197 protein-coding genes, 1 tRNA gene and 1 riboswitch (1 of these 199 running past the window's edge) are annotated in these 230686 nt (G+C 42.1%); of the genes, 103 read left to right on the top strand and 95 right to left on the bottom strand.

All coding sequences use genetic code 11. From position 1 onward, the window contains the following. From AC1XUE_RS21720 to AC1XUE_RS21740, 5 genes are all read left to right on the top strand, one after another. On the top strand, window positions 1-1242 hold the 3' portion of the coding sequence (locus tag AC1XUE_RS21720; RefSeq protein ID WP_483358115.1) for an acetoacetate--CoA ligase. Its footprint begins 708 nt before the window's first position; the window shows 1242 of its 1950 coding nt (coding positions 709-1950); its start codon lies off the left edge, out of view; the stop codon is at window positions 1240-1242. Between the two features lie 156 nt (window positions 1243-1398). Next, window positions 1399-3105, top strand: coding sequence for a S41 family peptidase (locus AC1XUE_RS21725; RefSeq protein ID WP_483358116.1), 1707 nt, complete (start codon window positions 1399-1401; stop codon window positions 3103-3105). A gap of 67 nt (window positions 3106-3172) precedes the next feature. After that, window positions 3173-3925 carry an SDR family NAD(P)-dependent oxidoreductase gene (locus tag AC1XUE_RS21730; protein WP_483358117.1) on the top strand — a complete coding sequence of 251 codons (753 nt, stop codon included), beginning with the start codon at window positions 3173-3175 and terminating at the stop codon, window positions 3923-3925. A gap of 69 nt (window positions 3926-3994) precedes the next feature. Continuing rightward, complete coding sequence (locus AC1XUE_RS21735; protein ID WP_483358118.1) at window positions 3995-4654, top strand: FadR/GntR family transcriptional regulator; 660 nt, start codon at window positions 3995-3997, stop codon at window positions 4652-4654. 22 nt (window positions 4655-4676) lie between these two features. Beyond that, complete coding sequence (locus tag AC1XUE_RS21740) at window positions 4677-5909, top strand: MFS transporter (protein WP_483358119.1); 1233 nt, start codon at window positions 4677-4679, stop codon at window positions 5907-5909. On the opposite strand, the gene AC1XUE_RS21745 is transcribed toward AC1XUE_RS21740, so the two are convergent. From AC1XUE_RS21745 to AC1XUE_RS21755, 3 genes are all read right to left on the bottom strand, one after another. Further along, window positions 5910-6590, bottom strand: coding sequence for a peptidoglycan DD-metalloendopeptidase family protein (locus AC1XUE_RS21745; RefSeq protein ID WP_483358120.1), 681 nt, complete (start codon window positions 6588-6590; stop codon window positions 5910-5912). Between the two features lie 89 nt (window positions 6591-6679). Continuing rightward, the gene (locus AC1XUE_RS21750; protein WP_483358121.1) at window positions 6680-9256 is read right to left on the bottom strand and encodes a zinc-dependent metalloprotease; all 2577 of its coding nucleotides are present in this window, start codon (window positions 9254-9256) and stop codon (window positions 6680-6682) included. An 89-nt stretch (window positions 9257-9345) separates the two neighbouring features. Further along, window positions 9346-10281 carry a Ppx/GppA phosphatase family protein gene (locus AC1XUE_RS21755; protein ID WP_483358122.1) on the bottom strand — a complete coding sequence of 312 codons (936 nt, stop codon included), beginning with the start codon at window positions 10279-10281 and terminating at the stop codon, window positions 9346-9348. Between the two features lie 155 nt (window positions 10282-10436). Here AC1XUE_RS21755 and rpsU point away from each other — a divergent pair, with 155 nt between their 5' ends. From rpsU to AC1XUE_RS21785, 6 genes are all read left to right on the top strand, one after another. Then, complete coding sequence (gene rpsU / locus AC1XUE_RS21760) at window positions 10437-10631, top strand: 30S ribosomal protein S21 (protein WP_115832447.1); 195 nt, start codon at window positions 10437-10439, stop codon at window positions 10629-10631. A gap of 116 nt (window positions 10632-10747) precedes the next feature. Then, window positions 10748-11620 (top strand): tyrosine-type recombinase/integrase, encoded by an 873-nt coding sequence (locus AC1XUE_RS21765; RefSeq protein WP_483358123.1) that lies wholly within the window; start codon window positions 10748-10750, stop codon window positions 11618-11620. Window positions 11621-11686: 66 nt separating this feature from the next. After that, the gene (locus AC1XUE_RS21770) at window positions 11687-14272 is read left to right on the top strand and encodes a phosphoenolpyruvate carboxylase (RefSeq protein ID WP_483358124.1); all 2586 of its coding nucleotides are present in this window, start codon (window positions 11687-11689) and stop codon (window positions 14270-14272) included. A gap of 165 nt (window positions 14273-14437) precedes the next feature. Then, the gene (locus AC1XUE_RS21775; RefSeq protein WP_483358125.1) at window positions 14438-14872 is read left to right on the top strand and encodes a MarR family winged helix-turn-helix transcriptional regulator; all 435 of its coding nucleotides are present in this window, start codon (window positions 14438-14440) and stop codon (window positions 14870-14872) included. A 287-nt stretch (window positions 14873-15159) separates the two neighbouring features. Then, the gene (locus AC1XUE_RS21780; RefSeq protein WP_483358126.1) at window positions 15160-15891 is read left to right on the top strand and encodes an SIMPL domain-containing protein; all 732 of its coding nucleotides are present in this window, start codon (window positions 15160-15162) and stop codon (window positions 15889-15891) included. A 163-nt stretch (window positions 15892-16054) separates the two neighbouring features. Then, window positions 16055-16378, top strand: coding sequence for a YtxH domain-containing protein (locus AC1XUE_RS21785; RefSeq protein ID WP_483358127.1), 324 nt, complete (start codon window positions 16055-16057; stop codon window positions 16376-16378). 49 nt (window positions 16379-16427) lie between these two features. On the opposite strand, the gene nudK is transcribed toward AC1XUE_RS21785, so the two are convergent. Continuing rightward, a complete protein-coding gene (nudK, locus tag AC1XUE_RS21790) occupies window positions 16428-17012 on the bottom strand; it encodes a GDP-mannose pyrophosphatase NudK (protein WP_483358128.1) in 585 nt (194 codons plus the stop codon). A 44-nt stretch (window positions 17013-17056) separates the two neighbouring features. Between nudK and AC1XUE_RS21795 the strand changes: the two genes are divergently transcribed. Together AC1XUE_RS21795 and AC1XUE_RS21800 are read left to right on the top strand one after the other, a co-directional pair. Then, the gene (locus AC1XUE_RS21795; protein ID WP_483358129.1) at window positions 17057-17815 is read left to right on the top strand and encodes a DeoR/GlpR family DNA-binding transcription regulator; all 759 of its coding nucleotides are present in this window, start codon (window positions 17057-17059) and stop codon (window positions 17813-17815) included. Then, window positions 17812-18321 (top strand): cupin domain-containing protein, encoded by a 510-nt coding sequence (locus AC1XUE_RS21800; protein ID WP_483358130.1) that lies wholly within the window; start codon window positions 17812-17814, stop codon window positions 18319-18321. Before AC1XUE_RS21795 ends, AC1XUE_RS21800 begins: the two co-directional genes overlap by 4 nt. Window positions 18322-18328: 7 nt before the next feature. Here the strand turns inward: AC1XUE_RS21800 and ggt are convergent, their stop codons facing one another. Then, the gene (gene ggt, locus AC1XUE_RS21805) at window positions 18329-20095 is read right to left on the bottom strand and encodes a gamma-glutamyltransferase (RefSeq protein WP_483358131.1); all 1767 of its coding nucleotides are present in this window, start codon (window positions 20093-20095) and stop codon (window positions 18329-18331) included. A 213-nt stretch (window positions 20096-20308) separates the two neighbouring features. Here ggt and AC1XUE_RS21810 point away from each other — a divergent pair, with 213 nt between their 5' ends. Continuing rightward, a complete protein-coding gene (locus tag AC1XUE_RS21810) occupies window positions 20309-21550 on the top strand; it encodes an ABC transporter permease (RefSeq protein WP_483358132.1) in 1242 nt (413 codons plus the stop codon). Between the two features lie 67 nt (window positions 21551-21617). Next, window positions 21618-22070, top strand: a complete 453-nt coding sequence (locus AC1XUE_RS21815) for a hypothetical protein (protein WP_483358133.1) — start codon at window positions 21618-21620, stop codon at window positions 22068-22070. Between the two features lie 50 nt (window positions 22071-22120). Here AC1XUE_RS21815 and AC1XUE_RS21820 read toward each other — a convergent pair whose 3' ends face one another. The 4 genes from AC1XUE_RS21820 to meaB form a co-directional block, all read right to left on the bottom strand. Further along, window positions 22121-22456: a translation initiation factor gene (locus tag AC1XUE_RS21820; protein ID WP_483358134.1), complete on the bottom strand. Its 336-nt coding sequence runs from the start codon at window positions 22454-22456 to the stop codon at window positions 22121-22123. A 28-nt stretch (window positions 22457-22484) separates the two neighbouring features. Next, window positions 22485-23357 (bottom strand): diacylglycerol/lipid kinase family protein, encoded by an 873-nt coding sequence (locus AC1XUE_RS21825; RefSeq protein ID WP_483358135.1) that lies wholly within the window; start codon window positions 23355-23357, stop codon window positions 22485-22487. Between the two features lie 284 nt (window positions 23358-23641). Next, entirely contained in the window at window positions 23642-24118 is a 477-nt protein-coding gene (locus tag AC1XUE_RS21830) for a lipocalin family protein (RefSeq protein ID WP_483358136.1), read from the bottom strand. Window positions 24119-24204: 86 nt separating this feature from the next. Further along, entirely contained in the window at window positions 24205-25221 is a 1017-nt protein-coding gene (meaB, locus tag AC1XUE_RS21835; protein ID WP_483358137.1) for a methylmalonyl Co-A mutase-associated GTPase MeaB, read from the bottom strand. A 130-nt stretch (window positions 25222-25351) separates the two neighbouring features. Between meaB and AC1XUE_RS21840 the strand changes: the two genes are divergently transcribed. Continuing rightward, window positions 25352-27352 carry a M1 family metallopeptidase gene (locus tag AC1XUE_RS21840; protein WP_483358138.1) on the top strand — a complete coding sequence of 667 codons (2001 nt, stop codon included), beginning with the start codon at window positions 25352-25354 and terminating at the stop codon, window positions 27350-27352. A gap of 77 nt (window positions 27353-27429) precedes the next feature. Here the strand turns inward: AC1XUE_RS21840 and AC1XUE_RS21845 are convergent, their stop codons facing one another. The 5 genes from AC1XUE_RS21845 to yihA form a co-directional block, all read right to left on the bottom strand. Beyond that, window positions 27430-28374, bottom strand: coding sequence for a 3-oxoacyl-ACP synthase III family protein (locus tag AC1XUE_RS21845; protein ID WP_483358139.1), 945 nt, complete (start codon window positions 28372-28374; stop codon window positions 27430-27432). A 112-nt stretch (window positions 28375-28486) separates the two neighbouring features. Beyond that, on the bottom strand, window positions 28487-29641 hold the full coding sequence (locus AC1XUE_RS21850; RefSeq protein WP_483358140.1) for a glycosyltransferase: 1155 nt from the start codon (window positions 29639-29641) through the stop codon (window positions 28487-28489). Beyond that, window positions 29638-30300: a deoxyribose-phosphate aldolase gene (gene deoC, locus AC1XUE_RS21855; protein ID WP_483358141.1), complete on the bottom strand. Its 663-nt coding sequence runs from the start codon at window positions 30298-30300 to the stop codon at window positions 29638-29640. The genes AC1XUE_RS21850 and deoC overlap by 4 nt, the downstream gene beginning before the upstream one ends. A 78-nt stretch (window positions 30301-30378) precedes the next feature. Continuing rightward, window positions 30379-30861 carry a DUF5606 family protein gene (locus AC1XUE_RS21860; protein WP_483358142.1) on the bottom strand — a complete coding sequence of 161 codons (483 nt, stop codon included), beginning with the start codon at window positions 30859-30861 and terminating at the stop codon, window positions 30379-30381. 149 nt (window positions 30862-31010) lie between these two features. Next, on the bottom strand, window positions 31011-31619 hold the full coding sequence (gene yihA / locus AC1XUE_RS21865) for a ribosome biogenesis GTP-binding protein YihA/YsxC (RefSeq protein WP_483358143.1): 609 nt from the start codon (window positions 31617-31619) through the stop codon (window positions 31011-31013). 173 nt (window positions 31620-31792) lie between these two features. Between yihA and AC1XUE_RS21870 the strand changes: the two genes are divergently transcribed. Then, the gene (locus AC1XUE_RS21870; protein WP_483358144.1) at window positions 31793-32251 is read left to right on the top strand and encodes a thioredoxin family protein; all 459 of its coding nucleotides are present in this window, start codon (window positions 31793-31795) and stop codon (window positions 32249-32251) included. A gap of 72 nt (window positions 32252-32323) precedes the next feature. Here the strand turns inward: AC1XUE_RS21870 and gmd are convergent, their stop codons facing one another. Further along, the gene (gene gmd / locus AC1XUE_RS21875; protein ID WP_483358145.1) at window positions 32324-33436 is read right to left on the bottom strand and encodes a GDP-mannose 4,6-dehydratase; all 1113 of its coding nucleotides are present in this window, start codon (window positions 33434-33436) and stop codon (window positions 32324-32326) included. A 44-nt stretch (window positions 33437-33480) separates the two neighbouring features. Then, a complete protein-coding gene (locus AC1XUE_RS21880) occupies window positions 33481-34044 on the bottom strand; it encodes an SPOR domain-containing protein (RefSeq protein WP_483358146.1) in 564 nt (187 codons plus the stop codon). Between the two features lie 111 nt (window positions 34045-34155). Between AC1XUE_RS21880 and murB the strand changes: the two genes are divergently transcribed. From murB to AC1XUE_RS21895, 3 genes are read left to right on the top strand one after another with little or no spacing between them, the layout of a single operon-like run. After that, on the top strand, window positions 34156-35172 hold the full coding sequence (murB, locus tag AC1XUE_RS21885; RefSeq protein ID WP_483358147.1) for a UDP-N-acetylmuramate dehydrogenase: 1017 nt from the start codon (window positions 34156-34158) through the stop codon (window positions 35170-35172). A gap of 13 nt (window positions 35173-35185) precedes the next feature. Next, window positions 35186-36409, top strand: a complete 1224-nt coding sequence (locus AC1XUE_RS21890; RefSeq protein ID WP_483358148.1) for a hypothetical protein — start codon at window positions 35186-35188, stop codon at window positions 36407-36409. Window positions 36410-36418: 9 nt separating this feature from the next. Beyond that, entirely contained in the window at window positions 36419-37888 is a 1470-nt protein-coding gene (locus tag AC1XUE_RS21895) for a hypothetical protein (protein ID WP_483358149.1), read from the top strand. A gap of 32 nt (window positions 37889-37920) precedes the next feature. Here the strand turns inward: AC1XUE_RS21895 and AC1XUE_RS21900 are convergent, their stop codons facing one another. From AC1XUE_RS21900 to AC1XUE_RS21915, 4 genes are all read right to left on the bottom strand, one after another. Continuing rightward, complete coding sequence (locus AC1XUE_RS21900; protein WP_483358150.1) at window positions 37921-39924, bottom strand: T9SS type A sorting domain-containing protein; 2004 nt, start codon at window positions 39922-39924, stop codon at window positions 37921-37923. A 207-nt stretch (window positions 39925-40131) separates the two neighbouring features. Continuing rightward, a complete protein-coding gene (locus AC1XUE_RS21905) occupies window positions 40132-40842 on the bottom strand; it encodes a glycosyltransferase family 2 protein (protein WP_483358151.1) in 711 nt (236 codons plus the stop codon). Between the two features lie 94 nt (window positions 40843-40936). After that, window positions 40937-41845 (bottom strand): ROK family protein, encoded by a 909-nt coding sequence (locus AC1XUE_RS21910; protein WP_483358152.1) that lies wholly within the window; start codon window positions 41843-41845, stop codon window positions 40937-40939. A 72-nt stretch (window positions 41846-41917) separates the two neighbouring features. Next, window positions 41918-42628, bottom strand: a complete 711-nt coding sequence (locus AC1XUE_RS21915) for an SDR family oxidoreductase (RefSeq protein WP_483358153.1) — start codon at window positions 42626-42628, stop codon at window positions 41918-41920. A gap of 62 nt (window positions 42629-42690) precedes the next feature. Here AC1XUE_RS21915 and AC1XUE_RS21920 point away from each other — a divergent pair, with 62 nt between their 5' ends. Beyond that, entirely contained in the window at window positions 42691-43419 is a 729-nt protein-coding gene (locus AC1XUE_RS21920) for an MlaE family ABC transporter permease (RefSeq protein WP_483358154.1), read from the top strand. Window positions 43420-43467: 48 nt separating this feature from the next. Continuing rightward, window positions 43468-44214 carry an ABC transporter ATP-binding protein gene (locus tag AC1XUE_RS21925; RefSeq protein ID WP_483358155.1) on the top strand — a complete coding sequence of 249 codons (747 nt, stop codon included), beginning with the start codon at window positions 43468-43470 and terminating at the stop codon, window positions 44212-44214. A gap of 2 nt (window positions 44215-44216) precedes the next feature. Here the strand turns inward: AC1XUE_RS21925 and AC1XUE_RS21930 are convergent, their stop codons facing one another. The 5 genes from AC1XUE_RS21930 to ubiE all read right to left on the bottom strand — a co-directional run bounded on the left by AC1XUE_RS21930 (window position 44217) and on the right by ubiE (window position 48393). Then, complete coding sequence (locus tag AC1XUE_RS21930) at window positions 44217-45719, bottom strand: lipopolysaccharide biosynthesis protein (protein ID WP_483358156.1); 1503 nt, start codon at window positions 45717-45719, stop codon at window positions 44217-44219. Window positions 45720-45862: 143 nt separating this feature from the next. Continuing rightward, on the bottom strand, window positions 45863-46468 hold the full coding sequence (locus AC1XUE_RS21935; protein WP_483358157.1) for a TetR/AcrR family transcriptional regulator: 606 nt from the start codon (window positions 46466-46468) through the stop codon (window positions 45863-45865). A 332-nt stretch (window positions 46469-46800) separates the two neighbouring features. Continuing rightward, window positions 46801-46875 (bottom strand) — tRNA-Val (locus tag AC1XUE_RS21940). Window positions 46876-46987: 112 nt separating this feature from the next. After that, the gene (gene porT, locus AC1XUE_RS21945) at window positions 46988-47722 is read right to left on the bottom strand and encodes a type IX secretion/gliding motility protein PorT/SprT (protein ID WP_483358158.1); all 735 of its coding nucleotides are present in this window, start codon (window positions 47720-47722) and stop codon (window positions 46988-46990) included. Beyond that, window positions 47671-48393, bottom strand: coding sequence for a bifunctional demethylmenaquinone methyltransferase/2-methoxy-6-polyprenyl-1,4-benzoquinol methylase UbiE (gene ubiE, locus AC1XUE_RS21950; protein ID WP_483358159.1), 723 nt, complete (start codon window positions 48391-48393; stop codon window positions 47671-47673). The genes porT and ubiE overlap by 52 nt, the downstream gene beginning before the upstream one ends. A 160-nt stretch (window positions 48394-48553) precedes the next feature. On the opposite strand from ubiE, the gene AC1XUE_RS21955 reads away from it, so the two are divergent. Together AC1XUE_RS21955 and AC1XUE_RS21960 are read left to right on the top strand one after the other, a co-directional pair. Then, on the top strand, window positions 48554-49336 hold the full coding sequence (locus AC1XUE_RS21955) for a hypothetical protein (protein WP_483358160.1): 783 nt from the start codon (window positions 48554-48556) through the stop codon (window positions 49334-49336). Window positions 49337-49367: 31 nt separating this feature from the next. Beyond that, window positions 49368-49943 (top strand): hypothetical protein, encoded by a 576-nt coding sequence (locus tag AC1XUE_RS21960; RefSeq protein WP_483358161.1) that lies wholly within the window; start codon window positions 49368-49370, stop codon window positions 49941-49943. Between the two features lie 6 nt (window positions 49944-49949). On the opposite strand, the gene AC1XUE_RS21965 is transcribed toward AC1XUE_RS21960, so the two are convergent. Together AC1XUE_RS21965 and AC1XUE_RS21970 are read right to left on the bottom strand one after the other, a co-directional pair. Next, a complete protein-coding gene (locus tag AC1XUE_RS21965) occupies window positions 49950-50462 on the bottom strand; it encodes a DUF6265 family protein (RefSeq protein WP_483358162.1) in 513 nt (170 codons plus the stop codon). A 120-nt stretch (window positions 50463-50582) separates the two neighbouring features. Beyond that, window positions 50583-52475 (bottom strand): amidophosphoribosyltransferase, encoded by a 1893-nt coding sequence (locus tag AC1XUE_RS21970; protein WP_483358163.1) that lies wholly within the window; start codon window positions 52473-52475, stop codon window positions 50583-50585. Between the two features lie 273 nt (window positions 52476-52748). Between AC1XUE_RS21970 and recO the strand changes: the two genes are divergently transcribed. Both recO and AC1XUE_RS21980 read left to right on the top strand, forming a co-directional pair. Next, window positions 52749-53444, top strand: coding sequence for a DNA repair protein RecO (gene recO, locus AC1XUE_RS21975; RefSeq protein WP_483358164.1), 696 nt, complete (start codon window positions 52749-52751; stop codon window positions 53442-53444). 69 nt (window positions 53445-53513) lie between these two features. After that, window positions 53514-54218 carry a hypothetical protein gene (locus tag AC1XUE_RS21980; protein ID WP_483358165.1) on the top strand — a complete coding sequence of 235 codons (705 nt, stop codon included), beginning with the start codon at window positions 53514-53516 and terminating at the stop codon, window positions 54216-54218. A gap of 357 nt (window positions 54219-54575) precedes the next feature. Here the strand turns inward: AC1XUE_RS21980 and lptB are convergent, their stop codons facing one another. Both lptB and recJ read right to left on the bottom strand, forming a co-directional pair. Further along, on the bottom strand, window positions 54576-55310 hold the full coding sequence (gene lptB, locus AC1XUE_RS21985) for an LPS export ABC transporter ATP-binding protein (protein ID WP_483358166.1): 735 nt from the start codon (window positions 55308-55310) through the stop codon (window positions 54576-54578). A gap of 34 nt (window positions 55311-55344) precedes the next feature. Further along, window positions 55345-57057: a single-stranded-DNA-specific exonuclease RecJ gene (gene recJ, locus AC1XUE_RS21990; protein WP_483358167.1), complete on the bottom strand. Its 1713-nt coding sequence runs from the start codon at window positions 57055-57057 to the stop codon at window positions 55345-55347. Between the two features lie 122 nt (window positions 57058-57179). On the opposite strand from recJ, the gene ruvX reads away from it, so the two are divergent. The 3 genes from ruvX to AC1XUE_RS22005 are packed head-to-tail and all read left to right on the top strand — an operon-like array spanning window position 57180 to window position 59031. After that, window positions 57180-57596, top strand: a complete 417-nt coding sequence (gene ruvX / locus AC1XUE_RS21995) for a Holliday junction resolvase RuvX (protein ID WP_483358168.1) — start codon at window positions 57180-57182, stop codon at window positions 57594-57596. 49 nt (window positions 57597-57645) lie between these two features. After that, window positions 57646-58233, top strand: a complete 588-nt coding sequence (gene def, locus AC1XUE_RS22000) for a peptide deformylase (protein ID WP_483358169.1) — start codon at window positions 57646-57648, stop codon at window positions 58231-58233. A 12-nt stretch (window positions 58234-58245) separates the two neighbouring features. Next, window positions 58246-59031: an amidohydrolase gene (locus AC1XUE_RS22005; RefSeq protein WP_483358170.1), complete on the top strand. Its 786-nt coding sequence runs from the start codon at window positions 58246-58248 to the stop codon at window positions 59029-59031. Here the strand turns inward: AC1XUE_RS22005 and gatC are convergent. Beyond that, a complete protein-coding gene (gene gatC, locus AC1XUE_RS22010; protein WP_483358171.1) occupies window positions 59021-59308 on the bottom strand; it encodes an Asp-tRNA(Asn)/Glu-tRNA(Gln) amidotransferase subunit GatC in 288 nt (95 codons plus the stop codon). The genes AC1XUE_RS22005 and gatC overlap by 11 nt on opposite strands. A gap of 628 nt (window positions 59309-59936) precedes the next feature. Between gatC and AC1XUE_RS22015 the strand changes: the two genes are divergently transcribed. The 7 genes from AC1XUE_RS22015 to AC1XUE_RS22045 all read left to right on the top strand — a co-directional run bounded on the left by AC1XUE_RS22015 (window position 59937) and on the right by AC1XUE_RS22045 (window position 65911). Beyond that, window positions 59937-60776, top strand: coding sequence for a MotA/TolQ/ExbB proton channel family protein (locus AC1XUE_RS22015; protein ID WP_115832354.1), 840 nt, complete (start codon window positions 59937-59939; stop codon window positions 60774-60776). A 64-nt stretch (window positions 60777-60840) separates the two neighbouring features. After that, window positions 60841-61452: an ExbD/TolR family protein gene (locus AC1XUE_RS22020; RefSeq protein WP_483358172.1), complete on the top strand. Its 612-nt coding sequence runs from the start codon at window positions 60841-60843 to the stop codon at window positions 61450-61452. A gap of 37 nt (window positions 61453-61489) precedes the next feature. Further along, window positions 61490-62071 (top strand): ExbD/TolR family protein, encoded by a 582-nt coding sequence (locus tag AC1XUE_RS22025; RefSeq protein ID WP_483358173.1) that lies wholly within the window; start codon window positions 61490-61492, stop codon window positions 62069-62071. A 25-nt stretch (window positions 62072-62096) separates the two neighbouring features. After that, window positions 62097-62921 (top strand): energy transducer TonB, encoded by an 825-nt coding sequence (locus tag AC1XUE_RS22030; protein ID WP_483358174.1) that lies wholly within the window; start codon window positions 62097-62099, stop codon window positions 62919-62921. Between the two features lie 3 nt (window positions 62922-62924). After that, on the top strand, window positions 62925-63143 hold the full coding sequence (locus tag AC1XUE_RS22035) for a hypothetical protein (protein ID WP_483358175.1): 219 nt from the start codon (window positions 62925-62927) through the stop codon (window positions 63141-63143). 3 nt (window positions 63144-63146) lie between these two features. Next, complete coding sequence (locus AC1XUE_RS22040) at window positions 63147-64103, top strand: PstS family phosphate ABC transporter substrate-binding protein (RefSeq protein WP_483358176.1); 957 nt, start codon at window positions 63147-63149, stop codon at window positions 64101-64103. Between the two features lie 80 nt (window positions 64104-64183). Then, complete coding sequence (locus AC1XUE_RS22045; protein WP_483358177.1) at window positions 64184-65911, top strand: tetratricopeptide repeat protein; 1728 nt, start codon at window positions 64184-64186, stop codon at window positions 65909-65911. Between the two features lie 71 nt (window positions 65912-65982). On the opposite strand, the gene AC1XUE_RS22050 is transcribed toward AC1XUE_RS22045, so the two are convergent. Beyond that, entirely contained in the window at window positions 65983-66189 is a 207-nt protein-coding gene (locus AC1XUE_RS22050; RefSeq protein WP_483358178.1) for a hypothetical protein, read from the bottom strand. A 130-nt stretch (window positions 66190-66319) separates the two neighbouring features. Between AC1XUE_RS22050 and AC1XUE_RS22055 the strand changes: the two genes are divergently transcribed. From AC1XUE_RS22055 to AC1XUE_RS22065, 3 genes are read left to right on the top strand one after another with little or no spacing between them, the layout of a single operon-like run. After that, complete coding sequence (locus AC1XUE_RS22055; RefSeq protein ID WP_483358179.1) at window positions 66320-67687, top strand: BatD family protein; 1368 nt, start codon at window positions 66320-66322, stop codon at window positions 67685-67687. Between the two features lie 7 nt (window positions 67688-67694). Beyond that, complete coding sequence (aroC, locus tag AC1XUE_RS22060; RefSeq protein ID WP_483358180.1) at window positions 67695-68771, top strand: chorismate synthase; 1077 nt, start codon at window positions 67695-67697, stop codon at window positions 68769-68771. After that, window positions 68768-69754 carry an FAD:protein FMN transferase gene (locus AC1XUE_RS22065; protein WP_483358181.1) on the top strand — a complete coding sequence of 329 codons (987 nt, stop codon included), beginning with the start codon at window positions 68768-68770 and terminating at the stop codon, window positions 69752-69754. Before aroC ends, AC1XUE_RS22065 begins: the two co-directional genes overlap by 4 nt. A gap of 59 nt (window positions 69755-69813) precedes the next feature. Here the strand turns inward: AC1XUE_RS22065 and AC1XUE_RS22070 are convergent, their stop codons facing one another. Continuing rightward, window positions 69814-71157 carry a Gfo/Idh/MocA family protein gene (locus AC1XUE_RS22070; protein WP_483358182.1) on the bottom strand — a complete coding sequence of 448 codons (1344 nt, stop codon included), beginning with the start codon at window positions 71155-71157 and terminating at the stop codon, window positions 69814-69816. Between the two features lie 32 nt (window positions 71158-71189). Beyond that, window positions 71190-72173, bottom strand: coding sequence for a formylglycine-generating enzyme family protein (locus tag AC1XUE_RS22075; protein ID WP_483358183.1), 984 nt, complete (start codon window positions 72171-72173; stop codon window positions 71190-71192). A gap of 137 nt (window positions 72174-72310) precedes the next feature. On the opposite strand from AC1XUE_RS22075, the gene AC1XUE_RS22080 reads away from it, so the two are divergent. After that, window positions 72311-74194, top strand: a complete 1884-nt coding sequence (locus tag AC1XUE_RS22080) for an ABC-F family ATP-binding cassette domain-containing protein (protein ID WP_483358184.1) — start codon at window positions 72311-72313, stop codon at window positions 74192-74194. Window positions 74195-74240: 46 nt separating this feature from the next. Next, complete coding sequence (locus AC1XUE_RS22085; protein WP_483358185.1) at window positions 74241-74870, top strand: DedA family protein; 630 nt, start codon at window positions 74241-74243, stop codon at window positions 74868-74870. Here the strand turns inward: AC1XUE_RS22085 and AC1XUE_RS22090 are convergent. Next, the gene (locus AC1XUE_RS22090) at window positions 74867-75391 is read right to left on the bottom strand and encodes a gamma carbonic anhydrase family protein (protein WP_483358186.1); all 525 of its coding nucleotides are present in this window, start codon (window positions 75389-75391) and stop codon (window positions 74867-74869) included. The genes AC1XUE_RS22085 and AC1XUE_RS22090 overlap by 4 nt on opposite strands. Window positions 75392-75522: 131 nt before the next feature. On the opposite strand from AC1XUE_RS22090, the gene AC1XUE_RS22095 reads away from it, so the two are divergent. Continuing rightward, window positions 75523-76083 carry a YqgE/AlgH family protein gene (locus AC1XUE_RS22095; protein ID WP_483358187.1) on the top strand — a complete coding sequence of 187 codons (561 nt, stop codon included), beginning with the start codon at window positions 75523-75525 and terminating at the stop codon, window positions 76081-76083. Here AC1XUE_RS22095 and AC1XUE_RS22100 read toward each other — a convergent pair. After that, window positions 76076-76297 (bottom strand): hypothetical protein, encoded by a 222-nt coding sequence (locus AC1XUE_RS22100; RefSeq protein ID WP_483358422.1) that lies wholly within the window; start codon window positions 76295-76297, stop codon window positions 76076-76078. The two genes, AC1XUE_RS22095 and AC1XUE_RS22100, sit on opposite strands and share 8 nt — an antisense overlap. Before the next feature lie 200 nt (window positions 76298-76497). Here AC1XUE_RS22100 and AC1XUE_RS22105 point away from each other — a divergent pair, with 200 nt between their 5' ends. The 3 genes from AC1XUE_RS22105 (at window position 76498) to AC1XUE_RS22115 (ending at window position 81995) form a co-directional block, all read left to right on the top strand. Continuing rightward, complete coding sequence (locus AC1XUE_RS22105; protein WP_483358188.1) at window positions 76498-77754, top strand: metallophosphoesterase; 1257 nt, start codon at window positions 76498-76500, stop codon at window positions 77752-77754. A 431-nt stretch (window positions 77755-78185) separates the two neighbouring features. Then, window positions 78186-81074, top strand: coding sequence for an aminomethyl-transferring glycine dehydrogenase (gcvP, locus tag AC1XUE_RS22110; RefSeq protein ID WP_483358189.1), 2889 nt, complete (start codon window positions 78186-78188; stop codon window positions 81072-81074). Between the two features lie 219 nt (window positions 81075-81293). Further along, a complete protein-coding gene (locus AC1XUE_RS22115) occupies window positions 81294-81995 on the top strand; it encodes a hypothetical protein (protein WP_483358190.1) in 702 nt (233 codons plus the stop codon). A gap of 93 nt (window positions 81996-82088) precedes the next feature. On the opposite strand, the gene AC1XUE_RS22120 is transcribed toward AC1XUE_RS22115, so the two are convergent. Together AC1XUE_RS22120 and AC1XUE_RS22125 are read right to left on the bottom strand one after the other, a co-directional pair. After that, entirely contained in the window at window positions 82089-84722 is a 2634-nt protein-coding gene (locus AC1XUE_RS22120) for a valine--tRNA ligase (protein WP_483358191.1), read from the bottom strand. Between the two features lie 87 nt (window positions 84723-84809). After that, a complete protein-coding gene (locus AC1XUE_RS22125; protein ID WP_483358192.1) occupies window positions 84810-86630 on the bottom strand; it encodes a sensor histidine kinase in 1821 nt (606 codons plus the stop codon). A 182-nt stretch (window positions 86631-86812) separates the two neighbouring features. On the opposite strand from AC1XUE_RS22125, the gene AC1XUE_RS22130 reads away from it, so the two are divergent. Continuing rightward, complete coding sequence (locus AC1XUE_RS22130) at window positions 86813-87607, top strand: T9SS type A sorting domain-containing protein (protein WP_483358193.1); 795 nt, start codon at window positions 86813-86815, stop codon at window positions 87605-87607. A gap of 58 nt (window positions 87608-87665) precedes the next feature. On the opposite strand, the gene AC1XUE_RS22135 is transcribed toward AC1XUE_RS22130, so the two are convergent. Continuing rightward, complete coding sequence (locus AC1XUE_RS22135) at window positions 87666-88961, bottom strand: glycosyltransferase family 39 protein (protein ID WP_483358194.1); 1296 nt, start codon at window positions 88959-88961, stop codon at window positions 87666-87668. Between the two features lie 581 nt (window positions 88962-89542). Between AC1XUE_RS22135 and AC1XUE_RS22140 the strand changes: the two genes are divergently transcribed. The 14 genes from AC1XUE_RS22140 (at window position 89543) to AC1XUE_RS22205 (ending at window position 105157) form a co-directional block, all read left to right on the top strand. Further along, window positions 89543-90121, top strand: a complete 579-nt coding sequence (locus AC1XUE_RS22140; RefSeq protein ID WP_483358195.1) for an adenylate kinase — start codon at window positions 89543-89545, stop codon at window positions 90119-90121. 41 nt (window positions 90122-90162) lie between these two features. Continuing rightward, window positions 90163-91167 (top strand): GTPase ObgE, encoded by a 1005-nt coding sequence (obgE, locus tag AC1XUE_RS22145; RefSeq protein WP_483358196.1) that lies wholly within the window; start codon window positions 90163-90165, stop codon window positions 91165-91167. Window positions 91168-91231: 64 nt separating this feature from the next. Continuing rightward, window positions 91232-94441: a T9SS type A sorting domain-containing protein gene (locus AC1XUE_RS22150; protein ID WP_483358197.1), complete on the top strand. Its 3210-nt coding sequence runs from the start codon at window positions 91232-91234 to the stop codon at window positions 94439-94441. 168 nt (window positions 94442-94609) lie between these two features. After that, entirely contained in the window at window positions 94610-96766 is a 2157-nt protein-coding gene (locus AC1XUE_RS22155) for a T9SS type A sorting domain-containing protein (protein WP_483358198.1), read from the top strand. 165 nt (window positions 96767-96931) lie between these two features. After that, window positions 96932-97306, top strand: coding sequence for an NADH-quinone oxidoreductase subunit A (locus tag AC1XUE_RS22160; RefSeq protein ID WP_483358199.1), 375 nt, complete (start codon window positions 96932-96934; stop codon window positions 97304-97306). A gap of 111 nt (window positions 97307-97417) precedes the next feature. Further along, window positions 97418-97960, top strand: coding sequence for an NADH-quinone oxidoreductase subunit B (locus AC1XUE_RS22165; protein WP_131959598.1), 543 nt, complete (start codon window positions 97418-97420; stop codon window positions 97958-97960). 8 nt (window positions 97961-97968) lie between these two features. Continuing rightward, complete coding sequence (locus AC1XUE_RS22170) at window positions 97969-98469, top strand: NADH-quinone oxidoreductase subunit C (protein WP_483358200.1); 501 nt, start codon at window positions 97969-97971, stop codon at window positions 98467-98469. 25 nt (window positions 98470-98494) lie between these two features. Then, window positions 98495-99721 carry an NADH dehydrogenase (quinone) subunit D gene (gene nuoD, locus AC1XUE_RS22175; protein WP_483358201.1) on the top strand — a complete coding sequence of 409 codons (1227 nt, stop codon included), beginning with the start codon at window positions 98495-98497 and terminating at the stop codon, window positions 99719-99721. A gap of 96 nt (window positions 99722-99817) precedes the next feature. Next, a complete protein-coding gene (locus tag AC1XUE_RS22180; RefSeq protein ID WP_483358202.1) occupies window positions 99818-100315 on the top strand; it encodes an NADH-quinone oxidoreductase subunit NuoE family protein in 498 nt (165 codons plus the stop codon). A gap of 27 nt (window positions 100316-100342) precedes the next feature. Next, window positions 100343-101680, top strand: a complete 1338-nt coding sequence (gene nuoF / locus AC1XUE_RS22185; protein WP_483358203.1) for an NADH-quinone oxidoreductase subunit NuoF — start codon at window positions 100343-100345, stop codon at window positions 101678-101680. 64 nt (window positions 101681-101744) lie between these two features. Further along, window positions 101745-102860: an NADH-quinone oxidoreductase subunit G gene (locus AC1XUE_RS22190; RefSeq protein ID WP_483358204.1), complete on the top strand. Its 1116-nt coding sequence runs from the start codon at window positions 101745-101747 to the stop codon at window positions 102858-102860. A gap of 46 nt (window positions 102861-102906) precedes the next feature. Next, complete coding sequence (gene nuoH / locus AC1XUE_RS22195; protein ID WP_483358205.1) at window positions 102907-103986, top strand: NADH-quinone oxidoreductase subunit NuoH; 1080 nt, start codon at window positions 102907-102909, stop codon at window positions 103984-103986. 22 nt (window positions 103987-104008) lie between these two features. Further along, window positions 104009-104602, top strand: coding sequence for a NuoI/complex I 23 kDa subunit family protein (locus AC1XUE_RS22200; RefSeq protein ID WP_483358206.1), 594 nt, complete (start codon window positions 104009-104011; stop codon window positions 104600-104602). Window positions 104603-104638: 36 nt separating this feature from the next. Beyond that, the gene (locus AC1XUE_RS22205; RefSeq protein ID WP_483358207.1) at window positions 104639-105157 is read left to right on the top strand and encodes an NADH-quinone oxidoreductase subunit J family protein; all 519 of its coding nucleotides are present in this window, start codon (window positions 104639-104641) and stop codon (window positions 105155-105157) included. Between the two features lie 135 nt (window positions 105158-105292). Here the strand turns inward: AC1XUE_RS22205 and AC1XUE_RS22210 are convergent, their stop codons facing one another. From AC1XUE_RS22210 to ettA, 6 genes are all read right to left on the bottom strand, one after another. Further along, on the bottom strand, window positions 105293-106372 hold the full coding sequence (locus AC1XUE_RS22210) for a baeRF3 domain-containing protein (RefSeq protein ID WP_483358208.1): 1080 nt from the start codon (window positions 106370-106372) through the stop codon (window positions 105293-105295). Between the two features lie 521 nt (window positions 106373-106893). Beyond that, entirely contained in the window at window positions 106894-107103 is a 210-nt protein-coding gene (locus tag AC1XUE_RS22215; protein ID WP_483358209.1) for a hypothetical protein, read from the bottom strand. A gap of 74 nt (window positions 107104-107177) precedes the next feature. After that, complete coding sequence (locus AC1XUE_RS22220; protein WP_483358210.1) at window positions 107178-107735, bottom strand: DUF4256 domain-containing protein; 558 nt, start codon at window positions 107733-107735, stop codon at window positions 107178-107180. 146 nt (window positions 107736-107881) lie between these two features. Next, window positions 107882-108478, bottom strand: coding sequence for an HD domain-containing protein (locus AC1XUE_RS22225; protein WP_483358211.1), 597 nt, complete (start codon window positions 108476-108478; stop codon window positions 107882-107884). Between the two features lie 10 nt (window positions 108479-108488). Next, window positions 108489-108944, bottom strand: coding sequence for a DinB family protein (locus tag AC1XUE_RS22230; RefSeq protein ID WP_483358212.1), 456 nt, complete (start codon window positions 108942-108944; stop codon window positions 108489-108491). 101 nt (window positions 108945-109045) lie between these two features. Further along, window positions 109046-110713, bottom strand: coding sequence for an energy-dependent translational throttle protein EttA (gene ettA, locus AC1XUE_RS22235; protein WP_483358213.1), 1668 nt, complete (start codon window positions 110711-110713; stop codon window positions 109046-109048). 69 nt (window positions 110714-110782) lie between these two features. Between ettA and AC1XUE_RS22240 the strand changes: the two genes are divergently transcribed. Beyond that, a complete protein-coding gene (locus AC1XUE_RS22240) occupies window positions 110783-112063 on the top strand; it encodes a DUF349 domain-containing protein (protein WP_483358214.1) in 1281 nt (426 codons plus the stop codon). 227 nt (window positions 112064-112290) lie between these two features. Here the strand turns inward: AC1XUE_RS22240 and AC1XUE_RS22245 are convergent, their stop codons facing one another. Beyond that, a complete protein-coding gene (locus AC1XUE_RS22245) occupies window positions 112291-113325 on the bottom strand; it encodes a LacI family DNA-binding transcriptional regulator (RefSeq protein ID WP_483358215.1) in 1035 nt (344 codons plus the stop codon). Window positions 113326-113609: 284 nt separating this feature from the next. Here AC1XUE_RS22245 and AC1XUE_RS22250 point away from each other — a divergent pair, with 284 nt between their 5' ends. The 9 genes from AC1XUE_RS22250 to AC1XUE_RS22290 all read left to right on the top strand — a co-directional run bounded on the left by AC1XUE_RS22250 (window position 113610) and on the right by AC1XUE_RS22290 (window position 124105). Then, window positions 113610-114221 carry an RNA polymerase sigma-70 factor gene (locus AC1XUE_RS22250; protein ID WP_483358216.1) on the top strand — a complete coding sequence of 204 codons (612 nt, stop codon included), beginning with the start codon at window positions 113610-113612 and terminating at the stop codon, window positions 114219-114221. A gap of 169 nt (window positions 114222-114390) precedes the next feature. Beyond that, window positions 114391-115581 carry a mannonate dehydratase gene (gene uxuA, locus AC1XUE_RS22255; protein ID WP_483358217.1) on the top strand — a complete coding sequence of 397 codons (1191 nt, stop codon included), beginning with the start codon at window positions 114391-114393 and terminating at the stop codon, window positions 115579-115581. Window positions 115582-115660: 79 nt separating this feature from the next. Beyond that, complete coding sequence (gene uxaC / locus AC1XUE_RS22260) at window positions 115661-117082, top strand: glucuronate isomerase (RefSeq protein ID WP_483358218.1); 1422 nt, start codon at window positions 115661-115663, stop codon at window positions 117080-117082. Between the two features lie 166 nt (window positions 117083-117248). Further along, entirely contained in the window at window positions 117249-118244 is a 996-nt protein-coding gene (locus tag AC1XUE_RS22265; RefSeq protein WP_483358219.1) for a PfkB family carbohydrate kinase, read from the top strand. A 63-nt stretch (window positions 118245-118307) separates the two neighbouring features. Then, window positions 118308-118973 (top strand): bifunctional 4-hydroxy-2-oxoglutarate aldolase/2-dehydro-3-deoxy-phosphogluconate aldolase, encoded by a 666-nt coding sequence (locus tag AC1XUE_RS22270; protein ID WP_483358220.1) that lies wholly within the window; start codon window positions 118308-118310, stop codon window positions 118971-118973. Window positions 118974-119150: 177 nt separating this feature from the next. Next, the gene (locus AC1XUE_RS22275) at window positions 119151-120533 is read left to right on the top strand and encodes a UDP-N-acetylmuramate--L-alanine ligase (protein ID WP_483358221.1); all 1383 of its coding nucleotides are present in this window, start codon (window positions 119151-119153) and stop codon (window positions 120531-120533) included. A 43-nt stretch (window positions 120534-120576) separates the two neighbouring features. Further along, window positions 120577-121158 (top strand): LOG family protein, encoded by a 582-nt coding sequence (locus AC1XUE_RS22280; RefSeq protein ID WP_483358222.1) that lies wholly within the window; start codon window positions 120577-120579, stop codon window positions 121156-121158. Between the two features lie 74 nt (window positions 121159-121232). Next, window positions 121233-122813 carry an OmpA family protein gene (locus AC1XUE_RS22285; protein WP_483358223.1) on the top strand — a complete coding sequence of 527 codons (1581 nt, stop codon included), beginning with the start codon at window positions 121233-121235 and terminating at the stop codon, window positions 122811-122813. A gap of 53 nt (window positions 122814-122866) precedes the next feature. Beyond that, on the top strand, window positions 122867-124105 hold the full coding sequence (locus AC1XUE_RS22290) for a TCR/Tet family MFS transporter (protein WP_483358224.1): 1239 nt from the start codon (window positions 122867-122869) through the stop codon (window positions 124103-124105). Here AC1XUE_RS22290 and AC1XUE_RS22295 read toward each other — a convergent pair. Then, a complete protein-coding gene (locus AC1XUE_RS22295) occupies window positions 124080-124691 on the bottom strand; it encodes a cytochrome c oxidase subunit 3 (RefSeq protein ID WP_483358225.1) in 612 nt (203 codons plus the stop codon). The genes AC1XUE_RS22290 and AC1XUE_RS22295 overlap by 26 nt on opposite strands. Before the next feature lie 91 nt (window positions 124692-124782). Next, on the bottom strand, window positions 124783-125616 hold the full coding sequence (gene ispE, locus AC1XUE_RS22300) for a 4-(cytidine 5'-diphospho)-2-C-methyl-D-erythritol kinase (RefSeq protein ID WP_483358226.1): 834 nt from the start codon (window positions 125614-125616) through the stop codon (window positions 124783-124785). Window positions 125617-125716: 100 nt separating this feature from the next. Between ispE and AC1XUE_RS22305 the strand changes: the two genes are divergently transcribed. Both AC1XUE_RS22305 and AC1XUE_RS22310 read left to right on the top strand, forming a co-directional pair. Then, window positions 125717-126280 (top strand): Crp/Fnr family transcriptional regulator, encoded by a 564-nt coding sequence (locus AC1XUE_RS22305; RefSeq protein ID WP_483358227.1) that lies wholly within the window; start codon window positions 125717-125719, stop codon window positions 126278-126280. A 91-nt stretch (window positions 126281-126371) separates the two neighbouring features. After that, complete coding sequence (locus tag AC1XUE_RS22310; protein WP_483358228.1) at window positions 126372-126689, top strand: DMT family transporter; 318 nt, start codon at window positions 126372-126374, stop codon at window positions 126687-126689. A gap of 66 nt (window positions 126690-126755) precedes the next feature. Here the strand turns inward: AC1XUE_RS22310 and AC1XUE_RS22315 are convergent, their stop codons facing one another. Further along, window positions 126756-128219 (bottom strand): M20/M25/M40 family metallo-hydrolase, encoded by a 1464-nt coding sequence (locus tag AC1XUE_RS22315; RefSeq protein WP_483358229.1) that lies wholly within the window; start codon window positions 128217-128219, stop codon window positions 126756-126758. Window positions 128220-128511: 292 nt separating this feature from the next. On the opposite strand from AC1XUE_RS22315, the gene AC1XUE_RS22320 reads away from it, so the two are divergent. Then, window positions 128512-129993: a xylulokinase gene (locus AC1XUE_RS22320; RefSeq protein WP_483358230.1), complete on the top strand. Its 1482-nt coding sequence runs from the start codon at window positions 128512-128514 to the stop codon at window positions 129991-129993. An 87-nt stretch (window positions 129994-130080) separates the two neighbouring features. On the opposite strand, the gene AC1XUE_RS22325 is transcribed toward AC1XUE_RS22320, so the two are convergent. After that, complete coding sequence (locus tag AC1XUE_RS22325) at window positions 130081-130416, bottom strand: single-stranded DNA-binding protein (protein WP_483358231.1); 336 nt, start codon at window positions 130414-130416, stop codon at window positions 130081-130083. A 218-nt stretch (window positions 130417-130634) separates the two neighbouring features. Between AC1XUE_RS22325 and AC1XUE_RS22330 the strand changes: the two genes are divergently transcribed. After that, entirely contained in the window at window positions 130635-130991 is a 357-nt protein-coding gene (locus tag AC1XUE_RS22330; RefSeq protein WP_483358232.1) for a DNA gyrase inhibitor YacG, read from the top strand. 131 nt (window positions 130992-131122) lie between these two features. Further along, window positions 131123-131995, top strand: coding sequence for an aldo/keto reductase (locus AC1XUE_RS22335; protein ID WP_483358233.1), 873 nt, complete (start codon window positions 131123-131125; stop codon window positions 131993-131995). Between the two features lie 14 nt (window positions 131996-132009). Here AC1XUE_RS22335 and AC1XUE_RS22340 read toward each other — a convergent pair whose 3' ends face one another. The 5 genes from AC1XUE_RS22340 to AC1XUE_RS22360 all read right to left on the bottom strand — a co-directional run bounded on the left by AC1XUE_RS22340 (window position 132010) and on the right by AC1XUE_RS22360 (window position 135657). Then, window positions 132010-132462, bottom strand: a complete 453-nt coding sequence (locus tag AC1XUE_RS22340) for a hypothetical protein (RefSeq protein WP_483358234.1) — start codon at window positions 132460-132462, stop codon at window positions 132010-132012. Further along, window positions 132434-133321, bottom strand: a complete 888-nt coding sequence (locus tag AC1XUE_RS22345) for an SAM hydrolase/SAM-dependent halogenase family protein (protein ID WP_483358235.1) — start codon at window positions 133319-133321, stop codon at window positions 132434-132436. The genes AC1XUE_RS22340 and AC1XUE_RS22345 overlap by 29 nt, the downstream gene beginning before the upstream one ends. Before the next feature lie 181 nt (window positions 133322-133502). Further along, window positions 133503-134243, bottom strand: coding sequence for an SDR family oxidoreductase (locus AC1XUE_RS22350; protein ID WP_483358236.1), 741 nt, complete (start codon window positions 134241-134243; stop codon window positions 133503-133505). A gap of 76 nt (window positions 134244-134319) precedes the next feature. Beyond that, the gene (locus AC1XUE_RS22355; protein ID WP_483358237.1) at window positions 134320-134886 is read right to left on the bottom strand and encodes a Crp/Fnr family transcriptional regulator; all 567 of its coding nucleotides are present in this window, start codon (window positions 134884-134886) and stop codon (window positions 134320-134322) included. Window positions 134887-135054: 168 nt separating this feature from the next. Beyond that, a complete protein-coding gene (locus tag AC1XUE_RS22360; RefSeq protein WP_483358238.1) occupies window positions 135055-135657 on the bottom strand; it encodes a hypothetical protein in 603 nt (200 codons plus the stop codon). A gap of 167 nt (window positions 135658-135824) precedes the next feature. On the opposite strand from AC1XUE_RS22360, the gene prfA reads away from it, so the two are divergent. Beyond that, entirely contained in the window at window positions 135825-136898 is a 1074-nt protein-coding gene (gene prfA, locus AC1XUE_RS22365) for a peptide chain release factor 1 (protein WP_483358239.1), read from the top strand. Between the two features lie 126 nt (window positions 136899-137024). Here prfA and AC1XUE_RS22370 read toward each other — a convergent pair whose 3' ends face one another. Both AC1XUE_RS22370 and AC1XUE_RS22375 read right to left on the bottom strand, forming a co-directional pair. After that, window positions 137025-137573: a thioredoxin family protein gene (locus AC1XUE_RS22370; protein WP_483358240.1), complete on the bottom strand. Its 549-nt coding sequence runs from the start codon at window positions 137571-137573 to the stop codon at window positions 137025-137027. Between the two features lie 102 nt (window positions 137574-137675). Continuing rightward, on the bottom strand, window positions 137676-138602 hold the full coding sequence (locus AC1XUE_RS22375; protein WP_483358241.1) for a DMT family transporter: 927 nt from the start codon (window positions 138600-138602) through the stop codon (window positions 137676-137678). Window positions 138603-139112: 510 nt separating this feature from the next. Beyond that, window positions 139113-139377: riboswitch (cobalamin riboswitch) on the top strand. A gap of 62 nt (window positions 139378-139439) precedes the next feature. On the opposite strand from AC1XUE_RS22375, the gene AC1XUE_RS22380 reads away from it, so the two are divergent. The 3 genes from AC1XUE_RS22380 (at window position 139440) to AC1XUE_RS22390 (ending at window position 144153) form a co-directional block, all read left to right on the top strand. Next, complete coding sequence (locus AC1XUE_RS22380; RefSeq protein WP_483358242.1) at window positions 139440-141365, top strand: TonB-dependent receptor plug domain-containing protein; 1926 nt, start codon at window positions 139440-139442, stop codon at window positions 141363-141365. Between the two features lie 77 nt (window positions 141366-141442). Beyond that, window positions 141443-142513, top strand: coding sequence for a YncE family protein (locus AC1XUE_RS22385; RefSeq protein WP_483358243.1), 1071 nt, complete (start codon window positions 141443-141445; stop codon window positions 142511-142513). 308 nt (window positions 142514-142821) lie between these two features. Beyond that, entirely contained in the window at window positions 142822-144153 is a 1332-nt protein-coding gene (locus AC1XUE_RS22390; protein ID WP_483358244.1) for a WG repeat-containing protein, read from the top strand. Between the two features lie 36 nt (window positions 144154-144189). On the opposite strand, the gene AC1XUE_RS22395 is transcribed toward AC1XUE_RS22390, so the two are convergent. The 4 genes from AC1XUE_RS22395 to AC1XUE_RS22410 all read right to left on the bottom strand — a co-directional run bounded on the left by AC1XUE_RS22395 (window position 144190) and on the right by AC1XUE_RS22410 (window position 150037). Next, window positions 144190-144930 (bottom strand): tetratricopeptide repeat protein, encoded by a 741-nt coding sequence (locus tag AC1XUE_RS22395; protein WP_483358245.1) that lies wholly within the window; start codon window positions 144928-144930, stop codon window positions 144190-144192. 67 nt (window positions 144931-144997) lie between these two features. Next, entirely contained in the window at window positions 144998-146356 is a 1359-nt protein-coding gene (locus tag AC1XUE_RS22400) for a DEAD/DEAH box helicase (RefSeq protein ID WP_483358246.1), read from the bottom strand. Between the two features lie 37 nt (window positions 146357-146393). Continuing rightward, on the bottom strand, window positions 146394-147389 hold the full coding sequence (gene fbp, locus AC1XUE_RS22405) for a class 1 fructose-bisphosphatase (protein ID WP_483358247.1): 996 nt from the start codon (window positions 147387-147389) through the stop codon (window positions 146394-146396). A 194-nt stretch (window positions 147390-147583) separates the two neighbouring features. Further along, a complete protein-coding gene (locus tag AC1XUE_RS22410; protein WP_483358248.1) occupies window positions 147584-150037 on the bottom strand; it encodes a helix-turn-helix domain-containing protein in 2454 nt (817 codons plus the stop codon). 141 nt (window positions 150038-150178) lie between these two features. Here AC1XUE_RS22410 and AC1XUE_RS22415 point away from each other — a divergent pair, with 141 nt between their 5' ends. Genes AC1XUE_RS22415 through AC1XUE_RS22425 form a run of 3 tightly spaced genes read left to right on the top strand, consistent with a single transcriptional unit; the run spans window position 150179 to window position 153129 of the window. Next, window positions 150179-151576: an alpha/beta hydrolase family protein gene (locus AC1XUE_RS22415; RefSeq protein WP_483358249.1), complete on the top strand. Its 1398-nt coding sequence runs from the start codon at window positions 150179-150181 to the stop codon at window positions 151574-151576. Between the two features lie 21 nt (window positions 151577-151597). Continuing rightward, window positions 151598-152326 carry a DUF3784 domain-containing protein gene (locus AC1XUE_RS22420; RefSeq protein ID WP_483358250.1) on the top strand — a complete coding sequence of 243 codons (729 nt, stop codon included), beginning with the start codon at window positions 151598-151600 and terminating at the stop codon, window positions 152324-152326. 17 nt (window positions 152327-152343) lie between these two features. Next, entirely contained in the window at window positions 152344-153129 is a 786-nt protein-coding gene (locus AC1XUE_RS22425) for a hypothetical protein (protein ID WP_483358251.1), read from the top strand. A 32-nt stretch (window positions 153130-153161) separates the two neighbouring features. Here the strand turns inward: AC1XUE_RS22425 and AC1XUE_RS22430 are convergent, their stop codons facing one another. From AC1XUE_RS22430 to AC1XUE_RS22460, 7 genes are all read right to left on the bottom strand, one after another. Beyond that, window positions 153162-154640 (bottom strand): tagaturonate reductase, encoded by a 1479-nt coding sequence (locus tag AC1XUE_RS22430; protein ID WP_483358252.1) that lies wholly within the window; start codon window positions 154638-154640, stop codon window positions 153162-153164. Window positions 154641-154778: 138 nt separating this feature from the next. Beyond that, complete coding sequence (locus tag AC1XUE_RS22435; RefSeq protein WP_483358253.1) at window positions 154779-156254, bottom strand: glycosyltransferase family protein; 1476 nt, start codon at window positions 156252-156254, stop codon at window positions 154779-154781. A gap of 325 nt (window positions 156255-156579) precedes the next feature. Next, window positions 156580-159057, bottom strand: a complete 2478-nt coding sequence (gene lon / locus AC1XUE_RS22440) for an endopeptidase La (RefSeq protein WP_483358423.1) — start codon at window positions 159055-159057, stop codon at window positions 156580-156582. A 167-nt stretch (window positions 159058-159224) separates the two neighbouring features. Next, window positions 159225-159791 carry a DUF6702 family protein gene (locus AC1XUE_RS22445; RefSeq protein ID WP_483358254.1) on the bottom strand — a complete coding sequence of 189 codons (567 nt, stop codon included), beginning with the start codon at window positions 159789-159791 and terminating at the stop codon, window positions 159225-159227. A gap of 6 nt (window positions 159792-159797) precedes the next feature. After that, window positions 159798-161099: an RIP metalloprotease RseP gene (gene rseP, locus AC1XUE_RS22450; RefSeq protein ID WP_483358424.1), complete on the bottom strand. Its 1302-nt coding sequence runs from the start codon at window positions 161097-161099 to the stop codon at window positions 159798-159800. A 279-nt stretch (window positions 161100-161378) separates the two neighbouring features. Then, the gene (locus AC1XUE_RS22455) at window positions 161379-163193 is read right to left on the bottom strand and encodes a MutS family DNA mismatch repair protein (protein ID WP_483358255.1); all 1815 of its coding nucleotides are present in this window, start codon (window positions 163191-163193) and stop codon (window positions 161379-161381) included. Then, window positions 163193-165004 (bottom strand): ABC transporter ATP-binding protein, encoded by a 1812-nt coding sequence (locus AC1XUE_RS22460; RefSeq protein ID WP_483358425.1) that lies wholly within the window; start codon window positions 165002-165004, stop codon window positions 163193-163195. The genes AC1XUE_RS22455 and AC1XUE_RS22460 overlap by 1 nt, the downstream gene beginning before the upstream one ends. 218 nt (window positions 165005-165222) lie before the next feature. On the opposite strand from AC1XUE_RS22460, the gene AC1XUE_RS22465 reads away from it, so the two are divergent. The 4 genes from AC1XUE_RS22465 to AC1XUE_RS22480 all read left to right on the top strand — a co-directional run bounded on the left by AC1XUE_RS22465 (window position 165223) and on the right by AC1XUE_RS22480 (window position 173432). Beyond that, on the top strand, window positions 165223-167157 hold the full coding sequence (locus tag AC1XUE_RS22465) for a 7TM diverse intracellular signaling domain-containing protein (protein WP_483358256.1): 1935 nt from the start codon (window positions 165223-165225) through the stop codon (window positions 167155-167157). Window positions 167158-167458: 301 nt separating this feature from the next. Then, the gene (locus AC1XUE_RS22470) at window positions 167459-170425 is read left to right on the top strand and encodes a SusC/RagA family TonB-linked outer membrane protein (RefSeq protein WP_483358257.1); all 2967 of its coding nucleotides are present in this window, start codon (window positions 167459-167461) and stop codon (window positions 170423-170425) included. A 12-nt stretch (window positions 170426-170437) separates the two neighbouring features. After that, on the top strand, window positions 170438-171904 hold the full coding sequence (locus AC1XUE_RS22475; RefSeq protein ID WP_483358258.1) for a RagB/SusD family nutrient uptake outer membrane protein: 1467 nt from the start codon (window positions 170438-170440) through the stop codon (window positions 171902-171904). 70 nt (window positions 171905-171974) lie between these two features. Beyond that, window positions 171975-173432 carry a glycoside hydrolase family 30 protein gene (locus AC1XUE_RS22480; RefSeq protein ID WP_483358259.1) on the top strand — a complete coding sequence of 486 codons (1458 nt, stop codon included), beginning with the start codon at window positions 171975-171977 and terminating at the stop codon, window positions 173430-173432. 10 nt (window positions 173433-173442) lie between these two features. Here AC1XUE_RS22480 and AC1XUE_RS22485 read toward each other — a convergent pair whose 3' ends face one another. After that, on the bottom strand, window positions 173443-174519 hold the full coding sequence (locus AC1XUE_RS22485; protein ID WP_483358260.1) for an acyltransferase family protein: 1077 nt from the start codon (window positions 174517-174519) through the stop codon (window positions 173443-173445). A gap of 153 nt (window positions 174520-174672) precedes the next feature. Beyond that, window positions 174673-178035 (bottom strand): beta-galactosidase, LacZ type, encoded by a 3363-nt coding sequence (gene lacZ / locus AC1XUE_RS22490; protein WP_483358261.1) that lies wholly within the window; start codon window positions 178033-178035, stop codon window positions 174673-174675. Between the two features lie 171 nt (window positions 178036-178206). Between lacZ and AC1XUE_RS22495 the strand changes: the two genes are divergently transcribed. Further along, window positions 178207-178983: a type III pantothenate kinase gene (locus AC1XUE_RS22495; RefSeq protein WP_483358262.1), complete on the top strand. Its 777-nt coding sequence runs from the start codon at window positions 178207-178209 to the stop codon at window positions 178981-178983. A gap of 16 nt (window positions 178984-178999) precedes the next feature. Next, window positions 179000-179332 carry a hypothetical protein gene (locus tag AC1XUE_RS22500; protein WP_483358263.1) on the top strand — a complete coding sequence of 111 codons (333 nt, stop codon included), beginning with the start codon at window positions 179000-179002 and terminating at the stop codon, window positions 179330-179332. A 2-nt stretch (window positions 179333-179334) separates the two neighbouring features. Here AC1XUE_RS22500 and AC1XUE_RS22505 read toward each other — a convergent pair whose 3' ends face one another. Then, entirely contained in the window at window positions 179335-179739 is a 405-nt protein-coding gene (locus AC1XUE_RS22505; protein ID WP_483358264.1) for a gamma-glutamylcyclotransferase family protein, read from the bottom strand. Between the two features lie 143 nt (window positions 179740-179882). Between AC1XUE_RS22505 and AC1XUE_RS22510 the strand changes: the two genes are divergently transcribed. Together AC1XUE_RS22510 and AC1XUE_RS22515 are read left to right on the top strand one after the other, a co-directional pair. Further along, window positions 179883-181343, top strand: a complete 1461-nt coding sequence (locus AC1XUE_RS22510) for a TonB-dependent receptor (RefSeq protein ID WP_483358265.1) — start codon at window positions 179883-179885, stop codon at window positions 181341-181343. 225 nt (window positions 181344-181568) lie between these two features. Further along, window positions 181569-182876 (top strand): Gfo/Idh/MocA family protein, encoded by a 1308-nt coding sequence (locus tag AC1XUE_RS22515; RefSeq protein WP_483358266.1) that lies wholly within the window; start codon window positions 181569-181571, stop codon window positions 182874-182876. A gap of 132 nt (window positions 182877-183008) precedes the next feature. Here the strand turns inward: AC1XUE_RS22515 and AC1XUE_RS22520 are convergent, their stop codons facing one another. From AC1XUE_RS22520 to AC1XUE_RS22565, 10 genes are all read right to left on the bottom strand, one after another. Further along, on the bottom strand, window positions 183009-183710 hold the full coding sequence (locus tag AC1XUE_RS22520; RefSeq protein WP_483358267.1) for a hypothetical protein: 702 nt from the start codon (window positions 183708-183710) through the stop codon (window positions 183009-183011). Window positions 183711-183811: 101 nt separating this feature from the next. Further along, on the bottom strand, window positions 183812-185155 hold the full coding sequence (gene accC, locus AC1XUE_RS22525; protein WP_483358268.1) for an acetyl-CoA carboxylase biotin carboxylase subunit: 1344 nt from the start codon (window positions 185153-185155) through the stop codon (window positions 183812-183814). Window positions 185156-185190: 35 nt separating this feature from the next. After that, window positions 185191-185679 carry an acetyl-CoA carboxylase biotin carboxyl carrier protein gene (gene accB / locus AC1XUE_RS22530; protein WP_483358269.1) on the bottom strand — a complete coding sequence of 163 codons (489 nt, stop codon included), beginning with the start codon at window positions 185677-185679 and terminating at the stop codon, window positions 185191-185193. 80 nt (window positions 185680-185759) lie between these two features. Continuing rightward, on the bottom strand, window positions 185760-186326 hold the full coding sequence (gene efp, locus AC1XUE_RS22535; RefSeq protein WP_115830661.1) for an elongation factor P: 567 nt from the start codon (window positions 186324-186326) through the stop codon (window positions 185760-185762). A 60-nt stretch (window positions 186327-186386) separates the two neighbouring features. Next, window positions 186387-187382: a beta-ketoacyl-ACP synthase III gene (locus AC1XUE_RS22540; RefSeq protein WP_483358270.1), complete on the bottom strand. Its 996-nt coding sequence runs from the start codon at window positions 187380-187382 to the stop codon at window positions 186387-186389. An 86-nt stretch (window positions 187383-187468) separates the two neighbouring features. Then, a complete protein-coding gene (gene plsX / locus AC1XUE_RS22545; RefSeq protein ID WP_483358271.1) occupies window positions 187469-188407 on the bottom strand; it encodes a phosphate acyltransferase PlsX in 939 nt (312 codons plus the stop codon). A 133-nt stretch (window positions 188408-188540) separates the two neighbouring features. Then, window positions 188541-188735, bottom strand: coding sequence for a 50S ribosomal protein L32 (rpmF, locus tag AC1XUE_RS22550; protein ID WP_115830664.1), 195 nt, complete (start codon window positions 188733-188735; stop codon window positions 188541-188543). Between the two features lie 71 nt (window positions 188736-188806). After that, a complete protein-coding gene (locus AC1XUE_RS22555; protein WP_483358272.1) occupies window positions 188807-189373 on the bottom strand; it encodes a YceD family protein in 567 nt (188 codons plus the stop codon). Window positions 189374-189556: 183 nt separating this feature from the next. After that, entirely contained in the window at window positions 189557-190189 is a 633-nt protein-coding gene (locus AC1XUE_RS22560) for an acetyltransferase (protein WP_483358273.1), read from the bottom strand. Window positions 190190-190249: 60 nt separating this feature from the next. Further along, window positions 190250-190918, bottom strand: coding sequence for a hypothetical protein (locus tag AC1XUE_RS22565; protein WP_483358274.1), 669 nt, complete (start codon window positions 190916-190918; stop codon window positions 190250-190252). Between the two features lie 101 nt (window positions 190919-191019). Between AC1XUE_RS22565 and AC1XUE_RS22570 the strand changes: the two genes are divergently transcribed. Then, entirely contained in the window at window positions 191020-192495 is a 1476-nt protein-coding gene (locus tag AC1XUE_RS22570) for a M61 family metallopeptidase (protein WP_483358275.1), read from the top strand. A 9-nt stretch (window positions 192496-192504) separates the two neighbouring features. Here the strand turns inward: AC1XUE_RS22570 and AC1XUE_RS22575 are convergent, their stop codons facing one another. After that, a complete protein-coding gene (locus tag AC1XUE_RS22575) occupies window positions 192505-193422 on the bottom strand; it encodes a TIGR01777 family oxidoreductase (protein ID WP_483358276.1) in 918 nt (305 codons plus the stop codon). A 57-nt stretch (window positions 193423-193479) separates the two neighbouring features. Then, window positions 193480-194301 carry a lysophospholipid acyltransferase family protein gene (locus AC1XUE_RS22580; protein WP_483358426.1) on the bottom strand — a complete coding sequence of 274 codons (822 nt, stop codon included), beginning with the start codon at window positions 194299-194301 and terminating at the stop codon, window positions 193480-193482. Between the two features lie 215 nt (window positions 194302-194516). Here AC1XUE_RS22580 and AC1XUE_RS22585 point away from each other — a divergent pair, with 215 nt between their 5' ends. The 5 genes from AC1XUE_RS22585 (at window position 194517) to AC1XUE_RS22605 (ending at window position 202299) form a co-directional block, all read left to right on the top strand. Beyond that, the gene (locus tag AC1XUE_RS22585) at window positions 194517-195977 is read left to right on the top strand and encodes a M48 family metalloprotease (protein ID WP_483358277.1); all 1461 of its coding nucleotides are present in this window, start codon (window positions 194517-194519) and stop codon (window positions 195975-195977) included. A 166-nt stretch (window positions 195978-196143) separates the two neighbouring features. Beyond that, the gene (locus AC1XUE_RS22590) at window positions 196144-196608 is read left to right on the top strand and encodes a MarR family winged helix-turn-helix transcriptional regulator (protein WP_483358278.1); all 465 of its coding nucleotides are present in this window, start codon (window positions 196144-196146) and stop codon (window positions 196606-196608) included. Window positions 196609-196679: 71 nt separating this feature from the next. Beyond that, window positions 196680-198014, top strand: coding sequence for a TolC family protein (locus tag AC1XUE_RS22595; RefSeq protein WP_483358279.1), 1335 nt, complete (start codon window positions 196680-196682; stop codon window positions 198012-198014). 75 nt (window positions 198015-198089) lie between these two features. Beyond that, a complete protein-coding gene (locus AC1XUE_RS22600; RefSeq protein ID WP_483358280.1) occupies window positions 198090-199142 on the top strand; it encodes an efflux RND transporter periplasmic adaptor subunit in 1053 nt (350 codons plus the stop codon). Window positions 199143-199170: 28 nt separating this feature from the next. Beyond that, window positions 199171-202299, top strand: a complete 3129-nt coding sequence (locus AC1XUE_RS22605) for an efflux RND transporter permease subunit (RefSeq protein WP_483358281.1) — start codon at window positions 199171-199173, stop codon at window positions 202297-202299. Window positions 202300-202473: 174 nt separating this feature from the next. Here AC1XUE_RS22605 and AC1XUE_RS22610 read toward each other — a convergent pair whose 3' ends face one another. The 3 genes from AC1XUE_RS22610 to AC1XUE_RS22620 all read right to left on the bottom strand — a co-directional run bounded on the left by AC1XUE_RS22610 (window position 202474) and on the right by AC1XUE_RS22620 (window position 205178). Further along, window positions 202474-202701, bottom strand: a complete 228-nt coding sequence (locus AC1XUE_RS22610; protein ID WP_483358427.1) for a HepT-like ribonuclease domain-containing protein — start codon at window positions 202699-202701, stop codon at window positions 202474-202476. A gap of 37 nt (window positions 202702-202738) precedes the next feature. Continuing rightward, window positions 202739-203029, bottom strand: coding sequence for a nucleotidyltransferase family protein (locus AC1XUE_RS22615; RefSeq protein ID WP_483358282.1), 291 nt, complete (start codon window positions 203027-203029; stop codon window positions 202739-202741). A gap of 61 nt (window positions 203030-203090) precedes the next feature. Further along, window positions 203091-205178 (bottom strand): protein-disulfide reductase DsbD family protein, encoded by a 2088-nt coding sequence (locus AC1XUE_RS22620; RefSeq protein WP_483358283.1) that lies wholly within the window; start codon window positions 205176-205178, stop codon window positions 203091-203093. A gap of 249 nt (window positions 205179-205427) precedes the next feature. On the opposite strand from AC1XUE_RS22620, the gene argB reads away from it, so the two are divergent. From argB to AC1XUE_RS22650, 6 genes are all read left to right on the top strand, one after another. Next, window positions 205428-206216: an acetylglutamate kinase gene (gene argB / locus AC1XUE_RS22625; RefSeq protein ID WP_483358284.1), complete on the top strand. Its 789-nt coding sequence runs from the start codon at window positions 205428-205430 to the stop codon at window positions 206214-206216. Between the two features lie 112 nt (window positions 206217-206328). Next, window positions 206329-207657, top strand: a complete 1329-nt coding sequence (locus AC1XUE_RS22630) for a c-type cytochrome (protein ID WP_483358285.1) — start codon at window positions 206329-206331, stop codon at window positions 207655-207657. A gap of 31 nt (window positions 207658-207688) precedes the next feature. After that, window positions 207689-211039 carry a VCBS repeat-containing protein gene (locus tag AC1XUE_RS22635; protein ID WP_483358286.1) on the top strand — a complete coding sequence of 1117 codons (3351 nt, stop codon included), beginning with the start codon at window positions 207689-207691 and terminating at the stop codon, window positions 211037-211039. A 26-nt stretch (window positions 211040-211065) separates the two neighbouring features. Further along, window positions 211066-212358: a vanadium-dependent haloperoxidase gene (locus tag AC1XUE_RS22640; protein WP_483358287.1), complete on the top strand. Its 1293-nt coding sequence runs from the start codon at window positions 211066-211068 to the stop codon at window positions 212356-212358. Window positions 212359-212573: 215 nt separating this feature from the next. Next, on the top strand, window positions 212574-215912 hold the full coding sequence (locus AC1XUE_RS22645) for a SusC/RagA family TonB-linked outer membrane protein (protein WP_483358288.1): 3339 nt from the start codon (window positions 212574-212576) through the stop codon (window positions 215910-215912). Between the two features lie 45 nt (window positions 215913-215957). Beyond that, window positions 215958-217661, top strand: coding sequence for a SusD/RagB family nutrient-binding outer membrane lipoprotein (locus tag AC1XUE_RS22650; protein WP_483358289.1), 1704 nt, complete (start codon window positions 215958-215960; stop codon window positions 217659-217661). Window positions 217662-217726: 65 nt separating this feature from the next. On the opposite strand, the gene AC1XUE_RS22655 is transcribed toward AC1XUE_RS22650, so the two are convergent. The 4 genes from AC1XUE_RS22655 to AC1XUE_RS22670 form a co-directional block, all read right to left on the bottom strand. Then, a complete protein-coding gene (locus AC1XUE_RS22655; protein ID WP_483358290.1) occupies window positions 217727-218134 on the bottom strand; it encodes a hypothetical protein in 408 nt (135 codons plus the stop codon). A gap of 68 nt (window positions 218135-218202) precedes the next feature. After that, window positions 218203-218646: a redoxin family protein gene (locus tag AC1XUE_RS22660; protein ID WP_483358291.1), complete on the bottom strand. Its 444-nt coding sequence runs from the start codon at window positions 218644-218646 to the stop codon at window positions 218203-218205. Window positions 218647-218735: 89 nt separating this feature from the next. Next, on the bottom strand, window positions 218736-220070 hold the full coding sequence (gene argH / locus AC1XUE_RS22665; protein WP_483358292.1) for an argininosuccinate lyase: 1335 nt from the start codon (window positions 220068-220070) through the stop codon (window positions 218736-218738). A 107-nt stretch (window positions 220071-220177) separates the two neighbouring features. Further along, the gene (locus AC1XUE_RS22670; RefSeq protein ID WP_483358293.1) at window positions 220178-220681 is read right to left on the bottom strand and encodes a C40 family peptidase; all 504 of its coding nucleotides are present in this window, start codon (window positions 220679-220681) and stop codon (window positions 220178-220180) included. Window positions 220682-220973: 292 nt separating this feature from the next. Here AC1XUE_RS22670 and AC1XUE_RS22675 point away from each other — a divergent pair, with 292 nt between their 5' ends. Beyond that, the gene (locus AC1XUE_RS22675; RefSeq protein ID WP_483358294.1) at window positions 220974-222143 is read left to right on the top strand and encodes an AIR synthase-related protein; all 1170 of its coding nucleotides are present in this window, start codon (window positions 220974-220976) and stop codon (window positions 222141-222143) included. 100 nt (window positions 222144-222243) lie between these two features. Here AC1XUE_RS22675 and AC1XUE_RS22680 read toward each other — a convergent pair whose 3' ends face one another. From AC1XUE_RS22680 to AC1XUE_RS22705, 6 genes are all read right to left on the bottom strand, one after another. Further along, window positions 222244-223005 carry a class I SAM-dependent methyltransferase gene (locus AC1XUE_RS22680; RefSeq protein ID WP_483358295.1) on the bottom strand — a complete coding sequence of 254 codons (762 nt, stop codon included), beginning with the start codon at window positions 223003-223005 and terminating at the stop codon, window positions 222244-222246. Beyond that, complete coding sequence (locus AC1XUE_RS22685; RefSeq protein WP_483358296.1) at window positions 223002-223922, bottom strand: glycosyltransferase family 2 protein; 921 nt, start codon at window positions 223920-223922, stop codon at window positions 223002-223004. Before AC1XUE_RS22685 ends, AC1XUE_RS22680 begins: the two co-directional genes overlap by 4 nt. Then, window positions 223919-225025, bottom strand: a complete 1107-nt coding sequence (locus AC1XUE_RS22690; RefSeq protein WP_483358297.1) for a DegT/DnrJ/EryC1/StrS family aminotransferase — start codon at window positions 225023-225025, stop codon at window positions 223919-223921. The genes AC1XUE_RS22685 and AC1XUE_RS22690 overlap by 4 nt, the downstream gene beginning before the upstream one ends. A 478-nt stretch (window positions 225026-225503) precedes the next feature. After that, a complete protein-coding gene (locus AC1XUE_RS22695) occupies window positions 225504-228602 on the bottom strand; it encodes an AAA family ATPase (RefSeq protein ID WP_483358298.1) in 3099 nt (1032 codons plus the stop codon). Between the two features lie 82 nt (window positions 228603-228684). Then, window positions 228685-230241, bottom strand: coding sequence for a GH3 auxin-responsive promoter family protein (locus AC1XUE_RS22700; RefSeq protein ID WP_483358299.1), 1557 nt, complete (start codon window positions 230239-230241; stop codon window positions 228685-228687). A gap of 110 nt (window positions 230242-230351) precedes the next feature. Continuing rightward, the gene (locus AC1XUE_RS22705) at window positions 230352-230606 is read right to left on the bottom strand and encodes a GlsB/YeaQ/YmgE family stress response membrane protein (protein ID WP_483358300.1); all 255 of its coding nucleotides are present in this window, start codon (window positions 230604-230606) and stop codon (window positions 230352-230354) included. Window positions 230607-230686 lie beyond the last annotated feature (80 nt).

The raw sequence follows: 230686 nt of genomic DNA on the forward strand, positions 1-230686 counted from the left end.
TCGGGACTTACTACCGATCGTTTCACTTTGTGGGAAGATATCCTGCATCTGCCTAATTATGGTTTGGATTTTGATCCTGTTTCATTCGATCACCCAATCTGGATTTTATATTCGTCGGGCACCACAGCAAAGCCCAAAGCAATTACACATAGTACCGGAGGGTGTTTGATCGAACACATGAAAGCTTTGATCCTCCACCAGAATGTAAAACCAGGAGATCGTTATTTCTGGTATTCTACTACCGGCTGGATGATGTGGAATTATGCCTTAGGTTCTTTGCTTTGCGGGGCAACGCTGGTGTTGTATGATGGAGCACCTGCTTTTCCTTCCTCACAAACGCTCTGGTCATTGGCAGAAAAGGCGCGTATCACCCATTTTGGGAGTGGTGCAGCTTATTTTATTTCCTCTATGAAGTCAGGTGTAAGCATCCAGCCCAATAGTCTCAGATATTTAGAAACGATCGGATCAACAGGTTCCCCGCTTCCTGCTGAAGTATTTAGCTGGATCTATTCGCATGTGAAGAAGGACGTCTGGTTAATATCTCTCAGCGGAGGAACCGACATCTGTAGTGCTTTTGTAGGAGGTTGTCCTATGGAACCCGTGTATGCCGGAGAGATTCAGTGCCGAATGCTTGGCGCAAAAGTGGAAGCATTTGATGCTGTTGGTAACCCTGTAATTGATGAACTCGGGGAAATGGTAATTACGCAGCCTATGCCTTCTATGCCTGTATATTTTTGGGGAGACCAGAATAATGACCGATATATGGACAGTTATTACGAAATGTTTCCGCATGTGTGGCGTCATGGAGACTGGATCAAGATCACCTCGAGACAATCGGTTGTAATTTACGGAAGATCGGATGCAACACTTAACAGAGATGGAATAAGAATTGGGACAGCTGAAATTTATAGTGCCGTAGAAAGCATACCTGGTATAAAAGACAGCCTGGCGGTATATCTCGAAAAAGAAAATGGCAGTGGTATTATTTCCCTGTTTGTTGTACTTAGTTCGGATAAGGAATTAACGGAAGAGCTGAAGTCAGATATCAGACAGGTATTGCGAACACAGTACAGCCCGAGACATGTGCCGGATACCATAGAGCGGGTAAGGGATATTCCTTATACGATCAGTGGAAAAAAAATGGAAGCGCCTGTGAAAAAAATCCTGATGGGGATGGATCCCGGTAAGGTTGCCAATCCGGATACCATGCGAAATCCTGATTCACTGAAAGAATTTGCTTGAAAGCAGGAAGAACAGAAATCAAATTGCTTTTGATTGTGTTGCTATCACATATACGTGATTTCAATTGCATTACGCAATCAAAATTCTTTACTTCACGTTAGAATCACATTGAAACTGTTACAGTTATAATCCGCATATATCAATCTCAATAATTTCATGAATCAGGATACACCCCAGGCACCCATTCGTAATTCCCGCTCCGTGGTGAGGCTCCCAATTATTATTGGATTAACGCTGGCGGCAGGTATGCTAATCGGCAGTACGTTTTTTAGCGGGGGGAAAAGCCTTACTGATGTAGCCAAAAATTCTGCGAAGTTCAGGGAGGTGCTGATGTATATCGAAAATAATTATGTTGACTCAGTTAACACACAGGAGCTTGTGGATTACTCCATTTCAAAAATGCTTGAAAAGCTGGATCCGCACACGTCTTATTTTAATTCGGAAGAAGCCACAGCGGCGAGGTCACAGCTGGAGTCAGGATTCGATGGAATCGGGGTTGAATTCAATATTTACAACGATACCGTATATGTAGTTACTCCATTGAGCGGAGGACCTTCGGAAACGGCCGGAATTCAAAGTGGAGACCGTATCCTTACCGTAAATAAAGAGAAACTATCAGGTCCCGGAGTTACGAATGCACAGGTCTATAAGCTACTAAGAGGAAAAAGAGGTACCAAGGTTGATCTGGCTATCGAAAGAGTTGGCTTAAAAGATAAAATGAATTTTGCCGTGCTGCGTGACCGTATCCCGACGTATTCCGTTGATGCTGCCTATATGGTGGATCAGGAAATAGGATATATTAAGGTGAGCCGTTTCTCTGAAACAACTTTTGATGAATTTAAATCGGCACTGGCTACGTTGAAATCCAACGGCTTAAAAAAATTGGTTCTTGATCTCAGGGGAAATCCGGGTGGCTATATGGAACGCGCGACAAGCATGGCAGATGAGTTTATTGCCGGAGACAAGCTTTTGGTATATACGGAAGGAAAAGACAGCCGATTCGATAGGAAAACGAGGTCACATGTGCAGGGTGCTTTTGAAAAAGGACCAGTGATTGTGTTGGTGGATGAAGGAAGTGCTTCAGCTTCTGAAATATTGGCAGGAGCTTTGCAGGATCATGACAGGGCACTCATCGTAGGCCGCAGATCCTATGGAAAAGGACTTGTCCAAATGCCTATTAAATTATCAGACAATTCGGAGCTTAGACTGACTATATCCCGTTATTTCACGCCAAGCGGACGTAGTATACAGAAACCCTATGAATTGGGCAAAGGAGAAGATTACAGTCAGGATTTGTCGCATCGGTATGAAAGCGGAGAGCTATTCTCTGCTGATAGTATCAAGTTTGATAAAAGTAAAGTCTATAAAACGGATGGTGGTCGTACCGTGTATGGTGGGGGAGGTATTACGCCGGACTTTTTCGTACCCCGTGATACATTGAGTAACACCAAATACTTATTCGAGCTTTATGCTAAAAATATCATCCGGGAATATGCCTTGCGGTATGCCAACGAAAATTCAAAGAAGTTGGAAAAACAGACTTTTAATAACTTCCTGAGTTCTTTTGACGTTACTGATGCAATGCTGGCTGAGCTCGTAAAGGATGCTTCCAAATCGGGTATCAAACCTAATGAAAAAGAACTCGCAATTTCAAAACCAATCATAGTTTCCCAGACCAAAGCTATTATCGGGCGATACGTATATGGTCGAAAACAGAAGAGCGGATTAAATAATGAGGTGTTTCAGGTGCTTAATCCAACTGATAAAGTATATCAAAAAGCACTGGAATTGTTTGGACAGGCTACACAATTGGAAGCCGGGGATTTCAGTAGCCTGAACGTTGTCAAAGGAAAGGAAAATTAAGGGATCATGTCGCACGGTATGATTCCAAAGGATATTAATCAGTCATCATTCAGCATCAACTATTAAAATGTCGCGTATAGCATTGGTTACCGGAGCAACTTCCGGGATTGGAAAGGCAACTGCCGAAGCATTCGCAGAGGCTGGTATTAACCTCATTTTATGTGGACGTCGCCAGGAGCGCCTTGATGAAGTTGCAGGTAGCCTGTCAACGAAAGTGGATGTAACTACACTGCTGTTCGATGTTCGCGATAAGGGGTCGGTGCATGCTATGATAGGATCGCTGCCTGATCAATGGAAGAACATTGATATTCTTGTCAATAATGCAGGTAATGCGCATGGGCTTGGAACGTTGGAAGAGGGAGACGAAGATGACTGGGATTCAATGATCGACGGCAATGTGAAAGGGCTGCTATATGTCTCGAAAGCGATTATTCCGCTGATGCTCGAAAGAGGCAAAGGGCATATCATCAATATCAGTTCTATTGCAGGAAAGCAGACCTATTTGAACGGAGCGGTATATTGCGCTTCAAAAGCTGCAGTTGAAGTATTAAGTGAAGGCATGAGGCTTGAACTTACCCAACATGGGATTAAGGTAACAAATGTGGCTCCAGGAGCTGTGGAAACGGAATTTTCACTTGTTAGGTTTAAGGGTGATGAGGAACGGGCAGGAAAGGTTTATGAAGGATTTGAACCACTCCAGGCCGCAGATATTGCCGACGCCATTCTATATGCAGTGAATGCTCCATCACGGGTAACCATTGCTGATCTTACCATTCTGGCAGGTGCTCAATCTGCGGCAACGGTGATCCATAAAAAGTAATTTCCTAAAAATGATTCTGATTTCAACAGAATCATATAATTTTGAAACATCAGATGATATGATGAATATATGTTAATCAAAAAGCGCAATCTGGCAGATGAACTGGCATCGCGATTGGTACAAAAAATTTCGGAAGGAGAATTTCCGGTCGGTGATAGGTTGCCCACTGAGCCTGAACTGATGACCATGTTCGGAGTCGGAAGGTCTACGGTGAGAGAGGCTATAAGAAATCTTTCTCAGACGGGACTCGTACGGGTACAGCAAGGCTTAGGTACATTCGTGGAGAAAGTGAGGCAAACCCCGGATGAGTCGCTATCGGAAAGATTGCTACGAGCAAAAGGTCTGGAATTGAATGAAATAAGGCAACTGATCGAACTTAAAATAGCAGAGAAGGCAGCTATGAATCGTTCGGACGGAGATATCGAAATCATCAGAACACATCTTGAGACCAGGAAAGCAATGGCTTTGGCTAATATTCCTGACAAGTGTATTCAGGCTGATGTTAACTTCCATCTCAGTATTGCATTTGCAGCGAAAAGTGAATTCTTGCTTGAACTCTATAAGACGCTGGCTGAGCATTTACAGAACTACTTCATGGAGCTTTATATCAGTACAGAAAGTTTTGTAGCGACTCAGCAAATGCACGAGTCATTGCTGCAGAGTATCGTGGATCAGGAACCCAAATTAGCCTGGGAATGGGCGGCTAAGATCACCGGTCAACCTCAGTAATACAGAATTGCAATTAGATAATATGAAAACTATAGAACAACCATCTACGGGTTCAGTGGCTATGCCTGCCACAGATGCCCAGCAAACCGTCTTTCCAATTTTATTGGCGCTGAGTTTTTCTCATTTGCTGAATGACACGATGCAATCACTGATTCCTTCTATTTATCCCATGGTGAAGGACTCTTTCAGACTAAGTTTTTCACAGATTGGACTCATTACTTTTACTTTTCAGATCAGCGCATCTGTTCTGCAGCCAATTGTTGGTTTGTATACAGATAAAAAACCTCAGCCCTATGCACTGGCCATCGGAATGTGTTTTACACTGTTAGGCCTGGTATCCCTTTCTCTGGCTACGAGTTTCCATTTGGTATTGCTTTCTGTTGCGTTGATAGGCGTTGGTTCCGCTATTTTTCATCCTGAAGCTTCGCGCATTGCACACATGGCTTCCGGAGGACGACATGGCATGGCACAATCTCTTTTTCAGGTTGGAGGTAATGCCGGGAGTTCCTTAGGTCCTCTGCTGGCTGCATTGATTTTACTGCCTTATGGTCGTTTCCAGATCATCTGGTTCTCATTAGTGGCACTGCTCGCCATCATTATTTTGTCCAGAGTAGGTGGGTGGTACAAGAATAACATGCACCGTATCAAGAAAAAGAAGGTTTCGGACGACAACAGTTCAGGAACGTTGCAATTGTCTAAGGGTAAAGTTGTTTGGTCAATCAGTATACTGCTGTTGCTTATTTTTTCAAAGTACATCTATATGGCGAGCCTTTCGAGCTACTTTACATTTTACCTGATCCATAAATTTAATGTGTCGATCCAAAGCTCACAAATGTATCTGTTTGCTTTCCTCTTTGCGGTAGCAGCAGGAACATTCATCGGCGGTCCGGTTGGTGACCGTATTGGGCGTAAGTATGTAATCTGGATTTCTATCCTCGGCGTAGCTCCTTTTGCGCTGGCTTTACCTTATGTCAACCTTTTCTGGACGTGTACGCTGAGCATTATTATTGGTCTTGTTTTGTCCTCCGCATTTTCTGCTATTTTAGTATATGCACAAGAACTTATTCCCGGTAAGGTCGGTATGATCGCAGGTTTGTTTTTTGGCTTTGCCTTCGGGATCGCCGGAATCGGATCCGCTATCCTGGGTAATCTTGCCGATAAGACCAGCATTGAATATGTATTCTGGGTTTGTTCGTTTTTACCTCTGATCGGGCTTTTGACCGGCTTTTTGCCTAACCTTGAAAGAAAAAGCTGATCAGGTCAATTCGTTGATACGTAAAATTAAATTGGGATCGGGGCAGATAGCCAGAAAATGCTGTCTGTCTCCGATGCTGCATACTCCAGGGAAATCACCTTTCCAGTTTCCCATATCAGCTATTACCTGAAAGTGCAGATGAGGAGGCCAGTCTCCGTTTTTCGGGTAGTTACCTATTTCACCTATCTGATCTCCCGCTAAAAAAGTTTTGCCTTCATATAAATCAGCCAGGCTGTTCACAGACATGTGGCCGTAAAGCGTAAAGAATACCGCCTCATTTACCTTATGTGCCAGGATGATGGTCGGGCCGTAGTCGCCGAAATGGTCATTAAAGGCGAAACTGTGTACCCATGCATCGGAAGGAGTATATACAGGTTCCCCTGCATTTTCCCAGATATCTACACCTAAATGGATACAACGCGGATTTTCTTCTTCCTGCATAAAATGTGCGCGCTGTCTGTAAATGATCCGGTTCTCATTATATCCTCCAATGCCCGTGTATTGTGAGCCGGAAAGCATTTGATCAGAAACATAATGTGAGAATATAGTTGTGTCAGATAACTCCTGCTGCAAAAGTGGTGTATTGGCAGCACTAAAGTCCAACTTCTTAAATGACTTGCCGGTATCTACAACCTTTGCGAAGTCTGTATGGTTATTAAGCAGTTGTGTCAGTGTATTCATTTGTGAGGTTTAGCGTTAGCTTAAAGCATAAAAGGCTGATAAGTAAGCGAGATTTGCCTTCTTATCAACCTTTTTAATGGTAAAAATGATTACTTGGGATCCAATGCAGATTTAATTCTTTGCGACAGATCCTGTAAATGGTATTTACTCATTTTGTCACTGGTCTTAGGTATCGCAGCCTGAATAGAATTTCTCAGACTGGTAAGGTGCGCCCGCGTGATGGATGGTAAATCAGTCTTCTCCAATTCTACCACACGTACTGAGTAGCCATAAGTCACGCCAACCGGCACCGACTGAACATTTGCTTTTGCAGGTTTAAGCAGAGATATCAATTTTTCGGTATATAGCTTCTGCAGGTTACGGCGATATACATCGATAGGTGCACCAGCCTTCACTTCAGACCATACCCCACTTTCCAACTCAGTAAACATGTCGTCGAGGGTGTAATATTTGGAAGATATCCCGGTTTCGATCAAACGAACCGCACGGTCTCCGGCAAACAGCGCATTAAGCGCATATTCCTGCAGACTTTTGATTGCTTCCACACCTGATTCAGGTTTAATCTTATTCATGACGCTCTGGTCGAGTAACCAGGCCGGTGTTTTAAACAATTGCGTATTCAGGAAGTTTACCGCTTCTTTTTGTGTTGCTTTGGGTACAGTCACGAAAGTTGCTCCCTCTGTATCATAGGTGATTGGTGTATCATATATACCACCCACATTTTTGATAACATGCCCCAGGTAGCGGCGGTACTGACTTACAACATTTCCATATAACTCTTCCAATTCCTTATAACTTTCCCCATCCTCTTTGCTCCATTCGCTTAGTTTAGGTAAAATTCTTTTCAGGTTTTTAATTCCATACTCAGATGCCTTCATGGCATTATCGCTCAAATCCTCTGTCTGGTAACGAGGGTCATAGGGACTCATTTCCGTTCCGAAACGTAATCTCGGATTTTTATAAGCCTCTTTGGTTTTAACGTTCAGTAACTTTTTATCTGCTTCGGCATCCTGAGTATCCTGGATATTGCTGTAACCCCATTCAATAGCCCATTTGTCATAATCACCGATTCTTGGAAACAGATTCGTGATGCCATCTTCTGGCTGAGCTACATAGTTGAAACGCGCATAGTCCATGATCGATGAAGTATGTCCGTTTTTGTCTGTCCATTCCTTGTCACGGAGCTTTTCAACTGGTGTGGCCGAGCTGGCACCCATGTTGTGTCTCAAACCCAGTGTGTGACCGATTTCATGAGATGACACAAACCGAACAAGTTCTCCCATCAGTTCATCACTGAAATTCTTTGTACGTGCTTTCGGATCCACAGCAGCTCCCTGGATAATGTACCAGTTACGTAGCAAACGCATTACATTGTGGTACCAGCCCACGTGACTTTCCAGAATTTCACCGCTTCTTGGATCATGTACATTCGGTCCGTAAGCATTTTGAATATCAGCAGCGAAATAGCGGATTACTGAGTAACGCGCATCTTCCAGACTCATTGTGGAGTCTCCTTCGGGCCAATATTCGCCGCGAATCGCATTTTTCCATCCTGCCTGTTCGAAAGCAACCTGCCAGTCGTCAACGCCTGATTTCAGGTATTTTCTCCACTTAACAGGCGTTGCCGGGTCGATATAATAAATGATAGGTTTTTTAGGTTCGATCAATTCTCCGTTTTTCTGGCGTTGTGCATCCTCTGCATTTTTGGGTTCTAAGCGCCAGCGAACAGCAAAAACTTCTTCATCCGATTTCTGTGACTCTTCTCCGAACACTGCATACTTATTAGCAAAATAGCCTACACGACTGTCAAAGAAACGTTTTCTCATAGGAACCTTTGGCAAAAGGATCAGAGATGTGTTCATTTCCATGGTTACCACCCCTGCATCGCGGCCCGCCGGGAGGTAACGACCAATCGGTGGAGTGGGAGAAGAGGAAATAGTAGGAGGTACTATAGAAAAGGTTTTAATCGTTCTGATTTCTGTATTGATAGGGTAGCTATTGATCTTCTCTATAAAAGAGGCTTCTTTTTTAAATGCAGCAAGTCTGAGCGTTTGTTTAGATATATTGTTCAGTGAAAATACCTGATTGTCAGCATTAAAAAAGTCAGTAATATCAATCACAGATGAATTGCCTTTCTCGTCTTTTTTGATTGCTTTAATTTCAAAAACACCAATGATAGGATCTGAATTGGAGTTTTTTACAGCCTGAAAGATGGGTTTTGTGCTATCCGGACTTGCCACAACTACTGTCACGGAACGCAGCAGGAGGTTGTTATCTATCCCTTTTTCCCAGCGGATCATTTGCCGGTTCACTTCTTCTCCTCCGAAAATTCCGCCGCCAGCTGCCGTTTTAGAATAACGGGTTACCGCCATGATGTCACTGTTGAGAAGGGAGTCAGGAATTTCGAAGTACCATTTCTCTGCAACTTTATGCACAGAAATCATCCCTTTCTGACTTACTGCTGAGGTGTCAATAACCTCTTTAAACGCTTTCGGACCTTTCTTTTTGTCGTCCTTTAGTTTGTCTTTTACGGCTGTCGCCACGGCGTCAACTGCTTTTTCAATTTTTGCATTTTCTTTCTTCTTCTCTTTTTTCTTTTGAGCAAATGCGCCGGACACGCATAAAGCCAGCAGAACCGTTAGAAGAAGGTAGCGGGTTAATTTCATACTTGGTTTGCAGATAATTGGTTAAATAATCCGCAAAAATACGTAATTGATTTGTCTGACAACTATAATAAACAGGAACTAACAATATTCTAACTCTGAAGTAGAGAGGCCAGTACACCTTCTTTCAATGCATAGGATGATACTTGAATTTCCTTGATCTGATGACGCTTCAAGACAAAGTCTATCAGGCACATTGCTACTACGATCATATCTACTCGCAAAGGGATCATTCCGGGCATGGTCATTCTCTGATGATGATCTCTGGCAAGGATCAATTCAAACGCCCGGTAAAACTCTTCCAGTGGTAAGTTGAAGTCGGTCTGATCCTTCGGAGGCCATTGCTTGGTCCGGTGCTGAAAGTCCATATCAATCAAAGTATCAAATGTGCCGGACGACCCCACGATTTTTTGGGGGGCGTATTGGTGAATTGCATTGGCTAACGGAATCAGTTGATCGTCCAGATAGTTATATAGCTTTTTCCTGTTTCCTTCGGGGAGTGGATCGCTGGTCATATATTTTTCCATCAGCCTTTGGCCGCCTATTTCAAAGCTTTGCTTCCAGAATATATGCTCCTGGTTACCAATGATAAATTCTACACTCCCGCCACCAATATCCATAATCAGAGATGGTGCTGATCCTATTTGAGCTCCATAACGCACTCCTTTGTAGATATATTCTGCTTCCTGGTCACCGTTAATTACAGTGATGGGAATAGCTGTATGTTGCATGACCCTCTCACAAAACTGATCCTTGTTATCTGCATTCCTAATAGCGCTGGTTCCGAATGCAAAAATTTTATCCTGAGGAACAGAAAATGTATTTAGCTGTTCACGAAAATAGTCTAATACACCCAGTGCACGGTCAATGGCTTCATCCGTAATTACTTTCCTGTTAATCCCGCCGACACCAATGCGAGCAGGCATGCTTTCCCTAAAAAGCGTAGTAACTGATGTACTGCTTTGCTCTATTATCAGTAAATGAAAAGTGTTGGTTCCTAAATCAATTATAGCCAGTCTGGAACTCATTGTGGTGCCGATTTTTGTTAAATCCTTTGTTTACAAGGGACAATATGCAAAAATATCCTAATTTTAATGCTTGCTTTCTTGATTTTCTGAATGATATGTCTTTCCTTTGCAGTCCGTTTCAGAAAACTATTCAAAGAACATTATATTTAGTAGGCATGCTTATCATAAACATTAAAGACAACGAATCGATTGACCGCGCTCTTAAGCGTTACAAAAAGAAATTTGAAAGAACTGGTACAATGCGCCAGCTTCGTGCGCGTACTGCTTTCGAAAAGCCATCTGTAAAGCGTCGTTTCGAAATTTTGCGTGCAGTATACAAAGAAAAAACATACGGTCATCTTGAAGACTAGTTCATTAGGAATTGTTTTCTGTTGAAGGTATCTGATGGGATTTCTATATCCTGTTATATATAATTTAAAAAAGGAGCTGCCTTGTATAGGGTAGCTCTTTTTTGTATGTTCGGTCTATGATAAAAGCTTATCTGGAATCCCTGCAATTCGAAAAACGAAGCAGTGAACATACTATCAGTTCTTATAGAACGGACCTGGAACAGTTTTCGAGGTATCTGCTGGATCAGTATGAAATGGCCGAGCCTGAAACTGCAAGTCCTGCTATGCTTCGGTCATGGGTTGTGAAGCTGATGGAAGATGGGTTGAGTGCGGTGTCGGTGAATCGTAAAATTGCTTCATTAAGATCTTTCTATGGATACTTAAGAAAGAAAAAGCTCGTGAATTCAGACCCGTCCAAAATGCTTTCGGTACTAAAAACCAGAGAGAAACTCCCGGTATATGTGGAAGAGAAATCCATGGAGATGTTGTTTGAAGAAGAAGTTTTTTCGGATGATGATGCAGGATTGCGGGACAAACTCATTATAGAGTTGCTGTATGGCTCAGGTATTCGCCTTTCAGAAATACTCGGACTTGATACGTCTCATGTTGATCTGCGTGCTAAAACCATCAGAGTGCTTGGGAAGAGAGCCAAGGAGCGATTGATTCCCGTTTCTTCTTTTGTGATAGACCTGCTGTCAAAATATATGATTGTGCGCGCTCCGGTAGAAGATACGGATGCGCTCATCATTACCGATAGTGGGAAAGCGGCATATCCGGTTTTTATTCAAAGGGTTGTTAAAAAATACTTATCTGCTGTTACCACTTTACAGCAAAAGAGTCCTCACGTGCTACGACATACCTATGCTACGCACTTACTCAACAGAGGAGCAGATCTCAATGCAATAAAGGAATTGCTCGGGCATACCAACCTGGCTGCTACACAAATCTATACCCATAACTCAATAGAAAAACTCAAAAAAACACATCAGCAAGCGCATCCAAAGGCGTGAAACCGATTTTTAGGGTTATCTTTGCTCTTAATTTGAAGTCTCCAAATAAAATTTTGTCACTCCACTATGAATAATAGTTTTCAAGATTCCGTAGTAACGAAGTACAATATTTTCAATAGTCTTTTTCTTAGTTTGCCTTACAGGGGTATCTTTCAGACAGGTTCTCTGCTACCATTGCTCACACAACAAAGCGAAGTAGGGTTTCAGGAAGGGAAATCGCCAAGGCAGATTATTGAGAATTTTTTTGAAGAATTACTGGAGACTGCTACCCCCAAAGAGCGCACAGATCTTCTGTTTGCTTTTATCCAGTACATTGAACGGCAGGTTGTATTGTTTGACTCTGTAGAGGATGCAGCTTTTGACCAGACACATGATCTTACAGGAAAAGGTTCGGTAAACTATCTTACAGAACGTATAGATAGTGATGCACTTAAAAAGAAACTACTTACCAAGTTACAGGATTTTAGCGTAAGGATCGTATTGACTGCCCACCCGACACAATTTTATTCGGGAAAAGTGCTTGGTATTATCAATGACTTGGAAGATGCGATTAAAGAAAATGATTTTACCGAAGTAAATCAGCTTTTGCTTCAATTAGGTAAAACTGCATTTATCAACCACGAGAAGCCTACCCCATTCGATGAAGCGGTGAGTTTGTGCTGGTTCCTGGAGAACGTCTATTACGATGCCATCCCGTCTATTCTGATGAAGCTGATCGACGGACTTGGCATGAGTGCACACGACTGGCCTTATCCGAATCTGTTCAGACTTGGTTTCTGGCCGGGAGGTGACCGTGACGGAAATCCATTCGTGAATCCTGAAACTACACTTCAGGTAGCCGAACGTTTGCGCGAAACATTGTTGAGAGGGTACTACAGGGATATCAGACAACTCAAAAGAAGGCTGACCTTCAAAGGCGTAGATGATGCGATCAATATTGCAGAACGCAAGATGAACAGCACTATTTTCGGTCCATTTGAAGAAGGATATACCGACGCACAGGAACTGATTGATGAACTGCTTAAAGCACGGGAGGTGCTGATTAGTAAACATCAAGGCTTATTTGTTGAGCTGCTCGACAAGTTTATATTGAAGCTCAATATTTTCGGATTCTTCTTTGCAAGTCTGGATGTGCGTCAGGATAGCCGCAAGCATACTAAGGCTTGGTCGGATATACTAAAAAGACTGGAAGCAAAAATCCCATTACTGAAATACAGCGATTACGAAAGCTGGGACGAGGCGAAAAAGATAGATTTGTTATTGTCTTTGAATATCCCTTTGCGGATCGAAGACTATGAAGATGAACTTACCAAAGATATTCTCGGATCCATTTCGGCGATCAAGACGATTCAGGAGAGAAACGGAGAACAAGGTGCACACCGCTATGTGATCAGTAATAACCAGTCGGCACTGAACGTCATGGAAGTAGTAGCACTGGGTAAAAATCTGATTGCAGACAAGGACGGAAAACTGGACCTGGATATAGTGCCATTGTTTGAAACTGTAGATGACCTTGCAAATGCACCGGGCATCATGCGCGTACTGTATGAAAACGATTATTACAGGACCCACCTGAAAGGCAGAGAAAATCATCAGACAATCATGGTAGGTTTTTCTGACGGTACCAAAGATGGTGGATATCTGAGAGCTAACTGGTCTATCTATCGCGCGAAGGAAGAGCTTACCAAGGTGTCACGCGAGTTCGGAATAAAGGTGACTTTCTTCGACGGTCGTGGAGGACCTCCTGCACGTGGTGGTGGAAACAATCATAATTTCTATTCGTCGCTGGGTAAAGATATTGAGGATAAAGAGATTCAATTAACAGTGCAGGGCCAAACCATTAGCTCTAACTATGGGACGGTAACTACGGCCATGTATAATCTGGAAAGATTATTTACTGCTGGTTTGGAGAATCACTTATTCAGAGGGAGCCGCAAAGAGGAAGAGCTTAATGAAGACGATAAAGCATTGATCGAAGAGATGGCAGAAGTGGCCTACGAGTCATATCTGGATCTTAAAAATCATCCGAGGTTTGTAAAGTATCTGGATAAAAAGACGCCATTACGTTTCTACGGACAAACAAATATCGGAAGTCGTCCCACAAAGCGTGGAAATGATGACGAGGGATTGAAGTTTGAAGACCTGCGTGCTATTCCATTTGTAGGATCTTGGGCACAGATGAAGCAAAATGTACCTGGCTTCTATGGTTTCGGAACCTCTATCACCCGTATGGATGAAGCCGGAAAAAAAGAAGCAATTAAAAAGCTATATAAGAAATCGCTCTTTTTCAGAACCTTGATTGAGAACTCTATGCAGTCGCTCTCAAAAGCGTTCTTCCCTGCAACAAAGTATCTGCGTGATGAGGAAGAGTACCGAGAGTTCTGGGATAAAATGTATGAAGAATTCCGTCTGACACTGGAAACACTTTTGGATGTGTCTGAACAGAAAGAATTATTGGACAGTAATAACGTCACGAAGGCTTCAATTAAGGTGAGAGAACGTATCGTACTTCCACTCATTACGATTCAGCAATATGCACTACAAATGTTATCTGAAGATCCTAAAAATCTGCCGGTAGATGTGGAAACTTATAACCAACTGATTATGCGTGCTATGTTTGGAATTATTAACGCTGCCCGTAATTCAGCTTAGGATAAACGCTTAAACATGTATTGACGGGGTGTCTGCTATCAGATGCCCCGCTGTGCTATGTAACTGTAAAGAAAAACGTAAAGTCTTTTGTATGCTGATTCAAAGCTATCACTTAAAAATAGGTAAGCTTGCGCATTGTGAAGGACACAACACACATCATGTAATATGACACACCAATCGGATCATCGGGCTTACTTTTTTAAGATCGATACCACCATTAAGAAAATCAGAAATGCCCTCCAGAAACAACTCAATGAGGCAGGTTTCGATCTAACGGTTGATCAGTGGGTACTCACAGACCATATACGCAGGCAACCCGGGGTAAGCCAGAATGAGCTGGCTGAACTGACCTTCAAGGATCCACCAACAGTAACACGTATCGTCGATTTGCTGGAAAAAAAAGGATTCGTAGAACGTACAGCAGCAGCCGGTGACAGAAGGAAGTTTAATTTATTTCTGACAGACAATGGAAACAAACTTTACGACAAAGCATTCCCTGTTGTGGCTGAAATAAGAAGAAAAGGGTGGGGAGATTTGGAAGAAACTGATTACCAGCATTTTGTTCGAATTATGGACTCGATCTATAATAATTTTTGTTAGGATAAAATGCGATAATAATATTTTGGGACGACCTGGATTTTTAACCGGGGCGTCTTTTTTTTGATGTAGATTAAAATCATTAAATGGTCATATTGAGCTCAATATGTTATAGTAAGCTGAATCGGGATAAAATTTAATTTCTATTTACGATCTGCGTTTTAAACTTATCCTTTAATAAAATATCTAACCTTTGTGTTTGCAATAGGCTGGTGACCCTTTCGTTTTTAGCAGGTCAAAGCTGTAAGCAAATAAGTTATATTCATCAATACCATTTATTTAATCAAGCCATGAAAAAAGTATTTTTGTTAGGTGCATTGTTATTCGGAGCAGTTTCGGAATCATCTTTTGCTCAAACCAACACAGTGCAGCAGGTAGCGCCAACGCGTAAAATTGAAGTTGCCGGTTTTGCTGAAATTGAAGTTGTGCCGGACGAGATTTATTTCAACATATCTTTGAAAGAGTATTTCAATGATGAGAAAAACCAAAAAGATAAAGTGGTCATCACCACGTTGGAAAAACAACTAATCAAGGCTGTAGCAGACGCGGGGCTTCCCAAAGAAGCATTATCGATTAGTGGAGTAGGGGGTTATCAGAATTTTGTAGATAAAAAGAAGAAGCCAGCTACGTTTTTAGAAGCAAAGCAATACGAACTGAAAGTAAGCAGCGCTGAAAAACTGGATGGAATTTTATCAAAAGTAGAAAGTCGTGGTGTTCAGTACGCCAACGTGAGTCGCGTTGATCATTCTAAAAGAGAGGAACTTAAGAAGCAGGTCAAAATTGATGCATTGAAAGCGGCTAAGGAGAAAGCTACATATCTGGTAGCAGCTGTTGATCAAAAGTTGGGTCAGATCCTCGAAATAAGAGAACTGGACGAAAATATACAATATCCTCAGCCCATGTTCATGAAAACCAATATGCGTGCTATGGCAGAATCTGCAGATGCAGTGCAGGATAGCGATTTATCGTATCAGAAGATCAAGGTAAGCTACCGTATGCAAGCAGCATTTGAGATTAAGTAACTCCACATTCCGGCTATCGGCTTTCTTTGAATCCGATAGCCGATCTCCTCATTTTCCTATCTGGCATCATTTTTTGACCGTTGCTGTATAACTGGCTGATTATGTTTTCTTTAAAACAGAAACATCATTAACTTTAAAGTAATCAACTTAAATACCGGAAACTATGAGCATTAACGCAAAACACCTTGCCACATTTATCCTAGGGGCTGCTGCCGGGGTTGCAGCACATAAGTATTTGCAAACCGAGGAAGGAGAAAAGCTTCTGGAAGATTTGAAGACCAAAGCGAGTGATCTGAAGTCGGAAGCAGAAGGAGCTATAGATAAAGCACCTGAATATTTTGATGAGCTGAAAACGAAAGGTTCAGAAGCATTAAAAACGAGTTTCCCGGATGCAGAATCTTTCCTTAAAGATTTGTATGCCAAATTTACCAGCAAGCCAGGTAATGAAGGTGCCGGGACTGACCCTATCCCTGATCCTATCTCATAGCATTTAGTTTCAGTAAATATTTGAACCCGGTGTAGAAAGCCGGGTTTTTTTATTGATCTAGCACACCGTTCAGCTGCATGTATTGTATCAGCATGATTGTCTTGGCATCTTTAATTTCACCATTTTCTACCATGGTTAACGCATCAGCAAAAGGAATTTCCATCACTTCAATATTTTCATGTTCGTCCGCACAGCCGCCACCATCTCCTATTCGCATGTCATCAGTATAGGGAGCTACAAAAAAGTAAAGAATCTCTGTTACTGAACCTGGCGACATATATGCTTCAAAAACTTTTGTGATATCTCCTATACGATACCCGGTTTCTTCCTCTGTTTCCTTACGGATACAGTCTTCTGCATTGTCTTTGTCCAGCAGACCTGCACAGGCTTCGATCATCATTCCTGTGTCATTTCCGTTAATGTAAGTGGGAAGACGAAATTGATGGGTCAGGATAACCGTTTGCTTTTCCTGATTATAAAGCAGAATAACAGCTCCGTTTCCACGATCATACGCTTCTCTTGACTGTCTGTCCCATTCTCCATTGGCTTTGAGGTAGTCAAAGGTAAATTTCTTTAAAGTGTACCAGTTATTGGACAAAATTTCCTCGGAAATTAGTTTGATATTGTTGTTCATATTTGATCGATATTGATTACTTTTGAACAAATGTACAGAATCAAATGAATTTTCAAAACAGAAAGAATACAATTTTAGATAAGCTTTCCCAGAAGGGAGAAGTATTTGTGAAGGAACTGGCAGACGAAATGGGTACTTCTGAGATAACTGTGCGTAGAGATTTGCTTGCGCTTGCTAATGATGGTCTGCTGTATCGTACGCATGGCGGCGCAATGCGAATTGAGCTGATAAAAACGCCTGCTCATTTTTCTAATAAGATTGCAAGCAACGCCGAAGAAAAAGACCATATTTGTCGTTTAGCAGCTCAATATGTTCATGATGGTGATATTATCTTCATGGATTGCGGGAGTACAGTTTTTCGGTTGTGCCAGTTCATCAAAAATAAGGAGATTAAGGTGGTCACCAATTCGTTACCGGTTCTGTATGAACTTATGGATTCAGTTGTAAAAGTCAATCTGGTAGGTGGTGAGGTAGATAAAGGAAGACAGGCAGTTCATGGCCGAATAGCTGAGGACCATATTGCTCGATATCAGGTCGACAAAGCGTTTGTAGGTGTTGATGGTATATCGGCTGCGAATGGATTGAGTGCTCACAGTGAGCTGGAAGCGGGCATTACCCTTGCGGCGGCGGCTCATGCAAATACGGTTTACCTGCTATGTGACGCCTCAAAAATCGGGAGCGATAAATATTTGCAATTTGCACCGGCAGATCTGATTGATGTGATCATTACCAATCAAAAAACGGAAGCCGCGCTGGAATTGGAAAAAGCAGGATTACAAGTTATTACAAATCTGAAAGAATGAATAGAAAAACAGCTTCATACTGGGTTAACAGATATAACCTTTTGCCACATCCCGAAGGCGGATATTATGCAGAAACGTACCGTGCCGGAGAAAACATCGGTGCTGATGCTCTGCCCACACGTTTTGAGGCAGGAGGCAGGTCGTTTTCCACAGGGATATACTTTTTACTTGAAAAGGGGCAGTTCTCCGCGTTTCACAAAATCAAGTCGGACGAAATGTGGCATTTTTATTCAGGAGATGTACTGGAAATTTTTGTTATCGATCCTAATACAGGCTTATTGAAGGTGATCCGTCTCGGGTCAGAGCCGGAAAACGGCGAGTCGTTTCAGGCAGTGATACCTGCCGGGAGCTGGTTCGCTTCCCGCCCTGCAAAGGATAGTACTTATGCTCTGGTGGGTTGTACCGTTTCCCCGGGTTTCGATTTTGCAGATTTCGAGATGGCCAGCAGGAAGAACTTGCTGCAGGATTATCCTCAGCATACAGATTTGATACTTGAACTGACCTGAGAAATACTTAATAGCCTATACTGGTATCATCGCCACGTGGATCAGAGCCGCCTTCCAGCCATCCGTCAGGAGTTACAAGTATGCAATCCATTCTTCCAATTGTATTTGTCTGTTGTTCAAGAATGAAGCCTTTTTCCTGCAGTTTTTTAATTGTATTTGCAGAGAATGCATTAGCCTCAAATGTGGTTTTGTCAGGAAGCCACTGATGATGAAATTTAAGTGCATTTACAGCTTGTTGCATGGTCATGCCGTGTTCGAGTACATTCAGAATGGTTTGGTATACCGATGTAATAATGGTAGAGCCGCCAGGTGTGCCTACCACCATCAGTAATTTACCGTCTTTTTCAACAATAGTCGGAGTCATGGAGGAAAGCATTCTTTTGCCTGGTGCAATGGCATTTGCTTTGTTTCCAATCAGTCCGTACATATTAGGTGTGCCTGGTTTGATGCTGAAATCATCCATTTCATTATTCATCAGATAGCCTCCGCCTTTAATAACCACTCTACTTCCATAGTTACCATTCAGTGTTGTCGTAACGGAGACGGCATTTCCATCTTTGTCTACCACTGAAAAATGCGTGGTTTCCATACTCTCGTATCCTGCAATTGTACCAGCACTGATCGTCTTACTGTCGCTGGCCGTATTCCAAGAAAAGCTTTGCCAGCGATTTTGAAGATAGCTGCTGTCCATCAGGTTTTGAGTAGGAATTTTAATAAAATCAGGATCTCCCAGAAATTTTGCACGATCGGCATATACCCTTCTCTCTGCTTCAATCATTACCTGTGTGGCGGAATCGCTGTGCCAACCCCATTTTTTCAGGGGAAAGGGCTCTGTTAGTCTCAATAGCTGTACCAGGGCTACTCCTCCGCTTGAAGGCGGCGGCATCGTAATCACTTTATAATTTTTATATACTTCAGAGATTGTTTCCCGCCATTTCGAATGATAGGATTTCAGGTCGTTTAGAGTAATGATTCCTTCCTGATCACGATTGATATCTTTCACGAGTTGTTTCGCTACTTTTCCTCTGTAAAACCCATCCCTTCCTTTCTTTTGTATGCGTTTCAGTACTTTCGCCAGGTCTTTCTGAACCAGCCTGTCTCCGGCAATCCATTCACTACCATCATTTTTCTGAAAATAAGTTGTGCCGGGGTTGAGTTGAAGCAAATCCTTTTTGATTGCGTTCAGGCCTCTTGCCTCTCGTTCGGTTTGAATTATACCTTTTTGAGCAAGCGCTAGTGCTGGCTGCAGCAGTGCTTTCCAAGGAAGTTTTCCAAACTTTTGATGTGCCTCCGCCATGCCGTCTACCGATCCGGGAACACCTGACGCCAGTCTACCCAAAGTACTGGCGTTTTTAATAACATTTTTATCCTTGTCCAGATACATATCTGCATTCCCTTTTTCCGGAGCTTTTTCTCTGAAATCAATACTGCTTGTATTGCCTGCGCTATCGCGATAGACCAGAAATCCACCTCCCGCAATATTACCTGCTGATGGATGAACTACTGCCAGTGCAAACTGTACAGCAATAGCCGCATCAATGGCATTTCCACCAGCCTTTAATATTTCAATACCTACCTTGGATGCTTCAGGATGCTGAGATGCAACCATTCCATTTTTTGCTAATACACCTTTTCTATCACTAAAAAATGATTTTTGATTGGGATCATCTGAAAGAAACTGATAAAAACCTGATGATTCCTGAACAGGCTTTTGCGCGGCTGAAAATTCAGAAAAGTATAGAAAGAGCAGGATAAAGGTAAGGCACTTTTTCATAGGAGCATTTGTATCAGAAATCCGAAAGTATACAAAAGCAATGTACTAAACGTTTTTCAAAAATAGCGTTGAGAATGCCGTTGGTAGTATTAATCTGTTGCTGTTCACATGGTTTTCCTGCCTTTCGTCCTAATTTGTCTTGTGGTAAGGTTTGATCCTGTTACTTTTCAGAATAATTCTTTATTTGCGTATCTATATCCAGGGCATCCAAATATGAAATCACTACGTCAGTTATGGGAAAGCTTTAGGTTTGCCTGGCAAGCTCTCAGGTCGAACCTTACCCGTACTACCCTATCCCTGCTAGGCGTGACCGTAGGTATCTTTGCCATTGTGGCAGTTTTTACTATTGTAGATTCACTTGAAAAGGGAATTAAAGACAGCATGAGTTTCATCGGCGACAAGGTTATTTATGTACAGAAATGGCCCTGGGGGTTTGGCGGCGAATACCAATGGTGGAAGTATTTTCAATGGCCGGAGCCCACATATGCCGAGTATAAATATTTGTACGACAACCTGGAATCAGCCAGCGCAGTGGGGGTATTCGATTCACGGGGTGGCATGACCTTAAAGAACGGCTCCAATAGTATTCAAGGCTCTATTCAGGGCATATCTTACGAATATAATCTGATATCTGATATACCCATAGGTAGTGGTCGTTATTTTATGCCTTTGGAAAGCTCAAGCGCCAGAAATGTAGCGATTGTAGGTGCCGATATTGCTGCTGCCCTGTTTCCCGGGCTGGATCCTGTCGGAAAAGAATTCAAGCTGGCAGGTAATAAGTTTGTGGTGATAGGTGTGCAGCAAAAGAAGGGGGAAAGTCTGGTAGATTTTGGTGGCAATCCGGATAAAAATTGTTATATCCCATTTTCGTCATTTTCCAAGCTGTTCCAATCGGGTAGACGAAGAGCAACTACTGTTGTAAAGGGTTTTCCTGAAGATGAAGGCATGCAGCAAGTAGAGGCTGAAATAACAGGTTTAATGCGTACCAAACGAGGAATTAAACCGCGTGATGGCAATAATTTCTCACTAAACCGACCTGAAGCTGCAGCTCAGGCGCTGGAGGGTTTGTTTGGTGTATTAACGCTGGCAGGCTGGGTAATAGGTAGTTTCTCTATATTGGTAGGGGGATTCGGGATTGCCAATATCATGTTTGTGTCGGTGAAAGAACGTACCAATCTGATTGGTATACAGAAATCACTCGGAGCAAAAAACTATTCAATTCTGTTTCAATTCTTATTTGAGGCAGTCATGCTGAGTCTGGTAGGTGGATTGGTGGGTATATTCCTTGTATACATACTTTCATTCATTCCGATGGGTTCGCTGCAAATCATACTTTCATTCAGGAATGTACTGCTTGGCTTGGGGGTGTCCAGTGTAATTGGTGTTTTGTCAGGTATTATTCCGGCAATGCTTGCTGCCAGAATGGATCCTGTTATAGCCATACGCGCTAAATAATAACTAGGAAAAATGAAACCATTTTCCGAAGTTCGCCTTATATCACATACTTAGAAAACTTATTATCATGCGAAAGTGGGTTATTTTTATTGTTTTCCTGGCGATCGTGTTCGGGGTTCTTTATTATCTGACATTTGGATATTACAGCGAAGGCAAACGGGGAGGTTTCGTTACCCAATTGAGTAACAAAGGGTATTTGTTCAAGACTTATGAAGGTGAGCTCAGAATGGGTGGGCTTAGTGAGGGAGACGGTACCATGAACTCATCTCAATGGGTATTCTCTGTGAGCAGTAAAAATAAAGACGCTATTGCTAAAATTGAGGAAGCAATTCAGAACGGTCATCGTGTATCATTGACTTACGAGCAGAAGTTTTTTACACTTCCATGGAACGGAGATACCAAATTCTTTGTCACAAATGTGGAAATATTGGGAGGTGGAAGAAATAACTTTCCATCTGCAGAGCCACAGTCTGAACCATTGCCCGCTCCTACCGAGATAGATACTTCTGCAGTTTTGTAGTTCTAAATTATTCTAAAGGTGCGAAGGATATTAGTCCTTCGCACCTTTTTTTATCCTCCTGCTTTTTTTGCCTTGTAATTTTTAGAAACAAGCCATGCAATGACCTTTTCGCGGTGATCGCCCTGCAATTGCACTTCTTCATCTTTAACGGTTCCTCCGCTGCCGCAAAGACCTTTCAGCTGTTTTCCCAAGGTTTCCAAATCGTCATTTTTACCAATAAAACCTTTGACAACAGTAATGACTTTTCCTCCTCCTTTACGATCCAGCCATATCCGTAAATCCTGTTGCTGAGGAGCAAGTGTATCCAATTCTTGTTCAGAAGCATCCTGGTATTCGAAATCAGGATTGGTTGAGTATATGACTCCGGTGCGATTTTTCTTTGACATTCTATTCTGACTTTTATACTATGTCTGTTCAGACAATGATGTTTAAACTCTTGGGACGAACAGAAACCTTTATGTTGGTAGTTGCTAATTGGTGCGGTTCTCCATCGTAATGTATAACAGGAGGCGTTTCCGTTTGTATGACAGTTTCAGTAATTTTCTGATATGAGATATACTCAGATGGCCTCATTTGTTTGCTAAACAGCTGATAGGCCAATGATGTTCCAAACCATTTAGGGAATGGTCTGATCGTGCATTGATCAAGAACACCATCCTGTAAATCAGCATGAGGCGCTATCCACGCATTATTGCCAAATTGCCCGGCATTTGCGAAGGACACAGAGAATGCATCTACATGTTTCCCATTGATAGTAAACTGCTGAGGTTTGTATGTCCAATAAGCATTAAATGAAACATTAATATAAGTGGCTAACCCTCTTGTAGCTTGTTGACTGAAAAGTTGCCCTACATAAGCATCAAATCCCATTCCTGCCGTGCAAAAAAAAGGAATGTCGTTAATCAATCCACTATCAATGGTAATTACTTTTCCTGTAAATAGTTTGTTCAGAGCCTGATCGAAATTTAATGGCAGACTGAGATGCCTTGCAAGTCCGTTTCCGGAGCCGACTGGTAAAATTCCAACCGGCGTTGACGTATCAACTAATGACCGTGCTATTTCATTTACAGTTCCATCTCCACCGACAGCCACAATGGCTTTCCACCTTGCAGATGCCGTATTTTGCCGGACTAGCTCAGTAGCATGACCGGGAGCCTCGGTAAAAAGGATATGGGCTGTATGATGGTTTTTTTTAGCAAAACCTTCAATCCTGCGTGCGACAGAATCTATAGTTTTCCCGATAGATGTTCCAGAATTAGGATTCAGGATAAAAAGATATTCAGCCACAGATCAAGCGAAGAATAGGAATAAGATAAGCAGAAATACAATGATGAACAGATAGTAGAGCCCATCAATAAAGGGGTATTTCTGCCGATCCAGTTTCTTGAACATATTATCAAACTTACTCATGTTAGCTTTTGACTGTTAGGTAATCGTGGTACAAAAATCTGCAAAAAATATGAGAAACCGGTTGTGACAAAATAGAATGAGCCATTGAAACCTGATATTAAATGCAGATGCCTGCCGGAACTGGTCTGGCAGGCATCTGGTACCTTTTGATATAAGAAAGATTACAATTTGTTAAACACCATTACGCCGGTTGTAGGTGTTCCGGTCCCTGTCAGATCGATTGAGACTGTAATTTTCATTTCCTTCTCTGTTTGAGATAGAGGAAAAGTTTTAACATTAGTACCGTTGGTTAGTGTCAATGTACTTCCATCAACTTTCCAAGTTGTTTCAGCATTGATAGGTAAGAAGGATGTCATGAGCGCAGTTGCATTAGGGCAATCCTTTGCAGTAACCTTATTATTTGCCATAAACTCAAATTTGAGGTCAAAAAGGCAGGGAGCAAGGGTTTTCAATGTATTAAGCTGTGGAAGGTCAGCACCTGCGGTGGTCTTAACACCATTCAATTGCCATGTGCCTACAATAGGATTGGTGTCAACGTTTTCAGGTTCCTTGTCGTCATCTTTACAAGCTACAAAAAGCATAGCCATAGCAAGAATTGAAAGGAAAAGTGTTTTTGTGAATAGTCTGTTCAGTTTCATAAATAGGGAATAAAAAAGTTGGTGTTAATCATTACGTTAATGAGAAAGTAAAAGTAGTCTAAAATATTGTTTCAAAATTCAAATATCTATGATGTAGCCTGATTTTCAGCCGTATTCACTTTACTAAAAAACAACTGTAACAGTTCTTCAGCTGCATCCGTTGGTAACTCCTTGCCAGCTTCCAACGCCTTTTCAATGGCTTTTATTTTCTTTCGAACTAACTGCGATTTGTAAAATTGCTCTTCAAGGGCATATTTGATCGAATCATGCATCCAATCCTTATTCTGACTTTTACGGTTCTTATTAAAAAATCCATTGTTTAAAGTGAATTGCTGATAATCTGTAAGCACTTTCCATACAGCATCTATTCCGATTTGATGTTTAGCAGAGCAGGTGACTACTTTTGGTTGAAAACCGGATTCTGATTTAGGGAATAGGTGAAGTGCGTTTTGATATTCCTGAGCGGCATTTTGTGCAGGTATTCTGTTATCGCCATCTGCTTTATTAATGACAATAGCATCAGCCATCTCCATGATTCCCCTTTTGATACCTTGCAGCTCGTCTCCGGCACCAGCCAGCATCAGTAGCAAAAAAAAGTCCGTCATGCTTTTTACCAAAGTCTCCGACTGGCCCACGCCTACGGTTTCAACAATGATGATCTCGAACCCTGCTGCCTCGCATAGGAGTATGGTTTCACGTGTGTTACGCGCTACGCCACCTGTATGCAGGCTTGATGCGGACGGGCGGATAAATGCTTTAGGGTTACGAGAAAGTTTTTCCATCCGTGTTTTATCAGCCAGAATACTTCCACCTGATTTTTTACTGGAAGGGTCAATAGTAAGTACGGCAACATTTGTATGTCGCTCCGCAATATGGATCCCCAGCGTCTCAATGAATGTACTTTTACCTACACCAGGTATTCCTGTAATTCCGATACGAAATGATTTGCCGGAATGAGGAAGGATGGCTTTAAGAATATTCCTGGCCAGAATGCGGTCTTCCGGCAAATTGCTCTCTATGACTGTTATAGCACGACTCAGTACCATGCGGTCACCGGAAAGAATACCTGCGCTGTAAGCATCTGCTGAAAGCCGCTGTCTCATGGTTGGGTTTATTTGAATATAAGTAAAAGTCGGCAGGTACGGGTAAAAATGAAACTTTTTGAGATAAAAAAACGCGAAAACCTGTATATTGCTCGTTTTCAACAACATCTTTTAATAAGTCATCATCATAATGAAAATTTCAAACATCTGTTATGGGATAGCTGCTTTGTGTTTATTCGGTGTTTCGGGCGTTTTTGCTCAGGAAGCAGAAAAAGCGAAGTACGATGCTCATGTTCTATTCCACCCTCTTTTTAATTTCCAGCCCGGAAGTGAATACCGTACAGGAAGCGGAGCACCGGGACCTAAATACTGGCAGAATAAGGCTGACTATAAAATCAATGTTGCGTTGGACGAGCAAAAAGGCACGGTCAGTGGAGATGTTGAGATCATCTACAAAAATAACAGTCCTGAGAACCAGGAATTCATTTGGCTTCAACTGGATCAGAATGCATTTGGCAGTCATTCAAGAGGTGCCAAAACAACGGCTGTAACTGGTGGTCGTTTTGGTAATACGGGATTCAATGGAGGAGATTCTCTGCACTCTGTTCAGATACAGCAGGGTAAAGACAAGTTTGTTACCGCTAATTATATCGTTGACGATACCCGTTTGCAAATTCGTCTGGCAACTCCGGTGAAAGCGAATGGTGATGTGATCCGTATCAAAATAGGTTATTCTTTCAAGATCCCTCAGTATGGTTCTGACCGTATGGGAACACTGGAAACAAAAAACGGGATTGTATATGAAATGGCACAGTGGTATCCGCGTGTAGCTGTTTTTGACGATATCGAAGGATGGAACGTATTGCCTTACCTGGGTGCCGGCGAGTTCTATCTTGAATATGGTGATTTTGAATACAATGTTACTGTACCATGGGATCATATCGTAGTTGGCTCAGGAGAATTATTGAATCCGAATGATGTGCTTACTGCCGAGCAACGTAAAAGACTTGCTGCCGCAGCAAAAAGTGACGAAACGGTTATGATTCGTAGTGCTGAAGAGGTAACTAATCCTGCTACCCGCCCTAAGCAGTCAGGTACATTAACGTGGAAATTTAAATGCCTTCAGGCGCGGGATATTGCCTGGGCAACTTCAAAGGCGTTTGTATGGGATGCAGCTAAAATGAATCTTCCAAATGGAAAAACAGCATTGGCACAGTCGGCATATCCTGCTGAGGATGGCGGAGCTGACGGCTGGGGGCGTTCAACAGAATATGTAAAGGGTTGTATTGAATTCTATTCATCTTATGTCCACGAATATACCTACCCGGTTGCTACCAACGTAGCGGGGATTGTAGGTGGAATGGAGTATCCGGGAATTGTATTCTGTAGCAGCAAAAGTAGAAAAGAGGATCTTTGGGGAGTAACAGACCATGAATTTGGTCATAACTGGTTTCCTATGATTGTAGGTAACAATGAACGTAAATATGCCTGGATGGATGAAGGGTTTAATACCTTCATTAACTTTTTGTCAGGAGATCATTTCAATAACGGAGAGTATAAGGACACGCAAATGAATAATCTGCACCGCCTGGCCCCGATTATTTTCAGACCCAAAGCAGACCCGATTATGACTGTACCTGATGTAATTCAACCAAATAACCTGGGTTGGGAAGCATATTATAAGCCCGCATTGGGGTTGAAAATGCTGAGAGAGCAGGTGTTGGGTAAGGACAGATTTGATTACGCGTTCAAAACCTATGTGAAAAGATGGGCATTTAAGCACCCGACACCTTACGACTTTTTCCGTACAATGGAAGATGCAGCCGGAGAAGATCTTGGGTGGTTCTGGAAAGGATGGTTTTTTGAAAACTACAAACTGGACCAGAGTGTGAAGGATGTTGCTTATGTAGGCCAGAATCCGGAAAAAGGATCATTGATCACCATCGAAAACCTGAATCAATGGGCAATGCCTGCGAAAGTAGATATAGAGGAGGTAAGTGGGAAGAAAACGCGCGTTGAGCTTCCTGTTGAAATCTGGCAGAGAGGTGGTACCTGGACTTTCCGTGCTGCAACTACTCAACCTATTCGTTCGGTAACGATTGACCCGGATCATAATCTTCCGGATATTCAGCCTGAAAATAATGTATGGAAGCCTGCTAAATATGTAGAAGCAGAACCGGAAGTGAACTAGATTATCTATCACGAAAAAAAGCCTTTCTGTTGATAAAACAGGAAGGCTTTTTTCGTAATCAGTCAGTTACCTGAAGCTTATACTGTCAGCAGCATAGCTCCGTAAGAATATCCACCCCCAAATACGGTTACTACAATATTATTTCCTTTCACAAATTTTTCCTGATTTTCGGATAATGCGATGGCGCACCCGGCACATCCTGTATTGCCCAGATATTGGATATTAGAAAGTAGCTTCTCAGCAGGGATACCCATTGTATTGATCACATTCAGACTAATCCGATGGTTGGCCTGATGAGGGATCAGATAGTCCAGGTCATCAATAGTGAGGCCGCAAGCCTGTATTACCTGCTGACTTACCTTTGGCATATAAATACATGCATTCTGGAATACGTCTCTTCCAAACGGCATAACCACCCCACGGTCATTGGGGCGTAACACAACAGCCTCAATAGCTTTTCCACTGGTTGCAGCTCCTCCGGTAATCAGCTTTTTGATATGCATATCTTTGTCAGTCTGCCTTTCTTTTGAAATGAGTAAGGCAGAGGCACCATCACCCCACAAATGGCCAGAAACAGTATCCTGCTCATTATTGTAGGCAGTATTATGATCAGAAACTACAACCAATGCTTTTGAGGCTTTTCCCATTGCAAAATATCCTTCTACAATTTCGATAGCATTAAGCAAAGATGAGCAGGCTGATGAAATGGTTACAACAGGAATATCTGGTATCTGTAATTGATGTTGAACCGCATGACCGAGCGTAACAATAGTATCGTACGGCGTATAAGTTGCGCCAACAATCAGATCAATTTCGTTTTTGCTGTAAGGAATATTTTCTAATAAGGCATCAACTGCCTTCATACCCATAGTAGCTGTATTTTCATCAGGCGCAGCTCTTCTTCTTTCCGAAATGCCGGTGCGAGATACAATCCACTCATCAGAAAGGTTGTTGAGTTTTGTAAAATATTCATTGCCAATAACTTGGCTTGGTAAATAATGACTTACTGTATTAATATACATGGTTGAGAAGTTGACTTCGCAAGCTAAAATTCTGCTTTAATTCCGAAAGTTAAATATTTCATAGAAAACGTAGTATTTGATATTTGAACAATTCAATAATTAATTTATAAAATTATAATACTACGGGAGTTTTCAAATTGGTGTACTTATTGATCTGACTGTAAAATTTTAATAACTTTTGATGCTCCGAGCCCCAGTTGTAAAGTTTTTCTGCGGCTACTCTGCCATTATTTCCCATCACTCGGGACTTATCAGGATGGGCTATAATCCATTCCATGCTTTCAGATAGTGAATGAGCATCCTGAGGTGTTATACAAAACCCGCAACCTGATTGCTGAATTACATCTTTATATAAAGGGAAGTCTGATGTAATGACTGGCAAATTTAATGCCATATATTCAAATAATTTGGTTGTATAAGAATCCGGATAATCTGCTACCGGTTTTAAAAGTGCAATTCCTCCAACGCAGTGCTTCGCATATGGCAATACTTTTTTCAAATCGGTATATCCGTAAAAGATTAAATGTTTTTTTACTAGATGATAATCTGGTAGTTGCTCTGCATCTTTCTTCTGAAAACGAACCGGCCCGAATAAGTGAATTCTGAGATCGGGGTATTTATGAACTATAGAAGCAAGTGCGGCAACCAATACATCAAAACACCTTTCCATCGAAACTACTCCGCAATATAAAAATGAAGTTTGACTGGTTTGCCATGCTGTATTTTGGGTGGCGTATTGGTCAATAAACGCAAGTGATACATAGTTTCTGATAACTACAGATGGATATTTCAGATTTTGATACTCGCTGAGATAAGCATCATCAGTAAAAATGCAATGGAACTGATTTCTGGCATAGGAATCAAGATGTCTGAAAAGAAATCTGAAAATAGCGTGATTGTTATGTTTTTTGATTTCAAATTTCTTGAATAAGTTTTCCTGTACTTCATAGACAATTTCTGCACCCAGCCATTTAAATAGAATTGCTAATGGAATGAGTTCCGGAACAAAAATGTGAACATAGTCGGCACGCAGCCTGAAACATTTCCATAATATCACCGGATGACAAAGAAAAATTCTTTTCAGCAAACTTCGGTACCGCGGCAACCAAATCATTCTTGTATTGGCAGAATCAGTATAGACATTACTTTTATCCCCTGGTAAGGCACATATTACTTCAAAGCATGCAGTCAGCGAAGGTGCTGTCTTGTACACAATCCTGGGATCTGTTGCCGGATGTATACTGCTGAGAAGCAAAACACGTTTCATCGCGCGAGCGTTACAATGGATACGCCTGAAGAGGTTCCGATACGGTCGGCTCCTGCTTCTATAAAAGCCACAATCTGCTCATAAGTTTTGATTCCTCCTGATGCTTTGATCTTCACGGCAGGAGGAAGGATAGACCTCATCTTGCGGACGGTTTCGAGTTCTGCGCCGATGGGTGCAAATCCTGTAGATGTTTTTACAAAATCAACTCCGGATTCCGCACATATTTCGCAAGCGGTATATAGGTCAAAAGCGTCCAGATAAGCTGTCTCTAAAATCATTTTCAGAATTGCGCTGCGTTCATGAACCAACTTTGTCAATTGTGTAATTTCATTCCGAATGCTCAGATATGCCATAGACTTGAACTGGGACATATTCATTACCACATCCAGTTCGGTAGCACCATTCTCCAGCGCCTCCTGTGCTTCGGCCATTTTCGCCTTGGTTGTAGAATAACCAAGCGGAAATCCTATCACTGTTGCAATTTCGATTTTAACCGGACAAAACTCCATCATTTCTTTGGTATAAGCCACATAAGTGGGAGCAATGCATATTGCTTTGAATTGATGAATCCAGGCTTCTTCACACACTTTCCGGATATCCGTTTCCCTAGCCGTCGGACTTAGTAAAGTGTGATCAATATAAGAGGAAATGTCATTCATAAAGGGACGTACCATTAATACAAAAACCCTGTCTCAGCGACAGGGCCCTTGCTATATCATCATGTCAGCCCGGCTTGATCAGGCTTTTGCTTTTTTCGCTTTAGGAGCAGGTGCTGCTTCCTCTTCAACTGGTGCCTCTTCTTCTACGGCAGCTGCTTCTGCAACAAAAAGTTCAGGTACATATTTAGAAAGAAGATTGTACCATGAAATGATTTTTTTGATGTCAGAAATATAAACTTTTGAACGGTCGAATTCAGGTAGAACCTTGTTTAAAAATTCGATCAGATCTTTGTCAGATGAAGCTTTAACATCAATGGATATTTGTTCTCCGTGAATCTCTCTTATTTTTAAAAACACCTCAGAAAGAGCAACAGATTCTTCTGCACCATCAGTAAATATAGAAACATCCTTAAGCACAGATACACGGGCAGTAGGGCCAATCAGTGTTTTCTCGTGTTTTTCATCCAGGCTTTCTACAATCACACCTGCACGGCTAGGCTTTAGAATACGGAAAAGTCCGCCTTTACCCGAAACATTAGCTATTTCTTTCAGCAACTCCATTCCATTTGTTTCTGATGTATCACTCATTTCTTCTATGCTATTAGTTTTTTATTTAGATTTTTCGCCATTGTAAAGGTTAAAACCAGTTGCCGGCAAGGTCAATTTCTGCGCAAAATAACAGAAAGATTCTACCTTAAACAACTCTGTACTTACCTGTTTTGGGAAAACGTTTCATTATAACTTTCTATTGTTTCCAGAATTGGCTCCCTTCCTTCGTGCTTTTCTGCCGAGGTAACGTAGAAAGGAGGTATCTCTTCCCATAACTCAGCAAGTTTTTGGGTATAAGCTTCTACCTGATTGGCTACCTGATACGCTTTCAGCTTATCCGCTTTGGTGAAAATGATGTGAAAAGGAATACCGGCTTCCCCAAGTTTTTCCATGAAATCCAGATCTACGGCTAAGGCGCTATGTCGTATATCTATGAGGACAAACGTACAAATCAGATTTTCCCGGTTATGAAGATAATCTGAAATCATTTTCTCCCATTTTTCTCGTTCTGTCTTGCTGACTTTGGCATAACCATATCCCGGCAAATCGACAAGATACCATGTATTATTAATCTCGAAGTGGTTAATCAACTGAGTTTTTCCCGGTTGCTGAGAAGTTTTCGCTAAGGATTTTTTCTCAACGAGCATATTAATAAGGGAAGATTTTCCCACATTGGAGCGCCCTATAAAGGCATATTCAGGTTTTACGGGTGCAGGGCATTTCTCATACTCGGAATTGCTCATTACATATTTGGCCTCCTGAATTTTCATAAGTATTGCAAATTAATTTGGGTGCAAAGGTACTCAATCTTTTGACGGAGATGGCATATACAGCATGTTTATGCAGGCTGAACTGAAATGATTGGTTTATAGTTATATATGGTAAAATAAAACAAAGTGGTATTTTCGTTATATCATTGTTCAAATCAGAAACAGGAGAAAAAATGAAAATTTATAAACAGTTGGTGTTCGCTTTTGCTTTAATGCTGTCAGTATCGGTTGCATTCGCTGAGGATGGTACAAAAAAGGAAGAAAAGGGAATTGTTTTTACAAAGGGTACATGGGCGGAAATATTGAAAAAAGCAAAATCTGAAAACAAGGTCATTTTCTTTGATGCCTATACAACCTGGTGTGGGCCTTGTAAGTTATTACAGAAAAATGTTTTTACACGTGCCGATGTAGCGCAGGTTTTTAACAAGAAATTTATCAATGTAAAGTTTGATATGGAAAGTGGCGAGGGCCCGATGCTCGCTGAAAAATATCCTCTGCAAGGATACCCTACACTATTTTTTATCAACCCTGATGGCACCATGGTGAAGGAAGTAATTGGTTACCAAAAGCCTGAGATGCTGATTAAAATTGGTCAGAAAATACCAAAGTATACAAAAGCTGCTGCTTTATAGTTTTTGAGTGTATCATAAAACAAAAGCGCTGGTTCGGATCCCGAACCAGCGCTTTTGCTTTGTCAAAATATCTTATTCATAGTAATTAGGAACACGATGTCCGCTGCTTTCCAATAAGCGATCTTTCTTGAAAAGTGCGACATCCGAAGTTACCATGTCATTAACAAGTGCTTTCAGGTCGTACTTAGGTTTCCATCCCAATTTAGTCATCGATTTGGTAGGATCGCCAATCAGCAATTCTACTTCCGTCGGACGGAAATAACGAGGATCAACAGCAACTACTTCTTTTCCGATTTCGATCTGGAAGTCCTGGTTGTTACATTTCGTTACTTTCGCGATTTCCTGCGCACCTTCACCGCTGAATTCCAGTTCAACCCCAACTTCAGCAAATGCCATACGTACAAAGTCGCGAATTCTGGTAGTAATTCCGGTAGCAATTACAAAATCTTCAGGAGTTTCCTGCTGAAGAATAAGCCACATGGCTTCTACAAAATCTTTGGCATGCCCCCAGTCGCGTTGTGCGTCAAGATTACCTAAGAATACTTTGTCCTGAAGGCCAAGTGCGATCCTTGCTACCGCACGGGTGATTTTACGCGTAACGAATGTTTCACCACGAAGCGGGGATTCGTGGTTGAACAAAATACCGTTTACTGCAAACATATTGTATGCTTCGCGATAATTTACTGTAATCCAATAACCATACAGTTTTGCAACTGCGTATGGAGAACGTGGATAGAATGGAGTAGTTTCTGACTGTGGAACCTGTTGAACCAAACCATACAATTCCGAGGTCGAGGCCTGATAAATTTTTGTCTTTTGGGTAAGGCCCAGTAAACGGACAGCTTCCAGAATACGTAAAGTACCTATTCCATCAACATTGGCCGTATATTCCGGTTCTTCAAAACTCACCTGAACGTGAGACATCGCACCCAGATTATAAATTTCGTCAGGCTGTACTTCCTGTATGATTCTGATAATATTCGTTGAATCACTCAGATCGCCATAATGTAAATGGAACCGGATGTTCTTTTCATGCGGATCTTCATATATATGGTCGATTCTCTGGGTATTGAACAAAGAGCTTCTTCTCTTGATACCATGCACCTCATATCCTTTGCTTAGCAGAAGCTCAGCTAGATAGGCGCCATCCTGACCTGTAATACCCGTAATGAGTGCTTTTTTCATCTGTTCGATGTATAATAATTGAAAATTACCAATGAAATAATATCTTATTCGATACCACCTGTACCAACCATCAGGCTCTTTTTAATTTCTACTCTGTCTGAAAGTATTACTGCAGATGAATACTGAGCTTTGATGGTTTCCAGATATTGTTCTGCGTCACTTCGGTAGATGAAGTCGCCGGCCTTCACTCTGTAAGTAGGCTGAGAATAGGAAACGTAGGGTGTCAGATCAGGCAAAACCTGATAAACGTAGGATTTTGCCGCATCCGCCTCCTGTCTTACATTTCCTACATAGATCTGAATACGATAACCATTAATATACTTAATAGCTTTGTTTTGCTTTGAAAGGGAATCCAGAGCAGCATCCAGTTTTTTATTGACATACAAAGGTTTGTCGCTGACATTTTTAGCTGGTGGTAGTGCTTCGGATTTTTTCTCTTCACTGAGCTGTTCCTTAGGCTCTGTATATTCAAAACGAGGACGAACTTTTGACAGATCCTCACCGTAAACCGACGAGGATGAACCTGCAATGTTTTTTTTGCTACAACCGGCTAGGCTGATAAGCGCCGGTATCAGCATTAAAAAAAGAAATTTGTTCTTCAAAAACATGTGTTATTAGTTCGAAATGAGCGCACAAACTTAACCAAAATTGGAAGAATCACCAATTCAGCGCTAATTTGAATGTAATAGCTAACTTTACAGCGATTTAAAGAATTATATATGGAAATAAGAGAGCACGTTTCACTTCTCCGCTTCAATACCTTCGGCCTGGATGCAGAAGCACGATACTTTGCAGAAGCTGACTCTGAGGAAAACCTACAGCAACTTTTAGTAAATCCTTTATATAAAGAAATTCCTAAGTTCATTCTAGGTGGTGGAAGTAACGTGCTGTTTACCCAAAATATTGATGCACTGGTGATTCATCCTGATATCAAAGGCATTGAAGTTGTAAGGCAAGATGATCAGTATATATGGTTAAGCATAGGTGGGGGAGAAGTTTGGCATGATCTTGTGATGTATTGCGTCGCAAATGGCTATGCAGGAATTGAAAATTTATCGCTTATACCTGGTACGGCCGGAGCTGCGCCCATGCAGAACATCGGCGCATATGGAGTGGAAGTAAAAGATGTCATTGAAGAAGTAAGAGCTGTTTCTATAAAGACCGGAGAACTCAGAATATTTACAAATGAGGAATGTCAGTTTGGGTACAGAGAAAGTATCTTTAAGAAAGAACTTAAAGACCAATATATTGTTACCGGCATTTTAATCAAGCTTAACAAAAAGCCGGTATTTCATGTCGAATACGGAGATATCCGCAAGACACTAGCCGACATGGGCGTGACTGATTTATCTATTCAGGCAATTAGCCAGGCTGTGGTCACTATAAGGCAAAGTAAATTACCTGATCCTGCAATAATAGGAAATGCAGGTAGTTTCTTTAAGAATCCTGAAATTGAGCAATCCCATTTTGATCATTTAAAAATCTCCTTTCCTACGATACCAGGCTATCCGACTACACCGGGAAAGATCAAAGTTCCGGCTGGATGGCTGATTGAACAGGCAGGTTGGAAAGGCTTCCGTGACGGGCAGATAGGAGTTCATGAACGACAGGCGCTTGTGCTTGTGAATTATGGCAGTGGTAAAGGAGAAGATGTTAAAGCATTATCGGAAAAAATAAAAGCGTCCGTAGCTGATAAATTCGGAGTTTCTTTGTCGACCGAGGTCAATTTTATTTAATGTAAGCGTCAAAATGCCGTCACGTAAGTTATTCGTATCAGTTTTTGTTTTTATTCTTTTTGTTGCTGTATTTTTCTTGAAAGACAAGTTTACAGGACCTCTGTATCAGGATGAACATCATTACTTTCCAGCTGCAGTTCAGTTTAGCGAAGAACCAATACCATCGTTAAATCTCCTTCTTAGTTACAATGAATTGAACACGCCGATTCCATTTATTTTAGGAGGGTGGGTTGTCAGTCTTTTCGGAGAAGATATTCAGTATTTAAGGTTGTTGACTTATGGCGTCAGCTTTTTGCTGCTTATGACTTTCATCTGGTCAGCTCCTGAACGTTCCAAGCGTTTTTTCTTATGTCTGGGAGGTCTGCTTCTGTTTCCTAATTACTATTTATGCAGTGCCTATTATTATACTGACATATTTGCCATGGCTACTACACTAGCCGGAACTGCCTTATATATAAAAGGAAAACATATTTGGGCGATGGTATTTTTCATCGCCGCTGTTTCATGCCGGCAGTATATGCTGGCGTTTCCTGCAGCGGTTGTTTGTTACGAGTTGTGGGCTTTGCTTAAAGAAAACCGAAATATTCAGGGATTTGTAGTATCTGCTCTGGCCAAAAGAAACTGGATGTGGTATGTAATCGCAGTACTGAGTATTGTGCCGTGGGTTATATTATGGAATGGTCCGGCTCCGGCCAGCGTCATGGCGGAGCAGCATTACGATTCGGATAAAATTGTCCACTATAATTTCGGGTTTGTTCTCTATTCCTGCGCTGTTATGGCCGCCTATTATGTTATTCCCGAAGTTTTATTTACTGGAAAGTGGAAGTATTTCGTCGATTATCCACGTAAACATCCGTTTTTTCTCTTGGGTTACATTGCAGTTGTTTTGGCGATTATTTTGCTTTTTCCGGCCAAACAGGCATATAATCCATACTTTACCTGGCCGTATCTGGGATACCTTGATCAGTTGCTGATGACAATAGGCATTTCAGGTATTTTGAAGCAATGTGTTTTCGGTATATTAATGCTGATCACTTTGATGCGCTTCTTTTCGCCAAATCTTAATTTTGCGAGTTTCGTTGTTTTGTTTAACCTTTTATTGCTTGGGAAAGCTCAGCTCTCATGGGATAAATATTCGCTTCCAATGATTATGGTGCTTTGGTTTTTAGCCATGTTTGATGAAGAATGGGCATTGTTGCAAAGCAGAGGGCAAAAAGTTACAACCTATTCCTTATAGCAGGTAAGGATGACAATTAAAAACTTACGGACAACCAGCATCGCATACTTGCTGCTACCCAATTTCATTTTTTATTGGGGTTGGACAGCAACGGGTATTGCCATTATAGGGACAGGGCTTTTACTTTTCTTTTTATATGATGACTTTAAAGACAAAAGCTTTGGCTCAGAACGGGTCTTTTCACGCAAAGATTTATTGATTCTGATTGGAACTGCTTTGTTTCTTGCGATTGTGTCGGGTCTTAACGGATATACCTACCAGACCAAGGATCACTGGGCTCATAATGCTAAATTTCTGGAACTTTTTGCATATCCATGGCCAGTGAGGTTGCCAGATGCTGACAGCGCAGTCATTTCCTATTATTATGGCTTTTATGCCATTCCCTCTCTGATTAATAGGATGGCAGGAAGTATCGTTGAGAGCTTTATACTGCTATGGACATCACTTGGCCTGGCTTTGGGAATCGGATGGATTTATTTGTCAGTTAATAAAAGATTGGTGTTTTTATGGTTGATCCTTTGCCTTGGAGATCTTCCAAGGGTTGTAATTGCCATACTTGCTTTGTTCTCAAACAGATTGTACACGCTTGACCAATTCGGTATAGAGAACTGGTCGGTTTTTGAAAACCTGTTTTGGGTGCCTAATCAGGTCATACCGGCATTGATTCTGGGAGGCATGTTCATGTATATCCTGTTGAATCATAAAGACATTAATTTGATGGTTTTGCCGATCGCTATGTCTTTTTGGTGGGCTGTATTTCCTGCTTTTGTAAGTGGTTTACTAGTGGCGATTTTGATCATTCGAACCTGGATTATCGCCCACTTTAAGTTAGAATGGGATAAAGTGGTCAGGAAGACTGTCTTGCCATTCATAGCTTGCGTGCCTGTACTAATCTTGTTTCTGTCCCATGAGATAATCCCTGTTTCGGGATTTTTATGGGAATTTGATCTGAATTTGAATAATATAGTAAGAAAGTACACGGCAAATATCTTACTCAATATTTTACTTTTTACAGGGAGCTTCGTGGCTTTTAACAATTTGAAATCTACAGAGCGTAAACTTCCATTCTATATATCCATTTTTTTATGTCTTGTATTTCCACTTTATAGAATGGGGGAGGTGAATGACCTTTTGATCCGTGGAATGATGCCGGTTCTTGTCATTATAGGGATTTACATATTTCACCCGCTTTCGGCGATGAATGGCTACACCAGAACGCTTAGGTTCAAAAATTCTGTTTTGTCCTGGGTTTTAATCTTTTTGCTATTTTCTTCCTCGTTTTTGGGAATCAGCAGATTATGGAGAGCGATTCGGTTGAACAGGATCAATGATTCTGCATTTAAAGCAATGCCTTATGACACCTATCCCAATGTGTATGAAGCTTTAAAAGCAGAGTGGTCTCAGGAAGGGGCAGATCAATATACCGGAGATCGTAATTCCTACTATGAAAAATACATAGCTCCACAACGGAAACCGTAGTAAACGCTATGTATAAAGGAAGCCGGTAATATTTACTGTATAAGAATTTTGTGAGAGCTGAAGCCTTGTTCTGTTAGTATTTTAAAAATATACTGTCCTCTGCTCATACCTGTGGTTGCAATAGATACCCAATCTTGTCCGGGATATTCTTCTGTCTTGACCTTCTGTCCTGACGTTGTATAAATATCAACCCTAAGAATTTTATATGTACTCGAAGTAATATTAACATTTTCCTGTATCGCCGGATTTGGGAACACCGACAGACTGGTAGCTACAGGAGCAGTTATATCTTCATTTTGTTTCACAAGGGTGGTCGAGGCAATTTTTGATTCTGAGGTAGCTGAAATTCCTCTGATCGAGTAGGTGTATTCGACACCTTGCTTCGCTGTTGGATCGCTATATTCTGTCTGTCCTGCTTTCAGATGAATTACTTCGTGAGAACGGAAGGAATCTTTGCCTGAAAATCGTTCCAGCATGTAACTGGTGACTGATGAAAGGGCGTTCCACTTTAAAACAATATTAGATTTATCCTCAGAGGCGGTTAATGTCAATGTACCTAAATCGGTATACGGGTGAATTTTATTATGGTGAAAAGCAAAGGCACGGAATCCTTTTGTGTTCCTCAGAAAAGGTCCGATGTAAACCCAGGGAGCATTTAATAATGTTGCATCGTGATACTTTGACGGAAGGTATTTGATAGTCGTATCATTCCCGACGGTTTTCAATTCAACAATAATCTTATTCGCCTCTGCTCTCCCGGATTTCAGTTTTTGCCATACGGCATTTAGATAGAAAAAATCTTTTACTGAATAGATCGAAGAATATTCCGGGCTACCTTCAATATTGATTGCAACAGTATCATTTGGATATACCATTTCCTGGTAATCTTCAAAGACCATCGTGATTTCGCTTGACTCCGGATTTGAATAAAATGCCTTTTGGAGACTTGGAGATGTCATCTTTTCCTTCTTGCCATAGTGAAAATGGCCTGCCATATCAGCCATATCCTGTCCTATTTTCAAATAACCGTCCAGTCCATAATGAAAACCATTCCAGCCCGGTGCGCCTAGTGCAGCATACGGTTGTACAATAGGTAATGTTCTGTCGAGCGTGCGCTGGGATTCTCTGAAAGCACCGATCCGGTCATCATAGGCGCCACCTCCAAAAAGGGGTAATTGGAAAACATATATTTTTTCAACAGAGGGGTAATCTTTTTGTAGCTGGTTGGCCAGTGCAGGGAACCGGGGTGCCCATGACAAGGGATCATTAGAAGCTGCTTCATTTTCGCCTTGCCAGTAATAAATGGCCCGGGTATATGGTAAGAGTCCTGATTGAGTGGCATAACTCAACATGGATCCGTAAGGATTTGAACCATCTGTGGGGTTGGAACTATTACGAACTGTAAGATCTGCCAGTGAGGCACCCGCTACAGCACCGTTGATAACACAGGTAGGAATGCCGTATTTTTCAGCTATTACCCGCTGAAATTCAATGCCAAAAATACCGACACGTGGCGTCAGAGAATTGGATAATCCCCATATGACTCCTCCTCCTCCGGAAGAACCGAATGAACGACAATACTCGTTTCTGTATTGATAATCTACTTCCCATGCTACAGCATTTGACTGACCGTATATGATATAGAAATCACCGGCAACTACATCTGATCTTTTGACGATCAGAGATGAGTCGGTAGCAGACTTGATAGCATATATCTCGAAGGCATATTCTGCAAGTTCGGATTTAATCTTTGTATCGAACTTAAACTGAGCAACGCCATTCGTATAACTGGCGTTGGCTTTTTGATAGCCTGTTTTTAATTCATTTCTATACTTAACAACGGAAATATGTGTAAATCCTGCACTTTCCAAACGCCCCGAAATAGTGATCGTAGCTTCATTGTTTTTATCCCTCGGAAACAGCTGTTTGTCCAGCGGAAGTTTATCGAAACTGGCAAGATTGAATTTTTGCCCGAAACTCTGATTACCAAAGGTTACGAGCAGAATGAGACAAAGGTGAAGTATATGTTTGATCATTGAACAAAGACGAACAATATAGTAAGCAGATGATTTATTAAAGAGTAAAGGTACGCGTTGTAATCTTAAACTTGATAAAGAAAGTACAACGTATCTGCAGCAGAATCCTAAAATTTTAAGAATGACCGAATGTTACCTACTTTGCTACCTCCTGATAAATACAATTGGTATCTCAAATTTAGATAAATCAGGAAGTTAACGTTCTGTTCAATTACCCAAGCCATATCTCAAAATGCAGTAAATCGCCCGGAAACCATCTTTCCAATTGATTTTTTTACCTTCTTCATAGGTTCTGCCATAATAAGAGACCCCAACTTCATAGATCCTGATTTTTGGGATTTTTGAAATTTTAGCCGTAACCTCCGGCTCGAATCCGAAGCGATTTTCTTTAAGATTAAGACCTTTGAGCATATCGGCACGGAAAAGTTTGTAGCAGGTTTCCATGTCTGTAAGGTTGAGATTACAGAACATATTGCTCAGGAAAGTAAGGAATTTATTTCCGATGGTGTGCCAAAAGAAAAGAATACGATGAGGGCGGCCACCCATAAAGCGGGACCCATAAACTACATCAGCATATCCGTTAATTACCGGCTTCAACAGAATATTAAATTCTTCGGGATCGTATTCAAGGTCTGCATCCTGCACAATGATATAGTCTCCGTTTGCGCGGCGTATTCCTGTATGCAGCGCTGCACCTTTTCCTTTGTTTACATCATGCCTGAAATAGGTGATTTCTACTTCAGGATTTTCCGTCATAAACTGTCGCACTTTACCTTCTGTATTATCTGCTGAGCAATCATTTACAACCACAAGTTCCATTGTAAATCCACCAATCAATTTTACTGATCTTAATTTTTCCAATACGGTGAGAATGGTCTTTTCTTCGTTGTAAGCGGGTACTATTACAGATAATTTCATTAGAAATAATGTACGTCAATTAGAATTTTTTCGATGTAAAGATATAAAAAAAGCGCCCTGTTACATGCAACAGGGCGCTCCGTTCAATAACTTATTATTCAAAACAAAGAGAAGCAGCACCTAACAGACCTGCGTCGTTAGCAAGCGTTGCTCTTTTGATGTTCATTGTTTTAAGGTAATATGGAGTGAGCCAATACTGTAAACGCTCGTTAATAGCAGGTAAAATAAATTCGAAAGATGCAGAGATGCCACCGCCGATCAGGATAGTCGTTATGTCTAGAATTCGAATCATTGAGACCAAACCTTCTCCCAACAAGTAACCCATTTCTGTAAAAATAGCCTTAGCCAGTTCGTCTCCGGCTGATGCTGCTGCTACAAGGCCGGTTGTAGAGATTGTTCCGTCAGATGGCAGTTGTGTAGTTCCGGTATATGCCGCTCTCATGGCATTTGCCATATCAAGCAATTCTTTCTTACCGATATTTCTTTCCAGTACTTTTCCGTGTTTCGAAGGGACGTGTCCTGGTTCCATAGCATTTCCACCACCACCTTTAAACACTTTTTTGTCAATAATAGCTGCTCCTCCGATACCTGTTCCTAAGGTTACAAATATATAATCCTCAGGTAGCTTATCTTCTCCGAAATAATATTCTCCCAAAGCGGCTGCATTCGCATCGTTTTCAAGGAAAAAATCATGGCTTGGGAAACGTTTTTTCAGATCAGGAACAATTGTAATTCCATCAATTTCTGGAATAGCGGTAATCTCAATTAGTGTTGTGCGGGCTCTGTTGGTAAGGCCAGGAACACCTATTCCGACTTTTTTAACTTCCGGATATTCAACCAGTTGTAGTGCGATTGCATCGCCAAGTCTTTCAATAAAGTGGCCTGAACTGCGCCAACTAGCGGTATCGTGGCTATAAAAATTGGATATTCTTCCGTCCGTAGCATCAACGATCCCCATTTTTACGTTGGTGCCGCCCACGTCTATACCGAGGTACTGTTCCATGAAATCAATATGGGTTTAATAAATAATTTTAAAAATGTGGCAATTTAGTAAAAATGACCTATTGTTTACAAATCAATCTAAATCTCCTAATTGTGGCCTGATCAAAATTTCTTCAATTACAGATCTTGGCGAGAGTGAATAAGCCGACCATATACTTTCTGCAACATCTTTGGGATCCATAAATCTATCCTGAGGAAGTTCGGTTCCATGCCAGCTATCTGTATAAGTAGCACCAGGAATTACTGCAGTTACTTTCACGCTAAATGGCTTCATCTCCTCTCTTAAAACTTTCGTCATGCCCAAAAGTGCGAATTTGGAAATGCAGTATGAGCCTCCATTGGTGTAAGCTGTAATGCTTGCCGTTGAACATATATTGAAAATATGGCCTTTCTTTTGCGTCATCATGCCCGAAATAATCCCGCGTGTCAAATGATAAGCGCTATAGACATTCGTTTCAATCATCGTTTCCAATGTTCCCTCCGATTCATTATGGATCTGGCCAGGTATAAATACTCCGGTATTATTAATAAGTACCATAACCGGTCTGTTCATAGATTGTATGAACGCTATAAATCCTGCTAGTTCTTCCCGAATGGACAAGTCTGCGGTTTTATAAAACAATTGCGATTCTTTATACAGGCTGTTCATTTCCTGTTGAAGGGAGAAAAGATCCTTGTTGTTTCTTGCACAGGTGATTACATCACATTTTCCTTCCAGAAACCGCTCAACAATCGCTCTTCCAATTCCTTTTGTACCTCCTGTTACGACTACTAATGGATTCATTTTTCTGTTTACTTCTTTTTTTGCCTAATTTTCCCGAAAATATTGAATACAATTAAGATATTATGTCTGTAATCGGTAAATACTTCATTTTTTTAGGATCTTTATTTGGCAAAGGGGAGAAATTATCTGTTTACTGGCGGCGTTTTCTTGAGGAATGTGTAGGCATTGGCGTCAGTTCAATATTTATCGTAGCTATCGTTTCCACTTTTATTGGAGCTGTTTCCTGTATTCAAACTGCGTATAATCTTGTCAGTCCGATCATTCCTGTATCTACTGTGGCACTTATTGTCCGCGATATGCAGTTGCTGGAACTGGCGCCAACGATTACCTGCATAGTGCTTGCGGGGAAAGTAGGTTCTAATATTGCCAGCGAGCTCGGTACCATGCGTATTACAGAGCAAATAGATGCGCTTGAAGTTATGGGAATTAATTCGGCCTCCTATCTGGTGCTGCCGAAAGTACTCGCAGCCATGTTTACTTTTCCTATGCTTGTAATATTCGCAGCTTTTCTCGGGATTTTTGGCGGATATCTGGCGGGGACCCTTACAGGCGTTATTACAGAGAAAGATTATCTGGCAGGGATCAGGGATTCATTTGTGCCATACAACCTTTTCTTTATGTGTGTCAAACCTTTTGTGTTTGGTTTTCTGATCGCAACTATTTCTTCTTATCAGGGATATTTTACTTCCGGAGGAGCATTAGAAGTTGGAAAGTCAAGCACCGGGGCTGTAACCAATAGTTGTATCTCGATTCTGATAGCAGATTATCTGCTTGCACAGTTACTGTTGTAAATGATGTTAGCCGCATAAAAACGCGGTTATCAACAATTTTGAAATAGCATGATTGAAATACAAGGTATAGAAAAAGCCTTTAGTGGAAAGGAAGTCCTTAAAGGAATTACGTCCAAATTTGAAAAGGGGCAGACAAATCTGATCATTGGTGGAAGCGGCACAGGGAAAAGTGTCTTGCTGAAATGTATGATAGGTTTGGTTAAGCCGGATTCGGGTCATGTATTATATAATGGCAGAGATTTTTATAATAGCGATAAGGAGACGCAGCAGTCCATAAGAAGGGAGATGGGTGTACTTTTCCAGGGAGGAGCGTTATTTGACTCAAAAACGGTTGAAGAAAATGTTCGTTTTCCTTTGGATATGCTTACAGATCAATCGGTGAGTGAAAAACAGGACAGAGTTGCATTCTGTTTGCAACGCGTAGGATTGGATGCTGCCGCAAAAAAAATGCCTTCGGAAATAAGTGGCGGAATGAAGAAGCGGGTTGGTATAGCCAGAGCCATCGTGATGAACCCCATGTATCTGTTTTGTGATGAACCTAATTCAGGCTTAGATCCACTCACTTCGGTTAAAATCGATGAACTGATCAAAGAAATCACAGAAGAGTTTGGCATTACTACGATCATCATTACGCATGACATGAATTCCGTATTGGAAATAGGTGATAATATCATTTTTCTTTATCAGGGCCATAAATTATGGGAAGGGAAGAAAGATGATATCACACAAACTGACGTAGCCGAGCTTAAAGAGTTTTTATTCTCAAACAAGCTACTTCGTGAAATGGGACGTTAAATCTATTTCTTTTGAAGAAAGGGTAAATGCTTACGTTCCATCAACACTATACTCGCTGTGAATAAAAGTAGAATCAGCAAGTGAACAGGAACTGATATCCAAAGATTTGGAATAACCAGAAAAGTAGAAGCGAAGATCACTACTCCGCCTGTCAATATGTATCTGATTGCTGACCGCAGATCGTATGGAACGGGATAATATTGCTGACCAAAGTAATAACAGAGTGCCATCATCACAAAGCTGGACGTAGTAAATGCAATGGCACAGCCCACATAGCCTATAACCGGAACCAGGATTACATTCAGTACTATAACAATAGCTGCACCAGTGAGTGTAAGATAGGTGCCATATTGGGTTTTGTTGGTAAGCTTAAACCATGCAGCCAGATTGTAATAAATTCCCAAAAACAGGAAAGCACTTAACAGCCAGGGAACTGCAGGCAATCCTTCATGGAATATTTTCTTTTTAAGAAACATTTCCGCCAGCAGGTCCAGATTCAGGCAGATGCCTACCCACATGATCACACAAACAATGATAAACCATTTCATGATCTGGGCAAAAACAGTTGGTGCATTTTTATCTTCACCCTTCGAAAAAAAGAAAGGTTCTGCAGCATACTTAAAAGCCTGAATCGCGAGATTCATAAACACTGAAAGTTTAACGCATTGTCCGTAAATTCCAATGGCATCTTTGGTGGTGCGTCCCGGATAAAAATTGTCAGGAAGAAGATATTGTAGGAAAAGTCTGTCGAACAGCATATTTGTCACAGCCGCAAGGTTCATGATCATAATCGGCAATGCATATACCCACACCGGTTTAAAGAGCTCACGATTGAATATAAATCGGAAATCTGCGAATTCTCTCGATAACATAGGGATGAAAAGCAGATTAGCAATTACATTGGCGAGAACGATGTAATCTACAGCATGGACAGGATCATAGAAACTTTCAACGGCGGGCTGAAGAAAAGTCAGATATTCTCCGTCATAAACAGCTTTGCAGAAAACGAGAAAGAAAAGGTTGAGGCCAATATTGATAAGAATATTAGAAACCCTTATCGTAACGAATTTTAATGCTTTTTTCTCTAATCGTAATCTGGCGAATGGAATAGATACAATGGCATCTGTTGCCATGATCAGAGCAAACCAGCGTACCAATTTCCCATTTTCAGGATAGTCTATCAACGTCGCAATGGACTCGGAAGAGAAAAACACGACAGATGACATAGTCATGCTTACCAGTATAACGGCACTCAGAATAAGATTATAGTATTTCCTTTTGTCTGATTCCGCGGTTGCATACCGGAAAAAAGCGGTTTCCATCCCAAATGTATACAACACCAATGCAATTCCTGCATATGAAAACAGCTGAACTTGTACTGCCAGTTCAGAAGGAAGGAAGAGGCTGGTATGAAGTGGTACAAGTAAATAATTGAGTAGCCGACCCAGCATTGTACTTACGCCGTATAGTGCCGTATCGCTGGCCAGCTTTTTTAAAACACTCATATTGAAATAATAGATGCCTCCCGGATGTAGCTTAAGGATGCTTATTTTTGTTATATGAGCGCAAATATAAGGGAAGTGTAAGCCATTATACCAAAATAGCCCCACTCATTGCTGAGAAGGGCTATTTTGATTCTGTTGAATGGCTATTTGCCGATGTCGCTTACGATCCGCTCAATAATATTTTCAATTCTTTTCCAACCGTCGTCAGTGCTAAGATCTACATCTATCATTTTTGGGCGGTAGTCTTCTACCATGACCAGATAATAGATACCCGCTGACAGGAAGGCCATTAATCCGCTGGTATCTTCAAAATTTGGCAAGGTGCCAATTTTTTCCAATAAACGATTGGCTACAATATTTTTTGTCTCTGACAGAATTGATTTTCCTGTGCCGATTTCCCAGCGAAGCAAATCTCTTGTTGCTTTTCTTTCTCTGAGATCCCGGAGGAAGGTGATCATCAGGTCTGTCATTGCCTTGTTGCGTTCTTCAGGAGGAAGTGAGCCAATGCCTTCCGCATAATCTTCCGCTGCAGTAGATGCATACTCACCGGATTTTACATACTGCTCCATCAGGCCATCTACGCTTTCGAAGTAGCGGTAAATAAGAACTTTGTTGACTCCGGCAGTACGAGCTATCAGGTTTACGCCTACTTTGTCCGTTCCAAACTGCTCAATTACTTCTCCAACCGCTTTCAGGATTTTTCCTTTTGTCCTTTCACGGTCACGTTTTTTAACTTTATCAATTTTCATTATGGGTGCTGTTTAGGTTAAAACGTAGTAAATGTAACATTTCATCTCAAAATATTATCATATCAGAGGCCCTTAAGTAACCTTTTTTGTCATTTTGGTTGATAAAATATTATAATGTGTTTGTGGAAGGGGTAATTTGTATAAGAAACTATCTGTGTGTGAGAGGATTAGTTTCCCGTAGTTACTTGCTAGAGGTGTGTGGAGAGCAGATAATTTAAGAACATTTTAATGTCGAAAAGCTACCTGTTGAATATCCTTCATTCATTTTATCATTGCTGCAAATGAATGAATGAAAAAGCCCCGTAACTTTTCAGTTACGGGGCTTTTCGTTGTGGGAGTTGAGGGATTCGAACCCCCGACCCTCTGCTTGTAAGGCAGATGCTCTGAACCAACTGAGCTAAACTCCCTTTTGTTTTCCCGTCGTTTGGGAGTGCAAATATGTAGGACTTTATTTTATTGTGCAAGTTTCAGTGCAAAAAAAAATAAACTTTTTTTTAATTGCCTGGTAATCAGCAACGGTTATTCAAAGTTTAAATACAGAGTTACAGTATGGGTTGATAATTTTCCAATACCTTTTCCCAAAGAATTTTGCGATGGTTGGAAAACATTTCCTATTCCATGAGAAAAGCGCAATTCAGGAGCAAATTTAAAAAACTCAAAAAATTGCTCGAAACCAACACCGTAATCCAGCGTAAAGTCAGTTGACTTGGTATCCAAAGTTCCTGCACCGCCTCCACGGCCACGCCTCACGTTTGTTTCAATAGCCATAGTCAAACCTGCAATCAGATACATCCTGTTATTTACTCTTCTTTGAGATTTGTACTTAAGAAGCAGTGGAACTTCAATCCATGTTGACTCACGTTTGTCGATTTTTTCAGGGCTTGAAGGATAACTATATCTGACCTCCCGCTCATAGAGTGAAACGGACGGTGTGGTACGCAGATCAAACCGTTCATTCAGGAACGCATTGACGGTAAAACCCATTCTGAAAGCAGCCTTAGTCGGCGACTTAATAGAATAAGCAGTATCTCCGGTCATAAACTGTTCATTATGTTTGATTGCATACCGTGTGAAGGGCATTGCAAAGAGAATACCATAATGAATCGGTTTGTCATCGTAAAACTCCAGGTGTTTGCGTCGATAACCCTGACCCTGAGAAATAGCTTCCTGAACAGTAACACTCAATAAGAGTACTACTAAAATTACTTTTGGCCAATGTAAATGGTACAGATCCCGAAGGTAAGTGGTATGCATTTGGTATTGATAAAACCCGCTTTTTTGAAAATATCAAGAAATGCCTCTCCATCAGGAAATGCCTGTACAGATTCCGGCAAATAGGTATAGGCAGAACTGTCCTTTGAGACTGTTTTTCCTATTAATGGTAATATGTATTTAAAATAAAAATTATAAAATTGCTTGAAGGGGAAACTCCGGGGCTTGGAAAACTCTACAACTACACAATTACCCTGAGGCTTCATCACCCTGTTCATTTCAGTAAGCCCGGTAAGCAGATTCTGAAAATTTCTTACTCCAAACGAAACGATCACTGCGTCGAAATAATTGCTCTCAAATGACAAGTTTTCAGAATCCCCTGTTTGTAGCGTAATGATATCTTGTTTGCCGAGCTTCCTGATCTTTTCCCGACCTACTGCAAGCATTCCTTCGGAAATATCCACGCCGATGATTTTTTCAGGCTTTAGGCTTAGTGCCTCTATGGCAAAGTCTCCGGTGCCGCTGGCAATATCAAGTATCTTCTTAGGCTGTTGCTTTCGTAACAGCTTAATCGCCTTTTTACGCCAGTAGATATCCACACCTCCACTTAGCAAATGATTCAGCAGGTCATATTTAGGAGAAATGTTATCGAACATCTCTGCAACCTGCTCTCTTTTACTGCCTTCTTTATCTTTATATGGTATTACACTCATCACAGATAGGATCAAAATTAAATATATACAAAACTACTGGAAAATATGGTTAACGCTGTTGGCATGATGAGTATAGTTGAAATGCAAAAAAAATCGTCCTGGTTTCTATCTGTTTTTTCTGTCCATTTTAATATATTTATGAAACACACTTCATCACACTATGCCTTACATTCTTATTATACTGACGATCTTTCTGGTCGTTCCGCCAGCCATAGGCGAGCCTCAGCACCACCAATTTGATAAAACCCAAACTTCCGGAAACGACAAAACCTCACAACCATCACGTTTTTTGCTTTCTGTACGTGGCGGACTGTCCCAGTTCTATGGCGAATTAAATGAACAGGATATGAAGGGTTCTTATGGTATTGGTGCTCATGTCAGAATTACTAAGGGAGTCACATTGGGCCTGGATTATTCAGCAGGTAAGATAGGTGGACAGAAAGTGCCATTTTTTAATTCCTATTTTATCAATGAATATAATGCTGCTGAGTTTATTGGCAGATGGAATCTTACAAAACAATTTTCCAAAAGAAAAGATGACTTGCTGGATGTAAGTGTTTATACAGGTGTTGGATTGATGTTTTTTAATGCTAATGCCTTTGACCTTCATACAGATGATCTTGTCAGATTCTCGAACAGCGAGACGAGTAAGCGAAATCAATTGTTTTTACGATGGGGCAATCCAAGGGGCAGGTCGGGTATCAAAAGAACGCATGAACGAATTATTCCGGTCGGGACCATGTTGGATTACAATCTGACAGACAGGTTCAAACTTGGTCTGGATTTTAGATTTTACTTTGTGAGGACTGACAAATTGGATGCAACCTCAGGGCAGCGTTTGATTAATCCTGAAGAAGCGGATTCGTATAGTGATACACCAAATGACAAATTTAGTTTATTTGCCATTACATTAACTCACTACTTGCGTAAGCTCAGAAAGTGATAAGTTGTCATTTTAATTAATAGAAACGTTATTGGAAGCGATCAGATATAGATTTTACCCCAGTCTTTTGAACCTGTATGGAAGATATCTGGATGGGAAGCTGGAGTTTGAAGATTTCATAGCAAGAATCAACCGTGTACCCATCCCTACCACAGAAGCGCAGGCAAGAGGTATTGCTTTTGAGAATGCAGTGATTAAAGGAATTGATGAAGATCTTTATGATTATAAAATCCTTCAAAAGGTACGTGCTTTATTGCCACGTCCTATGATGCGTGCTCAGGTGTATTGCGAGCATCAATTTGGCCATGTATTATTCTATGGCTATGTGGATGTGATTGGGAAAACGCTTGCTGCTGATATCAAAACCACCAGTCTTTATACTCCTGGCTGTTTTGAACAAAGCCATCAGAACCTCTACCTGCCAGCTTTAAAACAGAAAGGAATCAGATCTCTCCGGTACATTATTACTGATTTCAAAGATGTATACCAGGAAGACTATGACCAAACGGTTGATCTGAGCTTTCAACAGGAGCAGATAGAACTCTTTTGCGGATTTCTGGAAGAGCACCGCAAAAGAATTACCGACACCCGGATCTTCGGCGTGTAACTGTGCTTAGGGAATACGATTGAAAATAAAGAGGTCTATAAAAGTCCATTTTGGCGATGCACCTTCTTCCAGTTTTCCACGCTGAATGACGAGTTGATTTTGCTTACGTAGCTCATAAATAATACGTACAGTAGCGTCGTCTTTTTCGAAGAGTGCCTGGTTCTTTTTAGCTTCAATAAAGTTGTACGTGTCTGATACTTCCTTCTCTTCGAGGGCAATCATACCTGGTTTGAAATGTTTCACGTGTGCTACAGGTCCTTTTTCAGTTTGTTCAAAAGCAAAAAGTTCATAAAGTGCAGGCTGGTTATCCTTAATCATGCGGATAAAGCCGGCAATATTATTTCCTTCCGGTGCAGTCCATGAGGCTTCAATAGGCCCGCCATTATACGTGCCTTTCCAACGTCCGTTCAGAAAGCTGATGTCATTCAGCGTGCCTGGTTTTGCAGTTTGTGCATTGCCTTGAACTGCGATGAAGGCGGAAAATACCGTCAGTAATAGAAATTTTGTAATGCTGGTCATATGGATTTAGTGATTTAAATGCCGTGCAAGTTAGCAGAATATCTGTTTTGGAGAACTGTGATTAAAAGCAAAAAAGGCCGCTCCTGAACGGACGGCCTTTAAATTGCTTATATTTTTGAGTTAGTATGCTCTTTCCAGTTTTCCCTCGTGCGAGTTAGCAAATGCTTTATTCACCACTTTGTTTCCTCCCATTGTAGGATAATTGCCAGTGAAATACCAATCTCCAAGGTGAAGAGGGCAAGCTTTATGCAAATTTTCAACTGTCTGGAAAATGACAGAAACTTCTGCATTTAAGTCTTTCGGGCGAATGATCTGAGCTATTTTATCAGATACCTCCTGATCAGTAAAAGGCTCATACAATGCCTTTACATAATTGGTATGATACGGATTTTTAGTCGCTATAGATGTTACACTTTGTGTATATACGTCTTCCAGCAGATGATCCAGATCGCGTTCTTCAAGTAGTTTCAATACGGCACGGAAGGCTACAAAATCCTTCATTCTTGACATATCAATACCATAACAGTCAGGGAATCGGATTTGCGGAGCGGATGATACCACTACAATCTTTTTCGGATTAAGGCGATCAAGCATCGTGAGGATACTTTTTTCCAGTGTTGTACCGCGTACAATGGAATCATCAATAATCACGACCGTGTCCACGTTTTTCTTTACTACTTCAAATGTAGTATCGTATACACTCGACACCATATCATCACGAAGTGCATCGGCTGTGATGAATGTCCTTGACTTCACATCCTTTGTGACGAGTTTTTCAATCCTTGGACGGAAAGACAATACACGTTCAAGGTCTTCTTCAAAAAGAATACCGTCCATAATCGCTTGTTTCCGCTTTTTGGCCAAGTATTCTTCCAGTCCTTCAATCATACCTAAAAATGCTGTCTCTGCAGTATTCGGTATGTAGGAGAAAATGGTATTTTCGAGATCGTAGTTAATTTCCTCGAGGATTTGAGGAATGAGCAGTTTGCCAAGCTGTTTGCGTTCGTAATAAATATCCGGATCTGTCCCTCTTGAAAAATAGATACGTTCGAAACTGCATGAACGTTTTTCAAGACGTGGTAAAATAGGGAATTCGTTGTATTCACCGTGTTTGTCGATAATCAGCGCAGAACCCGGTGTGATTTCTTTGATCTGGCCATAGTCTACATTGAAAGCAGCTTTGATCGCTTGTTTTTCGCTCGCTACTACTACCACTTCGTCATCGGCGTAATAAAATGCAGGACGAATACCCGCCGGATCACGAATTACAAAAGAAGCTCCATAACCTGTAAGACCGCACATAGCATAACCGCCGTCGAAATCGCGACATGAGCGGTGAAGCACACGCTGAAGGTCAAGATTTTCTTCAATCACATCTGACAATACAGGGTTTTCGTAAATTCCCTTAAATCTGTCAAATACTCTTTGGTTTTCTTCATCAAGGAAATGTCCAATTTTTTCCATGACCGTAACAGTGTCCACTTTTTCCTTTGGATGCTGTCCCAGTGATACCAGCTTTCCAAAAAGCTCATCAACATTGGTCATGTTAAAATTTCCAGCCATAACCAGGTTTCTACTGCGCCAGTTGCTTTGACGAAGCATCGGGTGGCAGTTCTCCACTTCATTGGTTCCATGTGTACCATAGCGAAGATGTCCCAGCCATACTTCACCTGTAAAAGCAAGGTTTTCCTGAAGCCACTGCCCATCGCTTACGCGATCTCTGTTATTTTTTAACCCCTTTCGGAATTTTTTATGAATCTTGGAAAAAATATCCGTAAGTGCCTGAGGTTCTACGGATCTGTATCTGCTGATGTATCTTTTACCTGGCGGGACATCGATCTTAATGTTCGCAACACCCGCACCATCCTGACCCCGGTTTACCTGTTTTTCCATCATTACAGACAACTTATGCACCGCGTATAGTGGCGTATCGTATTTGTCTATGTAGTGTTGATATGGTTTTCGAAGTCTAATCAGTGCAATACCACACTCATGCTTGATAGCGTCGCTCATGGGAAGAATAATATGTTAGAAATAGATCCGTTTGCTGTTTGCAAAGCTTATTCCTTTTTAATATTTGGTTAACGATTTAAAGACCTTTTTTAGTTCGTTAAGGAAGACAAAGATATGAATCCTTTCTCTTAAAAATATTCAAACCGGTCGTATTTTTAAAGGTTCTAAGCCGATGGCCGTCGAGAGGCTATTAGTAAGATTTCTGCAGGTGTGGTTTTAATTATAGAAATCAGTACTGCCAATTGTCCTAAATTTGGTTTTAATCCGAAAACGATGCTGCATAAGACAAGAGGCATTGCCCTCAGTTATATTAAATATAAAGAGTCTTCAATCATTGCGAAGATATATACGGAGTTATTTGGGGTACAGACGTACATCATTAATGGTGTAAGAAGTAGTAGCGCGAAAACCAACCGTATTGCATTATTTCAACCATTGACACTACTTGATATGGTGGTGTATCATAAAGGAAAGCAGGATGAAATACATCGTATATCTGAAATAAAGTGTTACCACCCTTTCAAAACACTTCCCTACGAAGTATTGAAATCAAGTCTGGCGCTTTTCATTACGGAAATATTGGTAAAGTCTCTTAAAGAAGAAGAAGAGAACCAGCCATTATTCTATTTTCTGGAACAATCGGTTCTCTATCTGGACGAGGCAGAAGAAGGTTTTGAAAACTTTCACATTCAGTTTATGTTACAACTGGCTTCTTATCTGGGATTTGGTGTGGAAACACAGAAAGATCTGGAGCGGGAGATTCACAGTCATCATTTCCCACAAATAGGTGATGCTATTGAACTGGCAGCCATGGGGCGAATGATTGCTGAAAATTATGGAACTGTTATTTCACTTGATCGGGCGCGTCGTATATCCATTCTGGAGAAAGTACTTTTTTTCTTCAAAATTCATATGGAAGGACTTGGTGAAATTCGCTCACTGGATGTCTTGAAGGAGGTATTGAAGTAAGGGAATGATCCGTATGAAAGGAGTGGCATAATTTTGTTGCATTTTAAATAAACCAATCAGACCAAAAGAATGAAAAATTTACTGCTCTTGATCTTATGTGTAACCTCAGTAATGGCTCACAGTCAACCGCCAAAGGGTGCCTGGAAGTCTCAGGAACCAACAGGCAGTACGTCTATGATGATCGTTGCTGATAATTATTTATCAATAGCATCATTCAGCGTTGGGAATAAATATTTTGAACGAGCTGAAGGTGGGGCATTTACGATGGATGGAGATAAAATGACCTACACGCCAGAATTTAATTCTGCAGATACAGCCAAAATCGGGGTTCCAATCATATTCACAATTACTAAGAAGGACGGAATTCTAACGATGAAATATGAAGAGGCGATGGTTTGGATGAAGGTGGATGAAGCTGCTGATGCCGCTATGGCAGGTGCCTGGCATATAACGGAAAGAGCTAACAACGGAGAGGGTGAGTTGATTAAAATTCATCAGGAAGGAACAAGAAAAACTTTAAAACTGCTTTCCGGGACCAGATTTCACTGGTTCGCTATTGATCCGGGGGTAAAGGGTTTTTATGCAACCGGTGGAGGAACTTATACTGCAAAGAATGGTAAGTACACGGAGAAAATTGAATTTTTTTCAAAGGATAATAACCGCGTAGGAACCAGTCTTAGTTTTGGATGGAAGCTCGAAAACGGGCGTTGGGATCACAGCGGAAAGAGCACAGATGGGAAACCTATTCATGAAATATGGGAGAAGGTTCAGTAAAAAATATGGAAGGAGGATGTTATTTAGATTTTTTCAAAATAATTTCTTCAAATGTTTTGAATGATTCTAAATAGGTTATAACTTTGTTTCACTAATCAGATAGATAAAGATGAGCGCGTTGATGTGCATTGAGCCGATAAGTATTACTGACCAAGTGAGTTGTTTCTCGAAGTCTCTGTCAGACGGCGATGAGTGCGTCTTTAAAAAGTGCTGTGAAAAATATAAAAAGAAAGGAAAACACTGTAAAAAGTGTCCTAAAAAATAGGTTTTCCTTAAAGACAATCTAGTAAATACAGTTCATGGTGAATAATTGTAAGAGAGGGAATGCCGGTGAGCGTTCCCTTTTCTATTTTCGCTTTATACGAACTTGCGTTTAAGTTCAAAGTGCTGCCCAAGATAGACACGTCTCACTACTTCGTCTTCTGCAAGTTCTTCCGCAGTTCCTTGTTTCAGAATTTTACCCTCAAATAAAAGGTAAGCACGATCTGTGATAGAAAGCGTTTCGTTTACATTATGATCAGTGATGAGGATGCCTATGTTTTTGTGTTTGAGTTTGGCAACAATACTTTGTATATCTTCCACAGCAATAGGGTCAACACCAGCAAAAGGTTCATCCAGTAGAATAAATTTCGGATCGACAGCCAGCGCACGTGCAATTTCTGTTCTTCTCCGTTCTCCCCCTGAAAGTACCATACCTTTACTTTTTCTTACATGTTGCAGGTGAAACTCTTCCAATAATTCCTCCACTTTCTCTTTTTGCTGTGTTCTGGATAAATCGGTCATTTCCAGCACTGCACGAATATTTTCCTCTACAGTTAATGTACGAAATACTGAAGCTTCCTGAGCGAGGTAACCAAGCCCAAGTCTGGCTCTTTTGTACATCGGAAGACTTGTAATATCCTTGTCATCCAGATACACTTTACCACTGTTGGGCTTTACCAGACCAACGGCCATGTAGAACGATGTAGTTTTACCTGCGCCATTGGGTCCAAGAAGTCCGACAATCTCTCCCTGCTCGACCTGATAACTTACATTATTATTAACCAGCCTGGGGCCATATTTTTTAACCAGATTCTCTGTTTTTAATATCATTGCTTTGTTAGTGCTTACTGCTGGTAGAGGGATGTCAATTGAATTTGATATCCTTAAGAAACAATTGTAACGTTTTTTTATCTCTAAAGTTATTCTCCTCAAGATTGTAGCAAATTGAAAAGGACTTATTGCTCAGTAATTCTTTATAGCATGGTGCCATTCCAAAGCCAATCACTGTAAATGCCGGAGAGTCTCCCTGCTTCACATCAAATTTGATATGCTTTTCCTTCATAATAACAGGATTGCCGGACAACATTACGTCTCTGCTCATAAAAACAGGAGTCATATTCCCTGGTCCGAATGGTCCCATTTGTCTGAGAATATTGTAAAACTTTGGTGTAATACTCGCGAGGCTTAATGGCAGGTCAATATTGATCATCGGTACCAGCTGGTCGGGATGTATTCGACTACTTACAATCTCATTGAATTTTTTACGGAATGCCTCTACATTTTCAACCGGTAGTGTAAGGCCTGCTGCAAAAGTATGCCCCCCGAATTGTTCGAGCAGATCTGAACATTCCTCTATTGCTTCATAGACATCAAACCCTGGTACAGATCGGGCAGATCCCGCTGCTTTCCCATGTGATTGTGTGAGAATAATGGTTGGCCGATGGTATTTTTCTATGCAACGGCTGGCTACAATTCCAATCACACCTTTATGCCAGTCTTCTTTATATAGTACAGTGCTATTTGCGTTTAAAAACCACTCATCGTTTTCAATCATCAATAATGCCTCTTCGGTGATGCTACTGTCGAAATTTCGTCGGTCACTATTATGTTGATTAATTTCTTCTGCGAAGGCATCTGCTTCATCAGTCTCTTCGGATAAAAGTAGCCTGACCGCTTCCTTTGCATGTTTGATCCTGCCCGCTGCATTAATCCTCGGACCTAGTCCAAAAACGACATTCGTAATATCCAGGATTCCCGACATACCTGCAATTTTGATTAATGCCTTGATGCCAACCCGGGGAGAAGAATTGAGACGTAGAAGGCCATAATATGCAAGAATCCGATTTTCGCCTGTAATGGGAACAATGTCAGCTGCAATACTTACTACCAAAAGATCCAGGTATTCAAAAAGAATATTCTGATCGATCTTTTGGTTTATACAAAATGCCTGTAATAACTTGAAACCAACCCCGCATCCGGTCAGTTCTTTATAAGGATAAAGGCAATCTTCACGTTTCGGATCCAGAACTGCTTCGGCCGGTGGAAGCTCGTCGCCTGGTCGGTGGTGATCACATATAATAAAATCGATACCTCTTTTCTTCGCTTCGGTAACTTTGTCAACAGACTTAATGCCACAATCCAGTGTGACTATAAGTGTATAGCCGTTGTGCTTTGCCCAGTCAATGCTTTGCCAGGAAACACCATACCCTTCATTATATCTATCAGGAATATAATAGTCGAGGTGTTGATACATCTTACTGAGAAAACCATAAAAGACAGTTACTGATGTGGTACCGTCAACATCATAATCTCCATAAACCAAGATTTTCTCATCATTCGTTATTGCCTTGACAAGGCGCTGAACGGCAAGATCCATATCCTGCATCAGATAAGGATCATGAAGCTTGGAAAGATCGGGGCGGAAAAACTGTCTGGAATCTTCAAAATCGCGTATACCTCTTTGGGCTAGTAAGGTCGCCAGAGCCGAATCAATTTTCAGAGATTCAGTCAGTTGGTTTACTATAAGAATTTGCTCAGGAGTAAGGTCAGGGTAGTTTATCCAGCGTTTGTCAATCATACCACAAAGATAATGTTAATATATAATGTGTGCAGTAAAATATGGCTTAGTGAAGCCCATAGGGGGAAAGCTAATCGAAAGGTCTTATCTTTGCAAGTAATTAGTTTTAATTAACATATAAGATGCCACGTCTGTTAGCAATCGATTACGGTGCAAAACGAACAGGTCTTGCTGTAACGGATCCTTTGCAAATTATCGCAACGGCTTTGGAAACAGTCAGGACACACGACCTGATGGATTTCCTTAAAATTTATAAGGAGAAAGAGGTTGTAGAAGGATTTATTGTAGGAATGCCTCGCAAGCTTGACAATACTGAAAGTGAGAATGCACCCAGGGTCCGGTCGTTCGTGAAATTGCTGGAGAAGACTTTTCCGGGCACACCAGTGCATTTGCATGATGAGCGATTCACTTCGTCGATGGCATTACAATCTATGATTGCAAGTGGTTCAAAAAAAAGTGATAGAAGAGATAAAGGTAATATTGATAAAATAAGTGCTACCATTATTCTGCAGTCATTTATGGAAAGCCGACGTTCCTAGTTGTGACTCAACCTGTTTTGTTTACATATTAAAATAGTATATAAGAAAAATGATTTATCCTGTTGTAGCCTACGGCGATCCAATCCTTAGAAAAGCAACCCGTTTTATCGAAAAAGATGAGCTGGATCTCAAAAAGCTGTCTGACGATATGTTTGAAACCATGTATTCAGCTAATGGTGTAGGGCTTGCTGCTCCTCAGATTGGCTTGAACATTCGGGTATTCGTCGTCGATGCGACTCCGTTTAGTGAGAAAGATGAGGAGGATGAGGACGAAGATGTGGATTTGTCACTTGCCGATTTTAAAAAGACGTTCATCAATCCCGAAATATTGGAAGAAACAGGTAAGGAATGGGCTTTTGAAGAAGGTTGCCTGAGTATTCCTGGTATCAGAGGTGATGTATACAGGCCGGAGAAGGTGAGAATACGTTACAGAGATACAGACTGGAATGAATATACCGAAGAATATACCGGTATGGCTGCCAGAATCATACAACATGAATATGATCATTTGCTTGGTAAGTTGTTTGTAGACTATCTGCCAACTTTGAAAAAGCAATTGATCAAAAAAAGATTATCTGATATTATGAAAGGAAATGTAGATGCCGACTATCGGATGAAATTTCCTGGACGCAAATAATTTCTGTTCCTAATGAAACAAACGCTGGCAATAGCCTTAATTCAGGCAGATCTATACTGGGAAGATGTTACGGCTAACTTATCTTCCCTGGAAGAAACGATTGCCACTTTTGACAAACCAGTAGATGTAATTGTACTTCCGGAAATGTTCAATACCGGATTTACTATGAATGTGTCTTTTGCCGAGCCGATGAATCTTACTACCACACGGTGGATGAAGCATATAGCCAGACAGACTGATGCACTCGTTATTGGAAGTTTTGCAGTGCGGGAGAGCGGGAGTTTCTTTAACAGGCTTTTATATATTTTCCCGGATGGCCGCCATGAGTTTTATGATAAGCGCCATCTTTTCCGAATGAGCGAAGAACAAAAAAGCTATTCGAGTGGCAGTTCTACTAAACAGATAATCTGGAAAGGTTGGAATATTCAGGCATTGGTATGCTACGATCTCAGGTTTCCTGTCTGGAGTCGCAATACGGCTGCAAATCCATATGATCTTCTTATATATGTAGCGAACTGGCCCGCCCGACGCGTGAGCGCCTGGAATACTCTATTGAAAGCAAGGGCCATTGAGAACCAAAGTTATGTGATCGGTGTCAACAGGGTTGGTGTGGATGGTCACGGTATTGCGCATAATGGTAATTCTGTTGCTAACGATTTCCTTGGAGAGCCTATGGCTATGTTGGGAGAGATAGCCGGATATAAAATTGTAAACATCTCAAAAGAGCAGCTTACCAGTTACAGGAATTCTTTTCCTGCGTACCTCGACGCCGACAAATTTGAGTTAGTTATTCAATAACCTTGGGTACCATTATATAGGATGTATTTTTAGAAGGAGCATTTGCGAGTGCTTCTTCTCTTAAAAGCGTATTGCTTCCTGCATCCTGACGCCAGTTATTTACTTCGTCCATGACATGAATCAATGGCTCTACCCCATTTGTATTCACCTCGTTAAGTTGTTCCATCCATGAAAGAACGGAGTCCATGCTTTTCAGCAAGGTTGCTTCCTCATCAGGCCTGATCTGTAGGCGGGATAAGTGAGCTATTTTTTGCAAGGATTCCTTATCTATTTTCATTTTCGTGTTAAGAATCTGTTAAGTTCTTGTCTGATATCATTGTGAAAGTCAAAATTATGACATTTTTGTCAATCCTTACCTGCTGGTATCAGTTGAATTTGAAAAACAACGTACCTTATACGTTCATAAAAGCCGGTAAAAGTAATCATATGAAAAGTACAGAATTGAAAGAATATAATTTTTTAGTGGTGTAATTATAGAAATTGGACACAAAAGGGTATTGTTTGGGAAAATAATATTTGCTTTTAATGTCCATTGTTAAAATTTTTTACGCCTTTTGGCCATGGTGTAAAAAATAAGCTATACATGTTGATTTGAAAGAGTGCAATTTTCGTTTGTTTTGAATAGTTGAATATATGGCTGTTTATCAGCATGAATGATGCTTCAGGAGGGATAGGCTTTCTTAATCACATTCTTCAAAATATACAATTATTAAACAATATGAAAAAAAACTGAGCAAAAAAACAGCTGAAAAGCTTGCTTTTTTTTAAAAGGAAAACTCATACTTTTGTGAAAGTCGATAAGATTAAAGATCAACCGAAATTTTATTTTACAAAAGCCAGTTTAAACCAAAACTTTTATTTAATTCACAACCAAAATCTCAATTTAACCTTTAAAAGTAAGTCTGATGGAAAAGAAAGCTACAAGTCCGGCACCAGCACCAAAAGCTGCAGCAGCAGCATCAAAAGGCTCTGGCGGTTTAAATCCGGCATTGGTAATCCCCCTACTATTTGCAATCGCTTTGGCAGTTTACACGTTCGTTCTTGGTGCTCCTGAGCACTTTGTAGACGGCGATCACACAAAAGGCCCGGTTCAAGGTGATTATTTCGGTATTGTTCACGAGGGAGGACCTATTGTACCTGTCTTAATGACATGTTTCTTGGTTGTACTTGTTTTCACAATCGAGCGTATGATTACAATTGGTAAAGCAAACGGAACAGGAAGTATTGATTCATTCGTTCGCAAAATCAAAAGCCTTTTGGATAAAAACCAAATCGACGAGGCTATCAAAGAATGCGACAAGCAAAAAGGATCAGTTGGTAATGTTATCAAAGCTGGTTTGTTGAAATACAAGCAGCTTGCTAACGAAACGCAACTTGATAAAGAGCAAAAACTTGCAGCTCTTCAGAAAGAAGTGGATGAAGCAACTACACTTGAGCTGCCAATGCTTCAGAAAAACCTTACAGTTATTGCAACACTTGCCGGAGCATCTACGCTTATCGCTCTTCTTGGAACGGTACTTGGTATGATTCGTGCATTTGCCGCTCTTGGAGCGTCAGGAGCTTCTGATTCAGGTGCACTTGCAGCGGGTATCTCTGAAGCCCTTATCAACACAGCGATTGGTATCGGTACTTCTGCTATTGCAACGATCTCTTATGCCTACCTGAACAGTCGTGTGGACGACTTGACATACAGTATTGACGAAATTGGCTTGAGCATTCAGCAAAATTTTGCTGCTCATTATTGATAGTTTGAAACTATTAATATATAATTTTCGTTAATATTAAAAAAACTTATATATTTGTAAAACCATGGGAGTAGTTAAGCCTAAGAAACACCCGCCGCATACTGATATGACAGCGATGACGGATGTGGCGTTCTTGCTGCTGACCTTCTTTATCATGACGGCGACCTTTAAAACGAATGATGCGGAGATTACTACTCCAACATCTATTTCGCAGATCAAAGTGCCTGATGATGAGTTGATGGTTATCAGCATTGACAAAGACGGCAAGGTTTACTTTGGCGTAGATGCAAAGCCGACGCGTATTGCAATGTTGGAAAATATTTCGCAAAACAAGGGTATATCATTCACGGATGTTGAAAAAGCAAAGTTTTCTATTCAAACGAGCTTTGGGCTTCCGGTTAACCAGATTAAACCCTGGTTGAATATGCCAAAAGAGCAAATGACTTCTGTAAAGCAACCTGGTATTCCTACCGATTCAACAGGGACCAGCGAACTTGCAGACTGGGTTTATGCCGCAAGAAAGGCGAATCCTAATTTGAGAATTGCATTGAAAGGTGATAACATAGCTAAGTTTCCTAAATTCAAGGATGTGCTTGCTAATCTTCAGTCGCAAAATATCAATAAGTTTTCTCTGATTACTGGAAGCGAGGATGCTCCTGCAGGTTTCAAAGAGTAGAATAAAAGAGTAACTGTTTCACTTTTAAAGTTATAACATGGCAGCTATTGAAGAATCCGGTGGCGGTGGTGGTAAAGGTGATGGTAAGGTTAGAGGTAAAAAGATGTCAACAAGGGTCGACATGACCCCCATGGTGGATCTTGGATTTCTACTGATAACCTTCTTCATGCTTGCCACTACGATGAGTAAGCCAACGGCAATGTCTGTATTCTTTCCTGATAAACAGGATAAGACGGAAGAGGAGCAAACCGAGCCATTGAAAGCATCAAAAGTATTGACACTGTTTATGGGTGCGAACGATGATGTGTATTATTTGGATGGTATTTCCGCAGACGATGACAATGCACAGGCTTCTCTTAAAACAACCCGCTATGGTGCGGAATTAAGAGATGTAATTTTTGCTTCGCAGAAGCGTATCAACGCAGCGAATCCTAAGGATGATAAAGGGAATGAGGCATTTGTGGTTGTAATTAAACCAACGGATGTATCTTCTTACAAAAACATGGTGGATGTATTGGATGAGATGGCTATTACCAAATCAAAAAGATATGCACTTGTTGATAATCTGACGGATGCGGAGAAGAAAGTTCTTGGAGACAAGATCAAACCAAAAAATTAATTTTAACAATCATAATTAAATCGCCATGGCAGAAGTTAGCCCGAATGCGACACTGGATGATATAGTGTTTGCAAATCGTAATAAGGCGTATGGAGCATTTTCACTTCGCAAGGGTTACCGTGCAGATGTGACAAAAGCTACTTTAATTGGTGCTGCACTCTTTCTTATGGCGATGTTTTCTCCAGCTATCATCAGCAAATTTGCTAGTGAGGAAAAGGAAGAGTTAGTAGAAGTTGAAGTGGATTTAATGAAAATGCCACCACCGCCTATTGATCCGGCAGAACCACCACCACCACCGCCGCCGCCGATTGAGCAGCCTAAGGTGAACACGGTGAAGTTCCTTCCTCCTGAGGTTAAGAAGGATGAAGAAGTTCCTGAAGAAACGCCTCCGCCAACAGTAGAGGAAATTAAAGAAGCTGTTGTTGCTAATAAAACGATCGAAGGAGATCCTAATGCAAATGAAATCATTGTAGCTCCGGAAGCGGTAGCTGCACCTAGTAAAGGAACAGTGGTTGAAGCAGCACCGGAGCCTGAGAAAGTCTTTACAGTGGTTGAGCAACAGCCTGAATTTCCCGGAGGTACTTCCGAAATGTACAAGTATCTTGGTAAAAACATCAAGTATCCAAGTGCAGCTTCACGTGCCAACGTATCAGGACGTGTATTTATGTCTTTCGTTGTTAATATAGATGGAAGTATTCAGGATGTACAGGTATTGAAAGGACTAGGTTTTGGTTGCGATGAGGAAGCTATTCGTGTTGTGAAAGCAATGCCGAAATGGAAACCTGGGAAACAGTCAGGACGTGCGGTTCGAGTAAAATATAACCTTCCTATCAACTTCCAATTGGAGTAACTCATGAAGGAAACACCATTGCATGAGAAGGTCATCGATCTGGTCTCTGTGCTAATGGCTCTGATATACGTGGGAGGAGGGATCTTTTTGATCTTCTCCTCCTCGTCTTTTAACTTCTTACCTATTACAAATGTGCAGAAGTATGCACTGGCTGGCACACTTATTTTGTACGGAATATTTCGTGGCTACCGAGTTTGGAAGAGACAAAAACAATCAGATTAAGCCATGAAGACCGTATATAAAGCAGCAGTTTCACTCATTGCAGGGGCAGTCATCTACGCCTGCACAGGTGGAAATGAAAGTAGCCAGGTGGATAATCCACGCAGAGGTTCTGTCACCATATCTGCTGATGAGTCTTTTAAGCCACTGGTGGACGGACTAACCAAGGCATATGAAGGTATTTATCCTGAATCACATTTCAATGTGAATTATCTTCCTGAACAGGAAGCGGTATTACAACTTTTACAGGATAGCGCAAGGTTGATTATCGCAACCCGTAAGCTGACGGAAAAGGAAAGTGACATCATGAAACAGCAGAAGGGATACATCAAATATCAGCATATTGCTATAGACGGTCTTGCATTAGTTGCCAGCAAAGCAAATTCTGACAGCTTAATCACGATGTCGGAACTTCGGGCAATATTGGAAGGTAAGATAACAAATTGGTCGCAATTGCCAGGTAGTAATCAGACGGGGTTGATCACGTTGGTATTTGATGATGTAAATGCCAGCAACCTTAACTTTGTCAGGAGTAAATTTGGACTCAAAGACATTAAGAATTTGCGCATCATTGCTTCGGGCTCTAATGAAAAGGTGATAGAGGACGTACGTAGTAACCCATTACACCTGGGCTTTATTGGAGTCAATTGGATCAGTGACGGACATTCTCTTAAAACACATGAATTATCGGAAGGACTAAATGTGTTTGGGATATCACAGAAGGACAAACCGGATTCTCTTTCAAGTTATTATCAACCATTTCAGGCAGGTCTGGAATTTAAAAACTACCCGCTCTCCCGGGATGTTTACATCATCAGCAGAGAGGAGTATTCTGGACTAGGAGGAGGGTTGATGACTTACATTGCGAGGGATGTAGGAGGTTTGATCATTCAGAAAATGGGATTAATTCCCATGATTCGATATCCCCGGCAAGTGGAGATAAGGACAGGCAAAAATTTTTAATGAATTTCATACAATTTTTCACATTTGGACTTGTTTATTGAGAGACCAAATTTTTTATCATTAAATTAACCGGGTAAAAAATGAACAGAAACATGAGAATGAAAGTAGTTGCGTTTGTATTTAGTGTCTTAGCATTTATTAATGTGCAGGCACAAACAGTTCAGGATGGGTTGGCTTTGATTCATACCGAAAGATTCAATGAGGCAGGAGAACTGTTTAAGAAACTGGCTGAAGGGACTCCTTCTGCGGACAATCAATATTATCTAGGTTATTATTATGTAAAAACCGATAAATTGGATGAAGCGCAAAAGGCTTTCGAAAAAGGAATCGAATTGGATAGCAAGTCATATTTGAATCAAGTTGGTTTGGGTACAGTGGCGTTAGGTAAAGGAGATAGAGCCAAAGCAAAAGAATACTTCGATACAGCAGAAAAGAAAAATAAGAAAAATGCTGAAACGTTGTACAGAATTGGCGAAGCGTATACCTTGTTCGAGAAAAACAACGATCCGGCTGAAGCGATACGTTTGCTAGATGAGGCAGTTAAGAGGGATAAGAATCTTGCTGATGCATACATTGCAAAAGGAGATGCTTTAATGCTTCGTAACGAAGGTGGTGCTGCGGTAACAGCATACGAATATGCTTTGACTGCCAAACCAAACTATGCTGTTGCACACAACCGTATCGGACAGATTTACCTTCGTGGTAAAAATTACAATCTTGCTTTAGAGAATTATAAGAAGGCAATTGAAGCTGATCCAAACTTTGGCCCTGCATATAAAGACTTAGCTGAATTGTATTTCTTAGGTCAAAAGTATAAGCAAGCGGCTGAAAACTTCGATTTATTCATGGAAAAAAGCGGAACTACTGACCCTGAATTGAAGTTGCGTGCTGCACAATTTGCATTTACAGCTGATGATTATGCGAAATCATTACAGTTGCTGCAAAGTGTAGATGGTCAAATCAACAATCCAATTACAAAGCGTATGTACGGTTGGTCTTATTTCAAGACTAACGAGGCTGACAAGGCCATTAACAGCCTGGAAGAATTCATAAAAGTTGCTCCTGAAAAAGTTATTGGTGATGATTACAAATATCTTGGACGTGCATATAATCTGAAAGCAACTGCAGATGGAAAGCCATATGATTCAACAGGAGTTGTGTACATCATGAAAGGTGCTGAATTGGATACCAATAAAGCTGAGGCAGCTACAACATTTAAGGAAGTTGCAAATCTTTACTATGGTGCTAAAGACTATGATAATGCGATCTTAGCTTACGAAAAAGGTATTCCTTTGGATACAGCTGCAAAATCGCTTATAAATGATTATTACTACCTGGGTCTTTCTTATTTCCAGAAAGCAACAAGAACGATTGCAGAAGGGGCTGATAGCGCAAATATTGCTCTTGAAAAGAGAGAATTGAATATGAAAGCAGATTCCATCTTCGGTATTGTAACTACCAAATCACCTGAATGGCCTTATGCTTATTACTGGAGAGGTGTGGCTTTGTATAACGCCTATGACAGACAAGAGAATGTGGACAAAGGAATTTCTGCCCCTCACTATGCTAAGTTTGCAGAGCTAGCTGAGAAAGATACTTCTGACCAGTCTAAATATAAAGGTTTCTATAGAATCGTTTATCCATACTTGGCATTCTATTCTCAGACCACACTGAAAGATGAAGCAAAATCCAAAGAATATTGGAATAAGCTACTTACAGCGGATCCTGACAACGTAAATGCTAAGGAAGCTCTTGGTTTGGCTGCTGCAGCTCAACCAGCCGCTGCTGCTCCTGCGAAAAAGAAGTAGGTAGTGTAATCCAAAATGAAAGAAGCCTTACCGGATAAACCGGTAAGGCTTCTTTCATTTTAAAACTGTTGCTATCTTAAGGATGAAGATTGTAAAAAGCAATTATTCAATACCGGTAAATAGACACTGCTATAATGTTCATAACACCAGAGCTGTAGTCTTTTAACTTCAGCTGGCATCAACATTCTAATGGCTTTCTTTAACTCCTTTTCAAACAATCTGCGGTCAAAACTTACTTTTTGCAGAATAATTTTAATGTATTCAAGCATGGAGGCCATAGTATTACGTAGTTTTGTGGTTCAGGATTGCCATACATGAAGTATAAGCATTCATAAGTATTAGTGTGGATGTTTCTAATAAAGCTAACGAAAAATCTCAATGAAATTATATGTAATATTAAATATAATTTTGTGTTTTTTAAATATTTCTTTTGCTCAGGATTTAACTTCGCAAGCGGTTATCGAAATTGGGAAGAATGAATTATCTATTAATGATCCATTTATAATATCGGTTGTAGTAAAAGATATTGAAAACAGGCCACCGGTGATATTTCCTGACATTAAAGGCCTGGAGAAGCGGAGTAAATCTGCCACGAGCAGCATTAATACCATTGACGGAAATAAGGTTTTTATTCAAACTATAAGCCAGGAATATTACGCAGATAAGATTGGAGTATATCAGATTCCGGATTTTATTGTGTTGATCAACGGGGTAAAAGTGAAGTCTGACGGGTTACGCGTATCGTTTGGCCTGGAAAGAGGGGCCGGTATGGAAGAAACAGAAGAAGAGCAATATACTCCGGATGTAGATTTAAATGGTGAGGATGTCTTTTTTTCGGTGAAAGCTAATAAAAAGAGTGTTTATGTAAGAGAGGGGTTTTCCTTAGGCATCTCATTGTATATAGCTGAATCGGCTCCAGTACAGATGGAATTTTATGAATTCAACAGGCAATTGCAGGATATATTGAAAAAACTCAGACCTGCAAATTGCTGGGAAGAGAATGTAGGTATAGAAGAAATCGTAAAGCGCCAGATTCGCATCAAAGGGAAAAAGTATACGGAATATAACATGTACCAGGCACAGTTGTTCCCGATTACTACGCAGGATGTTATTTTGCCTTCAGTAAGTCTTAGCATGCTGATAGTTGATAATAAAAGTGCTGTGAATGTGCAACACAAGGTTATAAAATCGTTTAAATCCAAAGCATCAATAGTACGGGTAAGAGCATTACCACCTCACCCTTTAATGGATCAGATCGCGGTTGGGAGATATAGTCTTTCGGAGAAACTTTCCAGTCCACTTGTTTACCCCGGGGAAAGTGTAAGGTATGAATTTAAAATTCAGGGTATAGGAAATATTGCGGCTATTCCCGCACCGGTTACAGAAGTGAATTCCGCATTGGACTTCTACCCGCCTGATAGAAACCAGGAGATAAAGCGAAGCTATAATCAGGTTTCCGGACAAATGACATTCGATTATTTTGTTGTCCCAAGAAAGGATGGAGTCTTTCCCTTAAACAGGTATTTTCAATGGATTTACTTCGATCCGGTAAGAGAGCGTTATGACACTTTGCGCTCCGCAAAGAAATTACAGGTGAAAGGGGAGGATTATAAGCTAGGCAATATATCTTTGAGTGGTTCTGCAGGTTTGTATGATAATTTGGAAGGGTTAAATACTACCCGAACCAGTTTCAGCTATAAGGATTTTTTTAAAAATTTAACCAATGTAGTGGTCATTGTATTGGTAATGGCTATGTTTTGGGTATTCAGAAAGTAGATATAAAATGGGAAGTACGTACGGCAAAATATTTAAAATAGCCACATTCGGAGAGTCACATGGCGCAGGAATTGGAGTAATTATTGAGGGGTGTCCCGCAGGAGTTTCCTTCGATACTGATTTTATTCAGTCCGAACTGACCAGAAGAAAGCCAGGGCAATCAAGAATTACCACACAGCGTAAAGAGGCAGATGAATTTGAAGTTCTTTCGGGAGTATTTGAAGGTGTAACAACAGGAACACCTATTGCCATGCTCATCAGAAATGAAGATCAGAGAAGCAAGGATTACTCTCATATTGCTGCTCAATTTCGTCCGTCTCACGCAGATTATACTTATCAGGCTAAATACGGTGTTCGCGACTATCGTGGCGGAGGTCGTAGTTCGGCTCGTGAAACTGCAGCGCGTGTAGCCGCTGGTGCGCTTGCGAAACTAATTCTCGCCAGTGAAGGAGTGAAAATTCAGGCTTATGTATCTCAGGTCGGGAAACTCAAATTAGAAACGTACTATAAAGAGCTGGACCTCAATGAAACCGAGAACAATGCAGTACGCTGTCCGGATCCGGAATTGGCGGAAAAAATGTTTGAGTATATTGATGGTATCCGAAAACAAGGTGATTCAATTGGAGGTGTGGTGAGCTGTGTGGCACAGGGAGTTCCTGCGGGCTGGGGAGAGCCAGTTTTCGATAAGTTGCACGCTGAGCTTGGAAAAGCCATGTTGAGCATTAATGCAGTCAAAGGCTTTGAGTATGGAAGCGGCTTTGATGGTGTTGCTATGCTGGGATCAGAGCACAACGATGCTTTTTTTATAGGTGACAGTGAGGTACATACCCGTACCAATTACTCGGGAGGAATTCAGGGTGGAATCTCCAATGGTGAAGATATCTATTTCAAAGTAGCATTTAAACCTGTTGCTACCATTATGCAGGATCAGGAAAGTGTGGATCAGCACGGTGAAATTGCTATCGTACAAGGCAAAGGTCGCCACGATCCATGCGTAGTTCCCAGAGCGGTACCTATCGTTGAAGCGATGGCCGCCTTGGTACTGGTCGATTTTTACTTGAGAAATAAAACCAGCAAGGCATGATCAGGCAGTTTAAATGCCGGATTTCTTTGTTGCTCTTCATATGCATTTTTTCAGCTTTAAATAGCTTCTCGCAGAATCGATATACGTTCGAAAGGGGGTTGATGGGATCTCCTTTCAGAATCATTTTATATGCTTCTAATGACTCCTTGGCTAATTTGGCTGCTGAAAGTGCTTTTAAGCGAATTGAAGATCTGAACACTTCTCTTAGTGATTATAGAGATGATAGTGAAATTAATCATGTTTCTGCCCAATCTGGTACGACAAATTGGTTACCGGTTAGTAAAGATCTTTTTGATATTTTGTATATATCTGATCGCATCAGTAGGAAAACGGATGGTGCGTTCGATGCCACATTAGGCCCGATTGTGCAGGAATGGAGAAGAGCAACCCGAAAGGGGTATCTGCCAGGGAAAAAAGCGATTGATGAAGCCTTAGCTAAAACCGGATACAGAAACATTCGGTTTGATAAATCCCGAAACCGGATTAAACTTCTCAAAACAGGTATGCGCCTTGACATTGGAGGTTTGGGCAAAGGATTTGCCGCTGACGAAGCCGTAAAGGTTTTAAAACAATATGGGATTACCAGTGCCATGATTGATGCTGGAGGGAAATTAGCCCTGATGGATCCGCCGCCCGGAGAGGAAGGTTGGAAAATCGTAATTTCAACGGGTAAAGATTCGATTCAGACAATTATTTATTCCAATGTCGGTATAGCTACATCTGGGCCAACTTACCGTTATCTGGAATACGAAGGCAAGAAGTACTCGCATATTGTAGATCCTAAAACAGGAATAGGGCTGTTATTCCATCTTCGGACGACAGTCATATCTCCGAATGCAACAGAAGCAGATGCACTGGCTACAGCATTCAGCGTTTCCGGAATAAAAAAAGGGAAGAAATACCTGAACAAGTTTCCTGACAACAAGGTATGGCTGGTGGAACAGAAAGATGCTAAAGAGGAAAGCTGGAATACGATTCAATAAAAAAACCGGGAGTAACGACAAGTGCTCCCGGTTTTTTATTGCTAAATAAAGTCTGTCAGTTAAATGACCACCGTTTTACCTGGTACAGCAACAGGATATAATCCATCAGGACCAGGCATGATTTTAGGATTTGCGTCCCATGCAAGCTTGTCAGGAAACAGATTAATGTCCGAATTAAGTGCTTCGTTCCACGTAATCAGTTTTCCTGAATAGGTTGCCATGCGTCCCATAATAGCGGTCATGGTACTCTTCGCAGCATTCTCGGCATCAGCAAACTTATATTCTCCTTTTGCGAGCGCTGCAAACAATTCGTCGTGCTCTACCTGATAGGGGTTACCATCACCTTTTGCATCATGCTGGTAAATCACACCACCTTTATAATCTTTCAGAATCGTTTTGTTTCCGTCGAAGCTGTCAATACGTCCTTTGGTTCCTACAAACGCTTCATCCACACGATTCCAGGTACCTTCAAACTGGCGGCATTGGCTTGATATTGTAGTGCCATCAGCATATACCATATCAAGTATGTGGTGATCGAAAATCTCACCATAGGCTTTTCCTGTACGCACCTGGCGTCCGCCGGTGCCCTGGATAGATACGGGGTAGCTGCCTTTCACCCAGTTGGCCACATCAATATTGTGTACGTGCTGCTCAGAAATATGATCCCCGCACAGCCAGTTAAAGTAATACCAGTTTCTCATCTGATATTGCATTTCGGTTTGGTTAGCCTGGCGTTCTTTCATCCACGGACTATTTCCTACCCAGTAAACCTGTCCGCCTACAATGTCGCCTATGGCGCCATCCTGAATCCTTTTAATGGCCTGCAAATAGTTATTTTGATAATGACGTTGCAAACCGACAACGACATTCAGCTTCTTTTTCTTAGCTTCCTCTGCAACCTGGAGCACTTTACGTATACCCGGAGCATCTGTAGCCACCGGTTTTTCCATGAAAATGTGCTTATTATTTTTCACCGCTTCCTCGAAATGCGAAGGACGGAAGCCGGGAGGCGTTGCCAGAATGACTACATCCACATCTTTAAGTGCAATAGCCTTTTTGAAAGCATCAAAACCTACGAACTTGCGATCATCAGGAACGTTTACTTTTAGCTTAGTGTCTACAGCCGCGCCCGAAGCATTTTTATACTTTTTTTGAGTCAGGCTATTGTATGCCTGGTCAAGTCTGTCTTTAAACGCATCGGCCATTGCTACGATCTGAACGTTTTGTGTCGTGCTCAATGCCTGAGCCGCAGCCCCTGTTCCGCGTCCACCGCAGCCAATAAGGGCAACTTTAATAGTTTCGTCTACAGCACTGTTAAAGCCGTGTCCTTTCAAAGGATTCAATAAAGCAGTACCAGCAAACAAACTGGAAACTTTAAGGAAATCACGTCGATTTTGTTCCATAATTATTAGAGATTAAGAGTTTTTTAGGTTTTTCAATAGTCTTCAATCAGTGGTGGATTATAGTATGCTTTGATCTCTTCAGCCGAAGGTACTTTTACAGGGCGTACCAAACGGAAACCTACAAAAGAAGCACTTGTCATCCACCATTCGCTTTTAGGTAATTGCGGATCTAATACCTTCCACTCAGGTTTTGAAGGAGTACGTGCCGCACTTCTCAAATTGTCCGGTTCGTCGTCCCATGAGCCACCTCTTGCGGTGGTTGGATATAGTTCCGTTACAGGTGCAAAAGCCTCTCCTTTCGGTTTTTTAGCATAATAGTCGGGTATATACTGGTCCAGCGTCCACTCCATCACATTACCGTGCATGTCATAAAGTCCCCATGCATTAGGCTTTTTCTGCCCGATTTTTTTATACGATGCATCACTGTTTTTAGTAAACCATGCGTATTCTCCCAATTTGGAAGCATCATCACCGAACGAATATGCCGTTGTACTTCCGGCACGGCACGCATATTCCCATTCAGCTTCTGTAGGAAGGCGGTAAAACACACCTGTCTTTTCATATAACCACTTGCAAAAATGAATGGCTGCATATTGCGTCATATTAATAGCAGGGTAACCTTCACGGCCCATACCAAAAGACATATCAACATATGGAGGACTAGGTCTTGTACTGGCGTCGGTTTTGGCAACGCTTTTTTCAGGATCCGGGTGGCGCAATGCCATTTCCTTTTCCATATTTTTGAAAGCGTACAAATCATATATATCCCAGATCACTTCATACTTCCCAATCCAGAAGGGTTCAAGTTTCACTTTGTGCTGGGGACCTTCGTCGTCGCGACGACTTTTTTCAGTTTTTGGGCTTCCCATGGTATACTCACCACCAGGAATAGCTACCATATCATAAACCTGAGCGCTACCACCAATTTTTTGTGTGTAATTTTTGAAATCAGCTTTCTGGGCAATGGCATTGGAAAAAATCAAAGATGGGATTAGGTAAAGGAATTTTTTGTACATGATTAACAATGTGTTCTATGGAACATTATAACAAAATAGAAGGAGCAATATTATGGTATTTACCGTATGAAACCGAATTTTTTCTTTGATGTTTAATATCTGTTCTAACTTTGTGACACAGAATTATAAATTTGATTATGAATTACCTTTCAGCAGAAAATGTGGCCAAGTCTTTCGGAGATAGATGGCTGTTTAAAAATATAAGTTTTGGTATCAGCAGAGGAGATAAAATTGCATTGATCGGAACCAACGGAACCGGCAAAACAACATTTCTGAATATCCTTACAGGAAAAATTCCTACCGATGAGGGATCTGTGAGTGTACGGAAGGACATTCGTGTCGGATATCTGGATCAGAGTCCCTCTTTCGATGAGTCATTGCCCATCCTGGAAGTCATATTCTCGTCCAATAATCCGGTTGCTCAAACTGTGAAAAAATATGAGCACGCCATCGAAACAGATAACCACGACGAACTGGCATCTGTGATGGAAGATATGGACAAGTACAATGCATGGGATTTTGAATACAGAACGAAGGAGGTTTTGGGGCGCTTAGGTATTCACAACACCGAAAATCTGTATGGAACACTTTCCGGAGGACAGCGTAAGCGGGTAGCTTTAGCTAAAATTCTTCTCGAAGATCCGGAGTTGTTGATTTTGGATGAACCAACCAACCACCTTGACCTTGCTACTGTGGAATGGCTTGAAGAATACCTCAATACGTCGAATACCACGATTTTGGTGGTAACGCACGACAGATACTTCTTGGATACGGTTTGTAATCAGGTGCTTGAACTGGATCACGGATCGGCGTATAGCTATAAAGGGAATTATTCGTATTTTCTCGAAAAGAAGGCTGAGCGTGAGGAAATGGAAGCAGCAGGTATTGAAAAGGCAAGAAACCTGATGCGTAAGGAGCTCGATTGGATCCGTCGTCAGCCCAAAGCCAGAGGAACAAAGGCAAAATACCGTGTAGATGCTTTTGAAGAGCTAAAAGAGAAGGCAAGCCAGAAGAAGTTCGATGTGCAGATGGAGCTCAATGTTCGTACTTCAAGATTGGGAAGTAAGATCATTGAGATGGAGAACGTCAGCAAAGGATTTGGTGACCGCCAATTGATCAAAAATTTCGAATATACTTTCCGCAGAGGTGATAGAATTGGAATTGTAGGTCAAAACGGTATGGGTAAATCAACTCTGCTGAATATGATCACGGGAGAATTGCAGCCGGATTCAGGTAAAATTGATACCGGAGAAACTGTTCAGTTTGGCTATTATAAGCAGTCCGACCTTGTTTTTAATGAAAGTCAGCGTGTGATTGATATAGTCAAAGATGTGGCGGAAGTCGTTCAGCTCGGTACAGGAGAAACGGTAACTGTAACGAACCTGCTTCAGGCATTTTTGTTCTCACCATCCAAACAATATGATTTTATTTCGAAGCTGAGCGGAGGAGAAAAGCGTAGGTTACAGCTTCTTCTTATATTGATCAAACAGCCTAATTTCCTGATTCTGGATGAGCCTACCAATGATCTGGATATCGCGACGTTGAACGTACTGGAAGAGTTCCTTTTTAATTTTTCAGGATGTTTGCTCATCGTTTCCCACGACAGGTATTTCCTTGACAGACTTGTAGAGCATATCTTCGTATTTGAAGGAGAGGGGCGTATCAGTGATTTTCCAGGGAATTATACTGAACTGAGAGACTATCAGGATATACAGGAAGCAGAAAAAAAACTCGCTGAATCAGGAAAAGCTTCCAAGCCAGAACCGGTTGCTGCACCAGTAGCAGCTCCAAAAGTTGAGGCACCGGCAAAACGGAAATTAAGTTTCAAAGAGCAGCGAGAACTGGAAACGCTGGAAGTTGAAATGGCTCAGATAGAGAAGAAAAAAACACAGTTGCTTGATAAAATCAACAAGGGTGGGTCTCATGTAGAGGTAACCAACTGGTCTATGGAAATTGAAGCTCTGACAAACAGCCAGTCGGAGAAGGAAATGCGTTGGCTGGAACTTTCGGAAAGTTTGTGACATGCATCCGACAACTAAAGATGTTAACCCATAATAACCTCATCATATGAATTCGATCACGGAGTTTTTTCAATATATACTCAATTCAGAGGAGATCATCCGCACTGGTGGATTAATGGTTATTACCTTTATTGTTTTCGCTGAGAACGGTTTATTTTTTGCTTTTTTCCTTCCCGGGGATTATCTCGTTTTTTTAGCCGGCGTATTTTGTGGGACAGGCATTTTAGATGTACCTATCGGAATTCTGCTCATTTGCATGATCACCGCAGCGATTCTGGGCTCATTGGTAGGCTACATTTTTGGGAAGTATTTTGGAGATATATTTGAGAACCGGCCGGATTCCCTGTTTTTCAAAAAGAAACATTTGGAGACGACGAGAAAGTATTTTGATAAATATGGGAGCAGAACTTTAATCGTGAGTCGTTTTCTTCCGATTGTCAGAACATTTGCTCCCATTTTAGCAGGACTCGTACGGATGCCTTTTGTTTCGTTTTTGATTAATAATGTTTCTGGTGCGATTATATGGATATTGCTTCTAACAGGAGGCGGTTATCTTTTTGGAGAACGATTCCCTAACATTGTCAACTATGTTGAATACATAATTATTTTCTTCCTGGCTATTACTACATTCACCGTAATTAAAGGATATTTGAATGCAAGAAAAGAAGTGAACTAGCTTTGTTCCTCTTCCCTGAACCATCCGGAATACGTGATGTAGTTATTGGCAGTCCTGTCAATAGCTGCATTTAGTTCCGGCGAAACATCTTTCAGGTATTTTGCCGGATTACCTGCATAAATTGTCCCCGGGGGAACTTTGGTACCCTGGGTAACAATTGCTCCCGCCGCTACAATAGAGCCTGTGCCAATGACGGCTCCGTCCATGACAATAGAACCCATACCAATTAAGACATGGTCTTCAATGGTACAGCCGTGAACTATTGCATTATGAGCAACAGAAACATAATTCCCTATTGTCGTTTCAAAACGTTGATAGGTGCAGTGAATGACAGCTCCATCCTGAACATTCGAATAATTACCAATACGGATGCTGTTCACATCACCACGGATTACGGCATTGAACCATACTGTACAATTCTCTCCCATTTCTACATCTCCTACAATGGTAGCATTTTCTGCAAACCAGCAATCTTTTCCAAAGGCAGGACTCTTTCCACGAACAGACTTGATTAAAGGCATAATTTTTTATTGGTTATCCTTCGGTGACAGGTATTTAATTCTCCGAAAGCGCTGTGGTAATGGATACAAACTAATAAATGTTGCCGAATTTAAATATATTTAGTTGATGAATTAAACATATTCTACTGATTATGCCGTCTTTCAAATCCGTTACAAAAGGCAGCTTGCTGATAGCAAAACCATTTTTGGGCGATCCCAACTTCGAACGGGGAGTAATACTGATGTGTGAACATGAAGCGCCCGGAAGCTTTGGATTTGTACTTAATCAGGTAACAGATCTGTTTTTGGGAGATGTGCTTGAAGAGACTATATATCAGGATATTCCGCTTCACCTGGGCGGGCCGGTAGAAAAAAATACCCTGCATTTCATTCATCGGCGTCCTGATCTCATTTCAGGTGGAGCAGAGATTATGAAAGATGTTTTTTGGGGTGGAGATTTTGCACATTTGCAGACCCTCATCAACATGAACACAATATCACAGGATGATGTTAGATTTTTTATCGGCTACTCCGGTTGGAGCGGAGGGCAGCTGGAAGATGAGCTGAATCTGGAGTCATGGATTGTAACCAATACATCATCCAACTTCATTTTTGATACATTGCCCGGAGATTTCTGGCGAGAAATATTGAAAAGCATGGGTGGGGAGTATCGTTCTATTGCTCACTATCCTACTGATCCCCGGCTTAATTAGGTTGATTTAATCCGTTAACTGATTCATAGTCAGATTTTATCCTTGCTACCTCAGTCGTAAGAAACTTTTGCAGTTGTGCATTAAAAGTTTCTTTATCCTGATCAGACAGGTTGCTGTACAAATCCTTCAACTCCTGATTGATCTCAGCACGCTCCAAGTCAGAACCTGCATTCATAGATCTGATGTGGTATCTTTTAAAATCAAACTCCGGCATAAAATAGCGGTTAAATGGTGGTCGTATTGCTACTGATTTCTGTGCAAAAGTAAACACTTTTGCCATTGAGATCATCATTCATCCGTTTGAAGCTTTCGTTTGACCGTTTATGCAAGATGGTTCCTCAATTGAATCATGCGGTGAACGGGAAGATTACGGGAAATGTTAGGCAGTGATATGTATAGATTTTTTTCTTTAAAATGAACCGAGCATTCTTTTTTATATTACTGACATTCATTCTTGTTGCAATAGACTGGTATGTATGGCAAGGCCTCAGACTGGCAATTCGTAATTTATCGCCAGCCGTACAACGCTACATAGGTGGCGCATACTGGGTTTTCACGTCACTCACGCTACTTGCGTATGTTGCCATGCAACTTCTTCCCCCGGATTTCTTCGGTCGTACTGCCCGCACATTTATTTTTGCTTTTATCGCCATTCCCTATCTTTCAAAATTGCTGGCTGTTGTGATACTTTTTGTCGACGACATCCGCAGATTTTTCCAATGGATCGTTAGCTTCTTCTATCCATCTGCAGCGGTGCCTTCTCCCGAAACAGGCGAGCCTACAATTCCACGATCTGAGTTCCTCGCAAAAACTGCCGTAGTAGCAGGTGCAGGTCTGATGGGCACTTTTGCATTCGGAATCATTTCAGGAGCACATGACTACCGTATTCGCAGAGTGCGCGTGCCACTGGCAAACCTCCCAAAGCAGTTTGATGGGATTAAGATAGCACAGTTGTCGGATATACATTCAGGTAGTTTCTTCAATAAAACGGCCGTGAAAGGAGGAGTGGAAATGCTGATGAAGGAGAAGCCGGATATTGCTTTTTTCACGGGCGATCTGGTCAATGATCGCGCGAGTGAGGTCAGAGACTATATCAATATTTTCGATAAAGTGAAAGCACCACTTGGTGTTCATTCCGTTTTAGGGAATCATGATTACGGCGACTATTTTCAATGGGCAACGCCTCAAGAAAAAATGCAAAACCTGGCAGACTTGAAAAGGGCACATCAGCTATTGGGATGGAATCTGATGCTGGACGAAAATCGTGCTATTAGGGTAGATGGAGAAGAAATCGGGTTGGTCGGGATTCAGAACTGGGGAGCTGGGAATTTTGCGAAATATGGTAACCTGGAAAAGGCGTATCAGAACACAGAAGATTATCCGGTAAAAATATTACTTTCCCATGATCCCAGTCACTGGCAGGCCCAGGTGCTTCCAAAGTATAAAGACATAGATATCGCTTTCGCCGGGCATACACATGGAATGCAGTTTGGTGTGGAGATAGGTAAGCTGAAATGGAGTCCGGTTCAATATCGCTACAAACAATGGGCAGGTTTGTATGAAGAAAATAACCAGTATCTTTATGTGAATCGTGGCTTCGGCTACCTGGGGTATCCTGGTCGGGTGGGTATATTGCCTGAGATAACCATTCTTGAATTGGTGAAAGCGTAAAATTTCTTCTCTCTTAGAATCAGATATATACTGTGTCATGATTCATAGCGTTAAAATGTATATCTGTTAGTTTATATCAGGATAAGAATTATGAAAAAAAATATCTGTCTCCTCCTACTGTTGATTTTTTCGGTGAGTATATCCGGAATAAATACTGTAAACGCGTCTCCGGCAGCAGCGAAGTCTGAACTTTTTGGAAAAAAGAAAAAGAAATTTAAGGGGTATAAAAAGCCCAAATCCAAAAAAATACTGGGAATATTCAAGCGAAAGAGCGACTGCGGATGCCCAAATCATTAATCCGCCGTTTTTCTGTCATTTTTGTACATATTCAAGAGTAAGCATTACTATCAATCTCTGAAAGATTTGATTGGTTTTGCTTACTTTTGTACTTTATAACCACTTATTAACGGCCTTGTTAGACCAAAAGTTAGATGAAAATTAATCTTCGCAGCCAAGACAAATTCGAAAGCCGTCATCATGGAAAAGATGAATCGGAATTACAGGAAATGTTGTCTACTGTTGGGGTGGCTTCTCTGGATGAACTGATAGACCAGACGCTTCCATCAGCTATCCGTTTGCCTAAACCACTGAATTTACCAAAAGCCAAAACTGAGCAGGAGTTTCTGCAAGGAATCAGAAAAATTGCCCGTAAAAATGCAATTCTGAAATCCTACATCGGTGCTGGCTATTACGACACCATCACTCCCAACGTAATTCTTCGCAATATTCTTGAAAATCCGGCCTGGTACACCGCTTACACGCCTTACCAAGCTGAAATAGCGCAGGGAAGACTTGAAATGCTATTGAATTTTCAGACCGTGATTACAGATCTTACTGGAATGGAAATCGCGAACGCTTCTCTTTTGGATGAAGCAACAGCTGCTGCTGAAGCAATGACCATGCTACATGGACTACGTCCTGCTTCCAGAAAAAAGGCAAATACGTTTTTTGTTTCTGAATTATGCCATCCGCAAACCATCGACCTGATCTATACAAGGGCCAAGCCAATCGGGATTGACGTGATTGTGGGTAATCATGCGACTGTGGATCTTACGGATGATAATCTGTATGGTGTGCTGGTACAGTATCCTGCTACCAACGGAGAGGTTATCGATTATACCGATTTCATTGCCGCAGCGCACGACCAGAATCTGTCCGTCGCTGTTGCAGCAGATTTACTTGCTCTGGCTTTGCTTAAATCACCAGGTGAAATGGGGGCCGACGTGGTTGTAGGATCCTCCCAGCGCTTTGGCGTTCCCATGGGCTACGGTGGACCGCACGCTGCATTTTTCGCAACTAAAGAATCTTTCAAAAGAAATATTCCGGGACGTATCATTGGAATCTCTGTTGATGCAGAAGGAAATTCAGCTTTAAGGATGGCGCTTCAAACACGTGAACAGCACATTCGTCGTGAGAAAGCTACTTCTAATATATGTACTGCACAGGTATTACTGGCTGTCATTGCAGGAGCCTATTCCGTATATCACGGACCTAAGGGCATAAAGGCAATTGCAGCACGGGTACATGGACTTACACATCTGTTTGTTGAAACATTGCGTAAGTTCAATTATACGGTACTTACAGATCGTTATTTTGATACCGTTACCATTCAGACTCCGCTGAGCAAAAAAGTACGGGAACAGGCAGAGAAGTGGGGTATCAATTTGAGATATAACAGTGATGAAACAATTGGTGTATCATTTGACGAAGCCAAGTCATTCGACGATGTGATAGCAATTCTAAATGTATTTGCGGAGGTGTCTGGATTCCAGGGTGAACTGGTAATCGATGAAGACATGGAATTATCTATTCCAGAGGATATAGAAAGAAAGTCGGAATTTTTGACACATCCTGTTTTTAACGAGCATCATACGGAACACGAAATGCTTCGTTACCTGAAAATGCTGGAAAATAAGGATCTTTCATTGGTTCATTCCATGATTTCATTGGGAAGCTGCACGATGAAGTTGAACGCAACTGCTGAAATGATACCACTTACCTGGCCGGAATTTGGCGCGATACATCCGTTTGCACCAACGAATCAGGTGGGAGGTTACGCACAACTGGTGAGCGAACTGAATATCTGGCTGTGTGAGATTACTGGTTTTGCAGCCATGTCATTCCAGCCTAACTCAGGTGCACAGGGAGAATATGCCGGTTTGATGGCGATCAGAGCTTACCATGAAAGTCGCGGTGATTTCCACCGTAATGTAGTATTGATCCCTTCTTCTGCCCATGGAACGAACCCGGCGTCTGCTGTAATGGCGGGTATGAAAGTGGTTGTAACGAAGTGTGATGAGCGCGGTAATATTGATGTAGCTGATTTGACAGCCAAGGCAGAACAATACAGTAATGAACTGTCATGCTTAATGGTAACTTATCCGTCTACACACGGTGTATATGAAGAGAGTATCATTGAAATCTGTTCAATGATACATTCACACGGAGGACAGGTTTATATGGATGGTGCCAATATGAACGCACAGGTGGGTCTTACGAGCCCGGCTACGATCGGTGCTGACGTATGCCACCTGAACCTGCATAAAACCTTCTGCATTCCTCATGGTGGAGGAGGTCCTGGTGTTGGTCCGATTGGTGTGGCCGAGCATTTAATGCCATTCCTGCCTGGTCACGTTAATTTCAGCATTCAGCCTGAGCATCTTCCTGCTGGTGAAGCGGGTGCGGTTTCGGCAGCTCCTTACGGTAGCGCAAGTATCCTGACCATCTCTTATGCATACATTGCTATGATGGGTGGCGACGGGCTTACTAACGCGACCAAATATGCAATTTTGAATGCCAATTATATAAAGGAACGTCTTAACGGACACTACGAAGTACTTTATACAGGTACCAATGGTCGTTGTGCACACGAAATGATCCTGGATTGTAGGCCGTTTAAGGCTGCCGGCGTAGAAGCTGAAGATATTGCAAAACGTTTGATGGATTATGGATTCCACGCTCCGACATTATCATTCCCGGTTGCGGGAACTTTGATGATCGAACCTACGGAGTCAGAATCCAAGGCAGAACTGGATCGTTTCTGCGACACGATGATTTCGATCAGAAATGAGATCAGAGAAGTAGAAGAAGGTACTGCGGATCGTGTGGATAACGTTTTGAAAAACGCACCTCATACATCACGTGTGGTAATGAGTGAAGATTGGAGCCGTTCATACAGCCGTGAGAAAGCTGTATTCCCACTTCCTCATTTGCGTTTCAATAAGTTCTGGCCAAGCGTAAGTCGTGTTGACAGCGCCTATGGTGATCGTAACCTGATTTGTTCATGTATTCCTGTTGAAGCTTATGCAGATGCGGAGTAGAAGTTAAATATTCTTTTTGAAGGTGTCGGTTTCTTTGAAAGCCGGCACCTTTGTTTTTTGTGCCAGGTAGAATTTAACGGGAATAGTTAAAAATAGTTGTAAACGATAATATGTAACCGAAATACTTTTTTCGTTATATTGATGTATGATGGCATAACAAGAGGTATTGAAAAGTAAAATATTCTGCTCTTTCGCTTTACGGCATAAACCCCTGACAATATGAGATATGTAGCTATTTTCTTATTCCTTAACTTTCATATATGCGGCAGCGCGCAAAATGTAAGTAACGAAATGAAGGTAAAAAACGGATCAGATATTACAAAGGCACTTCATTATTCTGAGAGATTCAGTTATCCTTCCTTTCTCGATGGAAAAGTATATTTCAGGAATGGCCGTGTTGTAAATGCGAAATTGAATTACAGTCTTCCTCACGGAGAGATTCAGTTTGTGGATTCTAAAAATGACACGCTGATATTGAATGACAAAAATTTCATGGACAAAATAACCATTGCTGCAGATACTTTTTACTATTATCCACATCATGGTCATGTGAAGAAAGTAGCTGGTTATAAGAAAGTTAGTTTGGCGGAGAAGCAAATTTTGGGAACTAATGGTGTTGAGCGGTATGCTGCCTATAATCAATACAGCTCTACATCAGCCATATCCACTTATTCTTCATTCGTTAATAGTAATGGTCAGCCGCAAGCATTGGAGGGTAGTGATAAGGTATTTTTAAAAAAGCGTTTTGTCTATTTTTTTCTGGATCAGAACAGAGATATCCATTTGGCTACAAAGGGGAATTTGGTCAAAGTATTTCCTCGACATAAAAAAGCATTGAATGAATATTTGAGAGCAAACAAAGTAGAATTTTCTAATCCGAAGGAGATCGTAAAAACTTTGGAGTTTGCCAGTAGTTTATAACTTTTGATCAACTTCATTTGTATCAGTTATAGCAAATAAAAGAGGTGTACCGAAAATAATTCCGATACACCTCTTTTACATATTGAATCACTTTTACTTCAATCTGATCAAAGCCTCTTTCAGTGTTACAATTTTTGCTTCTGCATCCGCTTGTTTCTGACGTTCCTTTTCAACGATATCGCCTTTCGCATTTTGAACAAAACGTTCGTTAGAAAGCTTTTTGATTACTGAGTTAAGGAAACCCTGCGTGTATTCAAGCTCTTTCTGTAAGTTTTCACGTTCTGTTTCTACATCTATTTCATCTGCCAGGTTCACAAAGAATTCGTCAGACTTCACACGGAACGATGTACCTTCAGCTTCTTCATCTATAAAATGAATGTGCTCTATGAATGCTAGTTTGGTAATCAGTTCTGCCAGATTTTCATACCTCTCTTTTGAATCCGTACGGATAGCAAGTGGAAGTGCTGTTTTTGGACTTAAGTTTTTCGAATTACGAATGTTTCTTATTCCTGATACCAGTTCAAAGAGAATATCAAAATCATTTAGCAGCGCTGTATCAGTGTTTCCGGATTTTGGAAACTCTGCGATACAAATAGATTCATTCGCTCCTCTTTCTCTGATATTCTGCCAGATTTCTTCACTGATAAAGGGCATAAACGGGTGCGCCAATCTCATCAGACGGTCGAAGAAATCCAGTGTCGCTTCGAATGTTTGCTGATCAATAGGCTGCTCATAACCTGGCTTAATCATCTCCAGATATTGTGCGCAGAAGTCATCCCAGATGAGTTTGTACACGGAGTTTAGAGCATCCGATATGCGGAATTTTTCAAAATGATCTTGTACTTCGGTAAGCGTTACATTCAATTTGCTTTCAAACCATTTCACTGCAAGATCCGAACCCTGTGGTACGGTTAAATGGCTATCAACCTCCCATCCTTTCACGAGCCTGAATGCATTCCATATTTTATTACAGAAGTTACGTCCCTGTTCTACCAGTTTATCGTCATATGGTAAATCATTACCCGCCTGCGAACTAAAAAGCATACCCGTACGTACACCATCAGCACCATGTTTGTTGATCAGATCTATGGGATCTGGTGAGTTGCCTAAAGATTTAGACATCTTGCGTCCCTGTTTATCCCGTACAATTCCAGTAAGGTATACGTTTTTGAAAGGATACGTGCCTTTGTATTCATAACCTGCAATGATCATACGTGCTACCCAAAAAAAGAGAATTTCAGGAGCTGTTACGAGATCGTTTGTGGGGTAATAATAATTTACATCAGCATTATCCGGTTCTTTAATTCCATTGAAAACTGAAATTGGCCATAGCCATGATGAGAACCAGGTATCCAATACATCAGGATCCTGTGTGATATCTTCTTCAGTTAAAGCAAAAAGCTGATACTCGTGTTGTGCTTTGCGTAATGCTTCACGTTTGTTTTTAGCAACAATCAGTGTTCCGTCTTTCAGGTAAAAAGCAGGAATACGATGACCCCACCATAATTGGCGGCTGATATTCCAGTCGCGCACATTTTCCATCCAGTGACGGTAGGTATTTTTGAACTTAGCAGGAATCAGCTGAACGGTGTCATTCATTACATTGTCCAGTGCCGGCTTACTGATTTTCTCCATCCTCAAAAACCATTGCTCCGAAAGGCGTGGTTCAATCACAGAATCAGTTCTTTCTGAATGGCCTACGTTTGAACGGTATTCTTCCACTTTTACCAGATCTCCTGATTCTTCCAGTAACTTGATGATCTTCTTACGAGCAATAAAGCGCTCTTCTCCAATCAGAATCTGCGCCTTTTCATTCAGTGTTCCGTCTTCATTCAGTAAATCGATAATCGGCAGATTATGGCGTTTACCCAATTCATAGTCATTGGTATCGTGTGCAGGTGTTACCTTAAGGCATCCTGTACCAAATTCAATTTCTACATAATCATCTGCGATCACAGGAATAGCTCTTTTGATCAGCGGTATCAGAACCTGCTTACCAATCAGATGCTGGTAACGTTCGTCGTTCGGATTCACACAAATCGCAACATCGGCCATGATCGTCTCCGGTCGCGTCGTAGCCACAACCACCCCTTGTCCTTCACCCTCTGCCCCTACCAATTCGTATTTAAGATAAACCAGCTTCTGGTTCACCTCTTTCATGATCACCTCTTCGTCAGAGACCGTAGTGCGTGCCTGAGGATCCCAGTTCACCATACGATGTCCGCGGTATATATCACCTTTATTGTAAAGGTCAATAAAAACGTCAATGACAGAATCGTACAGATCCGGCTCCATCGTGAAACGCGTACGATCCCAGTCGCAGGAAGCACCCAGTTTGCGAAGCTGCTGCAAGATAATACCTCCGTATTTATGCGTCCATTCCCAGCAATATTCAAGAAATTCATCACGGGTCAGGTCTTTCTTGCTTATCCCTCTTTCTTTAAGCATAGCTACCACTTTCGCTTCCGTAGCAATAGATGCATGATCCGTTCCGGGAACCCAGCACGCTTCTTTGCCTTCCATCCGTGCTTTTCTAACCAGAATATCCTGAATGGTGTTGTTAAGCATGTGCCCCATATGCAACACGCCCGTTACGTTAGGCGGCGGGATGACGATCGTGTACGGCTCCTTATCAGGATTTGGTTTGGAATTGAAAAAGCGGTTTTCCAGCCAATAGGAATACCATTTATCCTCTATTTCCTGGGGGGCATAAGTTTTGGAAATCATTATTACAGGTATAAAATGCGACGAAGCGCGGTTTGCTGTCCTAAAAAGACGGCAAGTTAGGATTTGCAGACGAAATTTTCTAATGATTTATGCCTCAGCAGCAATAGGAAGCCATATAGTGAAAGTGCTCCCCTCTCCGGATTTACTATCTGCACGAACAGTACCACCATGTGCTTCTACCATCGTTTTCACATAGCTTAATCCAAGTCCGAAACCTTTTACATCATGCACATTGCCAGTTGGCACTCTGTAAAACGTATCAAAAATCCGTGGTAATTGCTCTTTCTTCATACCAATACCCTTGTCGCTGATAGACAATTCCAAGCCTTCGTTTACATTGCTTGTTCTGATTGTGAGATGAAGCTGCTCCGGCGAATATTTAATGCTATTGTCAATCAGATTATTGAGTACATTCGCTAAGTGTACTTCGTCACCAAGCACCTGCTCGCTTTCTGCTTCGAATTCAAGATCAACGGTGCCGTTTTGATTTTCAATCTGAACACTTAAGCTATTCAGTGCATTGGTAATCAGATCAGTGATATTGACGAGGGTTTTCTTAAGTTTTACTTCACCTTTGTCCAGTAATGCCATTTGTAACACTTTTTCAACATGAGTGCCCAACCTTCGGTTTTCTTCGCGAATAATTCCGAGGTATCTCGAAAGACGAGGTAGGTTCAATGATGTTGTCCCGCCTGCCGAATTTTCCTGAGCCATTTCCGCGGCAAGTGCTATGGTGGAAATAGGTGTTTTAAATTCGTGCGTCATGTTGTTGATGAAATCATTCTTGATATCCGACAGTTTTTTCTGCCGTAGAATGGTTGTTACCGCCAGGTAAAAGCAAATCATTACGACAAGAATCAGTATCCCGGATCCTCCGAACATCACACCCATTCCGCTCATGATGTGCCTCTGCTGATCAGGAAAATAAACAAACAATGAGTTTTGCCCTTGCGTGGTCTCATTGGGAAACAAAGATGCTTTGTATGACCTTTTCTGCCAGTCGCCGGCACCCGGATTTACTGTTGAAAATAAAAGATTGCCAGCATGATTTCCCTGAACCGCAAATTCATAAGGAAGTGTGATTCCATTTTCTTCAAATTCTTTTTTCAACAAGGTATCAAGCAGAAACCGGTTGACTCTTTCCTGAATAGGTCTTTTTGTATACAAAAGATCCTGCATTACTTCGCGTAGGATTTCCGCTTTATCTGCTCCGCTTCTGGTAGTCAATGGTAAATTTTTAGCATTAGCAAGTGCCTTCTTATTCTGATCCGGCTTTTTGACTTTCAGATAAGCAGGTGTTTCTGTACTTTCGGAAACTGTGGATTGTTTTTTTGATTTGCTCTTCTCTTCCTTCATTTGACTGAAAGCACGTCGTAAACCTTTTTCTTCCTCCATCCTTCTGCGCATGAATTCGTCCATGCCTGCCAGACCAAACTGTTGCGCCTGAAAGAATTCTTCCATAATTTTTTGCTGATGATCAACCATGACCCGGAAGTTAGGGCTCAATACATCAGTCGGTACACCTTCTGTAGCGATGCGGTAATGAATTTCTTCTCCGTTGGGCCCTATAAAAACCTCTATGTTATGAGGCGTACGTACGGCTGCCACTTCGCGGCTCGCTTCCTGAACAGCTGGTTTAATCTTCCTAAGAGGAGTATTTCTAAGTTGGGTGATGCGATCAAGTTTGCTTTTTTGCTGTTCACGATCTATTCTTTGCTGTAGCAGATACATCATTTCCTGCTTTTCAAGTCGATGTACAACTTCCTGTACGGATTCTGACACCTTATGATTGAACTGCTCATTTCTGATCGCTATAGCCTCACGTATCCAGTACCATTGCAATCCTATCAAACCGATAAGTGCAAAACACATTAACCCGACAATAATCTGAATTTTTCTTTTCGTCATTTTTCTCGTTTCACCTCATGCAACGTTTCGCTTCCCAGTTCCGACATTAATAGTATTGATGTTCGGAGAGAACAAATTTAACCTTTCTCAATTGCCTGAACCCGTTTTTAACAAAATTTAACAGGGGTCTTTTGATGCAGTTGATAATTTTGTAACTAATTCATTCACATAATATAAATGCCATGAAGAACATTTTTTCGAAGAAGGTATTAGTACCTTGGATCATCGCCTTAGGATGCCTGATTACGGACCGGGGATTGGCCCAGAATAAGGAAAAGGATAAAAAAGTTACGGTGAAAGTTAGAGTGTCTGATCAGGATGAGGGTAAAGATGTGGAAAGGGAGTACCATCTGGATCCTATGAGTGAAAAGCAGCAAAAGGAGTTCGTTGACAAAGTGCTGGATTCTCTGGATACCAAAACAGGTAAAGGCTCTAAGGTTGTTTCGGTCACGATCGATGATGGTGAAGGTGATAAACAAACCATGACCAGAAAACGACGCAGTACCGTTATCGACCATCCGGATGACCGCGAACCATTGGTTTTTAATTGGAAAGATGATTTTTCTAAAGATTTTAATTTTGAGACGGAGAAATTCCGCGATCACATGCGCAATCTTGAAAGAGACATCAAGCCGAAGGCGAGGGTGATTATCCGTGATATGGAAAATTTTGGAGATAAAATGGGGGAGATGTGGAGCCGGGAATCTGTGAAAGCAGCCACAGTTCGTGATCTGAATGTGTATGCTAATAATCCTGATAACGGTGTCTTGAATTTACGCTTTCAGGTTCCGCAAAAGGGTGATTTAAACATCGTGGTTACCGATATAAAGGGAAAAGAAGTAGGGAAAAAAGAGGTTAAAGATTTTAGCGGTAATTTTGTCGGACAAATCGATTTGAAGAAAAATACAAAAGGAACTGTATTCGTAACTGTTGTGCAAAACGAAGACGGAGCTGTAAAAAGAGTTGTAATTCCTTAATTGCGATGTTTAAGTAAAATGACCTTTGCCATGCATTTCACGGCAAAGGTCATTTATTTCAATATCCCTGATAAACGTTGAGACGTTCAGTAGAATAAATTTTATTCAGATTTTTAAATGGCTGACCCAGAATAGTGACAGGTTCTTTTTCTTTTTCAGACACAACGTACTTAATTTGATTGGTGGCTACCAACTTGTTCAATTCTTTAAAATCAAATGTTTTATTCTGATCTGCGAGATAAACAATATCCGGGAATGGAACGAGTGTATTCTTATAAAGAAAGTGATTGAGGTAGTAGCCATTGAACTGATCCGGCTGACATATGTACACATATTCCTTATCCGTCAAATTTTTCTCGTCACTCAGAAAACGGGCAATGTCGCGCTGTTCAATGTATTGAGCTGTAAAGAAATCGAGGTTTGATTTTGTATATCGGTCATAAACAAACAATATACAATGTACGGCTACAAGCATCACATATATGCTGGCAACAGATATATTCAGAATATTTTTAAGCTGAAACTCCTCTTTCTTATCATAAATAAACATTGTGGTGAGGATTACGGAGGCGATCAGATAAGTCTGAAAATAACCTACACCTGCACCAACTTTAAACGCGGCTGAACATGAAAGCACGAAAAGAAGAATACTACAAACAGACAGAAATTGATAATAGAGATTGTCCCTGCGAGTTAGTGAAATACCTGCTATTGCAAAGTTAATAGCCAGTAATGGCGCAAACTGGAGAAGGAGCTTTTCCAGTGTCCAGTCGTAGAACCAGCCCCAGCTCACCGAATTGGCAACTCCACCAACGATGTTGGTGAAGAATATGTCCATGGATGACGTAGGTAGCACAAGCAGATAAATTGCAAAAAATAATATCCCGAAGCCCAAAACCTTCGAAAAAAGCTTCCATTGCTTTGTGTAAATCAGGAAAACACCCAGACTCATAGCGTGAATAGCTCCGCTTTGTTTGATAAAGAATGACGTTACGGCGAAGAAAATGGCAATGATCCACCAGACGCTATTGTTATTTTTCCCATCCAGAGCTTTAAAAACGCAGTAGACAAAAATCGAAAAGCATAGAACCAGAAGACTGTCGGGACGGGAACTTGTCAGAAACCAGAATGCAAGAATCTGATATACAAAACAGGTGGACAATGTAGCCAGTATCTTATTTTTCTCTGTTCTGTAATAAATTATAAACCATATAATGACGCAGGCCAGTAATGTAAAAAAAATGGAGAGGAATCTGCTTACAACAAAAATCTTGTGCACATCCTGATCTTCTAGACCCATCAGATTGACAAAGAATGACCCTATAACAAAATAGACAGGGGTATACTGTGTCATCAGAAAGGTGGGTATTTCCGGATCTGTATAGATCGGTAAACCGGCGGATAGGCGTTGAATGGGGAAGATGGCGCTGGTCTCACTGCCAGAAACATCGGGAAGGTAACTTATTGATATGTATATTTTTATCAATAGTAAACTGAAGCAAATAACTCCGCTGATACAAGCAGCAAATACTGTTAATCTTTTGGTAGTAATCACTATTAATCATTTAAGTGTGCAGCCCGAAACAATTGATTTCATTCATGTTCGCTTACTGTTGGTAACGAACAAGATTGCTGAGATCATACATCTGTTTCTATGCTGGTAGAGGGTATTAGTGCAAGTTAACACTGTGATATGAATTATAACCTCAATTTTATCAATTTTATTGATCCAATTCTTTATCTGTTTCTAATCTAAAACAAGCCATACTGCTTTTGATTAATAATGACGAATGTGAAGCGGATTTTATACTGGTTGCTACAACGTTTATCATATTTTATTGAAAATAATACAATTAATTAGACAGACATCTGTTAAGAATTGTAAATTTGCGGAAAAACACCAATCGTCTGCGACACCCAATTAAATAAGCGACTATGCTGAATCTTATACTGTTTGGCCCTCCTGGTGCTGGAAAGGGCACTCAAAGTGAAAAAATCATTGCAAAGTACAATTTGATTCACCTCTCGACTGGAGATCTTTTACGTTCTGAGATTCAGGCAGGCTCTGAGTTAGGACTGAAAGCAAAAACTTTGATGGATCAGGGATTACTGGTACCTGATGAAGTGGTGATTGGTATGATTGATCATAAACTTAGCGCACACAGAGACGCTGCCGGTTTTATTTTCGACGGCTTTCCACGTACTGTGAAACAAGCAGAGGCGTTGGACACGCTTTTGGCCAGCCATCATGAGAATATATCGGTCATGGTAGCATTGGTTGTAGAGGACGATGAATTACTTGCAAGGTTGCTAAACCGCGGCAAGACTTCCGGCCGCCCTGATGATCAGAATGAAGAGCTTATCAGCAAGCGTATACAGGAATACAACAGCAAAACAAAACCTGTAGCAAACTACTATCAGCAACAGGAGAAGTTTGTACCTATCAACGGTATAGGAGAAATTGAAACCATATTTGAGGAAATAAATAAAGCAATTGCGGCAGTTAAACTGTAACAATTGTTTTGCGAATCCGAATTCATCAACATAACTAAGTCATGGCATCTTCCAATTTTATCGATTACGTAAAAATCAATGTGAAATCCGGGTCGGGAGGAGCGGGAGCGCTTCATTTTCGCCGAGAAAAACACGTTGAAAAAGGAGGTCCTGATGGTGGCGACGGAGGAAGAGGAGGCCACGTAATTCTGAAAGGCAGCTCGCAGCTCTGGACGCTGTTACATCTGAAATATACCAAGCATATCAAGGCATTTGATGGCAAAGGCGGAGAAGGTGGCAGAAGAACCGGATCAATAGGAAAAGACATTACTTTGGAAGTTCCTTTAGGTACCATAGCACGGGATGCTGAAACAGGAGAGCAGCTTTTTGAAATTACAGAAGATGGCCAGGAAATTATATTGTTGAAAGGTGGACGTGGAGGTCTTGGAAATGATCATTTCAAATCCGCAACCAACCAGACTCCCCAACACGCGCAACGTGGTGAGGATGGTTTGGAATCCTGGGTTATACTCGAGCTTAAAGTATTGGCAGATGTAGGTTTGGTAGGTTTCCCTAACGCGGGGAAATCTACCTTGCTCGCTGCAGTGTCTGCGGCAAAGCCGGAAATAGCCGATTATCCGTTTACAACGCTGGTGCCTAATCTGGGTGTGGTAGCATACCGTGACTATAAGTCGTTTGTGATGGCCGATATTCCGGGTATTATCGAAGGGGCCAGTCAGGGGAAAGGCCTGGGCCTTCGTTTCCTGAGACATATTGAAAGAAATTCTATCTTATTATTCCTGGTACCGGCTACCAGTGAAGATATCAGTGCGGAGTATGCAACGCTCCTTAATGAACTTACTATTTACAATCCCTCCCTGTTAGACAAAAGTCGAATACTTGCTATTTCTAAGTCGGATATCCTTTCAGACGAAGAAAGAATTAATTTGGCAAAAACAATCCCCGCTGAAATTCCCCATTTGTTTTTCTCCTCTGTAACTCAGGAAGGTATAGAGCAATTGAAAGATAGAATCTGGAACGCGATCAATAATCCGCTTTCCGCTTAATAATTTTTTTGACGATCGAGGCAACCTTTTGATGCGTATAATGTGTCGATATAGTTACTTTGAAATGAAAAACTATACGGTTTCGATGAGGTATTTTATTACAACTTTTGTCTTTTTATCATTTTTTTTTACAATTATTGATGCTGCGGCTCAGGTCAATATCGACTATCCGTCGTCCAGAGCAATTTTTCAGCGAGATAAAAATAATTCTGCAATTATCTACATTTCTGGTAGTTATACGAGGAATGTAGACAGGATAGAAGCCCAGCTTACGGCTATCAACGGTGGCCAGAATGTAGATTGGACCCCTATTCAATCTAATCCTCAGGGAGGTTTTTATTCAGGTAGCATTAACTCCTCCGGCGGCTGGTACGAACTTCGTGTTAGAGGTATGCTGGGAGATCAGGAGATCGGTTCTCATACAGTCACACCAATCGGTATAGGCGAGGTATTTCTCATTGCCGGCCAATCCAACGCAGAAGGATTTATTAACAACAGAAATGGGAATAATAACTTTGATTACGGTGTCCAGAGAGCAAACGATGACCGTGTAAACTGTATTGACTTTAGTACATCAGGAGGAGGGTCATTTGATTTACCTTATCCTTCATTCACACATCTCGAATCTGATACCCAAATTTCCCCAAGAGGGCAGGGAGCCTGGAGTTGGGGGAAACTTGGTGACCTGTTGGCCAGCCGCTTACAGGTGCCTATTTTATTTTACAACGCAGCATGGTCGGGAACATTAGTGCAAAGTTGGAAAGCAAGTATTACCGGAACAGCTTATTCTCCATACGTTCCGACTGACTTTTATGCACCTTCAGGAGCTCCTTATGGTAATATGAGATCCGTCATGCGACATTACGTACCTATTACAGGTATAAGAGGAGTACTTTGGCTTCAGGGGGAAGGTGATCATCAATTTGAAACTTCGATGGATTCGTATGCCAGCGACTTGCAGGCGGTCATTAATGCGAACAGGAATGAATCCGGAAAAAATGTCTCCTGGATGGTATCGCTTACTTCTTATTGGAACGGGAAAACAGCTTCAAGAATTACGGATGGGCAATTAAAAGTGATCAGCAGTTTACCCAATATGTTTACCGGGCCCAATACTGACGTTATTCAGGTTCCAAGAACTGATGGTTCGCTGAAACTTCATTTTCATCATGAAGGGCTTACTTCATTGGCAGAGGCATGGAATAACCAATTAAATGATGATTTTTTTGCCAGATCAGAACCGTATAAGGGCGTGCAACCTTTGCAGGTCACTGCCAGTTGTGCCGGCGGAAATGTGAATTTGGCGGTTAATACGGATGGTTTGTCATCGGTAAGTTGGAGCAATGGAGGTAATTCAGCGAACATTCAGGTAGGAAATGGGACTTACCGGGTTACAGCCAGAGATGGAAACGGAAATCTAAGATTTTCTCCCGAAATCAGAATCCACGAATCAATTATTCCAGCACAGCCTCAGGTTTCATTACAAGGAAGTAATCCTGTTTGTTTGGGGAATACCGCTACATTAATATCCAATACATCTGAGAATATCCGCTGGAATAATGGTTCAACCAGTAGCCAGCTGGCTGTAACACAGGGAGGAGATTACTTTGTGACTACCAAAAATGTATATGGTTGTGAGTCATCTTCATCCAGAGTTAATATTACCATTCTTACATCTCCTTTACCGGAGAAACCAACCATTACTGCAGCAAGTACGACTACTTTTTGTGATGGTGGTGTAGTTAGCTTAAGATCTAATTCCAGTGTAAATAACCGTTGGTCCAATGGTGAAACTGCGGGATCTATTGAGGTTCGGAGTTCCGGTGAGTTCAGAGTACAGGCTGTTGATAATTTTGGATGTTATTCCCCGGTTTCGGATCCGGTCAATGTGCGTGTAAATCCTTTGCCTGCTAAACCGTTTATTTCACTGAATGGCCCTTCTAACTTCTGTGAGGGAGGAAATATAGTGCTCACCTCGAATTATGACAGTGGAAATATCTGGAGTAATTCTTCTACCAGTAAAACAGTTACTTCCGGTCAGTCAGGTACATTTAGTCTGTTACAAAGGGATTCCAATGGTTGTGAATCCTCCTCTGACCCTGTTACAATTACAGTTCACCCATTGCCTGCAACACCTGAAATTACAACACTCAGACCGGCAACATTCTGTGAACGGGATTATACCACGCTCAGAAGTAGTGCAGCTTATCAGTATGTATGGAGTAACGGAAGCGGCTCTCAGGAAATTGATGTTCGTGAATCAGGCAATTACACCATTGCTGCACGAGATCAGAATGGGTGTGTTTCGCCAGCTTCTGCAGCGGTGCGTGTTACAGTTAACCCTCTGCCTGCAACTCCGGTTATCACTGCCAATGGACCTACTACATTCTGTGCAGATTTGAGTGTAACGCTTCAGTCTACAATTGCAAATGGTTTCTTGTGGAGTGATGGTTCAACAGGGCAAAATATCCGTGTAACCAGAGCAGGAACATATAGTGTTCAAACGATCAACCAATTCCAATGTTATTCGGATCGTAGTAATGAGATTGCCACTCGTACCCTTGCCCTTCCGCCAGCTCCTTCAGTTGTTGCTTTGGGACCTACAATGATCTGTGATGGTGATTTTGTTGCGTTGCAGGCATCGCTTGGCAGTAATTTTATCTGGAATAGCGGGCAGGAAAAAGATTCAATCCATGTTACTGCTTCCGGTGCATATTCGGCCAGAGTGAAAGATGATCAGGGTTGTTTTTCTCCATTTTCCAGGGAAGTTGCTGTAGATGTGAAGCCGACTCCAACAGCCCCTGTAATCAGGAAAGTGGGTGTATTCACCTTGTTTGCGGAAAATAACCTGAATGATGGAGATCATGTCTGGAGATTAAATCAGACTGTATTGGCCGAAAACAGTGCCACTCTGAAAGCAACGGTTGAAGGAACCTATTCTGTGAACAATACAATCGTGTATAGTCCTACGCTCACCTGCTATTCCGAATTTTCACAACCGTTTGTTTTCGTTCCTGAACAACCAGGTAACGGATTGATCGTATACCCTAATCCGCTAACGGACGGTAAAATATCAATAGAAACAGTAGAAAACCTATTAAATGCTGAGGTGCAGGTAATTGACAGCCGAGGTATTATTCATAAAACCTACCGTGTTGCAAGGTTTGATTCCAGACAGTTTTTTGATATATCAGATCTGACGTCGGGAATATATGTGATCAGAGTTATCGCCGGTTCTTTTGCAGGTTCCCAGAAGATTGTTGTCGTCAGATAACAGCCTGGATTTGCCGGTTAGTCAAAAAAACGGAATAGTTATATTATTGGCGAAATATTTGTCTTATTTTTGTCGTTGATTTGCTAAGCATATATCGATTGGCAGATGTAAATCCGATCACATTTTTCTTTCTGAATATGAGAGACTATACCAGTACCACTAAACAAAATGCATAGCAAATTTACTACCCGCGTTTTACTCAAAACATTACTATTGCTTTGTATTTTACCGGCAACAGTATTTTCACAAGTTGTTCCGCAGCCGATTACGATCACTTCCCCGATTACAAATTCAGTTTATCAGAGAGATGTAACCGGGCAGCGCGACGTTACCATTTCCGGGACTTTCTCCGTTCCGGTGGATAAGATTGAAGCCAGAGCGGTACCTGTCATTGTTGGACAGGGTATCGAAACAGCCTGGACAGAAATTCAATCTGCTCCGAAGGGAGGCGTGTATCAAGGGAAGCTAAAGATATATGCTGGTTGGTATACACTCGAGGTCCGCGGCACAGTTGGTGGCCAGATCGTCGGCAGAGCTATATTGCAGCGAATGGGAGTAGGAGAAGTATTCCTGATTGCAGGTCAATCAAATGCACAGGGTTTGAAAAAGTTTCCCGGGCCTTCGGCAGTAGATGACCGTGTGCAATACATCTCCAACCATATCAATGATGAAATTGATGAACTTAATGATCCTCCGGCTCCGGTTTTTTCCAAAATTACAAGAGAAACAACATTTATCTCTCCACGTGGACAAACCGCCTGGTGTTGGGGGATACTGGGCGATTTGCTCGTTTCTCAGCTTAACATGCCAGTGGTGTTTATCAATAATGCCTGGGAAGGAACATCTGTTATGGACTGGTCTCTGAGCGCTCAAGGTTTTCCTACTACGACCAAATATGGTTACAAGATGCCTCCTCAAATGCCATATGCTAATTTGCGTATTTCTGCTCAGAATTATGCGAGCCAGTATGGAGTAAGAGCTGTATTGTGGATGCAGGGAGAAACCGATGGTATTTATGCTACTCCGTCTGCACAATACAGAGATAATCTTCAGATACTCATGAACAGACTTGGGGCTGATACTGAGAAAAGAATTACATGGGTGATCGCAAGAACAAGCAGAATATCCGGAGATGAAGTGAATCCACCGAAGACATATCCTAGTATTATTGCTGCTCAAAATGCTGTGATTGATCAGAGTTTCAATCCAACATGGCCTGGTCCTGAGACTGACGGGCTGGATCCTGAGAGAAATGGTGATGAGACCATTAAGGGCGACAGAACGCATTTTGTTGGCACTAAAGCTTTGACACTGTTGGCTAATGCATGGTTTCAAAGATTAAATGCCAGTTTCTTTTCTCAGGTCCCACCGGTGGTATCCGAAGACGTTCCTGCGTTGTCGGCGATTTGTACTTCAGGTAATAACGGAGTTACTATATCTTTACCAACTACATACAGCTCCTATAAGTGGAGTACAGGTGCTACCACCAGTTCTATTACCGTTACACAAGCTGGTACGTACAGTGCGGTGGTGAAAAATAGTGTCGGTAATACGATCATTGTATCTGCTGTAGTACTTGAAAAGGATGCTAAACCAGCGAAGCCAATTATCACGGAGCAGGGGCAGCAGCAGGCATGTGCCGATTCGACATTTAATTTTTCAGTCCCGGCCGGAAACGTGGTGTACTCATGGTTTCAAGCAGGCAACTCCACAGTTTTAGGTACCGGAAATAGTATAGCACTGGGAGAAACAGGTAGTTATCAGGTGAGAGCGCAGAATATCTTCGGATGTGTTTCGGATAATTCTGATGCTGCCGCACTTATCATCCGTCCGGAAGTAAGCAAGCCGATCATCGAGTCAGGCGGTCCGTTTAGTGTTACGGCCAGTATCCCGGAGGTTGGTTTGAATGAGCAATATCTGTGGCGTATACCGGGTAGTGAGAAAGATACACTTGCACCGGTGATCAAGATCCTTAAATCGGGTATTTATTCTGCAAGAACTCAGGTCGTGTACAGAATCGGTAGTAATGCATTAACGTGCGTATCGGATACATCGGCCCGTGAGTTCAAAGCCAATGATTCGAATGAGATTGTTGTTTACCCGAATCCGAGTCAGGGAGCATATGTTTATGTCGAATCACGAGATGATATCAGAAATGCATCTGTGACACTTTACGATATTTTTGGAAGGGTGATCCGAATTACTCCGCCTATCATACTGAATAGCCGTTTAGAGCTGGATGTATCTAATCTGGCATCAGGAAAATACATACTAAGAGTGACAGGTGAGAATACCTCGTTAACCAAGCAGATTATTGTAAGATAAATATTTTTTATTTTAATAGTACTAAATAAGCCCCGGGATATCGGGGCTTATTTAGTATGATACTAATTAGATAAAAGATAAAGTCAAGAAGTTGATTGATAAATTTGCATAGGCTAATTTTGACTGTTACCGGAAGAATTGCTTTATAAAGACAGACAAATTTCCATGAAAGATTCGTATTTACCGTCAGACTATTTACCCATTATTGTACAGTTTTTGCTTGCAGTAGGATTTATCGGCGGTACCATGATCGTTACCCACCTTATTGGCCCAAGTCGCAAGAGCAAGCTGAAAGATGATCCATTTGAGTGTGGAATTGAATCTGTGGGAGATGCACGTACGCCAATTTCTGTAAAATACTTTCTCGTTGCGATTCTGTTTGTTCTTTTTGACGTGGAAGTAATATTCATGTATCCATGGGCAGTAAATTTTAAAGAATTCGGTATGTTCGGATTTGTAGAAATGTTAGTGTTTATGGCCTTATTACTATCAGGTTTCTACTACGTGATCCGTAAGGGTGTATTGAACTGGGAAGAATAAAACCTTGTTTTCAATAGTGTATGGTTAATTGGATCAATCCGTTGCCATAGAAAAGATAAACTGAAACTGTGAGCTAGCAGCTACATGCTAATAGCCAAAAGCTAATAAATCATGAAAGAAGTAACCATCGCGGAAGCACCGCAAGGACATAGTGGATCAGGATTTTTTGCAACCTCATTTGATGAGGCTATAGGTCTTGCCAGGAGTTATTCGTTGTGGCCATTGCCATTTGCCACTTCATGCTGCGGTATCGAGTTTATGGCCACTATGGGGGCGCATTACGATATCTCACGTTTTGGTTCAGAGCGGCCAAGTTTCTCCCCGCGCCAGGCAGATTTGCTGATGGTAATGGGAACAATCGCTAAGAAAATGGCACCTGTCGTAAAACAGGTATATCTTCAGATGGCTGAGCCCCGCTGGGTTCTTGCTGTTGGTGCTTGTGCATCAAGTGGAGGTATCTTTGATACATATAGTGTACTTCAGGGGATTGACAGAATTATTCCTGTTGACTGCTATGTACCCGGCTGCCCACCTCGTCCGGAACAGATTATTGACGGATTGATGCATATCCAATATCTGGCGCAGAACGAAAAGCTTCGGAGAAGAAATACAGACGAATACCAACACTTGTTAGCTTCTTACAATATTCAATAATTACCCTTATGCTAAGTAACCAGGAGGTAGCAGAAGAGCTTTTGGGAAAATACGGCGATCAGGTGTTTGACTTTGAAGAGCCATACGGGTTGCTCACGCTTTCTACAACAAGAGAAAATATTATTCCCGTTCTGGAGTTTTTGAAAGACCATAAGTCATACCAGATTAATTTTCTTACGGATTTGACAGGTGTTCAATACCCTGAAAATAAAGGAAAGGAATTTATGGTTGTGTATCACATGCACAGCTTTATACATAACTTCCGCGTTCGTATTAAGGTTTATATTCCAGAGGCTGATATACATATTCCTACCGCAACCGGATTGTTTGCCAGTGCCAACTGGATGGAACGCGAAACGTTCGATTTTTATGGTATTCTGTTCGACGGACATCCTAATCTGATCAGGATATTGAACATTGAGGAAATGGATTATTTCCCGATGCGCAAGGAGTATCCGTTAGAGGATGCTACGCGGGAGGACAAGATCGATGCCCTGTTTGGCCGATAAACCCTTTACTGACTTTTAGTAAGCTATGGCAGAAATTGAATTATTACCACATAACGTACCGGCTCAGTCGGAACTCCCTGAGCTGGTTGAGGATTTAACGACCCTCAACCTTGGGCCTACTCACCCGGCAACACATGGGATTTTTCAGAATATCCTTAAAATGGATGGCGAAAAAATCGTATCCGGTGAGCAGACAATAGGGTATATACACAGAGCTTTTGAAAAAATTGCGGAAAGACGTCCATTCTATCAGATCACGACGCTGACTGACCGTATGAACTATTGTTCATCTCCGATCAATAATTTTGGTTGGCATATGACGGTAGAGAAATTGCTTCAGATTGAAGTGCCTAAACGCGCTCAATACATCCGCGTGATCATGATGGAGCTGGCTCGTATTTCTGATCATTTGATTTGTAACAGTATCCTTGGAGTGGATACAGGTGCGTTTTCCGGATTCCTTTACGTAATGCAGAAACGTGAAGATATCTATGAAATATATGAAGAGGTTTGCGGTGCCAGGCTCACCACGAACATGGGACGTATCGGTGGTATGGAGCGGGACCTTTCTTCAACCGCGATCCGCAAAATCCGGGACTTCATTAAAACTTTCCCTCCGGTATTGCAGGAGTTTGAGAAGTTAATGAGTCGTAACAGGATTTTCATGGATCGTACTATCAACGTAGGTGGCATATCACTGGAACGTGCACTTTCTTACGGATTCACAGGACCTAACCTGAGAGCTGCCGGACTTGACTATGACGTAAGGGTAATGAATCCATATTCTTCTTATGAAGATTTTGATTTCAGTATCCCTATTGGCCAAAGCGGTGATACATTCGACAGATACAATGTAAGAATAGAAGAAATGTGGCAAAGTCTTAAGATTGTTGAGCAAGCGCTTAATAATCTTCCGGAAGGACCGTATTATGCGGATGCTCCTGAATACTATTTGCCACCCAAGAAAGAGGTTTATAACAATATGGAAGCGTTGATCTACCATTTCAAAATTGTAATGGGTGAGATTGATGCTCCGGTTGGTGAGGTATATCATGCTGTGGAAGGTGGAAACGGTGAATTAGGTTTCTATCTGATCAGTGACGGAGGACGTGCTCCTTACCGTCTGCATTTCCGTCGCCCTAGCTTTATTTACTACCAGGCTTTCCCTGAAATGTGTAAAGGAAGTACGCTATCGGATGCGATTTTAACAATGAGTAGCCTCAATGTGATCGCAGGAGAGCTTGATGCCTAATATCTGATGATTTAGATGAACAGATTTATCGGTGTAACTACTCTTATACAATTAAGAGATGGCCGGTTTGATTCATGACAATACTATAATAACAAAATGACCGAAACATCTAATCCCGTTGCGTTTACTCCGGAACGACTTGAAAAAGTAAAGGAGATTATAGACCGCTATCCGGCAGGACGTCAAAAATCAGCTTTATTACCTGTTTTACACCTTGCACAGGAGCAGTGGGGATGGTTGAGCAGCGATGTGATGGATTACGTGGCCGGGTTGCTGGATATCCTTCCCGTAGAAGTATACGAAGTAGCTACGTTTTATACCATGTACCATCTGGATGCAGTGGGTAAACATGTGATTGAATATTGCCGTACAGGCCCTTGTTGCCTGATGGGAGGAGAAGATATATATGCATACCTGAAAGAGAAACTAGGCATCAATGCCGGTGAAACAACGCCTGACGGATTGTTCACACTCAAAGAAGTGGAATGTCTGGCAGCTTGCGGATGGGGGCCTGTGTTTCAGATCCGCGAGAAGTTTTATATGAATCTGACCCGTGAAAAGGTAGATGAAATCATTGAAGAATTAAGCAAATAGGCTTTTAAGGCTGAAACCTGATCAGTAATGGCTAGAAAAATATTAACAGAGCATATCAACGTTCCCGGTATCGAAACTTTCGATGTATATCGAAAGCATGGAGGTTATGAAGCAGTTGAGAAGGCAATTAAAACCATGACTCCGGATGAGATCGTGGAGGAAGCTAAGAAGTCTGGCGTGCGTGGCAGAGGAGGAGCAGGCTTTCCCATGGGAATGAAGTGGGGTTTTCTAGCCAAACCTGAAGGAGTGCCACGTTACCTGGTTTGCAATGCAGATGAGTCTGAACCGGGTACTTTCAAAGATCACCATTTGATGAAATCCATTCCTCACTTATTGATTGAAGGAATGATTGTTTCCAGTTTTGCACTGGGAGCAAATAAATCGTTTATATATGTTCGCGGTGAGCTGATGTATGTGATCCGCATTCTGGAGAAAGCCATTGAAGAGGCAAAGGCAAAAGGTTTTCTAGGTAAAAATATCCTGGGAAGCGGCTATGATCTTGAGTTGGTAGTACAGCCAGGTGGAGGCGCTTATATCTGTGGAGAAGAAACAGCTCTGCTGGAATCACTCGAAGGAAAACGTGGAAATCCTAGAAATAAACCACCTTTCCCTGCTGTAAAAGGACTTTACCAGTCTCCAACGGTTGTGAACAATGTGGAGTCGATTTCCAATATGCCATGGATCATCAATAACGGTGGTGATGCTTATGCGGCAATTGGTATAGGAAGAAGCACGGGGACGAAATTGATTTCTGCTTCAGGGCATATCAGAAAACCTGGTGTTTACGAAATCGAACTGGGAGTGAGTGTAGACGAATTCCTGAATTCTGATGAATATTGTGGTGGTATTCGTGAAGGACATTATCTGAAAGCACTTGTTGCCGGGGGATCTTCTGTGCCCATTTTACCAGCGCATTTGATTACAAAAACGGCCAATGGCGAAGATAGGCTCATGAGCTATGAATCACTGTCGGACGGAAGTTTTGCGACCGGCACTATGCTGGGTTCAGGGGGTTTTATTGTATTTGATGAAACAGCTTGTATCGTTCGCAATACCTGGAATTTTTCACGTTTCTACCATCATGAGTCATGTGGACAATGCAGCCCATGCCGTGAAGGAACAGGGTGGATGGAAAAAGTATTGCACCGAATAGAACATGGGCATGGCAATATGCATGATGTTGATCTTTTGGTAGATATATCCAAAAAAATTGAAGGTAATACGATTTGTCCACTAGGAGATGCAGCAGCATGGCCTGTCGCCAGCGCAATACGCCATTTTCGGGACGAATTCATATGGCATATCACTCATCCTCAGGAAGCTTCACAACCAGGAGCAGTTTACCGCGATGCCGTTTTGGTATAATTAGCAGTAAATACTTGATGTTGAGGCAATAAAAGAATTTTAAAAAGACGATTACAGCGGTCTTATGGAAGAGGTAAAACCACAATTGATAAAAATTACTTTCGACGGAATTGAAGTCGAGGTAGCACCGGGAACTACCATTATGCAAGCTGCACGTAAAATTGCAGAAGCTGATGAATCCCAGGCAGGACTTGTACCTCCTGCGATGTGCTACTACAAACCACTACCTTCCTCTGGAGGGAAATGTCGTGCATGTCTTGTGAAAGTAGCACAAGGATCTGCAAAAGATCCTCGTCCAATGCCTAAACTGGTACCATCCTGTATCACACAGGTTCAGGAAGGGATGGTTGTGGAAAATACAACTAACGAATCCGTACTGGAGACGCGTAAGAGCATCGTTGAATTCCTTCTGATCAATCACCCGCTTGATTGCCCTATCTGTGATCAGGCAGGAGAATGTCATTTGCAGGATTTTGCTTTCGAACACGGTTCTGCTAAAACACGCTATGAGGAAGAACGAAGAACCTTTGATAAAATAGATATTGGTCCGAATATCCAGCTGCACATGACACGGTGTATTTTATGCTACCGCTGCGTGTATACTGCTGACCAAATCACTAACAAGCGTGAGCATGGTGTGATGGGACGTGGTGATGCGGCTGAAATCAGTACCTATATCTCAAACGCCATTGACAACGAGTTTTCGGGCAATGTAATTGATGTATGTCCTGTTGGTGCACTGACAGATAAAACATTCCGTTTCAAAAATAGGGTATGGTTCTCTAAACCTGAGGATGCACATTGCGAATGCGATAAGTGCTCCGGCAAAGCAATTGTGTGGTACCGTGGAGACGAAGTGATCCGTGTCACAGCCAGAAAAAATGTTTGGGGTGAGGTGAATGAGTTTATCTGTAATACATGCCGCTTCGACAGAAAAAAAACCAGCGATTGGGTGTTGGAAGGACCAACCAAGGTGAAACGTAGTTCTGTCATTTCTGCCAACAAGTATCGTGCAAATTTGGTTAAGAAGCCTGATTTTGCTCTGAAACTTGCCGCTACTCAATTCAAACCTATCGACGACAGTCGTCCTTACATAACTGATAATGAGACTATCAGGGAGCAGAGTATTGAAAATAATGACAAAGCAAATCATCGTTCGTTGCTATCACATAACAACTAAACTGCTTAGCAGCCTGATTAAGTCAATAAAAAATTGAGTCAAACAAATGGAATTAACGGAGTTCGTCATTAAGACCATCACCATTGTAGTGGTTTTTGCTCTTACGCTGGTTATCGCTATGTACTCTACATGGGGAGAACGCAAAGTGGCAGGTTTTATTCAGGACCGTATGGGACCCAACCGTGCAGGGCCGGGCGGATTACTGCAACCATTAGCTGATGCTGGTAAAATGTTTTTTAAAGAGGATTTTATTCCTGCTTTGGCTAACAAATGGTTATTTATCGCTGGCCCTAGTTTAGCAATGCTCACTGCACTTCTGGCCAGTGCAGTTATTCCATTCGGAAGTACGATTAAATGGGACGGAGCCGAAGTGGTATTGCAAGGTGTTGAATCTAACATTGGTATTCTGTACGTTTTTGGTGTAGTGGCACTAGGCGTATATGGAATTATGGTGGGCGGATGGGCATCCAATAACAAATTCTCTTTGTTAGGGGCTATCCGTGCCGCATCTCAGAACATCAGTTATGAAGTAGCGATGGGGCTTTCACTGATCGCGATTTTGATGTTGAGCAGCTCACTTTCACTGGGTGAAATTGTTGCGCAACAACATGGAGGCAACTGGAATGTCTTCTATCAGCCATTGGGCTTTATTATTTTCATTACCTGTTCTTTCGCAGAATGTAACCGTGTACCCTTCGATTTGCCTGAATGTGAAACGGAGCTTGTAGGTGGCTACCACACTGAATACGGAAGTATGAAACTGGGTTTCTACCTGTTTGCCGAATACATCAATATGTTTATTTCATCGGCTATTATTTCTGTGCTCTATTTTGGTGGATACAATTATCCGGGTATGGATTGGGTGTATACGCAATTGACAGGTTCTTTTGGTCCTGAGACAGGTCATAATATTGCGACTTTGATAGGTACTGCCGTTTTCTTTGGAAAAGCATTATTCTTTGTATTCTTCTACATGTGGGTACGTTGGACGATCCCGCGTTTCCGTTACGATCAGCTGATGAACCTGGGTTGGAAAAAACTCATCCCATTGGCTATCTTTAACATCATTATCACAGGTGCAGCAGTGCTTTTCCTAAAGCCGTTGATCACAGCCTGGTTGAATTAAGAAACTATTAATACGTATTGCCATGCAATTAACCAATAGATCCAAGCAAGTAAGCAACAAAGAAATGACGCTGATGGAACGCGCCTACCTTCCCGCTATTGCGACCGGTCTGGCAATTACCATCAAACACTTTTTTGCTAAAAAAGTAACGATACAGTATCCTGAGGTCAAACGCTATCTGGGTCCTGTGTTTCGTGGTCGTCACATCCTGAAAAGAGATGAAGACGGACGTGAAAGATGTACTGCATGCGGACTTTGTGCTGTGGCATGTCCGGCAGAGGCAATTTCGATGGTGGCTGCTGAACGTGAAAAAGGAGAAGAAACACTTTATCGTGAAGAAAAATATGCAGCGGTTTATGAAGTAAATATGCTCCGTTGTATCTTCTGCGGCCTGTGTGAGGAAGCTTGTCCAAAGCAGGCAGTGTACCTGCGTCATGACGAGTTCATTCCGGTGTTTTCTGAGCGCGATCAGGTGATCTGGGGTAAGGATCTTCTTGTAGAGGATATGAACAATCGCTATACCCGTGAAGCCTGGACGAAAGAAGAAGCCCATGCGCTGGATGCAAAAAAAGCGAATGGTGAGGTAACGAATGTTGTTCCAAGAGCAATTCCCTGAATCAGATAGAACCAAGTAGCAGTAACAATTATACGTATGAATCCGACGCTGTCATTTTTTTACTTTTTGTCATTTTTGACGGTACTGAGTGCCATCATGGTGATTCTTTCAAAAAATCCAATCCATAGTGTTTTATATCTGATCCTGACATTCTTTACCCTGTCAGGTCATTATATCCTTTTAAATGCTCAGTTTCTTGCGGCGGTTAATATCATTGTTTATGCAGGAGCTATCATGGTATTATTTCTTTTTGTGATTATGTTTCTTAATATTAAACAGGATCATGAAGAAGCTAAAACTAATATTGCCAAGATCGCAGGAGCTATTGTAGGAGGAACGTTATTCGTCATCCTTTTTGGTGCTTATAAAAAAACATTACTTACATCTTACGACCCCAATACATTTGATTCTCAAATTGGTATGATTGAGAACCTTGGCAAGATGCTCTTCCGCGAATATCTGCTGCCATTTGAACTGGTTTCCATTTTATTGCTGGTCGCAATGGTGGGATCTGTGATGCTCGGGAAAAGAGAGATCGGGGAGAGGCATTTCTAAGTTTATATCAAAACATTGTGCAAACAAAAAGCGGATCCTGTGTGATCCGCTTTTTGTATATATAACATTCCCATCTGTTATAACCTACAAAGTGGAATTGTGCTGAAGTAGCATTGTTGCAGGTTGGGAATTAAATCAGTACCTCGTCTTCAGGCTTATTTCACCCAATTCTTTGATGTCGTCGTTGCTGGTAAAGATAGCTCTTCCGCCTTTAGCAATTACTTCCCAGGCAATATGGCTGGTGATGTCGTCTACCACCTCTGATCCGGTGCCGTCATCTGTTAAAGTTATAGAGAAATCATCCACGATCCTGGCAGGCTGACTGAAGCTTTCATGTGCAATTAACAAGTCTGCACGTCCTTCTTTTGAGGCCCTGTATATCTCTTGTAGGTCCGTAATTACCATTCCTTGTCCAACAGCCTCTTTCATTTCGGTGATTGACTCTCTGATGCGTTCTTTTTGATTTTGCCTGATCAACGTCCAGGCTTGTGCAGCCAACTGATGCGGTTCAGCGTTGTTGTAATCAACGGCCAGGTATCCAAGATAAGCGTCGGGTCTGTCAGCAATTTCCATGAGTCTGACGTAATTGGTTTCTGTACAGATACAAACCGTCTTGAGCCCGGTTTCATTGTAAATTTTTACTAACCCCTTATCCATTTTGTTCAGATATTCCCGAAGTGTATCATCTACTTTTTTCGGATCATTCCGTACTTCAGGATCTGCACTGATAGGAGGTTTTTCCGATGTAGGAAAATCATCATTTTTAATTTCTACATTAATAGCGTCATTAATCGCTTCAAACAGCCTTACGCCGCTTTGCGAGACAAGCAGAATCATATATTCCTCGCTTCGGTTGTATGCTTTAAGAAGTGGTTTTATCGCAAAAGAATCTGTAATGTGCACACTATCTTCTTGCGTTTTCCAAGGCGATTTGATGATTTCTTTGGTCTCCTTTGAAACAAATATGTGCAGACTATCCAAATTGTAATTGATGTCAATTTCGCTTTCCACAGCGCTAAGCTGATCTATTACAGGCTGAATTTCACGTTTATCAAACTCATTGCTCAGGCGGTCAGTCGCTTCTGAAATTAAGTTTTTAAGCACAATTCCATCACGCTCGCTGTCTGGATGTGTTCTGTGCGTATTAAGTGAAATGGTGATGGAAGGATAGCTATTTTCGTTGGCGAGTTCGGTTATTTTGTCTTTTAAAGCCATAATTGAATGTTTTAGTTAGATGAATTAATGATCATATCTGAGGTAAAATATGATTGAATTGTAATTGGCATGCTGAACCGGTAGGGTCATCAGCATATTGATATTAATTACGAGTGACTAAGAAAATGATACCAAATCCTATTATTACATTGGATTGGAAGACTGAGTTGAGTTATCTTGGGGTAGAATCGGACCTAATCATTTCTTTGGATTACGATCCATATTCAGCGTGTATCAGAAAACCATGCGCTTTTTCTGAAAGTGTGCTTAAAGTACTGATTCGTATGAAATGAATAGCTTGGAAGCTATATATAAGAGATCATTTTGCTGAATTTACGGCAGTGACTGAGGCGGAACATATCCCGGGAGAAACGGACTAATAATACATGTATGTTTCTAAGATATTGACTGAAGCTACATAACGGACGATATTGTGAACAGATGACCACAGTTGTAGCGAAATCTTCCGTTTAGCGTAATTGATAAAGCTCGGAAAGTGCTATTCCATTGGTTGCAATTCTTCAGAATTTCCTGTCCTGATAAGACAATCCCTTCTGATTTTCACAATAAATTTTCAGGCTGAAAAGAAACATAGCCCAATTATAGGCACACCAGCGGTAACAACCCGTACGCTCACGCCAGTTAAAGTGATTGAGTGTAATAGAAGTTACGCCTTCTTTTTCAGATAAATCGAAGGAAATACCAGTACCTATCCATTCTTCGTCTGACATGATGCACTTGCACTCAATTCGCTTATTCTCCTGTATTGATTGTGTGAGTATATCGAAAGAGTTAGCAAGCCATGTTAAACTCTCAGGGCTCCACGAAATCCACGTGCTCCATAATACGAATCGGCCCCGTTATGGTAAATAAAAACCCTGTTGAAACGGCGATCTCCAAAAATAGCACCACCCAGTTTTCTCACGTCAGTCGTGGTGTTTAACCAGCTGGATGTCTTTAAATCGAAATTCCCAAGCTGTTGAAGCGTGTGATATTGTTCCTCGTTCAACATTTCAATTCCCAGTTCTTCCGCCATATCTATGGCACTGTTCATGGGTTTATTGGCTTTTCTGGCGTCAAGTGCCTTTCGGTCATAACATAGGCTTCTGCGCTCCTTTGGACTTTCCGGTGAGCAGTCGAAGAAAATAAATTCTCCGGTCTTGGCATCAGTGCTTACCACATCCGGCTCACCCCCGGTAGCTTCCATTTCACTAAGTGACCAGAGCTTTTCGGGATTGGCTTCAAGTCGTGCCAGCACTTCACTCCATGCGATATCCTGATGGCGATTTATATTTTTTTCAAAGCGTGCTTTCAGGGTTTGAAGCAGCTCTTCTTTTACGTCAGCTGGTAATTCCTTTTTCATTGCTCGTGATTTTGTATGTGTTGTATACCTTTTCTAGAAAATACCGAAGCTGGTGAAAAATACTGTATCTGACTTTATGATCAGGTAATGAGGTTCGATCGTTTTATATCGTCTGACCTTAAATACCATGACAGCCCCGTAAGCTACTATAGATCTTTTTTTAGAATGCCGCTGGCAACGCTGTCCTCAATCAGTTTTTCAGCATAAGCCCAAATCGTTTCCGAGCCATTTTTAATTGCCTTTTTCTTCTCGTATACTTCTTCATAACCCACACCAAATTCTTTCCAGGTTCCACCCTGGTTGGATGTATTCTGTAGCAACGGTTCCAGACGGTCCATAGATTTAGCAAATTTGGCCTCGTTGGTTTCCCCCGCTTCAAACTCCTCCCAGATCGCGATCAACTCATCTGCCTGTTGGCGGGGGAGCATACCAAAAATGCGTTCTGCTGCGAGCCTTTCTTCATCTGTATTGGTGTGGTTCTTTACCGCGTCGTAGATAAACGTATCGCCTGCATCGATCTCTACGATATCATGTATCAGTACCATTTTTACTACTTTTAACACATCAACTTCCGCATTGGCATGTTGTGAAAGGATAATCGCCATTACAGCCAGATGCCAGCTATGCTCCGCATCATTCTCATTTCTGTCGCTATTAAAAAGCTTCGTTTTCCGCTGAATGTATTTGAGCTTATCAATTTCCTTGATGAATTCTATTTGTTGAAGTAGGTCGTTGGTTTGCATTTTTTCGAAGTTAATTTAGCTCTTCCGGATCTATAATTTGCCTTAAATGATGTTCCAAATGCGCAATGTAGTCAATGAATAAAAACTCAATTGAATGAAAGTTCTTTCTGATTTTTATACTGTATGACATTTTCTCTTCTGGAATAAGTTTGACAATCTCGAGAATATACCTGTTGTATGAAAGCCAGAAACTTATAATTTGTTGGAGATCCATTGCCTGGTGATAGCTGTATCTGTTCCATTGATTCTGATCGTAAACTATTTCTGGATTTTCTTCAAACTGTCCGCGAACAAATCTATGGTGGTTGTTTGCAGCACTATCAATCAGATGGCCAAGTATTTCTTTTTTACTCCATTTCTCGGGAGATGTTTTGTCGGAAAAATCGAATTCATCAATTTGTGCGAAAAGTGCAGGAGCAGTATCAATAATGTATTGCAATCGTTTGATCGCTTTTTCTACGGTCATATTTACCGAAATTGTTAACTGAATATATAAAACAAAAGCGCCTGAAAAGTTTCCTTCGGCAGGCTAACATTTCAAGCGCTTTAAGCTAATTCAAATGTTTCCTATACCAGCTTTTTATACTTAATCCGCTTAGGTGTCGCATCACCGCCAAGGCGTTTCTTGCGGTTTTCTTCGTATTCCGAGAAGTTACCTTCAAACCAGTATACTTGTGAGTCGCCTTCGAATGCCAGGATGTGCGTCGCTACGCGGTCGAGGAACCAACGGTCGTGACTGATGATGACGGCGCAACCTGCAAAGTTTTCAAGTCCTTCTTCCAATGCACGTAGCGTATTTATGTCCAGGTCATTGGTAGGCTCATCGAGCAGCAGTAAATTTCCACCTTCTTTTAGCGTCATCGCCAAATGCACGCGGTTTCTTTCACCACCCGACAATGTTCCCACTTTCTTTTCCTGATCGCCACCACCAAAGTTGAACCTACTCACATAGGCACGTGCATTGGCTTGTTTACCACCGAGCATAATCCATTCGTTGCCGTCCGCTACGCTTTGGTAAACGGTTTTGCTCGGATCCAGGTTGTCGTGTTCCTGATCCACATAAGCCCATTGTACTGTATCGCCTACGTCAAAATGACCACTTACCGGTTTTAGCTGTCCTGTAATCAATTTAAAAAGTGTTGTTTTACCAGCACCGTTTGGCCCGATAATCCCCACAATACCATTTGGAGGTAATGCAAAATTCAGGTTTTCATAAAGCAGCTTGTCTCCAAAGCCCATGGATACATCGTGAGCCTCTATCACCTTGTTGCCCAAACGTGGCCCGGCCGGGATAAAAAGCTCCAATTTTTCTTCTTTTTCTCTGCCTTCCTCGCCCAGCAATCTTTCATATGCTCCCAAACGCGCTTTGGACTTTGCCTGACGGCCTTTCGCGCCCATACGAACCCATTCAAGTTCGCGTTGTAAAGTTTTCTGGCGTTTCGATTCGGTTTTTTCTTCTTTCTTCAGACGCTCCTGTTTCTGCTCCAGCCAGGATGTATAGTTGCCTTTCCAGGGAATACCTTCGCCACGATCCAGTTCCAGTATCCATCCTGCTACATTATCAAGGAAATACCGGTCGTGGGTAACTGCGATTACTGTTCCTTTATATTGTCTTAAATGCTCTTCCAGCCATAATACCGATTCGGCATCAAGGTGGTTGGTAGGTTCATCAAGAAGAAGGACATCAGGCTGGCTAAGGAGTAGACGGCACAATGCAACACGGCGCTTTTCACCCCCGGAAAGTATGGATATAGAGGTCTCGGATGGAGGGCATCTTAGCGCATCCATTGCAATTTCGAGCCGATTATCAAGATTCCATGCATCCAGTGTGTCCAGTTTTTCCTGCACTTCACCTTGTCTTTCCAGTAATTTGTCAAAATCAGCATCTTCCTCACCAAAAGCTTCATTGATCTGATCAAATTCTTTTAACAGGTCTACGATCTCCTGTACACCTTCTTCTACAACCTCTCTGACGGTTTTGGTAGGATCCAGCTTCGGCTCCTGTTCCAGCATACCAACAGAGTAGCCGGGAGAGAAAACTACCTCACCCTGAATATCTTTATCTATGCCTGCAATGACACGTAGTAGGGTTGATTTACCTGATCCGTTCAGACCTAAAACCCCAATTTTAGCACCATAAAAAAAGGATAAATAAATATTTTTAATGATATGACGGTTTGGGGGAATCACTTTGTTAACCCCAGACATTGAGAAAATAATGGTTTCGTTACTCATTTTTTAGTTAATTTGTGCGTAACAAATATCGTTATATCCCTACACTTAGCAGATAAAAAAAATTAAAGAATGGAAAATGCCACACTGAATGATGAATACGGCTACGTCAAAGACAGCAAAGTATTTTTAAAGGGGTATCTGGATTTCCCCGACCGGCAAATTGGAGAAGTAAAAAGGACAGAGCAGGAGGCCATTGATTATTTTAAAAATCGGTTTGTTATCGTTCTCAACAAGGTTGAGCAGCTGGAAAGCGAAATTGACGAAGCACTCAACAAAGGCTCCTATCTGACAAAGTTGATTCAATTACAAAGGAAACTCAAAGGGTTTGATGCCCTTGGCGATTTCGTACCATTGTTGGACCGGCTTGAAAAGAAAGAAGAGTACCTGCGTGAGCTGATCGAGGTAAATCAGCTCAAAAATCTGGAAATTAAACGTGCACTGATTGAGGATGTTACTGCAGCTGCAGCCATTGAAGATTACGCCGCCGCTACGGATCAGATTCAGGAGATCAAAGCGAAATGGATACGCACAGGGCCTGTAGAGAAGGAATATCAGGAAGAAGTGGAAACCAAATTTCAGGATATTCTTGATAATTTCTTCCAGAGACGCCGGGATTACTTTGATGAGCAGAACCGCATTAATCAGGAACGTATTGATGAATATGAACGCCTGATAAAAATTACGAAGACACTGAGTTACTCGCGTGATCTGGATGATGCTTACTCAAAAGCAAGGGATGTACGGAATGCATGGAACAACGTAGGTGAAGTTCCGCCGAAGCGTTTCTTCAAGGTGAATAAAGCCTACAGACACTTCCTGAAATTATTTTACGATAAATATAACCTGGCCAAAGGGATTGAACCTAAAGTACGTATTGACCCGCGTATCGTGGAACAACAAAAGTTGCTTGCTACCGCAGAGCAACTCCTTCGTCAGCCGGATATCATAGGCGCATCAGTAGAAGCAAAAGCGCTGCTGAGTCAATGGAAGGAAATTAAAATTCCTTTCAAGTTAGCAGACAAGGAGCTTGCTGAACGTTTCAGAATGGTATGCGATAAGATTTTTGAATTGAGTTATTTGGCACGTGTGATCAGCCGCAAGTATCCGGCATTTGATCTGAAAAGTGAAGAAGAGCAGCTGCGTACCAAACACCGCGAACTGGAATGGCTCGCCAAACGCGAAAAAAGCGATCTGGAATTTGCGATTATAGAATTTGATAGAACAGCCACCGGTGATCCTGATATAGATAAACAGGCAATGGGCCGTATCAATATTCAGAAACGCAAAGTGGCAATGAAAGAAAGAATCCTTTCCGAGTTTGAGCGAAAACTGAAATCGATCACGGGTTAAGGTTACAAAGAGGTTCACAGAGAAATAGAAGAGGTACACGGAGATTAAATGTCTTTGTGTACCTTTTTTATGTTCTTTAGCTCAGTGCAAACCAAACTGGAAGCCGCAGAGAAATGAGCCACGGATGAACAGATAATCACGAATTTTAAGATCAAAATGGAGTCAATCCGTGTTTATTCGTGCATTCGTGGCAGCTTTAATTTTAGAACCTTTGGCCTTTTGTCACCTCAACCAGGCACAGATACTTTCAACGAAGATTTCTGAATTACAAGATTTGACTGCAATACTCTGGTTTCATAATGGGCAGGAGGATTTTTACTCTCTATCAGATCAAGTAATAGCGAAGTAGCCTGTTGTCCCATTTCAAAAGAAGGTTGCGTGATTGCGCTGATCGGTGGATCCATAAGTGAAGCGAGACTCAGATCGCAAAAACCGATCACGGCCACGTCGTCAGGCATCTTATAACCAAGTTGGCGTAATGCCCAGTGGATACCCATTGTAATTCTATCACTGGCTCCCAATATTGCGTCGGGCCGGTTTCGTAGTGCCATGAGTTGGTAGGTCCTTTCAGTACCACCTTCCTGGGTAATCGGGCTATGTAACACCCATTCATCCTGAAATTCCATCCCATGCTTTTTTAACGCATCCCTGTATCCTTCCAGTCGGTTTCTGGTGATGGACACCGGCTGAGGGCCGGCAATATGTGCGATTCGTTTACAACCCTGGGAAATAAGATGTTCTGTTGCTTCGAAAGCCCCTTTGTAGTCATCAACCCGTACTTTATGTGTTTCTAAGCCGTCAAGTACCCGGTCGAATAATACTACCGGAATGCCCTGTTCCTGTAATTCGACAAAATGGTCCATGTTTTCCGACTGGCTGGATATGGCAACAACGAGGCCATCTACTCTTCTCTGAGCTATATGGCGCGTGGCCGACATTTCCCTGTCACGCAATTCATGACTTTGGTATATCATGGTATGATAACCGCGACTGTAAGCAATATCTTCCACACCTCCGATAGTGGATGAATAAAAACGGTTAGCGATATCCGGCACAATGACACCAATCGTATGCGTCCGATTTTTCAGTAAACTTAATGCGATAGGATTAGGGGAATAGTGAAGCGATTCTGCAAGGTCTATCACTTTTTTTTTGGTTTCTTCACTAATCTCACTGCTATCCCGAAGTGCTCTGGAAACGGTGGATTTTGATATATCTAAAAGCCGTGCAATTTCCTTAATGGTAACGGATGTTTTCTTCATTTACGGAGTATTATCAGAATAATGCAATTTTGATATTTTTTCTGGCAAATTCACTAATCGGGCATTAATGCGTAAAAATAGAGAATCGATAAAAGTTCCGGGAAAAAACAGCAAAACGGGAACGGTTCCGGGAACGGTTGCGTAAATATATTCATTTTTTCAAGAATATATTTTGCATATCAACGAGTGAGTAGCTAAACTAGTTATGTTTTTAGACCAAACAACGGACCATACACCACAGTATTTCAAGGAATTTTTCAATTGTTAACCTATCATCATCCTGAATGGAAACGAAGACTTTTACCAGCACATTACCGTCGGTACATTCCCAGAAAAATGTTTTGGAAAACCTGTTTGGAAGGGTAGTTGCGAATGGAGATTATTATGCATTTCGTGAACTGTTTACACAGAATTACAGAGCACTGTGTAACTATGCGATGCGGGTGGTGGTAACCCGCGAAATTGCCGAGGAAGTGGTATCCGATGTGTTTGTCAAGCTTTGGAAAAACCGTGAGCAGATTGAAGTGCACACTTCTTTTCAGGCCTATATATACCGGGCGGTAAGAAATCAGGCACTGGATTATCTGAAACTGAGAGTACATCGCCAATACGAAAGAGAATCGCTGGAATCTGTTCAATGGAATATGACCCATGCAGATCATCACTCGCCTGCAGAAGAAATGTCTTTCAATGAATTTTACGATCATATCGAAGGCTGCATAAATGACCTGCCACGTCAGTGTCAGATTATTTTTCGCTTAAGCCGTGAAGAAGGTTTGCGTTATCGTGACATTGCAGAACGCCTTGCGATTTCTGTTAAAACAGTAGAAACACAAATGAGCCGCGCGCTGAAAGTCTTGCGTGAAAGAGTGCCTGAGCACAGGTTGGTAGCTTAAAACTTCGGCTATCAGCTGTCAGCAATCGGCCGGATTGCGCACTGATTTAAAATTTCAATACATTTACAATACAACAAAATTAATTCAGGCGAACTGCCAGCAGCTATATGCCAATAGCCTTGTGCTTAAAGACGATAGCTGTCAGCCGAAAGCCGATAGCTTATTAAATATGCCTTTAGAACAAACATGGCGTTGGTTCGGTCCTAATGACCCTGTCTCGCTATCAGATATACGCCAGGCAGGTGCCACTGGAATTGTTACTGCCTTGCATCATATTCCCAACGGACAAGTTTGGGAAGTCAATGAAATTCTGAAAAGAAAGGAAGAAATAGAAAATGCGGGTCTTACCTGGTCGGTAGTAGAAAGTGTACCGGTTCACGAAGCGATTAAAACGCGTACCGGCAACTTTGAAACATATATTGCCAATTATCAGCAATCACTGATTAATCTGGGACAATGCGGCATTGATACCGTTTGCTACAACTTTATGCCAGTTCTGGACTGGACACGTACGGATCTTAATGCTCCGATGAAAGACGGATCAACCGGATTGCGGTTTGATGCCACCCAGTTTGCTGCTTTTGATCTGTATTTGCTCAAAAGAGAAGCTGCGCAGGAAGCGTATAGCGATGAGGAAAAGACGAAGGCTAAAACCTGGCTTGATAATGCCTCTGAAGATGCTGTGAATCTGTTGGTTCGCAATATCATCGCCGGCTTACCTGGTTCGGAAGAAAGTTTTACTATTGAAGAGTTCAGAGCAGTACTTGATACTTATAGCAATGTAGGTGATTTGGAACTGCGCACACATTTATATCGATTTATTCAGGCAATCGGGCCGGTTGCAGCGCAATCAGGCATCCGACTGGCCATACATCCTGACGATCCTCCATATCCGATTCTGGGGTTACCGCGTGTAGTCAGCACGGAAAGTGATGCTTTGCGCCTGTTGGAAGCATATAATCACGAAGCGAACGGTATATGTTTCTGTACCGGGTCTTATGGTGTCCGTGCAGACAACGACCTGGCTGGAATGGCTGCCCGTCTTGGGTCACGCATCCATTTTATACATTTGAGAGCCACAACCCGCGAGGCAGACGGAAGTTTTTATGAAGCCGATCATCTCGATGGAGACGTGGATATGTACGGGGTGATGAAGGCGTTGATCGAAGAGCAAAGGAAACGTAGGGACGATGGACGTGCCGACTTACGAATGCCTTTCCGTCCGGACCATGGTCACCGTATGCTGGATGATCTTTCTGCTACCAAAAGGACGAATCCAGGTTATACAGCCATCGGACGTTTACGAGGTCTGGCTGAACTACGTGGTCTTGAGATGGGTATAGAAAAAAGTTTGAAATAGTAATTAGTGCCTGAAATGGCATCATCAATTCAAATACCGCGGCTGGCAGCTAATTGCTCACAGTCTAAAGCTAAACACAATGGCAACTTCAACTGCACAAAAAACATTTATTGATGAAAATTTCCTGCTGAAAACAGAAACAGCACAGGTTTTGTATCATGAGTATTCTAAAAACATGCCTATTATAGATTACCATTGCCATCTTCCGCCAGATCAAATTGCTGAAAACAGGCAGTTTGAGAACCTGACGCAGGCCTGGCTATATGGTGATCATTACAAATGGCGCGCAATGCGTTCCAACGGGATCAATGAAAAGTACTGTACAGGTGATGCAAGCGATTGGGAGAAGTTTGAGCAATGGGCGGCCACGGTTCCCTACACGATGCGCAACCCGCTGTATCACTGGACACACCTGGAACTGCTTCGTTATTTTGATATTGACATTCTTTTGAACAAAGACACGGCACGTGAGATATATGATGAGTGTTCAGCCAAACTGAAACGCCCGGATTTCAACGTGAGAAGTTTGTTGCAGAAAATGAATGTAAAGGTGGTTTGTACTACAGATGATCCGGTTGATTCTCTTGCTTATCACCAACAGATCAGCGAAAGCGGTTTCGATCTGCGTGTATTGCCTACGTTCCGTCCGGATAAAGCCATGCTTCTGATTGATACACCAGCCGATTTTCAGCAATACTTATCCAAACTGGCCGATGTAGCTGGCACCAGTGCAATTGCCTCTTATGAAGACTTGCTGGCCGCCCTTCAGAAACGTCATGATTTCTTTGCCGAAATGGGTGGAAAACTATCAGATCATGGTCTGGAGCATATTTATTCTTCTTTTGATGAAAATGCAGCTAAGCAGGCATTCGCTGCAGCCATCAAAGGAGAGCAGCCAAGTGCAGAGCAGAGTCTGGCATTTAAATCTGTGTTGCTGTATGACCTTGCGAAACTGGATCATGCGAAGTCCTGGACGCAGCAATTCCACCTGGGTGCTTTAAGAAACAACAATGCCCGCATGCTGAGAGAACTTGGTCCTGATACAGGTTGGGATTCCATTGGTGATTATAGTCAGGCACAGGCATTATCGAAATTCCTTAATAAACTGGATACGACGGATCAGCTTGCCAAAACAATTCTTTACAATCTGAATCCTGCTGACAATGAAGTATTGGCTACGATGATCGGTAACTACAACGATGGCACAGTGGCTGGAAAAATGCAGTTCGGATCAGGCTGGTGGTTTTTGGATCAAAAGGATGGTATGGAAAAACAGATGAATGCATTGTCTAATATGGGGCTGCTTAGCCGCTTTGTCGGAATGCTTACAGACTCCCGCAGCTTCCTTTCCTACCCGCGTCACGAGTACTTCCGAAGAATTCTTTGTAACCTCATTGGTAATGATGTTGAAAACGGAGAATTACCAAAGGATATTCCATGGCTGGGTCAGATGGTATCCGATATATCTTACAACAATGCGAAGAATTATTTCGGATTTTAAAGGTAGGTTTTAGATACACATCACTTATGCCGGATAATGAAATAGCCCAAAACTTTATGTTAAGGGCTATTTTATTATTTATTAGCTTATTTTTGAACAGATATTCCAATTATTCAAGGATTTGTTGCCGGTTTGCTAGCCGGACAGCAGTCAACAGCTTTTCAATATGGCTCAGATAATTTCTTTTGGGGAAGTGCTTATGCGACTTTCTACACCGGGTTTTTCCCGTTTTGAACAAGCCCGTCAGTTGAACGTAACGTATGCCGGAGGCGAAGCCAATGTATCGGCAGCGCTGGCTTATTGGGGGCATGATACCGCTCACGTGACGCGCTTCCCTGATTCGCCCATCGGTCGTGCAGCCTCTCAGTACCTGGCTACACATGGAGTCGATACATCGCATATTGTTTACGGAGGACCTCGTATGGCGGTTTATTTCCTTGAAACAGGTGCTGCATTACGTGGAAGTCAAATTGTATATGACCGCGCCAATTCTTCTCTTGCAACGATTGAGCCCGAGGAAATCAATTGGGACGAAATCCTGAAAGATGCCAAATGGTTTCATTGGGCGGGAATTACCCCTGCTCTTTCACAAGGCGCGGCAGATACTTTATTGAACGGTATTAAAACGGCACGGAAATATGGACTGACCGTTTCAGGAGATATTTTTTATCGTGCTAATCTATGGAAATACGGAAAAAAACCATCTGACATATTGCCGGAACTGACAGCAGGAACCGACATAGTAATTGCTAACAAAGAGAATATTCTTGAAATTTTCGGGATAGAAGGAAACGATTTTGTAGAAGCAAGTGTCAATCTACAGAAGGCATACCCACAGGTAAGCAAGGTGGTAGATACGAAAAGAACATCAATCAGCGCTTCTCATAACCTTTTACGCGCCCTGCTTTGGAACGGAAAAGAGCTGTTGGAAACTGCTGATATAGAGATAAATCCGATTATTGACCGTGTGGGTGGAGGGGATGCTTTCATTGCAGGTTTGATTCACGGATTAATTTCATTTGATGATGACCAGAAGGCACTCGAATTTGGGGTAGCTGCTTCTGCACTGAAACATACCATAGAGGGAGATGCCCTGATTTCAACCGAAGCAGAAGTAGAAGCGATTCGTCAGGGAGAAACGTCAGGCAGAATCAAGAGATAAATATTAAAATCAAAGTTTCAAAAGAGCGATCGCCTATGGCGAAGGCTCACAGCTAAACATAAGATGGATAAGGAAACAACGTTGGTTTTATTGAATGAAGTAGGCGTACTGCCTCTGTTTTACCATGCAGATGTAGAAATCGCGAAGGAAGTAATCAATGCCAGCTACAGAGGTGGTGCACGGGTTTTCGAATTTACCAATCGTGGTGAAAATGCTTACAATGTATTTGTGGAGCTTTTGGCTTATGTAAAGGAAAGTCTGCCGGGTTTATCATTCGGAATAGGTACGATCTATGATGCAGAAACAGCACAACGTTTTATTGATGCAGGTACGGACTTTATTGTCACACCATGCCTGAACCCCGAAGTAGGTAAGGTTTGTGCAGTAGCAAACATTCCCTGGATCCCTGGAATTACTACGCTTACGGAGATATACAATGCACAACAGGCGGGAGCCGAAGTCGTGAAGCTTTTCCCTGGTGAAGTAGTAGGTTCTAAGTTTGTGAAAGCAGTGAAAGGACCTATGCCAAATATCAAAATCATGGTAACAGGAGGCGTACAGCCTACAAAGGAAAGTATAGATGAATGGTTTGGAGCAGGTGCATATGCAGTAGGATTAGGTTCCAATCTATTTCCTAAAGAGGTACTGGCAACAGGCGATTATGGCTGGATACAGCAAAAAGTTTCAGAAAGTATAGACCTTGTAAGACAATTCAGGGCACAATCCTGATTGAAATTAATATAAAAAATAGGAACATGGCCGGGAGTTTACTTCCGGCTATTTTTTTTGTGCTTCTGTTTATTCTGCCAATCGGTATAGGTAATTTTTGGATAAAGGCGTTATTTGTTAATTGTCCCGAACATCAAATCTTGCTAACTTCGCTCCGAATCAGTTTCAATACCTGCAATGACTCAAATTAATAATATTCGTAAAATACATTTTATATCGATTGGTGGTAGTGTAATGCACAATCTGGCCATCGAACTTCATCTGAAGGGCTTTCTGGTTACCGGCTCTGATGATGAAATATATGAACCTTCCTCAAGCCGCCTGGCACAATATGAATTATTACCTGAAAAGACAGGCTGGTATCCTGAGAAAGTGACCCTCGATCTCGAAGCCGTGATATTAGGAATGCATGCACGCCAGGATAATCCTGAGCTGGCAAAAGCCAAAGAATTGGGAATTAAAATTTATTCCTATCCTGAATATATCTTTGAACAAAGTCAGAATAAGCAACGTGTCGTTATAGCAGGAAGTCATGGTAAAACTACGATCACTTCTATGGTATTGCACGTGCTTCAATTCAATAAGCGGCAATTCAATTATCTGGTAGGTGCGCAGCTGGACGGTTTTGAAAATATGGTGAAACTTTCAGACGAAGCTCCTCTTATCGTATTGGAGGGTGATGAGTACTTTACATCTCCTCTGGACCATACGCCCAAGTTCATGCACTACCAGCCACATATCGCATTGATCAGCGGTATCGCATGGGATCATTTCAATGTATTTCCAACATGGGAATCTTACGTGAAGCAATTTGAGCTACTGGCAGATTCACTACCTAAAGCCGGCACCATTATATACGATGAAACAGACGACATGCTCGATGTCATCGGGCAGAAAGAGCGTATTGATGTTGTTAATATGGCATATCATGTTCATCCGAACAAGATTGAAGACGGAAAAACGATATTGATTACCGCGGAACAGGGAGAAGTACCAGTTCTTGTATTCGGGGATCACAATATGAAAAATATCAGTGGAGCCAGAGCGGTATGTGAACGTGTAGGGATTACAGATGAAGCATTTTATGCAGCCATTCAGTCGTTCAAAGGTGCTTCCAAGCGTATGGAAATGCTCGCTCAAAACGATACGACATCGGTTTACCGCGACTTTGCACACGCTCCGTCGAAAGTAGGTGCAACAACTGAAGCAGTGCATGAGCAGTTTCCTGCCAGAACATTGGTAGCAGTAGCGGAATTACATACGTTCAGTAGTCTGAACAAAGAATTTCTAAGGCAATACAGACGTAAGCTGGATGCTGCAGATGTGGCTGTAGTTTATTTTAACCCGCTTACTCTTGAACATAAAAGACTGGAGCCACTCAGCGAAGAAGATATCATCAAAGCTTTCAAAAGAGAGGATCTGGAAGTATTTACCAAAGTGGAAGATTTGGAAGCATTTCTGAAAAACCAAAATTGGGAGAATACCAATTTGCTGTTGATGAGCTCAGGTACTTTCGGGGATATTGATCTGAAAGCCTTAGTGGAAGACATCGTGAAGTAGTTCACGCTCATGTATACAACGATCATTTAGTTTTAAAATAACAATGCGCTCCATAGTAGTTTACTGCGGTTCCAATTTTGGAAAAAGTCCTGTTTACGCAGAGCAGGCCTATGCACTCGGAAAAGAGTTGGCAGCGAGAAAGATTAACGTTATCTATGGTGGCGGGAATATGGGATTGATGGGGCGTGTGGCCGACGGATCGCTGGAAAATAGTGGTACGGTTACAGGAATCATTCCTAATTTTTTGGCCAAACTGGAAGTGGCTCAAAAAACACTGACTGAACTGCATTTTGTGGAAACTATGCATGAGCGTAAAGCGAAGATGGTTTCCCTGTCAGATGGTGTAATAGCTTTGCCTGGCGGATATGGTACTTTTGATGAACTATTTGAAATCCTGACCTGGGCACAATTGAAAATTTTTGATGGTCCGGTGGGTGTATTAAACGTAAATGGATATTATGATCTGTTGATTCTTCAGCTGGATAAAATGGTGGAAGAAGGATTTTTACATATTGATTATCGTCAATTGCTGATTGTTGCAGACAATGCCGTAGAGCTTCTTAGCAACATGGAGGCTTTTGTAAAAATGAAAACAGAAAATAAGCCGCTTGATAAAACGTTATAGGTGAATGAAGATCATGATATTTGCAAGAATGTCGGATCAACGTAACATGCTACATCAATACCCTGCACTATACAATGAGAATTTTTTTGCTTCTGGCTGTTTTTTCTGTGTACGTATCTACTGCTTATGCTCAGCTTGAGAGTCTGGGTAAAAATGTAAATACACAATATAATGAGATAGCCCCCACGATTTCTCCTGATGGGAAAACACTCTATTTTTCAAGAGTAAGTCATCCGCAGAATACACATGGAACGAAGGGAAGTCAGGATATATGGTTTTCAGAATTGAAAAACGATACCTGGACACTAGCACGCAAGTTACCGGCACCTCTCAACAAAGAAGATTACAATAGCTTGTATAGTATCACGCCGGATGGGAACACCATCCTGATTAAGGGTTCATATAAAAATGGAGTCTACGAAACAAGGGGTTTTTCGACCAGTAAAAAAACAGCACGTGGTTGGACTCCCCCTAATAAAATTGATATACCCGGCTATTCGAAGATCAGCAAAGGGCAATTTGACTGCGGATATCTTTCAACAGATGGAAAGGTACTGGTAATGTCTTTTAGTGAGAAGAAAAACAGTAAGGTCGATGATCTTTATGTCAGCTTCAAACAGAAAGATGGTTCATGGAGTAAGCCTTTAAACCTCGGTCCGGAGATCAATAGTGAGGAGTTTACTGAAACTACGCCATTTCTTGCAGCAGACGGCGTAACCTTGTATTTCTCGAGTGATCGTAAAGGCGGACAAGGGAGCAATGATATTTATTATAGTAAAAGGATTGATAAAAGCTGGAAAAGGTGGAGTCGGCCGGTAAATCTGGGTGAGAAAATCAATACAGATGGTTATGACGCCTACTATTCCATATCGGCTTTGGGGGACTACGCCTATATGGTTTCATTCAAGGATACTGAAGGAAAAGGTGATGTGGTTCGCTATAATTTAAAACCGAAAATGGTGGAAGGGGATACCGCTCAGGCTCCGATAGCCGCTGTGCCTGCACCGGATCCTGTGGCGATGATCAGTGGAAAAGTAATTGATTCAAAAACAGGAAAGCCTGTAGAAGCAACCATCGTTTATGAAGATCTGGAGACGGGAGAGGAGGTGGGGACTGCTACTACCAGCCCTGTTACAGGTGAGTATAAGCTGATATTGCCAAAAGGTAAAAAGTACAGCTGGCGTGCAATAGCTCCTAATTTCATTGCCGAAGGAGAAAACGTCGATCTGACAGATTCCACTGCGGACGGGAAGTCCAGAGATTTTAGTGAGATTACAAATAAATCACTAAAATTGATTCCGATTGAAGAAGGACAGATCGTAAGGCTGAATAACATTTTCTTTGCCACTGGAAAATCTACATTGAATAGCCAGTCGTTTCCGGAACTCGATCGTATCGCGATCACCATGCAGGAAAATAAAACCATGTTTGTAGAGCTCGGCGGGCATACAGATAATGTCGGGGCAGATGATTTCAATTTGAAACTTTCGCAGGATCGTGCAGATTCGGTTCAGGAATATTTGATTGGGAAGGGTGTAGAGCCTGACAGAGTGAAGAGTAAAGGATACGGAGAGACAGTTCCGGTAGCTAAAAATGATACACCGGAGGGACAGCAGAAAAACCGGCGGGTAGAATTTAAAATATTGAAAAAATAATGATTACTTAGAGGCCGGTTTTCCGGCCTCTTTCATTTTATAATCCCTGAGAAATGTCTTTCAAACGGTCGCCTGCTATTGGCTTTATCTTCGTCACGCTGCTGATTGATGTGATTGGACTTGGTATTATTATTCCTGTAATGCCCAAACTGATCAATGAACTGACTGGCGACAGCATCAGCGAAGCGGCCAGGGATGGAGGTTGGCTTCTGGTTACCTACTCATTGGTGCAATTTCTTTTTGCACCGCTTATTGGCGGGATCAGTGACAGGTTTGGCCGTCGGCCCGTATTACTGGCATCGCTGTTTGGTTTTGGTGTCGACTACCTGTTTCTGGCATTTGCCCCTACACTTGCGTGGTTGTATATAGGCAGGGTCGTGGCAGGGATTATGGGCGCAAGTTTTACAACAGGAGCTGCTTACATTGCAGATGTGAGTACACCAGAAAAACGCGCTCAAAACTTCGGACTGATCGGAGCGGCCTTTGGTTTAGGATTTATTATTGGTCCTGTCATGGGCGGTCTGTTAGGGCAGTTTGGCTCACGCGTGCCGTTTATGGCTGCTGCCGGGCTCTCTTTTGTCAACTGGCTGTATGGTTATTTCATTTTGCCGGAATCGCTGAAGCCCGAGCACCGTCGGAAGTTTGAATGGAAAAGGGCTAATCCGCTTGGTGCATTTATTAATCTGACGCGGTATCCTGTCATTTTTGGTCTGATCGGCGCTTTGACATTGGTATATTTGGCCATGCATGCAGTTCAGAGTAACTGGTCATTTTATGTGATTGAAAAATTTGGCTGGGGAGAGGCTCAGATTGGCTACTCTCTGGGCGCCATTGGATTGATGAGTGCAATTGTTCAGGGTTATCTGATACGTCTGATCATTCCTAAACTGGGGCAAAAGCGCGGGGTTTATATAGGTTTGCTGTTGTACGCCCTCGGATTTACTTTGTTCGCCTTTGCTGCAAAGGGCTGGATGATGTATGTTTTTATGATTCCATATATGCTGGGTGGTATTGCGGGACCTTCATTACAGGGTATAATTTCCACGCAGGTCAGTTCCAGTGAGCAGGGAGAGGTGCAAGGTGCACTGACTAGTCTTCAAAGTCTGACTTCTATTTTTGGTCCGCTCATTATGAGCAATCTTTTTGCAACCTTTACTGCTTCTTCAGCACCCGCTTATTTTCCCGGAGCACCTATGCTTTTGGCAGCTTTGTTCACACTTATCGGTGCGTTTATGGCCAGAGCCAGTCTGAAAAAAAATAGAAGTACTAATACAGAACAACAAGCAGGATAAATACTACCAGCCACAAAGCATCTACAAAATGCCAGTAACGGGTAACCAGTTTCAGCCGTAATACATTGGGCGGATTTACACTATAAACAAATGAATCGATATAGGTCCGGTTTTTAATCGCCTTCCTGAAGAGCAAGTAAAGCAGTACGACTCCTGCCAGTATGTGTACTAAATGGAGACCGGTAAGCAGGTAAACAAAACCTGCTGAATTGTTGTCGTGAAGAAAGACATTAGATTCTATCATTTCCAGCCATCCTGTGATCTGTAGTACCATAAAGGTCAATCCCAGAATAGCTGTACTTCCTAAAAAAACGCGATAATGCAGAAACCTTTCCTGCACAAAGGCAAGATTCGCCTCATGTAAGGTAATGCTGCTGAAAAGAATAATCAGCGTACTCAGCCAGAACATATCCGGGAGCGCGACGAAGTAATTATTCTCTTCATTCATTTTGAAAAGATATACAACAAAAATAGAAGTGAACAGTAAAGTACTGCCGATTACACCGAGCCAAAGCATAAAGCCAAATGGCTCCCTTCTTTTTGAGAAGAGATTTTCCTGTGGTTTGGTAGATGGCTTAGTGCTCATTGCTGTATAGTTGTTCTTTCTTACTCAAAAGTAACAAGTGAATGTCATTCCATTTCTATTCACCACCTGGATACTTTCTGTTGTAATTCAGTTAATTTAATTTCCCCTGCCATATGTTGTAACGATCGAAATGGCCAGATAAGTCAGTTTCTTCTTCAAAAATTCCGTATAAAGTTGAGCCGGAGCCGCTCATTGCTGCATATAAAGCTCCTTTCTGGTATAAACTTTCCTTGATTTGCTCTAAAACGGGATGCATTTTAAAAATACCTGCTTCAAAATCATTCCTGATCGTATCTTTCCACAAAGAAACCGGACTATTGATCAATACCCTCAGATCGGTTTCCGGATGGGTTGGCTTGACGCCCGAATATGCCTCAGCCGTTGAAATATGGATACCCGGATTGACCATCACGATCCATTTTCCGGAAAGTGAAAGATCTGTTTTTTCAAACTGATCGCCCTTGCCATAGCAATACATTGGACTGTTTAAAATAAAGAAAGCGCAATCGCTGCCTAATCTACGTGCATAGTCAATTTGTTTTTCCTGATGAATACCCAGGTCAAAAAGTTGATTGAGTGCGCTGATGGTAAATGCCGCATCCGCTGAACCTCCTCCCAATCCTGCACCAATAGGTATCGCCTTTAAAAGATGGATATGAACAGGGAGTAAATCAAAATCAGCGGAAAGCATATGATATGCCTTTAAACATAAATTTTCACTCTCACTTCCGGGTATTACAATTCCATCTGCAGAAAAACGTGTTGCATCAGATAAGGTTATTTCAAGTGCATCGGTCCAGCCTACCGGATAGAATAGTGAGGAGATGTTATGAAATCCATCTGGTCGCTTTTCGATGATATTAAGCCCTATATTGATTTTGGCATTCGGAAATACAAGCATGCAATTGTTGATATTGTCGTCCACAAATATCTGTAATTATCCGGCATCATGGTTTCGAGCTGTATTAATCTTTATGGTTGTTTTAGTAAAAGGCATTAATTTGGAGACCATAACCGTATAATCTTTGAAAAACACAATCGAAAAAATAGCAAGTCTGGGTGCGGGTCAAAAGGTGATCGATCTTATTTTGCCTTTACTAATCAGAGAAGAATTGCCTAAGGGATATATGTTGCTTCGAGAGGGGAGAACAGAGCGTTCTTTCTTTTTTCTGGAACAGGGTGTGGCAAGGGCCTTTCACCAGGCTGACGGCCGTGATGTGACATTTTGGTTTGGTGCAGAAGGTGAAATTTTGTTGTCGTTGAAAAGTTATTTTTCCAATTTGCCGGGTTCTGAAAGTATAGAGCTTCTTGAAAAGTCAGTGGTTTATAAAATTCCATATCATGTCCTGCAGGATTTGTACCAGTCTGATCTGGATATGTCTAATTGGGGACGCCGTTTTGCCGAATCGGAGCTGGTGAAAGCAGATAAGCGCTATCTGAATCAGCAATTTAAGACGGCCGCTGAGCGATATGAGGAGTTCATCCGTGATTACCCAGAACTTGTTAACAGGATACAATTAGGTCACATCGCTTCTTATTTGGGTGTGAGCCAGGTCACCCTAAGTCGTATTCGCGCTGAACGGCGCTAATTACTTTTTTAACAAATGTAAAATTGATTGTGCTTTAAGAAGCAGAACTTTGCTTCACAATCAATGGAGGCGCGTGTGCGCCACTCAACTAATGGCCTGGATATTTCTTTTGATCGCAGGAGCCTTTGAAGTAGGCTTCACAACCTGTCTGAAACTGTCAGGTAATTTCAGCAATACCAAATGGAGTATTGCATTCCTCCTATGTGTCAGTGCGAGTTTCTTGTTCCTGAATAAGGCGATACAGACAATTCCTCTGGGGACAGCCTATGCAGTGTGGACCGGAATAGGTGCGGTGGGTACCGTTCTGATTGGTATCTTTTTTTACAAAGAGCCTTCAGATTTCTGGCGTCTATTATTTGTTTTCCTCTTGATCGGTTCTATCATCGGATTGAAGGTAGTATCGAAATAGAGAGGCTATCCATCAAAAAGCCGCGGTACTTATGACAGTTGCCGCGGCTTTTTCATTGATCTGTTCCTATTTACCCCATCGCCATTCTTTGCCCAACTCCAGTTCCTGTTTTAAGCCTTGCGAAATAAGAAAGTCTCTGGTAGCCGTATCAGAAAGTCTGGAAACTGCCAGCTTATCTGCCATTGATAGCGCATAAAGATACATGGAACCTATTCTGACCGTGTTTTCGAGCTGTTGTTTATCCACCAGACTGAAATCATCACAATCGGCATGATAGCATTGCAGCACCGCCGGAGAGAGTCTGCCGGAAAGACCTGCTATAGGAACACCTTCCAGCATAAATGGTTGGTGATCGCTGTGCAGACCAGCTCTGTTTTGTAGTTCATTTTTAAATTCAGGATCTACTTTTTGTACTGCGGCTCCGACGTTTGTAAAAAATTCAGTCATATCTTCCCTACCGAACGTATTTGCTCCGGATGGGTCGTTGGTCATATCAAGGTTCATCATATAACTAACCTTGTTGATGCCCCCCGATTTCTTGAGCGTTTCAACAAAATGTTTGGATCCGAGCAAGCCTTGCTCTTCGCCCATAAACAACACAAATTGTATCGTACGCTCCGGTTTCACTTTCAATGATCGGAATGCACGGGCAATATCCATCACTGCGAAAGAACCTATACCATTGTCAATTGCACCAGTGGCAAGATCCCAGGAGTCGAGGTGTCCGCCAATGATGACCTTTTCGTCCGAATTACCCTTCAAAGTAGCAATGATGTTACGTGCTTTGATTGGTTTGGAGATATTGTGCATATCAATATTTGCCTCCAGGGGAGCTTCTTCTTTCAGCCATTTACGGACTTCATCACCACTTTCACTGGATATACATACAGCCGGAATAGAAATGATGGCACCGGTTACTGATGCTGTTCCGGTAAGCAGAATATTGCCGGGAGCACCGTTAACCATGATGATACCTGTCGCCCCGTATTGAATGGCCAGTGCCGTTTTTTCAGATCGGTGCAGGTTCTTTTTTCCCGGTGCATCTTTGAGCCCGATATTTGCCAAAACGACTCTTCCCTTCACCTTGTCTTTGATTGCTTCAAAATCTTCAGGAAGGCCGTTACCTACGTCTATAATCTCACCCTGAATTTTTGAGTCAACCGGTGAATGGGCCAGGGCCACTACACCTACATCACGGAAATTATCACTATTCCCAGGTGCAATGCTTAGGGTAACTGTATCCCTCATCCACGCTTCCACTTCAAACGGTTGGTATACCACGTCACTGAAGCCATAGCTCTTCAATAATTTGAAAGCATACTCTTCAGCTCTTGCACCATTACTGCTTCCTGTAAGCCTGTGTCCTATTTTTTTTGTAGCATCACCAAGCGTTTCATAGGCTTTGCTGTTTTTTCGTATTTCTGAATCCAATCGGGAGAAGGGCTTTTCCCATTTTTTATCTCTCGGTTTAAAGCCGGAGAAAATAAATAGGAAACAGGCGGATAGAATTACTTGTACAATTTTCTTCATAAACAAAATATTAATGTTCCTTGCCTTGTCTCGTCCTGCGAGGATTATGGTTCTATGGGGATAACACAATTTAGACTCCAATAGTCTCTATTACCGCAATAAAACTTTTTTAAAGATATGATTTTTCCCACATTAATGCGGTATTAATATTCATGTAAGATAGCCTGAATCATTTACGTGTAAAATTTACACTTAATTAAGAGTAATTCTTTACTACCGGGAACATTTTTGTAAGTTTTAGCGCTTATCTTTAAAAATTCATAGATATATAATCACTTTTAAAATAATAAACATGTATTTCCTGGGATTTGATTTAGGCAGTTCTTCCGTTAAAGCCTGTTTACTCCATGCAGATACCGGAGCGGTGGCTGCCTCAGCATTTTATCCTGAAAAAGAGATGACGATAGAGGCTCCCAAGCCTGGTTTCGCAGAACAACAACCTGAATTATGGTGGGAGAATGCCTGTCTGGCTTCGAAAGCTGTGATGGACAAAGCCGGAATTGCCGCTGATGAAGTGGCTGCAATTGGAATTTCTTACCAAATGCATGGTCTGGTGGTGGTTGACAAAGATATGAATGTGCTTCGTCCTTCCATTATCTGGTGCGATAGCCGTGCCGTAGAAGTAGGTAATAAAGCAATGGAAGCCATTGGTGAAGAATATGTATTGCCTCATTTATTGAATTCGCCTGGAAACTTTACAGCTTCCAAGCTGGGTTGGGTAAAGCAGCATGAGCCGGATGTATATGCCAAAGTATATAAGTTTATGTTGCCTGGAGATTATCTCGCAGCAAAAATTACCGGTGAAATCGTAACAACACCTTCCGGGTTATCAGAAGGGATATTCTGGGATTTTGTAAACAACAGACCTGCTGATTTTCTTTTCAATCATTTCGGTTTTGATGCATCCTTAATGCCTACGGTTTTGCCTACGTTCTCGGAACAAGGACGTGTAACAGCGGAGGCAGCCACTGCCCTGGGGTTGAAAGCAGGGATTCCTGTGACATACCGCGCGGGTGACCAGCCTAACAATGCTTTTTCATTGAATGTACTGGAGCCGGGTGAAGTAGCAGCAACTGCCGGAACTTCAGGTGTAGTGTATGGGGTGAGTGATCAGATTAAATTTGATTCTTTGTCGCGTGTCAATACATTTCTGCACGTAAATCCGGTAACAGAGGCTGCCCGCTATGGCGTATTGTTGTGTGTGAACGGAACAGGTAGCCTGAACGGCTGGTTGCGTAATGAACTGATGCAGGGTAGTGTTTCCTATCCTCAGATGAACGATCTGGCTGCGAAAGTGCCGGTAGGATCTGATGGCTTGCTATGTCTGCCATTCGGAAATGGTGCTGAACGTATGCTTGAAAACCAGGATCCGGGTGCTAATTTCAAAGGATTGCAGTTCAGCCGTCACGGATTAGGACATTGGACACGTGCGGCGCAGGAAGGCATTGTTTTCGCACTTTATTACGGGATGGAAATTATGGAAACGGTGGGTGTGTCGCTGAAAAATATCAGAGCAGGGGAAGCCAACATGTTCCTGAGTCCTGTATTCCGTGAAACTTTTGCCAACGTATCCGGAGCGACTGTGGAGCTGATCAATACAGATGGCGCCCAGGGTGCAGCCCGTGCGGCCGGGTTTGGTCTGGGTCATTATAAAACACGTCAGGAAGCATTTACAGGACTCACTGCTGTAAAAACCATCGAACCGGATGCACAACTAACCGAAGCAACCAAAACTGCTTATGCAAACTGGAAAGAGGCTTTGCTAAGTAACTGATCGTTTTTAAAATAATTTGAAAAATAGTTGATTGGCAGGTCATTCCATTTCCTGCCAATCCTATTTCCCACATTCTTGTCAGCGCTCTCACACCCTGGCTTCCTGTTTTTTTATCACTTCCTCTACCTTGAAGGCAAAAATTTCTACGACTTTAACTGTCAGATTTTCTTTATTCTGATACTGACGATAGGTGATTTTTCCTTCAACCGATACTGATTTTCCTGTAATAAGTAAGGCTTCACACTGCGTTGCGACCTGGCCCGATGCAACGATTGTGTGCCACGAGGTATTTTTCACTTCTTCTTTATTTCTGTTGATGTAGTTCTCGTTGGTAGCCAGCGAGAAGGTAATCAGTTTACGGTCATCAAATTCTTTTACGTTGATTTCACGTCCTACGTTTCCGATCAATTTTACTGAGTTCATGTCTGTTATTTTAAGATGAATATTTTTGTTGAAGCCAACCCGTTTCTGAATCGACATGACAAAGGTGTAAGCTTTCGGAAAAACGATTCGGTTGTTAACTGTTTACAGTCATCTAAAAACATTTACACCCATTTGCAAATGGATATAGAAGAATTATTGAATTTTTATATATTGCATAAAAGGTTGATATACACACCTCTTTGTTAATATTGAATACCATGGCAGATTGTTTGGAATGCGGCAAGCCGCTGGCAGGCAGGATTGATAAGAAGTTTTGTTCCGACATGTGCAGGAACGCATATAACAACAGGTTAAATTCAGATTCATATAATCTGATCCGGAATATGAATAACCAGCTTCGCAAGAACCGGAGAATACTGGAAGAAATTTGTCCGGATGAAAAAGCCAAATGCAGCAAATCTACATTGACCAGTAAAGGTTTTGATCTTAACCTGATCACGAGTATTCGGCCCACACAAAAAGGCAACGTCTATCATTTTGTATATGATTACGGATACCTGGAGCTGGACAATGATATTTATCTGATCGTGAAAGATAAGAGGCTGGATAAATAGTTTTCTGCATCATATCTGTGCAAGCTTCTCATTATCAGGTAGCTGGATGCCAAGGGCTAATCGCTTGCTACAGACAGCTTCATATATCTAAAATTAGGCTATTTTTGCAGTCTGATTCAAACCACCGCACAATGAAAAAAGTTAGTTTAAGTGATTCCGGACCAAAAGTATCTGAAGCCATCTATGGTTTCTGGAGATGGACAGATGAAGGTTCTGTAACAACTGCCAATATCGAAAAGACAATTAATCTGTGTCTGGAACTTGGAATCAACACCTTTGACCACGCCGATGTGTATGGACGATTTACGATAGAAGAGCATTTCGGTAAAATCATCCGGAACAAATCCTTCCGTCGAGATGAAATCGTACTTTTCAGTAAGTGTGGTATCAGGTATTCTGACAATGGAAAATTTACCTATTACGATACATCCCGCGATCATATCATCAATAGCATTGATGGTTCGCTGAAAAGGCTTCAAACCGATTACCTGGATATATTTTTACTCAATCAGAGCGATTTTCTTACCGACCCGGAAGAAACCGCAGGAGCACTGGCAGAGGTTGTAAAGTCGGGAAAGGCGAAGCACATAGGCGTAACGAATTTTTCGGTATTCCAACACCAGCTGTTGGCTTCATACCTGCGTATCCCCATTGTTACGAATCATATTGAACTGAACCTGATGAACACGTCGGCTATCGACGACGGTCGTATCGACTATATTAAACAATGTTTCAGCAAACCTCTGGCGTGGGCTCCTCTGGCCGGCGGGAAAATCCTGAACGGAACTGATGAACATGCTGTGAAGCTAAGAGCCAAATTGCAGGAAGTCGGGGAGAAGTATAATGCCAATATCGAGCAAACTGCCGTAGCGTGGCTGATGAAGCTGGGTACTTTGCCTATTATAGGCTCACAGTCAGAAAGCAGGATCAGAAACGCCGCTAGTGCCTCGGATATCAAACTGAGTCATCAGGATTGGTATGAGATATATAATGCGTCCAGGTAATTCGGAGTGGTCGGTTAGTTCCAGTACCAGATGTATAATCCGAGCCATATACCCCGCCATGTGATGATCAGGCTCATGAATATAAAAAAAGCCATAAAGGAAATGTCAACATCGAATTTCTTGTAGGGATCAAGATAGGTGTGGTATTTGTGGCTATATATCACTTTTGTGGTAGAGCCCACAGTGGTACTGCGAAACCATCTTGACCCAGCCACAATATAGATCGGGACATGCCCGTGCATGATCCCGATTTTACTTTTTGAGCCACGACTTCCGTTACTCCGGATTTTCTGTATGACAGGAACTTCTATAAGTGCCCCGGTTTGTTTCGTTTGTAGTTCTGTTTGATAACCGCGGTAAATGTTGATTGCGATTAACACCACAACAGCCAGTATCAATGGCCATAACCAGAACTCCCTTTTCTCCTGCCAGAATCTGCTATCTCGAAATAAGAATTCCCCAATCATTTCCGCTGTAGACTTTATATTTTTCTGAAAAGCTACCCATGTTCACACCCAGTGAAAAGTTGAGCAAACTATTGAAATAGCCAACATCTTCACCTTCCGGTACATCTCCAAAAGTATTAACATAAGTAACTTTATCCTCATACACCTTGCGCTCACCATGCAAAACGGTCACATTTATTTTCTCTCCCATCTTTACGTTCAATCTGGCGAAAGTTTCCTTGTCGATGTTGGTCCATATGTTACCATACTGAATATCCAAAACAGGAATATTACCACGTACTCTGCCTTCGGAAAACGAGGGCTTTTGATAAGAAATAGACTCGACTTTGCCCGGAAGCTTTGGGCCAACTTTTTCAAAAGAGATCGTTTTGGAGGCCAGACGTGCGGCGGTGTAGGCGTATACATCCCTACCATGAAATGTGTATGAAGCCAGGGAGTTTTTCCGTCGGTTATTGGCTTCGTCAATTTCCCGTACTTCCTGAATACCGAGCTGCTCGGCTACGAGTGTGAGTGTGCCGTTGTCGGGAGTTACGAAATAATGACCTGATTTCGTGAGCAGCACCACTGATTTCCGTGTGGTGCCCACACCCGGATCCACTACTGACACAAACACAGTTCTCGCCGGCCAGTAGGGGGCCGTTTGCATCAGGCGATAAGCCGCTTCCCAGATGTTGTAGGCCGGAATCTCATGTGTAAGGTCATACATGCGAATATCCGGCGAAACCCCGGCCGCAACGCCTTTCATAGCTGCTACAGCTCCGTCCTTCAACCCGAAATCGGATTGGAAAACAAGCATATTGTTCTGGGCAGAGGCGGCACTCAGGATTGCTGAAAGCAGATAGGTGAGTAAGTAGCGCATGGTGTTTTCGGGTGTCGTGAGGAAATGGTCAGGTTTTGTTCAAGCATTGTCTTGTGTGGACAGGGATTGTTGAAGTTACTTGATGCGGACAATTTGAACAAGGGAAATTTAGTGTAAGAGGTTTTATACCTGGACTGAAGATACATTGGGAAGGTGCAGCGCACCGTAATAAAGATGGTTCCTACCATGGAATTTCGCCAGTTGAAGGATTAGTTTCTTCACTGAAAAATTGACCTGTCGGGCCGTCTTGGTCAATCAATGCATATTTCACAATACGTTTCGCTGCATCTTCTATTTCACCTCCATTATTTCCTGTGAAATCCGTTTTGGTATACCCAGGACACACCGCATTGACCTTAAAAGCCGTATTGCGCAATTCATAAGCCAGATGGACTGTATACATATTCAAAGCGGCTTTGGATGACGCGTATACTGCGTATTTAGCATAATCGTAAGCAGGCCAGTCGGGGTTGCTTTGCAGAGAAAGTGAAGCTACACTCGTACTTACGTTGACAATTCTCGGCGCATCGGATCTCCGCAAAAGATCAATAAAAGCCTTTGTGACGCTGGCCGTACCTATGACATTGGTGTGAAAGGCTGCAGCGAATTCGTCCGGGCTTGCTTCCAGAGCCGTGTAAGGAGCGCTGCCTCCATTGATACCCGCATTATTGATCAGTATATCCAAAACAGACGTTCTTGAGCCGATTGCCTCTCTTGCTACTTTGACCTCAATTTCATCCGTAATGTCCACGTGTACGGCTTCAACCCGGGAGAAGCCGTTGGATTTTAATTTTTCAACAGCTTGTAAGCCGTTGCGTAAATCCCGGCTTCCGAGATAAACGTAAAATCCCTGTTGCAGTAATTGTTTTGCAGTTTCGAACCCTATTCCTTTGTTGGCTCCGGTAATGAGTGCTGATTTCATTTGTTTCATTTTTAAATTGATGAAGCAAAATTGCAGCGTATCAAAATGGGATTTTTTACCAAATGGTAAATTCGGATTACCGGATATTTTTCCGGATCCTGCTCAGCGATTGTTGCGTTACGCCCAGGTACGAAGCAATGTAGACAAGCGGAATGCGATTGGTAAGCGCTGGGTAATTGTCAATAAATTCCAGATAGCGGGTAGTGGCGTCCTGTGAAATGACAGGCCCATTTCTGGATTTCTTGTACATACAAAGCTGCACCATTTTGTTTTTGATAGCGTCCCAGCCGACAATCGTTTGCGAGAGTTCTTCCCAGGCTTGTTTTGAAAATACAATGAGTTTACAATCCGTACATGCCTGGATGTACTCCGATGAAGCGGCATTCAGATCAAAATTGATATAATCGGCTACCAGACTATTTTCGCTGATAAAACAACGCGTGATTTCCTCTCCCTTGTTGTTGTAATAACAGCCCCGCAACACACCTTCCACCACAAAACCCACCTGCCGCGGAATATGCCCCGCCTCCGAAAAATAAGCATCTTTCCGAAACTCCATCTCCGTAGCTTTTCTGGTGATGAGTTCGATTTGCTGAGGCCTCAGGTTGCCGAATTGTAGGATGTATTCTGTAAGTTGTTTCATTAGGGGCTGAAGGGATTTGGGATTAGATAATAGCCACTTTTCAAATACTCAGCCGTTTTACCCCCGATTGCAAATCGGGGCGAACGGGCAATGTATTGATATAGTATAGTGAGCGAAGGTGCAGAGCACTGCGATATTTGTAGCAGTTAAATAAGAAACAAAGTTCCCTCACTCCTTCAACGCCTTTGCATCCAACTTCCGAATCATATCCTTTTTATTAAACAATAATCTCCATACGGCGAACGGCGTTTCCTGGGTAGGCATACAGGCTTTGCAGACGGGGCTTTCGGCGGTAGCGGGGACGTTGTAGACGATGAGGGTGTCATTTAGTTGTTGTACGTTGTCGGTCACTGCTGCCTTGGCTTTTGCACTATACAGGTAGGCTTCCAGCAGTTCTTTTTCTTTTGGATTGAGGTCTTTATTGGTGATATCTACTTCTCCCAATAGCTGAATATGTACACCGTATTCTTTTTCCATGGCGCTGATGAGCGGGATTTGGGATAGGTCTTTGCAGTAGGCTGTCGCTTTTTCAGGATTGGCGGCCAGTTCTTTCTCAAGAGTCTTTTCTGTGATTTTGGATATTTTTTTACCCCATTCGTCGATGGTATAGATCAGCTGGGTGGTGGTCACGCGCTTGATCTGCGACGCCTTGATCTCCCTGGAAAGTTCTTTGGTATTTTCAAGCCGCTTTGCCTGGCAGCCGCTGAGGATGGCCAGCACTGCTACGGTATAAGCAAAAGACCGTATAAACTCGTATTTTGGATATTTCATGATGACAGAATTTGAACAATAATATGCGATGCAAAGGTGGTTATTTTGGCTCTTAATCCTTATTTCCCAGACCGGAAGATTTCATTCACGCTGTCATTCAGCATTCAAAACTGAATATTCCTTATCTTTGTGCCCCAAATGGGCATGCCCCAAGATACCATATTATCATGCTAGATAAATTAGAAGCTATAAAGGAGCGTTTCGAAGAGGTTTCGCAACAAATCATCCAACCTGAGATCGTTTCGGATTCTACCCGCTATTCCAAAATTAGTAAGGAATACAAGGACCTGGGTAAGATCGTTGATAAATATACCATTTACCAGAAACTGCAAAAAGATATTGCAGGAACCAAGGAGCTGATTGATAACGAGAAGGATGAGGATTTAAGGGAAATGGCCAAGGAGGAACTCAATGAGCTTAATCCAAAAATGGAGATCCTTGAACAGGAAATCAAGGAGTTGCTTATTCCAAAAGATCCTAATGACAGCCGTAATATCATTCTCGAAGTTCGGGGTGGGACAGGTGGTGATGAAGCTGCCATATTCGCTGGTGATTTGTTCCGCATGTACCAACGGTTTTTTGAGAAAATGGGTTGGCGTACATCTATCATGGATTTTACGGAAGGTACCAACGGAGGTTATAAAGAGATCATCGTGAAGGTGGAGGGTGAAGATGTATATGGAAAGATGAAATTTGAATCCGGAGTACATCGCGTGCAGCGTGTTCCGCAAACGGAATCTCAGGGACGTATCCATACTTCCGCAGCATCAGTAGCCGTATTGCCTGAGGCAGAAGAAGTCGACGTACAAATCAATATGGGCGATGTGAGGATCGATACTTTTATGTCGTCGGGAGCGGGTGGACAGTCGGTAAACACTACGTACTCAGCGGTACGTCTGACGCACATTCCGTCGGGTCTGGTGGTGAGCTGCCAGGACGAACGTTCTCAGCTGAAAAACAAAGACAGGGCTTTGAGCGTACTGCGTTCACGTTTGTATGAAATAGAGCTTAAAAAACATAACGACGCGATCAGTTCACAACGTAAGACGATGGTGGGAAGTGGCGACCGTTCCGATAAGATCCGTACCTATAACTATCCGCAGAGCCGGATTACCGATCACCGCATTGGTTACACCGTGTACAATCTTCCTGCTGTAATGGAAGGAGACATTGCCGAATTTATCGAAAGACTGCGTATCGCTGAAAATGCGGAAAGAATGCAGGAGGGCGAAGCGGTTTAATTTACTTAAGGCGACGGACTTTTGAGATAACCCTGTAAGGGTTTAATATGAATAGCCCCGGATGAAAATCCGGGGTCATGAAATTTTAGTCACAAACCCGCAACCCTGTAAGGGTTGAACCAACTATTACCGCGCCGGGTACAATCCCGGATACGTCTTTCCTTTATACGTTTCGAAAGGCTCCTTTTTGTGGTAATCTTCTCCGAAAAACGTAATCACCTCATGGAACTCCTTCGCTTTCATATAGCCTGGTAAAGGCTGTATCATCTGAAACTGGTCATCCAGAAAAACCGTGGTAGGGTAACTTGGCTGATTGTTGGTGAGTGCCAGCGCCAGTTCGTGCGTACGGCCCTGCGACACAAATTTTTTATACCCAATCGTAATCGCTTCCTTCTGCTCGGCATTTAGTTTGACAGCGTAGTATTTTTTATTGATATAGTCGACAACCGCTTTGTTTTTAAAAGTTTCCTTGTCCATTACCTTGCACCAACCACACCAGTCAGTATACACATCAATCAGAATCTTGCGTGGCTCCGACTTCATTTTGGTATAAGCCTGTTCGATCGTCAGCCATTGAATGGCGTCTGCCGGTTTTTCTGCTACATCAGAACGGAAGCCCGTTAGGACTGCAATTACCAGAATAATGAGCGGATAGATGGAAAACTGCTTTTTCATGTTGATAACTTGTACGTATAGGTGGATAACGCAGATTTTATTGAATTAATTGGCTGATGGCCTGGGATTCATCCATGAACCTGGTTTTTAGCTCGGACAGGCTCATACCTGCTTGGTTTTAGCCAGTGATACCATAATCCCTCCTGCAATAATAAGCCCCATACCAGCCAGCGAAGAAATGGATGGGAAAGCTTCTCCCATGAAAAAACCGATCAGCACAGAGAAAAGGATATTGGAATAGCCAATGGCGGCAACCCGTCCGGCCTTATCGTAGCTGAACGATTGTGTAAGCATTTTCTGTCCTATCAAAGCCGTCAATCCCAATGCAAGAAAAGCGAGCCATTGGCCGGCGGTTTCAGGCCATTTGAATGTACCGATCAGGAAATCCAGCCCGTCCATTGGAAAATAGGTTCCAACCAGCATGGAGATAATCGGCATCAGTATGCCACTCAGCATAAAAGATAAAATAATAGCGCGGGAATCATACACCCAGCCAAGTTGGCGGATCGAGACATACGAGATCGCAGTCAATACTGCATTACCAAGTCCGAGCACATTGTCCCGCCACAGCAGCGAAAGATCAGGCCTGAAGACAAGCAGTATACCACTAAAACCAATGAAAATAGCCGCCCATTCTCTTTTGTTCAGCGTTTCTCCTATGAGCAGCCAGGATAGCAGGGCGAGGAAAATAGGATAAGTATATTGATAGGTGGATGCACGTCCAAGGCCCAGCGTCTGGATGGCGTAAAACAGCAGGTATAGCGAAAGCGTACCTACAATACCGCGAAAAATCAATAGTCCGAGTTTACCACCTCCTTTTTGTTCTAATGGCCGATTACGGATACTTGATAAAATGAATATAACCCCGACAATGTTCCTGAAAAATACAAGCTGTACTATATGGAATTCTTTTCCGATATGCTTGGATATAGCTGAAGTAAGCGAAAAGAAAAATGCCGCTCCAAGCATCAGGATAATGCCTTTCTGAGATTCTGGGAAAGTAAAGCGGTTGTCGGCTGTGGCAGTCAAGGGAAATAAGATTTTTACAAAGATAGAGATTAGGTTACACAGAGGTGTACGGAGACAAAAAGAGAATCGCAGAGTTTACCTTTTTAAAATGCCGTGAGGCATGTAATATTGGTAGCAAGGTTGGGGTGCAGATTTCCTTAAAGTGCCGTCAGGTATGCAACATCGGTAGAGAAATAGTTCCCTGGTATTTGATATTACATCCCTGACGGGATTTAGATGTAATTACCGCAACCGCTCAGATTTCTACCAACATTACATCGCTACGCGATTTTATGTAACAGGGAATTTCTATCTAATGTACTCAGGGGTACTGCTCAGACGACAAAATGCAATCACTACTACGAGGTAAGTATTACGTTACACAGACGTACATAGAGATGAAAATAGATGCACAGAGTTTATACTTCCAATCGGATCTTTCTCACTTGCTAATCAGATTTTCTCTGTGGCTCTCTGTGTAATCACTATTACAAGATAAATCTTAGTTTCGTGTAAGCTCCTCAATATTCACTACTTTTGTATTGTTTTGGTGCTATGCTCTCTAAATGAGAAAGAAGCTTAAAAGGGAATTTCGTTTAATGCGAAAGCTGTCCCCGCAACTGTACAGTCCATCAAAGATGAATCTGCATCTTCGTAGCCACTGGAGACAATGAATGAAAGAATGAGCGAATGATAGAATTATTATCTCGTTCGGTTTTTTTCTTTTGACAATGCTCCGGGAAGGCAACAGATCATCGGACTGAGCCAGGAGACCTGCCTGAACACATCTTGTGATACAACGGCTTTCGGAGGAAGAGCCGGATTATGGTATTTCTATCTGGTTTAAAGGTGTTTAAAATGGTTGGTTTTTATGTTTGTCTGCTGTGTGTAATTGGCTGTGCTCTTTCGTACCAGTCTTTTGCTCAAAAGGATTCTATTGTCCTTGCTCCTGCTATAGTAAGGGGAACGGCTCCGGAGCGCTTTATGAGCGGATTGAAATTGCAGAAAATTGATTCGGTTACGCTTATGCAGTTCAGATTTCAGAATCTGGCTGATATACTGGCTTACAATACAGCTCTTGCTTTTAAAAACTACGGTCCGGGTGCGCTCACTACTGTTTCCTTTCGCGGAACCTCTGCCAATCATACCGCGCTATTGTGGAATGGCCTCAATATCAATTCTCCAACTTTAGGGCAGTCCGATTTTTCCACCATTCCCGTTGCCGGTTTTGACCAGCTTGCTGTTCAGTATGGTTCCGCTGCGAGTATAGTCGGGACAGACGCAGTAGGTGGAAGTATTTTACTGAATAGTGCAGCTCCTGCACAGGGTTTCAGCGTGTCAATAGGCAGGCAGCAGGAGAGTTTTCGAAATAGTCAGACGCAGGTATTTGCCAAATATGGTACAGCGATGGGCAACTGGACTGTTTCAGGAAAAACAGCTATCTATTATGGTAGTATGAAAAACAGTTTCCCTGAGCCTTTACGCCAGGGTGTGCCGCTGCTGCCGACCCGTACTTTTCAGAAAGGTCTTGTACAGGACATTTTCCTTCGTTCAAACAATAACCACGAATTATCTGCCCATGTGTGGCTTACCGACAATGCCCTGACGATCAACCCTCAAAATGAGGCCGGGAGAGAACTCACCCAAACAGCGGCATACCGGACCATGCTGAAATACCAATGGAATGATTTTTCGGTGCGGACTTCCTGGGTGCGGGATATCATCGACTATGCTACGGGTGATTATTCTAATCTGGATCATGCCGTCACGGACAAGCTGGGAAGCAGAATCGAGAAGGATTTTTATTGGAATGTGGGAAATGCAGGGACTATACAGATGAAGAGCGGAGGCGAATTTACCCATTTTCGGACGAGGGTTGCCGGATACGAACGCCCTGAAATTACAGAGAACCGGGGTGATCTCTTTATACTTACACGCTGGGAAACGGCATCAGGTCTTTTGGTATCTGCGAATCTTCGACAGGCGTTTGTGACAGGTTTCCAGCCACCGTTTACACCTTCTTTGGGAGCCGAATATCCGCTGATACGGACGAGTAGATACACACTGAGGGTAAAAGGATCGCTCGCCCGAAGCTACCGCGTTCCTACACTCAACGAACGTTATTGGAAAGCGTTGGGCAATCCTGATATCAAACCTGAAAGTGGTTTTAACAAAGAGGTTGGTTTAGAGCAGCAATATGTAGCTGGTCATCAATTGTTTAATTTTTCAGCAACAGCCTATCATAATCGTATCAAAAACTGGAGTTACTGGAATCCCGGTAATAGTTTCAGAGTAGAGAATCTGCATGAAGTGCTGGCGAGAGGAATAGAGTTACAGGCAGGCTGGAACGCTGCTTTAGGCAGAATCAAAACAGGCGCAAAGGTGAATTACACCTACACCCGCAGTTCTCAGGAAAAGGTATACGACGCCTACGCAGTAGATATTGTAGGCAAGCAGCTAACGTACACGCCCAAGCATTCAGGTAATGTCAATTTATTCGGAGCGTACCGGAATTTCCGCCTTTCCGGCCAGTTGCTGGCTGTGAGCAGGAGATTTACGCGCACCGATAATTCGTTATATCTGGATAGTTATATACTGGCTAATATTTTGGCAGAAACCAATTGTAATTTCGGCAATATGCAACTTCGGGTGCAAGGGCAGGTGAATAACATCAGTAATACCTTCTACCTGAATGTAAGAAGCAACGCCATGCCGGGAAGAAGTTTTGCTGTTAATTTACTTTTGAGTTACAGATCTTCTGCTGTGAAGTCAGCAGGAAGCTGAATGAGAAACATCAACATTATAAATCACCATCAGAACACCGGTGAAAACCGGATGAATCAGTAAATTTGAACATGAATATGAAAAAACAACTTACTAAGGGCATTTTAGCCGCTTCACTGTCTTTTTTAGTCTGGTCCTGTAACCAAAGCGATCCCGCACCAAAAGGCGATTATGTGGATGGCGTTTTTGTAACGACATTAGGAAACTGGTCGGATAACAATGGAAGCTTATCATTCTTTAAGCGAGAAAAAAGAGAGGCGGATCTGGACGTATATGCAACCGTAAACGGGGGAAATCTAAAGGGTGGAGCTCAGGGCTATGCGTTTATGGAAGGCAAAGGTGCTATTGCCGTGGATAATAGTGCTGCAGGGCAGGATAAAGTGGAGATTGTGGATGCCAATACCATGGAGAAAATAGCTTCGATTGGTGCTCCTGATATTGAAAATCCAATGCGCGTGGCTTTCGCAAGTTCGTCGAAGTTGTATGTTTCCTGCTGGGGAACTAACAGTGATTATGCTTATTCAACAGGGTATATCGCAGTGATTGATCTCAATACCAATAGGGTTACGAAAAAGATCAATATTGCCAAAGGGCCAAAAGATGTTTTGGTTCATGCCGGTAAATTATATGTAGGAACTACTGATTATACGAATGGAAAGACTCTTACAGTCATTGATATCAACACAGATGAAATCGTGAAAACGGTAGAATTTGACGGTGCTCCTTCACCGATTGGAATCGATGCAAATGGCTTGCTTTGGGTAGGTGCTGGTCGCAGTATTTCAAAAGTGAGCCTGGATACTTATGCAAAAGGAACACTGAATGCAGGTAACGATATTTCCAAATTGGTGGCTAACATGACTTTCAGCCTGGACAAAAGGACGATATTCTTTATGCTGACTTCTGATTTTGGTACAAAAGGTCAGGTATATAAAGTAAGCATAGATGATTCAGTAATTGATGTTTCTAAGCCATTTATCAATAGGAACTTTACAGGACTAAATGTAGATCCGAAACAAGGATTGATTTATGCAGGCGTCACGCCTTCTTATGTGCAGTCGGGTTACGCGGTTCGTTACCGTACGGACGGATCAGTTGTAGATTCAGTTAAAGTAGGGGCTAATCCAATTGGATTCGTATTCAGATAAGCCTGAAGATTTAGGTAATACAGAGTTTGAGCGATCTGTCGGGTATTTCCCGGCGGATCGCTTTTTTTGTTAGCGACCCGGTTTTCGCGGATCAGTCCCGGTCTGTACGGCATCGCCGGACTGAACGGTTGATCCAGTGCTATCCGTTCAGCCTGACTTCGTCATGCAGACCGGGTCTCGCAGACCGAGTCGCGAAGACCGGGTCTCGCAGACCGGCGTGAAGTTCTCACCCAAACTTTTGCTCATTCAAATCAGTTATTGGTATCTTCGTCGTTGTCAATATATTCGGAAATGAACAGGTCAGTATAGTGAATAGCTCAACAATTCCAGGTAGAATCTTCCTTTTTGGTTTTCTTCTTTTCCATTTTCATTTTGCGAAAGCGCAACAACCCGCTACTTCGGGTCCGGCCTGGCTCAAAGAATACTCCGAGCACCAGAAGTATGGAGATATATTTGTAGTCAAAAAAATTGATGTAAACTGTCGGGACTATGCTTCTTTCCTGGTTGATAGAAATGGCAAAAAGCTAACCCCGGCTTATCGGGATATAGGTGAGTTCTCGAACGGTCTGGCCGAGTTTGTACCCATGGAAGCTAATGCATCCAAACAGGGTTTACATGGATTTATTGATAAAAAAGGAAAGGTAGTTGTAGAGCCTATATATTTGGGTACAGATAAATACTACCAGGGAAAAACCTGGGTAATGTATCAAACTGGTAAGCAATACGGACTCTCTTATATTGACACCACCGGCAAAGAAATTTACAGGATACCCATTGAAAAATTCAAAGATGACTTTCTGATTTCAAAAGCGACAGTTGATTTCGTCTGTAACCGCGATACGAAAGAGGACATTATCTGGTGGAAGAAAAAAGAGCTTTATCTGCTCAACTGGAATTTTAGTCCTTATATAGAAAAGGAGATCAAAGAAGCCAAAGGGATATACCATTTCCTGTACAAAGGGAAGTATGGGATTATCGATAAGAATATGATTTTGCGTATTCCGGTTGCACTGGATGATATTGATCCGGAATATAAATTCTCAGGTCAGGGTATGGAGCGGGTGAGATACGGTGACCGTTACGGATTCATCAATGTATTTACCGGAGAGATGATCACGGGCTTTGAATTTACAGATACACGCAAACCTACTGCCGGATTATTCTGGGTCAAAAAGAATAACAAGTGGGGCTGTATTGATAAAACCGGTAAGGTTCGGATTCCCTTTTTATATGATGAAGCCAGTGGTTTCACAGCGGAAGACAGAGCTGCGGTGGCTATCAACGGAAAGTTCGGGCATATTGACAAAACCGGGAAAGTCCGTACTCCTCTGAAATATGAGTTCGCTTCCTATTTTCAGAATGGCCTTTCCATGGTAAGAATGAATGAAACCTATGGCTATATCAATGTTGACAATGAGTTGGTAGGACGCGATGATTATGCACATGCATTGCCATTTAACCAGAAAACAACTACCGCCGACAGGAACGGTATCCGGTACGAACTGAGCCTGGACGGTTCGGAAAAGTTTATAGGCTTCTCATTTATGTGGAATGCTGTATTTATCCTGATTGCAGTAGTGCTATTCATTCTTTTGAACAGCTATATATTCAGAAAAGTGCAGAAAAGAAAAACCCGCTAAGCGTTGAAACTTACCGGGTTTTAAATCTATATCGTTTTATTTAAAAAATCCTTCAGGATCAGGCCTTTTAGCCTTTAGCAATTCTATAAAATCAAGGTTGATCTGACTGAAATCCAGCTTACGTCCGTGATGCAAATGTACCCACGCTTCATCTGGTTGATCCAGATTGTAGTGTACGAGCGCGAGATTGTACTGCCCGAGCGCATAGGTTGAATCCAGACTGACGGCGTGCTTCAATACAGTAGCAGCTTCGTTAAGTTCTTCCTTTCTGTTAGTCAACTCGTACAATTTCAGATCTACAGTTGCCAGGTCAACCAAAAGAGGTACGTTATCCCCTTGCAGATCCACTCCACGGCTTAGCATTCTTTTCGCATCTACCCAGTTCTGACGTTGGTAGGATACTACTCCAAGGCCCCAGTATGTTTCAACATTCTTATCATTCAGCAAATTAGCCAGATTAAAACGGTAACATGCAGTATCAAGAGAACCTTCCTGAAGATATTCCCAGGCCCGCGCAGAAAAAAAGCTGCTGGCTTCAGTACGGCTGGAAAAGGATTTGTCGCACTCACTCAAAAATTGAATTTCTTCACCAATCTGTTCAGATGTCTTACTGAGTTCTCCGAAAAGAGGCAAAACTCGTCTTTCTTTTAATTCCAAAGGCTTTTTTGCAGCCACATTGGTATCAGAAGATTGACCTGCACTGGCCAGGTGAGTTTGTTGGGCCGAACTTAACGCAGGTAATAAAAGGGCAAGCCAAAAAATAAAAGAATCTTTCATAAAGCTTTAATAGAGAAACAGGTTTTCTATTGTCCAAGATAAACGGAATAATCCGATTTGTATTGTATTATTTTCTTTTGGATCGTCCGGTTGAATTATTCCGTGTTCCGGGGTTACGATTGCGGGACTTTTGATTTTTTGCAACGCTCTTCATGGCGGGTCGGTAAACCTTCTTCTTTTCATGGAACGCTCCCAGGAATGTCGGATCTTCTTTCCTTTTCTGGTTGTCGATCTCACGTAACATATCCTGGCGTTCAGGCGCAGGAGTAGGTGCAATATCTACCTCATCCGGCAGTTCTGTTCTCGGAATTTCCATCCGGATCATCTTTTCGATTTTCTTGATATGGTATTCATCGGCCATCGTAGCAAACGTAATAGCATGGCCAACATGGTTAGCACGACCAGTCCGGCCTATACGGTGCACGTAGTCTTCATATATTAATGGAACGTCGAAGTTGATCACATGACTTACTTCTGTGATATCAATTCCGCGGGCTACCACATCTGTCGCTACCATTACCCGCACTGAACCTTCGCGGAATGCTTCCATGGAATTAATACGTGTATTTTGTCCCTTGTTGGCATGGATCACACGTAAATCGTCTTCTGCAACAACTTTTCTGTCCAGAAACTGATATACCAGCGTGGCAACTTCGCGGCTGCGGGTAAAAATCAGTATCCTGCTGAACGTCTCAATATCTGCAAGCAAATGGTTGAGTAAATTGATTTTCGTTCGGAAGTTAGGTAATTCATATAAGCTCTGAGAAACCATTTCTGCCGTTGTTGACTGTGGAGTCACCTCAATGCGTGTAGGAAATTCCAGGAACTCATATGAAAGATTTTCAACCTTGTCTGAGAAAGTGGCAGAGAACAGCATATTCTGTCTTTTTCTTGGGATAATCTCCAATACGCGGCGTATCTGAGGCATAAAGCCCATGTCCATCATTTTGTCCGCCTCATCCAGAATCATGACGTTGAGGTACTTTACAACAATCTCTTCTTTCAAGTAAAGATCCATAAAACGCCCTGGTGTGGCTACGATAATGTCAACGCCTTTCCTGAGGGCTTCTATCTGCGATTTTGCTCCTACGCCGCCGTACAGCACGACTGTACGTATGTCGGTATATTTACTCAGCTGCAAAATAGCTTCTGAGATCTGCATGGCAAGTTCACGTGTGGGTGCAAATATCAAGGCACGCGGATCATTCCCCTGCGCATATTTAATGCGCATCAGCAATGGCAGCGTATAGGCTGCCGTTTTCCCCGTTCCTGTTTGTGCGATTCCTAAAATATCCTGTCCGGATAGTGCAAGCGGGATAGCCTGTTCCTGAATGGGTGTAGGCTGGGTATATCCCGCTTCTTCAATAGCATTGAGTAATTGACGGTTAAGTTTAAACTGCTCAAAATTGTTTTCCGTAGTCTGCATGACACAAAGGTACGAAAACTATGTCAGCTAAGGGAAATTACGGCTGTACAGACTCCTCTACCATGGCCGCGCTCCCTACAAAAATAGGCGACCGCTGATGTCCTGATGTAGGCACAATATCCAAAATGGCACCGAAACCGTCACTGGCTTTTCCCCCCGATTTTTCAGCAATGAAGGCTAAAGGATAGCATTCGTATAGTAATCGCAGTTTGCCCTTGGGGTCTTTTTTGGTGGCTGGATAAAGATATATTCCGCCTTTCAGAAGATTTCGGTGAAAGTCACCCACCAGGGAGCCTATATAGCGTGCGCTGTAACCGCGCTGTTTGCAGTTGTCCAGGTATTTCTGAACCGATGGGAGGTAGCTATAGTAATTTCCTTCATTAATGGAGAATATCGTACCGTTGTTGGGAGAAGAGATATTTTTATGCGAAAGGATGAATTCGCCGAGAGACTGATCCAGCGTAAATCCGTTGACTCCATCTCCGGTTGAGAATACGAGCATGGTTGAAGAACCATAAAGGATATAACCCGCTGCTACCTGCTTGCGTCCGCCCTGTAAAAAATCTTCCATTGTTGCCGGAGAGTCGGTAGGAGTAACCCTTCTGTATATAGAGAATATGGTTCCGATGGAAACATTGACATCAATATTTGATGAACCATCCAACGGGTCCATCGCTACTACATATTTGCCATGGTCATTTCCTGTATAAATAATTTCTTCTTCCTCTTCTGAAAGAATAGCGCAAACCTCACCACCATTTTTCAGGGCTCTGATAAAACGTATATTGGCAACAATATCCAGTTTCTGCTGGTTCTCACCCTGCACATTCTCAGTTCCGTTACCTCCTGCTATGTCTACGAGTCCGGCTCTGTTGATTTCGCGGTTAATGATTTTGCCGGCAATGGCGATATCGCGCAGGAGTTGAGACAGTTCTCCTGTGGCATAGGGAAAAGCACTCTGGCTTGCCATAATGAAACGGTCAAGGGTAACACCAACAGGCAACGCAAGTTCTTGTGCAGTTTTAGAGGTCATAGTAAATAATGATCATGGATCTAGTACGATTTAGGAAATTTACTACGCAGATCATCATATTTCAAAACAGCATTACCTATTAATTTTTTTTAAAAATGAATATTATTTTACCTCAATCAATTAGTGGTATAATCCTAAGGGAGAGATAGTTGAAATTTCGTCACTTTGTACTTTTTCTATTTATTTACAACAGTTTACAGGTCCGTCGTTCGTAGATATTTAAGGCAAGCCCGGATCTCAGTATAGGAGTAAGCATCCCCCAATGCTGCCTTCGCTTCTCCCAGTGTCGACTGCCTGTGCTCACTGAGATAGGACGTAATAGCGTTTACTTTTTCCGAAGGATATAGTGAGAAAATATCAAGTTCTTCTGTTTCGATGAAATGAATCAGGTGGGTTTCGATGGTGGAAAGCGTAAGATTTCTTTCAACAGCAATCTCCTCCATCATTTTTCCGTCCATGAATAACTGAAGACTTATACGTTTGGTATCTGTTTTTTCTTTTTTGACAGGTGAAATTGTTTCTGTTTCCTGTAACTCAGATATGGTGATGTCGTTATCATCGCAGTAAGTTTTTACGATGTCTAATACTGCCTGTCCGTATTGTTTTACTTTGGTTTTTCCAATTCCTTTTATTCTTGCCAGTTCCTTTAAGTTGGTGGGTAACACCTCAGAAATTTCCAATAGTGTTTTCATAGGCATCACCAGGTAGTCCAGCACATTGTGCTCAGCTGCCATATCTTTTCTCCATGTTTTCAGTAAAGTATAAAGCCCGGGATTTGCAACATTTTGCGGTGAAGCGGTATGTCTGGACGTTTCTCCTGAATCTTTCTTCGCTTTGAAATCAATGTCTGCATTGGCTTTTGCACGTAAATAGGCATCTGTCGTAAAACCTTCCAAAGAAGCATTGATGCAGGCACTTTTGATCGCCAAAGATTTAGTAAGCATTTCCAATGCCTGTTGTGCAGATTTTTTAACCGCAGTGTTATCGGTCTCGATGTCCAGCTTTTCGATTTCAGGATGCAGATATCCATTGACCTTATCTGAAAAATATCTGATTGCCTTTTCAAATCTATCCTTTAATACCGGATTCTCTTCAGGGAGCGCCGATTCCGTCATGAGCTGGTTCAGTTGATGTCTGAATTTTTCACCAACAGTAAAGATTTCTTTTTCAAAGTTTTCGCGAGCCTGCCTCACGACGGAAAGCAGCGCAGGATTCAATACGGTTTCATGATCATCAAGAATTTTGATAAGCTGAAAAAAGCCTCGTCTTGTCTCGTTGAAATCAAAGAGTTCCAATAATAGAGAACGCTGAAATTCAAATTTAGCATTGAGAAGCTGTCGGCTGTCTGGCGGATTATTACTCGCATCACGGGAATAAGCCGCCACCGTTCCATCCGTTTTGACGCTCGATGATCCGATTTTGGTACTTAATACCATGCCTTCAAAACTCTTACATCTGCTTAAAGCAACATAAACCTGTCCGTGTGCAAAAGATGCGTTTGCGTCAATAATTGCTTTTTCGAAAGTGAGTCCCTGACTTTTATGAATCGTAATCGCCCAGGCAAGTTTGAGCGGATACTGGACAAAACTGCCGATCACGATTTCGTCAATTTCTTTTGTTTCTTCATTCAATGCATATTTCACATTTCGCCATTCGGCCCTTTCCACTTCTATTTCGCCGTATTCATCCTTGCATTTGACATAGATAGCGTCAGAGTCTATTCTGGCAACCTGTCCTATTTTTCCGTTATAGAATAGCTTTTCTCTGGAAATATCATTCTTCACAAACATCACCTGTGCACCAACCCTCAGCTCCAGGTTTTGTTCGGTTGGGTACGACATCGCCGGGAAGTCGCCCGTTATTTCTGCTTTGAAATAGCGTGATTTGGTAGTCAGCTCTTGCAGCTTGACAGCATTGATGTTCTGTGCGCTTGCATTATGTGTTGTGAGCGTAATGTATCCATCGTCGTCAGCTGGCTTGAAATTCGGGACATAACGCTGATTGAGTTTGCCGAGTGTTTCAGAATCCAGTTTGTTCTCCCGGACACGATTGAGCAGGTCGATGAAGGTGGTGTCCGATTGCCGGTATATATGTGTCAGTTCTATGCGTACCGGATTTGTTTTTTGCAATGCATGACTGCTGAAAAAGAAAATCGTATCGTAGTAATTTCTCAGCATGCTCCATTCCTCATCTTTGATCACAGGCGAGAGCTGATGCAAATCTCCTATCATCAACAATTGTATACCACCAAAAGGTTGGTTACGGTCTTTGTATTTGCGCAGCACCTCGTCAATCCCATCCAGCATATCGGCCCGCACCATACTGATCTCGTCAATCACCAGCAAGTCGAGACTTTTAATGAGGTTAATGCGTTCCTTGCTGAATTTGTGCACACTGGCCGTTGCCATAAAGCTCTCAGGAATATGCGGGCCAAACGGAAGCTGAAAAAAGGAATGTATGGTTACTCCGCCCGCATTGATAGCCGCTACACCAGTGGGGGCCACAATTGCCATACGTTTATGGAGTGTCTTCTTGAGATTGTGCAGGAAAGTGGTTTTGCCTGTTCCGGCCTTTCCCGTCAGGAACACATTCTTATTGGTATAGTGCATGAATTCAGCAGCGAGCTGAAGAGGTGTGTTTTGTTCCATTTTATTGTGGGGCAAATTATGAAGTGCATTTACACAAAAGTAAGATTTATGTCAAAAATGCTGGTGGAAATCTGGCTTTTTAATGTGGGGATCCATCGTTATATTGCATATCTACCTTAATACTACTTACCTCCCAATTAGATGATGAAGAAACTGATCTCCTTTTGTATATCTCTTCTGCTGACATTTCCGTCTGTACGGGCTCAAAGTATCCCGGGATCCTGGGCTGGAATGCTGAAAATCCCCAACGGACAAATTAATATCATTTTTAATATCAGTAAGGAAGAGGGTAATCATCAGGTTGCTATGGATATTCCGGCTCAGAATGTGAGGGGAATGAAAGCCAATTCAGTAACGGTTGAAGAGAGAAAGATGACTGTTAATTTCGATCTGATTAAATCCGTATATGTCGGAGAGTTGAGTAACGACAGTACCATCACTGGCGAATGGCAACAGAACGGCTTTAAGTTTCCGCTGGTTTTTAACAAACATGCTTTGGCACAAATAGGGCCTAAGCGACCTCAAACTCCTCAGCCACCTTTTCCGTATTCAGAGAAAAAAGTCAGATTTGAGAATGAAAAAGCGGGAGTCACACTGGGCGGGACACTAACCATACCCAATGGGAACGGGACTTTTCCGGCGGTCATACTGGTGAGTGGTTCTGGTCCGCAAAACCGTGACTCGGAATTATTTGGTCATAAACCATTCGCGGTCATTGCCGATCACTTGAGCCGTAACGGAATTGCTGTACTGAGATATGACGACAGGGGCGTGGGCACATCAACAGGTGACTTCGGCAAAGCAACTACCTACGATTTCGCCGAAGATGCAGCCGCTGCGCTGGAATATCTGAGAAAAGAAGAAAAAGTACGTCATAGTAAGGTAGGGTTAATAGGGCACAGTGAAGGAGGCCTGATTGGACCTATCGTAGCTTCGGGCAAGAACCGTCCTGATTTTTTGGTATTGCTGGCAGCGCCCGGGATGGAAATTGATCAGCTGATGCTGGAGCAGATACGATTAACAAGTAGTACGTCGGGAGCTTCACCAGATCTGTTAAAGTTATATAATGATACCAACTCAAAGGTTTATACACTGATTAAAAGTGGGCCAGTGACCGATACTATCAAAAAGAAGATAGAGGATCTTTTTGTTTCTCATCTTACCACAATTGGAAAAGGAACAATGAGTGAGGACGTGATCATGAAACAGGCACAGCAATTAACAGGACAGATGGCTTCGCCCTGGTTTGTTACTTTTTTGAACCAAAAACCCAAGGAGTATCTGGCAAAAATTACCGGTCCGGTATTGGCATTGAATGGCAGCAAAGATTTACAGGTTCCCGCCAAACAAAATCTGGAAGGGATTCGGGAAATAGTAGGGAAAAACAAAAAGGCCAAACTTACTGCACAAGATCTGCCAGGACTGAATCATTTATTCCAGACAGCCAATACAGGAAGCGTATCGGAATATGGTGAAATTGAAGAGACCTTTTCACCCACCGCGCTTAACATTATTACTGACTGGATTTTATTAAGATAAACAAATCAACACATTGAAAATATGTTGTACGTTGCCCTTGGATTATCATTCGTTTTCTTTTCCCTTGGTTTTATTCTGACAGAGAATAACGCGAAGTATATGCTCGCCGGTTATAATACCATGACTGAGGTTCAGAGAGCAAAAATTGATATTGTTGCATACCTCAGGTTTTTTAAACGCTTTCATATCTTTCTTGGTGTATCGCTGTTTGCGGGGACAGTACTACTGAGTCTGGTGAATAATAACTGGGCAAGTATGTTTATGACTTCTTATCCATTGGCAGCCTATGCATATATGATTTTGAAGGGCGGGGCGATGTTTCAGGTTTCAAAAAGTAATACAGTCATCTCATATGGAGTGGCAGCACTGCTGGTTGTGTTAGCATCAGCCATTGCGATCATGGGAATGAAAGATTATAATAGCAGTGAGCTGGTACTAACCAACAACGAATTAAAAATTACCGGATCCTTCGGTATGTCTTTGAAAAAAGAAGAAATACGACAAAACATAATTGTTGACCAACTTCCTGAAACGGGATTTCTTCTGCAAAAAGTCAATGGCTTTGCAGGTGGGGATTATGCTAAGGGCCGTTTCAAATTGAAAGACAGGCGTGTTGTATGGCTTTATATCAATCGGAAAGTGACACCTCTCTTACATTTATCGACAGAGAAAGGAGATGTGTATTATAATGCAGATGATAGGGATATCAGAGAATTAAATGCTGAAATTACCAAATGGAGGGGAATCTGAAATTATTAGATAGTGCTATGTTAATCAATCGGTTAGCTCTTGTTTTGTTTTTTACTTTCGTATTGTTTTCCATTGGCTTTGGTCAGAAAAAAATACAGGTTACTGAAGCGAAACAAGCTGTCGCGGTAGATAAGGATCATTTTTATGTGATCAATAACAGTACAATTCAGAAATATCGTAAAGCAGATGCCAGGCTGGTCCTCTCGTGGGATGGATCCGAGCAGGGTATCAAACACCTGAATAGCGGTGTCGTAATCAAAGGAAAATTATATTGTGCCAACTCGAATTACCCTGAGATTCCTATGGCCAGCTCTGTCGAGATATTCGATGTGAAGTCCTTAAAGCATATTGGAAACCATAGCTTCGGAATTAATAATCATGGTTCTCTCACATGGATTGATCAGAAAGACGGTTTCTGGTATATTGGTTTTGCGCACTATGGTGGTAAGGAAGCGAGTGAGGGCAGAGATGTGCGTTGGACTTCCCTGGCTAAATACTCTCAGGACTGGAAGGAAGTGGAGTCATGGGTATTTCCCGAAAATATCATTGCCCTGTTTACTCCAAAAAGTAATTCCGGCGGAGCGTTTGGAAAGGATGGAATGCTATATATGACTGGTCATGACCGTCCTGAGATTTATGTGATGCGTATTCCGACTCAGGGTTTTATATTGGAACATAGCAGGACGATACCGGTTGCTATACATGGCCAGGGAATCGCAGTAGATCGGAGCGTGAAAAATAAACTGATCATTTATGGAATCGACCGGGCTGAACGTAAGGTCGTAGTGGAAGAAATAAAATAGCCCCGGCACAACTTGGTCCGAGGCTACTTTATTTACTCTGCTGCTTGTGAAACAACAATATATTTTTTTACTGCATCTTCAAACCCGGGAAGCAATGTTAAATCTGCGCCCCAGAGATCTGCATCGGAAAGTACCTGGTGAGCCAGGTCGAGCGGAGAAGCTGCATTTTTCCATTTCTCGTCAAAGTAGGCAGCGGAGTCGCAGCGAATAGAATACAGCTCGCCGTTTCTTTCTCCGTAAAATCCACCATCTTTATGTAGCATAGGCTTCATAAACTGCAGGAATGCTGCGAAACCTTTGGCAAATAAGTCCGGTGCAGTATTGGAATTTTTGTAATGGTTCAAAAGGGTAGGTACATTCCGCATTTTCATTTTGGCGGTGTACTGAACTGTGATATCTATCAGTTGATGTCTGATGAAAGGATTACGGAAACGATCAAGTACCTTGCCTCCGAAGTCCTCAGCAACGCTTAATTCAAGCTCATAAGGAATAGCAGGAGCCAGTTCTTTCAGCATCACACCGGCGATATAATCTGCTGTCTCAGGATTTTCCATGGCTTCGCGTACAGTGTTCTCACCATGCAGATAGCAAAGTCCTGATGCAAGTGTATGTGTTCCGTTCAACAGTCGCAATTTAAGCTCTCTGAAGAGATCAATGTTGGGAGCAATGACAACACCTTTGTCGGCGGGGGCAAACGATAGTACAGACTGTACTTTATCGTCACCTTCAATGGCCCACAGGCTATACACTTCTGAAACGATCAGTAAATCGTCTCTGAACCCATGTTTTTCCGAGAGTTCAGACACTGTTGTCGCATCCGGCTTACCTGGCACAATGCGGTCTACAAGAGAATTACAGAAATGATTATTGAATTCCAGCCATTCTGTAAATGCCTCTCCAAGATCGTGGCGCTTAGCATGTTCGAGTACTATTTCACGCAACTTCGTTCCGTTGCCTACGATAAGTTCCGTAGGTACGATTACCATACCTGATTCTGCCGAACCGCTAAAGGTTTTGTAGCGCTCGTAAAGGTAAGCAGTCAGTTTGCCGGGAAATGATACCGGAGGAGACGCCAACAAATTGTCATCAACTAATTGGATTCCGACTTCTGTAGTATTGGAGATGGCTATTTTGATATCCGGATTCCTTGCACATTCCAGAATCTGCTCCCAGCTATCCGCCGCAGCAAGCGTACGACTGATCGCCGTGTTAATCACAATTTCGTCCACCTGCTCTCCGTTGTCGATTCCGCGGATGCTATGTGAAAACACATTTTTCTGCTCGGAAAACGCATCTGTTCCACCTGTATTGGTAGATTTGACTACAACGATCCGTCCGTTGAAAATGCCCTGCTGATTGGCTTTATTGACGAAAAAATCGGGCAAGCCACGAAGTAGCACACCTGTTCCAAACTGGATTATTTTTTCGGGTAAAGCAAGAAGTTGTGTATGGCCTGGCAGTAAGTCAGGGCGTTGGTCCAGAAGTTCCGGAGATAGTTGTGGTAGAGACATTTGACGGTAATTCGTGTTTAGAAATGAGACGCAGGTTTTAAAATGATACCCTTAAATCAGTATTACGACAAATCAGTATTGATTTACCAGGGATCTTTACTTATCACCAACGCACTACTTTGATTATGGTTTACCCACTTAATTAAGACGATACACTTTCCAATCATTGCCACCCAAACGCATCCAGTTTCGATAATTAATAAGCTTTACGATCTTTGGTTGCGGGTCATACACCATCTGTAACTCCTTGTTACTCTTTAATAGTGACTCTGAATCCATTACGACAAAGCCCAATGTGTCTCCTTTAACCTCCAAAAATGAGCGTATCTCCGGAGTCATGTCACGTGCAATGACATGATGATCACTTTTATAAAATCGTTGGGTAATATCCTTTGAACCGTCATTTAAAGCATAATAGAAGCGTGGATCTTGCTGATAAATCACAATAGGTTGCTTAGGAAGCGTTCGGATAAATTTCCAGATTTCGGTGGAGTTATCAACCGGAGAAGAGGAAGTAGCGACAAAAGCGAATGCATTGATCAACACCAGTGGTAATACGATGACTGATAAAACAACTTCGTTTTTGTTCAGTATTTTGATTTTCTGTAATGCCGCCAGCAGGATAAATGGTACAAAAGGCAGGGCAGGGTAAAGGAAGCGGGTTTCTTTGTGCGAAATCAGAAAGTGAATAAAGACAAACGGAAAAAATACCCAGGTTACCGGATGTTTAAATTTTGCAAAAAAGAATATCGATATAAGCAATAGAATACTGCCGTTCAAAATCACCATGTACTTACTGAAGTCAATTTTGCTCAGATACCACCACCAGGGCTCCACGCCGAACGAGGCCGCTTTTCCTTCCATCAGATTCACATAAAAGTAATTCCACGCGCTGGATACCCACTCGCCGTAAAACCAGTAATCAAGTAGAATTCCGAAAAACAAAACGCAGAGGAATGCACCCAACATTGAAATCCAGTATGGAAGACTCCGGAATTGAAAGATAAGTAACCATAGACCTAATCCTGCAATCATGATGGCCGACTGGTACCTGAAAAGGAACGAGATACCAAATAGAAATCCAGCTACAACAGCATTTTTAATAGAAATGCCTGCAATCGGGTTTTTTCTGATGTATGGATACAGGTAGCTAAAAGCCAGGATGTAAAAACAAGAGCTCCAATTTTCTGATGAATATCTGACACCTGTGAGCGGAAAAATATAAAGAAAGAAAGAGAATATACAAAAAAGCCATTTGAGTACAGGTGTTTTGATTTCGGGCTTTAGTGTTTGATAAAGTCTGGAAATACAATAAATGAAAAATGCCGCACTGATCAACCGCAGCAAAAATACCTGTGAAAAGGGATCAGAAATTTTTATAAAACTGAAAAAGTGAAGTAACGCTATTGTAATTGCTGGCTGAATAGTGGGCCTCAATCTTGCTTCAAACTCCCATGGCAGAGACTTTGCATCCACATAACCCATTTTATAATGGGCAAATTCCAGGATCTGAAAGTGTTCGTCGTGATGAAGACAACCCGCTATGACATAGGCTGCCAGACTGTATAAAAGAAGTATAAGAATAAAAGAGAATACCGGATAACTTTTTTGCATTTTGTTTATAACCTGAAATAGTAGCTATGCATGTTTTACAGATACACGGCTACACAGTAATTAATTTCAAAAGGTCTTTGAGATGATGACTAACTGTACACCGGCGCCATTTTCTGATCATTGACAGAATGGCCATCGATATGGTTTAAGAAGCTGCAAATTAACATCAAATCAATATCTCCATTGGTATATTTTAGAGAAAACATGACTGGTATATTCACCAGACAAAGACGGCCAACACGGAATGCTGCAAAAAATGTCCCTGGATATAGCATGTTGACTATACTCAGGGACATTTAAAAAATTTATAATGAAGCTTTACAGGCTATACGACCTGTACCGTTAGTCCACTATCTTCTTTCTCGCTTTTCTCATCAGGAAAGACAAATTGTATTGCATTATTTACTTTTTCTGGTAAAAGTGCGATAGCCAATACTTCATCGATCTGATCCACATAGTGGAATGAGAGATCTTTAATGTAGTTCTTAGGTACTTCTTCAACATCCTTGCGGTTCTTAACGCAAAGAATAATTTCTTTGACACCAGCACGGCGGGCAGCAAGAATTTTTTCTTTCACACCTCCTACCGGAAGAACTTTACCCCTGAGTGTGATCTCTCCTGTCATGGCCAGGTATGGCTTTATTCTTCTTTGTGTAAAGATTGAAGCCATTGAAGTCACCATCGTTACACCGGCAGAAGGTCCGTCTTTGGGAACAGCACCGGCAGGAACGTGTACGTGCAGGTCATAATGGTTGAAGATACGGTAGTCAATTCCCATGCGATCCGCATTGGCTTTCAGATAAGAAAGTGCGGCTACTGCCGATTCTTTCATCACATCTCCCAACTGACCGGAAAGGGTTAATCCGCCTTTTCCGCGACTCAGACTTGTTTCTATAAATAAAATCTCACCGCCTACCGATGTCCAGGCCAAACCTGTCACTACGCCGGCAAAATCATTATCCTGATACAGGTCTTTATCGAAAATCTCTGCACCCAGATATTTTTCAATATGATCCGTTTTGACTGTTTTAGGATAATCCTCATCCATCGCAACCGACTTAGCAATTTTCCTGACCACGGCTCCTACTTTCTGTTCCAGATTTCTGACGCCTGACTCACGGGTGTAACCTTCTATGATTTTCGTCAGCGCAGCGTCATCTACCTTGATATCCGTTGCTTTCAGACCATGGTCTTTACGTTGTTTAGGAACCAGGTATCTTTTAGCTATCTGCAGTTTTTCCTCAATGGTGTAACCAGTCATTTCAATAATCTCCATACGGTCGCGCAGTGCCGGATGAATGGTATCCAATGAGTTCGCAGTAGCTACGAACAATACCTTTGACAGGTCATATTCAACTTCCAGATAATTATCTGTGAAAGACGAATTCTGTTCAGGATCCAATACCTCCAATAATGCGGATGAAGGATCACCACGGTAGTCGGAACTCACTTTGTCAATTTCATCCAGAATAAAAACAGGATTGGCAGAACCGGCCTTTTTGATATTCTGAATAATTTTGCCGGGCATAGCACCAATATAGGTTTTACGGTGTCCGCGGATTTCCGCTTCGTCGTGTACACCACCCAAGGCCATACGGATATACTCGCGGTTCAGTGCTTTGGCTATAGATTTTCCCAACGAGGTTTTACCAACTCCCGGAGGGCCATAAAGACACAAAATAGGTGCTTTTAAATTTCCTTTCAGTTTAAGAACGGCCAGGTATTCGATAATACGTTCTTTTACTTTTTCCAGGCCAAAGTGATCGGAATCTAATACTTTCTGCGCTCTCGTAAGATCGAAATTATCTTTCGTGTATTGTGCCCACGGCAAATCCACCAGGTTTTCCAGGTAATTCATGGTTACCGGGTATTCGGGTGCCATCGGATTAATCCGTTGCAGTTTGCTAAGCTCTTTCTCGAAATGCGCTTTTACGTTATCCGGCCATTTTTTCAGGCTTGCTTTCAATCTGATCTCATCCAGATCCCGTTCCGGACTATCCATGCCCAGTTCATCATGCAAGACCTTGATCTGCTGACGAAGGAAGTAGTCGCGCTGTTGCTGATCAATATCCGAACTTGCTTTGGACTGGATTTCTCTTTTCAGTTCAAGCATTTCGATTTCCCGCATCATAAACTGAAGCAGAAGTGTAGCCTGTTTCTGTGCATTTTTTTCTTCAAGAAGCCGTTGCTTGTCAGCCACTTCTACATTGATATTGGAAGAAAGAAAGTGCAAAAGAAATACAGGACTTTCGATATTATCCAATGCAATACGTGCCTCCTGGGGGATCTCGGGATTGAGGCGCATAATTTTGTGAGCACCATCTCTCAAAGATTGCAAAAGTGCCTTTGATTCTTTTTTCGAAGAAGCAATGGGTGTATCTGTAATCGGTTCTATCTCAGCGGTGATGTAGGGATCTTCGCTGATAATGGATTTAATCTCAAAACGCTGTCTGCCCTGAACAATAATCGTCACATTCCCATCAGGTAGCGTAATCATTTTCAAGATTTGAGCAACAGTCCCGATTTTGTACAGATCTTCGGCTGAAGGATCTTCCTTGTTAGGCTTTTCCTGTGTTACAGCTCCTAGAATACGCAGATTGATATCAGAATTACGGTAAATCTTTTTTACCAATCTGATGGCTTTCTGGCGTACTACGGTTACAGGAATTACCATTCCCGGGAAGAGTACAGTTTGCCTGATCGGTAATATTGCTAATTCATTAGGCAGTTCAAGCGGTTCATCGGATCCCTCAGGGCCTCCGAGAGGTACTATTTCAAGACTATCCATATCCGAATCGGACATTAATAGTCGACTATATAAGTCAGAAGGTTCAAATTTCATAGGCGGTCTGTCAAAATGACAGAAAAATCAAGTCCCAATGTATAAATAATGACTTTCAAAAGAAAGGGAATATAAAACAAAATAGCCATGCCATAGTTCAATATGTCAGGTATTTGTAATTTAAGTATTTATAGGATATGTACAAGTTGTGACTTCTTATACATATACGTTTTTTTTCCGGCGGGTGTTGTGATATTAACCATATTTACCTGATCGTCAAATGTTTCAGTCAATATGCTGTTCTGTAGTTTATATCCTTTGACCGGTAACTGAATAGGAATTTCGATATATATCCATGTCGCGTCGTCTTCCTGTTGTTTTCCTATGTATTGGAGTTGAGCCATTTCTTGTCGGGCATTGGATAATAACAGGTTTTTGGATATGTAGGATGAAACAAATGTATCATTTGCATCACCATCTTTAACAGTAAAGCGTCTGTTGCCATTGGTAGCTCCCAGCGCTTTTTCCAGGTCATCTGTGAAGATTCTGACACTTAATTCAAATACCTTGGATGCAGAATTGTACTGCATCTGCGTGACGCTTACGTGATAGTCGTGCGGCTGAATTGCTGAGAAGAATAAAAATACAGTAACGATCAGCATTGGCATCTGCATCGCACGAAAGAAGGAAGGAGAAAAGTAACCAGTCTTAAAACCGGTTCCTTTATATCCTTCCTTCTTTTCTTTGTGCCTCATGCTATTTTAAAAAATCACTTTCCAAACATCATTGAAAATCGCAAATGCCATCAGTCCTAGCAGTAATACCATTCCTACTTTCTGTGCATTTTCGAGGAAAACATCAGAAGGTTTACGTCCGGAAATAATTTCATAGGTCAGAATTACCGCATGGCCACCGTCAAGAGCAGGAATAGGCAACGCATTCATAAATGCAAGAACCATAGACAAAAGCCCCGTTAAGCGCCAGAATTTATGCCAGTCCCATATACCTCCGAACATACGTGCAATACCAATAGGTCCGCTTAGTGCCTTGGAAGCAGAAACTTCCCCGCGGAAGATTTTACCAAACCCTTTAATGTTGGTATATACCACACCAAATGCTTCCTTGGTTCCCTCCGCTATCGCTTCCGGCAAGGTATACTCAATGATCGTAAAGTTCAGCAAGGGTTGAGATGCGAATCCGATGGTGCCGTCAGGCGTTACATCCACTTTGAATGTTTTTTGTTCAGCACCTCTCTGTACAGTAATGGTAGAAGTTTTTCCTTTCAGTTTTTGTAAACTGGTCTGGAGTTCGTCGAAAAGCTGAATATTTGTTCCATCCACAGCAATGATTTTATCGTTAGCTTTTAAGCCAGCCTTATCTGCGTTGGATCCGGGTGCAATATCCGCAATCTTGAATGGAGTACGAGGAACCAGAAATGTCCCCTTTTCATCGCGTTCAGACAAGGTCTCAATTAGATTGTTAGGAATATCAATCTGTACTTCTTCCCCGTTCCTGTCAACAGTGTAAGAACTGTTGGATCCCATAAGCACTTCAGGGCTTATAATTGCCCGGAAGTCTTCATATGATTTGTTGTTGACTCTAACAATTTTATCTCCGGTTTTCAGGCCTATTTCCTGTGCAAGCGGGCTCGCAACGACACCGTATTTGTTCAGCTCTTCGCGTGACAATATTTGTTCGCCCTCATTATATGCCATCACGACGAAGATGAAAATACCGACAATTACATTGACGATAATACCGCCAAGCATCACAATGAGACGTTGCCAGGCTGGTTTCGAGCGAAATTCCCAGGGCTGTGGCTCTGACGTCATAGCGGCGGTGTCCATCGATTCATCAATCATTCCTGATATTTTGACAAATCCGCCTAACGGTATAGCTCCGATACCGTATTCTGTTTCACCTTTTTGTATACTGAATATTTTGGGAGGAAACCCTATGTAAAACTTCTCAACCCTCATTCCAAACATTTTTGCGGCTGCCATGTGACCCCATTCATGCAAACCTACCAGAATTGACAACCCCAGAATGAGCTGTCCGGCCATAACTAAAACTTCAAGGGCACCCGGCCACCAACTTTGTAATCCTTCCAAAAGTGACAATCCCAATACGAACTGTCCCGCCATCATTAGTATCATTCAGATTTTTTGTAAGCGTTATTTATAATTTTGTTAAAGGTATTAATTCACTCCCGTTTTATGCGTACGAATGATTCAGTAATCGATCAAACGTAATTATAGCTGGTAAAGTTACGTAAAACCACGGATATCATTCGGTTTGCTTCTGATTGTCGCATGTTACCATGGCCAGACGATCTTATTTGATTACTTTTCCGGTTCCATATCAATCCCCATCATTTTCATGAGTTCTGAGGCATTGAAACTTTTACATATTCCTTCATGAAGTTTATAATCAAAGTGCAGCTTGCCATCTTCAACGTCGGAACGGAAATGGAAGTTTTGAACGTAATCCTTTTCGGCTCCCCACTGGCCCAGTTCAAGGTCATGTGTAGAGACCAGGCCTGAAGCATTTTTCGGGTGTAATTGCCGGATGAGCGCCTCAGCACCGCGATGTCTGTCGGCTGAGTTGGTTCCTTTCAGGATTTCATCAAGCATATAAAATACGGGAGTCTGATTATTTTCTTCGGCCATCTGAATGAGCTGTCGTAATCTCTTTAATTCGGCATAAAATGAAGAGGTATTTTCTTCCAGGGAATCCTGCGTACGCATACTGCTGAAAACCCTCACAGGTGAGCAGGCAAACCGATCTGCAGAAACGACACAACCTACCTGTGCCAGTACGATGTTAAGACCGATGGTACGTAAAAATGTACTTTTTCCCGACATATTGGATCCGGTTATCAATACAGTTTGACCGGTACCTTTCATGGTAAAACTATTACTGATCCTTTTCTCCTTCGGAATAAGCGGATGCCCCATGTTAACTGCCTCAATGCGAACGTCGTTCTCCCAGGTTACGGTAGGAGTGGTGTATTCAGGATGGGCAAAGGCATGGCCTGACAAACTGATCATGGCTTCTGTATCGGCTAATACATCCAGCCAGCTATATAAATGGGTATGGTGTAAGGCTTTCCATTTTTCCAGTCTGGCGATGCACTGTAAATCCCAAAGCGTAGGGATGCCCACAAAGAGCGAAAAGAATACATTATTGCGGTAATCAAGCTTTTCGAAAAGATTTCCGGCTTCTTGAATCGCTTTCGATGATCCTTTTATAAGTACTTTACGTTCATTCCACCATTTGGTATGGTATGGGGCTGTTTCAGCCTGAGAAAGAAGTTCTGAATAGGCAGTGAGTGTAAAGCCGAGTGCTGTGGTGCGATTGGTAATGGATTGTACAGTAGCCTGAAATCTTTTTAGTAACACCAGATGCCATCCAAGGCTAACAAGTACAACCCAGCCAGGAATCAGATTAATCATCGCCAGAATGGCAATAACCAGTGTCAATAATGGCCAGTATTTCCATTTCAGGGAAGTGCTCAATTCATCAGCTAACTGCTCTGAAACCCAACTTCGGAAAGCGCCTACCTGTTGTGCTGCATGTTCATGAAGGAGGGCCGTTGCTTCCCATTTTTGCTGTATTTCAGGTTTTTTACTCCATTCAGCTGAGGTTTCCTGCCGCATCAGAATTTCTTCAAGAGAAGCATGGTTTTTAAGCCAGCTGGCAATACGCTTACTTCCCTCAGAAGTGCGGGTACGGTTGAGTAAGCGATAAAGCGAGTACTCACCAAAAACATCTATATCGGCGGAGTAGCTATGTTCTTTTTGCTGATAATGCACACCCGTGTCGGCCCTTTTGAACTGGAAATTGAGTCTTGCCAGTTCATCTTCGTTAACGCTCTGCAGGTTTTTTTGAAAATCTCTTTCTCTTTTTGCAGCTTGTTGTTGCTTCATCAGAACAAAAAAAGCAATAATTAACATCGCAATAACAAAGCTCAGCCAGTTTTCACCGGTTCTGTTAAGTATCCAAATGAGTGAGATAACGCCAAGGAATACAAGAATACGTGTGAAGGCCAGTGTATTAAAACGCTGTCCCGCAATTTTTCCCGCTTGGACTGCTTTTTCAATTTCCTCTTTAAAAAAATCGGAAGGAATGTGCTTAGGAGATTCTTTTTGATTCATTATAGGGTTTCAGTTGCTTCAAATTGAAGTTTAATCAGACTCGCATAAAGTCCGTTATCGATAAGGGAAAGTTGCTGATGGGTACCGGATTCAGCAATTTGTCCTTCGCGGATCACGTAAATCTGATCCACTTTACGAATGGTAGCAAGACGATGCGCAATGACGATGGTCGTTCTGTTTTTCATTAGTTCGTCCAAAGCGATCTGTACCAGTTTTTCAGATTCTGCATCCAGAGAGCTCGTTGCTTCGTCCAATATGAGAATTTTCGGATCTTTTAGAATGGCTCTTGCAATGGCAATACGTTGCCTTTGTCCACCTGATAATTTTATACCCCTTTCGCCGACGATCGTTTCCATCTTTTCCGGAAATGACTCAATAAATTCCAGCGCATGAGCCCTGCGTGCAGCATCATACACTTCTTCAGGCGTAGCGGATGGTTTTCCATATAGAATATTTTCCCGGATTGTACCGCCAAAGAGCATGACTTCCTGCGGAACTACAGCAATGTTTTTACGCATTTCTGAAATGCCGTATTCCGTGAGTGGTTTGCCGTCCACCAGAATTTGGCCCGATTTATAGTCATAAAAGCGTAATAAAAGCTGAATAATCGTTGATTTTCCTGCACCGCTGTAACCAACAAGTGCTATTTTTTCTCCTGCCTGAATATCAAACGTGATGCCTTTCAATACAGGAAGATCCTGGCGGGACGGATAAGAAAAATGCACATTCTGATAACTGATATGTCCATCGATTTTAGCAGCAGGCATATGAGCTGTTTGTTCGTACTGAATTTCAGGATCTTCTTCAAGAATTTCAAACAGCCTTTCCGAAGCTCCCACAGTTTTGTTGATTTGTGCGTACAAATCCCCCATTCCACTGATGGATGCACCGATAAAGGTTGTATATAAGATAAATGTGAACAGATCTGCCAGATTCATTTCTCCTCCCTGCACCAAGCCAGCTCCAAACCATACTACACCCACAATACCTCCAAACAAAGCCAGAATGACAAAAGAAGCAAAGCCACCTCTGAACTTCGCCGCATACAATGAGAGATTCACAACACGGTTCAGAATGGTTACATATCGGTTTATTTCGAGATGTTCATTGGTAAAAGCCTTCACAACATTTACAGACTGAAATGTCTCTTCAGCTACCACATTGGCTGCAGCAAGTTCATCTTGTGCCCTTTTAGAGAGTCGGCGCATGTGTCTGCCGAAGAAAACGGAAGCGATGACCAGAAACGGAAAAGTGGCAAGCATAAACAGCGTTAGCTTCCAGGAAGTATAAAATAAAATCCCAACTCCGACGATCAGGGTGGCGATCTGCCTGAAAAGCTCAGCGATGGTAAATGACAGCAAACCCTGAAGTTGTGAAATATCTGAAGTAATCCTACTGGTAAGTTCTCCTACACGCTTTTGTTCCAGGTACTTAATAGGAAGCGTCACGATTCTGCTAAAAACATCACTACGGATATTGAGCATTGATTTTTCGCTGACCAGCGTAAACAGATATATCCTGAAATAGGAGAATACAGCCTGTAAAATGAGTATGACGAACAGTAGTGCAGTTACCTGGTTGATGCTGTACAGGGATTTTCCCTCAATGACTTCAATAATATTCCCAACCAGCTTAGGAAAAGCCAGTGAAGTAGCTGTGGATAAAATCAAAAAGAGCATTCCGGCAGCAAATAATCCTTTGTAAGGAAGTATATACCGGAATAATTTAATGGTAATTTTTAATCCGTCCCAACTTATTTTCTTTATTGCAAAAGGAGATTTAGTCTCCAGGTTAATCTCACTATCAGCCATTTTAAGCAGTCTTCTTGAGGAATATGCCAGCAGCTGAATTTTCAAGCTATTGATTTACACAGCGCTGGGTTTAACATGTCAAAAATACGTAAATATTGTCAAGTTCATTAAGGAATGGGATGTACGGTAGAGTCAATTGAAACGTAAAAGGATAATATAGTTGTTAGTATGATCTATCCACAGGCTCTGTTTCTTATCGAGTCACCAGATGTATCGCAATGAATAGACGAAAGTACCTCCTTTATAAATTGATTGTATTCGTATCACTGATTGGGCTACCGTATAGTGTAAATGGTCAGCCCGTAATCGCTATTCAAGACGCGGTAGATCAGCATATTTTTACAGGCAGAGAGATCGAATACCTGGAAGACAAGTCCGGCAACTACCGTTTTGAAGATGTAAAATCGGAAGCAGGGGTGTATACCTTTCAATCGCTATCCAAGAGTACTCCACAGAACTACAATCTGGGCTCGGTGTACTGGTATAAAATACGGATTGCTCATAATCCTGAAAGTTCGAAAAACTGGATACTTGAATTTTTTGACCAAACCATTGATGACATCACCATTTACCTGCCGGATAAAGATGGAAACTATGAAAAGCGTGTAACCGGTGACCGGTATCCCTTCAGTCAGCGGGAATACATGCACAAAAATTTTGAGGTTAATATTGCTAATCAGGAAGCCTATTCAGGAACCTATTATTTGCGTATTAAGTCACACCAGCGAGCGGATGTGATCGTTGTGCTTCGCTCTGCAGGCCGTTTTATACAGTATGCGCTGGATGAATACTTTATTTTCGGTATTTTCTATGGAATGGTACTGGTCTTCAGTTTTTACAATCTGATGATGTTTATTGCCGTTCGACAGCTTCAGTATCTGTACTATGTGCTGTATAATCTGAGCGTCGGACTTTTTGAAATGTGTATTGATGGAGTGGCCTATCAGTACTTATGGCCTAATGCCCCTCAGTGGAATCAGTATGCCTACGGAATTGCGCTGTTTGGCGTCAGTATTTTTGCACTTCAGTTCACCAGAGCACTTTTATATACACGTCGGAAAGCACCAAAACTCGACAAGTTCATTGTGATGGTGATGGTGGCTCGAACAATTTTATTTATTGTTTGTCTTCTTTTTAATAAAGATTGGTTCAGCTATAAGTTCCTCGAACTGGTTCCGCTGGCAGTAGCTTTTTATTCAGGGATTTATATTTACAGACAAGGGTATCGTCCTGCACGATTCTTTGTTTTAGGATATGCTTTTTTATCACTGGGGTTTATTCACAAACTATTACTGATGCTCCATGTGGAGGGTATTAATTTCGGTGTAATTACATACTATAGCCTCAGTATATGTTTTGTTCTGGAAATGATATTCCTTTCGTTCGCGATTGGTGATAAGGTACGGATTCTGAAAAAGAAAAAAGACAGAGCACAACGGGAAATGATCAGACAAATGACGCTTACCGAAAAACTGAAAGATTCATTGAATACGAAGCTGGAATCCCAGGTGAAAGACAGGACAAAGGAGGTATTTGAGAAGTCGGTGATTATAGAAGAAAAGAATAGAGAATTAACAGAAATGAACCTGCTGCTCAAACAGCAAAAGGAAGAAATAGAGCAAATGAATGCATTGCTGGCTCATGATAATGAGGAGCTGCAAACCAATGTAGTGAAGGTTACAAGAGCCAGGGTGATGTCTGCGGAAGTGGATTTTGAAGAATTCAGTAAAATTTATCCCGATAACGACAGTTGTTTTAAATTCCTGAGTGGTATAAAATGGGGAGCCTCCAGCTTCGAATGCCGTAAATGCGGGCATGATCATTTTTTTCATGGACATAGTTCCTATAGCCGCCGTTGCGCGAGATGTGATTATGACGAATCAGTGATTGCACATACCATTTTTCAAAATACCCGGATTCCCATTAATAAGGCATTCTATATGGTATTTTTAATCTATACCACCAAGGGGAAAATTTCATCTCACAAGCTCTCTGAAATTCTGTCTATTCGCCAGAGTACTTGCTGGGCTTATGCAAGTCGAATCAAAAAAGTGATGCAGGACAGGAAGAAGGAGCTGGCTTCATTGAAGAACGCAGAAGGGTGGAGTAAACTCATCCTGGATCATTCCGTCGAACCGGTTGCTAAAGAATAGATGCGCTTTCTGTTCATCTTAGGTTGAATTATTTCTTTTTTTAGTTTGATTATAGGCGGCTGCGATCCGTATCAGTACTTCTGTTGCTTCACTAACTATCTGCCATCTTAGCGCTTGTATATCAGTCGTGTTGGCTAGAAATAGCTACGGTGTTAAACCGTATCATTATTTATACAACTATCTGTTTATCAGTAATTTGTATTAAATTTTATTTGCAAAATAACTAAAACCAGGTGAAATTTGCTGCATGGAAATATCCTAGATTTTATAGAATAAATTACCATTATTAATCTAACAATTTATGGGAAAGCGAGTTACGTTTTTTATTGCCATGCTTTTCGTGATAACCAGCTTCGTGCATGCGCAGGATGTCGTTGTAAAGGGCATTATTAAAGATCAGCAGAATCAGGCACTTCCCGGAGCGAGTGTTGTGGTAAAAGGATCGCAGGCCGGCACGGTAGCGGATGTAGATGGGAACTACTCTTTAACTGTACCGAGTAGTCAGGCTGTTTTGGTGTTCTCATTTATCGGCTACGGATCGCAGGAAGTGACAGTCGGTAATCAGACAGAGATCAATGCCACGCTTACCGCAGATCAACGGAGCCTGGATGAAGTGGTGGTGATCGGATACGGAACTCAAAAGAGAGGTGACGTGACAACATCCATCGCTTCGGTCAATACGAAAGATATTGAAGAGCGTCCTATTCTTCAGGCTGCTCAGGCACTTCAGGGAAAAGCTGCAGGGGTGCAGGTGACGCAGCCATCAGGTAAGCCAGGTGCTGCGTTGTCTATTCGGGTACGTGGAGCTACGTCGGTACAAGCCGGTAATGAGCCATTGTATGTGATTGACGGAGTTCCTACAATGGATACCCGGGATCTGAATGTGAATGATATCGAAAGTATGCAGGTATTGAAAGATGCGTCGTCTGCTGCTATTTATGGAGCACGAGCATCCAACGGGGTTGTAATCATTACCACAAAGAGAGGTAAGGCGAATCAGTCGCAGGTAAGCTTCGGGGCTTATTATGGTATCGCAAACGTTGCTAAGAAAATCGATGTGCTCAATCCCCAGCAGTACGCCGATTTAATGAACGATATGGGCAATAATGTAACTGTGGGCAGTGAAACAACAGATTGGAATAAAGAAGTATTCACTACCGGACATAACCAGAACTATCAATTGTCTTTCTCAGGTGGTACAGACAAAAACAAATATTTTGTTTCCGGTGCTATCACTAAAGATGACGGGATCATTAAGCCCGCGAGTTACAAACGTTATACTTTCAGAGCCAATCTGGATAATCAGATTAAAAGCTGGTTCAAACTTACCACGAACTTCAGCTATGCCAATGCCTCAATCCGCGATGTGAAAGACAATAGCAACGCAGGGCGTAATGCGGTGGTTCTTGGTGCGCTTGGTGCTCCGCCAACGATGGGTATTTACACAGAACATCCTGTCAGAGGAACCATTTTTACTACAAATCCTTTGAAAGCAGGTTGGGATAATCCGTTTGCTGCGATGTACGGCCCTACACAAGGCACAAAAGACAATCGTATTTTTGGTAATGTCATTGGTGACATTACGCTGGCAAAAGGGCTCTTTATTCGATCCAATTTCGGGGTTGATTATATGAATCACTCTAATGACTACTACCTGGATCCCTACAGAACAACAGAAGGATGGGGAAGTGAAGGCAGCACGCATGGTTTTGCCAATGCGACGAGAAGCAACTCTTTTACTTACCTGTGGGAAAATACCGTAAACTATGAAAAGAGCTGGTCGAAACACAATTTGTCGGCATTAGCAGGAACAACGGTTCAGAAAAATAACTGGAATAATTCCTATATAGCAGGGCGCGATTTCCCGGCAGACGGTATTGTCAAAACAATCAATGCAGCTAACGAAATCACAAACGCCTATACAGAGCAGTCGGAGTGGTTCCTGAATTCCTATCTGGGACGATTGATGTATAACTTCGACAGCAAATATCTGATCACTGCCAACTTTCGTGCAGATGGGTCTTCTAAACTGGCCCGAGGAAATCAATGGGGTTTCTTTCCATCGGTATCTGCCGGATGGCGTATTTCTGCAGAACCGTTTATGGAGGACGTAAAGTTTATTAATGACTTGAAACTGCGTGGGGGCTGGGGACAAAATGGTAATCAGGAAGGCTTGTCGAATTATGCATCTTACGGTCTGAACAGCTACACGCGTCGTACTCCGACAAATCCGCCATCAGGACCAGCGGTAACCCGCCCTTCATATGCTCCAAATCCGGACTTGAGATGGGAGACGACCACGCAGACGAACATTGGATTAGATGTGAGTATGTTACAGGGTAAAATTACAGTTGCATTGGATGCCTATCTGAAAAAGACGAATGATCTGTTGCTGAACGTACCGCTTCCTAATACAACAGGTTACAGCTACATACCACGTAACTCCGGTAAACTTGAAAATAAAGGGTTAGAGATGGTGTTATCCACAGTCAATTTTGATAAGAATGATTTTCAGTGGACAACTGATTTTAATATTGCTTTCAACCGTAATAAAATCACAGAACTGCAGCTCAGCAAAGTGTACCGCTATGCAGATGTAGAAGGGAGAAGTGACCAGATTATTATTCTACAGGAAGGCGCTTCCTTGGGAACCTTCTACGGATATATTTCAGATGGCGTGAATCCGGAAACCGGAGATATCATGTATCGTGATGTGAACGGCGACGGTGAATTTACACCTCAGGATCGTACGATATTAGGATCTGCGCAGCCGAAATTTACGTATGGGATGAACAACAACCTTACTTATAAGGATTTCAGTCTGTCGTTCCTGTTCCAGGGATCGCAAGGTAATAAAGCTTTTAATGCATCCCGCCTGGAAACGGAGGGTATGTATGACAGTAAAAACCAGTCAGTGGAAGTATTGAGACGTTGGCAAAATCCTGGTGACATTACCGATATTCCACGTGCTACGGATGGAAATGTCAATAACTCGCTGATCTCTTCACGTTTTGTGGAAGATGCTTCTTTTCTGAGACTCAAAAGTACAACGCTCTCCTACAACCTGAATAAGGATTGGGCAAGCAAAATCAGAATGAGTCGCGCATCCATATATGTAACTGCCCAAAATTTGTTCACGATCACAAAATACAAAGGGTTTGATCCGGAGGTGAATGCATTTACTTCAAGCGGAGCAACATTGGGGATAGACTATGGTACATATCCTATATCACGCGCATTCATTTTGGGTCTCAATGTTCAGTTTTAATCGAGAGAATTCATGAAAAGATTAAGTTATATAGCCATTTTATTGGGGTCTGCTACTATCCTGCCTTCCTGCCAGGATCAGCTCGACCTTCAGCCCATATCTCAAACTGTAGTTGGCAACGATGGTACAGGTACTGCCGGCTCTTCTATTACGAACGCAGCCACAGCCGAATCAGCACTTGCAGGCGCTTATGCTATTTTCCGGAATGGATCTGCAGAGTATTATGTCATGGATTACTTCATCATGGGCGATGGCCGGTCCGACAACTCCTATGCCGGTGCAGACAACGCTGCGTGGTTTGAAGTAGATGAATTCAGGATTCTTTCTACCAATGCAGTAGCTGCACGCGACTGGAGTTATCTCTACAACCATATTGCCAGTGCAAATGCTATTATCAACAATGTGCTGAAAGTGACTGATACGGCGCTTACTGCTGAACGGAAAGCACAGATGGTGGGAGAGGCGAAATTCATGAGAGCAAGAGCATACTTTGACCTGGTACGTCTGTATGGGAATGTTCCCTTGGTTGTGGATGAATTGCCAACCATAACGTCTTCCAATATTGAAGAGATTTATGATCAGCTTTTTCCTTCCAGAACGTCTTCGGACGAAGTATACGCTCAGATCATCAAAGATCTGGATGAGGCAGCTACAACAGTTCCGAAATCAGGGCCTAATAAAATGACCGTAACGCCGGGAGCTGTGTATACGCTGTTGGCGAAGGTACATGCCACTAAACAGGATTGGGCGAAAGTGAAAACCAATACCGATGCCGTGATTGCGCTGGGTTATTCTTTGTTGCCAAATTTTGAGCAACTCTGGGATGGAAATCATGAAAATAGTGCTGAAGCTATTTTTGAACTGAATTTTACTGACTGGGCAACTGGTGGTAACTGGGGATCTTCGATGTTTTATGGAACAGACTGGAAGAAATTCAATACTCCTTCTAATGATCTGGTAAAAGCCTACGATGACGAAAAGGATGTAGTCCGCAAGGCCTCCACCATTTTTACTGCAAATGTTACCGGGAAATGGTCTGACAGATACTGGCCGCTGACTAACTTCCCGTTCGCGTATAAAATGCGTAAAACAGATGCTTCTCAAAATATCATTATGTATCGCTTTGCGGATGTCTTGCTTTTAAAAGCAGAAGCACTGAATGAAACCGGCGATTTGGCTGGTGCGAAAACGGTATTAAATCAGGTCCGTACCCGCGCTAAGTTACCTGCTAATACTTCGGCAGATCAGGCTTCTTTACGCCTTGCTATAGAAAAAGAACGTCGTCTGGAACTTGCTTTTGAAGGGCATCGCTGGTTTGATCTGGTGAGAACCGGACGTGCAATCCCAGTAATGCAGGCTGTAAAAGACGGGAATGGAAACAGCCTAAACTACAGTCTGAACGAAGCTAAACTGCTTTTACCTATTCCTCAGGTAGAAATGGATAAAAATGCCAGCCTTGTACAAAATCAGGGATATTAACTACATCTACTTGGGCGCATTGGTTTCACACATCATGTAAAACCAATGCGCCCATTCATTTTAAATTGACATGATGAGAAAATTAACATGGCTTTCCGGATTATGTTTAAGCATACTGGTCCAGGCATGCTCAGCAAATACGCCGGATGAGGCTACACAACAACCCATCACAGATAACGGAGATAAAGCGACCGTCTGGGTTACGAACGGTTCGCAGGCTAAGCTGTTACAACAAGACAATCCTGTCAGTATTATCAATGGTAATAATGCGGGTGCATCTGCCAATCAGATCAAAATTGACTTCAATACAAAATTGCAGGAAATAGAAGGTTTTGGCGCTGCCCTCACCGGTTCGTCTGCATACCTTCTTAGCAAGAAAATGGGTGCTGATCAACGCGAAGCACTTTTGAAAGATTTGTTTGATGTAAAAGAAGGTATAGGCATCAGCTATTTACGGGTAACAATGGGAGCATCCGATTTTTCATTAGAAGACTTCACATACAATGATCTGGCGGCAGGGCAAACGGATCCGGAGCTGGCAAAGTTTTCAATCGCGAAAGATCAGGATGATCTTGTTCCGATGCTTAAGGAGATTTTAAAGTTACAGCCAGAAATACGTATTATGGCTACGCCCTGGTCGGCTCCCGCCTGGATGAAATCCAATGGGAAGCTGGCAGGTGGTAATCTCAAACCGGAATGGTACCCGTCGTTTGCCAAGTATTTTGTGAAATATCTGGATGCATACAAGAAGGAAGGAATACCTATTGATGCCATTTCCGTTCAAAATGAGCCTTTACATGAGGCGGCGTATCCATCCATGAATATGGATGCAGCGGCACAGAATGTTTTTATCAGAGATCATCTTGGTCCGCTTTTCAATGCAAATGCAATCAAAGCTAAAATTTTACTTTACGATCACAATTGGGATCGTCCCGATTATCCCATTACGATATTGAGTGATGCTAAAACCAATTCCTTCGTTACCGGATCTGCTTTTCATGCATACGGGGGCAGTGTATCAGCGATGAGCGAGGTGCACGATAAATTTCCTGACAAGGGACTTTATTTTACTGAGATATCAGGAGGACGTTGGGCTACCAATTTTTCTGACAATCTAAAATGGAATATGTCTAACATTTTTATAGGGACCACCAATAACTGGTCGAAAAATGCACTGCTGTGGAACTTGGCCTTAGATGACAACGATGGTCCGAAAAATAAAGGCTGTGACAATTGCAGAGGTGTTGTAACGATATCCGCAAATGGCACAGTTACTAAAAACGTAGAGTATTACACCCTTGCGCATATGTCGAAATTTGTAAAGCCTGGTGCATTCAGGGTTCAATCTGACAAATTCACATCTACCAGCAAGCTGGAAAGTGTAGCATTCCTGAATACAGATGGCAGCAAAGTACTGGTTGTGTTAAATCAAAGCTCTGAAAGTCAAAAAATTTCCGTAGCTGATAGTACAAAAAGCTATAACTATACAATTGAGCCGAATTCGGTGGCTTCAATTGTCTGGAAATAGAATATATTTTCTATTGAAAATTATAGCCTGTTTTGCTTATCTGCAAGGCAGGCTCTTCTTTTGATAATTCATGAATAATATCTTTTTGCCGGGATTGCGTCCGAATCAAGCTAACAGCAGGGATTTCAATATACTTAGTGATAATCCAGGCGATACCTATACAGATTGCAATACAGAAAAGAATGGCTGCATATACATTCATCCCAAAGCTTTTAAATGTTTCTATCAATTGGATACCAATATACTGGTGTAGCAGATAAAGACTGTAAGATATTTTACCTAAGAAAAGTAATGGTTTAATATTGAGGAAAGTGAGCTTGCCAAAAACAAAAAGGGTGAAAATGATATGATACAAGATAATCACCAAGGCATGTTCAGCCTGTCCTATAAAATGCATGGTCATTCCGCCTTTATCATGTAAATAAACAGACGCCAGTATACATATAACACATGTAGCAATGTAGCCAGGTTTCCAGGATTCGAATTTAATCTTAAAAAAGACAATACCTGATAAGAATAGTGGAAAGTGGTTGATCAACTGTATCTTACGCAGAGTGAAATCATACATACCCTGGTAGTAGTTTGCAAAAAAATGAAATGTCACGATCGCAGCAACACAGAATAAGCCGATGGTAATAATATTTTGTAACCTTCCACTCAGAAAAACCATCAATATCCAGATGTAAAAAATAAGCTCAACCAGCAAAGTCCAGTAAGATCCATCTAGATTTTCTATGCCAAAATATATAGGGAACATGGTCAGGTTCGCGAATACATTTGAAAGCTTAAAGGAACCTGGCTCGTAGATAAGAATGAAGGTGGCAGTGAGTAGAACACATGCCCAGTAGGTGGGGTAAAGTCTGGAAAAGCGGCTTCGCACAAAGTATTTCCAGTGACTGGTTTTGGTATCTATAGTCAGGAATATGACAAATCCGCTGATCATAAAGAATATATCTACTCCGGTAACTCCATAACTAAATTGCCATCCAAGATCCGAGGCATTTCGGTTAATGGTGAAATGGAATAGAACTACAGCCAATGCGGCCATACCTCTTATAGCGTCAAGTTCGAGTAGACGATTTTTCATAAGTATAGTAGTGTGTCAAACTTATCGACTTGCTTTGTGAAGCAGATACGATTATTATGTTGTCAAATCTAATAATATCTTATGAAATTCAAAAGTTTAAAGCGTCATTTTTGTGTTATGTATCAGGCAGTTACTTGAAAAAACGTATACGAGTCATCTTTTTCGCCTTTTTCTTACCGGCGCTTTTTTTCTGACCACCTTTTTTCTTACTACAGGTTTCTCTACTTCCGGCTCTTCAGCAAATTCCTCTTCGCGGTCAACTTCTACGTTTTCGACTGTACTTTCTATACCCATGGATGTGCCAGGTCTATATGGATATGGCAGAGTAGTACGAAGGGCTTCAGCCACGTTAGTTGTTTTGTCAATGGCTTTCAATCTAAAAGAATAGGAGTACCCTTTCGGCTTAATTCTGTAACTCTCATGTACGCTTGGCGACCAGCTGTTATCTCCACCCAGGCCCATCTGAGCCAGATCCAGATTAACAACCGTCACATTCCCCCGTTCCAATAGTGCTTTCGGAGTTTTGGCACGTTGTAGCGATTCGTCGGTATAGTCATGAACATTCACATTGAAAAGAGAATCACTGATCGCCAGCAGGCCCGCCCCCTCAGCATTGGTAATTACAGCATATCGCACATCAGTTTTATTTCCGTTTTCCTGTGGATATATGTACGGGAAATGCTGTGCGGCAACTTCCCCGGCATATATGCCGGTTCTGGCTGAGGTCTTTCTGTCTGCATAAGTTTCAAAGGGTCCTTTACCAAACCACTGCAACTTGCTGTAAGAGGATGGCATTTGAAATTGCATACCCATTTTAGCAACAAGTGGCCAGTCTTCGGTTGGGGAAAAAGTGTTGTGTACATGTATATCGCCGGTTGCGTATACCGTGTAAGTCGTATTTACCTGAATCCTGCTAAGCTGTGCGCCAAGTATCTGGCTCATTATCACCCGTGTTGCGTGCGAGTTAATCCGTTCTGTTTTTATATCGCAGGACAATAATTTCAGACTATCCAGACCAGCTTTACGCCAGATCGAAGCAAAACTTTGTTCTCCTCCACCTTCATCATTGTTGGTTGGCACCCGCCAGAAATTTGGAAACAGGCCTTTTTCCAGCATTTCGTCTTTTTTATTTTTAAAAGATACCATTCTGCCTTCCCGTTTATCAAACGTCACTGAGAAAAATTGTCCGGTGATCATCAGTCTGCTGGCGTTGAGCTGGGTGATGCGCAAGGCTGTATTTTCGGTCAGCGAGAGCATGGGTTTTAATGGTGTAGCAACAGCTATGGGTGTCTGTTGCCATGCAACTTCGTGACCTTTGGACGCCCAGGTTTGTTCTGTCTTCAGAACCAGACTCAGATTAAGAAAATACTCGTTGCCAGCTGCTGTAGAGGCTGGCAATTCGTAAGGTATAGTGATTTGCTGGGTTTGCCTTGGTAATGCATTCAGGTTGGTAACATTTCCTTTTGAAATAATTTGGCCGTTTTCCTGAACCGACCAGTTCAGGTCAAACTTGTTTAAAGATGTAAAATCATAATTATTTCTGATCAGCACCGTTTTTTGGCCTTGCCGCAATGTATCCGGCATCTCAAAACGGACATGTTGATAGATTTTTTTGACTTCATTGATTTCCGGTTGCAGAACACGATCAGGATTTACCAATCCGTCACCTGCGTCAGCGCCATCAATCCGATTGTAAAACTCCCAGTAATGGCTTCCATCCTGTCTTTTTAATTTTAGACCCTGGTCCACCCAATCCCAGATGAATCCGCCTTGCATGGTGGGATATCTTTCAATGACATCCCAGTATTCTTTCAGATTCCCGATGCTATTGCCCATTCCATGTGCATATTCACAGATGATAAGTGGGCGTGTTTTATCCTGACGTACCAAATCTATCATATCACTGGTTGATGGATACATCACCGAAATAATATCGAAATGATTCAAGCTATTAGGCTTATAGTTTTTTCTTCCTTCATAGTGAATAGGGCGGTCAGGATCTGCAAGACGTAAATAATCTGCCATGGCAGTGAAGTTTTCACCCATTCCTGATTCATTTCCCAGCGACCAGATGATCACAGAGGGATGGTTTTTATCCCGGTCGAGCATGGCCTTTCCTCTTTCTATAAATGCGGTACGCCATTCGGGTTTGTCAGCCAGTATGATGTTTTGCTGCCAGAGTCCGTGACTTTCAATATTGGCTTCATCCATCACATAAATACCATATTCATCGCAGAGGTGATACCATTCCGATACATTGGGATAGTGAGAAGTACGGACTGCATTGATGTTATGTTGTTTCATCAGTTTGATATCTCTGATCATGGATTCCCTGCTGATGACACGTCCGGTTTCCGGATCAAATTCATGTCTGTTCACTCCCTTGATCGTCACAGCTTTCCCATTGATCAGAAGCTGTCCACCCTTAGTTTTTATCGAACGAAAGCCAACCTGCTGGCTTATAGCCTCTACGGTTATACCATCCGGAGTGAGCAGCTGAACAGTAAGTTTATATAAATTGGGCGTTTCAGCACTCCATTTTAAAGGGTTTTCTACCGGCATTTCAATACGAAAGGACTTTTCCTGAAAACCATCAAGATCATATACCGATTGACTGACAGGATTCGCTGCTACATTACCCTTGGCATCGTACAGTGAAAATAACATCTGATGGGCCTGTAACGGCGGCGTACGGAAGTTTTTGATAAATGCTGCTACTTTCAGCGTCGCGTGTTCGTATCGTTCATCAAGAATTGTGTTGATACTTACATCCGTAATAATTGCCTGAGATCGAACCAGTAAATTAACATCCCTGAAAATGCCGGCTAAGCGCCAGAAATCCTGATCTTCCAGGTAGCTGCCATCAGACCAGTTGATGACCTGTACTGCTAAATGATTAACACCTGTTCTAACATCATCAGTAATATTAAACTCAAAAGGTGTCATACTATCTTCGTGATAGCCGATCGCCTCTCCATTGAGCCATACGTAACATGCAGATGCAACACCTCCAAAATGAATAAAAATCGATTTGTCTGCGATGTCATCAGACAATGTAAAAGTCGTCCGATACATACCAACTGAATTGGTATCAGCAGAAATTTTGGGAGGGGTAGCAGGAAATGGATATTTGATATTCGAAAATACGGGTTTATCGTATGGGAGGCCTTCACGTGCGGCTACTACCTGCCAGTGAGAGGGAACAGGTATATCGTCCCATGAAGCTGTATTTACCGAAGGATTGTAAAAGCCAGACATTGCTTTGGAAGGATGTGACGCCCATTTAAACTTCCATGTACCGTTCAATGATGTAACAAACGGGGATTTTTGTCCTCTGAGTATTGCGCTCTTTTCATCCGGATACGGAATGAAATCGGCGTGAACTCTTTCGGTATTCACTTTCACAATTCCCGGATCCTGCCATTCGGGAATTGCTTGTGAAAAGGCAAATTCCAGTGAGATCAATAAGAAAAGGAAAGCAAATGATATACGTGTAAAGAACGTAGGGAAAATCATATTTTTATATGGGAAGAGACGAGCTGGTCTTGAAAAATAGTTTATTGCAACTAGAAAATGTTCGACTCTCAAAATTAGGTATAATCAAAATAAACTGCCTGAAATAGGACGTACAAATGAAGTTTTATTTCCATAATGCTTTAATTTGTTCACGTGATTTAAATCTTACTTATGCTGTTAGCTGTTGACGTCGGAAATACTGACACCGTTTTCGGACTTTATGATTCGGGTACCTGGAGTAATGTATGGCGCATGCGCTCGCAAACTCAGGAAAATGAAACGTACTATGAATCAAGGCTGAGGCTTCATTTTCTGGAGGCCGGGTTATGGTTCGGAGATGTTGAAACGGTAGTTTTGAGCAGTGTTGTTCCCGCAATGACACCGATTATTCAAAAGATGCTGAGATCATTGTTTGGAGATGCGATTATTACAGTAGGTCCGGGCATTTTTCCGGATCTGAGTATCGCCATTGATCATCCCCACGAAATTGGTGCAGATCTTATTGCAAATGCTGTGGCGGTGATGTCGCGCTATCAACAGAACTGTGTCGTGGTGGACTTCGGTACAGCATTGACTTTTACAACCGTATCAGCACAGGGACAGATTCTAGGTGTCGCTATTCTACCAGGACTTGCCACTGCGGTGAGAGCGTTGTTTACGGATACAGCTCAGTTGCCGGAAGTGCCCTTAAAGCTTCCTGCTTCCGCAATCGGGAAGAATACAACCGAAGCAATCCAGGCTGGAATATTATTGGGATATGAAGGTTTGGTTAAATCGCTTATTCAGCGTATACGTGCTGAATTGGGGGGTGAATGTATTGCTGTAGCAACAGGGGGGCTTTCATCTATTATTGAAACTTTGCAGAACGAATTTATCGAAATCGATACGCAACTCACGTTGGATGGTTTGAGGATTATCGGAGAGAAAATACAAGGAAATCATGTTTAGCCCTATCGCAAAAGCTATGAAAATAAAAAAAGGACTTTCTGTTTTATATGTATCCGTTTTGTTGTCAGGCTGTGTAACACATAACATTGCTTATCATACGAATGAAAGGATCAAACAGGTCAATATCGGTATGACCAAAAGTGAAGTCATCGGTATTTTAGGCCAAAAATACATGATCTCATCCTCTTCCAAGGATGAAAAAGGAAACCCAACGGAAGTACTAGCTTATAAAAGTGACAGCTCGGAAGAGTACAAGCTCAAATTCACTAATGATAAATTGATTGAGTGGAATAGGGAACACATCAATCAATATATAGTTCCGGATCAGGCGCCGGTTATCGTAAAGTAATACTAAACAGGATTTCTGAAGTCGCCGCTTTTAATTTCTTTCAAGTTCTCTACGGACTGATTATAAAGGTAAGTCCAGCAAGGAATTATCATATTATTTTTCATTAATACCGGAACTATGACACGGAGATAAAGACTCTGACTCTTATCTTCGGTAATGTCTTCATATTCGTCTAGTTCGGCGAGCAAATCCGATTCAGTAGGGAGTCTGTAAACTTCGCCATATACGCTTGTCGATGCAGCCGGCAGATACAGCGCACCTGGATACCAGCTCACAGCATATAACATTCCGGGAAATGATCCGTTACCTTCCCAGGTAGAAAATCGATACAGCTTTCTTGAAAAATCGTTGGTGAATCCTTGCATTAGTGTACCATAAACGAACAGATGATCACAGGTTTCAGTCATAACAGAAATGGATTGATGCTTTTATTTAAATTTGTATTATAGAATTTTTCTATTCTACTATATAATCTGTCCTACTCTGATAGGATTAAAATTGGTATTTTTCCTATATTTACACATAATGCTCTTCATCTTACGATACAATTATGTACGATAAAAATCTCGGGACAAAGCAAAAAGCCTTAAAAATCAATCTGGATCGTCGCATTTACGGCTCTTTTGCTGAAATTGGTGCAGGACAGGAGACGGCAGCTTATTTCTTCAAGGCAGGTGGAGCTTCAGGCACGGTTGCAAAAACCATGTCGGCTTATGATATGACATTCAGTGATGCCATTTACGGTATTGAAGAAGGTGGCAGATATGTAGTAGAGTCCAGGTTGATGAAAATGCTCAACAGGGAATATAACCTGGTAGAAAAGCGGCTCTCAGAAAAGAGAGGCACAGAAAGTCAGTTTTTTGCATTTGCCAATACTGTAGTTGCGCTTAACTTTCAGAAAACCAACGAATCGCATGGCTGGATTGGTCTTCAATTCCAACTAACGCCCGGCGGACCTACCAACTATGTAGTGATCCACGTTCGGATGCGTGACAATGAAAACCTGCTGCAGCAACAGGCGCTGGGCATTATCGGAGTGAATCTGATGTACGGTTGCTTTTATTATTATAAATCGCCGGAAACGTTGCTACTATCATTGATGGATGATCTCACAACAGAACGTATTGAGATTGATATGGTGCGTTTTAGCGGGCCGGACTTTGTGAAGGTAGATAACCGTCTGATGAGTCTGCGTCTTGTTAAAAATGGTTTCACAGATGCTGCACTTTTCGGAAGTGACGGAGGTGTTCTTCAACCATCTGAAGCTTTATATAAAAAGCATATTCTGATGATGCGCGGACGGTTACGTCCCATTACCAATGTTCATATTGATTTGATTTCAAATGGTCAGCGTCAGTTTCTTGCTGAACCGGATGTAGATGAATCAAAAGTTGTACTGATCTCGGAGCTGACTTTGCATAACCTGAAAGCAGGTGACCGTGTCATTGATGAAAAGGACTTTCTGGATCGTGTAGATATTCTCTGTTCTTTGGGGCACATGGTAATGATCTCAAATCACCATGAGTATTTCCGTCTGATGGCTTATCTTTCACGACTCACCAAGCTAAAAGTTGGTTTGTTGCTGGGTAGTCCAAGTTTACAGGATATTTTCGAAGAGAAGCATTACGAGTTTTTGCCGGGAGGTATTCTGGAATCATTTGCCACCCTATTCAGCCGCAAAGTGAAACTGTTTATTTATCCAACACTTCAGGCAGATGGCTCGGTATACAGTTGCGAAAATTTTGTGGTACCTGATCACCTGCGACCGCTGTTTCAATATTTGGTTGTGAATGATAAGATAGAAGATATCAGAAACTTCAATAAGGAACACATGCACATTACAACCGACAGTGTGCTTGATAAAATCAAACGCGGAGAACCGGGTTGGGATCAACTCGTTCCTGAAAATGTAGCGAAGATGATTAAAGAAAAGTTACTCTTCGGTTTGCCGTCTGAAGATAATTATCTGGATACTGTCAAACAGATACATCAGGCAGTAGGAAATTTATAAATAAAAGTTTGTCTCTGATTTTTATCAAAACCGGCATGGGTAATCGCTCTTGCCGGTTTTTGCATTTAATTTCTACAAATAAATTTTCTACCTGCAAAACAGCACAATCATGGATGTTTATACAATTGTATAAAATTACAAATTAATTGTATTATTCAATAAGGGGGTGATGGGCTAAGTTCCGTCTGTCTGGTTGTAAGTCTATATTTCCTAACACCCATCTTTATGCAAAACGATCCTTCGATTTCCCGTAGAAAGTTTATCAAAAATTCCACAGGCGCGGCACTCGCACTTTCGATTCCTTATATCATTCCTGCAAAAGCTTTCGGTGCCAACGATCGTGTTCGTGTGGCAGTACTGGGTGTAAATGGCCGTGGACAAAATCACATTTCGGGTTACAGTAAATTGAGTAATGTGGAGGTGGCTACTCTGTGTGATCCTGACAATGTTATTTTACAAAAGAGAGCACAGGAGTTTACGGAGAAGACAGGGAAAAAAGTAAAAACGGAAATAGATCTGCGTAAGGTTTTTGAAGATAAATCCATTGACGTGGTCAGTATAGCGACGCCTAATCACTGGCATGCGCTGGCAGCCATATGGGCTTGCCAGGCTGGTAAGGATGTGTATGTAGAAAAACCGGGAACACATAATCTGCATGAAGGAAGAAAGTTGATAGAAGCTGCACATAAATACAAACGTGTGGTGCAGCATGGCGTACAGCTCAGAAGTTCTGAAGCATTAAAAGAAGCAGTTAAACATATGCGTGACGGTTTGATTGGGAATGTGTACATGGCACGTGGTCTGGTGTACAAATGGAGACCGGATGTAGGAGACAAAGGAACTTCAAAAATACCTGAAGGATTAAACTATGACCTGTGGACTGGTCCTGCGGAAATGAAGCCGTTTTCTGAAAACTATGTGCATTACAACTGGCATTGGTACTGGAACTACGGTAACGGTGATATTGGGAACCAGGGGATCCATGAAACGGATATGTGCATGTGGGGACTTGGCGTGGATACTTTCCCTGAAAAGATCACTTCATCCGGTGGTAAGTTCCTTTGGAATGATGCCAAGGAAACACCTGAATTATTGACATCATCTTTTGTATATCCTAAGGAAAAAAAGATCATTGAGTTTGAAGTGCGTCCCTGGATGACCAATGAAGAAGGAGGGGTAGGAATTGGAAACATTTTTTACGGAAGTGAAGGATATCTGGTTGTGAAAGGATATGACTATTATGAAACCTTTTTAGGTAAGGATAAGAAACCAGGGCCGACCCGTAAGGCTGGCGGAGATCATTATAAAAACTTTATTGATGCCGTAGTGGCACGGGATCCTGCCATGTGCAACGGACCAGTTGAAACGGCGCATCTTTCTTCCGGATTAGCGCATTTAGGGAACATAGCCTACCGCACCGGCAGAGCGCTGACTTTCGATCCTAAAACGGAGAAGTTTGTCGGGGACAACGATGCCAATAAGTACCTGACAAGAAATTACCGAGCGCCGTATTCTTTGCCGGCAACAGTTTAAAATAGATGTGTTTAGTATCACAATTTAGCCTGGGTTTTACTCAGGCTAATTTTTTTTAGGCTTATGGAAGCATCTTCTTTCCAAAAATGAGCGGGCTTCAGGAATTAAATTTCTCTTATGAATGGTCCGAGTTTATCTCCTTTTTTTGAATGTATAAGAATATTCCTCTACAGCAAGTGTATCTGAAGATCTGCCAGACCTTATGAAATTCTCGTTGAATTCATTAAATATATTACCGCCATAATAATATGAAGGTGGTAGCTCTGCTTCTGCTACCAAAGGATCGAAATAGAAATAGTCTGTCGGATTGGGGGTATTAGCAGTAATTGTTTTATAGTTGAAAACAGATAAATGGAGTTGAGTGTAGTTCCCGCGGGCAACCATGAAACTATTCACGCGAATGTTTCCATTGTAGACTAATTCGGGAGATTCATCGCTGTACTTATACAGGTTTTTAATCATGTTATAGGAGGTGGCTGGAAGAATGATCTTATTTTTTGATTTGAAAATAAACAGATCATTCTTTTTCTCTATAGAATATACTCTGTCTGCAGACCCAAAGTGTAGGGTGTCTGGACTGATAAATGTTATTTTTTCATCACTGACTACTACGCTGTCTTTGATTCCAAATCCTTCATGCCTGTTTATAAAGCTGTTTATAACAGCCTGGTTTTTTATTTCTACACCACCGGCAAATAAACGAACCCCCGATTTTTTATTTATTTTAGAAATATAAAGATCCGAAGGGAATATAATTATATGGTCTGCCTCAATGTCTGTTTTTCTGCAGCTAATCGATGAAATTATTAATAACAGCAAGAATAATTTTTTCATAAAATATTTCCGAAGGGTTCAAATTGTAAAGTTAGTAAAAACAAAAGGTGTCTGACCATCAAGCCAGACACCTTTGTGTTATTCTGTAGTCTTATTCCAACCTACAATGTCGAAAAATCAAATGTTTCCAGATACTTCGTCGTGAAATTTCCTGATTTAAAGCCAGGATCATCCATCAGTTTGATATGGAATGGTATTGTTGTCTTAATTCCTTCAATCACAAATTCCTGCAATGCCCTTTTCATACGGGTAAGTACCTCTTCACGGGATTGTCCGCTTACGATCAGTTTCGCAATCATGGAATCGTAGTTAGGCGGAATGGTATAGCCTGTATACACATGGCTGTCGATACGAACACCGTGACCTCCCGGGAAGTGCAAATTGGTAATTTTACCTGGCGACGGGCGGAAACCATTTGCAGGATCTTCCGCATTGATACGGCATTCCATGGCATATAGTTTCGGCGTATAGTTAACACCTGAAATCGGTTCTCCGGCAGCTACTTTAATTTGCTCCTTAATCAGGTCGAAATCAGTTACTTCTTCCGTAATCGGATGCTCTACCTGAATACGTGTGTTCATTTCCATGAAGAAGAACTCACCGAATTTATCAACGAGGAACTCAATCGTTCCTGCTCCTTCGTAACCAATAGCCTGTGCTCCCTTGATGGCAGCAGCACCCATTTTTTCACGAAGTTCAGGGGTAATGATTGGAGAAGGAGTTTCCTCTACCAGTTTCTGATGACGGCGCTGTATAGAGCAATCACGTTCAGAAAGGTGGCAAACTTTGCCATACTGATCTCCGATAATCTGGATCTCAATGTGACGTGGTTCTACAACAAATTTTTCTAGGTATAAGCCGTCATTTCCGAATGCAGCGGCAGATTCTGTACGGGCATCGTTCCATGCCTTTTCAAATTCATCCGGTTTGTTGATCACGCGCATACCACGACCACCTCCTCCGGCTGTTGCCTTCACAATAACAGGGTAACCAATTCCTTCTGCAAGCCTTTTACCTTGTTCCACAGATTCAAGCAATCCTTCTGATCCCGGAACAACAGGAACGCCAGCTGCAATCATCGTTGCTTTTGCAGTTGCCTTATCGCCCATTCCATTGATCTGAGCTGCGGTAGCACCAATAAACTTGATGCCGTAATCAGCACAGATTTGAGAAAATTCTGCATTTTCAGACAAAAATCCGTATCCCGGGTGAATTGCATCCGCACCGGTAACTTCTGCTGCTGAAATAATATTTTGGATGCTCAGATAAGACTGACGGCTTGGAGGAGGACCTATACAAACGGCCTCATCCGCAAAACGTACGTGCAGGCTGTCACGGTCGGCTGTTGAATAAACAGCTACCGTTTTAATGCCCATTTCACGGCAAGTCCTGATAATTCTGAGGGCGATTTCGCCCCTGTTGGCAATGAGTATCTTTTTAAACATGAAAATCAATTAAGTTTTACAGATCATTCATTGCCTTATACAGGCTCTACAAGGAATAGCGGTTGGTCAAACTCAACAGGCGTTGCATTTTCAACCAGTACCTTTACAATTTTTCCTGAAATTTCAGATTCGATCTCATTGAAGAGTTTCATAGCCTCGATCACACAAACAGGCTTACCTGGCTTCACCTCATCTCCTACGCTCACAAATACGGGAGTTTCAGGGCTTGAAGCACGATAGAAAGTTCCAATCATAGGAGACTTGATCGTGATCAGGTTTGAAGAAGTGGTAGTCTCTGCAGGAACAGGAGCTTGTGCAGCACTAGGAGTAGCAGATTGTTGTGCTGGAGCAGCCTGAGGTGCTGTAGCTACATGTGCAGGGACCTGAGGAGCTGACGCGTATACTACAGGAGCCGATGCAAATCTTTTTACCTTGATCTTTAATTCGTTCGTTTCAATATTTACTTCATCCAGACCAGACTGAGCGATGAAGTCGATTAGTTTTTGAATTTCTTTGGTTTCCATTTACAGAGTTTTTAACAGTGAAGCAATTGCTGAATAAATCCTGTTGCCAGGCTTAATTCATACCACACTAAAAAATGAAATTATGATTTAACGCGTTCTACGTAGTCGTAAGTACGTGTATCTACTTTGATTTTCTGGCCCTCTTCGATAAACAAAGGAACCATAATTCTTGCGCCGGTCTCTACCTCAATCGCCTTTTTAGGAGAGTTAGCTGTATCACCTTTCAGCCCTGGCTCCGAGTAAGTAACAACCAACTCAACGAAAGGTGGCAATTCACAAAGCAACGCAGCATCTGTTTCAGTATTAATCAGGATTTCAACTTCCTGCCCGTCTTTCATCAGATCGGCATTGGTGATCAATTTTTCATCGATCAATACCTGATCAAAAGTTTCGGAATTCATAAAGTTGAATCCTACGTCATCTTTGTACAGGAACTGAAATTTGTGGCGTTCCACTCGTACCGGGCTGATCGTAGCACCTGATGAGAACGTATTATCCAATACTTTACCGGATGTAAGGCTTTTCAGTTTTGTACGAACAAAAGCATTTCCTTTGCCAGGTTTCACATGTTGAAATTCAATAACCTGAAAAAGATCATGGTTAAAGTTTATCACCAGTCCGTTACGCAAATCTGCTGTAGTTGCCATTTTAAATCAATAAATAATTCGAAATTGTGTTAATCAAAAATGCAGGTATTCTGTGCTAAACTATGCACCGATAGCCCACTTTAAATATACTGATCCCCAAGTAAATCCACCGCCAAAGGCAGAAAGGATCAGGTTGTCACCTTTTTTTAGCTGAGATTCGTAGTCCCAAAGACATAATGGGATTGTAGCTGCAGTTGTATTTCCGTATTTCTGTATATTCATCATTACTTTATCCATACTCACACCCATCCTGTTGGCTGTCGCTTCAATAATCCTGCGATTGGCCTGGTGTGGAACCAACCACGCCACGTCCTGACTCGTCAGGTTGTTTCTCTCCATAATTTCTGCGGATACATCAGCCATGTTGGTCACAGCGAATTTGAATACCTGCGCTCCATCCTGAAAAACATGATGCCACCGGTTGTCTATAGTCTCATGTGTGGGAGGAAAACGGCTTCCACCTGCTTTCTGATGGAGATATGGATAACCAACACCATCAGAACGGATAATAGAATCCTGAATTCCATACCCTTCAGTATCTGGCTCAAGTAAAACAGCTCCCGCACCGTCGCCAAAAAGAATACAGGTTTTGCGATCCGTATAATCCGTTATTGCGGACATTTTATCCGAGCCGACAATTACGATTTTTTTATATTTTCCGGTCTCAATAAACTGAGATCCCAGTGTAAGTGCATAAACAAAACCTGAACACGCAGCCTGAATGTCAAAGCTCCCCACATTACGGATACCAACCATGTCGCATATCAGGTTAGCTGTGCAGGGAAAAATGAAATCAGGAGTTGTAGTTGCGCAAATCAGCAGATCAATTTCTTCAGGTGCAGTATTAGTTTTTGTTAATAATCCTCTTACTGCCTCCGCACCCATGTGAGAACTTCCCAAGCCCTCACCTTTGAGGATACGCCTTTCTTTGATACCCGTACGGCTAACAATCCATTCATCATTCGTTGCGACCATTGTCTCTAATTCGGCATTGGTCAGAATGTAGTCAGGCACATACCCTTGTATTCCTGTAATCGAGGCTCTAATTTGGGTCATGGTTCAATTATAACAATCATAATCCGGTTGGATTGTGGTAAAAGACAGTATTGTTTTAATGGTGTAAGCGTGTCAATCATCGTTATTTAGTTAAGTGCCTGTGCAATATGCAGATAAGCTTTTGACTTTACCTGTTTGTATGCCCAGCCAATCATATTTCTGATGGCTAATGGAGATGAAATTCCATGCGCAATCATTACATTTCCGTTTACTCCGATGATCGGACTTCCACCGATTGACTCATAGTTTGTCTGGTCTATAAAGTCATCATGAATACCTCGTTTATGCATGATATCATAAAGCGATTCGCCCAGTTTGAACAGAATATTGCCCGTGAAACCATCAGTTACGATGACATCAGCTTTGTTATTGAAAAGGTCCTTACCTTCAATATTACCAATAAAATTGATTTTTTTGTTTGCTTTCAGCAGGGGATATGTAGCCTGGGCTGTAAGAGAACCTTTCTGTTCTTCCTCCCCTATATTCATGAGGGCAACACGTGGGTTTTCGATCTGAAAAGTGTGCTGCGCAAAGAGAGAGCCGATTTCACCAAATTGAGATAATACCTCAGGTTTACAATCCGCATTGGCGCCAATGTCAAGCATAATGGCAAGACCGCCAGCTACCTGAGGGACAAAACCTGCAATGGCTGGGCGTAAAATCCCTTCAATTGCTTTGATGCTGAAAAGGGCTCCTACATGCATTGCGCCGGTGTTGCCTGCGCTACAGAATATATCTACTTCCTTTTCCTTAAGAAGCCGGAAGCCTATTCCGATACTGGAATTTGGTTTTTGTGAAAGTGCTTTGGTGGGATGTTCGCCCATTTCAATAACATCTTCCGCATGAACTATATCAATATTAACAGGAGTGAAGTTATTTTGTTTAAAAATATCCAAAATAAGATTCTCCCTGCCGATCAACACGATCCGAGCTTCCGATGGTAGTTCCGAAGCGGCCTGTATCACCCCTTCAACAATGGCTTGTGGAGCTAAATCTCCCCCCATAGCATCTACCGCAATTTTCATTTACACGCAGTTATTTTATACAAATAAGTTTAGAAATCTAAGGTGTAAATTTAGCAGTTGTGCCTTAGTAAAAAAGAATTTCGCAACAACTTTTATACGGTTGTTGCGAAATTGATATCTTCACTGGTAAAAATTAAACCGTTTTCGAGTAATTTTCAACCACTACTTTTCCTCTGTATACCAGATTGCCCTCGTGTACGTGCGCACGGTGCAACTGGTGAATTTCACCTGTTGAAGCGTCAACTCCTAATTGCTTACCAGTTAGGAAGTCATGAGCTCTGCGTGTATCGCGACGGGTTTTGGAAATTTTCCGCTTAGGATGTGCCATGATGCTTTATGTTCTTTGTTAATTTTCGATATTGAAACTCTTACTATATATAGTGGCCGGCTTGGCTTTAACTATTCTCCTTTTAATTTTTTCAATGCTTCCCAACGCGGGTCAACCGGTTCATCTTCATGATCACTCTCTTCATCAACCGGTTCTTCTGATGAATACACCAATACAACCTCTTCTTCGTCGTCAGAAAATGCCTCGTCTTCAGGCGTCCTCAGGTTTGGATGTATTTTCTTTACAGGCAGAGACAGCGCTATAAACTCGAAAACATACTTCGCAAGGTTAATGCGATTGGTGTTTCTGCTTATAATTTCAATCTCATCTGTCAACTCCTGGTTGTGATCGCCGAACTTAAGTATGAGCTTTTCGTCCGAAACAAACTGCTCTTCATAAGGTTCGAGGCTCCGATCACAGATAAGATTCACGGTTCCCTGAGTATGAAAACGAAGCTGAATCATCGTCGCAGATTTATTCAACTCTATATGCGTTTTGAAGTTACCCTGGTCAATTATATCCTGATCCAGTTCTTCAAAAAACGCATCACCTGATTCTATGTCATAGTCATACCGTTTGTCTTCCAAACCGTAAATGTCTATGTTGTATTTACTTAGCTCTTTCACTATTTCTGACAAAAGGACTGCAAAGGTAGTGTGTTTTCATATCAATAAAAAAAACTACGGGTCTTTTTTATTGATTTATTGCCGGAATCTTCGGGACAATACCAATGAACAGGCAAATGGTAAACAAATACCTTCTGAAAAATGATTGTATATTGATTTCCGGATATGCCGCATGGCGAGCCGGACAAGTAAAAGTTACACTTTCTTCGCCGGATTGCCAAAGTAGGTTGCCTTGGCCGGCACATTTTCAATCACTACAGATCCTGCACCAATACGAGCATTTTTTCCTATTTCAATACCGGCTACTATAATGGCGCCTGATCCGATGAAGGCTCCATCTCCGATTTTGACGCGATCATTGATGATAGCACCGCTTCCAATTGTCACGAAGTTGCCCACTTGCACCCATGTATCCAGTATTGAGGCGGCTTGCACAAGGCAATGGTTACCTATTTTAGACTTAGGTCCGATTGTCACACGTGCAGCAACGAGGTTTCCATGACCGATTTCTGCCATTTCCGAAATGACTGCAGTATCATGTATAGCATTCACCGGCATTATTTTGCGGTCTTCTACCAGTGTTTCCACAATGCGCTCACGCACAGATCTTTCTCCTATGGCTACAAATGCCTCACATTTTTCACCTACTATGTTTAGAAAGCCCGAGTCATCTGTATCCCCCAGTACACTTACATCAGAAAACTCCTGACCGTGCAATTCTTTCTTGTCATCCAGAAGGCCATACACCAATACATTGTTACGTCTGAATATATCCAGTGCCTGCACACCTATATCTCCTGCACCAAAAATTAAAACCGGGTTTTCCATGTATTGTTATCGTAATGTATCAGTAATAAATAAAAGCCTGTTTTAATGGCTTATGCAAAATTATAAAAAGGTTACTCTTATAATGATAGGTTGTCCCAAAAACAAACCATGTGGTGAAATGTTATTGCCAAAATCATCAATCTGCCGGTTGTAGTTAAAATTGTAGAGTGCCGATAAATGCACACCTTTGATGAACCGCCCCCCGGTTTGTTGCGTGTAGGCGGCACCCAGCAGTGGAGAAACTATCCATGCTCTCGTATCATACTTTTGAAAGGTGTCTTTTTCCACATTCAACGTTTCAATTTCTCCTATTATGTTAATCATAGGGGCAACTGCATACATGGTAAAGGCCCTTCCACCATAGTATATCGCATTTGTTCCGAAAAATCTCGAATTAAAATACATGCCCGTTATACCTACTCCTGCCACCCATTTTTCGGTGAGTTCGTAACCCACCATGGGGGATAAGTTAATATTAGTAATCGTTCCAAGGCTTAATCCGAAACTTCCGCCCAATCTTAGGCGCTCTTTAAATGAACTGTTCTTTAAAGATGAAAGCGGCTTCTTTTCTGGTATTACCTTTTTTTCTATAGGCGGTATTTCCTCTCTTTCCCTTCGCTCACCTTTCAATGAATCGGGGCGATAATATTCATCCGTCTGAGCGAATAACTGAGTTGCCGAAATAAGGACTGCGGTAATAAAGCATGATAGGAGGATTTTAATTTTCATCTAATAATGTGTTTATTTATATAATTGTACGTTTAACGTAAAAAAGCCGGAGTTTGGTTTGTCAATTCGGTTTTCCTCCTTTAATCCAGTTTTTTTATTGTATGCATTATCATATTTCTGTTAGCGATCCTTCTACCCATTTTCTGACAATCACTTATACAATACCTCATATTGATAGTGATTTTATAGAAATCCAGCTTCCTGCGTGGAGGCCCGGGCGCTACGAAATTCAGAATTTTGCCAAAAATATTCAATTTATTGAAGCGATTTCGAAAACAGGCCAGAAACTACCACTGAATAAAGTGACAAAGGATCGCTGGCGTTTGGAAACAAAGGGGGAGGATGAGGTCCGGGTGAATTATACCTATTACGCTGTCATTCAGAATGCAGGCAGTAGTTATATAGATGAGACCCTCTGGTATCTCAATTTTATTAATTTCTGTATGTACACGGAGGGAAGGATATCTGATTCTTATGAAGTATTCCTCGATCTCCCGGATGGTTATGAAATAGCATGTGGCTTATCGTCCGTTTCAGAAAATACTTTGGTAGCAAATGACTTTTATGAATTAGTCGACAGTCCATTGCTGGCCTCTCTGAGTTTGCAAAAATGTAGCTATCTGGTGGAAGGAGTGCAGTTCCACATTTGGATGCATGGAAATCTGAAGCCCAACTGGAAACGGATTGAGCGGGATTTCAGGAGATTTTCACAGGAACAGATTGCGACCATGAAAGAATTTCCTGAACAGGAATACCATTTCCTGAACCTGATTTTGCCAACTGCTTTTTACCATGGGGTAGAGCATCGCAATTCTACTATGATTGTGTTGGGACCCGACGATGAAGGAGAAGGATTGTACACGGATTTGCTTGGTGTAAGTAGTCATGAGCTGTTTCATGCCTGGAATATTATCCGGATTCGTCCCAAAGAGATGCTGCCGTATGATTTTACCAGAGAAAATTACTTTGCAACTTGTTTTGTCGCCGAGGGATGTACAACGTATTACGGCGATTTGTTTCTGAAACGATCCGGCGTGTTTACCCAGGAAGCCTATATCAAAGAGCTGCAAGTATATATGAAAAGGCATTTTGAGCATAGCGGAGGAGCTAGCCAGTCATTGGTGGAATCTTCGTTTGATTTATGGCTGGACGGGTACGAAAAGGGTATTCCTGATCGTAAGGTTTCGGTGTACCACAAAGGAGCACTGGTAGCGCTGATTCTTGACCTATATATCAGGAAGAAAACAGATCACGCTCAATCTTTGGATGATATCATGCGGTTACTCTGGTTGAGATTCGGAAAACCATTTACCGGGTATACGATTCAGGATTACATTGATATTGCGGAGGAAGTAGCAGGAGAGTCCCTTGAATGGTATTGGCAGGACTGTATTTATGGAAATACACCTCTTGAAGATAGATTGAATGAAGCACTGTCATTTATAGGACTGCAAATGACGACTTTCAGCAATGGGAATATCCAGCTCAATGAGCTGGATGATTTTAAAGCGGGTCTGCAGAGAGAGAAATGGTTAGCAACATCACAGCCGAATTCTGAACAAGATGAAGAAGAATAAAACTCTTCGTTACTTTTTACCTAGAATATCCTGTAGTGCTGATCCCGGATCTGTAAACTCATACCTGAAGTTAGTATCCTTTTCTATACGTTCATTAATCAGATAGCTGCTACCTAATACTACATTGGCCATTTCTCCGAAAACCCATTCAAGTGCAAAAGCAGGAACATTTGGCATCCATTGGGGACGATCCAATGCTTTACAGATCAATTTGGTCAGATGTGCATTAGTGACAGGGTTTGGCGCAATGGCGTTGTAGGCACCTTCCCAGGTTTGGTTTTCCATTGCCTCCATATACATTCTGCATAAATCATCCAGATGAATCCACGATATCCATTGTTTGCCTGAACCCAAAGGAGCACCAAAGCCAAATCGGGCAGGCTGAGCCATCTTGGCAAGCGCACCGCCATCTTCACTCAATACAATCCCGGTTCTTAGTTTAACAGTGCGGACACCTGTTTGCGCAATGAGATCAGCGGCTTTTTCCCATTCCACGGTAACATGAGAAAGGAAGTCGTTCCCAGGTGGATCCTTTTCTGTGTTCTGCTTATTTCCGGAATTCTCCCCGTAATAACTGCTTCCGGAGGCTGATACAAAGGATTCTAAAGAGATATGGTCTTCTTTAAGCTTTCGGGTAATCAGCTCAATGGGTTTAATCCGGCTGTCAATGATGATCTTTTTGCGCTTTTCAGTCCAGCGTTCATCTGCTACGCCGGCACCAGCCAGATGGATAAGGTGACTTATGTTGGCAAGTGCGCCGTTTTCTATGTAATCTTTTTCTGTATCGTACTCATATACTTTTACCGACGGGATCTGTTTTTTACTTCTGCTGAGAATAGCAACCTCATAACCTTTTTGAAGCAGTAGCTCGGTCAGACGTTTTCCGATAAGGCCGGTCCCTCCGGTGATAAGTACTTTTTGTCCCATTACACTTAAATTAAGAAGATGTAAGAAGAAGCTTACAAAAGGTATACCATTAGCCTATTATTCAATGGCTTTTATCGTATTGCTTTCCTTGGGTGGCTCTTGTTCAATCGCCTTGGTTACTCTTTCAATCATGCTTTCCAGTGATTCATCGGGAAGAAAATGCATCGGTTCTTTAAAGTGAACAGTCAGCTTGGTATTTCGCTTTTTGAATCTTAACCCCTTTTTGTCAAAAGCCCTTCGGAAGCCGTTAATGACAACAGGAATGACAATGGGTTGATGATCCTTGATGAGATGTGCGGTACCTTTCCTTATTGGCGCATAGGGTTTGGTGGTTCCTTGAGGAAAACTTACTACCCATCCATGATCCAGTCCCATGCCGATCTTGTCCTGGGCGGAGTTGTCCAGCTGCCGCTTTACATTTTCGCCATTGGCGCGCCATGATCTTTCAATAGTGATCGCTCCGCCAATACTGAATAACTTTGGAAGTATTCCTTCTTTCATTGTTTCCGAAGCAGCTACATAATAGCATCGTGCTCTGGGCGAAAGCAAATAAAATGGTGGAGAGATGGTATCCTTATATCCCCATTTTGCTGCGCAGAAAATATGGTAGAATGCAATTACATCTGCAAAGTAAGTCTGATGATTGGAAAGAAATAATACACCATGATCCGGGAGATTCAGAAGCTGGTCGGCACCCTTGATCTGAATCTTATTTACTGCCGTATACCGGTAATAGGTAAACCAGCCGATGATAAAAATAAAGAAGCGTTTAATGGCGAGGTAATTGCCAAACGGATCTTTTTCAAAGAGACCAAAAAAATCAAGTCGGATCAGCCAGCGGGGAAGTAAACTGAATGTGGTTTTCTTTTTGTTCATCATCTCTTCAAATGCCTGTCGGATATTATTCACGCAGGAAACATGTTCATAACCAGCGAAGGTAATAAATAATAGCTTTCTGTTCTTTAATCATCGCAAAGAGTTACTCCCTATATTGGATGACGTATATTAGGTACTTCTGGCATGATTCTTTGAGAATACACTCAGACTTGTTTAATTTGGCAAAACTTACAAGCAACACACCACCTAATACTTATATGAAAAGGAAAGTACAATTACAGCTTCTGAGCGGCATTCTGGCTGTAGGTATGCTATCGGGCTGCTCTAAAAATCCGGTAACAGGTAAGAAGGAAATTATTTTAATGTCGAAGGAGAAGGAGCTGGCAATAGGGGCAGAATCGCATCCGGCGGTTGTCGCTTCCATGGGTTTATATGACGATAAAAATCTGCAGTCTTTTATTAATGATAAAGGGAATGCAATGGGTAAGATTTCACATCGCCCGGAGCTGGATTATAAATTCTATATTGTAGATTCTCCGGTTGTAAATGCTTTCGCAGTTCCAGGTGGGTATGTGTATTTTACACGGGGTATCATGGCTCATTTTAACAACGAAGCTGAATTTGCCGGGGTGTTAGGCCATGAAATCGGTCACGTTACGGCGCGCCACTCTGCCCGTCAGCAGACGTCGCAAATTATTGGTCAGGTTGGATTGATGGCCGGAATGGTGCTTTCTCCGCAAATCAGGAGTATGGGCGACCAGGCAGCTCAGGCTGTTCAGGCACTTTTTCTGAGTTATAGCCGCGATCATGAAACAGAATCAGATAAAATTGGTGTGGGATATTCCAGTAAGATCGGATACGATGCGCATGAGATGGCTGACTTTTTTGGTACACTAAAAAGAATCAGTGCCAAAAGCGGACAGAGTATCCCAACTTTCCAGTCGACGCACCCAGATCCGGGCGATCGTCAGAAAAAAGTCCAGGCCTTGGCTACCGAGTATCAGAAAACTACTCCGGGAAACTATGCTATCAACCGGGATCAGTACCTTAAGAGAATTGATGGTATCATTTACGGTGAAGATCCAAAACAAGGCTTTGTTGAGAATAACCAGTTTTACCACCCCGAGTTAAAGCTGCAATTCCCTGTACCGTCAGGATGGCAGTATGATAACACACCTGCGCAGTTTCAGATGGCTGCCAAGGATGGCAAATCAATGATGCTGTTTACAATGGCAGAAGGGAAGTCATTAGATGAAGCTGCTCAGGCGGTTATAAAAAATTACAATTTGCAGGTCGCAGAGAATAATAAGGTTACCATTAATGGAAACCAGGCTATTGCGCTGATTTCGACGCAGGCTGGTCAGCAGGGCCAGCAACAGACAGCTGAGACAACCACCAAAGTCGCTAGTTGGCTGATTCAGTACGGTGGCAATATTTATGCTATGCATGGAGTAGCTACAGCAGCTACCTTCAACAATCATCTGAATCAATTTAAGACTGTGGCACAGGGGTTCAAATCTGTTAGTGATGGAAATATATTAAACCGTCAGCCTGAGCGAATCAGGATTAAAACTGTACAGCGTAACGGAACACTACAGGAAACGCTGAAAGACTACAATATGCCTGACAGTAAACTTGGCGACCTTGCCATACTCAACGGAATGGAACTCAACAGCCGGGTTGAGAAAGGAATGTTAATCAAAACACTGGGTAGGTAATTCCGGCCAAAATAAGCTTTTATGTCGACCCCGCTGTGTTTCTTCACGGCGGGGTTTTTTCATTGATCATCAAAATAAACCATTCATCAAAAAATTACATTTACATATTTGGTTGATGTATCAACTTATTTTACATTTGTAGCACAATCATTCACCATGACATTTAATGGAAGAAATAAATAAGATCAGAGAGGAGATGCGTAATTCCCTTCAGTTTAAGCTGGGAAATGTGACCAGGCTGGTATTTAAAAAAATGAACTCGGCGCTGGTTGCAGAAGGTATTCCTGTGCAGGCAGAGCAGATACCGATTCTGATGGTTGTGTATTTCAAAGAGGATAATATTACGCAACAGGATATAGCTAATATTTTACAGAAGGATAAGGCTGGTATACAGCGGTCTGTACAAAGTTTACATAAGGATGGCTTTCTGAAGATAGAAAGTGATATAGAGGATAAAAGAAAGAACCTGATATCGGTAACAGCAAGCGGTAAGTTTGTGTGTGAGAAAATACAGACACTTGCAATTGGTTTTCATCGACAGATTATGGAGCACTATACAGCAGAGGAACAAAAGACCTTTCTTTCTTTTCTGAACAGGATGGAAACAATAATCGAAAAAGTAAATGTTTAAATTAATAGTTGATATATCACCAGTAGACCTATCAACCAAATACAATAATAGCCACAGAAAATACCAATGAAATGAAAAAGAATCGGATTGCTTTAATCCTGGGTTTAATGGCTTTCTCTCATTCACTTTTTGCTCAGACAAAATTAAGTCTTAAACAGTGTATTGAGTACGGGCTGAAAAATAATGGGAATGTAAAGATTGGAAAGATTAAAGAAGGCATTGCCACGCAGCAGGGAAGAGAAGCATTGGCGGGCTACCTGCCTCAGGTGAATGCCTCCGGTGCTCTTGATGACAACATCAAGCTGCAATCCACTGTATTGCCTGCAAGTTTTACAGGGGGTACTGAAGACGTTCGTGTGGCACTGGGAACAAAGTATTCCACCAACGTAAGCGCACAGGCAGAGCAGGTGGTGTTTGATCAGTCGCTGCTAACGGGTTTGAGAGCGAATAAGCCTAACGTTAAAAATGCAGAGCTGAATTCTCAAAATATCCGGGAAAGCATCATTTATAATGTTGCAAATGATTATTACCAGGTTTTTGTAACGACACAGCAGATCGAATTACTCAAAGACAATCTGGATAAAACCAGACAAATACTGGGAACATTGCAACTGCAGCTGGATAATGGTGTGATCAAAAAGGTGGATTACGACCGTACAAAGGTAAGTCTGAATAACATTCAGTCCCAGCTTACACTGGCAGAGAATAACTTGTCATTGGCCGAGAATCAGCTTAAACTGGATATGGGTATGCCCATGGCGGAACAAATTGAACTGACAGACAACCCTCTGAACAAACCGTTTCAGGTATATGAGCCAGGGCAGTTTGATCCTGCAAACCTGAGCGCTTATAAAATGCAGCAGGTTAATATGCAATTGCAGAATATCGAAAAGGACCGGATCAAGGCTGGATATCTCCCCAAGCTATCTGTTTATGGTCGTTATGGTGTGCAGGCATTGGGCAACAGCCTGGGAGCTTCCTGGAACAACTGGTTCAGTTTCGGAGCTATCGGCTTAAAAGTAACTATTCCCATCTTCGACAGTTTCAGAAGAGATGCGCAGTACCGGCAGGCCGATTTAAACCTGATGACACAGCAGGAACAGTTGAAACTGAACATACAGGGTTATGAATTTCAAAACAATAATGCGACCACCCAACTTCAAAAGGCAAGGTTAAATCTGGCAAACGACGAGTCAAATGTGACACTTGCCAAAGAGGTGTATGATGTGACGACGCTTCAGTACAGGGGAGGAACTATACCACTTTCGGATTTGCTGAATGCCGAAACTTCTTATAAGGAGGCACAAAGTAATTATATCAATTCTATGCTGAGCTACTATCAGGCACAATTGGGGATTGAGCAGTCGCAAGGATCTTTAATTAGTTTCTATTCAGAATTACCATAATTGAATCAATCATCAAACAATATAAAACAGCACAGGATTCTACGAGCCTGATCATTTGCTAAATGTTATAACATCATGAAAAGAAAAATCATCATCATCAGTTCAATTGCCATTATCGGTATTCTGATTGGTTTCAGACTGGTGGCTAATAAGTCGAAGATTGATTCGAAAAATAAAATGCCGGAAAAAACGGGGATAAGTATTCCGGTTACGGTAGCTACGGTTTCAGAAGGAAGTACGGATCAGCAACTGGTACGTACAGGAAACCTTATTCCTTTCAAACAGGCGGAGATCATGGCTACTTCAGCTGGAAAAGTTATGGCTGTAAAATATGAGCTGGGTTCTTATGTATCGAAAGGTGCGGCCATTGTAAGTGTCGACAGTCGTTTGAAACAACTTTCGCTCGAAGCAACAGAGCTGAACATTACCAAACTGAAGAAGGATACCGATCGCTACACCAAATTACTGGCAGGGAACGCAGCAACAGAAATTCAGGTGAATGATACGAAATACAACTATGAAAATGCGCTGAATCAGGCGGAACAGATTAAACAGCAAATCAATGATGCATCCGTAGTAGCACCCATCAGTGGCCGTATCATTAAAAAGAATATCGAGCCAGGAGAATTTGTGAATGTAGGGACTTCTCTGGGAACGATCATGGACGTGGCCCGTCTGAAAGTACAGGTAATGGTCAGCGAGGGCGACGTGTACAGACTTAAGGAAGGTCAGCATGTACAAGTGAAGACGGACATTTATCCGGATAAGACCATTGACGGTGTCATTTCATACATTGCGCCACAAGGTGATGAATCGCACAATTATCCTGTGGAAATCGTCATTCAAAATACCAATCAGTTGAGAGCAGGCACTTTTGTAACTGTTTCGTTCTTACAAAAAACCAGTCACCAGGCGTTGCTGATTCCCCGTAGTTCGCTGGTTGAGAGCATCAGAAATCCATACGTATATGTGATGGAGAATAAGGTAGCCAAAAAGCGGAAAATTGAAGTCGGGCGTGAGCTAGGAGATAAGATTGAAGTTTTGTCAGGACTTACATCCGGAGAAACAGTCATCACAACGGGTCAGATTAATATTAGTGAAGGAGCAACAGTTATGGTTGCCAAGTAATTTTCTCTCATAGAAAAAACGATTTAATATGTCAATTACAGAAGTAGCCGTAAAAAGACCGCTCTTCATTACAGTGATATTTACTGTGTTGATCCTGTTCGGTGTAATAAGCTATAAGCAGCTGTCATACAACTTATTGCCTAAATTTGAGGCAAATGTTGTCAGCGTGATGACAACCTACCGCGGAGCAGCTGCGGATGAGGTTGAGACCAATGTTACCAAGCATATTGAAGATGCGGTATCAGCAATAGAAGGATTGGATAAAATCAACTCTACATCTCAGGAAGGTGTGTCGTCGGTAATTATCCAATTGAAACAGGGGGTGAGCGTAGATCTTGCGCAGCAGGAGGCGCAAAGAAAAGTGGAACAGGCAATTTCTTTATTACCTGATGACGCCGACCGTCCGGTGATCAACAAATTCTCGACAGACGAAATTCCGGTATTGCGGATGGGTGTTACAGCGAATTTGTCGCCGTCGGCCTTGTTTGATTTGCTTGATGACAAGTTAAAACCACAGCTTTCCAATGTTACAGGCGTAGGTCAAGTAACGATTATTGGTGGAACGGAGCGTCAGATCCAGGTAAACGTAAGCCAGGAAAAGCTGAGAGCTTATAAAATGTCGATCGGTCAGGTATCTCAGGCCGTTAATAGCGCGAATACATCCTATCCTGCCGGACAGGTGAAAACACAGGACGACCAGCTTTCGATTCGTTTTGATGCCAAATTGACTACCGTTGATAATCTTCGTAATATCATCATCGGCCGTTCTGCGACAGGTGGAGATGTGTTTCTGAAAGATGTTGCCGAAGTAGTAGACGGTATTGCAGATCAGACGGCGGTAAACCACATCAACGGTCGCCCGTCGGTTGCACTACAAATTCAGAAACAGTCCGACGCAAATGCGGTGGATGTAAGTCAGCTGACCCGGGAAAGACTGACCAGTCTGGAGAAACAATATGCTTCTGTTGATCTTAAATTCAATATAGCTTCTGACCAGTCCATTTATACACTGGCCTCTGCAGATGCAGTGGTATTTGACCTTGGTTTAGCGGTATTGATCGTATCCATCGTGATGCTGATGTTCCTGCACAGTTTCCGCAGTTCTATGTTTATCCTGGTCTCATTGCCGTCATCAATGATCCCGACTTTCATTCTGATGAGCGCACTAGGGTTCTCGCTGAACCTGATGACCCTGATGGCACTTTCACTGGTAGTCGGTATTCTTGTTGATGACTCGATTGTGGTATTGGAAAATATCAACCGCCACATGGAAATGGGTAAAAACAAGAGACAGGCAGCACTCGATGGACGTAGTGAAATCGGATTTACCGCTTTGGCGATTACCCTGGTGGACGTCGTGGTATTCGTGCCGCTTGCACTTACATCCGGACTGATCGGTAATATATTAAGAGAATTCTCGCTGGTCGTTGTATTTTCCACATTGATGAGTTTGTTGGTATCCTTCACACTTACACCGTTGTTGGCTTCACGCTTCGGTAAAATTGAAGTACTGAACAAAGACAGCCTGTGGGGTAGAATGAACATCGCCTTTGAAAATTTCCTGGATGGAATCAAAGAGGAATACGGAAGAATACTGACGTGGGTACTTGGTCATAAAAGGTATATTTTCATCCTATCACTCACGTTGATCATTGGGGCAATCGCATTGGTTCCGGGTGGGTTTGTAGGTGCAGCTTTTATGCAGCAGAGCGACCGGGGTGAACTGGACGTGACGATTGAGATGGCTCCGACCGTATCCGTTTACCAGACCAACCAGGTAACACAGCAGGTTGAAAAGCTGCTTCTGGACAAGAAAGAAGTTACGAACGTGTTTAGTAATGTCGGTTACAGTAACACGGGATTAGGGTCAACCTCTAACAGCAATATCGCGAGCATCACCGTAAAAATGGTGGATAAAAAAGAAAGAGCGATTTCTGCAGAAGATTTTGGTATAGCCATTCAGGAGGAAATTTTGAAGATACCAGGAGTGAAGGTAACCGTAAGTCCGACATCTATTACAGGTAATGCCAGCCAGGCTCCAATCCAGGTTGCTGTGAAGGGAACGGATATGACGCTCATCAGAAAGACGGCTGCGCAGGTAAAAGACATTGTTGCTTCCGTACCAGGTACACAAAACGTGGATTACTCCGTAGATGATCCGAAACCGGAAATTGGTGTTTCGCTGGATCGTGACAAAATGGCCCAGCTGGGGATCAATGCTACAGAAGTAGGTGTGGCTCTTCAAACTGCATTTCGTGGAGACGACCGGTCGAAGTTTAAACAAAATGGAAAGGAATACGATATCATGATCAGTCTGGATAAGTTTGATCGATCCAAAGCAGAGGATATCAGTCGCCTTACATTTGTCAATACAAAAGGACAAACCTTTGAGTTGTCTCAGTTTGCCACGGTAAAAGAAGGAATGGGAGAAAGTGTATTGCAACGTATAGACCGCTTGTCTTCGATTTCTGTAAATTCTCAGGCGATTGGCCGTCCTTCCGGTTCTATCGGAGCCGATATTCAGAAAAAGATGGAAACGTTCAAACTTCCTGACGGTATATCTATTGAGTATGGCGGAGATCTGAAAAACCAGGCAGATGCGTTCGGGAGTCTTGGAGTGGCTCTGATACTAGGTATTGTGCTGATCTACCTGATCATGGTGGCTTTGTACGAAAGTTTGGTGTATCCGTTCGTAGTACTGTTCTCTATTCCGGTTGCATTGGTAGGAGCACTTACAGCATTGGCACTAACGATGGAAAGTCTTACTATTTTCTCTATTGTGGGTATGATCATGCTATTGGGGCTCGTTGCGAAGAATGCGATTCTGATCGTCGATTTTACCAATCAGTTGAAGGAAGAAGGACACGGTCTGAAAGCAGCATTGATTGAAGCGGGTAAAGAACGTTTACGTCCGATTTTGATGACCACTATCGCCATGGTGGCAGGTATGCTTCCGATAGCGCTTGCATCAGGAGATGGAGCCGAAGTGAAAAACGGTATGGCGTGGGTAATTATTGGTGGTCTTACGAGTTCTTTGCTCCTGACGTTGTTCCTGGTTCCGGCTGTATACTATGTTGTGGATAAGTTAAAAGAGCGCTTTGCAAAAAAGTCGAAGAAAGATAAGCAAAAAGAAGAAGAGTTTGCTCTGGAGGCGTAAGTATAGATTGGATAATAAAAATGAAAACGATGCTTGTTGATTCAGGCATCGTTTTCTGTTTTTAGGGTTGTTGGTATTGAGCTATAAATTGACAGGCTATTTAGTGGTCTGTATTTCAGACAGAATGTTTTGTATTGAGACCTTTAGTAAGGGAATTTTATTATGAACTATATCTCAGACTAACTCCAAATCAACACCGAAGTATTCATGACCCAGAAAATTTCTGAAACCAACTATTCGTCTCCACTCGACATATGGAAACTTCAGTTTCAGGTCATCGCTAATATGGTTAGCAGCTTCACCAATAATTTCTAATTGTTGCTCAACAGCGAATCGTACAAGGTGATCTTCATAAAGATCTTGTTTGGCTTTATTATTTAGGAAACTCTCAATGTAAGCAATAGCTTACATTACATGCAAAAGTCGGATCAGATCCGCGTTAGCTCCTTTCATAAATCATTCTTTTCTCCTTTTCAATATGAGGCTTTACAAACGGAGAAAGGCCATTTGAACTCACAAGATCGACTCTGGTATTTAGAATAGTTGAAAGCTCTTCCTGCATTTCCATAAACAGAAAATAGTCGGCACCGTTTTCATAATCCAAATCGACAAGGATATCAAGATCACTTTGCTCGCTTTGCTCATTTCTGGCAAAGGATCCAAAAACATAAGCACGTTTCACAGGCTTGGATGAAAAGTATTCTGTAGCCTTTTGAATTAGTTGTTTCATGATACCTTAATTACAGAAGCAAGATACAAAACCTTTCATTATCAATGCTTAATGTACATGATCACTTCTTTGCGAACTCCGCTTTCCCGCTATCCAGGAATTTAGCGAAACTGGTTGCGCTGCGATCATAGTTTTTAGGAGCTACCAATAGGTTTCCTTCATGATCTACAAGGCAATAATGAGGTTGTGCATTGTTGTTGTATTTCACAATCTGAAGATCTGCATTCTGTGCACCGATTGTCTTTTTGACTTTATTGTCATAAGAGGAAGTGTACCATTCTGCTTCCGGTAATTCAGTTTTGTCATCTACATATAAAGCTACAATCACATAGTCATTCTGAAGTCTTTTCAATACTTCTGGCTCCGGCCACACGCGTGCTTCCATTTCACGGCAGTTTACACAACCATGTCCGGTGAAATCTATAAAAACTGGTTTGTTGACTTTTTTAGCATGAGCCAACGCCTCTTTCAGATCAAAGAAACCATCCAGATCATGTGGTAAGTGGAACAAATCTCCGTACTTCTTCGAAACAGTTGAAGTCTCTTTTGGAGTACCCACCGCTCTTTTGCTCAAATCAAAATCAATTGTGGACTGTGGCGGCAGATAGCCGGCAAGGGCTTTTAAGGGAGCACCCCACATGCCGGGAATCATATAAATCACAAATGTGAATGTTACAATGGACAACAGAAGGCGAGGGACACTCACTTTTTCCAATGGAGAATCATGTGGTGTTCTGATTTTGCCCAACAGGTAAAATCCTAGCAAACCGAAAATGGCGATCCAGAATGCCAGATAAACCTCGCGGTCGAGCAGTCTCCAGTGATATACCTGATCTGCAATACTGAAAAACTTAAGTGCCAGGGCAAGTTCCAGAAAGCCTAAAACCACCTTTACCGTGTTGAGCCACCCACCTGATTTTGGTAATGATTTTAACCACTGCGGAAATAGTGCAAATAATGTGAATGGAATCGCAAAAGCAGCCGAAAATGCCGCCATGCCTATAATGGGTTTCACAACTTCCCCACCCGCAGAGGCAACCAAAAGACTTCCTACAATAGGGCCTGTGCAGGAAAATGAAACAAGTACAAGCGTGAATGCCATGAAGAAAACACCTGCATAACCACCTCTGTCGGCACGTGCATCCATTTTATTTACAAAGCCGCTAGGCAATACAATCTCAAACAAGCCGAGAAAAGACAGACCAAAGACAAAGAAAATAGCAAAGAACAGCAGATTGGGTGCCCAGTGCGTACTCAGGAAATTGGCAAAGGCAGGGCCGTTAACACGTGATACTACGGTTCCGATCAGTGTATAGATAAGGATTATAGAAATGCCATAAACCAGGGCTTTTACCTTTCCACCTTCCTGATTGGTAAAATAACTTACCGTCATCGGAATAATCGGAAATACGCATGGCGTAAGTAGCGCTACTAAACCGGAAAGAAAAGCGGCCAGTGCGAAACCCCATAGTGAACTGTCTCCGGTGCTTTCATTGGTATTAGTATCACTTTGGATTGTGGATACAGCTGTACTTGAGTCTGTTTTGGCGGCAAGCGAATCATTTTTCTCTGTTTCCACTGAAGCAGTACTGGTGCTATCCGTGGCAACAGTTTCGGTTACTGCAGATGTGGGTTCAGTGCTTTCAACCGTATTTGTTGTAACTCCGGCTACCACTTTCAAGCCTTTAAATTCAAAATCCTGGTTACCGGGAATGCAAAGACCTGATGTGTGACTACACGTCTGATATTCAGAACTTCCTTTGATAACGGGATTATCCTCTAAAATCTTTATCGTTTGTTTAAAGACAGCTTTTTTGTCGAAGTAGCGTACATTTCCTCCCCAGATCTCCTCAAACTTCTGCTTCGGGTTTTGAGGTTTGAGTTTTCCAATCACTTCAAAACTTTTGTTTTTTTCGAATGTGAAGGTAGTCAGCATTGGTCCCAGATCCGGATCAAAATCAGACGAATAGATGTACCAGTCGTTGTCCAGAACGGCGGTGAAAACCAAATCCACTGTTTCACCCTTTTTTACTTCACTTTTTGAAAAAGTATAAGTCCAGTGTGCTTTGTCTTTCTGGATTCCTTGGGCCAGTGAGAGGTTACCGGCGAACGCAAATAGAGTGAGGAAAAATAAAAAATATCGGTTCATATGTTATACTGGATTAGCGTCAGGACAGACACTGGACATTTTAAAAAGTAAACTTATGGCATATTGTCCTGATCTCAGTATTTCAACGTTATTTTCATGAAAAAATTCATTGCTGGTCTCCTGCACGCCGGGAATATGGTAATTATACCACTGGGAGTTGTGCAGACATGACAGATGAATTATTTCATTTTCTAGTTAGGTACACATCCATTAACTTTGGCGGTTCAGAAACAGCATAAACCGCAAACCATGCCGCAGCCTTTATACGTAGTCAAAATCGGAGGAAATGTAATCGATAATCCGGAAGCCAGCACACGCTTTATAAAAAGCTTTGCTGCTCTTGGTGCCAACAGGATACTGGTACATGGAGGTGGAAAGGTCGCCACCCAAATGGCTTCCCGTCTGCAGATAGAAACCCAGATGGTGGATGGTCGCCGGATTACAAACAAAGCAATGCTCGATGTAGTAACTATGGTATACGGAGGACTGGTCAACAAGAATGTCGTGGCACAACTACAGTCGTATGGCTGTAATGCCATTGGCCTTACAGGTGCGGATGGAGGCATCATACGTTCTGTTAAAAGACCGGTTAAAACAATTGATTATGGCTTTGTCGGAGATATTGAGGAAGTAAACGGACAACAAATTGCAGCATTGCTTGCAAGCAGCCTCATTCCCGTCATCGCTCCGTTGACGTATAGTTCTGAAGGGTTACTCCTGAACACGAATGCTGATACTATGGCGTCGGCAACTGCAGTCGCTATGGCGAAAACCAGCGATGTAAAGTTGATCTATTGTTTTGAAAAGAGAGGTGTTTTAACAGATGTAGATGACGATGATTCTGTAATTTCATCCATCACTCCCGAAACTTATGCACATTACCTCGACTCAGGGGTGATCAATAAAGGGATGATTCCGAAGCTTGACAATGCATTTGCAGCCCTGGAGCAAGGCGTTTCACAGGTTATTATTTGTCATGCGGATGAATTAGAACGTGCTATATACGGTGAGGCTGGTACGACGCTATCGATGAGTTGATAACGTAGACATATAGCAAACTACCGATAGTCGTATTTACAGAATAAATAGTTTTTAATTTTTTTTAAAATTAAATAACTTATTATTTTGCTGTCCGTAAATCACTGACATCATGCTGTTTCGATCATACCTAAGTCTGGTATTCTGTTTTTTTGCAAAAGTGTGCCTGGCTCAGGCCGTTGAATTTTATAAAGACATACAACCGATTATTCATCATAATTGTGTTCCATGCCACAGAACCGGGGAAGCAGCTCCATTTCCGCTTATTACTTATGACGATGTAAACAAGCGTTCCAAGTTCATCAAAAAAGTAGTCAATAGCAGGTACATGCCCCCATGGAAAGCAGACAACCATTTTAATACCTTCGCTAATGATCGCTCTTTAAGTGAAAATGATATTGATAAAATTGTGAAGTGGGTAGACTCGGGAACGCCTAAAGGTAAACCGAATCTGGCGCGGGAAAAAGAGTTGCAGGGGAGAGTCTCTGCCGGAACTGCCTACAAAAGAAAGCCGGACCTATCGCTTAAAATGAAGGAAGCGTATCCGGTAAAAGGTGATGGCGTCGAGCGCTTTGTTATGTTCAAAATACCATTCGAACTAGGGCAGGAAGCTAATGTGGAGGCGATAGAATTTATATCGAATAATAAGAAGTTAATTCACCATGCCAACTTTGCGATACATCCTGTTGAAGATACATCCATTGACCTGAATAATACGGTTGATGCGGTAGATTTAAATGGCCCCTCCGCTGATAAATATTATGAATGGTTGAAGTATAAGCAGTCAATGACGTATTATGGAGGATGGATTCCTGGAACTACAGTTGAAACTTATCCTGTAGATATGGGATGGGTTATGCCAAAACGGGGTGTAATCCTTCTCACAGTTCATTTTGCGCCTGCTTCTCTGGATGCTGAAAGTTTGGATGGGGTGAACATTTTCTTTAAAAAAAGTCCGATTAAGCGAAAAGTAAAAGTAATTAGTCTGGGATCAGGGGGAATAGGAGAAAGGGATATATCACCTCCTTTTATGATCTTTGGTAATGAAGTGAAATCGTTTCGTTTAAGAGTTGCCAATAATCAGCCAGATGTTTCACTTCTGTACGCATGGCCACACATGCATATGTTGGGCAAAGAATTTAAAGCGTATGCGACAACAACAACAGGCGATACGATAAAGCTCGTCCATATTCCCTCATGGGATTTCCGCTGGCAGGAAATATACAGGTATAAAAAACCGCTATTGTTGCCCAAAGGAGCAGTAGTCCATATTGAAGGTACCTATGATAACACATCGGATAACCCTATGAACCCCCGTAATCCACCAGAACTCGTTACATCAACAGGGAATATGCGGAGCGACCAGGAAATGCTGACTTTACTCATGATGTATGTTGAGCGGGAAGCCAACGACGATTCGCTGGTATTTGAATGGGATTAGTGAACAAAATCATGGAAACAATTTGTCGCGTATGAGAAAAATTTACTTTTACTTTTTCTACCTGGTTTCATTTTCTGCTTATTCACAGACCCTCTTTACTCAGTTATCTTCAAAAGATACAAAGGTGAGTTTTGTTAATAAAATTGTAGAAAACGATTCTTTGCACATTTTCAGATATGAATATCTTTATAATGGAAATGGAATCGGAATCGGAGACTTTGATAATGATGGTTTGCCTGATATTTTCATATCCGGCAACACAGTACCGAACAAGCTCTACCTTAATAAGTCGGCTAATGGCAAAATCCTGTTCGATGACATATCCAAAAAAGCGAGGGTCGAGGGCAACGGAACCTGGTCAACTGGGGTAAGTGTAGCGGATATAAACGGCGACGGCCTACTGGACGTCTATGTGTGCCATTCCGGGTTCTATTGGAAATTGTCTGACCGCAATAACGAACTTTTTATCAACCAGGGCATAAAAAACGGAGTGCCTGTTTTCAAAGAAATGGCCGTTGACGTAGGTTTAAATGCAATCGGATCTCAGTCTACCCAGGCTGCTTTTTTTGATTATGATCAGGATGGCGATCTGGATATGTTTTTGCTGAATCACTCTAATCATAGCGTTAATCCATTTTTGAACACCAGGGAAATGCGGGCTACCCCTAATCCTTATTATGGCAACAGGCTGTTCGAAAATGTCAGTGATAATGGGAAGCTAAAATTTAAGGATGTTACTGCTAAGGCCGGGATAATCAATAATGCCCTGAACTTTGGCCTGAGTGTGGTGGTATCTGATATCAATCAGGATGGTTGGCCGGATCTCTATACAACCAGTGATTACACGGAAGTAGATTGTTATTATGTGAACAACAAAAACGGAACATTTACCGAATCACTGAGAAAGTCATTTTCTCACGTGTCAAAGTTTTCAATGGGTGCCGACGTCGCTGATTTTAATAATGACGGACGCCCGGATGTGCTGACACTTGACATGTTACCGGAAGATAATCACAGGCAAAAACTTTTAAAGGGCCCGGACATCTACGATCAGTATCATTTGCTCATTGATAGTGGCTATTACCATCAGAATATGAGGAATATGCTTCAGTTAAATCGTGGAGCCGATACGGAGGGCAATGTGAAGTTCAGCGAAATAGGTCAGCTTTCAGGCATATCTAACACAGACTGGAGCTGGGCGGGACTAATGGCCGATTTTGACAATGACGGATGGAAGGATATTTTGATCACCAATGGATATTTAAGAGATTTTACAAATATGGATTTTCTTAAATATACGGTTGCAGATGAACAAATGAAAGAGGTGGCCAAAGGAAACCTTGATTTCAAAACGTATGGTCTGGTGAAAAAGATGCCTTCCAATAAGCTTCGCAATTATTTGTTCCGAAATGTACAGGGCGAATCAGGGAATTATGCATTTGAAAATGTTTCTGAAGGGTGGGGATTCGTGACTTCAAGTGTATCAAACGCTGCTGCTTATGCCGATTTTGATAGAGATGGAGATCTGGATATTATTATTTCTAATGTCAATGAGCCAGTGAGCGTTTACCAGAACAATTCCGACGGTAAAGGTTTGACAATCAAGCTGGAAGGAGTCGGTTCAAACACTGGTGCCCTGGGAAGCAAGGTTTGGGTATACAGTGCCGGGCAACCACAATATGCAGAGCTTTATCCTGTTCGGGGATATCAGTCAACTGTAACTGCTGACCTGCATTTTGGTATAGGGAAATCGCAGAAGGTCGATTCTGTAAGGGTGCTATGGCCTGGAGGGAAGATATCAACAATTACTAATCCGGAGAAGACAGTGCTGTACTTGAAGGAATCAGATGCTATTGAAACCAAGTCGGGCGTTTTAACCAATCCATCCGGAAAAATCTTTGAAAAGATATCTGCGAATTCGATAGGAATTGATTTTATTCATCAAGAAAACGAGTTTGTAGATTTTAAGGTAGAAGTGTTGCTTCCGTATCAGCTTTCCAAAATGGGGCCGGCTTTGGCTAAGGCTGATGTGAACGGTGATGGGCGTGAGGATGTCTTTTTTGGCGGTGCTTCCGGACAACCCGGTATACTTTATTTGCAAAATCCAGATGGTACTTTCCATACAGCGAGTGCTCAGCCGTGGCGCGGTAATGTGGTTTGTGAAGAGGTTGCAGCCCATTTTTTTGATGCGGACAATGACGGCGATCTCGATTTGTATGTAGCAAGCGGGGGTAATGAATTTGAGGACCAGGCTCCTGAATATCGTGATCACCTGTATGTCAATAAAGGGAATGGTATCTTCGAGGATGGCTTTCTGGCGTTGCCGTCCATGAAAAATCCAAAGCAGTGTGTACAAAGTGCAGATATTGATGGAGATGGAGATATGGATCTTTTTATTGGCGGAAGAGCGATTCCCGGTGCATTTCCCCAAGCAGGCAGAAGCTATATATTAAGAAATGATTCGAAGGACAATAAACCGAAATTTTCCGATGTGACAAGTGATTGGAGTACAGACCTTTTGAGTCCCGGAATGGTCACATCCGCTGCATTTATAGATTTAAATAATGATAAAAAACCAGACCTCTTATTGACAGGAGACTGGATGAAGATCAGAACTTTTAAAAACAACGGAGCCAAGTTTGAAGAGATTAAACCAGCTGAACTAGATAATACGGAAGGAATGTGGGCTACTATCTATCCTGCGGATCTGGATGGTGACGGTGACATGGATTTTGTATTGGGAAATTGTGGAAGGAACAGCCAGTACCAGGCAAGTGAGGAAAAGCCTTTGAAACTTTATTATGCGGATTTTGACGCAAACGGTATTGTGGATCCTGTGCTTACTTATTTTATCGGCGACAAAAGCTATCCCATGTTTTCAAGAGATGAGATGCTTGATCAGATGGTATTTTTAAAAAGAAAGTATACCTCTTACGCGTCATACGCTGATGCGACGATGAATGATATTTTCGGCAAGGACATAGTTGATAAAAGTCCGGTTTTAAAATGTAAAGAAATGTCTAGCCTGATACTCGAAAACATGGGAGATTTTACATTTGTAATACACTTCCTGCCTGAGGAAGTACAGTTTTCCAGAGTTAGCGGAGTTGTTGCCACGGATGTTGACCAGGATGGAAAGGCAGATTTGATATTTAGCGGTAATTTTTCTCCATATCGCGTTCAGCTGGGGCCGTGCGATGCATCGGTAGGATCTGTTTTGAGACAGATAAGCCCTTTCAAATTTGAAACGCTCGAACCTGTAAATACCGGCTTTTGGGCAACGGGTGACATTCGAAATATGATGATGCTGGATAGTAATCGTATAGTACTTACCGTTAATGACAGTTCGCCTCTTGTATTTAATTTCAGCCCTGCCAGATGATTGACAAAATTTTCATAAGAATATGTTTGAAATACTTTGCATACCTGCAGTGTATTATCTTATTTCTTTATTCTATTTGCTTTGCACAACCTTCACCGCGACTCTTACAGCGTGCTGAAAGAAACCTGACGAGAACCATTGTCCATGATATATTCTCACCACCCGTTGCCAGCAGAATCTATTTGTATGCAAATGCAGCTGCTTATGAAACACTGATTGCAGGAACAAATGGGGGGCTTAGTTTGTATAGTAAGGTGTCTCATTTTCCTAATTGTGCAAACATTCCAAAACCTGCTAATATCAATTATGAGCTTGCAGCTGTACATGCATTTTTCAGAACGGGCGGAAAACTTGTATTCTCAGAACATTTAATGGAAGATAGTATCCGGGTGATTTTGAATGACTTTCATGAAATGGATTCTCAGCGATATGCACAATCCATAAAGTTTGGAGAAGCCGTAAGCGATAGTATTTTAAAATGGGCTACGGGTGATAATTATGCACTAACCAGGAAAAAGCGAAGGTATTCATATGCAAAGAAACCAGGAAAATGGAGTCCTACACCTCCCGGATATATTGACGCTGTCGAGCCTTATTGGAGCCAGATAAGGCCGGTAGTTCTTGATTCTGCCTCTCAGTTTCGGCCAACCTCGCCTCCGGTATTTAGTACGGATAGCTCAAGTAATTTTATGAAGGAGGTAGTAGAAGTATACAACGTGGGCCGGAACATGGATAAGGAGAAAATACTAATAGCCAGTTTTTGGGATTGTAACCCATTCTATCTGAACACACAAGGACATCTTAATTTTGCTACTAAGAAGCTTTCGCCGGGGGGGCACTGGATTTCTATTGCCGGGCAAGCCGCTGAAATTTCAGGAGCAGATTGGATTACAACAAGTAAGGCATATACACTTACATCTATAGCGCTGTTTGATGGATTTATTAGCTGCTGGGATGAAAAGTACCATAGCCAGATGATACGTCCGGAGACAGTCATTAATTCTTATATTGATGAAAAGTGGAGACCTATGTTGCAAACACCACCTTTTCCAGAGTATACAAGTGGGCACAGTGTAATTTCAACGTCGGCGGCGATTGTCTTAACAGCCGTGTTTGGTGATCAATTTTCATTCGATGACAACACCGAAGTTAGCTACGGACTTCCGATAAGACATTTCAGTTCTTTCAATCGGGCAGCTGCCGAAGCCGGAATAAGTCGACTTTACGGTGGCATACATTATCGGTCGGCCATTGAGCACGGCCAAATTCAAGGAGAAAAGGTCGGAAAAATAATATTAGCCAAACTGGGTTTAAACTAAATGGAGCTGCTAAAAACATTATATTACCTGTTTATTAATTTTTTTTAATAAATATTCTCCATTTGTTAAAAATGTTTCTATTTTTGACACTATAAATCCTCCTTATGATATCCGCCAATTCTATCTCGAAAATCAGAATTAGGAAATTATTTGTCGGGGCTATTAAGGAATTATAGTGTTTTGTTTAATCTTTTAGTCATTTTACCAAATTAACCATGAGACAAAAGTCTACTAGTTACAATTTTTTGGTAATACTGTTTCTACTTCTCGCGGGAAGTACCTGGAGTATTGCACAAGATAGAAAAGCCGTCACCGGAACGGTTGTGGATAAAGATCAAAATCCATTGCCTGGGGTGAACTATCTTATTAAAGGTTCCAACAATGGAGGATCGACCGATGCGAACGGGAAATTTACGGTTAACGTGACCTCTGCAAATGCTGTTCTTGTATTCTCCTCTATTGGTTTTGTTACAAAGGAAGTAACAGTAGGAAATTCATCGCAGCTGTCAGTATCGCTTGAAGAAGATACTAAAAATCTTGATGAAGCAGTCGTAATCGGTTTTGGGATGCCTACTGAAACACGAAAACTGGCATTCTCTGCTCAGAGCATTCAAGGCCAGGATCTCACACGTGCAAATAATGCCAACATGGTGAATGCATTACAGGGTAAAATAGCAGGTGTAATGATCAATCAGGGAACAGGTGGACCTATGTCATCTTCTCGTATACGTATTCGTGGTAATGCATCTCTGAGTCCTAATACGCAGCCACTTTTTGTTGTGGATGGCGTTCTGATTCGTCCTGGAACTTCCGGTGCTGACTCCTGGGGTGCTGGTCAGGATTTCGGTAACATCATGAAGAACATAAACCCTGACAACATTGAGTCCATGACAGTTCTCAAGGGTTCTGCTGCGAGTTCACTATATGGCTCTGAGGCACTTAATGGTGTTGTGGTAGTGACGACCAAAAAAGGACGTACAGATAAAGGATTAGGTGTGACATATAATCACACGTCAACATTTGAGACTGCTTACCGGTTTTTAGATTTGCAGAATCGATTTGGTGCAGGAAGAAGTAATGAATTTATTACAGGTGCGGATGGTGTTCCTGAAATTGACAGACCTAATTATTTCTGGTCTTATGGTCCGGAAATGAAAGGGCAAACTGTGAGAGACCTGGATGGAAGAATGGTAGAATACAAGCCGAACGATCCGCTAAGCTTTTTTCAGACTGGTAAATACATCAACCATAATGTTGCGATTGAAGGAGGAAATGATCGCAGTTCATTTAGAGCATCCTTTTCAACGTTGAAAAATACGTCGATTATGCCTGCAGGTACTGAATTGAAAAGAAATAACTTCAATATCAGAGGAACTCAGAAGATCGGAAAAATTTTAAGTCTGGATGTAAGCGCAGACTATACAGATAATAATATGATTAATCCAATCAGACAAGGAGGTAATTACAATCCGGTATTCCGTTTTGTATATCAGCGTCCAAGATCGATGGATATCAACTATTGGGCAAACAATTATCTGGATCCTGTTGCCGGTGGTCGTCGTCAGGGTACAGCCGATCCGTACGGTATTTCTGAATTTATGTTCCAGACGTTCCAATATACTCAGGCAAGAAATGAGAAGGTATTTCGTGGTAACATAGACTTGAATGGTACTATTACCGAAGAGTTGAAGTTTCTTATTCGTGGTAACGTTCAAACTGAGCTTTATACAGGAAATAATAAGAACCGTGGAGATGGTGTAGGTTTCGCTGGTGGTGAGTACGGAGAATATACAGAAAACTCAAACCAGTCTCGCTTCCAGGGATTATTGATGTTCAACAAACAGCTCAGCGAAGATTTTAACCTGAGTTTGAATGCAGGAGGAGAAACCAACCGTGTAAATGGAGGCAGATATTTTAAAGCCAGAACTGACGGAGGTTTGAGAGTGCCTGATGTATTTACGCTGGCTAATACAGGAAATGTATTAGTCTATGAAAACCGATTAAACCCTTCCAGACGCATTGATGCAGTATATGCTTATGGAGATTTGACCTATAAAGATGCTTTAACGTTAAGTGCCAGTTTCCGGAATGACTGGTCATCTACATTAACTTATGCAGATGGAACAGGGGATCATACGTACTCATACCCATCGGTTGGTTTGGCATGGATCGCAACAGAATCTATCAAAACGTTACCCACATGGTTATCATTTGGTAAGTTAAGAGCGAGTTTAGGCTATACCGGTGGTGATACTGAAGCATGGTCTACAAACCAAACAGGAAATTATTCCCCTCTGGGAACATATACGGACGCAAACGGTCAGATTATTAACAGGTCAGGTTTCAATGCTGACAGAGGTAATACATTGCCGAATTATGGTCTGAAAAACAGATTGGCCCGTGAAATCGAATTCGGTGCAGATGTCCGCTTCTTTAATAATCGTCTGAGCTTCGACGTTTCGGTGTACAACAAAATTACTAGAAACGAGATTCTTAGCCTGGCTACGACGCCTGAGTCTGGTGTAAGCAGCCAGCTTGTAAATGCAGGAAGAATTCAAAATAAGGGTGTTGAATTTCTGATATCTGCTTCACCTGTAAAGAATGACAAATTCGAGTGGAATACAAGTATCAATTTTTCTCGCAACAGAAATAAGGTGCTTGAATTGGTTGAAGGAACTGACACCTATACATTATCAAACGGTTTCGGCGCAGATGTGTCGTCTGTTGCTCGCGTCGGTAAGGATTATGGTACAATCGTTACTTCTTATGCCTATGCTACTTATGAGTCTTCTGATCCGGCGACCAATGGCAAAAAGGTGATAGGTGCTAACAGTGGAGCAAGCGGTGGTATTGCTTATCTTAGAAGCGGTGCGTATGGACAAGGCTCTAAGGAATTGGGAACTGTAATGGAAAATTTCCTTGCGAGTAGTATCAACTCATTCCGCTATGGAAACTTTACAGCTACTGTGCAGGCAGATGCAAAGATAGGAGGTCTTATGACGTCAGCCACCCACCAGTACGGTGGTTCTCAGGGAGCGTTTGCATATAGCTTGCCAGGACGTAATACAGAACTTGGAGGCGTTAGCTTTACTGATGCGCAAGGTGTATCACGTACAGATGGTATTGTTCCTGATGCCGTTCTTGCTAATGGTTTTATGGTTCAGGTGGACGGTGCTCCTAAGGATCTGGGAGGTATGTTGTTTGCAGATGCAGTGGAAGCTGGATACGTTAAACCTATCCGTGCAGACTTTTATTATAACAACCTTACCAATTGGGGAGCGGGTATCCGTGAATTTTCAACATTTGAAAACTCCTGGGTATCTCTTCGCGAAGTATCTGTAGGCTATAACGTGCCGGCAAGTCTGTTGAATAAAGCAAGGGTTCAGTCGCTTCGTGTAAGTTTGGTAGGTCGTAATCTTGGATATCTGTACAGGACTGCAAAAGATGGTATCAATCCTGAGGGACTTTATAGCAACAGGGCAGGGGAGTTTATGGAATATGGTGGACTACCATTTTCCCGTAACCTTGGTGTCTCTGTAAATATCGGACTGTAACAAAATATCCATTCTTTACAGCAGATTTTTTAAAAACGAAATAATATGAAAGTTATAAAAAACAGTATTTTACTTCTCGCATTGGCAACAGCCTTCCAGGCTTGTGACAAGCAAGATTTTGTTGACGTTAATAAGAGCCCTGATGCACTGGGTTCGGTACCACCGCAAAACCAGTTCCTGAATGCGATCATAAAGATGAACGAAACCGACTTTGATGCGTTCTATGAACACTATCGTCGGGTGATGCCCTGGATGCAATACACAACCGGGCTAAACGGAAATGAAGGACCCTATACTCAAAACTGGGACAACTTCACACAGCGTTACGGTCGCTTGTACAATGGTGTAGGAGATAATCTAAATGATGTTGAAATGCTGGTAAGTAAGCTCAGTGCAGAAGAACAACCACGTTACGTCAACATGATTAAAATTGCAAATATTGTGAAAGCGTATTATGCATTTTATGTGTCGGATATTTATGGAAGTATTCCTTATTCAGAGGCATTTGAAGGTCGTTATGGCGGTACTTTACAACCCAAATACGACTCTCAGCAAGTACTGTTTGCCACACTTGATGCCGAACTAAAAGCCGCAATTGCTACATTGAAACAGACACCAAGTGTGAGTCAGGTGAACTTGGGGAACAATGATCAGTACTATGCGGGGGACGCTCAAAAATGGGTGAAAGCTGCAAATGCATTGAGATTACGCATAGCCATGCGTGTGAAAAAGGCGAATGCAGCCGCTGCAAATGCTATTATAACAGAAGTTCTCGCTTCTCCTGCGACAGATTTTATGGAATCCAATGCAGATGGGTGGGTATTTAAGGCCAATGCAGCATTTACCGGAACGGGTACAGGCGGAAACAGAAATCCAAGTGAATTGAGAGCTCCAAAGCCTATGGTCGACTTTATGTGGGAGAAAAAGGATCCGCGTATTGATGCTTTCTTTACTCCAAACGGTTACTCGCAGACTAATATCAATCTTCTTATAGCTGCTGGTCAGTTACCGGCTGGAACAACAGTCCCTACCCGGAGATATGTTGGAAGCTTGACCAGCCCAGACGAAGCTGCTACAACAGAGAATATTCGCCGTTTTTACACGACCAAGAGAGTCGTTTCGGGAACTTCAGAAATACAGGTGGATACACTATCCTTCATACAGCCACGTCTTTTCAGTGCAGGCTATGCTGTAAGTGGTACTAATGGAACCGGGTTTTCATACTTACCCGTGATAACTTACGCCGATTACTGCTTTATGCGCGCTGAATTGGCGTTATCCGGCATGGGTTCAGGAACAGCGAAAGAATGGTACGACAAAGGTGTAGTGAGTTCAATCCGCTGGTATGATGAAGTAGGTACTGGTTCTCAGCTAACAAACTATACCGCCGTTACCCAAGCGGAAATTGATGCTTACATGTTACAGCCTGGCGTTGCATTCGATGCTGCAAAAGGATTGGATCAGATCGCAAGTCAGAGTTACCTGAACTTTATGAAACAGGCTCCGGAAGGATGGGCACTATGGAAACGTACAGGTTACCCCAACCCAACATCCGTTGTGCCGCTTCCGGTGGTAAGAAGTTTGAATGTTACACTGGTTATACCCAGAAGAGCACCTCTGAATTTGATTACAGATACGGATCCTAATGTTGAAAATAAAAGAGCGGCTTACGCAGAGATGGCGACGCTACCTGGTTTTGGTAGCAATCCAGCCGATGCAACCGGCCGTGTTTGGTGGGACAGACCGTAATTTTTAGGGATTTAGTGGTTGAAAATGAAAAAGAGGCAAGCCAACCGGCTTGCCTCTTTTTCATTTTAAGGAGTGTGAATTCGTATGGTTATTTTACCCTTTGTTGCATCGCCGGGAATAAATACGAACTGATGCTTGGTTCCATCGCCTTCTTCTGTTTGAAATTTATATGAAACAGAATCATTGAATATAATCGTATGTTTCGGCCATTCTTTTCTATTCTCAATATTAAAATCATAAGGTATTGGATAAAAATAGGCAATTTCAACACATCCGTTAATATCTCCCGACATTGTTATTTCTTTATCAACCTCCGAATGTCGGGTATGTGTCACATAGGTAAAGCGCCGCTCTTTTGTCATATCTGTAATTTCAAAAACAGTATCTTTTTCTTTACAGGAAGTTAGATACAAAATAAGGTATATAGCCAGGCTTACCTTGCTTTGTTTATTAATCACATTTTTCAGATACATTGTTTGAAATTTTTGACATAAGGGCATGTGCTGTGTAGGAACTAAATTTAGCTGGTTGCTCATTTATGTCAGTCATTAATTAGACATCCTACTGCTTGTGTTTTTCTTTTTAATATGCTATTGCCTTTCAAGTGAGCCTCAATAGCATCCCTGAGATAAAATTCACTTGGTTTGGATCTGTTTTTCCCTAACGCAACATACCAGTTGTCAATCGCTCCCTGGTAACTAACTACACCATTTTCATCTAATAGCACTACCTCCGGCATCACTGTGGCTCGGTACTGACGGGTTTTAAAATGATCTTTATCTGTAAAGCCTCGGAAACTAGCCTTGTATTTATTCAGAAACTGCTTTATTTCTCTATCTGTGACCGTGTAAACAGGAAAATAGGATTCAAACTGAATGCCCTTTATACTATACTCCTCTGATAGTTGTTTCAACACCGGCATGTATGATTGCGAAACAGGACATTCTGTATCTAAAAAAACAATCACTTTTAGGGAATTGGGCATAGTTGTACTCTGGCTTTGTACATGTGTGCTGACAAAGCATAGTAACAAAACCCCAACTATTGATTTAGCGCAAAAAGTCATAAGGAGGCTTACTTAGTCAATTCCTTGAGAGCCACTTCCACCTTTTTAAATCCAAACGAGTCAATTTCCCGCTTCATTCTTGCTGCGATCTCCTTGTTTTGAAGATTGCCAATACTGCCTTCATGTGTATGTGCAAGTTCACGTGGCGCTTTGTAGCTTCCGTCTGCGATTTCGGCGCCTACCTGCTTGTAAGCATCTCTGAAAGGTACGCCATTGATCACCAGCTCATTTACACGTTCTACGCTGAATAGCAGATCGTATTTGGCATCGTCGAGCAGATTCTGTTTTACTTTGATATTTTCCAGCATAAACGTAGCAATGTCAAGGCAGTCCAGTATTTCATCGAAAGCAGGCATTAGTATTTCTTTCAATAGCTGCATATCGCGGTGGTAGCCCGAAGGCAAGTTGCTCAATACCATCGTTACTTCCATGGGCAGTGCTTTCATCCGGTTTGTTTTGGCACGAAGCAATTCGGCTACATCCGGATTTTTTTTGTGCGGCATGATACTGCTGCCGGTTGTCAGGTCATCCGGTAATATGAGGAAGCCGAAATTCTGACTGTTATATAAGCACACATCCATCGCCAGTCGGGAAACGGTTGCAGCAAGTGAAGATATAGCTGTAAGTGCAGCCTGCTCTGTTCTTCCCCGACTCATCTGAGCGTACACCACATTATGATGCATGCCTTCAAATCCCAGTAATTCTGTCGTCATCTGCCGGTTGAGGGGAAAGGATGAGCCATAACCGGCTCCGGATCCTAGTGGATTGCGATTGGCAAGTCGGTAAGCAGCATGAAGCTGAATTACATCGTCGATCAGTCCTTCAGCATACGCACCAAACCACAATCCAAATGAGGAAGGCATGGCGATTTGAAGATGGGTGTATCCTGGAAGAAGGTCGTTCTTGTGTTCTTCTGATTTTTTAGAAAGTATCGAAAATAGCTTTTCAGTCGCTTTAACAACTTCAAAAAGGCGGTGACGCGTGTAAAGTTTCATGTCCACCAGCACCTGATCGTTGCGGGAACGCCCGCTATGAATCTTTTTACCTGTGTCTCCCAGTTTACGGGTCAGCATGAGTTCCACCTGCGAATGCACATCCTCTACGCCGTCTTCAATGGTAAATTCACCTTTTTGAATCTCACCGTAAATTTCTTTTAATACTTCTCGGAGCGATGATAGTTCATCGGAAGTGAGCAGATCGATTGATTCCAGCATGGTAGCATGCGCCAGGTTGCCCAACACATCGAACTCCGCCAGATGGAGATCCATTTCGCGGTCCTTCCCTACAGTGAAACGATCAATTTTAACAGACGTTACGGTATTTTCTTTTTGCCAAAGTTTCAAGATGCAGCAGTTGAATGGGTGATTGAGGTAAATTCCTCATTTATTCCTGTGCAAATTTACATGGTACGGTGAAATTTCCGGCTTAGAATTAGAAAGAAGTTATGGTTTCAATCGATCATCCGGCGAATTGCGACAAATCGCTTCTGGTAGTAATCAGCATCAAGAAGATCGTAGCGGATGCCGCCTTTAAATGCAGAATGGATAAACTTTACGTAGGAAGGCGTAACCTCTGTAATGATCCCAACATGACCTACTTGCGCACTCTTTGTACTCTGTCCTTTGAAAAATATAAGATCACCCGGCTTAGCCTGTGGTAAATCTATCAAGGTACCCTTTTTAGCCTGTGCAGCACTGGAATGTGGCAAGGAAATATCCCATTTATCAAAACAATATCTCACAAAGCCTGAGCAGTCAAAACCTTTTTTTGAAGATCCTCCGGAACGGTAAGGAATGTGTAAATGCCTGGTGGCAAAAGATACCAGAGACTCGATAGGGTTCAGGGTATCAGCTGAAACGGTAGGTTGTTTTTTATTTTGGGCAACTGAGGGGCTGGTAGTAGCGGCGAATAATAGGGTAACAAAAAAAATAAAGCGTCCAATCGATAATTGCATCAGGGATTCAGGTTGGTTCAGAATATAAAAATTCTCAGCAGCAGAAAATATTGCCTTTTGTAATTTTATCTATGTTTTGTAAAACTAACGATCATTTTTTGATTTATTTTATTTTAAGTTTAGTTCTTTTTGGCTACTTTTATGTAATTGATTGAATGTTAGGAAGTAGGATATTTCTCATGAAAGTAAAGGTTTAATGACTGGCAGAGCTAGAAGATTTCCTTCATTACGCGCCGGTTTTTTTCATACTTTTGTGGCTTCCAAACGGAGTAAATTAATAAAACGTTTCTTCATGAATACCACCGACCGTTATCTGCAGCGCGGCGTATCAGCATCCAAAGAAGATGTGCACAAGGCAATTGAAAACATTGATAAAGGGCTGTATCCAAAGGCTTTTTGTAAGATAGTACCGGATACGCTGGGCGGTGATCCGGAGTATTGTACGATCATGCATGCGGATGGCGCAGGTACAAAAACATCGCTTGCTTATTTGTATTGGAAAGAAACGGGTGATATTTCTGTGTGGAAAGGCATTGCTCAGGATGCCATCGTCATGAACACCGATGATCTTTTGTGTGTAGGAGCTACAGGTCCGATGCTATATTCGTCTACTATCGACAGAAATAAAAACCGGATTCCTGGCGAAGTCATCGCCGAGGTAATCAACGGTGCTGAAGAAGTGCTGGACATGCTCCGTGGCTATGGCGTAGAGATATATAGTACCGGTGGAGAAACTGCTGACGTAGGTGACCTGGTAAAAACGGTGACGGTGAATAGCACAGTGATCGCGAGAATGAAGCGTTCCGAAGTCATAGATAATGCCAATATACAAGCTGGTGATGTGATCGTAGGACTTGCTTCTTACGGACAGGCCAACTACGAAACATCCTATAATGGCGGAATGGGTAGTAATGGGCTTACATCCGCAAGGCATGATGTGCTGGGCAAATACCTTGCAAGCAAATATCCTGAAAGTTTTGATTCTGAAGTGAGCGAAGATCTGATCTACAGCGGCACGAAAAACCTGACGGATGCGGTAGAAGGTACACCGCTTAACGTGGGTCAACTTGTTCTTTCTCCTACCCGTACATATGCTCCCGTTGCGAAAGCGTTGTTGGATGAGTTACGTTCTCAGATACACGGTATGGTGCATTGCAGCGGTGGTGCTCAGACTAAAATTCTGCATTTTGTTGATAATCTGCATATTATTAAAGATAACCTGCTGCCGATTCCTCCTTTGTTTAAACTGATTCAAGAAGAAAGCGGTACAAGCTGGCAGGAAATGTATAAGGTCTTCAACATGGGACACAGACTGGAGATTTATTTGTCTGCTGAACATGCTGACAGAGTGATAGAAATTTCTAAATCATTTGGTATTGACGCGCAGATCATTGGCCGTGTAGAAGCGTCTGATGAGAAAAAACTCACCATTAAAACGGAGACAGGAACGTATTACTACTAAATCTGTCTCTATTGAGATTATAAAAAATGGGGCGAAGCTGAACATAAGCTTGCGCCCCATTTTATTTTGGCGTAAATATATTTGCTGACTAAGAGACAGATTACTTCATCAGCATGAATAATGAACTCCCGAAAGGACCTTTCTTGAGTACAGTCTGTTCGACCTTCATAACCGAATGCAGCAGGTTATTGATAAAGTCACCCGGGTACTTGACATCTGAATCAACCTCGGAAATATTGATGTCTCCCTTTTTGATCTGATATTTCTGAAATTGACGTACTAACCAGATCGGAATCGAAAGGGCGAAAGGCCAATAGGTGGAAAAGTGGATGGATAATCCGGCTTGACTGGTATATTTCAGGAAATCACTGAGCACAAATCTGCGTGAACTGCCAACCGCCAGATCATGTGTTCCTGAAAAAGCTTCAAATGCATGGATGTTGATCAGAATGATGCCGTTCGGTTTTAATCTCTTTCTGAAAATGGCAAGTGTGTTTATAATTTCTTTGTCGGTCAGAAAATACAAAGCATCATTACAGCATATAACATCATACTTTTCCTGAGGACGAAAATCTCCGGCCTGTCTCAAGTCTCCATGACCCACATCCAAATCTCTTTCCAGAGAAAAATCAACAGCATGTGAAGAATAATCAAATCCGGAGGTATTTGTAAACCCCTGCTCTTTCAGGAAGGAAAGTAATCCCCCTGTGCCACAACCCGCATCCAAAAGTTTAATGCTTTTATTTTGTATGCCAAAATGTTTATCAATTTGTGTTAAAACCTTCTGATGAAGGATTTTATACCACCACAACTTTCGTTCAACATCATACATTCTCTGGTATTCGAGCCGGTTGTCTATCATTGTATTTCGGAGCTGTTGTATTTGATTACATACTGCGGCTGTCCACTCTGAGCCATGAAACTCTTGCCAATGTATTCACCTAATACGCTCAGTAATGTACACTGCATGCCGCCAATAAAAATGAACGCTGCAGTCACCACCTGCCATCCTTTAGGATCCGGGCCGATAAGCCATTGACCTAATAGGAAAACCAGTAAAAGTGCGCCCAGTCCGAATAGTCCTAACCCGAGCGGCATAAAAAGCCTGATAGGCAACGCTGAATAGCAGAATAGAATATTCAGGAAGAGCGATATAAGTTTACGCCAGGTGTAGTTGGAAGCTCCTTCTTCGCGTTTCTGATGCGAAACCTGCACTTTCCCAATGTTATTGGTGATCCGAAAGATCAGTCCGTCTATATAGGGATAAGGACCTTTATATTTGATGATTTCGTGTACAACTTCTCTTCTAATTAATTTGAAGCTTGAAAGATACAAGTCTTTGGGTTTATTAAGCAGATAGCTGGTTATCCAGTTTACAATCTTGCTCCCAAAATTTCGGTGGCGGGCATGTTGCTTTTTTGCATAATAGGTATATACCACGTCATACTGTCCGGTTTCTGCTTTTTCAAGAAGCTTTAATATTTCTTCAGGCGGATTCTGAAAGTCATCGTCAATCATCACGCAATATTCTCCCTGGGACCAGTTCAAGCCACACATGACTGCATTGAATTCACCATAATTTCGCCGGAGCGACAGAAAGTGAACATTCGGGTATTCAACAGCAAGTCTCCGGCATACTGCCTCGGATGCATCCCTGCTGTTGTCATTAATAAGTACGATTTCAAAGTAAATATCAGATAACGCTGACTGCAGACGCTGCACCAATGCTGCGATTGAAGATTCACTGTTGTATACAGGTATTACAACGGATAGTTTCATGGCTGTGTATGCCCGGAAGTAAATGTGTTGATTGCATCAATAATACGTGTAACTTCTTCATCTGTAAGCATCGGGTGCAAAGGCAAGCTTACTACCTCCCGATGAATCTTTTCGGTAATGGGCAGGCGGAGCGCAGCCAGCTCTTCGTAGGCATTTTGCTTATGTATGGGCAGCGGATAATGCACGTTGGTCTGAACGCCGTGGCTTTCAAGATGCGCTACGAGTGCGGCTCTGTCCGGGTGCCGTACCACAAACAGGTGCCAGGCATCCTCTTCGATCCTGTCAGCAGGAGGTAATACCAGTCCCTGTGTTTTTATTTCGTTGAGATAACGTCGTGCTATATCTCTTCTTCTTTGATTATCATTGTCCAGAGATGGCAGCTTTACATTGAGTATGGCTGCCTGTATTTCGTCCAAACGGCTGTTTACACCTTTGTATTCATTTTTATACCGCTCTTTCGATCCGTAATTTCGCAGAAATGTGATCTTTTGTGCGAGAGTACTATCGGAAGTGGTAACGGCACCGGCATCACCCAATGCACCCAGGTTTTTGGTAGGATAAAAACTGAAAGCGGTTGCATCAGCAATACTTCCGACTTTTCTGCCCTCATACGTTGCTCCATGTGCCTGCGCAGCATCGGTAATTACTTTCAGATTATGCCTGCGGGCTATATCCAGAATTGCATCCATTTCACAGCTCCGACCATAAAGATCTACTGTTATAATCGCTTTTGTATTGGCGTTAATCCGCTCTTCTATTAATTCGGGATTCAGTAGCATGGTATCGGGATCCGGTTCTACCAGTATAGCTGTAAGTCCAAGATAGGATACGGGAAGAACAGAAGCGATATAAGTATTTGCCGGAACGATGACTTCGCTGCCAATGGGGAAATCGAAAGCTTTCAGGATTAGCGTAATAGCATCCAACCCGTTGGCTACGCCAATGCAATGGGATGATTCACAATAGGAAGCAAATGCCTGTTCAAAATGGCTCAGCTCTTTTCCTAGAATATACCAGCCGGAACGTAAAACGCGCAAAGTTGCAAGTTCAATCGCTTCCTGGTAAGGCGCATTGATCTGATTCAGATCTAAAAAGGGAATCATGAGAAACTGGTTCGGTATAGTAGGTATGGTGAGATGCTGAAAACTGAGTATTTGCTGAATAAGCTGATGTATACATGCAAATAACAGATTACTGATCGATCCGGGTCATTGATACCATAGTAGAATAGGATATCACAGGTTCTGTTTTTCGGAACGATGAGTTTGCCCGTGTTTAAACCAAACAGATTTGGCTTAACAAATTTTGGCATATTTTAATTTTGTTAGGGAATGATTTGGCATGTTCTTCGCATTGGCTTCTTACCGCATACCAACGTCAGAAGTTACCTGTGAATCACTTGGTAAATGTATTCTGTTTATATGGTAATTTCTAAACAGGCGTAATAATTTTATTGAAAATGGAAAATTTTCAAAATAATGTATGCTTGGGGTGACAAATAAGTTTACCTCAACAATAGATATTGTGCTATTTATACGTGACTTGTTACGAATAAATTTGACGCTATGAAAAAAGGAGCAATTATTGCCAGCTTGGGATTATTTTGCTGCCTTCTTCAGTTTGTTCAACTTTCAGATAAGTCTGAATTTCCTGCTGCAACTCCTCCACATGGCTTATGATTCCCACAATACGGTTCTCTTTACGGAGCGATTTCAATGTTTCGAAAACCGTCTGCAGGGCATTTTTATCCAAGGATCCGAAACCTTCATCCAAAAAGAAGAAATTATGTTTCGATTCATTTCTGATATGTATATGATCCGCCAGAGCAAGGGCCAGAGAAAGGGCCGCCTGAAATTTCTGGCCGCCTGACAGTGTTTTCAATAACCGCATGTGTCCGCCATTCAGCAAATCCCGGACCCAGAAGCTATTTCCTTCTCCCAATTCCAGGTGCAATTGCTGGTGGGTCATTTGATGAAAGCGGTGGTTGGCAGCCTGAATAAGGTTTTGCAAATAAATACTGGAAGCATAATCTACAAATCCGCTTGACCTGAAAAGTTTTGCCAGATCATCCAGATGTGCTTTTCTGATTTTAAGCTTCTCTGTTTCCATAAGGAGATTTGTCTTCCTGATGAAGTCCTCGTTCAACTTTTTAAGGAGTCCTTCTAAACGCCCTTCTTCTTTTCGCAATTCACTGAGACTGGCCTCGAGGGCCTGTTTTTCGGTTATCAGTAACTGATGTGTTTCCGTATGGTAGTGCTTGTCCTGGTTTTCCTGTTTTAATTTTTCCAGTTCATGCTTTACTGTACTTAACCCCGACTTGTATGCATCTATTTCCTGCCTTTCCTTGTGGGTATCAATCGGGTTTTGAAGGATTGTTTCTACAACATCTTCTGATGAGAATTGAAATTGAGCCAGTTGTTCATGCAATGAATTCCTGACCTGTGTAATTTCCTGCTGATGGTTTTCAATTGCCCTTACAAGTGTTGCCTGGCCGCCTGATATAACGTTTTTCTCTTTTTCATCCCTATCGATTTGTGCGACAGTCGATTCGTAAAGCTGTTTGATATCCGCATACGAAGTTCTGAGTGCTGCGGTTTTTTCTGTGATTGCAGATTCAGCTATGTTATTCCATTCCTCCAACTTCACCTGAGTAAGCTGACCAGAAAGTGTAGAGGCCATACTATCCGCCTGAAGTATCTTATTTCTGATCTCGTTCAGCGGCTTTTCGAACTTTTCAGTTTTTTCCTCCACCGCCATTTCCAGTTCAGCAGTTTTGGATTTGATCCTGACCTCAGCATCTCTGATCTGTTTTTGAAGATGCTCCATACGGGTTAACTCTTTCTCAAAACTCCCCCTGTTTTCTCTCTCGAATTTTTCCCATACGAATAGCAATTCGTGCGCTTTGATACGATCTCTAATTTCAGAATAGCGGTTTCTGATGCTATTTTTCTGTTTTTCGATATTCTCAAGGAGGGAAAAATCCTTTTGCACGTCAGCCTGAAATCTGCGTAAAGAATCCTCCATCTTTTGAAGCTGCTGTCTGCGATTGTTTTTCTGATCAATCTGCTCGGATAGATTTTCGTCCTGATGTACAATAGAGGGATGGTGTTCGGATCCGCAAAGAGGGCAGGGGGCTCCTTCTGCCAAATCAGACGCGTACTGGTTCAGCGCAATTTGTGTCTGGATGCGAAGCATCTGTTTGGAGATGTCTTCCTTTTCTTCTTCACTTGCTGTCAGGTATTTTGTAATTGCTATATCTATTGCTTCCGGCTCTGACTGGCCCGTAATCCCGAGACTGAAAAAGTCTGCGGCTTTCTGTATTTTTGCGGCCAGTTTTTCCAAGATTGCTGCATGTTCTGCCTTCAGGTCGTCTGCTTCCTTAAGCAGGGCCTTTTTATTTTGCTCTATTTCATCAGATGTGGCAAACCATGCCTTGATCTGGCTCAGTATATGAATATCAATCAACTGGGTTTTATGCTGATCGTTTTCTGCTTCCAGCGCTTTCTTATCTTTCTGTAAAATAGCAAGTGAAACTTCCTTTTCTTTCAACCGAACCTCGCCCTGCTGTAAAGTATTATTTAGTCCGGTCAGCTGCTCAGCTAATTTTTTGATCTGATTTACTTTTTCGAATTCTTCCGCCAGATCAATGAGTTCCTGACGTTTTTCATAAGGTTCTCTCAGACTTACCTGCGTTTCTTTTTGTTTAATTAATGCATCGTTCAGCTCTTTTTCCCGAAGTGCATGCTGTGCAAAGGTGGTCTTGTCTCGGGTGAGTGCAGAGTTTAAAGATTTTTGCTGATCCAGCAATGTCTTGAAATGAATAGAGCAGATTTCAAATAGTCTTAGCTTCTCTTCTCTTTCCTGAATCTGTGCTTTCCGGGAATCGAGAACGATGAGCTGGTCATTCAGAATCTTTATTTTTTCAAAAGCCAGTTTTAGCAACTGCATTTGATCGAGTTCGGCAGTAAGTATGACAAGCTTTCCATTTAATTCCTGAATTGTACTCAGAACCGATTGTCTCAGCTTGTCTTCCACATCGATCGTTTGTTGATCTACCTCCGCAACCGCCTGTAGCTGACCCGCCAGATTGGATAATTCGAGGTCATTTTGCTTGCTGAGCGTGCCTACTTTCCGGCTCAGGTCGTACTTTTCCAATTGGAAAAGCTCTTTCATCATGCGTGTCCGTTCTGCGTCTTTCAGTTCGATAAATTCCTGGAAACGTCCCTGAGGGATAATGATCGTTCTTCTGAAATTGTCATAGCTGAGACCAATGATGTTTTCCGAAGTTTCATGCTCGGATAGCGGAACCCAGTTTCCGTCTGTGAGTATATATGCCTTTCGTTCGAAGGTTTTGACCTCCTTGAAGTTTTTGCTGTTCCTTTTACCCTTGACAGTAAAACGATAATGGTCAGCCTTCTTGCCGGCTACACATTCGAAATCAATGAGCAACTCATCGGATCGCAGGTTCATCATGTTGTACGTACGATCGTCCCCGGCTTTGTTGAGTCGTTCTGTATCACCGTACAAAGCAAATGTGATGGCTTCGAGTATAGAAGATTTTCCGCTTCCTACCGATCCGAATATACCAAACAAAGAAGCATCAGTAAGTGCATCAAAATGGATTTCCTGTTCGGTTTGGTAAGAATATAAACCTTTAATTTTGAGGTATTTTGGAATCATAGTAGAGCGGTTGGCTTTCAGCTTTTGGCGGGGCCGCCCAGGCTATCGGCACCATGAGGGTTTAAATGAAATTGGAAAGATGCTACTCAGAAAGATTTGAGGTCGATGGCTGAGTGTCGATAGCCGACAGCCCCAGCAACAGATCGTCCAGATAAGTCCTGTCGTTACTAAGCCTTGGTACCTTGTTTTGTCCACCTAATTTTTTTCTTTTGCCCATCCAGGAATAGAATGTGCCGGCAGGTACAAAGTGGACGAGCGGCTCAACGAGTGCCATGTCTTTATATCGTTTGGCATCATAGTCTGAATTGATTTCACGAAGCGATTTATCCAGAATGGCGATGAAGGCCTGACGGTCCTCCGGTTCTTTATTGAACTCGATAATCCATTCATGTCCCCCTCGCGATCCGTCCCCCATATACACGGGGCCGGCGGTGTAGTTGGCAACCTGTGAATCCGTTTCCTGTGCTGCTATTTTTACGGCATGATCTGCATTTTCCACAATTACTTCTTCCCCAAATGCATTGATGAAGTGTTTGGTACGGCCACTTACTTTCAGCCTGAACGGATATTTAGATGTGAATTTCACTGTATCTCCGATCAAATACCGCCAAAGTCCTGCATTGGTTGAGATCACCAACGCATAATTGACACCGGTTTCCACCTCATCCAGCAACAGTGCTTTTGGATGTGGTTTGCCCACTTCATCCATGGGTATAAACTCATAGAATATACCATAATCAAGCATCAAGAGCATTTCTCCTACCCGGCTCAGGTCATCCTGTATGGCAAAGAATCCTTCCGAAGCACTGTAGGTTTCCAGGTAAGTAACCTGATCAGAAGGGAAGTATTTGCTTGTGAACAAATCGCGGTAGGGTTCGAAGGATACGGCTCCATGAACGAAAACCTCAAAATCGGGCCATACTTCGAGCATATTGCTCTTCTTGGTCCGTTCCAGAATCTGATCCAGCAGTACGATGGTCCAGGTAGGTACACCAAGAATGCTGGTCACATTTTCATGGGAGCATATGGACGCCATTTTGTCCAGCTTACTTTCCCAATGGTCCATGAGTGCGACTTCCAAAGGAGGCGTTCTCATAAATTCCCCCCATGCCGGCAGGTTTTGCATGATCACGGCGGATACATCGCCTACCTGTGTATAGTCATCAAAAGGATTGGCATGTAAGGTGCCGCCGATAGACAAGCCCTTGCCGTCAAAGACGCGGGTCTCGGGACGGTTGTGGATTAGTAAGGTCATCATGTCCTTACCACCTTCGTAATGGCAGTCCTCCAGTGCTTCCGGTGAAACAGGCAGGTATTTGCTACGTGCGTTGGTGGTACCGGATGATTTGGAAAACCATTCGATAGGCGATGGCCAGAGCACATTGGGCTCACCTTTTAATACACGTTCTATATATGGATAAAGCTCTTCGTATGAAGAAACCGGAACCTGATCCTGAAATTCTTTGACGGATTTGATCTGGCCATAGTTATGCCTTGAACCCCATTCCGTATAACGAGCCGTTTCGATAAGCTCAGAAAAAATACGTTGCTGGGTTTCAACCGGATTCTTCATAAACTGCTCGATCCTTTCAAAGCGTCGCTTCAAAAACCAGACAGTCATATCATTCACCAGCTTCATAACACGTTCGGTTGGATATTGAATTATAAATTCTGTAAAAATAGCAATAAAAACGGTGAGAGAACAGATTGCTTCTGTTTCCCTCACCGGTTAATATCTGTTTTAATATACTAAGTCCTGGAACTGAACTTTCTGTACAAGAAAAGAAGTAGAACTGCGCCAAGTATTGCGATAAACAAGCTTCCGATATCAAAGCCGTCCACTTTTCCGTAACCGAACAGTGATGATATCCAACCTCCGACAACGGCTCCTGCAATACCTATCAGAATGGTGACAATAAAACCACCAGGATCTTTTCCCGGGTGAAGTGCTTTGGCAATGGCTCCTGCAAGAAGCCCTACGATAATCCAGGTTAAAATACCCATGTGTGTTTAGTTTTTATTGTGAAAGTACAGTTGTGAATATACAAAAACTTTGCCTGACACAATGTGCTGAAAATCTGGGT

It is taken from the genome of Dyadobacter sp. HNCC25DJ187, from assembly GCF_056895255.1.

Coding starts and splice junctions, on each gene's coding strand:
- AC1XUE_RS21965 (WP_483358162.1), bottom strand. CDS start 50,462: ATGACCAGCATTACAAAATTTCTATTACTGACGGTATTTTCCGCCTTC.
- AC1XUE_RS22125 (WP_483358192.1), bottom strand. CDS start 86,630: ATGACGAAAAGAAAAATTCAGATTATTGTCGGGTTAATGTGTTTTGCA.
- gcvP (WP_483358189.1), top strand. CDS start 78,186: ATGAAAATTAATCTTCGCAGCCAAGACAAATTCGAAAGCCGTCATCAT.
- AC1XUE_RS22370 (WP_483358240.1), bottom strand. CDS start 137,573: ATGAAAAAGCAGTTTTCCATCTATCCGCTCATTATTCTGGTAATTGCA.
- AC1XUE_RS22165 (WP_131959598.1), top strand. CDS start 97,418: ATGAAAGAAGTAACCATCGCGGAAGCACCGCAAGGACATAGTGGATCA.
- AC1XUE_RS22705 (WP_483358300.1), bottom strand. CDS start 230,606: ATGGGTATTTTAACCTGGATTATCGTAGGGCTTCTTGCAGGAGCCATT.
- AC1XUE_RS22005 (WP_483358170.1), top strand. CDS start 58,246: ATGAAACAAACGCTGGCAATAGCCTTAATTCAGGCAGATCTATACTGG.
- deoC (WP_483358141.1), bottom strand. CDS start 30,300: ATGAATGACATTTCCTCTTATATTGATCACACTTTACTAAGTCCGACG.
- AC1XUE_RS21730 (WP_483358117.1), top strand. CDS start 3,173: ATGTCGCGTATAGCATTGGTTACCGGAGCAACTTCCGGGATTGGAAAG.
- AC1XUE_RS22075 (WP_483358183.1), bottom strand. CDS start 72,173: ATGTACAAAAAATTCCTTTACCTAATCCCATCTTTGATTTTTTCCAAT.
- AC1XUE_RS22250 (WP_483358216.1), top strand. CDS start 113,610: ATGGAAACGAAGACTTTTACCAGCACATTACCGTCGGTACATTCCCAG.
- AC1XUE_RS22630 (WP_483358285.1), top strand. CDS start 206,329: ATGCTGTTTCGATCATACCTAAGTCTGGTATTCTGTTTTTTTGCAAAA.
- AC1XUE_RS22200 (WP_483358206.1), top strand. CDS start 104,009: ATGCAATTAACCAATAGATCCAAGCAAGTAAGCAACAAAGAAATGACG.
- AC1XUE_RS22655 (WP_483358290.1), bottom strand. CDS start 218,134: ATGTATCTGAAAAATGTGATTAATAAACAAAGCAAGGTAAGCCTGGCT.
- AC1XUE_RS22445 (WP_483358254.1), bottom strand. CDS start 159,791: ATGAGGCACAAAGAAAAGAAGGAAGGATATAAAGGAACCGGTTTTAAG.
- AC1XUE_RS21915 (WP_483358153.1), bottom strand. CDS start 42,628: ATGAATCCATTAGTAGTCGTAACAGGAGGTACAAAAGGAATTGGAAGA.
- AC1XUE_RS21745 (WP_483358120.1), bottom strand. CDS start 6,590: ATGAATACACTGACACAACTGCTTAATAACCATACAGACTTCGCAAAG.
- AC1XUE_RS22040 (WP_483358176.1), top strand. CDS start 63,147: ATGAAGACCGTATATAAAGCAGCAGTTTCACTCATTGCAGGGGCAGTC.
- AC1XUE_RS22020 (WP_483358172.1), top strand. CDS start 60,841: ATGGGAGTAGTTAAGCCTAAGAAACACCCGCCGCATACTGATATGACA.
- efp (WP_115830661.1), bottom strand. CDS start 186,326: ATGGCAACTACAGCAGATTTGCGTAACGGACTGGTGATAAACTTTAAC.
- AC1XUE_RS22595 (WP_483358279.1), top strand. CDS start 196,680: ATGAAAAAGAATCGGATTGCTTTAATCCTGGGTTTAATGGCTTTCTCT.
- AC1XUE_RS22285 (WP_483358223.1), top strand. CDS start 121,233: ATGAGAATTTTTTTGCTTCTGGCTGTTTTTTCTGTGTACGTATCTACT.
- AC1XUE_RS22030 (WP_483358174.1), top strand. CDS start 62,097: ATGGCAGAAGTTAGCCCGAATGCGACACTGGATGATATAGTGTTTGCA.
- AC1XUE_RS22645 (WP_483358288.1), top strand. CDS start 212,574: ATGAGACAAAAGTCTACTAGTTACAATTTTTTGGTAATACTGTTTCTA.
- AC1XUE_RS22190 (WP_483358204.1), top strand. CDS start 101,745: ATGGAAGAGGTAAAACCACAATTGATAAAAATTACTTTCGACGGAATT.
- AC1XUE_RS22320 (WP_483358230.1), top strand. CDS start 128,512: ATGTATTTCCTGGGATTTGATTTAGGCAGTTCTTCCGTTAAAGCCTGT.
- AC1XUE_RS22380 (WP_483358242.1), top strand. CDS start 139,440: ATGGTTGGTTTTTATGTTTGTCTGCTGTGTGTAATTGGCTGTGCTCTT.
- AC1XUE_RS22325 (WP_483358231.1), bottom strand. CDS start 130,416: ATGAACTCAGTAAAATTGATCGGAAACGTAGGACGTGAAATCAACGTA.
- AC1XUE_RS22400 (WP_483358246.1), bottom strand. CDS start 146,356: ATGCAGACTACGGAAAACAATTTTGAGCAGTTTAAACTTAACCGTCAA.
- AC1XUE_RS21870 (WP_483358144.1), top strand. CDS start 31,793: ATGAAAATTTATAAACAGTTGGTGTTCGCTTTTGCTTTAATGCTGTCA.
- AC1XUE_RS22585 (WP_483358277.1), top strand. CDS start 194,517: ATGAAAAGGAAAGTACAATTACAGCTTCTGAGCGGCATTCTGGCTGTA.
- AC1XUE_RS22430 (WP_483358252.1), bottom strand. CDS start 154,640: ATGTCTCTACCACAACTATCTCCGGAACTTCTGGACCAACGCCCTGAC.
- AC1XUE_RS22395 (WP_483358245.1), bottom strand. CDS start 144,930: ATGAAAGATTCTTTTATTTTTTGGCTTGCCCTTTTATTACCTGCGTTA.
- AC1XUE_RS22245 (WP_483358215.1), bottom strand. CDS start 113,325: ATGAAGAAAACATCCGTTACCATTAAGGAAATTGCACGGCTTTTAGAT.
- AC1XUE_RS21850 (WP_483358140.1), bottom strand. CDS start 29,641: ATGAAACGTGTTTTGCTTCTCAGCAGTATACATCCGGCAACAGATCCC.
- AC1XUE_RS21830 (WP_483358136.1), bottom strand. CDS start 24,118: ATGAAACTGAACAGACTATTCACAAAAACACTTTTCCTTTCAATTCTT.
- AC1XUE_RS22605 (WP_483358281.1), top strand. CDS start 199,171: ATGTCAATTACAGAAGTAGCCGTAAAAAGACCGCTCTTCATTACAGTG.
- obgE (WP_483358196.1), top strand. CDS start 90,163: ATGGCATCTTCCAATTTTATCGATTACGTAAAAATCAATGTGAAATCC.
- accB (WP_483358269.1), bottom strand. CDS start 185,679: ATGGAAACCAAAGAAATTCAAAAACTAATCGACTTCATCGCTCAGTCT.
- AC1XUE_RS22620 (WP_483358283.1), bottom strand. CDS start 205,178: ATGAACCGATATTTTTTATTTTTCCTCACTCTATTTGCGTTCGCCGGT.
- AC1XUE_RS22215 (WP_483358209.1), bottom strand. CDS start 107,103: ATGTCAGACGAAGAATGGATAGGTACTGGTATTTCCTTCGATTTATCT.
- AC1XUE_RS22675 (WP_483358294.1), top strand. CDS start 220,974: ATGAATACCACCGACCGTTATCTGCAGCGCGGCGTATCAGCATCCAAA.
- AC1XUE_RS21735 (WP_483358118.1), top strand. CDS start 3,995: ATGTTAATCAAAAAGCGCAATCTGGCAGATGAACTGGCATCGCGATTG.
- AC1XUE_RS22015 (WP_115832354.1), top strand. CDS start 59,937: ATGGAAAAGAAAGCTACAAGTCCGGCACCAGCACCAAAAGCTGCAGCA.
- AC1XUE_RS22160 (WP_483358199.1), top strand. CDS start 96,932: ATGAAAGATTCGTATTTACCGTCAGACTATTTACCCATTATTGTACAG.
- AC1XUE_RS22660 (WP_483358291.1), bottom strand. CDS start 218,646: ATGCCCAATTCCCTAAAAGTGATTGTTTTTTTAGATACAGAATGTCCT.
- accC (WP_483358268.1), bottom strand. CDS start 185,155: ATGTTTAAAAAGATACTCATTGCCAACAGGGGCGAAATCGCCCTCAGA.
- ruvX (WP_483358168.1), top strand. CDS start 57,180: ATGCCACGTCTGTTAGCAATCGATTACGGTGCAAAACGAACAGGTCTT.
- AC1XUE_RS21785 (WP_483358127.1), top strand. CDS start 16,055: ATGAGCATTAACGCAAAACACCTTGCCACATTTATCCTAGGGGCTGCT.
- AC1XUE_RS22155 (WP_483358198.1), top strand. CDS start 94,610: ATGCATAGCAAATTTACTACCCGCGTTTTACTCAAAACATTACTATTG.
- AC1XUE_RS22435 (WP_483358253.1), bottom strand. CDS start 156,254: ATGCAAAAAAGTTATCCGGTATTCTCTTTTATTCTTATACTTCTTTTA.
- AC1XUE_RS22420 (WP_483358250.1), top strand. CDS start 151,598: ATGTTGTACGTTGCCCTTGGATTATCATTCGTTTTCTTTTCCCTTGGT.
- gatC (WP_483358171.1), bottom strand. CDS start 59,308: ATGAAAATAGATAAGGAATCCTTGCAAAAAATAGCTCACTTATCCCGC.
- AC1XUE_RS22510 (WP_483358265.1), top strand. CDS start 179,883: ATGTACGATAAAAATCTCGGGACAAAGCAAAAAGCCTTAAAAATCAAT.
- uxuA (WP_483358217.1), top strand. CDS start 114,391: ATGCCTTTAGAACAAACATGGCGTTGGTTCGGTCCTAATGACCCTGTC.
- AC1XUE_RS22205 (WP_483358207.1), top strand. CDS start 104,639: ATGAATCCGACGCTGTCATTTTTTTACTTTTTGTCATTTTTGACGGTA.
- AC1XUE_RS22105 (WP_483358188.1), top strand. CDS start 76,498: ATGAACCGAGCATTCTTTTTTATATTACTGACATTCATTCTTGTTGCA.
- AC1XUE_RS21890 (WP_483358148.1), top strand. CDS start 35,186: ATGCCGTCACGTAAGTTATTCGTATCAGTTTTTGTTTTTATTCTTTTT.
- nudK (WP_483358128.1), bottom strand. CDS start 17,012: ATGAACAACAATATCAAACTAATTTCCGAGGAAATTTTGTCCAATAAC.
- AC1XUE_RS21755 (WP_483358122.1), bottom strand. CDS start 10,281: ATGAGTTCCAGACTGGCTATAATTGATTTAGGAACCAACACTTTTCAT.
- AC1XUE_RS22575 (WP_483358276.1), bottom strand. CDS start 193,422: ATGGGACAAAAAGTACTTATCACCGGAGGGACCGGCCTTATCGGAAAA.
- AC1XUE_RS22240 (WP_483358214.1), top strand. CDS start 110,783: ATGGAAAATGCCACACTGAATGATGAATACGGCTACGTCAAAGACAGC.
- AC1XUE_RS21765 (WP_483358123.1), top strand. CDS start 10,748: ATGATAAAAGCTTATCTGGAATCCCTGCAATTCGAAAAACGAAGCAGT.
- nuoD (WP_483358201.1), top strand. CDS start 98,495: ATGGCAGAAATTGAATTATTACCACATAACGTACCGGCTCAGTCGGAA.
- lon (WP_483358423.1), bottom strand. CDS start 159,057: ATGTCCGATTCGGATATGGATAGTCTTGAAATAGTACCTCTCGGAGGC.
- AC1XUE_RS22140 (WP_483358195.1), top strand. CDS start 89,543: ATGCTGAATCTTATACTGTTTGGCCCTCCTGGTGCTGGAAAGGGCACT.
- AC1XUE_RS21770 (WP_483358124.1), top strand. CDS start 11,687: ATGAATAATAGTTTTCAAGATTCCGTAGTAACGAAGTACAATATTTTC.
- AC1XUE_RS22695 (WP_483358298.1), bottom strand. CDS start 228,602: ATGATTCCAAAATACCTCAAAATTAAAGGTTTATATTCTTACCAAACC.
- AC1XUE_RS22120 (WP_483358191.1), bottom strand. CDS start 84,722: ATGATTTCCAAAACTTATGCCCCCCAGGAAATAGAGGATAAATGGTAT.
- AC1XUE_RS22580 (WP_483358426.1), bottom strand. CDS start 194,301: ATGATGAACAAAAAGAAAACCACATTCAGTTTACTTCCCCGCTGGCTG.
- AC1XUE_RS22265 (WP_483358219.1), top strand. CDS start 117,249: ATGGCTCAGATAATTTCTTTTGGGGAAGTGCTTATGCGACTTTCTACA.
- ggt (WP_483358131.1), bottom strand. CDS start 20,095: ATGAAAAAGTGCCTTACCTTTATCCTGCTCTTTCTATACTTTTCTGAA.
- lacZ (WP_483358261.1), bottom strand. CDS start 178,035: ATGATTTTCCCTACGTTCTTTACACGTATATCATTTGCTTTCCTTTTC.
- AC1XUE_RS22295 (WP_483358225.1), bottom strand. CDS start 124,691: ATGAGCACTAAGCCATCTACCAAACCACAGGAAAATCTCTTCTCAAAA.
- AC1XUE_RS22515 (WP_483358266.1), top strand. CDS start 181,569: ATGCAAAACGATCCTTCGATTTCCCGTAGAAAGTTTATCAAAAATTCC.
- nuoH (WP_483358205.1), top strand. CDS start 102,907: ATGGAATTAACGGAGTTCGTCATTAAGACCATCACCATTGTAGTGGTT.
- AC1XUE_RS22670 (WP_483358293.1), bottom strand. CDS start 220,681: ATGCAATTATCGATTGGACGCTTTATTTTTTTTGTTACCCTATTATTC.
- AC1XUE_RS21815 (WP_483358133.1), top strand. CDS start 21,618: ATGCGAAAGTGGGTTATTTTTATTGTTTTCCTGGCGATCGTGTTCGGG.
- AC1XUE_RS21820 (WP_483358134.1), bottom strand. CDS start 22,456: ATGTCAAAGAAAAATCGCACCGGAGTCATATACTCAACCAATCCTGAT.
- rseP (WP_483358424.1), bottom strand. CDS start 161,099: ATGGCCGGACAGCTCATTCTGGGGTTGTCAATTCTGGTAGGTTTGCAT.
- AC1XUE_RS22170 (WP_483358200.1), top strand. CDS start 97,969: ATGCTAAGTAACCAGGAGGTAGCAGAAGAGCTTTTGGGAAAATACGGC.
- AC1XUE_RS21740 (WP_483358119.1), top strand. CDS start 4,677: ATGAAAACTATAGAACAACCATCTACGGGTTCAGTGGCTATGCCTGCC.
- AC1XUE_RS22635 (WP_483358286.1), top strand. CDS start 207,689: ATGAGAAAAATTTACTTTTACTTTTTCTACCTGGTTTCATTTTCTGCT.
- AC1XUE_RS21895 (WP_483358149.1), top strand. CDS start 36,419: ATGACAATTAAAAACTTACGGACAACCAGCATCGCATACTTGCTGCTA.
- AC1XUE_RS22600 (WP_483358280.1), top strand. CDS start 198,090: ATGAAAAGAAAAATCATCATCATCAGTTCAATTGCCATTATCGGTATT.
- porT (WP_483358158.1), bottom strand. CDS start 47,722: ATGCATACCACTTACCTTCGGGATCTGTACCATTTACATTGGCCAAAA.
- AC1XUE_RS22425 (WP_483358251.1), top strand. CDS start 152,344: ATGTTAATCAATCGGTTAGCTCTTGTTTTGTTTTTTACTTTCGTATTG.
- fbp (WP_483358247.1), bottom strand. CDS start 147,389: ATGACCTCTAAAACTGCACAAGAACTTGCGTTGCCTGTTGGTGTTACC.
- AC1XUE_RS22590 (WP_483358278.1), top strand. CDS start 196,144: ATGGAAGAAATAAATAAGATCAGAGAGGAGATGCGTAATTCCCTTCAG.
- AC1XUE_RS22025 (WP_483358173.1), top strand. CDS start 61,490: ATGGCAGCTATTGAAGAATCCGGTGGCGGTGGTGGTAAAGGTGATGGT.
- AC1XUE_RS22345 (WP_483358235.1), bottom strand. CDS start 133,321: ATGCGCTACTTACTCACCTATCTGCTTTCAGCAATCCTGAGTGCCGCC.
- AC1XUE_RS21725 (WP_483358116.1), top strand. CDS start 1,399: ATGAATCAGGATACACCCCAGGCACCCATTCGTAATTCCCGCTCCGTG.
- AC1XUE_RS21930 (WP_483358156.1), bottom strand. CDS start 45,719: ATGAGTGTTTTAAAAAAGCTGGCCAGCGATACGGCACTATACGGCGTA.
- AC1XUE_RS22415 (WP_483358249.1), top strand. CDS start 150,179: ATGATGAAGAAACTGATCTCCTTTTGTATATCTCTTCTGCTGACATTT.
- prfA (WP_483358239.1), top strand. CDS start 135,825: ATGCTAGATAAATTAGAAGCTATAAAGGAGCGTTTCGAAGAGGTTTCG.
- AC1XUE_RS22470 (WP_483358257.1), top strand. CDS start 167,459: ATGGGAAAGCGAGTTACGTTTTTTATTGCCATGCTTTTCGTGATAACC.
- AC1XUE_RS22035 (WP_483358175.1), top strand. CDS start 62,925: ATGAAGGAAACACCATTGCATGAGAAGGTCATCGATCTGGTCTCTGTG.
- AC1XUE_RS22410 (WP_483358248.1), bottom strand. CDS start 150,037: ATGGAACAAAACACACCTCTTCAGCTCGCTGCTGAATTCATGCACTAT.
- AC1XUE_RS22150 (WP_483358197.1), top strand. CDS start 91,232: ATGAAAAACTATACGGTTTCGATGAGGTATTTTATTACAACTTTTGTC.
- AC1XUE_RS22220 (WP_483358210.1), bottom strand. CDS start 107,735: ATGAAAAAGGAATTACCAGCTGACGTAAAAGAAGAGCTGCTTCAAACC.
- AC1XUE_RS21800 (WP_483358130.1), top strand. CDS start 17,812: ATGAATAGAAAAACAGCTTCATACTGGGTTAACAGATATAACCTTTTG.
- AC1XUE_RS21920 (WP_483358154.1), top strand. CDS start 42,691: ATGTCTGTAATCGGTAAATACTTCATTTTTTTAGGATCTTTATTTGGC.
- ettA (WP_483358213.1), bottom strand. CDS start 110,713: ATGAGTAACGAAACCATTATTTTCTCAATGTCTGGGGTTAACAAAGTG.
- AC1XUE_RS22330 (WP_483358232.1), top strand. CDS start 130,635: ATGGCAGATTGTTTGGAATGCGGCAAGCCGCTGGCAGGCAGGATTGAT.
- AC1XUE_RS21750 (WP_483358121.1), bottom strand. CDS start 9,256: ATGAAATTAACCCGCTACCTTCTTCTAACGGTTCTGCTGGCTTTATGC.
- AC1XUE_RS21935 (WP_483358157.1), bottom strand. CDS start 46,468: ATGAAAATTGATAAAGTTAAAAAACGTGACCGTGAAAGGACAAAAGGA.
- AC1XUE_RS21845 (WP_483358139.1), bottom strand. CDS start 28,374: ATGTATATTAATACAGTAAGTCATTATTTACCAAGCCAAGTTATTGGC.
- AC1XUE_RS21900 (WP_483358150.1), bottom strand. CDS start 39,924: ATGATCAAACATATACTTCACCTTTGTCTCATTCTGCTCGTAACCTTT.
- AC1XUE_RS22280 (WP_483358222.1), top strand. CDS start 120,577: ATGCGCTCCATAGTAGTTTACTGCGGTTCCAATTTTGGAAAAAGTCCT.
- AC1XUE_RS22100 (WP_483358422.1), bottom strand. CDS start 76,297: ATGCCGGAGTTTGATTTTAAAAGATACCACATCAGATCTATGAATGCA.
- AC1XUE_RS22335 (WP_483358233.1), top strand. CDS start 131,123: ATGAAAAAAGTTAGTTTAAGTGATTCCGGACCAAAAGTATCTGAAGCC.
- AC1XUE_RS22115 (WP_483358190.1), top strand. CDS start 81,294: ATGAGATATGTAGCTATTTTCTTATTCCTTAACTTTCATATATGCGGC.
- nuoF (WP_483358203.1), top strand. CDS start 100,343: ATGGCTAGAAAAATATTAACAGAGCATATCAACGTTCCCGGTATCGAA.
- AC1XUE_RS22385 (WP_483358243.1), top strand. CDS start 141,443: ATGAAAAAACAACTTACTAAGGGCATTTTAGCCGCTTCACTGTCTTTT.
- AC1XUE_RS22045 (WP_483358177.1), top strand. CDS start 64,184: ATGAACAGAAACATGAGAATGAAAGTAGTTGCGTTTGTATTTAGTGTC.
- AC1XUE_RS21860 (WP_483358142.1), bottom strand. CDS start 30,861: ATGGAGTTGCTGAAAGAAATAGCTAATGTTTCGGGTAAAGGCGGACTT.
- ubiE (WP_483358159.1), bottom strand. CDS start 48,393: ATGAGTGTAATACCATATAAAGATAAAGAAGGCAGTAAAAGAGAGCAG.
- AC1XUE_RS21840 (WP_483358138.1), top strand. CDS start 25,352: ATGAAAATTTCAAACATCTGTTATGGGATAGCTGCTTTGTGTTTATTC.
- AC1XUE_RS22540 (WP_483358270.1), bottom strand. CDS start 187,382: ATGACCCAAATTAGAGCCTCGATTACAGGAATACAAGGGTATGTGCCT.
- AC1XUE_RS22565 (WP_483358274.1), bottom strand. CDS start 190,918: ATGAAAATTAAAATCCTCCTATCATGCTTTATTACCGCAGTCCTTATT.
- AC1XUE_RS22340 (WP_483358234.1), bottom strand. CDS start 132,462: ATGATTGGGGAATTCTTATTTCGAGATAGCAGATTCTGGCAGGAGAAA.
- AC1XUE_RS22495 (WP_483358262.1), top strand. CDS start 178,207: ATGCTGTTAGCTGTTGACGTCGGAAATACTGACACCGTTTTCGGACTT.
- AC1XUE_RS22570 (WP_483358275.1), top strand. CDS start 191,020: ATGCATTATCATATTTCTGTTAGCGATCCTTCTACCCATTTTCTGACA.
- meaB (WP_483358137.1), bottom strand. CDS start 25,221: ATGAGACAGCGGCTTTCAGCAGATGCTTACAGCGCAGGTATTCTTTCC.
- rpmF (WP_115830664.1), bottom strand. CDS start 188,735: ATGGCACATCCTAAGCGGAAAATTTCCAAAACCCGTCGCGATACACGC.
- yihA (WP_483358143.1), bottom strand. CDS start 31,619: ATGAAAATTCAGGAGGCCAAATATGTAATGAGCAATTCCGAGTATGAG.
- AC1XUE_RS21795 (WP_483358129.1), top strand. CDS start 17,057: ATGAATTTTCAAAACAGAAAGAATACAATTTTAGATAAGCTTTCCCAG.
- AC1XUE_RS22095 (WP_483358187.1), top strand. CDS start 75,523: ATGCCGTCTTTCAAATCCGTTACAAAAGGCAGCTTGCTGATAGCAAAA.
- AC1XUE_RS22350 (WP_483358236.1), bottom strand. CDS start 134,243: ATGAAATCAGCACTCATTACCGGAGCCAACAAAGGAATAGGGTTCGAA.
- recO (WP_483358164.1), top strand. CDS start 52,749: ATGCTGCATAAGACAAGAGGCATTGCCCTCAGTTATATTAAATATAAA.
- AC1XUE_RS22290 (WP_483358224.1), top strand. CDS start 122,867: ATGTCTTTCAAACGGTCGCCTGCTATTGGCTTTATCTTCGTCACGCTG.
- AC1XUE_RS21880 (WP_483358146.1), bottom strand. CDS start 34,044: ATGTTTTTGAAGAACAAATTTCTTTTTTTAATGCTGATACCGGCGCTT.
- AC1XUE_RS22460 (WP_483358425.1), bottom strand. CDS start 165,004: ATGGCTGATAGTGAGATTAACCTGGAGACTAAATCTCCTTTTGCAATA.
- plsX (WP_483358271.1), bottom strand. CDS start 188,407: ATGAAAATTGCGGTAGATGCTATGGGGGGAGATTTAGCTCCACAAGCC.
- gmd (WP_483358145.1), bottom strand. CDS start 33,436: ATGAAAAAAGCACTCATTACGGGTATTACAGGTCAGGATGGCGCCTAT.
- AC1XUE_RS22210 (WP_483358208.1), bottom strand. CDS start 106,372: ATGGCTTTAAAAGACAAAATAACCGAACTCGCCAACGAAAATAGCTAT.
- argB (WP_483358284.1), top strand. CDS start 205,428: ATGCCGCAGCCTTTATACGTAGTCAAAATCGGAGGAAATGTAATCGAT.
- AC1XUE_RS22455 (WP_483358255.1), bottom strand. CDS start 163,193: ATGAATCAAAAAGAATCTCCTAAGCACATTCCTTCCGATTTTTTTAAA.
- recJ (WP_483358167.1), bottom strand. CDS start 57,057: ATGATTGACAAACGCTGGATAAACTACCCTGACCTTACTCCTGAGCAA.
- AC1XUE_RS22500 (WP_483358263.1), top strand. CDS start 179,000: ATGAAAATAAAAAAAGGACTTTCTGTTTTATATGTATCCGTTTTGTTG.
- AC1XUE_RS21925 (WP_483358155.1), top strand. CDS start 43,468: ATGATTGAAATACAAGGTATAGAAAAAGCCTTTAGTGGAAAGGAAGTC.
- AC1XUE_RS22615 (WP_483358282.1), bottom strand. CDS start 203,029: ATGAAACAACTAATTCAAAAGGCTACAGAATACTTTTCATCCAAGCCT.
- AC1XUE_RS22090 (WP_483358186.1), bottom strand. CDS start 75,391: ATGCCTTTAATCAAGTCTGTTCGTGGAAAGAGTCCTGCCTTTGGAAAA.
- AC1XUE_RS21980 (WP_483358165.1), top strand. CDS start 53,514: ATGAAAAATTTACTGCTCTTGATCTTATGTGTAACCTCAGTAATGGCT.
- AC1XUE_RS22310 (WP_483358228.1), top strand. CDS start 126,372: ATGGCCTGGATATTTCTTTTGATCGCAGGAGCCTTTGAAGTAGGCTTC.
- lptB (WP_483358166.1), bottom strand. CDS start 55,310: ATGATATTAAAAACAGAGAATCTGGTTAAAAAATATGGCCCCAGGCTG.
- AC1XUE_RS22560 (WP_483358273.1), bottom strand. CDS start 190,189: ATGGAAAACCCGGTTTTAATTTTTGGTGCAGGAGATATAGGTGTGCAG.
- AC1XUE_RS21910 (WP_483358152.1), bottom strand. CDS start 41,845: ATGGAACAGTACCTCGGTATAGACGTGGGCGGCACCAACGTAAAAATG.
- AC1XUE_RS22360 (WP_483358238.1), bottom strand. CDS start 135,657: ATGAAATATCCAAAATACGAGTTTATACGGTCTTTTGCTTATACCGTA.
- AC1XUE_RS22520 (WP_483358267.1), bottom strand. CDS start 183,710: ATGAAAAAATTATTCTTGCTGTTATTAATAATTTCATCGATTAGCTGC.
- AC1XUE_RS22085 (WP_483358185.1), top strand. CDS start 74,241: ATGAATTCGATCACGGAGTTTTTTCAATATATACTCAATTCAGAGGAG.
- AC1XUE_RS21780 (WP_483358126.1), top strand. CDS start 15,160: ATGAAAAAAGTATTTTTGTTAGGTGCATTGTTATTCGGAGCAGTTTCG.
- AC1XUE_RS22180 (WP_483358202.1), top strand. CDS start 99,818: ATGACCGAAACATCTAATCCCGTTGCGTTTACTCCGGAACGACTTGAA.
- AC1XUE_RS21775 (WP_483358125.1), top strand. CDS start 14,438: ATGACACACCAATCGGATCATCGGGCTTACTTTTTTAAGATCGATACC.
- AC1XUE_RS22505 (WP_483358264.1), bottom strand. CDS start 179,739: ATGACTGAAACCTGTGATCATCTGTTCGTTTATGGTACACTAATGCAA.
- AC1XUE_RS22465 (WP_483358256.1), top strand. CDS start 165,223: ATGAATAGACGAAAGTACCTCCTTTATAAATTGATTGTATTCGTATCA.
- AC1XUE_RS22270 (WP_483358220.1), top strand. CDS start 118,308: ATGGATAAGGAAACAACGTTGGTTTTATTGAATGAAGTAGGCGTACTG.
- AC1XUE_RS22355 (WP_483358237.1), bottom strand. CDS start 134,886: ATGAAACAACTTACAGAATACATCCTACAATTCGGCAACCTGAGGCCT.
- AC1XUE_RS22050 (WP_483358178.1), bottom strand. CDS start 66,189: ATGGCCTCCATGCTTGAATACATTAAAATTATTCTGCAAAAAGTAAGT.
- AC1XUE_RS22650 (WP_483358289.1), top strand. CDS start 215,958: ATGAAAGTTATAAAAAACAGTATTTTACTTCTCGCATTGGCAACAGCC.
- AC1XUE_RS22135 (WP_483358194.1), bottom strand. CDS start 88,961: ATGACACAGTATACCCCTGTCTATTTTGTTATAGGGTCATTCTTTGTC.
- AC1XUE_RS22275 (WP_483358221.1), top strand. CDS start 119,151: ATGACTCAAATTAATAATATTCGTAAAATACATTTTATATCGATTGGT.
- aroC (WP_483358180.1), top strand. CDS start 67,695: ATGGGAAGTACGTACGGCAAAATATTTAAAATAGCCACATTCGGAGAG.
- AC1XUE_RS22230 (WP_483358212.1), bottom strand. CDS start 108,944: ATGACCGTAGAAAAAGCGATCAAACGATTGCAATACATTATTGATACT.
- AC1XUE_RS22700 (WP_483358299.1), bottom strand. CDS start 230,241: ATGAAGCTGGTGAATGATATGACTGTCTGGTTTTTGAAGCGACGCTTT.
- murB (WP_483358147.1), top strand. CDS start 34,156: ATGGAAATAAGAGAGCACGTTTCACTTCTCCGCTTCAATACCTTCGGC.
- AC1XUE_RS22225 (WP_483358211.1), bottom strand. CDS start 108,478: ATGCAAACCAACGACCTACTTCAACAAATAGAATTCATCAAGGAAATT.
- AC1XUE_RS22685 (WP_483358296.1), bottom strand. CDS start 223,922: ATGAAACTATCCGTTGTAATACCTGTATACAACAGTGAATCTTCAATC.
- AC1XUE_RS21955 (WP_483358160.1), top strand. CDS start 48,554: ATGCCTTACATTCTTATTATACTGACGATCTTTCTGGTCGTTCCGCCA.
- AC1XUE_RS22680 (WP_483358295.1), bottom strand. CDS start 223,005: ATGATAGACAACCGGCTCGAATACCAGAGAATGTATGATGTTGAACGA.
- rpsU (WP_115832447.1), top strand. CDS start 10,437: ATGCTTATCATAAACATTAAAGACAACGAATCGATTGACCGCGCTCTT.
- uxaC (WP_483358218.1), top strand. CDS start 115,661: ATGGCAACTTCAACTGCACAAAAAACATTTATTGATGAAAATTTCCTG.
- AC1XUE_RS21905 (WP_483358151.1), bottom strand. CDS start 40,842: ATGAAATTATCTGTAATAGTACCCGCTTACAACGAAGAAAAGACCATT.
- AC1XUE_RS22070 (WP_483358182.1), bottom strand. CDS start 71,157: ATGGAACAAAATCGACGTGATTTCCTTAAAGTTTCCAGTTTGTTTGCT.
- AC1XUE_RS22485 (WP_483358260.1), bottom strand. CDS start 174,519: ATGAAAAATCGTCTACTCGAACTTGACGCTATAAGAGGTATGGCCGCA.
- AC1XUE_RS21810 (WP_483358132.1), top strand. CDS start 20,309: ATGAAATCACTACGTCAGTTATGGGAAAGCTTTAGGTTTGCCTGGCAA.
- AC1XUE_RS22690 (WP_483358297.1), bottom strand. CDS start 225,025: ATGATTCCCTTTTTAGATCTGAATCAGATCAATGCGCCTTACCAGGAA.
- AC1XUE_RS22480 (WP_483358259.1), top strand. CDS start 171,975: ATGATGAGAAAATTAACATGGCTTTCCGGATTATGTTTAAGCATACTG.
- def (WP_483358169.1), top strand. CDS start 57,646: ATGATTTATCCTGTTGTAGCCTACGGCGATCCAATCCTTAGAAAAGCA.
- AC1XUE_RS22315 (WP_483358229.1), bottom strand. CDS start 128,219: ATGAAGAAAATTGTACAAGTAATTCTATCCGCCTGTTTCCTATTTATT.
- AC1XUE_RS22080 (WP_483358184.1), top strand. CDS start 72,311: ATGAATTACCTTTCAGCAGAAAATGTGGCCAAGTCTTTCGGAGATAGA.
- AC1XUE_RS21970 (WP_483358163.1), bottom strand. CDS start 52,475: ATGAGCGACGCTATCAAGCATGAGTGTGGTATTGCACTGATTAGACTT.
- AC1XUE_RS22065 (WP_483358181.1), top strand. CDS start 68,768: ATGATCAGGCAGTTTAAATGCCGGATTTCTTTGTTGCTCTTCATATGC.
- AC1XUE_RS22130 (WP_483358193.1), top strand. CDS start 86,813: ATGAAGAACATTTTTTCGAAGAAGGTATTAGTACCTTGGATCATCGCC.
- AC1XUE_RS22475 (WP_483358258.1), top strand. CDS start 170,438: ATGAAAAGATTAAGTTATATAGCCATTTTATTGGGGTCTGCTACTATC.